This window comes from Brevibacillus sp. NRRL NRS-603, assembly GCF_003013445.1.
GTDB lineage: Bacteria > Bacillota > Bacilli > Brevibacillales > Brevibacillaceae > Brevibacillus > Brevibacillus formosus.
The window spans coordinates 57,672-288,357 of record NZ_PXZN01000012.1 but is presented as its reverse complement, the minus strand read 5'-3'; the positions used below and the strand labels follow the sequence as shown (position 1 = coordinate 288,357).

The window sequence follows — 230,686 nt, the reverse complement described above, 5'->3', positions numbered from 1 at the left end:
TGATGTGTCAATAGGTGAGGATTCACCCACTGTAATTCTAGACAAGGTAACTTTGTACGTGCAGGCAAAGCAGGTTTAAAATGACTCATGACAAAGGGCAAATCGTCTCTACTAGACATCCGCCCTTTGCTCGCTTTGCTTCAATGTCAGTTGGATATAAATCTGCTAACTTACTTTCCTTCCATATATCATCACAAGGCTACCTCGCCCCTCAAGCTCTTTGCTCATACAATTTAACGATTTCGATGATGGTGTTCACAGCGTGTATCATGTTGTCAACGGAAACGTACTCGAACCGCCCGTGGTAGTTTTCCCCTCCTGTGAAAATATTCGGTGTTGGCAACCCCATGTAGGATAGCTGGGAGCCATCGGTACCACCGCGAATCGGCTGAATAATCGGTTCGATTCCGAGGTTTTCGAGCGCTTGTATAGCAATGTCCACTACTTCCATTACAGGCTCAATCTTTTCCCGCATGTTGAAGTATTCGTCTTTGATTTCGAGCTCAATTCGCTTCTCTCCGTATTTTTTCTGTAACTCTTCTGCCATACGAGCCAGTTCAGATTTTCTCTCCTGAAACCGATTACGATCGTGATCCCGGATTAAATAACGAAGCTGCGTTTGCTCGACGTCACCTTGAATGGAAGACAGATGATAGAAGCCTTCGTAGCCTTCCGTCTCCTCAGGCGTTTCATTAACCGGCAGCTTTCCATGCAGCTCCATGGCTATTTTAGCAGCGTTGACCATTTTGCCTTTGGCCGATCCGGGGTGAACGTTCTTCCCTTTACAGATAATAGTGGCTGATGCAGCATGAAAGCTCTCGTACTCGATCCCTCCAAGAGGGCCGCCATCCATCGTATAGGCATATACTGCGTCGAAGGCGGACACATCAAATTTATCAGGGCCTCTGCCGATTTCTTCATCCGGAGTGAAGGCTACTCTTACTTTCCCGTGTTTCAGTTCTGGATGACGAACCAGATAAGCCATGGCGGTCATGATTTCGGCAATACCGGCTTTATCGTCAGCCCCTAGTAAAGTGGTACCGTCTGTCGTAATTAAGGTGTGGCCTTTGTAGCTAGCCAGCTCAGGAAACTCGCGCGGCGAAAGGAGAATATTCTGTGCTTCATTCAAGACAATGTCTTCTCCGTTATAATTTTCAATGACTTTCGGCTTCACGTCAGCCCCGGTAAAATCCGTGGCCGTATCCATATGAGCAAGAAAACCGATTGTGGGAATTTCTTTGTCTGTATTGGACGGTAGGGTTGCCATTACATAACCGTTCGAATCCATCGTAACTTCCTGCATACCGATGGCTTTCAGTTCGTCAACAAGCATTTGGGCAAGTACTAGCTGCCCTGGTGCTGAAGGGCAAGTTTCGCTGTTTTCATCGGATTGTGTATCAACTTGTGCGTAAGAGATGAATCTATTCATGATTTCCGTTTTCATGATCTTATCTCCACTCCGGTATATTTAGTCAAACCTGTTTTAGAAACACATGATCTCGTGACAAATTCTACCACGATCCCCATCGATTCTTCAATCTATTGGCCCCCAGCCTCATAAACATTGGTTTTGGACTGACTCTGAAAAATAAACGAGCAGCGAGCCAAGACCTGAAAATACAGTCTTAGACTCACCGCTGGTTTGATTAAAATATATTACTTCCCGTTCAAATGATAGATGAGTTGCACAACGCCAGAGGAGAACGTTCTTGTATTCACCAATTTTACATTCAACCTCTGTTTTATATCCATAAACAACGGTTTTCCTTCTCCCAAAATAACAGGGTGAACAGATAAGCGAATTTCATCTACCAGCTCTAAATTGATAAATGTTGTAATAAGACTTGCTCCACCATATAGCCAGATGTCTTTACCGGGCTTATTCTTTAATAGATTGACTTCTTCAAGAATGTGATCATGGATGAATGTTGCTTTCTTATCCGTACCTTTTTGTGTCTTGGAAAACACATATTTTTCTTTGCTATGAACCAATCCCCAAAACTCTTTTTCCTTATCAGAATGTTCCATTTCCGGCGTAAATTGTCCCCATAAATCATAACTTTTTCTTCCATATAGAATCGTGTCAATTTGATGTAAGAAATGAACAAACCCCATCTCAGAGTCCATTATGCACCAATCAACTTCTCCATTTTTCCCTTCAATAAACCCATCTAAAGTAACGGCTAAATCTAATATGATTCTTCGTGTCATGAGTGGTTACTCCTTTCGTTGATCTACCACCCATTCTATACCTGTAAATATGTCACCTTGTGTCTTATTCGTCGTATAAAAACAGCTCACTTCATTGGCGATAGATACCAATGAGCGAGCTGTTTTATGACATGAGGCTATTTCATCATCGTGCCCCATGCATCGGGCAATAAATGTCCTTCTGCTACCAGCTTTGAGTTGCCTTCCAAATAAACGGACTCGGCAGCATAATCTGAGAGATGGTAAGAAATTTTAAGTGTTCCCCCTCGAGTAAGCAGGTTCACAGAAGTGTCTACATGTCCTAAAATACCGGCAATGATTGCTGCAGCAGTCGATCCGGAACCGCACGCGTAGGTTTCTGCCTCTACTCCGCGCTCATAGGTTCTGATGCTAAGCGTTTGCCTATCAATCCGTTCCACAAAATTTACATTAGTACCATTGGGAAACCGCTGTAAATCATTTCTGACCATTCGTCCCCAATCTCTAAGCTGGTCGTCCGCTATCGCGAAAACATTTTCGACAAACCAGACCGTGTGGGGAACTCCGACAACACCATAGTGGTAGACGCCGCTCGGTCCGTCCCATTTATATGGTTGATGTAGCTCCAGTGCTTGCAATTGAACGTCGGGGAACTTGACCTTCACGCCGTTCTGATTGAGCTCTGCCTGATAGATGCCAGCTATCGTTTCGAAGCTCATCTTCGTCTTGGCTGCTCCGATGTGGTAAGCAAAGCGCGACATGCACCTTGCACCATTGCCGCACATTTCTCCTTCACTGCCATCAGCGTTAAAATACCTCATTTTAAAATCGGCGATGTTGGAGTTCTCCAGCAGCATGAACCCATCCGCACCGATTGAAGTACCTCGCCTGCATACATTTTGGACAAAGGCTGGAAGCGCAACCTCGTTCAACAGGCCATCGCGATTGTCTACCACAATAAAGTCGTTGCCACAGCCATTCATTTTTTTAAACGGGATCCCAAGATCAAACATTTCGATCCTCCTTTTATCCGATGTACCGTGTTTTCATCCAAACGACTGCTCCACAGGATGGACTGGAGATCTGTCATCTTGCTCTAAGAAGGATCGATTGCGGGATATGATTGATAGAGATGACAAGCGACCGATTGCCCTTCTATTTCACACAGCTTTGGCAATTCGACTTTGCATATTTCCATGCTGGAACGGCAGCGCGGATGAAATTTACAACCCACGGGCGGATTAGACGGAGACGGGAGATCTCCCGACAACACAATTTGCTCTCGCGTATCATCCGGATCGGTAATAGGTTTGGCTGAAAGCAATGCTTGTGTATAGGGATGCAGCGGTCGTCCAAACAGCTTCTCTTTCTCAGCATACTCGATGATTTCACCTAAATACATGACCGCCACTTTATCGGCAATGTACTCAACTACGCTCAAATCATGCGAAATGAAGACATAGGTCAAGGAAAATTGTTCTTGCAAATCCTGCAGCAAATTAAGGATCTGCGATTGAATCGACACATCCAGTGCGGAGACAGGCTCATCTGCGATAATCAGCTTTGGCCGAAGAATCAGGGCGCGGGCGATGCCAATTCGTTGTCTTTGCCCTCCGGAAAATTCGTGAGGATAGCGAGATAGATGCTGCTTGCTCATGCCGACAATCTCAATCGTCTCTTCCAGCAGCGCTTGTCGCTGATCTCGAGGTATACCATGCGAAATCAGCGGCTCCGTCAAGATGTGCCCGATCGTTAATTTCGGGTTCAATGTTTCAAATGGATTTTGAAAAACCATTTGCATATTTCGCCTTACCGCACGCATTTCATTTTTGTTCATTTTTCCTATTTCGTTACCTTGGAAACGAATTTCACCCTGGACCGGCTCCAGCAAACGCAGAATACATTTTCCCAGTGTAGACTTTCCGCAGCCTGACTCCCCGACAATCCCCAGCGTTTCTCCTTCATAGACTCTCATATCAATCCCGTTTAGAGCATGAACATAATGCGGTTGTTGAAACCACCCTTTTTTCATGCGAAACAGCTTTCGCAGCCCTTTCACTTCCAAGATTGGAGTCGTCATCCACCTACCACCGAGCTTTCCTGTTCATGACCCTTGTCTTGGGTAAATAACCAGCATCGACAAGAAGAATACTGATCCACTGAGCGGAGCACAGGATTCCGCTCCCAACATATCTCCATCACTCTATCGCATCGCGGCGCAAACCGGCACCCATTGGGTTTATTTTCCGGTGTCGGCACACTGCCTTTTATGCTGTGGAGTCTCTTTGCGCGTTTCCTTGGCGTCGATTGTAGCAAGCCCACGGTATACGGGTGCTTCGGATTGCGCAGCAACGACCGTACGTCCGCTGTTTCAATCGCTTGTCCCGCATACATGACCATGACGCGGTCGCACATTTCAGCGACCACTCCTAGATCATGCGTAATCATGATCACTGACATGCCGATTTCCCTTCTGATTTTTTTGATCAGATTCAAGATTTGCGCTTGAATGGTCACGTCCAATGCGGTAGTCGGTTCATCAGCGATCAGTAATGACGGATTGCATGCGATCGCCATGGCAATCATCACCCGCTGCCTCATTCCTCCTGACAAACGGTGCGGATAATCCCTGTAAATCTCTTCGGCTCGGGAGATGCCAACAACGGTAAGCAAATCCAGTACCCGTTGCTTTACCGCCGCTTTGCTTTTACCCTCGTGCTCTTGCAGTACCTCACTGATTTGCCGGCCGATCGTCAACACCGGATTTAACGAATGCATCGGTTCCTGAAAAATCATCGCCATTTCTTTGCCTCTGAGACTACGCATCTCGGCTTCACTCAGCGTAAGCACTTCTTTCCCGTTCAATCGAATGCTTCCAGTCAAAGTGGCATTATTGTCCAACAGTCGCATGAGCGAGAGCGAAGTGACGCTCTTGCCGCACCCCGACTCTCCGACAATTCCGAGTGTCTCCCCTTTTTTTACATGCAAATCAAGCTGATCTACAACCGTAATCGTACCCGACTCCTTCGAGAACCGGGTTGTCAGCCCTGTCACTTCCAATACATTCGCCATATAGGGAACCCCCTCTTCAATCCTCTTATTGGCCTTTTACTTTTGGGTACGAGGATCAAAAATATCACGCAAGGCATCTCCCAACCGGTTTACTGCCAACACGACGATCGTGATGGCCAATCCCGGGTATGTCGCAAGCCACCAGGCATCGGACAAATAATCTTTTCCTTCATTGAGCATGGTCCCCCATTCGGGAGTCGGTGGCTGTGCGCCCAAGCCGATAAAGCCCAATGCAGCCGTATCGAGAATCGCTCCCCCGACGAACAGTGTCATGTAAACGAACAATACATTCGTAATATTGGGGAGCACCTGAAAAAGAATGATCCACCAGCTCGGCGTCCCGATCGATCTGCTGGCTTCCACATATCCAGACGACATGATGACGAGCGTCGCTGCTCTGGTCAGACGCGCAAAGCTCGGAATCGAAGAAATACCGATTGCGATCATCGCATTGGTTTGACTCGGTCCAAGCGCCGCGACAATGGCCAAGGCCAAAATGATTCCAGGCAAGGCGAGCAAAATATCCATAATCCGCATGAGCAGGTGATCAATAAATCCTCCCACATACGCACTGATGACACCAATCATCGTTCCTGCCGCTACTGTGATGCCGACCGCCATGACAGCAACCACAAGCGTAACGCGCGTTCCGTATAAAATACGGGAAAGCAAATCACGGCCGATCGCATCCGTTCCGAGAACATGCTTGGCAGACGGGCCTTGCAAAAAGGCATCGTAGTTACTTTCAGTAGGGTCATAAGGAGCGATCCATGGCCCGACGATTCCAATCGTAGAAATGAGTAAAAGCACCACCAAGCTTAGTTTTGCTGCTCGCTGTTTCTTGATTTTCCCCCAAAATGCAAGCTTGGGAAAAATCGGGGTTTTGGCATGCGTCGCCCCATGTACGGCGGTTTTGCTCACCTCATTCAAGTTACCGCCCCTCCTTTTCCGCAATAAGGTCGACACGCGGATCAATCAAACCATAGAGCAGGTCGACCATCATATTTACCACAACGTAGACGAAGCCCATAAGCAGCACAATACCCTGAATCATCGGAAAATCACGGGCTGAAATCGCACGGATTGCCAATGTGCCGATCCCAGGCCAGTTGAACACTTGCTCGATGATAACCGCACCGCCCAGCAGAGTCGCGATTTGCAAGCCTACCACCGTAACAACAGGAATTATGACATTGCACAGGGCGTGCCGGAATAGGATGATCGTCTCCCTCAAGCCCTTGGCCCGTGCCGTTCGAATGTAATCATGGGAAAGCACTTCGACCATACCTGAACGCGTCAGTCGGCTAATCATCGCGGAAGACAAAACGCCCAAGGTAAAAGCAGGCAAAACAAGATCCTTCCATCCCGTACCACCCGCGATTGGAAACCAGCCTAATTGAACGGAAAAGAACATGATTACGATTAACCCTAGCCAGAAGCTCGGGAGCGATAATCCGATCGATGCTGTCGCCATCAGCATAAAGTCCAAGAGCGTATTCTTGTATTTCGCAGCGATAATTCCCATCGTTAAGCCAATCACCACCGCGATGCCAATCCCCGCGAAGGCTAGCTTGGCCGTTGCCGGAAACCGTTCCAATATTTCCGCGATGACAGGTCTTTCCGTTTGTAAGGAAGTTCCGAAATCCCCCTGGATGACTTTTTCCAGGTAGGTCAAGTACTGATGAGGAAGGGGTTGATTTAGCCCCATTTGCTCACGTAACTGTTCCACTTGTGCTTTTGTAGCCTTTTCCCCTAGCATGATCCGTACCGGGTCTCCAGGAATAAAATGAACGAGCGCAAACGAAAAGATGGAAACACCGAGGAGGACAATCACTCCTGATAGCATCCGATTCAACAAATACTGTTTCATGATTCGTTCCCTCCTCTCTTTCAGGATGCGTATGGCTAAACACGCTTGGGAATTTGGCGATAGGAGCCCATCATACGAATTACCGTTTGACTTCCGTCTCGTATAAAGCGTACGGTTTGATCCGACCCGTCAACGTTCGCGAGAAAAACGTCTTCGTCAATCGCTTTTAAAGAGAATGAGTCCGAATGATCGACCGTTACGATCAGCGTGCCTGCATCCACGCTTACCTGAAGATGAATTCCTTCCATAGAGCCGTACTCGCCCGCATATTCAAGCAAACGATCTGTCGGAAGGTCATATTCCTTATACGTGACATGCGTTGATTTTGCCGGACGATTCTCGATGCAGTGAAACGTCCCATGTGCCAATGCGGCAGCCGGTGAACCGCTGAGATTGGTGAGCGCCACGGCAGCCAATCCGTTCTCGGGGATGGTGCTCATGCAGGCTTGGATCCCTTTCTCTCTGCCGCTATGGCCTAGCATCACAGCACCGTAGAAATTGGGTGTAATCGCTACACCATACCCGTAATATTGGTTATGTTCACATCGGAAATAAGGGGTGGTCATCTGCTGCACACTTTCCGCGCGAAGAATTCGTTCCTTGCCAATCAAACCTTTCGTTCGAAACAGCTCGGTGTATCTCATCATGTCGGTGAGCGTTGATTTTAATCCGCCGGATGATTGAAACGGCGGTGTCTCAAATAGCGGTGTTCTATCCTCGTACCCGTGCCACTCCACCAAAGAAAAGCAACTATGCTGCATTCCCGCTGGTTGGAGAATATGCTCCTTCACATACGTCGAATATGGCTTGCCGCTAGCCCGCTCAACAATTGCTCCCAGTAGCGTATAGCCATCATTGGAATAACTGAACTCCGTACCTGGTGCGCCCAATAAAGGAAAATCCAGTTCTGCCAGATAGGTCATCAATTCCTCATAGGTGTTCATCCCACGCTTGAGTGCTTCATCAGCGCAAGATAATGGCGGCAAACCAGAGGAATGGGTTAGAAAATTGTGAATGGTGATTGCTTCTGTTTTACTTCCCGCTTTTACATGAAACTCTGGCAAATAACGGGAAACAGGATCGGCAACCGTCAGTTTTCCGGCTTCCTGTAGCTGCATGATCGCAATAGCAGTGAACGATTTCGTAATCGAAGCGATTCCGAACAAAGTATCAACTGTCACTACCTGACCTTGCTCGACATCTCGATACCCGAAGCCTTTGGCATAAACGAGCTGCCCGTGTTCGGTCACTCCAATTGCAGCTCCAGGCACCTTGCTTCCCAACATTGTTTCTCGGACAAACTCCTCATAACGCACGATCCATTCCTGATTGTTCATGACATGTTCTCCTTGTTTTTTGTTTCCTTACTTAACCCACACGTCCTGATACAATTTCAGTCCGGATAGATCAAGCATCAGTCCCTGAACACGGTTGTTTACCACGACGAACCGTTTTTCCGTGTAAATGGGAATCCAAAATGCCTCCTCCACAACGCGCTTCTGAAGATCTTCATAGATTTTCGCTCTATCATCGCTCTTCATCGTCACCTGTCCCTTTTCCAGCAAGGAATCGATCGTTTTGTCATGGATGGCTGAACGATTCATCCCACCGATCTGACTTGAATGCATGAACGGAAACAAGATATCAGGGTCATCAGCGACATATCCATCCAGCGCCATGTCAAATGTGCCGTCAGCAGCTAATTGGTCGACTGCGGTGCCTTCCAGAGTAATGATTTTCACATCTACCCCAATTGCTTTGAACATTCCTTGCATCAACTGGGCAGGTTGAGACCATGCTTCCATACTCAACAATTCGAGATGAAGCGGTTTTCCTGCTTTCTCCCTTATCCCTTTCGCATTCAGTTTCCATCCGGCTTCTTCCAGGAGCTTCATTGCTTCCTCGGGGTTGTATTTGTATGCATATTGGGCAATGGACTGGTCGTATCCGAACAAATTTGCAGGCAGCGGACCATCTGCAACAATTCCTTCGCCTTGCAGATGCGACTGTACGATAGCCTCTTTCTTTACTGCCATCTGCAACGCTTTGCGTACCTTTTTATCTTGTAAAATCTCGTTATTCAAGTTCAGCTCGACAAACAGCCCCAAACCGCGCTTTGTCTGCTCGAGTACGGTAAAGCGATTGTTGTTCTTGAATTTCTTCGCGTCTTTCGCAGGCAGATCAGCGATGTCGATGGTTCCGCTTTCCAAAGCAGCGACAGCCGTTTGCGGATTTCGAATCAATTTCAGAACTAATTTGTCCGGCCTCGGCGGCCCTTGATTTTTAAAGAAGGGCGTAGCCCAGCGATACGCATCGTTTTGAATCAGCGTAATAGAGTCTCCTGATTTCCAGCTCTCCATCTTCCATGGACCGACACCGACCGGATTCCTTCCGTATTGATCCCCAAACTTTTGCACCGCGTCCACCGAGAGCGGCTGCATCCAGCTAGCGGAAGTGAAATAGGTAAGGAGTGTGGCAGACGGTTCGTTCAACTCCAAAATAAGCGTCTGATCATCTGTAGTTTTGATCGATTTGACGATGCCAAGAACCATCCCTACGCCTTTCGGAGCGATTTCCGGAGACATAGCCCGCTCAAACGTTCGCTTGTACGCCTGTGCTGTAAGCAGTGTCCCATCATGAAAGGTAACGCCTTTGCGAATGCGAAATGTCCATGTCTTCCCATCATCCGAAATGGAGTACGATTCAGCCAGATGGGGCTTGACCTCATTTGTTTGGGGATCTCTGTAAAGGAGAGCCGCCCCTAGATTGAGCGCGACCCCCTCCGTGCTTAACGCTGTCGATTTGTGGACATCCAGTGTATCTGGTTCACTGCTGATCGCAACGGTGACTGTTCCGCCCTTTTGATTGGCTATATTGACATCTCTTTTCCCTGCATCAATACCTGGTTTCGTTGCAGAAGCATCGCATCCGGACACGATTGCCAGCAGTACGAAACAGGAAAGGACAATGCTAACAATCGGAAAGGGGCCTCGCTTTCTTATCCCCATGAATGACTCCACTCCCTTGTTTGGGATTCTTATGTTCTAAGCCAATCAACCGTTTTTTGATCCAGCTTTTTGACGAGAGCCGTCAGCAATTTCACTGTATTTTCCACATCATCATGATGGAGAATCGAAGCGTGGCTGTGAATGTAACGCGCAGGGATTGCAATGACGATAGATGGAGCCCCTTTGCCAACCATATGAGCAGCTCCTGCATCCGTACCCGCACCTGAAATAGCAGCATACTGATACGGGATGCCCTCCTCTTCTGCCGTATCAAATAACAGATCCCGCAATTTCGGATTGGGCACGAGCGAGCCGTCAAACAGACCAATCGTAGGCCCGCCTCCGCACTTAATATCAGGCAAATTGGGAGAGTCGGCGCTTCCCGGCGTGTCAAACGTGATCCCCGTCTCCAATGCAATGAATAGATCTGGCTCCACCATATGCGTGCTCGTGAATGCGCCGCGGCATCCCACTTCTTCCTGTGCAGTGGCGCCGCTGAATACGATGTTGGGATGATCCGTTTCTTGCAACTGTTTCAGTACTTCAATGGCTGTCAGGCAACCGCCGCGATTATCGAGCGCTTTTGCCATATACATCTTGTCATTCGCCATCACCGTAAAAGGGCAGATTGGCACAATCGGATCACCTGGGCGAATTCCCAACTCCTTTGCCTGTTCTTCACTGGAAGCTCCGATATCGATGTACATCCGCTCGATTTCAACCACTTTCTTGCGCTCCTCCGAAGACAGCAGATGCGGCGGTTTTGACCCAAGTACGCCGACAATATCCCCTTTGCGTGTTTTAATGTTCACACGCTGTGCCAGCATCACCTGCGACCACCAGCCACCAAGAGGCTGGAAGGCGATGAATCCGCCCTTCATGACACGCGTTACCATGAACCCCACTTCATCCATATGGCCCATCATCATGATCTTGGGTCCATTGGCCATGCCTGTTTTTCGCCCGATTATGCTTCCCAGATTATCTGTGAACACCTCTTCTGTAAGCGGTTCCAAGTACGTGTGCATTAATTCTCGCACTTCCTGTTCATGTCCGGGAACTCCCGAAGCCTCGGTCAGCTCTTTCAGTACCTTTACCCAACTATTCATCCATATCTTCCTCTCCGTTTGCTTGTCATCTCCAGCGATCATCAATGCGATCATAGGAACCGATGCGAAGGTCTTCCTTTTCTTTCGCCAGTACATGCTTGGCTATTCGTTCAGATGGGGTACGAGGCAATTCACTTCGGTATTCCCAATATCGTGGAACCTTGTAGTAAGCAAGATGCTCGGTACAATAGGAGATCAATTCATGAGGAGGCACCGTTAGTCCCTCTTTCACTACTACGTATGCCTTGATTTCTTCCCCGCGCATTTCGTCTTTCACTGGAAGACAGGCAGCATACTCCACGGCTGGGTGCATTTTCATGACTTCCTCAACCTCAGCAGCCGAAATATTTTCCCCGCTCCGTCGAATCATCTCCTTTTTTCTACCGACATAATAGATGTATCCGTCTTCGTCCATACGCACCAAATCTCCGGTGTGGAACCAGCCGCCACGAAAGGCAGCACAAGTCGCATCAGGATCTTTATAGTAGCCATCCATCATCCCCAAGCCCCGTAGGAGGAGCTCGCCAACCTCTCCCCTCGATACGGGGCGGTTGTGAATATCAACAATACGGACGGTCCGGTCTTTATCTGGTTTTCCGATGCAGCCTGTTCCGAGCAATCGGTCATGATCGTGTGGTTTTACCGAAATATCTCCACCTGTCTCTGTCATGCCAAAAACCTCATACCAAGGCGCGCCCCATCGCTCTTCCAATTCGCGGTGCAGATGCGGGGGAATAGCCGAGCAAAGGATGGTGCGAACGTTATTTTCCCTGTCCAATGGCGAGCGTGGTGCTTTGACCATTAGCGTGGGCATGATCCCCAGGCAGTAGAAAAAGGTAACGCCATATTGCCGTACTTTCTGCCAAAATGTAGAGGGATGAAATCGATCGAGAACAACTAGCTTTGCCCCCACAGCGATCGCGCCCAGCAAATTCCATTGCGGGTCCATATAGTAAAAGGGCTGCGCCGTTAACAGTACATCTGAATGGGTCAAATGGGGATGCTGCTCGACCATCTTTTTGGCTATGGCGAGCCAATATTCATGTGAAAGCATACAACCCTTGGGGAAGCCTGTCGTGCCGGAAGTATATTGGATGTTGACTAAAGTTTCAGGAAAAACGGTAAGCGCTGTTGGAGTCGTGGGCGCTGTCTCACACATTGCTCTGAAATCGACAACGTTGGGATCGTCTGATTGGTCTACTGAGAGGATTGTTTTGAGGGTTTGTAAGGAAGGTCTGATCTTATGTAGCAGGGAAAAAAACTCTTGTGAAGTTACGATAACGATTGCTTCGGAGTGGTGGAGGATATACTGTGCATCGTACTCTTTGTAATTTACATTTATCGGTACTATGCTCGCACCCAGTTTTGCCAACGCCAGCCAGGTAAGCGGGAATTCCGGCTGGTTCCTCAGCATGACGGCTACCCGATCCCCATAGCCTACACCCAGTGCTTGGAGCATGTTCGCGATCTGGTTGGAACGGTCTTCTATCTCCTTGAATGACAGTTGCTCATTCCATTCATCAAAGACAAGCCCGATTTTTTCTCCCCATCGTTTAGCCGCCCGTGCCGTCAAAGACTTGATTTCTTGCATGTCCAAAAGGTTTCAGCCCTCCTTCTCTATACTGATCCTTTTTTTCGGAACCCTTCAGCCGCCTGCTTGAATTCGATCGTTTGCACGGTTGCCAGCGCATGCTCGATCTCCAATTCAAAAGCTGCCTCCAGATCGCATTGGGCCCCGCGATTTAGCGCAAATTTGGCTTTTGCAAGCGCTACTTGCGGGAGCTCCGCTAACCGTTTCGCCCACTTGTCAGCTTCTTCGGCTAACACTTTATGATCCACTACCTTGTTGATGAGTCCTAGCTGCAGTGCTTGCGATGCACCGAACCTCTCGCCTGAAAACAGCAATTCTTTCGCTCTGACCAGTCCGATCGCTATAGGAAGCATATGCGAGATTCCTCCGGTAACACTAAGCCCCACACTCACTTCCGGAAAGCCGAATTCGGCATCTTGAGCCGCGATGATCAAATCGCATCCGAGCGCAAACTCACACCCTGCTCCTAATGCATAACCATGGACCGCAGCGATCACTGGGAAAGGAACACGTTGGATCTTTCGTGTTATATCCTGAATCTTCTGTAAATTAAGACGAAGCTCAGCCTCATTCGCAGGCTTTTCTTCATGACGCAAATCATGTCCTGCACAAAAAGCATTCCCGCGGCCAGCCAGTATTGCTGCCCTTACTCCTTCCCGTTCCAACTTATCGAGCGATCCATACAGCTCCTCTACCAATTGTGGAACCACCGCATTTAACCGCTCGGGGCGATTCAGATGAATCCAGCCTATTTCTTGATGGATCTCACACTCTACCACCGCCTTACGTGTTGTCATTCTTTTTTACCTCCGCCTTTATTTTGGAAAACAATGCTTTTGCATTCGAACCGAGCACCTTCTCTAGCACCTCAGGCTTTATGCTTAATTCCTTCCATTCTGCAATCGCGCGTTTCTGAGGAAATACAGGCCAGTCTGTTGCAAAGAGGATTTGATCTTGCAAGAGGTTGTTTGCTAACCTGTGCATCATCTCCCCCCCTGCTCCTTGTACCCCCAAATACCTTGGAGAAAGCCCGCCCAAATCCATCAGAACATTGGGGTGCTTGCGGGCTACGGCAACCATTTCAGGCACCCAGGGCCACCCCCCATGACACGCGATCAATGTTAATTCCGGAAAATCACAGGCGACTTGATCCAGCAACAGCGGGTGTTCATTCCGGATGGGGTGAATCATCGAATAATTAATTCCCGTATGAATGGCAACTGCCAAGCCTAACTCGGCAGCCTTTGCGTATACGGGATATAATTTGCGATCATCGATCGGCATCTCAAAAAATGCAGGCTGGATGTTTACTCCCAGAAAGCCCAGCTCTCTGATACGGCTCACTTGTTGGACAGCGCGCATCGGTCTGAAATGCTCCATTGAAATCGTACCGAATCCTGAGAAGAGCTCGCTGTGAGCGGATATGACTTTTGCCAATGCTTCATTCAGCGCATCCCCATCCTCGCCGAATTCGTATTCTGCATGCATAATGGCGTGGTCTACTCCTGATTCTTTCATTTCTTGAATCAAATCGTCGAGCGTTTTCTCGATAGTCGATCTTACTTGCAACACCGCATCATATTGAGCGACGTACTCATTTCCCATGTCACCTATGCGTGCCTCACGGAACTGCTGTGGCAAGCGGACACGGGCATCAAGAATGTTCATGTGCAGCAGCCCCCAGCCAAGGTTTCACAAAAAAACGCGCGGGTTCAGGCAAATCCAAATCGGAGACAGTCAGTTGCTGACCATTTCGCTTTGCCTGAACGAGCGCAAGCGCCATATCGGAAAAATTCAAGCTGATTTCTTCCAATGAACTTGGGCCATCGGGCGAGTACCAATGGGCGACACCTGTGCACATTTGAAGCAAAGCCAGGACGGCAAGTCTGGTATTTTCTATCGTAAATACGCCCCCCTCTAATCCGCTCGTTAAAATACGCTTCCAGAGCAGCTCATATTCACTGCGCAACCTGGCAATTTCTACGCGGGTATTTCCTGTCAGCGCACGGAACTCGGTATCTACTACTAGCGCCGTTAGCTTGTCAGTGGCATGGCTGGTAACATGAAGCTGCACAAGCGCCGCCAATTGTTGTTCGGGCGCTTCCAGCTCAGCGAGCACTTCCTTTGCATTTCCGAGAAGGGTCTGTAACCCTTCTTGCATGATGGCAACGAGCAGATCCTCTTTTGTCTTCATGTAATGATAAAGGGTGGAGGAGGTTACCTCTGCTTCTAGGGCGATATCACGTATGCTGGTTGCTTCAAAACCTTTTCTTGCGAATAGCCGTAATGCTGCTTGAAATATTTTTTCTTTCGTCAAAAAAGCGCGCTCCCTTCTACTGATGATTGCAGGAAACGAGAGTCTCTCATGTCCAGTTCCTTGTGGCGGTACGATCATCTGCATTTTTGGTTTTGTCGATCGATCGATCGATAGGTTGCTTGTAATCACCACTTTACTAATCACCCAATTCAATGTCAAGACTATTTTTTATTTTCTGATATTTGTTTTTGCCTAACAAAAATCTCCCCTGGTTTCCCATGAGGAGATCTGAATTTGTTATGCCATAGCAGCTTTACGTCGGAATCCTATCCATTACGAAAGCAGATTTGATGGATTACTTCAAGTATCTCCCCGTGATCGACTGTTCCGCGTGGATGATCTGCGAAGGTGTGCCCTCGAAGACCACCTGACCGCCGTTGCTGCCTCCGTCCGGTCCCATATCGATGATCCAATCTGCTTGGCTGATCACGTCAAGGTTGTGCTCAATCACGATTACCGTATTGCCTGCATCCACGAGACGGTTCATGATCTCCAGAAGGTGACCGATATCTGACATATGTAAGCCAGTCGTCGGCTCGTCCATAACGTAAATACTACCTTTCTTGTGCAGCTCGCTTGCCAGCTTGATGCGTTGGCATTCCCCGCCCGAAAGCGTGCTGAGCGGTTGGCCGAGTGTAATATAGTTCAACCCTACATCACTCATCGCCTGAAGCTTGCGCACAACCTCTTTTAGCTCAAAAAATTCCAATGCCTGCTCAACAGTCATCTCCAGCACTTCTGCAATTGACTTGCCGTTCAGCTTGTAAGCGAGTACCTCTTCCTTGAAGCGTCTACCTCCACATACTTCGCACGGTAGTTTTACACTTTCAAGGAATGCAAGGTCTGTATACACAACACCTAGACCTTGGCAGTTCTCGCAAGCTCCCTTGGAGTTAAAGCTGAACAAGCCTTGGTTGACCTTGTTCGCGGAAGCAAACGCCTTGCGCACATCATCCATAATCCCTGTGTAGGTCGCGGGATTCGAGCGCGTGGACACACCTACCGCCGATTGGTCGATAACGATCGCATCCGGATGGTTGCTGAGAAACACTTCGTTAATCAGCGTACTCTTGCCGGAGCCTGCGACACCGGTGACGACTGTCAGCACTCCGGTTGGAATATCAACGTTTACGTTTTGCAGGTTGTGCAGTGTAGCATTTTGGATAGTTAGCTTGCCGGACGGCTTCCTGGAAGCTTGCTTCAGCTGGATCGGCCGCTTCATATGCGTGCCTGTCAGTGTCCCTGACTCCAGCAGGCCTTGGAAGCTGCCTTCATACACGATGGTACCGCCGTGGCTGCCAGCGTGAGGACCGACGTCGACGATATGATCTGCCACCTTGATCACATCAGGATCATGCTCGACGACAATGACGGTATTGCCCTTGTCGCGCAGCTTCTGAAGCAATTCATTGAGTCTATGTACATCACGGGGGTGCAATCCAACGCTGGGCTCATCGAAAATGTAAGTGACATCCACCAGACTGCCGCTCAGGTGCTTCACCATCTTTACGCGCTGCGACTCGCCGCCGGACAATGTATCCGTCTCACGATCCAGCGTCAAATAGTCTAGTCCGATATCCACCAGATGTTGCAAGCGCTCCGTAAGCGACTTGATCATCGGCGCGGCGACCGAATCGTCAATCTCCCGAATAACTCGGATAAGCTGACCGACCTCCATGGAGGACATCTCCGCAATGTTGAGCCCATTGATCTTGCAGTTGAGCGCAGCTTGACTGAGTCTTGCCCCATGGCAGCTGGAGCAGGTACCCTCGGAAATGAACGGCGCAACAGCTTTTTGTGTACGCTCAGACTTCGTCTTTACATCCTGCTTGATATATTTGTTGGTGAACTTCTCAATGACGCCTTCCACTGTAATATTCGTTGCCTTCCCAGCGAAATCCATCTTCACTTTTTTCGCCTTGCCGTAGAGCAGTTGCTCTAGTTCTTCATCCGAATAATCGCTCAGCTTCTTGTCTGGATCGAAGGAACCCGACTGCACGACGATCGTCCAATCCCAGCTGTCTACCTTATAGTCCGGCAGCATGATTGCCCCTTCATTCAACGACCTGGACATGTCCACCGCCTTGCTGATGTCGACGTCTAATTTGCGACCGATCCCGTTACATTCGGGACACATACCTTGTGGATCGTTAAAAGAGAACATGTGCGCTTGTCCGACATAGGGCTTACCCACTCGGGAGAAGAGAAGACGGAGAATGGGAGAGATATCGGTAATCGTCCCCATCGTGGAATGGGAACCGCCGCCTAGCCGCTTCTGGTCCACGATAACCGCCATGCTCAGGTTCTCAATCGCGTCCGTGTCCGGCTGCGGATAGCGGGGCAGGAAATTGCGCACGAACATGCTGAAGTTCTCATTCAGCAATCGCGTGGATTCTGCGGCGATCGTATCGAAGACGATCGATGACTTGCCAGATCCAGATACACCGGTGAAGATCGTAATCTTCCGCTTGGGAATTCGCAAGGATACGTTCTTGAGATTGTTTTCCCTCGCGCCGGAGATTACGATATACTCCTGATTAGATTCGCTCACGCCCATCACCCTTCCGATAGTATTCATTTCTACTTATATTTGCATTGTACCATGAAAAAGCTGTTAGGGAACATCAGTTCCTCCAACAGCTTTTCAGTGTCAAAACATCCTAAGTTTGTTTGCTTACAGAAGAGGCAAAATTGCGTTCGCGTACGCCTGGGCTCCCTTTTGATTGGGATGACCGATGGAGGCACGTTTGCAAATCTCGAAATCCAAGCCTGTGCACCCAGCTTCTGTGCAGGAGACGAGTCGCTCTGCTGCGATCAGGTCTTGTGGTGTCATATCCAAATTGATGCCGAATACATAAGGGTCATCCGTAAGGGCCGCATGCTCCGGACCAAAATTCGGATCGGCGAAAAAGATACGCTGTTGACCGAGCTCCGCATTTCTCTCATCGATGGCTTTTCGCAGGTAGAGCTTTGATTCCGCTTCGAGTTGGGCGCAGCGCTTGTATACCTTTTCCAACTCAGCCAGCCCGAGAATTCCTCCGGCTGCACCGCCGCCGACTCCTCCGACAATAGCCCCTACGCCGATCAACAGTGCTTCCACCGCAGTCATATCGCTCTTTTCAGACACAGGGGGATAATAACCAGTAACGATGACTTTCGCTTGTGTAAATTTATTAGTTACCTCGACCAGCAATTGCTTCATGCTCACATAAAAATAGTCGTAATGTAATTTCCCCAAGTCTGCTGGATGGAAAGGATTCAGAACTGTCCGAACATCGACATCGTTCATGCCTCCATCTAATAGAATCAGGTCCACCCGTTCAGCCTCGCCTTTGAAGAACGCACATTGCTGCAGGATCGTCGGGAATGATTTAGGTACCTCGCCGTCTACTGGGGCCACTACGTCATGCTTATCCTCACCAATGATGGCGCCGGAATGGGCGAGTACTTGTGTATATTGCTTGATATTTCCTTCTCTGGCCTGAACAGCTGCACCCACGATGGAGTAAAATTTTTCATGTTCTTGCAAGCCTTGCCCCCAGCTCACGGAATCACCCATTACGAGCATATGGAAGGTTTCTAGGGTCAGTGGAATTTCATTCGAAGGTGTGCCATCGGAAAGCCGTACTTTCAGGGTCACCTGCTCACCCGCTGGATTGCTCTCCACCTCGGCTGGTCGAATCAAAGTAAATTCCATTTGCGTCGAACTTAACATCCGGACATCTGGCATTTCTTGGTTGTTCACCAAGACGAGAGTCCCTTCGGAAAAGCCGCTTCCGTTCACGATCACTTTTTGTCCGGGCCTCACCCTTGTTTTCACTTGATCTTCCTGCTGGGCGGAAATGACTCGTGGATTCACGAAGACGGATGCCTTGCTCGAAAGAGTCATATCTGATTGCCGTACTTGGAGTGTATGGGAGCCTCCTGTCACGAAGGGCAAGACAAAATGAAGCATGGTATCACTTACTACCTGGGTTTTCGTTTCCATGCCATCGATCAACACGACATCGGTTTTGGTATAACGACTTCCTTCCAGGGTCACTGTATCACCTGCGAATGCATAGAGCGGAGAGACATGGCTGATCGACGGCTCCAAGAGCTTGCGTCTGAATTCATCTGCGTCAATGGCTCGAAAGCTGACAGGATCAGACAATCTGCCCCCCGCATATCCGACACGGCCTGCATCGGCGAATGAACCCTGCGCTCCCGGTTGACCTGCCGTTCTCGGACCGGGACCGCAGGCCGTACCGAATTTTGCATTCTTGCTGTCACCCACAGCTCCACCTGGCCCACCTGCTCCTGGATTGCCGGGGATTCCGCCTGCACCTGGGCTGCCCCCCTCAATCGTGATCGCAAAGCCTTTCGAATAATTTTCGATGATGGTTTGTGGCGCGTACAAGGTCAACCGCCCTCCAGCGCCCCCATTTCCTCCCGGGCCGCCGTAGCCTGCTGCACCGCCACGTCCGCCGTTTCCACCTGCTCCTGCTCCGGCTTTGCAAAATCCTGCCCAATCCAATTCGGCTGGCTTGCCTTTCCCTCCACGGCCACCATCTCCTCCGTCTTGCCCGGGGCCGCCTTGTGTGCCATCTTGCCCTTTCAGGTCAAAATGAGGTCGTCCCGCCATATCGATGACCCATAATTCGAGTTCAGGAGCAGCAGCGCCGTCGAATCCACGGTCGCCGGGCAAACCATGTGTTCCAGGTGTCCCTGGAATCCCGGAGAGCGTCGAAGACATCGGTGCATCTGGCGGTGTTGCCGGTTTTTGGCGTTTGGCTGGAACATAGCGGTAAGGACGCTCCCATGTAAACGTGACATTCTGTCCGACCGTCAACTTTTCGGCGATGATGATCAAGTAGCGCTGCGGATATTTCAAAATGACATTGGTTCCATCCTCGATATAAATTTCCGATGCGGCCCAATAGGCGGTGTCTACCGATATATTCAAAGCCGAAGAAGGAGACGGTACAGCTAATGTAGCCGTCATTTTTTTAGGAAACGGGATGGCTTGCAACAGTTCTGCTTTTCCACTCAACATTTGCAATGCTGGTGTTGGTTTGGCTGAGTCGATTCGAAACGCAGACTGAATCATGGTATTCCCACTGACGAGTGTGGGGCTTGGTTTCGTCAGCCCCGATTGAGGTACTACTGTCCCACGAATCTTGAGCGATCCTAGACTGGTCAAAGAAGTAATCCCGAATGACTCCAGCACCGCTTTATGATACGTCATTCGATCCTGAACCATTTGGGGTGCTGCTTGGAAGGTAGCCGGATTCACAGCCATGGTCGTAATCCCGAGCGTATTACCCCCTGCATTGAACGTGTTTGTAGAAGTTGACATTCTTTTTTCCTCTCCCTTATCACAATGAATGAAATAGTTTGTGCGAGCCAGTCTTCATTGCACGGACGATCATTCTTGGCTAACGCCGAATTTCTCTAACTCCCGAAGCTGATTTTTCTTCTGTGTGGATGAGGTGTTTCCCCTCGATGCACCCATATGATCTCTACATGATTGCCTTCCGGATCCAGAAAAGAAAAACGTGCATATTCGCTCTCCACATACGGACCATGTGCCAAAATACCGTGATCCGTCAGCCTCCTCCACACTTCCTTGAAGTGATCCAACGTATCTACCCAAAATGCCAGATGCACATGATGCGGATTGTTCAGGATGAGCAAATCGTGCCTGCCCGATTGCGGATCAATCGCCAAGCATGCCGTTTCGTCGCTATGGTTCACTACTGCTAGTTCAAGTGCGGTTTCATAAAAAGAGGCCAATCTGCGAACATCATGCGCATATAAGGAAATGTGACCCAAGCGGCTTAGCTTTGACATGTTCCCTCCATCCTTTCGTTTTGACTCGCCTGTTTCATCCTAACACCGGGAATACAGGTTTCGATATTACTCGAAAGGATACATCCAAAAGGATACCCGTGCGATAAATAGGAGTATCCAGTACAAAAGAAGCATAGTAAAATCGTAGGAAGAAAAAGGTAAAACCTTGTGATGGAGCAGGTGATGCGATGAATTATCAGGATAGCCTTGAAGAGCTGGAAAGTCGTCTGTTGGTAGGACGAACCGAGGAAGTCCTTCATTTTTTGAAGCTGCTTGCGGATGAGCGGCGCTCCAAAAAAATCATGAATCTCTTCGGGACCGCAGGCGTAGGAAAAAGCTATTTGCTCGACGAGCTTAAGAGGCAAGCTCATCTGCGTCAAGCAGCTACTCTTTCTTTGGACAGCGAGCAATTTTGGCACACGCCCTCTGATTTTTGCCTGCATATTTTGCAGGCATTGCACGTTTATCATAAGAGAGAAGAGCAGCATCCTGCCCAATTGTTGGAGGAAAGTGTTTCGAAATTGAATGAAAAAGCAGCTGATCGGAGACTCGTCCTCTTTCTCGACATTTACGAGAACTTGGACGGTTTGGACCATTGGCTGCGCGAATATTTTTTCAAACGATTAAGCGCGAATATCCTGATCGTGATCGCAGGGCGGCATCCGCTGTCTGAAGCTTGGCTTCTTTCGCCCGGTTGGCGGCATTTCATCAGCAGGGTCCCTTTGTCCCATCTACCTTACGATGCCGTCGAGCGGTATGCCCATTACTGCCACATTTTTGAACCGCCTACCATCCAGGAAATGTGGCGTCGCTCCAAAGGGCATCCCCTTACCCTCTCATTACTTTCTTTTACCTTGCAACCGAAAGATCAAGAAGGAAACGGTGCTTTTCATGAGGAAATGGATACGCTGCCATTTGTCGTAAGTCAATGGCTGCGCGAAGTTCCCGGCGACCATTTGCGTCCGCTCGTGGAAGCAGCAGCCGTATTGCGTCACTTCAATCAGGATAATCTGTCTTTTTTATTGAAAAGGGAAATTACGGCGTCCGAGTTTTTCCAGCTGATTCGATTTTCGTTTGTACGGAAAGTGGACAGCGGCTGGACGATTCATTCTTTGATGAGAGAAGCCATCGCCCAGGATATGCGGGCACGTACTCCGCTTCATTTTGCAAATTTGCAGAAGCGGGCCGTTCACTACTATTATGAGAAGTTCACCAAGTCAGCCCATTCGGTCCGCGCACCAGAGGCTTTGGAGCTGACCTTCTTTCTGGGTGACGCACTCATTCGCGCCTTTTTAAATTGGTTCGATCCATTACCTAAACCATTCGAATCGATCCACACTGGTCATCGGGAAGAACTGCTGGAGTATATCCGCCATCAGCGGCACTGTCCCTCCCCTAAAACGATCAAGCTGTTTGATCCGCATACAAACCGCCATTTTGATTTTCACCTGACAGCAGAGCAAACCTTGTACCCATTGAATTGGCTTGATCATGACCGTCTATTCTCTCTGGGATATGACGTAATTCGCGTTTTGCGCAATGAGAACGGAGCGATCTCGGCACTTGCCGCAGTTGTACCTATCAACGAAAAAACTCTTCCTTACCTGATGGAACATTCCGGCTCCTGTTCCTATTTCACTGCTCTATCCAAACAAGAGCTAGAACGGTTCATGGTACCAGAACACACACGGGCAGGCTGGTTCATTCACACGATTCATCAAGACGATTACGAGGATGTTTCCCAGCATACAGCCATTGGCCATATGCTCCACGGCTTGATGTTCACTGGAGAGTTTTTGTTGTGTTCGCCTGCACCATTTCCTTTTTTCAAAGCCGCCCATGAAAGTTTGGGATTTGATATTGCCGAATTTGCCACCCACACCAATTACGACGGTGTAACACCCACGCTCGTATTTTTTCGTGATACGCAAGGCGAGCATTTGCCCGCTTACTTGCAAAAGCTGCTTAAGCGATCTGGATTGGATGCGGATTTGCGACTGGAAGAACAAGCAGTTCCATCACTTGCTCAACCAGCTTCACAGAACACGGTCACCTCACTGGACATGAGCATGCTGACGGCACGAGAACGGGAGGTAGCCGTCCTTGTGCTAGAGGGATTAACAAACGCGGAAATTGCTGCCCGCTTGTATTTGAGCGAAGTCACGGTGAAAAAGCATTTGAAATCGATTTTTGAAAAGATGGATGTCAGCAACCGGACACAGTTGGTGAAAAAAATGCTTGTGTAGATCAAAAAAAGAGGAACCGTAGATGGCGGCTCCTCCCTTTTTATGTAACTAGCAATGGCTACGGCATGACATACGGTTGTTCGAATAAAATATTCTCGACTGCCTCTACTACTTTTTCCGTCCACTCCCGTTCCTGATCCACGTTTGTGAGATAAATTATTGTTTTATCTTTTTGGATGTAACGTCTTAGCCAGCTTCTATATCCCGGCCAGCTTCCGCCGTGATGCACGACTTTTCCCGTCACCTGATCTTCATGCAGCCGCCAGCCATATCCATAATGAGAAAGACTGTTATCAGTAAGCTTCACTGGGGAAAACGCTCTCTCTAGTGTCGCTTTTTTGACCAGCTTTTCTGTGTACAGAGCTCTGTCCCACTTACGCAAGTCATCCAGTGATGAACTAATCGCGCCGTCTCCCTGAATGCCATCCAGATAAATGACAAAATCCTGCTCGCTTGATTCATCCGGTAACACGAATGCTTCCGATTGAGAAGAATACAAATATCCATAGGCGTAATGCTGGATCGACTCAGGAGAATATCTTCGGTTGTATACTTTCGTATGCTGCATATCTAGTGGTTGAAAAATGTGTTGCTGCAAGAAATCAGCAAATGGTGTATCGGCTACGTGTTCTACGATAGAAGCCAATAAAGCATAGCCAGTATTACTGTACTCATACTTTTCATTGGGTAGAAATAAGACGTTGGGGCGATGCATGATTAGCTGTTCGAGTATGTCCTGATTCGTAGCGATCTGTGTTTTATCCCAATATTGAGAAAATAACTCCATGTAATCTGGCAAACCGGATGTATGCACAAGTAGATTCTCTACACTAATATCGTCATAAGGAAAATCTGGAAAGAAGCTGTCTACTTTATCTGCATAGTCGAGCTTCCCCTGCTCTTGCAAGATCATGATGCCCATTGCCGTAAACGCCTTGGAAACCGATGCAAGTTCAAATACAGAATGCGGTGACAATCTCTCAGCCGTTTCCAGATTGGCCATTCCTATGGAATTTTGATAAAAAGGTTTTCCTTCTTCCAAAATCAAGATGTTGCCGCTCCAATTGTTTTGTTCGGCAATGGTAGAAAAAAGCTCATCAAGCCGGCGGCATCTTGCATCACTTACGTTTGCTCGCAGTGTCATTTTTCGTTTCCCCCACTCGTTTTTGTAAATTGTCTCCCCGTAAAAGCCATTCGAACAATCTCATTCTTTCCTACTCTGATAAAGCGTGCCGAGAAATCTGTCCCAAAAGCCCGGATTACAAAGAGATCTTCTGCAAACGGCTTCATTACGTAGTTTTCTCCCAAAAAGGAGAGTATCAGCTGATCATTTTCCAAACGGATCGGCACTGTCCCAAACTCACTGGAATGATAATCCCCCACGAACTGATTCATTTCTTCCTCGGTTAGGAACTCAATCTTGCTAACCAGATGAGAGGATTCAGGAGGGCGGTTTTCCAGACTATTTAGCGCACCCAACATAACCGCAAGAACCGGCGACAATTCTAAATTGGACAGTGCCACTCCAGCCAGTCCTGTTTCGGGAAAAAAGCACATCTGAGCCGTAACCCCTTTAATACCACCACTATGTTCCACTAACTTTTTTCCGTAGTAGTCAGAATTGATTACCAATCCGTACCCGTAAAATTGACCAGGTACCATCTCAGTCGGAAAGTACGGGGTTATCATTCGTTGTACACTTTCAGGTGTCAGGATACGATTTCCCCCTGCTGTAAGCCCACCTTTGCAGAACATGTCCGTATATCGCAACATATCCCGCACCGTTGATTTTAAAAATCCTGCCGCCCGAGAAGCGGGAGTGTCCCACCAATTCGGAGATGAGACCACTTCCTTGTGATCGCCTTTGTCCCGCATGATATACAGCTTTGTAATATTCTCGTATCCATTCAGCTCTTCCAGAAAAAAGCTTGTGTGCTCCATCCCGATTGGATCTATGATATGCTCCTTGACATAAGTCTCATACGACTTCCCGCTGACTCTTTCAATGATCGCTCCCAGCAAGGCAAAACCATCATTAGAATAACTGAACTCCGTGCCTGGTGGCCCTAAAAGCTCTAAATCTAAGGTAGCGATTACATTCATCAGGTCTTCGTACGTATCGATTGGTACCACATCATCTGTCTGGTTTTGCAGAAATGGATGGTCTTCTACCTCATTCTCTTCCAAGTTTCGCATCACACTTGCATAAAAAGTTGGCAAGGGAGGAATTCCACTCGTATTCGTCATAAAATGATGAATCGTGATTTGCCCCACATCAAGATTTTTCAGACGAAATTCCGGCAAGTATTTGACAACAGGGTCATGCACAGATAACTTACCCGCTTCTTGTAATTGCAAGACCGCCACACAGGTAAAGGATTTTGTTATCGATCCAATTCCAAATACCGTATCGATCGTAACCCCTAACTGCTGTTCCACATCACGGAAGCCAAATCCGTTACTGTAAAAGATTTGACCATCCTTTGCTATCCCCATACAAACACCGGGAACCTGACCTTTTGTTATCCATTCTTGAGCATATTGTTCAAAAGAATCCATCCATTCGTTATTTTGCATGCGCTTCTCTCCTTTGTTGACTGGTAGTAGTTAGTTCTCGATCCAGCTGTCATTATATGTCGGCATGACAGATGTCCACTTTACTCCTTTTACTCGAGAATTTATGACAGTAAAGGTCTTATCGTAATAGAGAGGGACAACATACGCTTGCTCAATCAGATGCTTTTGTACATCCATATACACTTGCTTTCTGGCATCAGTCTGTATGGTTGTACGCCCTTTCCATAAGAGAGCATCCAGTTTGTCATCTTTTACACCAGACAGGTTGTAGGCACCGCTGGAATGAAAATAGAAGTATAAAATATCAGGGTCATCATAGGCGCCCGAGATCAACGTTACATCAAAATTTCCTTTGACGACTTCCTGCATGTACCCTGCTATTTCTAGATTCTGTATCATGATGTTGATTCCAGCCTCTCCCAGCATGGCTTGGAGCAATTGGGCTTCCTTGTCAAAATCTGCGGTACTGAGTAAATTCAGACTCAGTGTTTTTCCGTCCTTTTCCCTAACACCACTTCCATTTACATTCCAACCAGCATCGTCCAATAATTTCTTTGCTTCGTTCACATTATACGCGTACCTGTACTTTTCTAACGATTTGTCATACCCTAGCGTCGATGGAGATAACGGCATATGGGCTACTTCGCCTTCTCCCTGCATAACAGCTTGGACAATGGCTTCTTTATTGATGAGCATATGAAATGCTTTTCTCACCTGAATATCTTCAAACGGCGTTCGCCTCAAATTCATCTCCATCAATAAACCCAGCCCAGGGCGTAAGCGCTCTATCACTTGATATTTCGGATTATTCCGATAATATTCTGCGTCTTTCACAGGTATTTCGGTTGCTACATCGATCGCACCACTCTCTAGCGCTGACAACCTGAGTTGGCTGTCAGCAATCGCTTTTATAACAAGTTTGTCGGCTCTTGGAGGTCCTTGATTTTCATAATATGGCTCTCCCCATTGAAAAGCGTCATTTCTAACATAGGTGACACCTTCGCCCGTTTTCCAGCTCTCAAACTTCCACGGCCCCACTCCCACAGGACTCCGGCCGTAATCCTCTCCTGCCTTTTCTATCACTTTCAACGATAACGGCTGCGTAATAGAATTCCCTAGCGAATCGAGGAAGGCAGTATTTGGTTCGTGTAGTTCCAGGACGAGGGTCTGATCGTCTGGCGCTTTCACACTTTTTATTGGGACCATTACTTCAGCGGCTGTTTTCGCTTTTGTCTGCGGATTGAGAGCACGATCGAAGGTTTCCTTAAAGCTTTTTGCAGTCAGAGGTGTCCCATCGTGAAAGGTAATCCCTGAACGAATCGTGAAGGTCCACGTTTTGCCATCCTCAGAAATTTTATAGTCACTTGCCAGAGAAGGGTTGTATTCGTTTGTGGCAGGATCCTTATACAGCAGGGATCCGCCGAGCAACCAGGTATAGACCCCAGCAGGTCCAGAAGACATGTGCGCATCTAGCGTATCCGGTTCATAAGGGTACGCTACTGTAATGGTTCCGCCCGTTTTGGGTTTAGCACCCTCCTGTTTCTCAGCCGGCACAGTCGTTTGCGTGGTGCAACCAACCACCAAGAACATACATAGTGTGACAAATCCCCCCCAATAGGCACTGTACGTTTTTCGTTTGTTTTTCTTCATGTATCAGCATGCCACCTCCTACCCTTTTCTTTTTGAAACTTCTGATGATGACAAACGATTTCACCTCCTTCGCAAGCTGTCACAACGCGTATAATTACTCTTTATCCATTTGTTGAAGCTTCCACAGTAATGCTTGGTAGAATAATTCATTTGTTTTCATATACGATTGCAGACCAGGATACAGAATTGAACAAATTCTTCTGAAGCGTTCCAAATTTTCGGATTGATTTGAAAGCAACCTTTCAGCAAATCGACGGAAAAATGACTGCGAGACAGGGAGTTCATCAACATCGGCAAACAACAACACATACTCTTGAATATTCGCCTGTACGACAGGACTGTCTGGAGTTGCATGTTGCTCCGCTGCTTTCAACAGCTGTTTATGGTTTTTAAGCATTCTGGCAGTCCACATCTCCACACTGATTTTAGGCAGGTGAACTACTTCCAGGAAGGACATAACATCATGCTTCATCTCCTGGACAATCTGTGGATCATTAAACATATCCTCCAGCTCATCTAATGCAGCCGTTTGCGCTGCCGAAAGCTTGCCTTCCAGCAACGAAGAGACGTTAACCCCTAGTAAAACTATCTCTCGCCATTCAACCGGAAATTGTTCAGGAAAAACGGATGAAAACATTTTTTCCAAAATAAACTTTTCCCGTTCCAATGCATCTGCGAAAATGGATTCTATTAGCTCGTGCATATAGCTCAAAGAATCACCCTTACTCTTTTTTGTTTGTTCCAAAATGGATTTCATGCTGGCAAGTGTGCGCATTTGGAGGTCCAAAGCTTCGATTTGCCATTCTATCGCCATATCAACAGGGATATCCCCAGCTAGCATTCTCTTAATCTCATCAATGCCAAAGTTTAAATAGCGAAGGGTTAGGATCAGTTTTAACCGCCATATTTCCTCTGCTGTATACATACGGTGACCTCCAGGAGTTATCTCAGCAGGGGAAAGCAGGCCAATCTCGTCATAATAACGAACAGTGGGTACAGAAGACCCTGTCATTTTCGCCACTTGTCCTATGGAGAACTTTGCGTCCTTTGTTGTTTGATCATTCAGTTGATTTTGTGTGGTGTCTGATCTGTTCCTCGCCTTTGCGTGCATGTTACAACACCTCCTTACCAATTATAAAACCTCAAGTAACTTGAGATTCAAGGGGCAACATGAATAAAGGAGTAAGGCATCCGCAACATTTGCTCCCGAAGAAAATCATGCGAAGATGAATATTCCTTCTTTTCTTGCGAGTTCTCTAGTAACATATCCAGCGAGATTTTCCGTAACCTAGAAAGATGAACGATGGGAGTATCACCAACCGCTTGATGAATGCCTGATAAAATCGTGTTTTCCATAGACATAGTGCCTCTTTTCGTATATTTTGGACTATATAGTGTCTGCCCCGAACTATATACAGATTGATTGAAGTTTATCACGTATATACGTGCAAGATAACGACCGAATTCGATGGAGGGCATTTATGGAAGAGTTTCAGACAAATATTGGAGAGAACATAAAGCGTATCCGCAAAGAAAGAAACTTGAGCTTGGATAAAACTTCTGAAATAACAGGGGTTAGCAAAACGATGTTAGGACAAATTGAGAGAGGCAAGTCTGCTCCAACCATCACAACCCTCTGGAAAATAGCTAGTGGGCTGCGCTTATCATTTTCTTCACTCGTTAGTCAATACAAGCCGAATGTTACGATCGTAAAAAAGAAGGAAGTAAACCCCATTATTGAAAATAACGGACAATATCGTGTGTATCCACTTGTCCCCTATAATCCTGAACAACAGTTTGAGATCTTTTTAGTAACCCTTGAACCGGGATGCGAGCATATCGCAGAACCGCATACAACTGGGGTTGAGGAATTTATTCTCGTAAACGAAGGCACGCTGGAGGTTGTTGTCAATGAACAAGTTTATGTAGTTGAGCCAGAGGATACTCTTATTTTTAAAGCGGACAGGCCTCACATTTATCGAAACAACGGAGATCGTATCGTAAAGTGTTCCATAGTCATTCACTACTCCAGTCAATGAAAACAAAGAGAAACCCCATACATGTAGGGTTTCTCATCCGTTTGATCACGAGTATAGATGCTATCCGTTTACAGGGCTCCCCCATTCCCGTTTCCGCTCATATAGCGAGCTCGTAATAATACGGTCTAGCAGGTGTGTAAAGGTCATGCCTGCTGCAGCAGCACTCTTTGGAAATAGGCTGTTGGCGGTCATCCCCGGTAAAGTGTTTACTTCTAGCACGTAAGGAATATCCTGACTCAAAATCATATCAACCCTTGCATAGACTTTGCACTGCAGCAATTGGTAGCTGGCAAGCGCCGCCTCGCGCACACGCTGCTGAATAACGGGAGGAAGCTCGATCACCTTCTCTTCCGCGCCGCCGTCCTCATATTTCGCTCGGTAGTCGAACCACTCTGAATGCGCCGAGCGAATGCCGATAATTGGTAGTACCTCGCCATCCAGAATTGCACAGGTTAGCTCCGTCCCTTTCAAATAGGGCTCAATCAAGATCCCCTGATCCAAATAACTGGCTTCCTGAACAGCCGACAGCAGCTCCTTCTCATTTTGCACGAGCTGGACACCGATACTGGATCCCCCCAAATTTGGCTTCACAATCACCGGGTAACCCAATTGCTCCACCGCCTGCGGATCATAAACGTCCTTCCAGTAAAGTCCCGCTGGTGTTTGAATGCCCGCCGTCTTCAACAGCATCTTGGACAGTTGTTTATTCATGCAAAGGCTGCTTGCCAGGACACCGCTTCCTGTATAGGGAATACCGAGTGTCTCCAGCGCTCCCTGCACTGTGCCATCCTCACCATATTGGCCGTGCAGCGCCAACAGCGCGAAATCGATGCCTGCCTGCTGAGCCTGCGTGATTAAATCCGCTCGCTGCGTAACGACAATGGGAACTGCCTCATAGCGACTGCGATCCAAATGATTGATCATCTCTTGACCAGTCTTCAGAGAAACCTCACGCTCCGAAGAAATACCACCCATAATAACGCCTATCTTCATGATGACACCTCATTTTTCTGCTAAATGGTTGTGCAATTTGTAATCGTTATGTCTCAAGAAATCGACGCGCCTGTTTGCCGATTATCTGAATACCCCGTACGATATTTTCATCCGTTACTCGTGAAAAACCTAGTCGCAAGGTATTCGTCCCTGTTCCTTCCTGAATAAAAAATTTGTCCCCCGGTGTAAAAATGACACCCTGCTCTGTGCACGCTTCTAGCAGCTGGCGTGTATTTACCTCTGACGGAAAGGTAAGAAACAAATGCAAGCCCCCGTCGCCAGATAGCTGCGCCTCAGGGAGATGTGCTTCACAGCATGCCTTCGTCAGTTCATATTTGCGCTTATATTCCATACGTGCTTTTTTTACATATTTATCGAAATTTCCATTCAGCAAATATTGATAGAGTATCGATTGATCGATGGTTGATGTATGAATGGTTCGTGCACGTTTCATGCTTTCCAGATTGTCGATCAATGCCTTGTCTCCGAGCACCCAGCCCACTCGCAATCCAGGAAACAGTACCTTGGAGAAGCTACCAATATAGATGACTCCGTTCCCTTGCCCTGCTCTCGCGATTAATGGCGCAACATGCGCTCCCGAGTAGCGCAGCTCCTCATTGAATCCATCCTCGATCACTGGAATCTGATAGTGCATCAGTAATTTCATAACAGCACTGCGCTTCGCCGGCGACATGACAATGCCTGTCGGATTGTGATAGGAAGGAGTCAAATAGGCCAGATCGAAACTGTTCTGCTTGTGCAATACCGCCTCGAGCTGCTCCACATCCATACCATCATTCCTCATTGGAATGCCGGTAATCTCAAACCCTTGCAGCTTCAAATTCTTGATCGCTGTATGATGAGTCGGATTTTCACAAATAGCTGCCCCACGGCGCGTAGAAGGACGCAGTGCCGACAACACGATGTCAAAACCTTCTGTAAACCCGTTTGTAATCAGCATATCCTTACCGCTTAAATCGACACCTTTATTTTCCATATAACGCATCAAGTAATCGATCAGTGGTTTGTAGCCCTTGGCATAGCCGTAGTTGAGCAGCACCTGCCCTTCGATTGCCATCCGATCCATAAAAGCTCGCCTTACATCGCCCATGTCAAACAACTGTTCATCCGGCGCGATGCTTGTAAATGAAATGGTTCCTTTTTCAGCGCGAATGCCCTGCTTCATCATGTCCAGCTCTACAGCAGATATAGCATATTCGTTCATTCGTGCCTTCCAGTCGATTTGCCAGGCAGTTCCTTCGTTATCCGCAGCCAAATGGCCCACCATTGCAGTTACGTAGCTTCCTTTTCCTGGAATCGCATACGTAAATCCGTCATCCTCTAACCCTTCATAGGCAGCAATGACTGTATTGCGGCTCACCTTTAGCAGACTGCTCATTTCTCGTGTGGAGGGCAGCTTTTGATCTGCCTGAAGCGCGCCTTTGATTATTAAACGTTTGACGTATTCTTTCACTTGTATCGCGACTGGCCGGTCACCAACAAGCTTGAAATCCTGGAACATCCTTCATCGCCCCCGTCTATAATGATGGCATGGAAGACGATAGAAAAAAAGAACCACCTCATTGGATTTTTCATCCTTCGGTGGTTCCTCTGAAGCGATCAGTACCATCCAGCGGTAAAAATGAAAGTAAAAAAGAACCCATTTTTCCTAAGGGTTCCTCTTTTGCAATCATTTTTTAGTAGATCCTTTACCAGATGCTATCCGTTTTATGGTTGTTTTGTGCCATTACAATATACTTGTCCAATTGCTGGCTTATCCCCAAAACAACGTCACTTGTAAGACCATGTTTTCCTGCCAATTGAATCATTTGTTGTCGTAGTTGTTCGATGCTTGTTTCTAGATCCAAGTGCTGGCGATTTGCTTCTATTCCCGCGCCCCAGATTGTGCACTTGCTTTTCGGGGTAACTTCTACTTCTCTTTTCAGGGATGTTCCTAGGTGCACAGGGACTTCCCTTTCTAATGAACTTACGAGAGCTTTTATGTTAAGCACCTCCTGTATTTTACAAATTATTACATTAACAAGTATAAATGAATATGCAGGAATTCAACAACTAAGAAAAAATTGAATAGAAAAAAACATCCTATCGAAAGGATGTTTTTCTATAATGGATAAATCCATTCGCTCGTAAGCGTTCGCTATTCCTTTTTCCCAATCAATAATTCCACTTCTTCGATTTCCTTCGGGATCTGCGCTGAGAGCACCTCGCAGCCATCTACGGTTACTAGCACATTATCTTCAATCCGAATGCCAATCGCTTCTTCCTCTATGTACAGACCAGGTTCGATCGTGATCACCATACCAGGTTCCAAAGCGGCACTGTAATCCGAGACATCATGTGTATCCAGTCCAAGGTGATGAGCCACGGAATGATAATAGTATTTGGACAGCTCACTGCTCTCTTGGATGAGACCGAGACGTAGCAGGCCGTCTGTCAGGACTTGTTTCGTTACATCATTGAGTTGTGAAAGTGTGACACCAGGCTTGACTGCTTCGATGGTCTTGATTTCTGCTTCGAGCACAAGTTGATAGATCGCTTTCTGACGTTCTGTAAAGCGACCATTCACGGGAAACGTTCGCGAAATATCAGCCGCATAGTAGTTCGATGCTGCACCGAGGTCAAGGAGGACCAGGTCACCATCTTCTGCACGCTGATTATTCGCTTCATAGTGCAAGATAGTAGCATTGATACCGCTAGCAATGATGGGCAAATAAGGAAGCTCGCGAACACCATGCGACTTCAACGTGAAATCATAGTGGGCCTCTAGCTCATATTCCATCATTCCAGGACGTGCATGTGACCACATGCGCCGGATTGCTTTATCCGTAATCGCAATCGCACGTTGGATTTCTTCGATCTCTGCCGGACTCTTCACCATACGCAGTTCTTTCAGCCATGGGCCCGCATCGTGAATCTGCAGAGTCCGGTATTTCTTCTGCGCGTCTTCGGCAAAAGTATCTGCTGGGGTCAGCTCGTCGCTCCACAGATAGCGATATAAGTCAAGATAGAGCGAGCACTTGCCTTCGCAGCGCCTCATAAAGGTTCCAAATGACTCCAGCCATTCATCGAGATAGTCGAAGTGTTCGATACCAGACAGCTCTTTCGCTTCTTGATCCGATAAGACGGCCCCTGTCCATTTCGCTTCCAGTTCATTTGGACGCTGAAGAAATAGCGTTTCGTTCACGATGCCCGCGCGTTTCGTGATCATGAGAATGAGGTTGCTGCGCGCGATGCCGGTTAGATAATAGAAGTTGCGGTTCGGAGAAAACAGATATTTATCGTCATTGCTGCGTGTCTTGACAACCCCCGAAAATAGGACAAGAACACTGTGGTCAGGCATTTTTTCCGCGAGTTTTTGACGGCGATTGATGAACTCTTTTGAAGTCATGGTTATTGTCATTTGTTTTATACCCCTTCGTTCATAATTTTCTTCATAGATGGATATAGCTTGTGAAAGCGCTATTGATCACTTATGGTTCAGTATAATCAGACAATTATCAAACCTATTTCACTTTGATAAATCGTCATGTATCCTCCCTTCTCCTATATTTTAGGATACTTTCATCATTTGGGAAACGAGTTTCAACAAAGAGCAGTTGCTTTAGGCAAACTGCTCTTTGTTATCGTAGTTTAAGACTGTATTTTATTAAGCGTTACTCTGCCACTCTTTTCGCCCAACGAAGGTCCGGTGTCCCGGTTACACTGAAGCGGATGCCTTCGATCTTTTTGCTGTTGAGGTAGTTTTCGTTATTGAAATAAATCGGGATGACTGGCATGTCCTGCATCAAAATAGTTTCAGCGTCGTGCAGAAGCTTCATGCGTGCTTCCTCGTTTTGCTCGACCTTTGCTTTTTCGATCAGCTCGTCAAATTTCGGATTAGCCCAGTTGGTGAAGTTGCGTGAGCTTTTCCCTGTATACAGCTCTAACATCGCGAGCGGATCGAGGTAATCGCCTCCCCAACCCATGCGGGCAATCTGGAAGTTTTTCTGCTTGAATGTATCGATGTATGTTTTCCACTCTTGATTTTCCAGCTTCACTTGCACGCCCAAATTTTGCTTGAACATTTCTTGCAGCGCTTCGGCGATCTTCTTGTGGTTTTCCGCGGTGCTGTATTTCAGTGTAATCGGAGGAAGCTCTGTCCATCCTTCTTCCTTCAAGCCTTCAGCCAGGAGCTGCTTCGCCTTGGTCGGATCAAACTGATAGTAAGGGGCCACTTCTTCTCGGAAATCCTTACCCGAAGGAGTTTTCACCCCAAATGGCGTATAACCGTAGGCCGGGAGCTGGCCTCCCTTGGTCACGTTTTTCGTCAGGATGTCCCGGTCGATTGCGTAGGAAAAGGCCTGACGAATTTTGGCATTAGTAAACGGCTTTTCCTCTACATTAAACGTGTACGTATAAATGCTGTAGTCCGGGAATGATTTGTATTCTTCTTTTTCTTTTTCCTGCTCAATCACATCAATCGGCAGGGAGTCAATCAGATCAAGCGCTCCTGTTTTGAACATCTGGTAGTAGGTGGTCGCTTCATTTACCATCTTGAAATGGACGGTGTCCATCGTTACCTTTTCTTTCTCCCAATAGCTCTGGCTTTTGGCAATTGTTAGTTGACTGTTGTGGTCCCAGCTCTCTACCGTGTACGGGCCATTGGTCACGATGCTTTTCGCTTCAGCCGCCCAGTTTTTGTCTGCATCCGCGACTTTCTTGTTCACCGGCAGGTAGGCGCGACTCATCATGATTTTCGGGAAATAGGTGATCGGGTCTTTCAGTCCAACGATGAGTGTTCGGTCATCCTTTGCCTTGATCTGGACGTCATCCACGCTGCCTTTGCCCGTGTTGTACGCCTCCGCGCCTTGTATGTAGTAGAGTGCGGATGGTTCATACGCAGCAGTCTGCGGATTCAGCACGCGCTTCCAGGAGTATTCGTAGTCATGCGCCGTCAACGGATCGCCGTTCGACCATTTCATCTCGGGGCGCAGGGTAAACGTGTAGGTTTTGCCGTCTGGGGAGATTTCCACCTTTTCGGCTGCGCCTTCACTGATGTCTCCATTCTGGCTGTATTGGTACAATCCTTCGTACAGATGGTCAATCACCCAGTACGAGGTGGTATCGGAAGCGAATGCCGGGTCTAATGTGTATGGTTCGCCCCGCAGGTTAGCGGTCATGACTTGTTTGACGGCTGTCCCCGTCTGTTGATCGGAAGAAGCAGCCGGTTTATCGCTGCCGCACGCAGAAAGCGCAGGCACAGCGAGTGCCAGCAATGCGGCAAAAGCGAGCAATCCTTTTTTCATGATGATTTCCTCCTTGTTCTCCTCTGTCTACTGTACAAGATGGCATGCGATCCAGTGTCCGTGCCTCACCTCCTTCCAGTCAGGCGCTGTTTCGGCGCAAACGCCTTGGGCAACCGGACATCTGGTGCGAAACGGACAACCGCTTGGCGGATGGATCGGGCTGGGCGGTTCTCCGGTCAACACGATTTGCTCCCGCTCTTCACGTTGGGCTGGATGGGAGACGGGCATAGCCGAGATCAAGGCCTGCGTGTATGGATGTAGTGGCGTAGTAAACAACTTCTCGCTCGGTGCCAGCTCCATCATCTGTCCTAGATACATCACGCCTATCCGGTCGCTGATGTGCTTCACCATCCATAGGTCATGGGCGATAAACAGATAGGTGATGGACCGTTCTGCCTGAAGATCGGCTAAAAGATTGACGATTTGCGCCTGAATGGACACATCCAGTGCAGAGATGGACTCGTCTGCCACGATAAAGCTGGGCTCCACCGCAAGCGCGCGGGCGATGCCGATACGCTGTCGCTGTCCGCCGCTAAATTCATGCGGAAAGCGTTTTGCGTGGCTTGGGTGCAATCCTACCAGCTCCAGCAGCCGATAGATGCGCTCTTCTCGCTCTTTTCCTTTTGCCAAACCATAGGAGTCGATTCCTTCAGCGATGATGTCGCCTACCCGCAATCGCGGATTGAGTGAGGCCTGCGGATCTTGGAAGATCAGCTGCATGTGGCGGTTTGCTTCCCGTCGCTCACGTCTATCCATTCTGGCGATGTCTTTGCCTTGAAACAGGATGTGCCCCGCACTAGCCGGGTACAGCCCCACGATCGTCCTGCCCAGCGTAGACTTGCCGCAACCGCTTTCCCCAACGATTCCGAGCGTCTCCCCTCGCCTGATTTCAAAAGAGACGCGGTCAACAGCTCTAACCCGTTGGCCTCCGCCAATCTCAAACGATTTAGCGAGATTCTCCACCGCTACTATGTTGTCAACCATGTGTCTCCCTCCCTGCTACCATACACGCTTCTGTTCTCTGGGCACGCGGGTCGTTCAGCCAGCAGCTCGCCTCATGCTGATTGAAAAACGAATTCGATTGCGGCATATGCTCCATGCAAATTTCCATGGCAAACCGGCAACGGGCAGCGAAGGGGCAACCAGCAGGCGGACGAAACAGATCCGGCGGTGTTCCTTCGATGGGGATCAGCCGCTCTTTTTTGCCTGCATCGAGGCGTGGCACAGACTGCAACAGCCCTTGTGTGTATGGATGGCGCGGGTTGTCGAAGATTTCTCCCACGGGGCCGCTCTCCACCACTACGCCTGCGTACATTACCGCTACATGATCGGCCACCTCCGCGACTACACCCAGATCGTGGGTGATCAAAATGATCGACGTGTTCAACTGCTTCTGCAACTCCTTCATCAGACGTAGGATTTGGGCCTGAATGGTCACGTCGAGCGCTGTCGTCGGCTCGTCTGCGATAACCAACTGCGGCTGGCAAGCAAGCGCCATGGCGATTCCGACACGCTGCCGCATGCCTCCACTTAGCTCGTGCGGATATTGTTCAAATCGTCTCGCCGCTTCCGGAATGCCCACCCTCTCCAGTAGTTTCCGTGTCTCTTCTTTTGCTTCCGTCTTCGTCTGCTTTCGATGTTTGATCAGCCCTTCCGCAATCTGCTGACCGATTTTCATCGTGGGGTTCAGCGATATCATCGGGTCTTGGAAGATCATGCCGATCTGCGAGCCGCGAACCTGCTGCCATTCCAGCTTCGTCAGCCCAGTCAGTTCACGCCCGCGAAACCGAATGCTGCCGCCTTTTACCTGACCGGACCGCGGAGGAATCATCCCCATCAATGCTCGGGCAGTCACACTTTTTCCGCAGCCGCTTTCCCCGACAATTGCCAGTGTCTCTCCCTCCTTCACAGAAAAAGAAACCCCTCTTACTGCCTGCACCTCTCCACCGTACGTGCGAAAGGAGACGCGCAACTGATCTACTTCTAACAATGGCTTCATGATGTACTCCCCCTCATCTCCTGATCCGTGGGTCCAGTGCGTCCTGCAAGCCGTCCCCGAGTGCATTGCACGCGAACATGGTAAGCGAAATCATGAATCCCGGAAAAAACAGACGCCACCACTGCCCGCTCAGCATAACCGCCAGCGCGTCGTTAGCCATGGTTCCCCAGCTGGCGGTTGGCGCTTGCACACCCAGCCCAAGAAAGCTGAGAAACGATTCGGCGAAAATCGCGTGCGGGATCGTAAAGGTCAGGTTGACGATGATGACGCCGATCGTATTCGGCACCAGATGCTTCATAATGATTTTGACATGAGAGGTGCCCAGCTTTTCTGCGGCCAGCACAAACTCCTGACGCTTGATCTGCATGATTTGTCCTCTGACCAGGCGGGCCATCCCCACCCAGCCAGTCAGGGAAAGGGCAATTATGATCGTTGAGAGACCAGGCTCCAGTACCACCATCAGCAGGATTACTACTAGCAAATACGGAATACTGTATAGAATTTCAGCCAACCGCATTAGGATGTTGTCCACACGGTCTCCCAGCTTGTTTCTGCCTGCCATATAACCGGATATCCCGCCGATGCATACCCCAATCACTAGGTCGATGGCTGCTGCCGCCACACCAATAAACAAAGAGATTTGACCGCCTGCCCAGGTACGTGCCCACATGTCCCGCCCCAAGTCATCCGTTCCAAACCAGTGCTCGCCCGACAATGGCAGATTTCCTTTTGTCAATGACTGTTCATGCGGGCTGTGGGGAACGAGCATCGGACCGATAATCGAGAGGGTCACCACTGCCATAAGCAGGAAGAACCCGAGCATGGCCAGCTTGTTGCTGCATACCCGCTGCCATACCTCCGGCCAATACCCAAGACTGGGACGTTCCCAAGTTTCCTCGGATAGCCGGTTTCGGTCGACTGGTCGAAACAAGGAATCCAGTTGTGTTGCCTGATTGGCCATAACGCTACTTCCCTCCACTCGTCAATCTGATGCGCGGGTCAATCACCCGATACAGCAGGTCGATCATGTACAAAGTAAAAATGAGCACAAAGCTGTAAAAGACTGTCGTTCCCAAAATAACAGGATAATCGCGGTTAAAAATGCTTTCCACGAAGTATTTGCCGAGCCCGGGAATGGCGAAAATCTTTTCCACCACAAAGGTTCCGGTCATCAGGTTGGCAAACAGCGGACCAATAAAAGTAAGAACCGGCAGTATGGCGTTGCGCATCCCGTGTCTAACGACAATGGAAAAGGTGCCAAGCCCTTTTGCCTCCGCTGTACTTATGTATTCCTGTTGCCAAACCTCAAGCATACTGGCTCGAACAAAACGGGCAATAATGGCGAGCGGACCGATAGCGAGCGCAAGCGTTGGAAGAATCGAGTGTTCCCAGCTCCCCCACGCAGCAACGGGAAATAGCTCCCATTTGACCGCCAAGTACTTGATCAACAGTGGCGCTAGAATAAAGCTGGGGACGGAAATTCCGATGATCGCTGCAAACATGGACAAGAAATCCAGCGTTCGATTGTGATAGAGTGCCGCTACGATTCCCAGTGTGATTCCACCTACTAGCGCGACAATAAACGACTGGAGTCCCAGAACAGCCGAGGCGGGAAATCCCTCTGCAATCAGCTTGTTCACATCCCTCGTCTTGGACTGGATAGAGGGCCCCAAGTCAAATTGCAGCAGTCCTTTCAGATAGAGCAAGTACTGTACCGTGATTGGCTGATCCAGGTTGTACTCCGCCCGCATGTTCTTCACTACTTCTTCCGGAAGCATTTTGGCGTCAGAAGCGAATGGATCACCCGGAATCAGGTGCATGGTCACAAATGTTACCGTGACAATAATCCACAGCGTAACGATCATGAGAAAGCCACGCTTGACTGCATAATGAAGCACGTTGTTTCCTCCTTCACAAAAAACAAAGTAAAAAGATATAAATACAATGAATTGAAAATATAGAAAACCCCTCTCCGAAAAGAAGAGGGGCGATTGCACGGTTCCCACCTTCTCATCTCGCAGAATAACTCCGCAGGAATTAGCACCGTAAGGTCAATCAGACCAAGGTTGCCGGGTTTCATCGGGCCAGTCCCTCCACCACTCTCGATAAGAATGTTCTATGAAATTTAATTTCATCGTAAAATTCTTTTTTATCTTATCATTTTACTCGGATATGTCAATGCTGTTCAATGACAATTGATTTTTCTTTATTTTTTATGGAAATATAAAAATGTCTGCCCAAATCTTAATCGTGGTGGCTAGGATCAACAAGGCAAGAATAGTTTGGAGAATACGGGTACCCAAACATTTGCTGACCTTCGCACCGAGCGGCGCTGCCATGATGCTTGCGATTACCATGATCACGGATGGCCACAGCAATATGTCCCCCGCCATCCATTTCCCTACGGTCGAACCGATGGAGGAAAGAAACGTGATGGCAAGAGAGGAAGCAATTGCAACTCTCGTCGGTATCTTGAGGATGATCAACATGATGGGAACCAAAATAAAAGCGCCAGCGGCCCCAACAATTCCGGAGGCTCCTCCTACAATCAAAGCGGATAATACGGCTGTTGGTTTATGAAAGATAACCTTGGTATTTTCACGTTCATCTACTCGCTTTTTTGGCAGGAACATCAAGATGACAGCAATGGTGGCCAGAATGGCGTAAACGATATGGATGGCTTCTGCGGAAAGATATTTTCCTCCATATCCTCCAAGCAAGCTACCGACAATAATGGCACTTCCCATGCACAGAACGAGCTGGTAATGGATAACCTTATCTTTGCGCAGAGTCCAAACAGCAGCTAGGGTGGCAAAAAATACTTGGACGGCACTTATTCCGGATACTTCGTGAGCTGTGTAAGCAACAAATCCAAGGGCGGGCGGAATGTACAGAAGCATTGGATACTTGATGATGGAGCCCCCGATTCCCACGAGACCAGAAATAAACGATCCCGCGAAACCGATAACAAACAGTGTGATCACAAGATCGATAGTCATAGGCTCACTCTTTGCAACTCCTCGCTTCGTTTTATCCTCGTTCTACAACTGCCAAGCCGTCTAGTTGCCATTTCAAGATTCCGCCGCTCAAATTTATTACATCCTTGAATCCGTTTGCTTTCAGGATGCTTGCTCCAATGGCGGATCGGACACCGGAGCGGCACTGTACGAGAACTGGCTTCTCGTGAGGAATCTCATCCAGCCGCATGGCGAGAGTACCGAGCATGATGTGCTGTGCATCCGGAATGTGTCCTTCCTTCCACTCAGCCAGATTGCGTACATCCACTACGTGAACCTCTCCTTTTTCCACCCGTTCTGCAATCTCCAGCGGTGTTACGTCTTCGATTATCTCGAGCGAAGACTCTTCACTTTCCATTAGCTTGCCGCTGTCGATAAAGCCTGTGACACGATCAATCCCTACAGCATGCAAGGCTTGTAAAATCTCGTCCAGCTCATCTGGGTTGCCCAGGATGTGAACCGGACGATCGTAATCGACGATCCAGCCCGCCCAGTTGGCAAATGACTTGTTAAAAGGAATGTGAAGTGTTCCCGCCAGATGCCCCTTCGCAAATTTCTGGAAAGGACGCGTATCGATCACCTGTCCGTTTCCCAGCGATTCCTTTACCGCTTCAAGCGAGTTGAACTCTTGAACAACAGGGAGTTCCTTGAGCAAGGCAGGGCCTTCCTTATTCACGCGTTTCATCACGGCAAAATACGTTGGCGGCTCTGGTTGTCCATCCAGGAGTGTATTGACGAATTCCTCTTCAGTGGAGAGTAACAGCGCCCAGTTAAAGAGCTTTTCATAACCGACGGTAGAAGACGGTACGGCCCCCAATGCTTTCCCGCAAGCACTTCCTGCGCCATGAGCTGGCCATACCTGCATATAATCCGGCAGTTGCTTGAATTTTTGGAGGGACTGGAACATGGCTCTTGCACCTAACTCGGACGTCCCCTTCATTCCTGCCGCTTTTTCGAGCAAGTCCGGTCTGCCGATATCGCCGACAAAAACGAAATCTCCCGTGAAGATCCCGATGGGGCGATCTGCATTCCCTCCGACGTCTGTCAAAAGGAAAGAGATGCTCTCAGGTGTATGGCCAGGAGTATGCATGACTTCAAATAGCAGGTTTCCAATAAAAAAACGATCTCCATCGTGGACAAGCTGATGGTTCAAACCTTCCAAGTACTGATATTTCCATTCCTCATCGCCTTCATTGGATAAAAACAGCTTCGCCTGATGAGCTGCGCCCAGTTCCCTGGCACCAGATACAAAATCAGCGTGAATGTGAGTTTCGGTGGCGGCTACAATGGTAACTCCCTCTGCTTTGGCGACTTGAAAATAAGGAGCCAGATTGCGGGCGGGATCGATCACAATCGCCTCCCCGGTTTTTTGGCAGCCGACCAGATAAGATGCATGGGCCAGCTTTTCATCATAAAAGTAACGCAACAACATCGTGCATTCCTCCTTTAACACGTCTGTTATTTGTTTGATTTTTCCGCGAGTACTTCGAGCAGTGATTGGATAAAACGAACTGTTTTTTGGACGATGGGCTCTTTCATGAGCTTGTAAAGCGCTGAAATGCTGCTTCTCCCCCTCTCTTTTAAAAACTTCCTTACATTAATCCTTTAAGCATGCCCTTCCAATAAAGGATGGGAAGCAGTTCTCTTTTCATCAGGTACATACTGAACCTCTCTTTAGATTGGTCAAAAGGAAAGGTTTCACACGGCTTCAGGTTGTAATCAAATTCGGCTAGCACCAGTTTGTTGTACCCCGTTACGAGTGGGCAGGATGTATAACCGTTGTACTTGGCAGCCAAAGGGGTACCATTGATCAGTGCGAGCAGGTTTTTCTCGACAACTGGCGCTTGTTTGCGAATCGCAGCTCCGGTTTTGGACGTAGGAAGATTCGTGCAATCGCCGATGCCGAAAATAGTGTGGTATCTTTTGTGCACAAGCGTAAATGGATCGACATCGACCCAGCCTCCATTGTCTGCCAATGCGCTGTTTGCAATGAAATCGGGCGCTTTCATGGGAGGGGTCACATGAAGCATGTCATACTTCCATACTACCTGCTCTTTGGTGTCCAAATTCTCAAATACGGCTTCCTTGGTATCTGCCCGCACTTCCATCAGGTTATGCTTGTATCTCGTTTCGATGTTCTTGCGACGAATGACGTTGTTGAGGGTATTGGCATACGTGGGAACATCAAAAATACTTCCCTTCGCTGATGCAAAAATGATCTCTGACTGGTTGCGAACATGTAATTTCCGAAAGTAGTCATCGGCCAGATACATGATTTTCTGAGGAGCTCCGCCGCATTTTACGGGTGAATTCGGATGCGTAAAAATCGCAGAGCCGCCTTTAAAACTCTGGATGGCTTCCCATGTACTTTCTACCGTTTCGTATGCGTAGTTGCTGCAAACGCCGTCCTTCCCAACAGCTTCCTTCAAACCCTTTACGCTCTCCCAATCTAGTTGCAGACCGGCAGCAACAACGAGGTAGTCATAGGAAACGATGGTCCCCTGATTCGTGCTGAGCGTGTTTTGTTCTGGTTGAAACATGGTGACCGCATCGCAAATCAAATCGACGCCTGCGGGAATCAGAGAGGAGAGGTCACGCTCGGATTCCTCCTTTTTCGCGGCGCCCCCTCCGACTAATGTCCACAAAGGCTGATAATAATGCTTGGATGCGGGATCGATGATGGCGACTTGTCCCCTGAGCCTTTTGGAAGCCCGGACGATACGGGCAGCAACAGAGATACCGGCTGAGCCTGCTCCCACGATGACAACCGTATAGTGAACTTGTTTTGCCATAGTTCCTCCTTCGCCGACGGTATGGTTTCTAATCGTACGATGATGGTTCATGAGATGTAGTCACTATATTCAGTTTATTCTCCTTTTATTTTTTCTATATAGGGGAAGTCCCCTACTTTTTGATCTATGCGATTAAAATGCCAGATCGAGATATCTATTTTTAATCGCGTATTGGATCAATTGATGCTTAGAATCCAGTCCTAGTTTCTGCATGATATTCGTTTTGTGGTTCTCCACAGTTTTGACGCTGATCAGCAGTTTATCTGCCATTTCCTTATTGGTATAGCCAAGCACAATGAGTCTGACAAGCTCCTTTTCTCGCAGCGTTAATACAGAAGGCAGCGTCCTGGCATCCGATTTCAACCATAGATTGATGACCTCTTGCGATACGGATGTTCTGTAAAAGCGCTTACCTCTATAGACCTCCACAATGGCTTGAAACAGCAGCTCACCATGACTGTTTTTTAAGATGTACCCATCGGCTCCGACAGTAATAGCCTTTTGGACAAAAATCTCCTCGTCATGCATGGTCAATATGACGATTTTCACGAAAGGATTCGACTTGCGAATCTCATTGCTCGCGGTAAATCCATCCAGCCCATTTGGCAATGACAAATCCATCAGCACCACATCGGGTTCCAGCTGATTGGCTTTAAGGATGGCATCGTTTCCTGTATGACTCTCTCCGACAATTTTTATTTGAGAGTAACTTTCGAGAAGCACACGCAATCCCTTCCGAATCATCGTGTGATCATCAACCAAAAGCACCCGTATCACTCGGCTCTCCCTCCTTGTCCTCCTACTGTTACCTTGATCAATGTACCTTCGTGGAGCACGGATTGAATCTGAAGAGTCCCCTCAATCTGATCCACTCGTTCTTCCATATGTTTGAGTCCCAGACCACCCTGAACCTGATCGCGCACAAATCCGATTCCGTTGTCCTGAATCAGTAACGTCAGTAGGTCGTTATCTTTGTACAAAATGACTTCAATGAGTGTCGCCTTCGCGTATTTCAGTGCATTATGTAAGGCTTCTTGGATGACACGGTACAGGTTGATTTCCAAGATTGGCTGAAAATGATCGCTGACATTGCTGTAGGAAAAGGTAATGGAAACATCCTGATGTGCTTTGTTCAAGCTGGAAACAAGATGTTGTACAGTAGGAATCAGCCCCAGTTGATCGAGACTATGCGGACGCAGCTGTAGAGAATACAGCTTGACGTCTTGTATCGCTTTTTCCAGCTCATTCACGATCTCTTGCATGAATTCCCGGAATTGTCCTTTCTCGTTTAGGCGAGCTTGAATCGCTAGAATGCCTACCGAAACGGAATACAAGGATTGTCCTACGCCGTCATGCAGCTCCCGGGCCAGGCGCTTATGTTCATTTTCTTGAGCTTCTAGCGTTTTTTGCAGCACCTGCTTGGAGATTCTGACCTCCTCTTCTTTTTTCTTGACCGTCATATCTTTTAAGACCAAAAGGACATCCTGCCTATTTTGTTCAACATTTTCATAGATGACAGCAGTACTCATCTCCATGTCTACGTACCGCCCTTCATATGTAGGCATCGCAGAAAGAAAATAGGGAACCTCCCGTTTTGCGAGCAAATAACATCGTTCTTCTCCCGGTTCCAACTCTCTGTTTTGGCAGTAGGAGCAGAACGGGACCTTTTCTCCTCGTTTCCAACCGGTCATTTTCTCTGCGGATGGGTTCATCACCATAATTTTTCGTTCCTGGTCCATAAGAATAATCCCGTCTTGCAAGTGGTCGAAGATTTGCCTTAGATACCCGTTATCCATCGCGTTTCCTTCATCACCAGAGTGTTCAAAATTAGTCGCGCTTTGATCCATCATTGGTCCTCCATACTGAATGGTATCGAGATCATTTCTTCTATAACCTCAATCGTAAAAGACGGGAAGCACCTTTCAAATAGGTACCTTCCCCTATCTTTTATGACGTAATAGGTACTGTGTTTTGATTCGCATCTTCATATAAAAAAGCCGAGTAAACGCTAGGTATCATCTCCTAACATGTACTAGGCTTGCCACCTGAATATTTTCCTACGTGTCCAACGACGATTTACAAATAACCCTTTTCTTCCTTCCACGATTGAGCCTCAGCAAAGAAAATCATCTGTCTTGTTGTAACCCAACAGAAGTTTTGCTTCGTTCATAGGCAAAAATGATCATCGTCACGCCTAAGATTGCACAGATCATATACATAAAGGAATAAGAGAAATGATCAGCGACTGGCCCCATGATGACTCCTCCCAGAGAAACACCCAAATCCGCCATAGCTATGAATAACCCGATTAACACATTGCGACCCGTCTTTGGCAGAACAAATGTCAAATACGTCGTTAACGTAGGATAGAGAAGGGCTTGAGCGATTCCCATTAATATGGCCCCTACGTAGAGAAAGACTGCTCCACCCACGCTAGAAAAGCTTACACTTAACGCCGCTACCGCAAGAATGAGCATAATTCCCATCATAAAAGAGGAACGCCACTTGCCGTCTGATGGAATTTTCTTTCTCAATGCAAACCGCGATAATACGACGGTACCCGCTTGAAGCATCAGAAAAATTCCCGCATTCCCGTAGGTGATTTGTACAGCGTACAGCGGTATAAAGGTTGTCGCAGCTCCAAATATAATAGATGCAGCCAGCATCAGGACGCTGCATTTACATAAATACGGGTTTTTGACTAATTGGCTCACGGAACCAAGCATGGTTGCTCCCGTTTCAGTCTGACCCGGAGCAGGCTCAGCCACTTTTTTGTCCATGCTGGCGCTATAACCCACCACTCCTGTAAGGATCGCAATGGTGACCATAGCAACTGTAAAATAAGAGCTATCCCCCGCTTGCCAGATGCCTAAAGCGAGTAAAGGACCAAGAATACCAGGCAAATAAGCACATAAGGAATACAGGGAAATTCCTTGAGAACGATCCTCGTCCGGCAACGCATCAATAATCCCTAACTGTAATGCCATGGAGAAAAAAGCGGTACACACCCCTTGCAGAATACGGGCAACAATAAAACCCTCTAATTCAGTAAACGTATACAAAATGAGAGCCGCTCCATTGAAAATTAGAATCGTGCGGAGCACTTTGATTGGTCCATGTTTTTGGATGATATGACCCGCCCACGGCCGAAACAACATGGTTGTAAACAGATACGCTCCCATAACGACTCCGATTGTTGTATTGGTCGCACCCAACTCTGCACCCTTTAACGGAATAATGACATTCAGAATAGAGTTCGCACTAAAATACAAAAGAGTCAATAGGTATAATCGTAAAAATGGCCAAGACAGAGCCCCTCTCATAGTTCTTGCTCCTTCCTCTGATCCTCTGCTCACTCTCGTTGCCAATTCCTTTAAGCAATAATCATTTGAAGCAGTTTCTTCGTATAGGCGGATTGAACATCTTTTAATTGTTCAACCTTCACAATCTCTTCGATCTCACCATTTCGTATGATCATAACTCTGTCGCATATATAGGCGGCAGCCTGTATATCATGGGTGATGAAGATATAGCCAATCTTGTAACGTTTCCTCAAGTCCTTTAGTAATTCAAGCACTTGCATTTGCACAGACCCATCCAGTGAACTGATTGCTTCATCAAATAGAATGAATCTCGGTTCTGTTGAAATGGCTCTCGCTATGCATACCCTCTGAGCCTCCCCCCCTGATAACTCATGAGGATATTTCTTTCGATAGGAAGAATCCAACCCTACTTGACTTAATAAATGATCAATCTCGCTTCGAACATCTTCTCGTCCCTTTCTTTTCATTTGCAAAGGCTCCCGTATGGCGTCCTCAACCGTATATAATGGATTGATCGAAGAAGTGTAATCTTGAAATACAGCGCTGATGTTCCCTGTTCTTCCTTTTCGATCCTCTACTTTTTTGCCCTCAAACAAGATGGCACCTCGATCAGGCTTTTCAATCCCCAATAGCAATCTTCCTAATGTTGATTTACCGCTTCCGCTTTCTCCGATGATGCCGAGACACTCCCCAGACTTGCATTCGAAGCTAATGTTTTTCAACACATGCTCTCTTTCCCTTGAGAACAATCCGCCCCTTCGGTATGATTTCTCCACACACTCAACGCTCAGCAATACTAACTCCTCCCATGACCCTCTTAAAATGTTGATTCATCGCTAGCTTCGAGGAGAGCAAGTAACGGGTATAGGTATGCTGCGGTTCAGAGAAGATGGCTTGGGTCGTCCCTTTTTCAACAATTTCTCCTTCTTTCATGACGAGAACCTCATCTGCTATTAATTTGACAATCCCTAAATCGTGAGAAATGAAGATCATGGAGCTGCCTAGTCGATCGCGCAATTGCAGGAACTGTTCAACCACTTCGAACTGCGAGATTGTATCGAGTGCTGTCGTGGGTTCATCAGCAATCAGAATGTCAGGCTCCAATACGATGGCCAGCGCAATCATGACCCGCTGCAGCGTTCCACCCGACAGCTGGTGGGGATATTTATTCATTACCTCGATCGGGTCTTTCAGCATGACGCTTTCCATGGCATTTTTCATTTTGGTTGTGATTTCGTCACGGCTCCATCCAAAATGTTCCACTAGCGTCTCCTTTAGATGAACGCCCACCACGCAAGAGGGATCAAAGGCACGCATGCCATTCTGTAAAATCATGCAAAGCTGCTTTCCCCTCCTTTTCCTCATCTCCTGTTCTGAGAGCTCCATGAGGTTTTCTCCTCGTAATAGAAGGTCTCCCGATTGGCGAATCCCGGCGCTATTCAATCTCATGATGGCCTTGCAAGTCACCGACTTCCCGCTTCCGCTTTCTCCAACAATGGCCAGGCAGCTTCCCTGCTTCACATGAAATGAACTGTTTGGAACGATCACTCGATCATTGCGGCTGTCCCAGATTTTTAGGTTATTTACCTCCAAAATGTTCATCATCCGGTTATACCACTCCCTTTCCCTCAAGCTTCACGGTAGAAGCAGCTTCTAATCCTTGCTGCTTATAGGTAGAAGTCATCAATTTGGGATCTAAAGCTACTTGAAGCGTATCAGACAAATAGTTAATGGCCGATACGACGATCACGATGGTCAAACCGGGAGCTAGCATGAATTCCGGGCGGGAAAACATGACGTCTCTCGCTTCATTCAACATCATGCCCCACTCTGCTTCCGGTGCTTGTATGCCTAAACCGAGAAAAGAAAATCCCGATATTTGCAAAATCATTGAACCGAAGGAGCTGCTTGAAATGACAGCAATGTCGGGCAATGCAACCGGAATAATGTGCCTGATCATGATTCCCATATTGCTTGCGCCGATTGCCTTTGAGAATTTTACATAGTCGGATTCCGCATATTGCATGACTGAGGCTCTGATGATTCGCGCGAACCACGCCCATTTTATCAATACAAAGGCGATGATCAAATTTTCAAAACCTACGCCCAAAATGCCTATAATTGCCAGGGTCATGACATATCCCGGAAAAGAAAGGACTACATCGCAAGCACGCATCAAGAAAGCATCTGTTTTTCCACGAAAGTACCCCGCAAAAACACCAACAAGTGACCCAATACATACAGACAGGAGCAGCGCAGCGAAGACCCAGAGCATGCTGGGACGAATAGCGTAAATGAGTCTGGATAAAACGCATCGCCCTAGGTGGTCGTTGCCCAAGAGATACTCCCATGATGCGGATGCAAATCGAAGCTCCATATGTACTTCTGCGGGATCATGCGGTGCAACGAAAGGCGCAAATATCCCAGCCATAGTTGTAAGCGTGATAATGGATAAGGATAGGACAGCAACCTTGTCTTTCCACACATTTTGTAATCGCTTCATCTAGAAACCATCCCTTATTTGGGGTTTCAATGCCGCATTGATGATGTCGGAAACGGTGTTGAACAGGATAAAGGCGACTGCCAACACAAGAACATAGGCTTGAATGATCGGAAAATCCCTGCTTAGTATGGATTTGACGCTTAGGGTTCCGAGCCCCGGCCAAGCAAAGATGTTTTCCACGACGACTGTGCTTCCCAAAATGATGGGAATCGCCATGCAAAATACGGAAATGGCCACCTGCAATGAATTTCTGAGAATGTGCATCGTGATCTTCTTCTCCGGTAAGCCGCATGCCCTTGCGTAGAGAACATAGTCTTCATTCATGTTGCTTAACATGGAACTTCTGATGATTCGAAAATAGATGCCAGCATAGCTGATTGTAATCACAACAACGGGCAATATATAGCTTTTGTATGACTCCATTCCGCTTGTCGGAAGCAAATCCAGCTTGACGGAAAAATACCAGATCAGCAGAGCAGCGAGCCAATAGGACGGCATCGATGTCAGGAAAAACGAAACGCCTCTGACTGATTTGTCCACCCATTTGCCTGCGTTCAATGCGCATACCACCCCCAGTACGACGGACAGCGTAACTATAGCAAATGACGATACCAAAGTCAGCTTTACTGTATGGAGAAAGGCTGGTCCTAGCATAGACCACACGGGTTTTCCCGTTATATATGAATCTCCAAAATCTAACTGCAAGCATGAAGCAACCCAGTTAAGGTACCGAGTCAAAAAGGGTTGGTCCATCCCAAGTTTCGCTCTGGTTTGCGCAAGTAACTCATCCGTTATTGTGGGGATGCCTTGCGAATGCAGCACCACTTCGGCGGGATCCATGGGAGATAGATGGATGAACGCAAACGTTACAAGTGAAATGATCAGGATCAAAGGAATCGATAGCATTAACCTTTTGGTGATATAACTGCCCATAGCAAGCTCCTTTTTTGTGTATTTATTCAAAGTACATCCGCTCAAATGGAAGCTCGAATTGCGTTTGCTTAAACGAGATACCCTGCAGGTTTTTGGGAGCCAAGATCGTGACTCTTCCATTCGTAATCGGAATAAATACAGCTTCGTTATGGACAATGGTCAAAATATCAGCATATAGCGATTTTCTATGTTCCTCATTAGTCGACACCATGACTTCTTCAATTTTTTTATAGAGCTCTTCAGCTTGTGCGATGCCTCTTGTCGTATGGTAATAGGAAGACTTGGAAGTAAAAGCAGCGATTGTGCTCTGCGGATCATACGCAAGTCCCCACGTTTGATTGAAAAGCAGGTCATAGTCACCAGTAGACCTTCTGTTCGCAATCGAAGAAGACTCCTCGCCAATAATCTCCAGTTGGACCCCTATTCTTTTTACCGTATTTTGAATCAATTCAGCCTGCGTTTTTTGAGTGGACGAATTTACATCATAATAAAGCTTCATGGCTAATGGTTTTCCGTTTTTCGTTCTGAATTCGCCTGCACTCCCTATAACCCAGCCTGCCTCCTCCAAAATTTTCTTTGCTTTTTCCAAATCATATCCCCGCTTCTGTAATTCCACGTTGGCGTAATTGACATTCGAAGAGAAAAGGGTGTAGGCTGCTTGTTCAGTACCATCAAATATTTGTTTACTGATTGTCTCTCTGTCAATCGCATGCCAAAACGCTTCGCGTACAGCCTTTTCATGTACAGCGCTCTCTGATTTACTGCTATTGGCAACAACTATGCCTGTATTCATTGGTTGACTGCGAATCATTTGGTGTTCACCTGATTCAACAAATTGATTCATAGCTTCTACATCGAGACTATTTGCGCCTCGATCATCCGTAAATACAAAGTTGACTTCTCCCTTTTGCAGTGCCAAGAAAGTAGTTTCGCCTGCGGGAAGTACTTTGGCTGTGATTTTCTTTACTCTAGGCGCGCCACCCCAATAATTTTCATTCGCTTCAAATACGGCATACTGATCGACTTTATGCTCAGTGAGCTTATAGGGACCAGTTCCGTTATAACCACTAACGCCATCTTTGGTTCCCCCGTTCACAAAATTTTTTGGCGAGATGAATACATAAGGTCTTGTCATCGACAATTCAACCAGCGTCGGGTAGTACGGTTCGGATAAGACCAGTTCAACCGTATATTCATCGAGTACATTGCAGGCCACGATCTTTGTTGATAACTTGATCCAGGAATGCTTGCTTGCATTGCTTTGCACCGCTTCGATATTCTGTTTCACTGCTTCCGCATTAAACAGCTCTCCATCGTGGAACGTCACGTTTTTTCTCAAATGAAACGTGTACACTCTTCCGTCTTCGGAAACTTCCCAAGATTCAGCCAACGAAGGCTTGATCCCATCTTCCGTATTTTCTACCAACGATTCGTAAACCATCCCTTGAGCTGGCATGGAGCCGGAATAAAAATGCGGGTTCATATCGTTAATATCTTTCGAAGTGGCATACACGATCTCTTTCCCTGTATCGGCTGACTTTGTTTTTTCCGTATCACCGTTACTGCAGCCCACCAGCAGAACGATGGAGACCATGAAAGTCCTTAATAAAAATCCCATATTTCTTGTCATACCATTTCCTCCAGAATGCGTGTTAGTATGATTTCTTTTATCCGATACCCGTATCGATCTCACTGCATATCATCTTCAAATCTTCTGCAAAGCTTTGCACAACAAACGCATCCGATAACTGTTCGCCCTTACGTGTTCGCGCGGCCTCCAAAATTTTACTTTCGTACGTTTCAATGAATGTATCGATCGTCGGGCAGCTGATATTTATGTATCTTGCAATGCCCTGTATGATTTTTATCCGATAGTAATCTTCCTTTGGCATGCGGGGGATATCCCAATACCCTTCTCTATTGATAAACAGTTTCCGGATGGGGACAGCCGAAAAATCGAAGTATTTTCCATCTGAATCTGGTTCCGAAAAAGGATCAATCAACAGTGAGGTATACCGAATGAACAATAAATACTCTTGATGAATCGTTTCATAACGAACGAAGTTTTCGATATCATCACGTGATAGACTTTCCAGCCTCACCGGATAGTTGTCATCCGTCATGAACTTTAGCAAATTGAGCCCTTTTATATTGAGCTTTTCCACCACTTTGGTAATCTCTTTCCATTGAGCCAGCATATCGCGTATGAGATATTGCGTAATGGGGCCCTCTGGAAACATTTTGTATACGTACTTTTTGATCGGTTCCTCTCCAAATATCACACGAAGGGAGAAAGCATTCATAAACAGTGGCGGATGCACGTATAGTGATATGTTTCTCGTTTCCGCCTCGAGCGGAGAGTCCATGACTTCCAACTTAATACTTAATTGCTCAAATAACTCACAAAGTATTTTTACATTCGGGGAGGGAGAGCGTGTCGAGCCGATGTAAAGCTTTTTCTTAACCCCTGTCGTAATCACTCGATTTGATGGCTCATCATGAAACCAGCGTGTATCGCCAAGGTATGTAGAAAAACTGATAATCTCCGCATTCGAATGAACCTTGTTTACATAATGGCGTAGTAAACTATTGGAACCAAAGGTCGGAGAAACCAAAACCATGCACTTTATTTGTTGTAAAACCTGGTCATTTATTTGGTGTAAGACCTGAGTATAAGCATCTGTTGTGACAGATAATATGAGGGTATCCCATTCCCCTGTAACACTCCCATACTCATGGAATACATGATCGATTTGGCATTCGCCTTCCATCTTTTGATGCTTCTCATTTTGAATATCAGCGCGAATTTGCAGATTGCTTTGCTTAAGTGCAGTAAAGAATGATTTGGAACGAACAGACTCGCGCCCAACGATCCCAACACAGCAATTCCAATGTTTTTTTAGCATGACAGCCATTTGAATGGAAGCAGGACCTGTTCCCAATAGCAAGATTCGTTTCATATCACCCATAGAAACCTCCTTTTAAGATCAACATGCAGCCGATGCTTTTTTATACAACGCGATATCAAACACATGGCCGGGACGCAAGATGGTTTCAATCAGCCTCCATTTCCGCTCATCTACCTCTCTCATGGGGTAGTTAAAAAGGGATTTCATTTGATTGCCGTATCGCATCGCCACGATCACTTGGTCATTTGTTAATGGATGCAATTGTTCTAACAGGTCATACTTATTTGCAACCGTTGAACTAAAGATGATATGGGTTGCATCCTTCGTCATATCAAGTCGTTCCACAAACTCTTTCTCCAAGCGGATAGACAATCCACTTCCCAGCCTTTCTACAACACTCCGCCCTAGTTCGATGGCCTCTTCATCAATGTCGATACCCACTACTTCCGCTCCTGTCCGCTTCCCAATCAACAATGGCGTCATGGGAAAGGAACCTGAACCTACCATCAACACCTTTGAATCAACCGTAACTTGAAAACTCCCAAATTCTTCTTCAATACAAGATTCTATGTTTTGAAAGTAGTCGGTCTTATCGGCAATCCCTTTTAGCAGCTTCAACGCACGATATTTCTCCATAATCGCAACGCAAATCGCCGACGATTTCCTTACACTCTCCACAAGCTGGTTCAATTGGTTTACGATTGGCTGTTCTAGCTGCTCCCAGACTTCTTTGTTTCTTTCGTCCGTTATGAAAGTAGAATACTCATCGATGATCCTCTCTAACTCCGAGCTGTGTTGGATGGTACCGTCATATCGATCTGCTAAATGGGTGAACCTTTCTAGAAATGCAGTCAAGTGTTGATGCAACTGTTCTAATCTATTCATTCTGTTCTCCCCTTGCTATCTTGAATCTCGATGAATGCTTTGCCTCGTGCCACGATTCCAACTGCACCCTCAATTTTGAGACTTGTTACTTCTTCTCTTTGCCAATCGGCCGTTACATGAATCGTGCCTCCCGGTTGTCGGATGGAAGCAGCGATATCGCCTTGTTTTTTCCAAGCCAGATAGGCTCCAAGTGAAGCAGTACCTGACCCACAGCCGCTTTCCCAGATCATGCTATCTAATGACGGAACGAAGATAAGTGGAGCCAGTTCATTCGAGGCTGGCTGATACAATAGCACCCCGATTAAATTCACCCCTCCAGTTACTCCAAGCAGCTTGGCTAAAGATTGCGCACGTTTTCTTACCGCCTCATTGACCCGATCTACTTCAATCACGATGTGAAAGAAATCTTCATATCTCACAATCACCATGTTTATTTCGTCGCCATCATAGTTGATTGATTGCTGCTCGATCTTTTTGGGAAGAGGCATCGAAACCTGGCAGAAATATTCATCTTTGATTCTTTTTACTTGACAAACAACGAAGTGATCTATTCCCGAAGCTTCCAAAACAATTTCGGTCAAATCATCATGCTGTAGACCATTTTCATGCGCGATAAGCGACGCTAATGCCATGCATGCATTGCCGCAAAACTCACCCCCAGCCATTTGCAGATGTGCCGCTGCTCCATTTTTATTCGGTTTTTCGATAAAACCCACTTGTTCAGCATGAACACTAGCGTAGGACATAATTTTTGACGCGATGTGCGTATACTCTTCAGCTGGATGATTGTTTTTCACAAGAATGGTCATATTTTGTGTGGGATTAAACTTTATAAAATCGATTTCCCGTTTCATCTCAACCTACCCTCTTACCATATTTTTGATGAAAAGCTAATGACCTTAGATTAAACGTAATCATTACGATTTAATACCTAAAAAAAATAAACCGTAATGATTACGATTATTATCGAGTAAATCATAACCACAATTTGGGTGTCTGTCAACGGTAGACTTGTCGTTCTTTATTCCTTTTCTCGAACTCGATCACCCTTCCAGGGATGCGCTCTAGTATTTTCTAGTAGGATTTTTACATTTATACAAGAAGAATACCTTGACTTAACAAAGTGGAACAGGTAATCTTTACCCGCACCACAAACGGATTTTATCGTACAGAAAGGTTGTATTGACTTCATGGCGTTATCTCAAACTACTACCAAGAAACAGGTCAACAAGGAAAAGTCTTCTATCTCCTTGCTCTCTCTTACCGTCGGTTCTTTTGCCATTGGGATGACGGAATTTGTCATTATGGGGCTTTTGCCGAATGTTGCAGAGGATTTGAATGTCAGTATTTCATCTGCGGGACAACTCATTACCATGTATGCTCTGGGGGTAGCCGTCGGCGCACCGATCCTGACAGTCCTCACCCATCGGATTCCTCAAAAGAAGCTACTCTGTCTCCTTATGATTCTATTTATTCTCGGGAACGGAATCTCTGTGTTTGCTCCCAACTACGAAATACTGATGGGAGCACGCCTGATCACCGCTTTGACACACGGGACGTTCTTTGGGGTTGGGGCTGTTGTAGCTTCCAGTCTTGTAAGTCCTGACAAACGTGCCGCAGCCGTTTCCATTATGATGGCAGGTCTGACGATTGCTAATATTATTGGAGTGCCTCTGGGGACTTTCATCGGTCAACACATGGGGTGGCGAGCCTCATTTGGCTCTATTGCGATCATGGGAATAATAGCACTGATCGGAATACTCGTTTTCGTCCCAAAAATGCGGCAAGAAAATACGGGGAGTATCACTGGGCAAATTACTGCCCTTCTCAAACCAAAGCTTCTTCTATACCTCTTGATCGGAGCGCTGGGCAATGCAGGTTTATTCACCGTATTTACGTATATTACGCCACTGCTGACGCAAATTACCGGTTTTGCTGAGTATCATGTAACGTGGATTCTTGTTCTCTTCGGCTGTGGAGTGACCATCGGCAATATCGTGGGCGGAAAGCTTGCAGATTGGAAGCTGATGCCTTCCATTCTCGGACTTTACTTAGCGATATGCATCATTCTGACGACCTTTACGTTTACGCTGTATAGTCCAGTAGCTGCCGTATTGACCATTTTTCTATGGGGCGCTGCATCCTTCGCTGTATTTCCAGGGCTGCAAGTACGTGTGATGAACCTCGCTCAGAATGCACCAGCGCTTGCTTCCACTTCCAGTCATTCTGCCGGAAATCTAGGAAATGCGGCTGGTGCTTTCATTGGCGGATGGGTTATTACACATCTTGATATTACTTCCCTCCCATGGGTCGGTGCCGTGCTCGTAGGACTGGGTCTGATTTTAGGAATCGCATCCTATCTGGCTGAACGCAAGCCGCAACAAAGTTGAAAAGGGTACTCAATTTGAGCACCCTTTTTCTTTTTACTCTGGTCTAAGCTGTTCCGTACGGTTTTGCCAACATTCGCTCCCACATCGGAATAAACTGCTTGATCAGCGGTCCAATGGCAAGGGCTGTCACAAATGTTCCCGCCGAAACGGGCCCACCAAGCAACAAGCCCAACACCATGACTGTGCACTCGATACCGATTCTGACTTTACCGATGCCCCATCCCATTCGTTCATGTAAAGCTAACATAAAACTGTCACGTGGACCAGCTCCCAATCGCGGTGAAATATACATGCCTGTACCGATCGTATAGATGAGCAGACCAACAACGAACAAAATAGCTCGTTCCAAAACGGTTTCTCCTGTAGGAATCCAGTTCAGCCACATGAATAAGTCAATAAACAGCCCGAAGAAAAACATGTTTAAAAACATACCTATGTTAGGCCGGATCTTGCCAATGATGTAGGAAGCGAGAATGATTATGGCTCCCACGATTTGCGACCATATACCGATGGTCAGTCCAAATGTCTTCTGTAATCCGATATGCAGTGTATCCCACGGTGCAACCCCTAAATGAGCCTCAATCATCATGCCAATGCCAAACGCCATGACCGCCAGTCCAATCATAAACACACTGTATCGAACTGCAAGCGGATGAAACAGGAACTTCCTCCACATGATTTTCTCCCCCTCTAATCATTCTAGCTTTTACAGTACCTGTAGGTGGAGATTTGGTGAATGCTACCTTATCAAGAACGATTTGCAAATTCATAAGGATCACCTTCCTATTTCGAAATGGGGAACATGATATCCACGATGGTACCCTTGTTGATCTCACTTGAGATGGTTATAGTTCCTTGATGATCTTTCATTATTTTATTGCTGACAAGTAAACCTAAGCCTGTTCCTTTCTCTTTCGTTGTATAAAACGGTTCGCCGAGCCTGGGCAGCAGCTCTTGAGAAATGCCACATCCATTGTCGGTAAAGCGAATCAGGACGTGATTATTATGTAGACATGTGGTTTCTATGCTGATTATGCCATTTGCCGTGATCGCATCCAGGGAATTTTTCAATATATTGATAAAGACTTGTTTTACTTGATTTTCTTCTCCATTAATCGCTATCGGTATTTGGCTAAATATTGTGTTGATCGTCGTGTTGTTTAGATTTGCTTCTGATTCGAGAAACTTTACCACACTTTCAATAAGAGGGTGTAAAAAAATCCGCTTCACATTCAGCGTTTGCGGTTTGGCCAATACAAGTAGCTCACTCACGATAAAATTGATTCGATCTAGCTCGGACAACATTATGTCTGTATACGTGGTGCCGCCCGATAGTGTTGGCCTCAAATATTGGATAAAGCCTTTCAACGCCGTAAGCGGATTTCTTATTTCGTGCGCAATACTTGCAGCCAATTCACCGATTACGGACAACTTCTCTGTTCTGCGAAGAAGTTCTTCGTTCTGCTTCCTCTCCGTTATGTCACGTGTAATGTTGATGAAGTATTGATTTCCGCCATCTGAGCTGAAAAACGGCATCCCTCTTGATTCGAGGTAGATCCATTTCTCGTTTTCCAGTTTATATCGATACTCACATGTAATAGGTATATCGAACTGAGTCATAGTGGAAAATCGCTCAGAGACGAGTGCTGCATCTTCAGGATGTATGTTTTTAAAAATAATTTGGCTCGTACCTAATTTCTTCACATGGGAAGGTGAACTATACGATACGTGACCGTATTTATCTATGACGGAAATGAAGTCTGCCGTGTGTTCGGCAATGAATCGATACTGTTCCTCGCTCTTGCGCAAGGCTTCTTCGGATTGTTTTCGCTCGGTGATATTGCGTGAAACGAATAAAAAGCTTTCAACCTCATTGCTCTCAGACATGATCGGAACACAACGCGACTCCCAATACACCCACGATCCATTTTTATGTCGTAATCGGATCTCCATTTGGACATTTTGGGGATGCATAGAAATTAAGGAACGCAGATCTTTCACGATATGAACATCATCGGGGTGAATGTGATCAAAACTATTCGTTTGAAGGAATTCTTCCGGTGTGTATCCCAAGTGGTGCTCGATAGAAGGAGATACAAAAAGGTTATTCATATGTACATCATATTGACAAATAACATCGCTCGTATTTTCTACGAGAATGCGGTACTTTGCCTCGCTTTTCACGAGTGCTTCTTCCGCCATTTTGCGGTCCGTTATATCTCTGGCGATGACTGAAGTTCCGACGATCCTTCCTTCCGTATCTTTTAACGGAGAAGCGGTTAGACCAACCTGAACGATCTCACCATTTTTTCGTTGACGCACAGTTTCATAGCCCGTAATATTTTTTCCTTTAAATTTAATCTCGTGGAAAATTTCCTTTGTCTCTTGAATGAGATCTTCAGGTACGAGACAGTACGGGTCATTCAGGAGGTCTTGATATGTCCAGCCGTAGATTTTTTCAAAAGCACTATTCAAAAAAAGTATATTACCCTGCATGTCCCTGATTGAAATCGCGTCCGTTGTCGTTTCAACCAGTGACTGAAGCAGCTCGTTCATGTTGATCTGTTCTTGTCTAAGGTTGATTCGCTGAGCTTCTTTATCCATAGGCTTATACCTTCCTTAAACGAAGATTGTGAATAAGGTTAATATTCTATGTTTGTTGAAAATATCCTTGAGAAAATATCTATCCCACTAAAAAAATACCGCCCCTTAATGAGGAGCGGCATAGTTTGGCACCTTTTCCTATCGATTCGATTCTTATTGAGTGCTTTCCTCAGAAGCCATGGCACTGGCTTTCGTCTCATGAACGGTGCCAAATGGATGCTGAGGTGGCGCGTAGATGGAATATACTTTAAGCGGCGTATTACCCGTATTGATAAAATTGTGCCATGTGCCCGCAGGGATCATGATGGCATCGTCATCATTGACTCTTCGTTCAAAATCTAAATGATCTTTGCGATCCCCCATACGAATAAGTCCTTGACCTTCTTCCACTCGGATAAATTGATCCGTATTCGGATGATTTTCTAAACCGATGTCGTCTCCAACATTTATACTCATCAGTGTCACCTGCAAGTGCTTCCCTGTCCATAATACTGTACGGAATGTGTTGTTTTGCTTTGTGGCTTCTTCAATATTCACGACAAAAGGCTTTGGTCCATAATCTCTCAATTCGATGGTATTCTGATAACGATTCCAGTATCGATTCCCATTTGCATGGCCCCAGTTGTAATAATGAGGACTCCACCCATAGTGAAAATGGTTGTTGTTCCAGCCGGCAAGCACGGGATAATACCCTTGATAGTAATGGTAATAGTTGTTGTACATCCCTATCTCCTCTCCAGTGTAAAGGATTTACCCTTTAGCCTATGTGGCTACCTGATGACAGGGAACTATTCTGAAGAGCAATTTCAGATGGTTCTTCCCATTCAGTTGGTGTAGCTATGATTGGTTGCCGGTCATCCTTTCACGGGTATCAATTTCCACGCCGGATAATCGTTTGGTAAAGGTCGCTCGCCAATTTGTGGACAGCTCCTCTACTTCCAACAGCTTTTTCATGCCATCGATATTGTCTTTCTCTTGATGCATGATTCGGTTTGCATACGATACCGTTATTGCCTTTGGATGGCGCGAGAGCATTGTCAGAACATCTGAATGCGATACCTGCCCTTCTTTCAACACGCGAAAATAGAAGCCGGTATAGCCTGTCTCCTGTACCTTCAGCACCATTTCGGGTACACCGTATCGCACAGACAATTTGTAACAGGGCTGTCTCGGTTGACTGACTTGTACGACCGCTTCCCCTAGTTGAAAAGTATCACCGATACAAACATCCGTTTCTATTAATCCCCGAATTGTCAGATTTTCTCCGAATGCACCGATTGGAAGCTCTCTCTGTAATTCAGCCTCCCAAAATGGGTAGTGCTCATAGGGATAGACGCATACAGCCTTTTCCTTCCCTCCATGGTGGACAAGATCAGCCTGTCCATCCCCCTCCAAGTTCAATAAGGATAAATAAAGAGCTTTTGTGGTCGGGGTTTTGTAAATGCCGGTAGAAACCTCTTTGTTTTGATACTGTACCTGTTTGGGTTTCCCTACATTTATTGAAAGGATTTCGATATTCACAAGCGATCACCTCATTCTTTCATGGAAGTGGGCATTGCACACTACATTCATATCATTTCATAATGGTTTACCTTATAATAATAGGAAAAACCTATTGTTAGATCACGAATCGCTGGAGGGATGGTCGTTGGAGCTCAAGCAATTAGAGTACTTTATGGCATTGTGCCAAGAGTTGAATTTTACCCGCGCAGCCGAGAAATTGGGCATTGCGCAGCCTTCACTCAGTCAGCAAATTCGTCTGCTTGAGCATGAAATCGGCATGCCCTTGTTTGATCGCATCGGCAAAAAAACGGTTATGACAGAAGCAGGCAAAACATTGCTTCACCATAGCTATCATGTGTTTCATGAGTTGTCACAGGCACGTGCAGCGATTAGCGAGCTGCAAGGCTTAAGCAGAGGCGCATTAAAGATTGGCGTACTGCTGACGGTTGTCAATTACTTGCTCCCGCCTACTGTTATCGCGTTTCATCAGCGTTATCCGAAGGTTGAATTGTCTGTTTTCGGGTTGAGAACCGGTGATATTTATGAAGGACTTTTGAGAAACGAACTCGATTTGGGGATTGTCTTTTTGCCTATGGAGCACGACGACCTGGAAACCATTCCGCTCTATACGGAAAATCTGGCATTAGGAGTGCCTGTGGATCACCAGCTCGCGGAGGAACCGTTTGTTTCCCTCGCGATTTTGAAAGAAACCCCCTCCATTTTATTGCCCAACACCTACTTTTTGCGTCAGTTGATTGATGAAAGGTGTCAGGAGCTAGGCTTCTCGCCACAGCCTGTTTTGGAAATGACCACAATGGAATCCATTACAAATATGGTCGGGCAAGGTGTCGGGGTCACGGTACTTTCGAAAGGTTACCTCGACTATCTCGATGATAAACGGATTCGCACGATACCGATCCAACAGCCCGATATCACGGCGCAAATCGGTATCGTTTACCGGAAAAACAAATATTTGTGCGCAGCAAGCCGAGTTTTTATGGAGCAATTGATTGCCTCGGTAAAGCGTGATGAAGGTCGATGATGCGGGAGTCAAGATCAGTTTATGACGAGGCGAATGATTGTTCAATAGCATCCTTTTTATCATTTCGATAGGTATTCCCTATTATTATTTAGTCATTCCCGGAGGAAATATGGTCAGGACATTCTTTCAAGGATGCTTCATGCGCAAGGTACTTTTGAATAAAACCTTTGAACGCTTCAACAAATTCTCTATACAGGTCTTTTTCGAAAGTTAATGGCGGAACATGGATCGGTTTTGACATGTCCATGCCATATCCGAATGTTCTCCAAATGATGTAATCCTTCGTCTCCTCTACATTCGCGGCGACAACTGTACAAGAGAAATCCATGTCATCCGAACAAACTAAAATAGGAAGAGCTACATTTGTAAAAGAAAGCAATTCAAGGACTTTTTGCTGATCCCGATTATCAAAAAGTTCGATAGGTGGAACTAATAAATCAAAAGAACTACTCCGAGTATTTTGATTCAAATAGTCATTCAAAGTGATGTCGTTGATAGTAATAACATATTGGGGATGCTGAAAACCCTTCATCTGATCTTGGCGTATTTCGATTTTGCTATGTATGTATTTATGGGCCCTACCCACTTTAAGCACCTCCGTCAAGGATGACTCTTTGTATTGACTCCCTTTCATTTTACAGGTTCATAGACCAGAACACTATGAGAAACGAAGGCTCTGGAACGCTCACAGAGCCCCATCGTTCATCATTCATGTCGTCAATCCATTCCCGCTTTCTTCAACAAAACATGAACAATCAAGCCTTTTTCCGCGGAAGGAGCAATGGAGATGCTTCCCTCGTGATCTGCGACAATCGCTTGGGCGATGGCCAGACCGATCCCGCTTCCTCCCCTTTTTCGCGTACGAGATTTGTCCACACGATAAAATCGCTTAAAAAGATGGGGAATCTCCTTTGCTTGAATACCGATCCCTGTATCCTCGACCACAATGTGCACAGTGTCTTCATCCCCGTACGCCCGTACCTTCACTTGTCCTTCATCTGTGTATTTCCGTGCATTGTCCAAAAGGATGTCCAGCAACTGGCGAATCCGCTCCCGATCCATAAAAAGGACAAGGGCTTCTTCCCATTCAAAACGCAGCTTAATTTGTGGAGGGAAAATGGGCTCCCACGCTTGCTTTACTTCAAGAAGCAGAGGGGTTAATGGCTGCACAACTTTTGATGAACTTAGTTGAGAGGTATGCTGCAATTTGGCTAGCGACAACAGGTCATCAATGAGTTTGAAAAGTCGCTTGCACTCCTGCTCCACAGCAGCGAGTGCTTCGTCCCTTACTTCAGGCTTGTGCTGCCCCCATCTTTGCAGAAGACTTACATACCCTTCAATAATCGAGAGCGGTGTACGCAATTCGTGAGAAGCATCTGTGACGAATCGCTGCTGATAGACCATTGCTTCTTCCATACGATCTAACAACAGATTAAAGGCATGGATCAGCTCGTAGATTTCAGTCTCTACGTGATGGTGGTGAATCCGTTGGGAGAGACGTTGAGGGAAAATGGAATGGATTTGCTGGATAAGATGATCGAGAGGCTTCAGTCCCCAGTTACTCAACCAATAGCCTCCAATCGCCGAAAGTAGCAAGGTAAAAAAGGAAGAAAGAAAAAGAATCGTGAGCAAGATGGAAAAATACCATTCAAGCGCTTCTGTCGTAGTAGAAATTTGCACAAACAAAAGCTCCGATGTGAACGGCAGCTGTACAGGTTCTTTTGCGACCAAGGTTCTTTCATAATACTCTTCCGGCTCTTTTGTCCAATTGGCTCCCCGTATCGAAGCGATTTCCTTGCCGTTTTGGTCGCTGATGTTTATGAATTGATTGACGTCGGCGTAATTGGTTAACAAACGAGTCAAATAGGCAATCGTCAGCGATGCTTCTTCGGTGATTTCCGTTTTCAAATCGGCAGCGATAGCCGTCGCCTTCTGATTGAGTAATTTTTGCTCATGTTGATGGACGAGATTAGAGGTGCTGAAAAAAATAAAAATAGACAAAAAGAGAAGCAAGACCAGCATGCCCGAGCTAAAAAACAGCGTGAGTCTCCATTTGAGTGAGTATCTTCGATGTATAAGCACTGCGTTCTCCTTTTAATCTCGTAGTGTATATCCGATTCCTCGAACGGTATGGATCAGTTTGACGGATGGATCAATCTCAATTTTGTTCCGCAAATACCGGATATACACATCCACGATGTTGGTATTCCCCATAAAGTCGAACCCCCAAACAGCTGTGAGAATTTGTTCTCGCGAGACCGCTTGCTCCTTGTTCTGAACCAGATAATAAAGCAAATCAAATTCGCGTGGCGTCAACATGATTTCCTCTTCATCGAGGAACACACGCCGTGCGTTGGGCTGTATACGTAAGCGACCAACCACTATCTCCTGGTTCGCTTTTGTTTCCCGTTGACGCAATAAGGCCCGAATCCGGGCAAACAACTCCTCGATGGCAAACGGCTTTGCCAGGTAGTCGTTGGCTCCACTGTCTAATCCCGTGACGATGTCCGGAACCTCTCCACGAGCCGTAATCATGATAATGGGGACTTCTTTGGTTTCCCGTATACGTCGGCATAATTCTATCCCCGATAATTCGGGCAGCATGACATCCAGGAGGATGAGATCGTACTCAATCGTCAGTGCCTTTTCTAATCCGGAAAGCCCGTCGTATTCAATATCCGTCGAAAATCCTTCATTCTCCAACTCCAACTGTAAGTATCTTGCCAAGTTATGTTCATCTTCAACAAGTAGCAAATAGCCTTTTCCATCCGGCGTAGGCATGCATATCAACTCCGTTTGAATATCTTACCAACAGTTTTCTCAGGAAACTCTCATGAAATTCTACCGGGAATCTTAGTTTTGTTCTGTACGATAGTTGCGTGGATGAGAAACACACAACAAGAGCAACCATTCAGAAGGAGGAACATCATGACAAAGCGAAACTGGAAAGGCACCACTACTACGGTCGTAGCTATTCTAATGGGAACTTCTCTTCTCATGAACGGACAAGCCTACGCGGCTTCTGAGACAAGTCTCACCTCCACCACTACACATAGTCAGGATAAACAGCAGAAAAAACATAAGGATGACTTGAACCTGCAACAAAATATCGAAGAATCAGTTGCAGATCAAGGCAATGAACAAGCTGAAATTGATCAATTTGATCAAATGGTGCAAGACGGTACGAATAACGACCTGACAGCCAATGAGGAAAGTACTACTGATAGTAATCTGAATAAACAGACTAAAGACATTAAAGATTCTACTGCTTCATTTGACCACAATACTTCGGCCTCCTCTTCGGACATTGCCGATCAGGTCATTTCAGAAGGATTGAAGTTTAAAGGCGTCCCCTATAAATTTGGTTCCAGCAAAAAAACAACACGTACATTTGATTGCTCTTCCTTTACACAGCGAGTCTTTAAAGAGGTCGGAGTAAGTCTGCCACGAGACTCACGTAAACAGTCCAAAGTCGGACAAAAAGTCTCGAAGGATCAACTGCAAAAAGGAGATCTCGTGTTCTTCCGCAGTTACGGCAGCTCGTCTTCTCGCATTACCCATGTTGCGATCTACGCTGGAGACAATAAACTGCTGCATACGTACGGTAAACCGGGAGTTACGACAACCAAATTCAAAGGGACTTCCTGGGAAAAACGCTTTGAGCTTGGAAGACGTGTGATTTAATCATCCTCTCTTTTAAAGCACATGCTTTGAAACGTTATCAATGGTTCCTCGTCAAATGGAGTGAAACTTCAAAAATAGACGAGGTGGCTATCATGAATGTCAGACAAAATATGATCTCTCTTTCCATCCTTGCATTGTTAACTGTATCATTCGCCCAACCAAGCTTTGCTGCAACGACTCCTTTTACGGATCTTGCCCAATCAGGAGCGAAAGATAAAATTCTTTCCTTACAGCAACAAGGTGTGATAAAAGGGGTAGATGATAGCAAATTTGCACCTAACGAAACGATTACGGCTGCTCAAGGTATTCAACTGATTGTAAATGCCTTTGATTTGAGTCTCGCTGCGATCCGTTTTGTAAAGGCTCCACAAGCCACTGACTTTTTTTCCAAAGCAGATAACGATGCTTGGTATGCAGAGAGTCTGATCATAGCGGGTGCGAATGGATTGGAGCTACCAGCTGATCTTGATCCGAATGCAGATTGGACCAAAGAGCAGTTCATTCACCAGCTAATGAGAGTCATGGAGACCAAGGGGTATCTACCGATGATCAAACTAATACCGGTAGAAATCCAAGATGATCATGAACTCACCGTGGATTACCAAGGCTCCATTCAACGAGCTTTGGCAAGAGATGTGATCGAATTGGATAAAGAAAAAAAGCTCCATCCGCAAAAGCCAATCACGCGTGAAGAGGCAGCCGAAATGATTTATAATGCCCTTGCGTATTTAAAAAACCATAAGCCTCTGAACTAAAACAAAAAAATGCAGCGATCCTCGTGATGAGGAGCTGCATTTTTTACTTAACCAGTAACCATCTGATTCACTTGCCCAGTTATCAACAGCATCGCTTGCAAGACGGGCATCATACTAACAAGATCAGACGAATGGAAGCGCACCGTGCGTCCTTCGGTGAGTTCAATTCCTGGCATCCAGCTGACTGCTGTGGCAAATTGTGATTTCGTAAACTCGACTTCTATCGTATTCTCTACTCTTTGCGCAAGCGGTTTAACTGTACGGCGATTGAGCAATGCCTCCTTAGCTTGCTGACGGATCAGCTCTCTCGCACGAACGGGATGCATCGCTTGCGACGAGAGTCCCGTAATTCCTGTTTTTACGGCGACCGTGAAGACTCCAGGGATATCTTCTTCCACTTCTTTAGCCGTTTGAGAATCTCCGGTAACAAGTACGACAGGGACACCGAAAGCTCCTGCGATTGCAGCATTTAAACCTGCTTCGCCCACCTCTTTGCCATTTAAGATAAGCCGATGGATAGCGAGGCCAGACAATGTATGATTGAGTACCGCATCTCCTGTTCCTGCTTTTCCATGATAACCGATGAAAAATGCGGCGTCGCAGCTACTGTCGATCCCCTGCATCATACAGAGAGGCTTGAAAAAACCGCGGATGACATCTGCCTGTGGATGTAATTCTTCCAGGATAATATTGTTCATCGGCCCATGAGATTCATTGACGATAATTTGGGTAGCTCCTGCTTCCAGTGCCCCCTCAATCGCCGCATTTACATCTTGTGTCAGCAGTCTTCTCCCCGCTTCGTAGTGTCTCCGACCGGGGATCACATCCTCCCATTCGCATAGTCCGGAGATTCCTTCCATGTCCAACGAAATAAACACCTTCATGAGAAACTGCCTCCCTATTTATGATTAGATTGCTTTCGGCATTTGGCGCGAACCAAACGCCAGGCGCTTGATCTCACCGTCAGGATAGCGAACAAAGCGAATGAGTGAATCGATGTTGTGGCGCGTGAACAGAAACGTATCTTCGCCAACGGAACACAGCGGAAGCACATCATTGCCTATAACGAGTACGAGCTGTCTTTGTGCTTCATCGAAGAATCTGATCTCTACTACGTCTCCTTCACCAGATTTATATGTACCAGGACATTGCTGCAAGTAATCAAGCGGTACTTCCCGTTTGGAAAACGTGGCGAACTGCGTCTCTAGCGGGCGACCAAACATGCTGTTCAACAGTCCTAATGTCAGATTGGTAATGGGGGCATCATCCATGTTGGTTAAAAGAATGCCAGTTACTCCCGCCTCTGGGATGATGAACATTTGCGCGGTCATCCCTTTTAAACCGCCGGTATGGGTAAGAAAGGTGTAATCTTCGGAAAATGGAAACACGCCGAGTCCGTAACCATAGCTGCGACTCAAGTCAATACGGACATGAGGGGCAGTCATTTGTGACACGCTATCCCCCGAGATGATTCTCGCTCCATTTGAAAGCCCGCCTGTCCGATAGACATCCGCATATCGAAGCATGTCACGTGCCGACGATTTGAGGAAGCCTGCTGCACGCATGGAGGGAGCATCCCACCAACCGGGGGCACGTACTACTTCACGAACGCCATCATTCATGCGACATGTGTACAGCATGGTAGTATTGGCGTCCTCGCCTAATTCCTCGACATGAAAAACCGTGCGTTTCATGCCAAGTGGCTGTAAAATATGCTCTTGGACATAGGCTTCGTATGTTTTTCCGCTGACACGCTCAACAATCGCCCCAAGCAAGCCAAAAGCTTCGTTTGAATAGCTGAATTCTGTCCCAGCAGGTCCCAACAATTCAAAGGGCAGCTTCTCTATATATGCCATGAGGTCTTCGAAGGTATCAATTGGGTGTTTACATTGCGCTTCAAAATGTTGGAGTAATTCTTGTGCTGTCGGATCGCCTTGTAAACTGGGTAGCATGGCGGGAATGAGAGATGGAAGTGGTGGAAATCCGAGGGTATGTGTCATGAAATGATGAATGGTGATGCGCTTCGTTTGGGCCTCGTCCGGTGTGCGAAACTCAGGCAAATAAGTGATAACCGGATCATGCACGGAAAGCTTTCCTTCTTCCTGAAGCTGCATGATCGCCATGCAAGTAAACGACTTCGTAATCGATCCGATCCCAAATACCGTATCCAGATCAATCGGGGATTGCTTTTCGCGATCCCGATAACCAAACGCTTTTTCATAAGTGAGCTCCCCGTCTTTGGCTACTGCAATGACCGCACCGGGAACCTGAAAATCATCCATCAGTCTTTGGACGTAATCTTCAAACGATGCTTCCCACTCATTCATCTTCATGTCATGCCTCCTTAGGTTCATTACATACAAACAAGAAAGCAATTTCAGCTTTTTGATTCTGAAGTATAGACTTCAAAAAAGTAGGGATATGAAGTTCATGCACTAGTAGAATTATAAGCGGCAGATGAGAAAACGACAATATATAAATTCTGAAAATAACTAATTTTCATAACAAAACGCAATCAAATAAAAATGGCCCTTCGTCTTGTATGACGTCAGGCCTTGAAATGTCGCTGGTTACATTTGATCATTCGTTGTTTTGGTAATGACTGTGGAGCCTCATGTCATTGTCTATGCTCGTCCCGTTAATCAGAAACTCCAAAATGTAAAAGAAACAATCTCTTATTTGAATAAAAAATATAATCATCCCAAATAGCTTCATACCAGAAATTAGGCTGACATTCCACTTTATATACCATTAGGTTCCCCTCAAAAAAATCTGATAATAATGGAATAAATCCGTTTATGCAATACTTTGGGTCAAACTTTACGGATGAATCAAATTGGTGATAAGGATACCCAATTTCAAAGAACCAATCATCGCAAGTTTTCTCTAATTTTGCTTTCCAATCGTCAAGTGGTATCAATCGTACTTCACCTAAGTTTTTATCACCCTCTAAATTAAAGCTATATGTAAAAGCAGTAAGAATATCGTCATGATACTCCAGTTCATTCCATTGAAATGTATATCCATGATTTGCATGGAGATTTAATAGGGCGAAAGCTTGCAGAAAACCATTTATTTGGGCTTGCTTGATTTTATCCATTCCATCCCCACCCATCAGTTCGTATCCATACACAATATATACCATAATATTCCAACATATTGAATTATCCTGCTCCGTTAGTTGAGCAAAGGCTGCCGATTTTAACTCCAGCACCATCTATGAACCGGCTATTTTTTTTCCTCTTGGTTGTCTGCTGTTGGTGTCCGGTTCGACAGTGATGCCGATTTGATCAAAAGTCTGCCCTTCGGCGAGCTGGTAGGTCAGTATTCCGGATCCGTTTTCGTCCGGCTTGAATATCCCACCATTTTCCCTCGTGCTATTTTTCAGCAGCCAAACCTGGTAAACCTGTGAACCTTCGACGCCAGGTAATTCGTGAACCTGCACCACCAAATTTTTCTCTGATCCCTGCTGGACAATATAGGCGATGCCGTTTGTTCGCGGGTGGCTTTGATTGGCTGCTTTTAAGGGAATCTCCGTTAAAATTTCTATCGGAATATTTTCAGGATGGCGATTTTTTTCCTGTACATTCGCCATTCCAAGGCCGATAATCACGAGCAACAAGACGGTCACGATACTGGTTGAAACTGGAGTGAACTGGCTTTTGAACAACATGGCGAGCTTGCTCATCTTAGCCATGAACGTTTCCGTACCGCTTTTCCTATTGTGCTCAAAAACAAACCCCAGCACCTCGCCTTTTAGCGATTCAGGCACCTCGGTTTCGGTATAATCGAACGGCAAAGCATGCCAGGCCTGGGATAATTCCTGATGTTCTTTCTTACACTCCGTACAATTCTTTAAATGTTCAGCAAAGGCCATGTGCTCGCTCTCCTTGAGCTCATTTGCTATATATGAAATTAATTGATCACAGACCCTTCTCATTTTATATCCTCCAGTTCCAGATGCTTCCTCAATCCTTTAAGAGCCTGGTGAAGCCTGCTTTTAATCGTCCCGAGCGGCTCTTGTTCCAGCTTGGCAATCTCTGAAAGAGAATACCCTTTCCAATAAAGCAATTCGATTAATCTTCTTTGGGCCGTCGGCAATTTATTTTTCGCCATTGCAATATCATTCGTATTTACTCGTTGCTCGACTGCATTCGCAGGGTCGGCGATCTCTTCATGTTCCTCTTGGTGGTGCTGCGTATGCCTCTTCTCTTTGCGGAGGTAGTCAATGCATATATTGCGGGTAATCGTGAGGAGCCAATTTACAAAGCTGCCTTGAGCAGGATCGTAATGGCTGTTTGTTGTCCATAGCCTCAAAAAGACCAGTTGAATAATCTCTTTCGTCTTATCCTCATTTCCATTGCAAAACTTCATAACGAAGCCGTAAACAAGCTTTATATATCGATCATAGAGCTCCTCTAATGCGTGACCATTTTTTTCGTTTACCAATCGCATTAATTCCGCATCGTAATTGTCTTTCATGTGGCACTCCCTGCTTTTGGATAAAAATATACTGCCATAACACGATTTTAAAAGTAAAGATGGGAACAACCGCGACTGATCGTTCCCTGGGCATGCTTATTCAAATGCTGTTTCGCTGTTTACGACAAACCATACTTCTTTTACTCCTTGTCCGTTTACATCCCCTTTTTGCTGGTCTTTTACAAAATAATAGAGAGGAAAGCCTTTGTACGTAACCTGCTTCTTCCCATTGTCTTCTCTTGTGATCGTATCGAAATCCTTTTTGTCAAAACCTTCCGGGACGGCGAAATCCTCCTGGGTAAATGCCGGCCAGTTTGCCAGGCAGTCTCCGCTGCAATTGCTTTTTCCTGCTTCGTCCTTCTTAAAATAATACAGAGCCCTTCCCTGTGGGTCCGCCAGGTACTTTCCAGCTTTCTCATTCTCCAAAAGCTGGAGGCTTTCAGCTGGGGCTTGATCCGATTTAGTTTGTTCCGTTTGGGCTTGATCGGGTTGAACCGTCTCTGTTTTTACCTCCGTGCTTTTTCCGCAGGCAGCCAAAACAAAAATAATTGAAAGTATCACAAGGGTAAAAACTGCTTTTTTCATGTATGTTCCTCCCAGTTTTTTAGATGTAAGACTCGCCCTTACTTCCAGCCCCATTTTTGAAAGATTCGGTGAGATTCTTCCGTTCTTAAATAATCAATAAATTGCTGTGCCTCTTTTTTCTGATCAGTGATTTTTGTCAGGGCGATCGGCGTTCCACGATAGAGCTTTTCTTCCTCGGGCAGTTCAACCAGGTCTGTCACATCCTGGAGCCGGTAATGCCACGTTTCATAAGTAATCCAGGCGTCCAGGCTGGAATTCGATTTCCATCGTTCAATGGCTTCGGCACTTGACTTTACAGAAACGTTAATATTTTGAGAAATGCCTTCGATCAGCCCTTTTCTGCCCGCCAGGTCTTCCCACAGGCCAAGCTGGCCAGCCCCATTCACATCCATTATTTTTACTCCCTTTTTCGTTAAATCCGCGAGGCTTTCAATCTTCTTAGGATTTCCTTTCCTCACCAATATTCCTGCAGCACGCGGGTAAAGCTCCGTACGTGATTTCGTGTCAATCATTTCGGGGTATTTAAAGATAAAGTCCTGCAGCATATACTCGGAGCCACCGAAAATAATATCTGCATCATGCTTTGCTTGACCGATCCAGTTGTTCTCTGGTCCGGCTGTTACTTCCACCTTCATTCCCGTTTTAGCTGAAAAATGTTCAGCAGCTTCCTTGATCGGTTCAAGTGGTCCACCTGGTCCGTACACCCGGATGACTTGGTCACTTTGCCTGGAATTTGGTGTCGCCTGGGACGCCGGCTTACCGTCCATTTGTGCATAGGCTGACATTCCGTCAGCCGTAGTGAAAAAAAACAGTAGAGCTGCTAGGAGCCCGGTCTTCTTCATGATTCTTCCTCCATTTCACACATGGTTTTTAACGGTACTATCAAAGGAAACGAAGGGAGGCTATAAACGGTTTGATTGTAATTGTGAAATAGTTAGAAAGTTTCATGAAACGATGGAAAACTAGTCTGGTGAAGAATAAATAAAGATCACCACACAACCTACGCCAGCCTGGCCAGTTGTGTGGTGATCTTTTTCAAGCAGATTCTTGGTCTCTCGCATCTGTTTTATTTGAAAATCCATTGAGAATTGGCTAAACCAGTGTGCCCCGGTAGAATACCGAATAACACTGGCTACTTAGGCTTTTTTAGTTCCTCTAACTGCTCGGAATGCCTGGACTTTCCCCCTGCCCGTAGATGTTTTCATATCGCGAATAGGCTAAACGATTTTACTCTCCTCTATAGCGATAACCTCCCTTGCTGCTTCTATAAAAGATAATATGATTGGTGAAAGCCACTTGTCTTTATGCCATAACATCTGTGTATACACGTGCAAGTCCGGAATTTGCCATGGAAGAGCAACAAGTTCGCCACGTTCAACTTCCGCTTTCGTTGTCATTTCAGGAAGAAAGGCAATACCGATTCCCGTAATTGCACATTGTTTAATGGCTTCGGCATTTTGGAACTCTAAATACGTAATACTATCAATGCCCTTTTTCTCAAATTGCCGGTCAAACATGGTTCGATAGGGACAACCCTTTTCATTCGTCAGAAACACTTGTCCGTGAAAATCTTCCAGCTGCAGTACAGTTAGTTTCGAGAGTGGGTGGTCTGGAGCGGCGAAAAAGCGGAACGTTTCTTCCACCAATGGCTCCACTGCAAGTGCGCTTGAGCTAATGGGTTCGTCCAACATAAAGACGACATCCGCGGTTCCCTCAAAAAGCGCTTGCTTGAGTTGTTGATTTGGAACGGAGCGGAAGATGAGACGAACTCCCGGATGGCGCGAACGAAATAGGTGGAAGACAACTGGAAGCCGATAGGCGCAAAGAACCTCGTTAGCACTTACTGTTAGGGTGCCGCTTACATTTTCATCATCATGAACGACGCTGCGAGCTTCGTCCAATTTGTCTAGAACGCTTTGGATATGAGTTAAAAAGCGTTTCCCCGCAGTTGTGAGAACGAGCTGCTTGCCCAAGCGATCAAAGAGACGAACACCAAGCTCATCCTCCAATGCTTTTATTTGCATCGTGACGTTGGAGGGGACGTAGTTCAACACTTCCGCAGCCCGACTGAAATTTAAAGTTGATGCAACCGTGCGGAACGTAATCAGTTGGCGCAATTCCATCATACGATCCCCCTTACCCTTCAAGATTTTTGAATATAGCTTTGAATTTCATTCACTTTTGCTGAGACTATCACAGATCTATACTTACAACAAGAAATACATTCTTCATGTATGGTTTCATTTTGAAGGGAGAGGCAATACGATGGATTATGAAATTTTTGATTTGGGTGACGTTACCTTGCAATCAGGAGTGACGTTACCGAGCGCTTTTATTGCTTATAACACTTATGGAAGATTGAATGAAAAGAAAGATAATGTCATCGTCTATCCAACTGCTTTTGGCGACCAGCATGTGCAGAATGAATGGTTGATTGGAACCGGCATGGCACTAGATCCGCAGAAATATTTCATTATCGTACCAAATCTGCTGGGCAACGGATTATCTTCGTCTCCCAGTAACACGCCTCCCCCATTCGACCGGGCTAATTTTCCGCAGGTAACCATTTATGACAACGTTACTTTACAGCATCGGCTGGTGACCGAAAAATTCCGCATTCAAAAGGTCGCTCTCGTAGTAGGGTGGTCAATGGGAGGCATTCAAGCATTCCAATGGGGGGCAAGTTACCCGGACATGGTGGAACGAATTGCACCTTTCGCCGGAGTTGCAAAGACATGGCCCCAAACGTATGTAGTTCTGGATGGTTTGAAAGCTCCGCTCATGGCTGCGACCCGCTTTGATTCAAGTAAACTAAACGAGTTGACTTCTGCGGACATGCGCGCCGTTGGCCGTGTCTATGCAGGATGGGGCGTATCGCAGGCGTTTTACAGAGAGGAACTTTATCGTGAGCTGGGATTTGACTCATTGACAGATTTTGTGGCTGGCGTCTGGGAAGATAGCTTTATGAAAATGGATCCGCACAATGTCCTGGCCATGTTATGGACAGGACAACATGCAGATATAAGTGCAAACCCGACCTATAACGGAGATTTCGATGAGGCGCTCACAAGCATTAAAGCGCTTGCCTGCGTCATGCCAGGGAGCACGGATCTCTTCTGCTCCGTAGACGATAACGAATACGAGGCTAAGCTAATACCTCATGCTATTTTTAACCCTATTGAATCGATCTGGGGCCATTTTGCCGGGCGCGGAATCAACAGTGCCGATAATAAATTTATTGATGACAATCTAAAACGCTTGTTGGCGCTTAGTACAGACGGATAGATCCTATTAGCATTGAAGTGTCCTGTAAGGCATAGCAAGAACCTTGCAAAGAATAGCATTGAAGAAGGAGCAGCGGTGGGAAGTTTATCCTAAGTCTAGCCGTTAAAAAGGCCAAATTCGCAGGTTGAACGTAACGATAATAGGCTACGTTCAACCTTCTACGAAATTGGTCACTACCTAATGGTTTCGAAAGATCTCGACATTAACCCATGAACTGCCCTTCTGTAGTGGTTCGGTTAATTGTTTGTTTCTGTGAACCTCTTGCTTGTATCCGTATTTGGCAAATTCGAATAACACGAGCTATCACTATTACAAGATTTTGAAAAGAAGCTATTGCCAGCCCAATAACAATACTCGGCATCATCATAAAGATACCTTCCAAACTGAGCACTCGTTCGCCACCAAAAAATGTGATCATTTTCGGAAGGAAAAGGAGCAGGAATAACGGTAACAACATTAGGATGAAGGATAAGAAGGTCAACCAACTAGGACGCTTCTTGTATTGCTCTTCCCATTTCTTTAACCGCCAAAAGCGACGAATTCCCAAAAGCACCGTGATCAAGATGATGATGCACATACCGGATTCAAGCATGGTATGAGTGAAAAGAGAATTTTCTGGCGGGGAATTAGTCAATATTCCTGACAATCCACTCACAAATGAATAATAATCGACGAAAGTATTCAAGCCACTGTTGAACAAGATGACAATGCCAAGCTTCTGATCAGGTATTACAAGCTCTTGCGCTTGATAGGTCCACAAAATTCCCCCATGCTCGATCTGTTTTTTTCCATCAGCGCTTTTAGAGATTTCCCAGCCCAGACCATATGATTCCTTAGGGCCTGTAGGTGAATGCATGGTTCTAATCCCCTCGCTACTAAGCAGCTGCACATTGTTGTATTTTCCACTATTTCCCTGTATGATCAACCATTTAGCCATATCGTTGACTGTTGAAACCATCCCTGCCGCGCCTTCAACGAACCATTCAGGTTCTTCAGTAGCTATTGGTTTTCCAAATAGGAAATAGTGTCCGCCAGAAATTGTACTGGACTTTTCAATCAATTGCTTTGTATTTGAGACATGAAAAGTACGATTCATTTCAAGTGGAGTGAAAATATGCCGTTGCAAATAATCAGGGAACTTTTCCTTACTGACTACTTCTACCAGCCTAGCTAACAGTTGGTAATTCGTATTATTGTAATGAAATTCACTACCGGGCTCGCTATGGAGGGTAACTTCATGCAATCGTTGCACGACTTCTTCTAACGAGTTGGGCTGAGGATGAATCGTCATATCTGGGTAAACGGTGTCGGTCAAGCCGCTTGTATGACTCAATAGTTGACGAACTGTGATTGTCATTCCACGGGGATCATTCAGCTGAAACGAGGGAATATAGTGAGCAATCGGTTTATCTATATCCACTCGTCCGGACTCAGCTAGCTGCATGACAGCCATTGCTGTAAATGATTTACTCAGCGAAGCAATAGCGAATGGGGTATCCGCAGATATTGGACTTTGGTCTGCCGTTTTTCCATATCCTCTTGAGAAAATGACTTTGTCATCACGGGTAATCGCTACCGCTAATCCCGGAATATGATTCTCTTCCATTTTTGATCGAATGAAATGATCAATTTGATCCTTTGGAAAGTCTGTTTGCGCATAGGCACTCTCAACGGAGGTAAGAATCATAGTCAAACAAAAGATAAGAGTCAAAGTGATTTTGGCATACGCCATGTTATTCCCTTCCTTCATCAAGCTGCCATTCACATTTCATCATGAGTGATTCTCCTTGGAGCTCTGCTGTCAGCTCCCCATTCATTTTTAGCATTAGACTCTTGGCTATGGACAGACCCAGGCCTGTGCCCTTACCCGATCTCGTCGGATCAGACGTATAAAAACGATCGAAGAGCTTTGCCACATCTTGCTGATTCAAATGGCGGGCATGATTACTTACAGAAAAAACAACCTTCAAATCCTGCTGCTCAAGGCGAATCCTAACTGGGCCAACAGCGTGAGTAGCTGCATTTGCCAATAGATTTTCTACAACACGCTTGATAGCCGATTCATCTGCGTAGAGCAAGATTTTCTCATTCGGCAATTGAATCATTGGTTCCAAGCTGCTTTCGTTAAACCGATCATAAAATCCCAGTAAGACCTCCGAAATGAGCGTGTTCATGTCCACCTTTTCCAGTTTCAGTTCAAAGTCAGCATGGTCGATAACCGATAGATCGAAAAAGTCATGTAACAACTTTTGCAGACGCTTCGTTCGGTTCTTGGCGATAACCAAGTACTCCATCTTCTCCGCCTCGCTTACACCTTCCGACTCCATAAGCTGGATATAACCCAGAATAGATGTGAGCGGGGTGCGCAAATCGTGTGAGATATTCGAAATCCCTTGCTTGAGCTCGTTTTCAGTCCTTCTACGCAATGCGTTTGCCTCCACAATAAGTGTAAGCAACTTGTTGATTTCCTCGGTCAATGTCTCTAAATCCTGATCGAACAAGGCAATATCGACCTTTTTCTCGGTTGATCCCTTCGAATATGACTCCAGCTGATGAGTTATTCGCTTTATTTCTCGTTTCAGACCATATAAGCGGATCATAGCAGCAGCTGCTATAGTACATGCTGCAAACACCACAAATAGCATCTCGATCCTTCCGCCTTCCTTCTTCCTAGCTACTTAATTTCTTTTTTCCTGTAAACCCAGCAGCCGGCAAGTCCACAGCCTACAAATGTGAGGATCGGGGCCACCGTCAATCGCCATAATTCTGTGTTGCTTGGCGAAATACCCCCAATATCCTCCACCAATGAAAACACGCTATTCTCATAAACAGTTTCAAAGACAGGGATAAATTCACCTATGTTTGTAAAAATGACATCGATGGTCAAAAAGAAGATGATCGAGGCAGAGATCGTTTTACCGCTGTTCGTGAAGATAATGGCAAACAATGCAGCGACCGAGGCAAATGACGCTGAATACAATATGGTACCTAGCATTGTTCTCAAGACTAGCAACGCTACTGATTGGTCATCCATCGCCCCAAATCCAGACAATAAGGTGCTGATAACCATATTGAAAACAGGAAACAGTAGGGAAAGAAGGATTACACCCCAAGAGTAAACACACAGTTTTGCCGTAAAAATTTTCATTCTGCTATTCCCGCTCGTTGCCATGTTCTTCATGACCCCGGTTGAATACTCGCTAGATATAAAGAAGCCTGCCAGGATACTCAAGGACACCTTGATAATGAATGTGTTGCCGGAAATAGCTCGCTGGAAGGATTCCAACCCTGTAAATAGAGGATCACCATCCAGCAGATTATCGAAATGCCAGTAAAGCGGCCAAAAGATCGATAGTGCTACTATGATCATCGCTAGTGTCCTGAAGGAGCGGTCCTTCCGTAGCTTATACCATTCGGATTTGATGAGATTATACATAGCATTCTCCTTGAATCCGGTTTGCAAAATAACTCTCCAAATCTTCACCCATCGGCATGAACTGTTCAATTGTGAGTCCCGCTCTGAAAAGGATCGAAGAAACTATACCGGGATCATGAACGAATTGATACAGCCTGATCACACCGTCTGGCATCACTTCAAAATTGCTGGTATGCAGTTCCTGATCAATAATCGTAGCGGCCTTACTTGCATCATTTACTTTTATGTGCAAGTATTGCTTACACTTTTCATGCAGTTCATTTGCCGTCAATTGTTCCAGCAGCTTTCCCTTATGGATGATTCCATAATGAGTGGCAAGCAAATGCAACTCACTGAGGATATGCGTTGAGATCAAGATCGTCGTTTGGTTCTCCGAATGCAATCTTTTCAGGAGCTCTCTCAATTTTATGACTCCCGTCGGGTCAAGTCCTGTAGTAGGTTCATCCAAAATTAAAAATTCAGGATCGCCGAGTAAAGCGATAGCGATTCCAAGACGTTGCTTCATTCCCACGGAGAAATGCATGGATTTTTTCTTGACAGCTTCCTGTAATCCAACTAGCTCCAGTGTATTCTCTATGCATTTGCGTCCCGGTATTCCTTTTTGTATGCGATGTACTTCGAGATTCTCCCATGCGGTCATATGAGGAAATAACGCAGGACTTTCGATTATCGAACCAATACGTTTTCTAGCAACGACAAGCTCCCGTTCACTATTTGCTCCAAACAACTCAATAGAACCGGACGAAGGGGACGCAAGCCCGTTCACAATCCGAATCAACGTAGATTTCCCTGCGCCATTTTGTCCGATAAACCCGTAGATCGATCCCCGTTTAATCGAAAGCGTTACTTTGTCAAGAGCAACTTTGCCTTTATAAGCTTTGGTTAAATCGTTTGTTCTAAGAACTAGCTCAGCCATTTGCCGAACACCTCCTCCCTTTAGCGATACCTTCATTATCAAATGCTCGCCATAAGAGATCCCAAAGAGAATCTTAAGAAAACATTAAGTTGGTTCCGTTATCGAAGTCGATAGCCCATCCCCCATATCGTTTCTATATATTCTTTTTTGGGATTGGCTTTTGCCAGCTTGCTTCTTAAATTGCTGATATGTACACCCACTGTATTGTCATCCCCCATAAACTCCTCGTTCCAGATACTTTCAAAAACATTCGACTTCGAAAACACTTTTTTAGGATACGACATGAACAGCTCTAAAATAGCAAATTCTCTTGCTGTCAAAGTTACTTCGGAGCCGTTAATCGTCACGAATTTGGTTTCCTTATCCAGCTCTAGCTCCTTGTACGTTAATCGATTACTTGGAGGCGGATTTGAGAATCGCATGTATCTTCGCATATGGGAATCGATGCGTGCAGACACCTCCTCAATATCAAACGGCTTTGTAATAAAATCATCTGCTCCAGTACGAAGTGTTGCTATTTTCGTCTGTTGCTCATCTTTGGCTGAGATAATAATAACTGGCGTCCGAAACACCTCGTTGATCTTCTCCAGTAATTGTTCACCGGTGAGTCCCGGAAGCATCAGATCAAGTAGTACGAGATCCCATTCCTGTCTGTCCAAATAGAGATTCGCTTCTGTTCCCGAATAGGCTGCTTGGGCAATATACCCGCTCTTCGTGACAACCGTACACAATAGTTTATTGATATCGCTGTCATCTTCCACAACTAGTACATGTATCTTTTTATCCATGGTCTCACCTTTTTTCTTTGTGAATATGGCTGAATTGTGATTTGATTTGATTTGATATGCTCCTACTGACTAGTATCTTCTCATGCTACATGAGTCTTAATCTCATAGTAACTTGAAAGCTCATTAGAATGAATACCGTGTCTTTGATACGAAGTTGTATGCAGAAAAAAACGACCCTTTTTCAGGGCCGTGAAATGGTTTGCTCTTATTTTTCTAATTCTCCATCACTATTTGTTACCGCAAAGTTGTAATTAATAGAGCGTGTAAATGGTTCGCCATCCTCATTGATGCCAGTTACATCAAAGGAGAGATTATAAACACCTGGCTTCGTCGGCACGGTAAAATTGCCAGTTAGCTCATCTTCTTTTACGGCAAACTTCACTTCATCAAGGACGCTCGCTTTTTCACCGTTCATTGAACGAGTCAGGTTTGCTTTTTCCAGTAACGATTGATCAATTTCGTTTTTGCCCAGATCGACGGAAATCTTCGCTTTGTCGCCTTTCTTGAATACCTTTTTGCTCGCTTTTACTTTCGCTTCTTCTCCGCCATCCACCGAACCAACCATGAAAAAGGCGTCGTCAGAGCCCTCTACTTCAAGCGTCCATTCTCCTGCTTCAGGCTCCTCTACTTCAATGAAGTGATGAACCGCATCTTTGAATATCTCGGGTTCATCGTCTGATTCGCTTTGCTTACTAATATCCGCCTCATACTCTTTGCCAGACGGACTGATCAAGGTCACAATGGTGTCTTCTGACGAGGTCATCGTGTCCAGACTCAGCTTATCGATTCCGCTCTCCAGGAAAAATGTTTCGGAGGCGTTGTCTTCCACTTCGCCGCCTCGGAGAATGACGGAGCTCTCTTCCACAGTGGCTTCTTTCAATTTTTCTTTGCTTACTTTATTTGCACGTTCGCGAATCGAGGACTTTTGCAATTTAGGCTGGACCAGATCCCATGTTTGCGAGGCTTTCGCTATTTGACCGTGGGAAATGTCTTTTGTAAAGCTCTTGATCCCATAAGGCAAACCGAAGGCAGACTCAACGGAAACGGCTCCATCATCTTCACCAGGAAGAACCGCATGAGCAAACCAGGTAGCACTAAACCAGCCATCATCCCCTGTTCCGGCTGCCATGTATGTCTTTGTAGAACTATTTTCGCTTCGGTTGTCAGTCTGCGCGCGGAAGTTGGCCATATATGATGTTTGCAGGGAATACACGGCATCGTCTTTTTTGCCAAGAATGTCAGCGAGCCATCCCGCCCAATTGCTGTAAGCCATGTCAGCCAATTCTGAACCTTTGTTTGGTGTAGAAAGCTGGTGAACAACGTTGACATACGGATGCGCGCCATAGTGGACGAGTGCTGTCTGCGTATCGATGCCACCTTTGGAATGTGCAATAATATTGATTTTGGAAACACCATAATAATTTGCGACCTTTTTGATGACTTCGGCGAGCTTGGCTCCGTTTGTCCACATGTTGCCACCAGTGCCATCCGCGTCCTTCAACTGTACAAAGGCGGTACGATACCCGGCGTTATAGGCTGCATCATAAAATCCGTCTGTTGTATACCAGGTATTGTAGGTGGAGTGCAGACCTTGGACAAACAGGATCACGGGCTTGTCGTCGGATGCGTTGGGAGGAACTGCACCTGTGTACCAGTCACCAAAATGACCACTTGGATTGTCGTCATGCAAAACCGGAGCTGGAGCTGCGGCGCTTGCTGCTTGCGGGTAGACTAGCGCCGTTGATAATGTAACAGCCGCCAGCAAACGAGATAGTGCTTTCTGATTCATAAAAAGAACACCAACCTTCACCTTAGGATTTATTGTTGCCGTACACAATCGCTAGAATTGCGTACGGATTGCAACCGCCTGTTCTATCTTCAATGTGTCTTGAATGATCACTAGGATCGTATTCATTTGCTGATGAATAAAGAAATGCCCACCAGGCATGGGGTAAAATTTGCATTCTCGCCCGCAATAGTCTCGCCACGCCACAATATCTTGGATTTCAATAGAATCTTCTTTCCCAAACAAAACCGTCATGTTGACAGGGATTTGTTTGGGAAGCTCGTTATTCATTTCGTATGTCTGCACAGCCTGGAAATCAGCGCGAATCGTAGGCAAAAATAGCTCCAAGAGCTCGTGATTATCCAAAACTTCATTGGGAGTACCCCCAAGTGTACGTAGCGAATCGATGAACTCGTTATGCGGCAGGTTGTATGTTTTCACCATTTTGTGATAGGCATGTGGCACGCGGGATGCAGACAGGAACACGTGCTGGGGCAGTGGCTTTCCATTCTGCAACAGCTTTCGCGTCAGTTCAAACGCGATTAATCCGCCCATGCTGTGGCCAAAAAAAGCAAAAGGTTCTTCCCCCAGCTCTGGTGTGATCCGTTTGTATACATCCTCCAAGACCTCATAAAACGAAGTGGAAAGAACCATGCTATCGTTCTGTAATGAAGGCCGTACCTCGAATGGATCAATTTCCAATAACGCTGGCGACAATACCCGCTTCCAACCGTAATAGATGCTGGGAAGCCCACCTGCGTACGGAAAGCAGAACAATTTCATCTCTTTCCCCGCCCTTTCCTCATTACGTGATTACCTGAACATCTTTCTATGAAAAATGGCCTGATGTACATCTTGTAAATCCTTCATGACTACTTGAGCAGCAAACTGATTGGTAGTCGCGCATACTGACAATTTGTAGCCTGGATCGATCTCATACTGATGAAATGACCAAGCATCGCGCGAATCATTTTGCGATATCGTAATCGATTGGTCTAGGTTTTTTCGAATGGCGAATGATTGCAATGGGATAGACAGCCCCATGCCTCTCGCTTTTATATAACTCTCCTTCAAAGTCCAAAGGTCGTAGAAATACGAAACCTGTTCATCCGGATGTTTTGCCAAGAGATCTTCTACTTCGGCTGGTGCAAAATAATGAGTGGCAATATCCAAATCAATTGGACATATTTGCTCCACATCAATCCCCACCTGCGACTCATGCGTGGCGCAGACCACCCATTCTCCGGAATGCGAGACGTTAAAGCAGAAGTTGGGAAATGATTTTAAAAAAGGTTTTCCGTATGCATTGTAGTCATACTCGATTTCGTCATTGGAAATCTCGTAGGCTTCACAGATGAGAGAGCGTACGAGCACGTCAGCGAGCAACGCCCGATAGGAATCAGCGGGATTTCTGAAACGGTTGACCCGTTCCCGTTTTTCTTCGGGTAGTGCTTGCAAAAATCGGTTGAACGACTCTTTCTCCATGACAGCAGGACATTTCAAAGCGTAAATGGCAATCATGTAGCACTCACTCTTCTTTCTGTCAATTCAAGACTACTGACTTGTTCTGCTCGATCCTTTCGCTGCTGCACTTCATACAAGTTGGCATACGTACCGTTGTACTGCATTAACTCAATATGGCGCCCTTGCTCGATGATCTTTCCTCGATCCATCACGTAAATCACATCGGCATCTTCCACTGTCGACAGGCGATGAGCGATAACGAGTACTGTTTTATCTTTCATGAGTGCAGCTAATGCTTGCTGCACCCAATATTCCGATTCAGCATCCAGAGCGGAGGTGGCTTCATCCAATAGAAGGATCGGTGCATTTTTCAGGATAGCTCTGGCAATGGCAATTCGCTGACGCTGTCCGCCAGATAGCTTGGCACCGCGCTCTCCTGTTTTTGTCTGGTAGCCATCTGATAGTTCCATAATAAAATCATGCGCATACGCAGCTTTGCTCGCCTTGATGACATCCTCTTCCGAAGCATCCAAGCAGCCGTAACGGATATTGTCTTCGATGGTTCCTTCGAACAAAAAGGCATCCTGAGGCACGTACGAGATCAAGCTTCTTATTTCTGCGAGAGAATAAGCTCCCATGGGCTTGCCCAGTAAATAGAGAGAGCCGCTCACAAGTGGGTAATACCCCAGCAAAAGCTTCATCACGGTGCTTTTTCCACTTCCACTCGTTCCGACTAGGCCAGCCATTTGACCTTGCTCGACTCGCAACGAAACACCATCCAGCACATTTGTAGCATCGTTGTATCCGAAAACGACCTGCTCCAGCTTCAGCATGCTTTCGCAATGCTGGTGTTTGTCGGAGCTCTTCTGATACTCTTCTGGTTCGAGAGGTTCCTTCAGAAAATCGACGACCCGAGAAGCGCCTGCAAGCGAGCTCTGCAACGCTGTGATGACTTGGCCAAGCTGGAGAAATGCCAGTGTCACAAGCATCTGTTGTTGAACGAGAGCGACCAGCACGCCCAACCCGATTATTTGTTTGGAAACCATCATGATTCCAAAAACAAGCATTCCCCCGAAGCTTACAAATTGGATGAAAAAATTGGTTCCTTCCAATAATCCTTGTTTATGCCCTTGCTTGATGGCAGACGAAGCTACTTCTTCGTTTGCTTCCGTGTAACGTGCGGTCACAACGTTATGTAAATGAAACATTTTGATGATGGGCAACCCAGACAAAAAATCGTTCAATCTTTCTGTCCCAATCCCCATCTGCTGCTGCATTCGATCTCCAATGCGCCGTACTGACTTGGCAAACAGCGTATTCACATAAAGAGTCAATGCACTTACGAGCAACAGGACAACGGCAATTTTCCAATCCATAGCAAACATACCTAAGATCGAGCCGATCAGCGACAGCAGGATAATACTCAATGTTTTCAATTGCTCTGCGTACGCGTTTTCCATGAGGACCACATCGTTGCCCAGTCTCGACATCGTATCTCCCGAATGGTGCTGCTCATAGTAATCGAAAGGCAGCTTGCTTAATCGTTGATAGACTTGAAGTCGAATGTTGACAATGAGCTCACGAACGCATCGACGATAGATGTAACTAAAAAATGGAGACAGGATACTCAGCAAGAGGAACATCACAGCCATTGTGACAACCGCTCTGGTTAATAAAGCAGGGTCTTTTGTGTTCGCAAAATCCGTCAGATCCTTGAACACGAAAGGCAAGGATACCAATACAGCAGCTTGACCGATTCCGTCACCCACGAGCCCCAAAATATACGCTCGCTTTTTCGATTTCATAAACGCCAGCAGTTGAAGTAGTTCCCGCATCAAATTCTGGATGAACATGCCTATACCCCCCCTGCTGCCAGCGAGCTATGCATCTCTGTGGCAAACTGTTTCTGATACAATCTGGTGTAAACGCCGCCTTGGGCAAGCAAATCATAGTGTGTGCCTCGTTCAACAATTTGTCCTTGCTCCAAAACAAGTACTTCATCCGCATCTTTTATCGTAGACAGTCGATGAGCAATGACGAGCACAGTCCGATTTTTCATCACATTTTCCAGCGCTTCCTGTACCAAAGCTTCCGATTCTGTATCTAAAGCAGACGTTGGTTCATCCAGCAGCAGAATCGGGGCGTCCTTCAAAATCGCTCGGGCAATCGCGAGGCGCTGTTTCTGTCCTCCGGATAAACGAGAGCCTCGTTCCCCCACTTTTGTTTGATATCCTTGCGGCAGCTCCATGATGAAGTCATGCGCATTGGCTGCTTTTGCCGCTGCGATGATCTCGTCTTGTGTCGCATGAATGCGTCCATATGAGATATTTTCTGCAATAGACACGGGGAATAGCGTCGTTTCCTGAGAAACCATGGAAAGATAGCTCCGCATGTCCGTCATATTCCAATCCGACATGGAATGCCCGAAAACATTCAGTCTTCCGTTGCCTGGTTCCATTTGATAAAACCCGCACAGCAATTTCATGATGGTGCTCTTTCCACTTCCGCTGGCCCCTACTAACGCAACGGTCTTGTTCGGATATAGCGTAAAGCTAACATGATCAAGAATCCTTGCCTGCTCGTAGCCAAAAGTAACGTTCTCAAACTGTACAGGAATCGCTTGTGGATCAACAAGAATCGCAGGCTGATCATTTTGTTCGACTGGCTGTGAAAAAATTTCTTGCAGCCGCTTTGCTGCACCAGAAATCTCTTGTACTTGGGCAAACAACACAGGAGCGAGTGAAAGTGGTTCGATAATAAAGTGAAGCAAATAGCTGAAAATGACCAAACTACCCAGATCTAATTCTCCCACCTGAATCAAGTACCCACCATAAGCGACAAAAAACAGGATTGGGGAAGAAAACAATAATATCCCTGGTGCTGTCATCCACGCACGCTTCTTCTCTGCCTGGAACGCATTTTTCAAAACCTGCTTCATACCCGCATGGTATTTACGATACAGGACGCCTTCCAATTGAAAAGCTTTGACCATGTGAATCCCGGAGAGCGTATCCTGCGCGATCGCGTTCGTTTGACCCAGATGGTCCTGCATTTGCTCCGAATATTTTTGAATCGGTCTGCTCATCCATCCTGTGATTGCGATAGCGACAGGAAGGATTGCGACGCTGAAGATAATTAACTTCCAATTGATTGTCAACAATAGTCCAAGAGCTCCGACAAAAACAACTGGCAAATAAAAAAACTGGAAAAAATGCTTTTGCAAAAAACTTTGCAAGATTTGGGCATCCGTTGTTAAGCGCGAAACGAGATCGCCGGAATGATATTTATCCATAGTGGACATGGGGATTTTTTCAAGATGAGAAACCATGCTGTTTTTCAAATCTCTCATGGCTCTTGAACTGAATCTAGCTGCCGAATACGTGATGAAATATTTTGAGAGAAAGCCGACAATGGTCAGACAAAAAATGATGAGAGCAATACTGACCAGCTTGTCGAAGTTGTTCGTATGTTCAACCATGGTTTTGATCAGGATTCCCATCCAAACGTCTGCCACAGCCACAAGGAGCGAGGCAATGATACAGATCAAGACCCAACCTCGATAAGGCTTTACATATGAGAGTACCCAGCCAAACACGGGCTCTTTCTTTCTGTGCTGAGCTTGCTTGGTAAAAATCATTTGCTGCTCCTCTCCAAGGATGTATTGGATGAACTCCCCTTGGAAAACGCGTTCCCAAGGGGAATCATCACAAAGCCGCGATCTTATTTCAGAATGAACAGCTCTTGCAGGATGTCTCGGAGGATAGAGGCATTCATCGACACGTAATTTCCTCCCAACATTCTGGAGTGAATTCCGTACCCTTCGTACGTCAACAGTCGTTTCGTAGCCTGTGTCCAAGCTGCTTCATTCCATTTGACTGCGACCAAATCTTCCTCGCCCGATTCCAGCTCTGATTGAATGAGATGGATCGCTGCGTTCGTTGCACCCGTATTGATCAGTTGATTGTGGTACATCACGTAGTTGACCGTTTTCCGAATGAAGCTTTGCTTGACGAATTCATTGGCAGCGTACAAATTGAAGTCTTCTTGCGTCATGTTGAACATCTCGATGTTCTCTCCAATTTCGGCAAATAACTGGGCAATGTCACTTTCCGTTTCCGCCAAAGTCCTCTCCATCACCTTGTCTTTCCAGTACGAATCGAACAAGATGAGGTCGGTCACGACATATCCTTGGTTCTCCAGTTCTTTTGCGACTTCAAAAGCCAGATTGCCTCCCGAGGAATATCCCATGAGCGTATAAGGTCCTTTTGGATCAATCGCCACGATGGCCTTGATGTACTGCTCAAGTCGATTGTCTTCTTCGATGAAATCAAAGCTATGCAGGGAAACGCCCTTGATTTCGTCGGCAAGCTTCTTGTAATAGACACTTTGGGCTCCAATCGGCGTAAAGCAGAATACCTTTCTCGCCGCCTCTTCATTTAAGAGAATGGCACCACCGGAATTGCCTTCAAAGTTCTTGTGCGTGATGAAATCCGCTACCTTCTCAATCGTTGGATGCTGGAAGATGAGGTTCAACGGCAGTTCAATCTGCATGTACTCATACACCTTTGCAACCAATAGCGTTGCTTTCAATGAATGTCCACCCAGTTCAAAGAAATGGTCAGTGATGCCGATCGGGTCTATCCCCAAAACTTCCTGCCAAATGGCAGCCAATTGATGTTCAGTCGCAGTCCTTGGTGCCACAAACTCACGTGTGGTCGCATCCGATGGCTTTGGCTTCGGCAACGCTTTGCGATCCACTTTTCCATTGGCCGATAGCGGAAGTTGCTCCAACTGAACAAAATAGCTTGGAACCATGTAAGCAGGCAGTTCCTTCGCCAGATGCCTTCTTAACTCGGAAACGGATATCTCTTCTGTTGTGACGAGATAAGCGCAAAGATACTGTCCGGCCGTTACGTCATCCTCTTGCACAACCACCACTGCTTGATCGATGCCATCGTAAGCGAGTATGGTGCTCTCGATTTCCCCGATCTCGATGCGGTACCCTCTCACCTTCACCTGTTCATCAGCCCGGCCGATGTAATCGATCGTGCCATCTGTCCGCCATTTCACCAAGTCACCCGTTTTATACATGAGCTCCCCTGGCACAAACGGATTCGGAACGAACTTTTCTTGTGTGAGCTCTGGTTTATTCAAATAACCTCTAGCAAGTCCGGGTCCGCCGATGCATAGCTCTCCCACTACGCCGATCGGTTGCAAGTGATGTTCCGTATCTACGATGTAAACCTGCACATTGGCTAGCGGTCGTCCAATCGTGATATCCTGCCCTGCTTCAATCGAACGAGAGATGGTGGTGACAACGCTGTTTTCGGTCGGACCGTATTCATTGTTGATCTCGATTGCTGGATGCTTTTCTTTCGTTTTTTGCACAAGCTGCGGAGGCAGTTTCTCGCCACCCAATGTCACGCAACGCAGAGGAGAGAAGTCGGCAGCAGTCGAGCAATCCAGAATCGCCTGGAACAGACTCGGTACACCGTAATAATGTGTGACTCCCGCCTGGGCAATCAGCTTTTTCAGCGCTACCGGATCTTTGGCTTCTTCCTCTCTCGGCAAGACGCAAGCAGCACCTCCGAGAAGCGGAGCGAACAAGCTGGCTACAAATCCATCGAAGGCAAAAGAGAATACCTGCAACGCCTTGTCTCCCGGTCCGAATCCATACTCATCTCTTCTCCACTGCAAGCAATTAACGATTCCCTGATGCGGAATCATGACGCCCTTCGGCTTACCGGTCGTACCCGATGTATAGATCACATAGGCGAGATCGGTCGGTTGATTGAGTGATGAGAGATTGGAGCCATCCATCTCCACATCAAGCTCTGCGTTCAGATCAAGCCAGTCAAGCCCGCTCGACACGCGAGACAATAGTTCTGACAAATGAGATTGGCAGAGAAGCAGTGCTGCGTTGCTGTCCGCAAGCAGGTACTGGATGCGTTCTTGTGGATACGCTGGGTCGATTGGTACATACGCTCCGCCTGCCTTTAAAATACCGAGGATGCCAATGATCATCTCTGGTGAACGCTCCGCCATGACTGCTACCAGACGATCAGATCCGACTCCCTTGGTGCGCAGAACTCTTGCCAGTCTGTTGGCCTGCTCATTGAGCTCGCTGTAAGTCAGTGACTGACCGTTAAAGAGAATGGCTTCCTGATTTGGCGTCTTCGCGACTTGCTCTTCGAATAATTGATGCAGCGTTTTGTCTTGTACATAGTCAACAGCTGTATCATTGAACTTCTCAAAAATTTGCTGCTTCTCCTCCGTCGAGAGCATGTCGATTTCACTCAAGCGGATATTCGGATTTTGTACAACGATTTGGGCAATAGCCATGAAGTGGTTGCTTAACCGTTGAATTGTCTCTCTTGTAAACAAGCTTGTGCTGTACTCCACGCCTATGCGAATCTCTTCACGCTCTTCTGTGGCAATCACCGTCAAATCAAATTTGGAATGGTTGCCAGCCTGATCAGTCATGAACGGAGCGAGTGTCAAGCCGCGCAATTCGATAGATTCATCCGTGGTGTTTTGCACAGTAAACATCGTGTCGAAGAGCGGATTTCTACTTAAGTCTCGCGGAATGTCCAGTTTTTCCACCAGCTCCTCAAACGGATAATCCTGATGAGCGTAAGCATCCAATGCATTCTGCTTGACCTCCAGCAACAATTCGGAGAATGTTTTCCCAGCATGCGGCTTGTTTCTCATCGCCAATGTGTTGACAAACATACCTACGATTGGTTCCAGATCAGCATGGGATCTGCCTGTAATCGGTGTGCCTACGATGATGTCCTCTTGCCCGGAATACTTGGAAAGCAGTACGTTGTACGTCGCGAGGAGTACCATGTACAGTGTCGTTCCCGTTTCTCGAGCCAGCTGATTCAAGCCTTCCATGAGTTGTTTACCAGTTCCGATGGCATACTGATCCCCTGCAAAATTTTGAATGCTTGGTCGGGTGAAATCCGTTTGCAGGTTCAGCACCGGAATGTCGTCTGCAAACACTTGAGCCCAGTACTCTTCTTGCTTGTTGAAGGCATCGGATCGGAAAAGCTCCTGTTGCCATACGGAGAAGTCTTTGTACTGGATTCGCAGCTCTGGCAAAACATCCCCTTGGTACAACCTCACTAATTCAGACAGGAGAATGCCGGAGGATACACCGTCGGAAATGCTATGATGCATGTCGGTAAAGAGCACATGACGATCGTCTCCGATATGCAGAAGACGGACGCGAAGCAACGGCGCTACCCCCAGATCGAACGGCTGAACAAGGGATGAAAGAACCCCATGTGCCTGGTCTTCTGTGATCGTTGTATAAGAAAGCTCAAAAGAAACTTCCTCGTGAATCTTCTGAACAGGTTCTCCATTTACAACGGCAAAAGACGTACGAAGACTTTCATGTCGCGCAATCAGCTGCTTAAACGCTGTCTCTAATCGTTCCGGTTCCAGCTTTCCTTCGATCAGCATAGTGGATGGCATATTGTAGCTGATGCCGACTCCCTCGAACTGATGGAGGATATACATGCGCTTTTGAGCAGATGAAACAGGGTAATACTCTTGCGCAGGTGCTGGTTGAATCGAAATGACATATCCTCTTGCTGTCTCTTCGATGTGTGCAGCCAATTGCTGAATCGTCGGTTTTTCGAACAAAGCACGAAGTGGAATATCGACTTGATATTCGTTATGCATGCTCGAAATCACACTCATCGCACGCAGGGAATGACCGCCAATTGCAAAGAAATCATCCAGAATTCCTACTTGCTCCACATTCAGCACTTGCTCCCATACGCGAGCCAATTGTGCCTCCAATTCGGTACGAGGTGCTACGTACTCTGTTGTTCTAAGCATGGATACATCTGGCGCCGGCAAGGAACGTCTGTCGATTTTCCCATTTGCGGTAAGCGGCAGCGCTTCAAGCGTTACGAAATACGATGGAATCATCGCTTGAGGCAATTCTTTCAGCAATTCCTTACGTATTTGTGCTGTGTCGATCTGATGTTCAGCGACCATGTACGCGCATAAATACTTTTCTTGTCTGTGATCCTCTCGTGCGATGACAACTGCTTCCAAGATTCCGTCCAGCTTGCGTAGTTGTGTCTCGATTTCGCCCAGCTCGATACGGACACCCCTGATTTTCACTTGATGATCGTTACGACCCAGGAATTCTACATTGCCATCCGCTCGCCATTTCGCCAGATCACCCGTACGGTATAAGAGTTCACCTGGTACGAAAGGATTCGGTACGAACTTCTCCTGCGTCAGCTCAGGTCTGTTCAAATAACCGCGAGCAACCCCTGCTCCACCAATGCACAACTCACCTACGACTCCAACAGGTTGAAGGTTCAATTGTTGATCCATCACATACATCTGCATATTCGGCAGCGGTTTTCCGATCGGTACTGTTCCCGAGCGAATAGATGAGACATCTGTTTCTTCGTAATAGCTGGAATCAATGCACGCCTCTGTTACGCCATAACTGTTAACAATGCGCATCGTCTGGCTGAATCTGGCGAGCAAGGTCTTGAAGTCTTCTGCCGGACAACTGTCTGCTCCGAGAATCAGGAGCTTCATCTGACTGATGTCGAGCTTATTTTCGTAAATGTAATGCATCAACGGCATGATCAAAGCTGGTGTCGCTTCAAAAATAGTAATTTCATACCGCTTGATGATTTCGTACAAGGAAGCAGGGTCCATTTTGACCTCATTCGGGCAAATAACTAGTTGCCCTCCTGTCAGCAATGCTCTGGCAAAGTCGCCAGTCGATACGTCGAAGGCGAAGCTCGCCATTTGCAGCAAACGAACCGGGAAGGAATCCAAGTGATACTCATCCTGCCATGCAAACGCGACATTCGCATAGCTTCGGTGCTCGATCACGACCCCTTTTGGCTTGCCAGTCGTACCGGAAGTATAAATGATGTAAGCAGCGTGTTCCGGCAGTGCCACAGGCTCCAGATTGCTCGCTTCTCCCTGATACAACCCCTCTGTATCCAGATAGAGCGTTTCGTAAGGGAATGCAAGCTGTGTATCCATCTTTTGCAAGGTAAGGAACAGCTTCGCATCGCTATCTTCCAAAATGAATGCTTGACGCTCCAACGGATAGTCTGGATCAATCGGGACGTATGCGCCGCCGGCTTTCAAAATACCGAGCGTCCCTACTACCATGTGCAAGGAGCGGTCTACCATGATGCCGACATTGCTCTCTGGCTTGACTCCCATTTGGCGCAAAACACGTGCGAGTTGGTTCGCTTTTTCATTTAATTCCCGATACGTTAGCTGCTCATCCTCGAAGATGACAGCCACCTGGTTCGGTGTTTTTTCGACCTGCTCTTCGAATAGCTCCTGGAACGTTTTATTTGTTGGATAAGTGGCTTTTGTTGCATTGAAATCATGCAGCATTTGCTCCATCTCATCTTTTGACAAAACATTGATCTCAGCGAGCTTGCGATCTGGATTGGCAATGATCGTCTGTAGAAGATTGACGTAATGAGTAGCCATGCGGTCGATCGATTCTTTTGCAAACAACTTCGTGCAATAATTGAACTGCACGAGAAGCTCATCCTGTTGTTCCATCGCATCCAGAGCGATATCGAATTTCGCGATCTTGCCATCTACCGGATAAGCGGACATGTTGAGTCCATCAATTTCGAATGCTGAGGAGTCCGCAAGCCCCAGACTGAACATCGTATCGAACAATGGATTTCGGCTTAAATCGCGCCGTACTTGCAACTTATCTACGAGATGTTCAAACGGATAATCCTGATGTTCAAACGCTTGCAGCGCATTTTGTTTTACGTCACCCAAAAACTCGCGGAAGGTCAGGTTGCCTCCTGCCACATTTTTCAAGGCAAGCGTGTTGACGAACATGCCGACGATTCGTTCCACATCTGCGTGGGATCGACCTGCAATCGGTGTACCGACAACGATTTCTTCCTGTCCTGCGTATTTGGACAGCAGCACATTGTAGGCCGCCAAAAGCACCATGAACAGTGTGGAGCCCGTATTTGCAGCGAGTTGTCGCAACTCCGCAAGCAAGTGCTTTCCTGTACCGATCGCTACCGTGTCGCCCTCGAAGCTTTGAACAGTAGGTCTTGGGAAATCATTTGGCAGGTTGAGTAACGGAATCTCCCCTGCAAAGACATTCGTCCAATAATCCTCCTGTTTTTGGTAACGCTCAGACTGGGACAGCTTCGTCTGCCAAGCAGCAAAATCTTTGTACTGGATGCGCATGTCAGGGAGCTGCTTTTCTTCGTAAAAGCTCGCAAACTCCTTGGCGATGACTGCAAGCGATACACCATCGGAGATAATGTGGTGCATATCCATGAAGAACAAGTGTCGTTCTGCTCCCAGCTTCAACAAGTGAACCCGGAACAGCGGAGCCACCTCGAGATCAAACGGCTGAACCAACTCCTGAATGCGTTGCTCTACTTGGTCTTCTGTCGCCTCGGAAATACCGATGAGCAGCGTGACATCCTCATGGACTCGTTGCACGGGTTCCCCGTTTTTCGAATGGAAGGATGTTCGCAAGGATTCATGTCGTTTTACCAGTGTTCGGATCGCATGTTCAAAGCGTTCGTAATCCAGTTGGCCATCTATGATCAGCACATTTGGCACGTTGTAGCTGATCCCGCTTCCTTCAAACTCATGCAGGATGTACATTCTTTTTTGAGCGAACGAGACTGGGTAAAAGTCTGCTTGCTCTACTGGTTGAATGGTCTCGAACTGTTCAATTTCACTCGCAGTGATATAAGCAGCCAGCTCATGGATCGTAGGAGATTCAAACAGTGCTTTTAACGGAAGCTCTACCTGAAATGCTTTATGCACCTGCGTGATTACATTCATAGCCTTCAGGGAGTGACCACCTAGTTCAAAGAAGTTGTCGTGTATGCCTATCGGATGAATGCCGAGAACCTCTTGCCAAATTTCAGCCAGCTTCTGCTCAGTTGCGTTTTGTGGGGCGACATATGTGGAGCTCTGTACCCGATCTCCAGATGGTTCAGGCAAAGCTCTACGATTGACCTTCCCGTTTGCCGTCAAAGGCAGCTTATCCATTTGAACATAGAAGGATGGAACCATGTAGCTAGGCAATTCTTTGGAAATAGCCTCTCTCAGCTCTGCAGCGTCGAGTTCCTCTTCTGGAACAAAATAAGCGCAGAGAGCTTTTTGGCCGTTCGTATCACCCATCACCGTAACGACTGCTTCTTTTACCTTTTCCAGATTGGTCAGAACGCTCTCGATTTCCCCAAGCTCGATCCGATATCCTCTGATCTTTACCTGTTGGTCGATACGTCCCAAATACTCAATCGTTCCATCCGCCTTCCATCTCGCCAAATCCCCTGTGCGGTACATGTTTTCACCAGAAACAAACGGATTCGGAACAAACTTCTCGGCGGTTAATTCCGGCTTGTTCAAATAACCTCTGGCTACCCCATCTCCACCTACGCACAGTTCACCTGGCACCCCGATTGGCTGCGGCTGATTGTAGCGATCCACGATATAGGCAGTGGAGTTCGTGATCGGTTTCCCAATCGGAATATTGTCTTCGAATTCCTTCTCAATCAAATAGCATGTAGAGAAAGTTGTGTTTTCTGTCGGGCCGTATCCGTTCCAAATTTCCAAAGCGGGATGGGCGCTGTTCACTTTGTTGATGTGTCTTGGCGACAGTGCTTCGCCACCGACGATTAACGCACGCAAACCTTCAAACATCGCCGGGTTGTCTTGCGAAAGCTGATTAAACAGTGGTGAGGTTAACCACATCGTTGTAATCCGATTCTCTCGCAGGAAGCTGCCCAGCTTCTCCGCATCCAACAGAATATCCTTGCTCACGAGGAACAAGCCAGCACCATGCAACAGAGCTCCGAAAATCTCAAACGTCATGGCGTCGAAGCCAATGGCCCCCGTTTGAATCATGCGATCTTCTTCGCGTACCTGAACGTAATTCGTATTTTTGACCAATCGGGTGACATTGCGATGCTCGACCATGACACCTTTTGGTTTGCCCGTTGAACCCGACGTGTACATCACATAGGCCAAGTCTTTGGCGTCATTGAAATTGGTCAGGTTGCTGTCATCTTCTTGCTCCAGACTCTCGTCTTCCAAAACGATTGGAATGAGACCTTCTTCGACGAGATGCAGCAGATGTCTTTGAACAAGGACAACCTTCACGCCGCCATCTTCGAGCATGTAAGAAATGCGCTCACCTGGATGCTCTGGGTCAATCCCCAGGTAGGCTCCTCCTGCTTTTATGATCCCCATAATGCCTGTGATCATCTCGAGAGAACGATCTGCCAACAAACCTACAACGCTGTCTCTTCCCACTTCTAATCGGCGAAGAGCACTTGCGATCTGATTCGCTTTTTGGTTCAGCTCCCGATACGTCAGTATCTGTCCGTTCATCACAACCGCAGTATGCTCGGGTGTTCTTTCTACTTGCTCCTCGAACAGCTCCTGAATCGTGCTTTCGCGTGGATACGCGGCAAACGTGTTGTTGAACGCAACAGTTACAAGGTGTTTTTCTTCCTCACCGAGCAAGTTGATTTCATGCAACGCCGCTGTTTGGTCCGCAATGACTCCTCGCAGCACCTGGAGGAAATGACCTGCCATTCTTTCCATGGTGTCTCTTTGGAACAATTTCGTGGAGTATACAAGCCCAAAATGAATTCCTGTCTCATCCTCATGCGCTTCCAGTGTAAGATCGAATTTGGCGTTGCCTTGCTGCCCATCTCCGGAGTAGGCTTCAAATTTCAGCCCATCCAGCTCATAAGCTTTTTTGTCCAGATTTTGCAAAATAAACATGGTGTCAAACAGTGGGTTTCTGCTGAGATCCCGCTGGATTTCCAGTTTTTCGACCAATGCTTCAAACGGATAATCCTGATGGGCATATGCTTGCAGCGTATTCTGTTTGACATCTTCCAAAAATGCCTGGAACGATTTCGTTCCTTCAGGATAGTTTCGCAAAGCCAATGTATTGACAAACATCCCCAAGACTCTTTCTACATCCGCATGCGATCTACCGGCAATCGGCGTTCCCACTACGATGTCTTCTTGGCCGCTGTATTTGGAAAGGAGTACATTGTAAGCTGCTAACAAGACCATAAACAGCGTGGTTTGGTTCTCATGGGCGAGCTTGTATAAATCGTCCATCAGCGTTTTGTCTGTCTGGAACGTAATGCAATCTCCCTCAAAGCTTTGAACCAGCGGTCGAGAATAATCGGCGGGCAGATTCAGTACCGGAATGTCACCCGCGAAGGACTTCAACCAGTAGTTCTCGTGCTTTGTATAGATGTCTGTTTGGAACAAATCAGTCTGCCAGACTGCAAAATCTTTGTATTGAACAGTAAGCTCTGGCAAATATTCGTTTCGATACAGCTTCGAGAATTCTTCCATGATGATTCCGACAGAGACGCCATCCGAAATGATGTGATGCATATCCATCAGGAAAAGATGTCGCTTCTCTCCCAATCTGAAGAGTCCGACCCTCAATAACGGAGCCTTCTCCAGATCAAATGCTTGCACAAATGATTCGATGGTTTGCTCGATCTGGTCTTCGGTCAAATCCTCATAGCGAACATCCAGCTCGACTGTCTCATGTACACGCTGAACAGGCTCGCCATTCACTGTGTGGAAGGATGTCCGCAACGATTCGTGTCGCTTGACCAGCCCTTGTATCGCGTTTTCAAAACGTGCATAATCCAGATCGCCTTCAATAAACATCACGCTTGGCATGTTATAGACTGTGCCTGTGCCTTCAAACTGGCGCAGGACGAACATCCTCTTTTGTGCAGAAGAAACGGGATAATACGCTTGCTGCGGTACAGGCTGAATCGGTATATGCGTGTCTTTCCCACTTGTCTCGATATACTGTGCCAATGCTTGGATGGTAGGTGTCGCAAAGAGCACTCTGAGTGGAAGCTCGACTTGATACTCTCGATGGATCAGTGCGGCGAGCGACATGGCTTTCAAGGAATGCCCGCCTATCTGGAAGAAGTTGTCGAGGACACCGATTTCGCTTAGTCCAAGCACCTGTTCCCAAATCTCCACCAGCCTGCTTTCCACTGGACTTGCTGGCGCCACATATTCTGCTCCCATTACAGGTCTGCCTTCTGGTTTCGGCAAGGCTTTCCTGTCAATCTTTCCATTTGGAGTAAGCGGGAGATGATCGAGCTGGATCAAGTACGCAGGAATCATGTAAGACGGCAAGCTTTGTGACAGATACGTCCACAGATTCGAGACTTCAAGCTTTTCTTCCGCCGTAAAATAAGCGGCAAGCGACGTTTGGCCCTGTTGATCTTCATGGACAATCACGACAGCCGAAGTCAGCTTTTCAAAGGAGAGCATAACCGACTCAATCTCGCCGATCTCAATCCGATATCCCCTTACTTTTACCTGTTCATCCAATCGACCGATAAATTCAATCTTTCCGTCAGGGAGCCACTTTCCTAGATCTCCCGTCTTGTACATGCGCTCGCCTTCCAAATACGGATGAGAAACGAACTTCTCTGCTGTGAGTTCCGGCTTGTTCCAATATCCACGCGCCAAACCGTGGCCACCGATGCAAATTTCCCCGACGACGCCGATTGGCTGTAGCTGATGGAATTTGTCCACGATATAGATGCTGGTATTGGAAATAGGACGTCCGATCGTTATCGTAGAATCCAGTTGCGAAATTCGCTGCCACGTGGCGACGACACTGCTTTCTGTCGGACCGTATTCATTGGCGATGACCAGTTGCGGATTCTGCTGGTTGCTCTTCTCAACGAGCTGAGCAGATACTTTTTCGCCCCCTAGTGTGACGGTTTGCAGGGAGCTGATATCCGCAGCAGAACCGCATTCCAATATCGCTTGGAATAAACTTGGCACGCATGTCATTTGGGTGCATCTCGCAGTTGCAATGAGTCTTCTGAGAGATACAGGGTCTTTGGCTTCTTCATCCTTCGCCAAGACGGCGGTTGAACCGGAAAGAATCGGTGTAAAGAAGGAAAGAACAAAGCCATCGAACGCAAAGGACAGGGGCACCAGATTTCTATCCTTGACGCTAAACTGATACTCCTCTTTTTTCCACAACACGCTGTTGACAATGCTACGATGCTCAATCATTACTCCTTTTGGCTTGCCTGTTGTCCCCGATGTATAGATGACATAAGCCAAATCGGAAGCGGATTGAATCGGCTCGAGATTCGAACGGTTGGGAGAATAGTTCTTCTCTTCCTCCAGATACAAGCATTCCACCCTCACACTAGAAGCCAGCTTAGCTCCAAGATGTTTTTGGGTAAGCACCAGACGGGCTTCGCAATCCTCCAGCATGTAGGCCACACGATCTTCCGGATATTCGGGATCGATAGGCACGTAGGCTCCACCTGCTTTCAAAATGGCCATGATTCCCACAACCATTTCCACAGAACGGTTTGCCATGATACCTACGAATTCGTTAGCCTTTACTCCCCGTTCACGCAAGGTAACGGCAAGCTGGTTTGCTCGCTCATTCAATTCCAGATAGGACATCTGCTTATCGCCAATTTCAATCGCAGCAACCAGTGGTGTTTTTTCCACTTGCTCTTCAAACAGCTCATGCAATGTCTTGTTCTGCGGATATTCCGTATGCGTTTTGTTGAATTCTACTAACAAGCGATGCTTTTCTTCATCAGAAAGCATCGTAATTTCGGATAAGGTAATGGTTTGTTGCTCAATAACGGCATGAAGGATTCGAATGAAATGTGCCGCTATTTTTTCAATCGTCTCTCTTGTAAATAATTTGGTGCAGTAATCAAGGCTAAAAATGATCTCCTCATCTTCTTCGTACGCCTCTAATGACAGATCAAACTTGGCCTGATTCACTTCGGCCATATAGGGTGTAAAGGTCAGTTGCTCCATTTCGAACGGCTTCTGATCCATATTTTGCAAGATAAATACGGTGTCAAACAAAGGATTGCGGCTCAGATCCCGTTGAATGTTCAGCTTATCGATCAGCTCATCCAGTGGATAATCCTGATTCTCAAAGGCTTTCAGCGTATTGTCTTTTACTTCTGCCAAAAAGCTAAGGAAGGTCTTAGCTCCCACTGGCTCGTTTCGCAATGCCAGTGTATTGACAAACATACCGATGATCGAATCCGTTTCTGCATGTGACCTGCCAGCGGTAGGCGCACCAACAATAATGTCCTCTTGTCCAGAGTATTTGGAGAGAAGTACATTGTAGGCCGCCAGCAAAACCATGTAGAGCGTAGCTCCTGTACCATGGGCAAGTTGATTCAGTTCTTTTTTCAAAAGGGCACCGGAGCCGAAAACAAAACGCTCACCCTCGAAGCTTTTCACAGAAGGTCTCGGATAATCCGTTGCAAGATTCAATACAGGAATTTCTCCCGTAAAGGCATCGATCCAATAGGCTTCCTGAGCAGCAAACTCCTCCGTCTCGAACCATTGATTCTGCCAATGGGCATAGTCCTTGTACTGAATGCTCAGTTCTGGCAGCTCTTCCCCGTGATAAAGCTGAGCAAGCTCTTGAACTAAAATGCCAATCGATACACCATCGACGACAATATGGTGAAAATCCAGCATGAAAAGATGGCGTTCCGGAGCCAGTTTGACAAGTCCAGCGCGCATTAGTGGAGCTTTTTCCAAATCGAACGGTTGAATAAATTGCTCGACGATTTGTTTGAGCTCTCCCTCTATTGACTCCATCAACGAGATTTCCAGCTCGACATCTTCATGTACGCGCTGAACAGTCTCTCCTTTCATGGAATGGAACGAGGTGCGCAGAGATTCATGGCGTCTCACCAAACTTTTGAGAGCTTGCTGCAAACGCTCTGTATCCAGCTTGCCATCGATGTACAAGAGGCCCGGCATGTTGTAGCTGATACCAGCACCTTCCATTTGTCGGAGAATAAACATTCTCTTTTGTGCAGAAGACACGGAGTAATACTCCTGCTTTTGAACAGGTTCAATCGTCGTATACTTGCCTTTGCCAGCAGTCGCGATATATGCTGACAAGTCAGCAATCGTAGGCAATTCAAACAGTGTTTTCAACGGCACATCTACTTGAAGGGTACGCTGGATCAAAGAGATGACGTTCATCGCCTTCAAAGAGTGTCCGCCCAACTCGAAGAAATGATCGTGTACCCCGATTGGGTTTACGCCAAGTACACTTTGCCAGATGTCTGCGAGCGTGGCTTCCACTTCATTGCGCGGCGCTACAAACACGGCTTCAGATGAGATTGCTCCCTCAGGTTGAGGCAATGCTTTGCGATCCACCTTGCCATTTGCTGTGAGCGGCAGCTTCTCCAGATAAACAAAATAAGAAGGAACCATATAAGCTGGCAAATGGGACGCCATATAAGCTCTCAGGTCGGCTGTCTTGATTTCCCGATCGGAAACGATATAGGCGTACAGGTTGTTTTGCCCTTTTTCATCTGGACGTGCAAGGACAATAGCCGTTTTTATCCATTCATGCTGCAAAAGCCTTGCTTCGATCTCACCCAGTTCGATCCGGTGGCCTCTGATTTTGACCTGATGGTCGATGCGTCCGAGATATTCCACGTTGCCGCAGGCTAGGTACCTTACCATGTCTCCAGTGCGGTACATCCTACTCCCCGGTTCAAACGGATTGTCAATGAAGCTGGCTGCTGTCAGTTCTTCACGATTCCAGTAGCCGCGGGCCAAACCATCGCCAGCAATGCACAGTTCTCCTGGAACCCCTATAGGCTGGAGCTGGTTGCTCGCATTTATGACGTACAAACGGACGTTATCAATCGGTTTGCCAATGGGAATCACACCATACTCCGGCAAACGAGGGCAAATCCAGTATGTCGCATCAATCGTGGATTCTGTAGGGCCATAGAGGTTAATCAACTGGGCCGTTTGCGTCTGGTAAAAGCGCGAAACAAGTGCAGGTGTTAGTGCTTCTCCACCGCAGAATACGCGTTGCAAGCTCGTGCAAGAGCTCCATCCCGGTTCGGTCATGATCAGGTCCAGCAAGGAAGGGACCATCTGTAAAGTTGTGATCTTCTCTTCCCTGATTATGCGAGTCATGTACTCGATGTCTCGATGTCCGTCCGGCTTTGCCAGTACCAGGCGTCCCCCCGTAATCAGTGGCAAATAAAATTCCCATACGGAAGCGTCGAAGGAAAACGGCGTTTTTTGCAGGACAGCATCCTCTGTACGCAGTGGGAAGGCATTCTTCATCCACAGCATGTGATTGCAAATCGCTTGATGCGCGATCATAACCCCTTTGGGATTTCCGGTCGATCCAGATGTATAGATGACATAGGCCAAGTCATCCCTGCCATTGACATTGTCAAGATTGGTATCGTCACCTGCATATATCGCTTCATCGTCTACGTCGATGATTTCTCCTGCATACTCTACTGTCTCTTTCAAATGACGCTGTGTCAGTAGAATCGGAGCTTTGCTGTCGCTGAGCATGTATTGGATTCTTTCTGGCGGGTAGGTAGGATCAATTGGCGTATACGCACCACCTGCTTTTAAGACAGCCAACATGCTCACGACCATCCCGATGGAACGGTCTACCATAATTCCGATCAATGTATCTGGTTGCGTTCCTTTGCTCCGAAGCAAACGAGCTACTTGATTGGCCCGCGCGTTCAACTGGCGGTAGGTCAAGGTGTATCCGTCATAGGCTACAGCTACTTGATCTGGCGTAAGCACTACTTGCTCTTCAAACAATTGATGCAAAACCTGATCTGTGGAACGTTCGACAAAAGTATCGTTGATGTTTAGGATGAGAGCTCGTTTTTCTGCTTCTGTCATCATGTCGATTTCTGCTAACTTGGCATTCGGCTGTGCAGGAATGGTACGCAAGATTTCCAGATAATGATGGGCCATTCTTTGGATGGTTTCTTTCTTGAACAGCTTCGTTCCAAATACGAATTGGAATTGAATGTCGGATTGCGATTCACTCGCATTCAAAGCAAGATCGAACTTTGAAATTTTGTTAAACAACTCATACGGAGCTGCTGTAAGCTGCTCGATTTCCAGCGACTGCTGATTTGCATTTTCCAAAGAAAACATGGTATCAAACAAAGGATTTCGGCTAATGTCACGTTGAATCGCCAGCTTTTCCACCAGCTCTTCAAATGGATAATCCTGATTGTCATAGGCCGCCAGCGCATTTTGTTTCACTTCTTGCAAGAATTGGGTAAAGGTTTTGTCGCTCGCAGGCTGATTTCTCATCGCCAACGTATTCACAAAGATCCCCATGATGTTTTCCACGTCGGCATGGGAACGACCAGCGACAGGCGTGCCTACAATGATATCCTCTTGGCCGGAATACTTGGACAGGAGCACATGATAAGCCGCGAGCAAGACCATATACAGGGTTGTTCCCGTATCTGTTGCCACCTGGCGCAAACGCTCCGTCAATTCTTTTCCTGTGTCAAAAAGCACAAGATCCCCTTCAAAGCTTTGAATGGTTGGACGCGAATAATCAGTCGGCAGATTGAGCAAAGGTATTTCATCAGCAAACGTATTCAACCAGTGGAGCTCCTGCTTCTTGTACACATCCGTCTGGAACAGCTCATTTTGCCAGGCAGCGAAATCCTTGTATTGGAGAGGAAGAGGCTGCAAGGCTTCCCCTTGGTACGACTTGGCAAATTCACTCAGCAAAATTTGGGACGAAACACCGTCCGAGATGATATGGTGCATGTCGAGCAGGAACAAATGACGGTCTTTGCCCAACTGGACCAAGCCTGTTCGAATCAACGGAGCGATTCCGAGGTCAAAAGGACGGACGAAATCTCGCATGATCTGCTCCGCCTTGTCTTCCGTAGACTTCAGCATCAGGATTGGGATTTCTACCTCATCATGGACTTTCTGTACAAGTTCGCCATCGATACGGTGGAAGGAGGTGCGCAAGGCTTCGTGGCGCTCCGCCAGTCGTTGGACAGTGCTCGCAAAACGATCGTAATCCAGCTTTCCCTCCAGCAGCATTGCACCCGAAATGTTATAGCTGATGCCACTTCCTTCAAATTGCTGAAGAATATACATTCTTTTTTGAGCAGAAGATACGGGATAAAATTCTTTGACCTCAACCGGTTGAATGGCTGTGTACTTGCTTTTCCCCGATTTCGAGATAAAGGCAGCGAGCTCGGATACGGTCGGATTCTCGAACAGTGCCTTTACTGGCAAATCCACTTCCAGCGCTTTGGAGACTTGAAAGATAACTGTCATGGCCTTCAGTGAATGCCCGCCCAAATCAAAGAAATGATCGTGAACGCCTACTCGGCTAACCCCCAGGGCCTGTTGCCAAATCTCAGCTAATTTTGTTTCCGTTTCATTCTGAGGAGCGACGTACGCTGTTCCAGTAGTAACTGCACCGTCAGGCTTCGGCAATTTCTTCCGCTCTACTTTTCCATTGGCTGTCAGCGGAATTTCCTCCAAACGGACAAAAAAGGACGGGATCATGTAGGAAGGAAGCGTACTTCCCAGATGCTCTCGTAGTTCAGACACGGTCAACTCCTGCTCGGAAACCATGTAGGCATAGAGCACATTTTGACCACTGTCATCCTTTTCAGCGATAACGACGGCTTCCTTGATCCATTCATGCTGCGTCAAACGCTTCTCAATTTCGCCCATCTCAATCCGATGCCCACGAATTTTGACTTGATGGTCGATTCTTCCCAAGTATTCCATCTGGCCGTCGGGCAGCCATTTCGCCAGATCGCCTGTTCGATACATTTTGGTCCCCGGACGGAACGGATTATCGATGAACTTTTCCTGGGTCAGTTCTGGTCTATTGAAATATCCTTTAGCTACGCCATCTCCAGATATATACATTTCACCAATGGAGCCAACGGGTATTGGCTGCATGGAGGAATCCAGCAAATAGAGCTGGACATTGTCTGCGGGGACTCCGATTGGTACTGATTCTTGAATGGGTTTTTCTGGGTCATACAAATATATCATGCAGCCCACAACTGTTTCGGTAGGTCCATACTCATTGAAAATCTTGACATTCTGTCCAAAGTTCTCATAGATTCTCTTCGCCAATTGAGTTGGCAAGTTCTCACCACCGACAATAAACCGTCTGATGCTGCTCTTCCTGCCGTCTATTTCTTCTATCAGCTTCAGATGAGTGGGCGTCAGCTTGATGATTCCCACTTTATTGTCTTGGATGATGTCTAAAATGACCTGTACCTTGTCTGCTCCTCTGTAAACATAGATGGTGTTGCCCGAAATAAGTGGTGTGAAAATCGAGGTAACGGTCAAATCAAATGAAATGGAAGAGTAAAGCGGAAAGTCTACAGCTTCGCCCTCGACATACACCTTGTTGGCCCACCAGATGTAATTGACCAAACCTTGATGGGTAATCATCGCCCCTTTCGGATTCCCGGTGGAGCCAGACGTATAGATCATGTAAGCCAAATCATCCGGTGTGCACTCGGCAACAAGATTCGTGCTGTCACCTTCATACAAGGAGGGATTGTCGAGATAAAGGATATCCCCTTTAAACTCGATTTTTTCTTGAAGCTGAGACTGCGTTAAGAGAATCGTCGTTTGACTGTCTTCCAATAAATACTGAATTCTCTCTATCGGATACTCTGGATCAATCGGCAAATAGGCTCCGCCTGACTGTAAGACTCCCAAGATTGCCACAATCAACTCCAGCGAATGCTCCGCCATAATCGAGACGATACTGCCTTGGGTAATTCCTCTCGCGCGAAGAGCTCTGGCCAACTGGTTCGAACGTTCGCAAAGCTCCTGATATGTAAGGCTTTCATCCCCGCAGACAGCCGCTATTTTATTTGGCGTTTGGCCTGCTTGCTCTGCGATGAGCTCAAAAATCATTTTGTCCCGCGGATATTCAGCTGCTGTGTCGTTATAAGCTACCAGCAATTGCTGTTTTTCCTCATCCGTGATGATCCCGATATCTTGAAGCAGCACATCAGGGTTGTGAATGACTTGGTCGATGACGGTTTTCAAATGGCCTTCCACTCTGTCTACGAATGCCTGCTCATAAACCGCTGCATTATAGCTCAACTTCACATACAATTCGTTCCAAGGTGCGATAGCTACTACTACGTTAAAATCATAGGAGGTCTGCTCTTCTCCGTTTTCAACAGTGAACTGAAAACCTAGGGAATCCTCCATGTGCTTCAAGGAATTATCCGGGTAGTTTTCAAACGTCACCAAATGATCAATCAATTCCTGCTTCAGTTGTGTTTTACTCTGAATCTCATAAAGAGGGGCAAAATCATAGGCAGCAGACGACAAGGCCTGCTTTTGAACAGTCTTAAGCAGCTCGCTGAACGATTGCTGTCCGTTCGTTTGGATTCGAGTTGGAATCGTATTAATGAACAAGCCAACCATGCTCTCAATGCCTTGGATCTGGGGAGGACGACCAGATACAACAGAACCGAATACAATATCGTCCGAATTTTTGTACTTGCTCGCCAAAATGCCCCAGAGGGATTGAACTACACTGCTCATAGTGGCCTGATTTTGATTGGCAATTTGCATCAATTGCTGCGTCTTCTCAGGAGATATGGTGAAATGAGAATCGATATGCAGATAAGCACGATCCTCCGCCACATGCTTCTTCTTGGGGAAATCAGCCTGATGGTCAAAGCCTTCCAGGTAATTTTCCCAGTAAGTGAGCGCCTCCTCTTTGTTTTGCTTATCCAGCCATTTGATGTATTCGCTATATGGTTTGGTTGCTTCCCGTGGAATTGGCTCCCCTTTATAAAGGGCCGCGTAATACGAGAGCAGTTTATTGAGCAATACGCCCAATGACCAACCGTCTACGATGATATGATGGAACGCCCAAACGAATTGAAACTTGTTCTCCTCTGTTTGGAAAATCGCTGCTTTCATCAAGCTATCTTTTGTCAGGTCAAACGTATGATGCTGACGCGTATACGCTTTTATGTAATCGTTCAGATCATTTACAGGCAAATGAGTAATGTTTTCGAAATGCACAACTGCTTTTTTCTCTTTAAAAACAACCTGTCTGGGACGCTGCAGGTTTTGATACACAAACACCGTTCGCAATACCTCGTAGTTTTCTACAAGCTTGTTCATGCTCTCTTCAAAGGTAGGCAGATGAAAATTTCCTTGGATCGTTGCGGACATCTGGAGGCAGTAGGCACTGCTCTCTGAATCTTTGATAGCATGAAACAACATACCCTCTTGCAATGGAGTTAACGGATAAATTTTTGCGATATTTTCCTGCTTTTTCATTACGCACCTCAACTCTGTTATTGATAGATTCAAAGAGGGTTCCTCCAATAAAAACTCTCTTGCCCAGCTTTTATTGGAGGAAAAACATTAAATCAATTCCAGGATGTTCTCCAGTTCTTCCATGGAAAGGTCGTCATCTCCCAGATCGCTCGGAGTCAACTCCCCTTCTTCTTTTGCCATGCAATGGTCGATGATACGCCGTAAGTGATTCCGGTAGCTGTACGCTAAGTTTGTTATGGTCTCTTCTTTGTACTGGAGACTGCTGTATCCGAAGCTGATCTGGAGCTTTCCATCCTCGATCAAGCCGGAAATATCCAAGAGGAATACTCTCTCTGATTCTGGACTGAACAGCTGTCCTGTCCCGAGCGGTGAGAAGGTATATCCGCCCGATTTCACATCCGAGTCAAACTGCCCGAGATAGTTAAAGCTGATTTCCGGCTGCAAGGCAAAAGACAAGGATAGTTGCGTCTTGCTGGACGTCATCGTACGTAAAATCTCGTAGCCAATTCCTTTTTTCGGAATGCGGCGCAGGTTTTCTTTGATCTGCTTGATTTGGTAAGCCAAGTCCTCTGATTTTTCCATATCAAGTACGACAGGAAACTGGGATGTGAACCAGCCAACCGTTCTTGTGACATTCATTTCATTCTGAATGTCTTCACGTCCGTGACCTTCCAGGTTGATGACAGGGCAGTTGGTATTTGCCCATTCTTTTACGGTTAACCCCAAAGCTGTCAGCAGCAGATCATTTATTTCTGTGTGATAGGCATGATGCACGTGACGCAAAAGGTTTTCTGTCTCTAGTGCTGTCAATTCGACCTTTACAGTGTGCGTGTGCTTTTGTTTCCGATCGGCTGTGACAAAATCAGTTGGCAATGCGACTGGCGTAGTGGTGCTCTCCAGGTTGTGCCAATACGTTGCTTCCCGTAACAGCTCGTCACTCTGTGCGTAGCTCTCCAGTTGAGCCGCCCAGTCTTTATAGGAATCTGTTTTCTTCGGTAAAACGATCTCCTGATTTTGGAGAGCCTGTGAATAGGCCGATGAAAAATCTTCAAACAAGATTCGCCAAGACACGCCATCCACGACCAGATGGTGAATGGCAATCAGTAAATGATCGCCTTCTTCGGTTGAGAAGAGAGCCAAATGAACCAGCGGTCCCTGTTCCAAATCGATACTGCTTTGGATAAGATCGGACAATTCCAGGATGTGCGCTGCGCTATTTGCATGTTCCCTCACATCAAAAGAATAGAAACGGAATCGGTCATCGGTAAGCCCTTGATTGATTTGCGTCATGATCCCATTTTCCTGTTTGTATATCATTCGTAACGCATCATGATGCTCGACGATTTTATGGAAGGCTTGCTGTACAAGGGCTGCATCAAAGCCTTCTTCACGATAGAGCATGACAGCCTGATTCCAATGGTGACGATCCGTAAAATTTTGCTCGAAGAACCACTTCTGGATGGGTGTCAAGCCAATCTCGCCCTCTACGACTCCCTGATCACTCTCTCTGTTGTTCGGTGTTACATGGATAGCGACTTCCTCGATCGACGGATGTTGGAACAGTTCTTTCATCGCAAGCGTCCAGCCTGATGCGTACAGGCGCGTGGAAACTTGAATCGCTTTGATGGAATCCCCACCCAATTCAAAGAAGTTGTCTTTTATTCCGACTTGCTTGATACCCAATACGTCTGTCCAGATGGTAGCCAGCAATTGTTCCAGCTCGTTTCTAGGTGCTTCATATTCTCTTCCCGAATTGTCATCCTGGCTTGGCTTCGGTAGTGCTTTTCGGTCAACCTTGTCATTGGGGGTCAGCGGCATCTTATCCAATTGGATAAAGAAGGATGGAACCATATAGGCAGGCAGTTCCTTCGCAAGATGCCTTCTCAACTCGGCTATGGACACTTCTGATGCTGCTACGAGATAGGCGCAAAGATACTGACCGGCAGCAGAGCCATCATCTCGAGCAACCACCACCGCTTGATCGATGTTCTCATAGGCGAGTATGGCGCTCTCGATTTCCCCGATCTCGATTCGATACCCGCGCACTTTGACCTGTTCGTCAGCCCGACCGACGTATTCGATCGTGCCATCCGTCCGCCATTTTACCAAGTCACCTGTTTTATACATGCGCTCTTTTGGTTCAAACGGATTCGCAACAAACTTTTCATCTGTGAGCTCCGGTTTGTTCAGGTAGCCTCTTGCAAGCCCAGGTCCTCCAATGCATAGCTCACCCACCACACCAACTGGCTGCAAGCGATGTTGTGCATCTACGATGTAGACCTTTACGTTGGCAATCGGCCGGCCAATCGTGATGTCTTGACCGGGTTCAATAGAACGGGAGATGGTGGAGACCACGCTATTTTCAGTCGGACCGTATTCATTGTTGATCCCGATTTTTGGATGCTTTTCTTTCGTTTTTTGAACAAGCTGTGCAGGTAACTTCTCGCCTCCAAGTGATACGCAGCGAAGCTCAGGGAAGTCTGCGACAGTCGAGCAATCCAGAATTGCTTGGAACAGACTCGGCACACCATAGTAGTGTGTGACCCCAGTGGATGCGATCAGCTTTTTCAACGCGATCGGGTCTTTGGCTTCTTCCTCTCTCGGCAAAACGCACACAGCACCTCCGAGAAGCGGCGCGAACAAGCTCGCTACAAACCCATCGAAAGCAAAAGAGAACACTTGCAATGCCTTGTCTTCCGGTCGGAAACCATATTCATCTCTTCTCCACTGCAAGCAGTTAATGATCGCACGATGCTCGATCATGACTCCCTTCGGCTTGCCGGTCGTACCGGACGTGTAAATGATATAAGCTAAATCGGAAGGCTTGTTGATGCAGAGCAGATTATCTGTCTGTGGAGAATAGTTCCTAGAGTCGCCCAAATCGATGATCTCTGCATGACTGGTCACCTTGGGGATCAAGTGAAAATGAGTAAGCACGAGTTTCGCCTGACTGTCCTCCATCATGTAGCGGATTCTTTCTTCCGGATACTCAGGATCGATGGGCAAAAAGGCTCCGCCCGCTTTCAAAATGGCAAGAATGGCAATGACCATCTCTAATGACCGTTCCAATAACATGGCGACGATTTGCGATGGCTCAACACCTTTCTCACGCAAAACGGATGCGAGCTGATTCGCTCTTTCATTCAACTCTTGGTATGACATTCGCTGCCCTTGGAATACAAGCGCTGTTTGATCGGGCATTTTTGCCGCCAGTTCTTCAAAGAGCTGATGAAGGGTTTTGTCTTTGGCGTATTCTCTGTCCGTACGATTGAACTCCACCAGTAACAGCTGCTTCTCTTCTTCCGTCAGCATATCAATCTCTTGCAGCATCCGATCAGGATGGGCCGCAATGCTTTTCAGGATTTGCAAGAAGTGGCGGGACATCCTGTCTACCGTATCTTTTTTGAACAGCTTGGTACTGTATTCCAGCCGTAAAAACAGGTCTGTTTCACGGTCGGTCATATGAAACGACAGGTCGAATTTCGCTATCGCCGGAGCACTGTCGGATTCATAATGGCGATAGACCAGTTGATCCAGCGTCTTTTGGTCCAGTTCATCGGTTTGCAGGATGAACATAGTGTCAAACAGTGGATTACGTCCCGGATCACGCTGAATGCCAAGCTTTTCAACAAGACTTTCAAACGGGTAATCCTGATGATCATAGGCATCCAGGGCATTCTGCTTGACTTCCATCAGAAACTCCTTGAAGGTCTTTTCGGATGTCGGTTTGTTTCTGATCGCCAGTGTGTTGACGAACATTCCCACAACGGGCGCAAGCTCAGATCTTGACCTGCCGGAAATCGGCGTTCCCACAATGATGTCATCCTGCCCGGAATACTTCGAGAGCAGCACATTGTAGGCTGCCAGCAAGACCATGAACAGCGTCGTTTTGGTTTCTGTCGCCAGCTCTAATAGGGCATCCCGCAGTTGGTGGCCAGTTGAAAGCGCGATGTGACTGCCTTCAAAGCTTTTTACGGCTGGTCGCGGGTAATCTGTCTGTAAATCCACGGCTGAAATGTCTCCTGCAAACGTATGAAGCCAATACTCTTCCTGTTGCTTGAAGGCATCTGACTGAAACAAGCCCTGCTGCCAGACAGAAAAATCCTTGTATTGAATGCGCACCTCTGGCAAATTTCTTCCCTGGTACAATTCAGCTAGCTCATTGAACATGATCGTGACCGATGCAGCATCTGCGGCGATATGATGCATGTCATAAAGGAGAAGATGACGCTCATCCGAAATTTTCACCAAGCCCATGCGGATCAGTGGCGGAACAGAAAGATCAAATGGACGGACAAACGAGTAGAAAATTTCATCAATCTGATGCGCCTCCGCTGTTTGATACTCCATTTCCACTTTCACATGGCTATGAATTTTTTGGACCAGCTCACCCCCGACTATCTCAAATGACGTTCTCCAGATATCGTGTCGATCCACTAATGCTTGCAGCGCAAACGCCAATTGCTCGCGAACCAGCTCGCCTTCCAGCATAATCATGCCAGGCGTATTGTAGCTAATGCCTGCCCCTTCAAGTTGATAGAGCAGATACATTCGCTGCTGCGCTGATGATACCGGGTAGTAATCTCGCGGCTCTGCTGGTTGAATGGATGCATCTGATGCGGCTTCACTGTTTTCAATCAATCGGGACAAGGCACGAACAGTTGGAGAACCAAAGAAATGCTTTAAAGAAAGATCAACTTGAAACTCTCGATGCACATGCGCCACTACCGTCATAGCTTTCAAAGAATGTCCACCCAGGTCAAAAAAGTTATCCATCACTCCGATGTCGGAGATGCCAAGAACGTTTTCCCATATCTTTGCCAGTGTTGCCTCTGCTTCATTGGCAGGCGCGACATACTCCACACCTGTCGCAGGCTTTCCTTCAGGCTTCGGCAGCGCTTTGCGGTCGATCTTGCCATTTGGCGTGAGCGGGAAAGCATTCAGTTGAATCAGATAGGTCGGGACCATATACGCTGGCAGTTCTTGCGATAGATGTGTTCGAAGAGCCACTTCCGAGATGTTTTCTTTACTGGTGAAATAGGCAGTCAGATACGTGTCCCCGCTTCCATCCGGATAAGCGACGACAATCGCTTCATTTGTCGTTTCATAGCTGAGAAGAACCGATTCTATCTCCCCGATCTCTATCCGGTATCCTCTCACTTTTACTTGTTCATCCAGGCGTCCTATGAATTCAATCGTACCGTCAGGGAGCCATCTGCCAAGGTCGCCTGTCTTGTACATGCGTTCACCTGGCTTAAATGGATTGGAAACAAACTTCTCCTCGGTAAGCTCTGGTTTGTTCCAATATCCGCGTGCCAACCCGAGTCCGCCAATGCATATCTCTCCCACTACACCAATTGGTAGCAGCTGGTGCGAATGGTCCACGATGTATATGCTTGTGTTTGCAATTGGCCGTCCAATGGTGATCGGAGCATCTGGGAGCGCATCGCACAAATAGGTGGCGATAACGCTGCTTTCTGTCGGACCATACGCATTGATAGTAATCATCTGCGGATTCATTTCTTTGCACAGCTCAACCAGCTTCGGCGATAGCTTTTCTCCCCCGAGCATGGTCATTTTCAGTGGACTGATCTCTTCGGGGGTGCTGCATTCCAAAATCGCCTGGAACAAACTTGGCACGCACACCGTGTAGCTGCAACTCCAGGTTGAAATTAGGTTTTTGAGCGCGATTGGATCTTTGGCTTCTTCATCCTTCGTCAAGACAACAGTTGAACCAGATAGAATCAATGCAAAGAAAGTAAGGGCAAAAGCATCAAAGGCAAAGGAGAGAGCCAACAAGCCTCTGTCATGGACAGATAGGGCAAGCTCTTCTTTGTTCCACGTCGCACTGTTGACAATACCTTTGTGCTCCCCCATGACCCCTTTTGGCTTACCTGTCGTACCCGATGTGTAAATGATATAAGCTAGATGGGTAGCCGTATGAATCGGGTCAAGGTTTGTGGTGATACGAGAATAGTTACTCTTATCCTCCAAATACAGGCATTCCACTCCAGCAGCAATCTTTGTTCCAAGATGCTCATGAGTAAGCACGAGACGAGCTTCGCAATCTTCCAGCATATAAGCAATGCGATCATTCGGATAATCTGGGTCGATAGGCACATATGCCCCACCAGCCTTGAGAATGGCAAGGATTCCAATCACCATCTCCAAGGAACGATTTGCCATAATCCCAACTCGTTGGTCAGCCTTTACTCCTTTTTTCCGTAATGTACGAGCAAGCTGATTAGCCTTCTTATTGAGCTCCTGATATGTCAATTTTTTGTCCCCGCAAACCAGTGCGATTTGATCAGGGGTTTTCAGCACTTGTTCTTCAAATAGCTGGGGAAGTGTGCTTTCCAACTGAACAGGCTTGAATGTGTCGTTGAAATGGACCAGCAATTCCTGCTTTTCCTGCTCGGTGAGCATCTCCATCTCATAGAGCGCCAAGTCCGTGTTCCGGATGACTTCTTGCAAGATTTGGATGTAGTGACGCGACATGCGTTCGATGGTCTCCTGTTTGAACAGCTTGGTGCAAAATTCGAAGCAGAACATAAGACCGGCATGGTCTTGGCTTGCTTCGAGAGACAAATCGAACTTCGCCATTTTGCCCTCTGGCACGTAAGGCGTCACTGTCATGCCCTCGATCTTGATGGGATTGGCGTCCATGTTTTGCAAAATGAACAACGTGTCAAACAATGGATTGCGGCTTCGATTTCGACTGACCGCCAGCTTTTCGACGAGCTCCTCAAACGGGTACTCCCCATGCTCAAAAGCAGCGAGTGTATTGTCCTTTACTTCTCGTAAAAATTGCTTGAAGCTTTTGGTTGCTACAGGCTGATTTCTCATTGCCAGCGTGTTAACGAACATACCCGTGATGCTTTCCGTGTCAGGGTGTGTTCTTCCAGCTGTCACGGTTCCGACCACCATGTCTTCTTGCCCCGAGTATTTCGCGAGCAAAACATGGTAGGCTGCCATGAGCACCATGTAGAGCGTAGTACCAGTTTCGGCCGCCACTCGTTGCAAACCATCCAACAGTTGTTTTTCAGAACGGAACAGATAACGTTCGCCCTCAAAGCTTTGAACAGAAGGTCGAGAGTAGTCCAAAGGTAGGTTTAAGACAGGAATTTCACCAGCGAATCGCTCGGTCCAATACGCTTCTTGCTTTCTGTATTCATCTGTCTGTGCCAAACCTTTTTCCCAAACCGCGAAGTCTTTATATTGAATGCGTTGCTCTGGCAAAGATTTGTCTTGATAGAGCTGCGCAAGATCATTCAGGATGATTTGCGATGACACGCCATCCGAGATGATATGGTGCATATCGATGATCAGGACATGGCGCCGCTCTCCCAGCTTGACCAGTCCAACCCGACTTAATGGCGCTTTTTGCAAATCAAACGGACGCATGAAATCCGTGATGACTTGATTTAAACGATCTTCTGTTGCTGCCATGTAGGTGATTGGCAATTTGCATTCCGGATGGATGCGTTGAACCGGCTCACCGTTGATGGTATGAAAGGAGGTTCGCAGCGATTCATGACGATTCACCAGACTGGAAATGGCATGCTCCAGCTGCGGCACATTCAAATCTCCATCAAGTACCGTCACAACGGGCAGATTATACACCGTACTATCCGGATCGAGCTGGTTTAAAATCAGCATGCGTTTTTGCGCTGAGGATACTGGATAATGCTCTTGCATGACGACCCGCGGAATAGCGAGATACGTTCCTTCCTCTACACCTTCCACATACTTGGCGATTTCTTGAATGGTTGGTCTGTCAAACAAGACGCGAAGTGGAACATCTGCTTGGCAGTCTTTTTGCATCCGGGAAATGAGATGAATCGCTTTTAGCGAATGACCCCCCAGCGTGAAAAAATTATCCTGAATGCCAATCGGGGACACGCCGAGTACGCTTTCCCAAATGGCTGCCATTTTCTGCTCCAGTTCGGTTGTCGGGGCGACGTAATCCGCACCCGTAAATGCATTCCCCTCCGGTATGGGCAAGGCTCTTCTGTCTGTTTTTCCGTTAGGTGTGACCGGAATCCGCTCCAGCTTCATAAAGAACGAAGGGATCATATACTCCGGTAGCGTTCGCGATAAGTACGCACGCAGCTCCTCGTTGCTGACTTCTTCTGACAAAACGACATAGGCGCACAAATACTTTCCGCCAGTCTCATCCGTTCTATCGATGACCACGGCTTCCTTAATCGAGTCGTGGTTGAGCAAATGCGATTCGATCTCGCCCAGCTCGATACGATGACCCCTGATTTTTACCTGATGGTCGATCCGCCCTAAGAACTCGATATTGCCATCTGGCATCCAACGGGCGAGGTCACCCGTTCGATACATTCTTTCTCCTGATTGATACGGGTTCTCGAGAAACTTCTCCGCAGTCAGCTCCGGATTGTGCAGATATCCTCTTCCTACGTTGGCCCCGGAGATATACAGCTCCCCAACAATGCCCTCTGGCTTCATCTGCAACTTTTCATCCAAGATATAAATGCCTGTGTTGCTGATCGGTTTTCCGATTGGCGGCAGCTCTGGTATATCCATGCTCGGGTCCATCGTGTAGGTGGTCACCACATGTGTCTCCGACGGCCCGTAATGATTGTGTAAAAATACGTGATGGTTCCGCAGATATTTCTGTAGCTCATGAGTGACGACGAGCTGTTCTCCGGCTGTGATAATGTGCTTGACGCAACGCGGGAAGCTTTGCGCATAATCTTTTTCGTTAAAGATAAATTTCAAGAAGGATACAGGGAGGGACAAAATGCTGATCTGTTTTTCCTGGATAAAGGCAAACAGTTTTTCTACGTGACGTCTCATCTCATTCGTGATGAGATAGAGCTGTCCCCCGGAAAGCAGCGTCGAGAAAATCTCCTGGTAGCAAACATCAAAGCTGCATGTGGTATACTGCAATACTTTTTCATGAAAATCGATGTTGGTCTTGGCAAACGTAAAGTGCATCAGATTTGCCATGTTTTTATGCTCAAGCATGACGCCTTTTGGTTTCCCTGTCGTTCCTGAGGTATAGATGATATAAAACAAGTCATCTGGATGATTAATCATTTCGACAGGCGCACTGCTCTCATCCCAGATTACTGGAGCATTGATATCTATTTTTTCAGTAGAAGCAGAGACTTTCTCGAGTAAATGCTGTTGGGTCACTACCACTTGAATCCCGCTATGTTCCAGCATGTAGGCGATTCGCTCTTCTGGCAGCTCCGGATCAATCGGTACAAACGCACCACCAGCTTTCAAAACCCCAAGAATTCCGACAATCATCTCGATGGAACGATCCATCATCGTTCCAACTAGACTGTCTGCTGCAATCCCTTTTCCTCTCAAAAATCTGGCGAGCTGATTGGACTTTTCATCTAGCTCCCGATACGTCAGATGCTGTTCTCCGAATACGACGGCAACCTGCTCGGGTGTCCTTTCCACCTGTTCCATAAAGAGCTCGTGCATGGTTTTCGTAGGATAAGCAGCCGAAGTATCCAGGTTTCTAGCCATTAGCTGTTGTTTTTCAGTTTCTGTCAGCAAGGTAACCTGTTGTAGGGTGACCTTCGGATTGTTTGCCACGCAAGCCGCAATCTGCTTGAGGTGTCCAGCCATTTTTTGGATAAAGGCTTCGTCGAAAGCAGCGGCATTATAATCAAACCGCATCGAAATCTCTTCTTTGGGCATTACCATGACAGTCATGTCATAATTGGTAGGCTCAAACATCTCGACCTCGGAAATGGCAAAGCCTACTTGCTGTGTCGCCGCCTTTTTCTGCAAGGCCTCGACTAATGGATAGTTTTCGATGACCATCAGGTGATCGATCAAATCTTGCTTCAATACAGAATTGTTTTGAATATCGTACAAAGGCACATGCTCATATGGCTGGGATTGCAGTGTTCTTTGGTGCACATCCTTTATTAAGTCGACAAAGGTTTGATCGTTTTTCGCTTGAATGCGGAATGGAATGGTATTGATAAACAACCCTACCATTTTGTCGATTCCGACGATTTCAGTTGGTCGCCCGGATACAACAGAGCCGAATAGCACATCATTCGTACCGTTATAGGATTGGAGGAGAATCCCCCATAAGGATTGAATCACAGTCGGCAATGTCACTTGATTTTGACTTGCAATTGCAGAAAGCTGCTGCGTCAAGTTACGGTCCAGCGCAAAACGATATTGCGCCGGTAGAAAGGCATTGCTAGAAGACTTCCCAAATCTCGGCAAGGAAGTTTGCTGTTCAAACTGTTCCAGATAATCTCTCCAATATGCGAGAGAAGCCTCCTTATCTTGCTTTTCCAGCCAACGGATAAATTGGCTGTATGGCTGCACCGGGTCAAGGGAAATCGGAGTGCCGTTCTTTAAGGATAAATAGACGGAAAGCAAGTCATCAAAAATAATGCTAAAGCACCAACCGTCCATGAGTATGTGATGAAAGCTCCAGATGATTTGGTATTCGCTCTCCGACATTTGAAAAATAGCCACTCTCATCAACGAATCTTTCGCCAGATGAAAGGTTTTCTCTTGGTCATTCCTTTTGTATTGGGTGTAGCGCTGTTGCTTTTCTTGCTCGTCGTAAGCAGTTAAATCGCAAAAAAGGATGGGAATGGGCCGTTCCTTCAAGACAACCTGCAAAGGCTGCTTTAATTTTTCATAGAGAAACAGCGTACGGAATACGTCGTATCTCTCTACCAGGACATGCAAACTATTGGTAAACAAACCAACGTCAAGATCGCCCTGAATCGAAATGGACATCTGCACAAGATGAGAGTTATGTTCTTCATCTAGCAAGGCGTGAAATAACATTCCCTCTTGCATCGGCGTCAATAAATACATATCTTGCACTTGTTCTTTGCTAAAAACACTCATTCCGGCACCTCGATATCGACATTATTCGTCATTATTTGTTATATTTGTCTAAAAATGTAAGAAAAGAGCATGATTTACCCCATAAAATTTTAGCAAGTGATTCTTTAGTTAAGCGTATTGGCAAGTACTTCGAAAATGTCGTCCATTTCTTCCATTTGAAGTCCTTTTAGACTAAAGTCACTGGGAGTCCGTTCGACTTCTTTTTTCTGCGTGCAATGTGTAATGATTTCCCGGAGATGTTTTTGATAGCTCTCACTCAATTGATGGATGGACTCTTCTCTAAACTGCTCCTCACTATAAGTAAACGTGATGAGAAGCTCCCCACCTTCAATTCTTCCTGTAATATTCAAAGCGGTATAAATCTCCGAATCGGGACTCAGATTGTTCTTCCCATCCGCTCCGAGTGAGTTGCCTGAACTATAAGGAGAACGGGTAAACATTTCACTGTTAAGACCTGAGTCAAACTGCCCCAAATAGTTAAACGTCACTTCGGGTTGTAAGAAAAAGGACAAGGAACGGCGTTTTTCAGGTTTTGTCATATATTTTAAAATTTCATAGCCAATGCCTTTATTGGGGATCTTCCTCAGGTTTTCTTTCGTGCATTTGATATGGTCAGGTAAGTGATTTATTTGACTCAAATCTAGTAAAACTGGATATTGAGACGTAAACCATCCGATTGTTCTTGTCACGTTAGCGTGTTCGATCACATCCTCGCGCCCGTGCCCTTCTAGATTAATCACGATTTGGTCAAGCCTGCTCCACTCTGCAACGGCTAGCCCCAACGCTGCCAGTAATAAATCATTGATTTCTGTTTGATAAGCAGAATTTGCCTGTTTCAACAATTGTTCGGTTTCCTCTGCTAACAATCCGACCTGTATGTTTCGGATACTCTTCTGTTTGCAGCCCACCGTTTCATAGTCTTTTGGAAGGGAAGCATTCCTAGCTCCGGATTCAAGATTCTGCCAATACGGGATTTCTCTCATCAATGCATCACTATTCGCATATTCGTTCATCCATACTGCCCAATTTTTAAAAGAATCCGTCTTTTCTGGGAGAACGATTTCTTTTCCTGCTAGTACCTGACTGTATGCAGTTGCTAGATCCTCAAACAGAATGCGCCAAGAGATTCCATCCATGACTAAATGATGGATGGCCAAAAACAAATGATCGCCTTGAAGCGTATGGAACAGGGCTGCTTTCACCAACTGTCCCTCTTGTAAATTCATGCTGCCATGCAAACGCCTCGTCTCTTCTTCGATTGCTTGCTGGACATCCGAATGAGTGGTCAGATCATATTGAAGGAATTGGTATAATTCACTACCCAATCCACGATTCTGTTGAACAATTCTTCCATTCTCGTTTCGATAGATCATACGGAGCGCGTCATGATGCGAAACGATTTTATCCAAGGCCTTTCGGATAGCTTCAGGATCAAATCCCTGTTCGCGATACAGCACATACGATTGATTCCAATGGAACATATTCGTAAAGTTCTTTTCAAAGAACCATTGTTGAATTGGCGTCAAGTTAACAGGGCCTTCGATAATTCCCTGCTCGCTTCTCCTCGTCGTACTTTTGACATAGAGAGCAACCTGTGCAATTGTCGGGTAATTCAGCAAATCTTTCGTGTCTAGCTTTCGTTGATAGGCATGCAAGCGGGCAGCGACCTGGATCGCTTGAATAGAATCACCGCCGAGTGAGTAAAAATTGTCGCGAATCCCAATTTTCTCGATTCCTAATACCTCTTGCCATATGGTTGCGAGAATCGCTTCTGTCTGATTTCTGGGAGGTTCATATGCTGGATTTGTCTCAGCATGAACATCAGGTTCTGGCAATGCTTTGCGATCAATTTTGTCATTCGGAGTGAGCGGCATTTTATCCAGCTTCACGAAATAAGAAGGAAGCATGTACGCAGGAAGCTTTTGAGCGGCATATTCTCTGATCTGCGCAGGAGTTACTTCCAGTTGCGAAATAAAATAAGCGCACAAATAGGGTTGAGCATGTTGGTCTTCTCGAGCGATTACCACTGCCTCTTTTATTTGTTCATGCTTCAGCAAGACGGACTCGATTTCTCCCAACTCAATCCGATGACCCCTGATTTTTACCTGATGGTCGATTCTGCCGAGAAACTCGATTTCTCCAGTCGGCAGCCATTTGGCAAGGTCTCCTGTCCTGTACATCTTCTCTCCTGGTACAAACGGGTTATCCACAAATTTTTCGGCGGTCAAGTCTGGGCGATTCCAGTATCCTCTGGCTAAGCCCACTCCGCCTATGCATAATTCGCCTTCACTGCCAATTGGCTGAAGTTGCAGTTCTTCATTGACAATATAAACGGATGTATTTTGAATTGGTTTGCCGATTGGGATCGTTTGGTTGACGAGCACATCGGAAGGTGCCTCCCAAATCGTCGCGCAAATGCTTGTTTCCGTAGGTCCGTATGCATTCACGTACCTGACTTTGTTTTTCCATTTATTCACTAAAGGGAAGTTGGCAGCTGAACCTGCCGTAATCATGATGCGAAGTGTAGTAATATGTTCTGGGGTGAGGTGAGTCAAATATGTGGGTGGCAACGTGATGATAGTCAACTCATTTTCACTCAAATAGTTTTCAAAACTGATGAAATCATGAATTGTCTGTTTCGAAAGGATGTAGAGGCTGGCACCGGTTAGTAAAGCCATGAACATTTCCCATACCGATGCATCAAAAGACATGCTGGCAAACTGTCCAATCCTGTCTGCAGGTGTTACACCAAACGTATTTTGAAAGAATGATTGCAAATTCGCGATCCCTTTATGCTCCAGCATGGTTCCTTTCGGCTTGCCGGTCGTTCCTGAAGTATAAATGATATATGCCATGTCAGTTGGCTTGCTTGGCAAGTGAAGATTGGAATCTGCGCGAGTATCCAGCTGTTCTTCCTCGAGCACGACTACAGAACCGCGGTATCCGACATCATAAACAAGTTGGCTGACGTTTTTCTGGGTGATGACGATTTTGGTTTGACTATCTTGAAGGATATATTGAATCCGATCTTGCGGATATTCGATATCGATGGGCACATACGCTCCTCCAGCCTTGAGGATGGCCAGAATAGCCGTAACATTTTCAATGGATTTTTCCATCATTACACCGACAATGCTGTCTGTTGTAATCCCTTTTTCAATCAGTGCTCTTGCTAATTGATTGGCCTTCCTGTTGAGCTCCTGGTAAGTTAAACGCTCATTTTCATAAACGATGGCAACTCGGTGTGGCACAGCCTCTGCCTGTTCCTCGAATAACTGATGGATCGACTTATCCTGTGAATATTCCGCTTTCGTATCATTAAACAAGGCTAGCTGTTCTTTTTCCCACTCCAAGTCGATGAGATTGGCCTGATTTGCTAACATATGTCCCCTCCGATAATTGGCAAACTTTTGTCTATCATGAAGTGTGACAATACAATGTGATGGCCAAACAAGTAAACGAAACTACAAGGAAATGGTCGCTAAATCTGGAGATGGAGCCTCAGTGACCAATGGATCATATTGGAAACCCCCTCATCAACACCATTTAATATAATGGCCAAATGTAACAAAATATGTGGGTTTTTGTGTATTTTTTGTAACTATTAACCACCTTCATATTACTATGGTCATGAACCAATTTTCACCTACAAATTTTCCGCGATTTTACATTTTTTCACAATGGGGATAATTCCCTGTTTACTCGAAGCGGTTTTCAGGACAAAAGTCACTTTCCATTTTTTGGTCAAAACATGTGCACTGGTACTCTAGCCGAATGGACTCAGGACATGATTCCTGACCCTTTCGAACAGGAAAATACATTACCTAAAAACAAATATGCTGGCCTGCACACCTCCTTACAATCCAGCAGAATAACGTATTCATATGCACCTGTTTGAGAAACTGTTATTCATTATAACAGAGAGCGTTTTGGAAATCAGTTAAAAAATAGGCAATTTATGTTAAATGTGTTACTTTTTTACCAAGCTGTCTTCATTCCCTCCAAAAAAGGCTCACATTTTCTGGTTTCATTCGAAAGTATGAGCCTTTGGAACCTTTTTCTTTCAGGGATAAACACCTCTGAAAAAGGATAGCAGGCTACCTATTAAAAGGCAGCCTGCTATCTTCTATAGGGGCCTAACTCCCCCTTTTTTACTTGGATGAGTCAGGTAGCACGTATCAATTCCCGATCTCGTTTGCCGTGTAGCCAGTGATAAAGCGGGATGCTGAAAAGAATAAAGGCGACCATCCCCCCGAAAATCGTACGATATCCAGTATGCGGTACGATAAATCCAAGCAGATAGGGCCCGATTCCTAATCCTAGATCATACATAATGTAATAAGTAGAGGTTGCTAATCCAAAGCGATGCGGAGCTGTCACCTTCACAGCTACCGTTTGGGCTATGGAGTTAAAGTTTCCGAAGCCTACTCCAATCAATGCAGCAGATAGCAGCAGCATCCAGGAGGTTGAGGCTTGACTGAATAGAAGCATCCCGACAGCAAATATCACCAGGCTGGGGTATGTCACGATGTTCGCCCCTCTTGTGTCCATTAGCTTTCCTGAGAATGGTCGCGAGAGGATAATGACAATGGCATACACCAAAAAGAAATAACTCGAAGCTGAGGAGAGATTAATTTCTTCCGCATAAAACGATAAAAATGACAAGACACCCGAATAGCTAAAGCCGATTAATAAGGCGATGAATGAAATCGGCAAGGCTTTCGGCTCGATGAATTTCGAAAGCAGAGAACCTTTTTCTTCCTCTTTCACACTTGTGGAAGGAAGCGGAACATTGATTTTTGCCATGGCATAAAAGATCAAACAAATCAGGGAAAACACGACATTCATCGTAAAGATCCAGGTAAAACCATTTTCAAACCGCAATAAGATCATGCCGAGAAAAGGACCAATCGCAGTGGCTAAAATCGCACTTAAACTGTAATAGCCAATCCCCTCACCCTTGCGAGATGCTGGCAGGATTTGGGCAATAATGGTACCTGTTGCTGTACTGGCAATACCAACGGCAATTCCTTGCAGCAATCGATTGACCAGTAAAAAGCTGATATGGACGGCAAAAAAGTATAGCAACGAGGTGACAGCAAAAAATCCCAATCCAATCCAAAGCGTTTTTTTCGTACCAAGATAACTAATGGCTCTACCGGTGAGTAGTCGGCCAATCAAAGCACCAATAATAAAGATACTGGAAACTAAGCCAGCTGAACTGGTTGTAGCGTGAAATTCTGTTTTGGCATACGAAGCAATCGTAACCATTAGTAAGAAATACATAAGTGTCAAAAGAAAATTAATGAAAGAAACAATGACGAACTCTTTTGTCCAAAGCCTTTCCTTTTTCACTGCTTACCCTCTTCTCTTTAGGTTCATGATGAGTTTTTCCAGTACGGTGGCTACTGCGTGTCTTTCTTCTTGTGAAATACCCTCCATTAACTCTTCCAAGAATGGTTCAGTCGCTTCCATAATTGTCTGATGTAGCGCTTCACCTTTCTCTGACAAGTACATAATTTTTTGGCGTTTGTCTTCACCTGATAAAATTGAAATCATTTCACGCGCAGCTAATTTTTGCGCAATGGGTGTAATGGCAGGCTTCTCTACTTGCCAAAAATCGGCCACGTCGCTAAAAGTAGCAGGACCGTTATTTTTGAGATAACGAATTAACGCCCATTGCGTGACGGATATACCGAATGGAAGTAACTCCTCTTGCAATTGGTTATTGTAAATACGATGTGTGAATGCGACCTTTGAAAAGAACGGGTACATGTTAGCACCTCTTATTAGTTAATTAATTTAATTAATTATATTTCTTTTTTTGCTGTTTGAGAAGGTTTAAATTATGTTGGGTTCCCTTGTGGCTTTTTCCATCTACATTCGTCTAATCTATATCATCATACAAAAGGAGAAAAATCATGTTGGTAAAAAGGCTTTTCGCCATTCATTTCCTATTATTGCTTTTCTTGGGGCTTTGTTTTCCAGTACCTATGTTTGCGAAGGATTCCTCCATTCAAAATCCGTATTATGTATTTAACTGGGATGAGGCAGGCAATGTCCGCATTACCGATCTGGCGAAAAATGAAGTCCTCTCTTCCATTCAGTACCAAGCCGAATATGGGGCAATCTACAATGCAATGACTCCTTCCCTTCCAAAAGGAGCCAATCATATAACGTTGGATCAAAGTCCACCATTTCAACCGGGGGCAGCCATCGAGCTTCGCTCCGAATCGTTTGGCGGCAGAATGAATGCTCCACTTGTCCATCAGGCTAAAGTGACTGCCGTCCGAGGAAATGACGTATATTTCTCTCCACCTACGACGAAAGTGATCGACCGGAACATTTTTATCAAACGGGGCAGCCATTGGGTTCGCAAATGGGATGACGTAAAAGTGGAACAACAGGAGACGGGCACTGGTAACACTGTCATCGTCACAGCTCACACTCCGATTGCAGTGGTTACAACACAGTATGCATTGCACAAAAATAGCCCAGCCATCGATATCACCGTAAAAACCACCTACAAGCGAGAGGCAAAGGTTTTTCGTGAAGCGTTCGCCCTGCAATTCAAGCCAAATGCAACAGAGGTATATCGCAAGAATCGAAAAGTGGATACACAGAAATTCCAAGCTTCTTACTGGCTGGATCACCAAGGTGCGAAATTTGGTCAAGGGAAGCAAACAGCTTTTTTGTACCATGCCCCCAACGTGTCTTCACTTGAATTGAATACAACGCAAAAACAGCTCATTGTGAATCTGGATCACATGAACGATCACAGATACGTACAGCAAACCTCTACGAATCAAGTCGGAAAAGTCCGCCACGCTTCCGAATATCGCGCAAACGACGAACGGACGAATTCCTTTTCGCTGGTAGTTGGGTATCAACCGAAGCTCATGCCACGTTTTATGAGTCAGCCTTCTGGTTTTTTGGCGACACATGTATGGACAGAGCATGCTGACGAGCAGACGCTGCAAACGAATCGGGCTGTTTATTTCGGCTCCGAGAAGATTACATCGTCGGCACAAGCAACAGGGGGTTTTGTCAAACACCGGATTCCGGTTACGAAAAGCGTGTTTTATTCGAATCCGTATTTTCAACCGAAATCACCTGTCAATGTCGCCATTGCGCAAAGCCCTGAATTTTTGCAGTTTCTGGATGACCTCAATCGGAACGGTAATGATATTGGTCTACATACCCTCTATCCTTACGAATTAAGGCATTATCAAAAGACTACAGAGGATGCGTTGCAAGTAATGAAAGATCGCTTCCAGAGCAGGACATGGATTGACCATGGGTATTTGAAGTCTAGCTTTGCCTTTAACGCACTCGACATCCAAACGGCGAATTACTTGGCGCATCAATGGAAAAAATACGGCACGTCGTATTTTTGGCACTACAGCTCAGAAGATATCGCCAATCCGAATAATGGCCTTGATCTGTACCAAACCCGAAGAGGCGACTCCCTGCGGACTCCTCTCTATTGGTCGCATCCGACAGTGACTGGCCCGTTTTATTCCTGGTCGGCTGCCACCATTCCGGAAGATACACTGCCTCTGTATCGGGAGCAGAATCTCCAGCAGCTCATTCAAAATCGGGGGGTTTTTATCAACCATACCTACTTGGCAAGATGTCCGTCCAAAAAGCAAGGTGGGAAATTCGTCATACGAGATGCCAAAGGTAACTGGATTATCCATCCAGATTTTGACCGCTTGTTGAAGCGAATGGACGCGCTGCGCCATCAAGGCAAATTGCATTTGACGACCGTACGTGAAATCATGGATTATTGGCTCGCCCTCTCTCAAGTCAGGATGGAGTACGCACCAAACGGCTCTATTGTTCTGCACAATGATGGCAAGCTCAAGATTTCAGATCTTTCCATGGCGGCAAAAGCTTCCGAAGTTTATGTGAACGGGATAAAGCCGTCGCAAAAGAAAGCGGATGGCGACCTTATCTTTTGGTTCGATTTGGAGCCAAATGCAGTTGCGGTTATTGCTGCGAACAAAGTGGATAGTACGGCACTCCCGAAATGAAAGTAAAATCAGTGACCATACAAGAAGCTTCCCTAGCAGTTCCAGGGAAGCTTCTTATTCCTTCATCTATTGAGACAATTTTACCAAGCTGTAGTTTTTCTTGCCTTTGCGAATAATGATGAAGCGGCCGCCGATAGCGAGACTTGGCGTTACTTCCAGTTCCAAATCAGTAACGCGCTCGCCATTCATGGAGATAGCGCCTTTTGTAATATCCTCACGTGCTTGACGCTTGGATGGCTCAATGCCGACCTCTACGAGCCAGTCGACAATGTTCTTCGTTTCGAGAGTAGATTCATACGTCGGCATTTCTTTGAAGCCTTGTTCGATCTCATCTGCGGACAGCGATTTAATATCACCAGTAAACAAAGCTGCTGTAATGCGCTTCGCCTGCTCCAGCAATTCCTCGCCGTGCACAAATCTCGTCATTTCCTCAGCCAGCGCTTTTTGCGCCTCGCGTTTATGTGGCTCTGTCTGTACTTTTTCAGCCAACTCTTCAATTTGTTCTTTGGAGAGGAACGTAAAGTATTTCAAGTATTTCACAACATCGCGGTCATCGGTATTCGCCCAGAACTGGTAGAATTCGAATGGTGTTGTTTTGTTTGGATCAAGCCAGATGGCTCCTCCTGCTGTCTTCCCGAATTTCGTACCATCTGCCTTCAGCATCAGAGGAATAGTGAGACCAAATGCCTTTGCTTCCGGTCCTTCTTTTTTGCGAATCAGATCGAGACCGCTCGTGATGTTGCCCCATTGGTCGGAACCGCCGATTTGCAGCTGAACATCTTCATGTTTGTACAGATGCAGGTAATCCAGCGATTGCAGAATTTGATAGGAAAACTCCGTAAACGAAATGCCGCTTTCCAGTCTGCTCGACACAACATCCTTGGCAAGCATCGTATTGATGCTGAAGTTTTTCCCGTAATCCCGCAAAAATTCAATGACATTGATTTTGTGCGTCCAGTCGTAGTTGTTCACCAAACGGATTTGGTTGTCGCCTTCTGTAATGAACAGCTTTTTCATCTGTGCGGTGAGTTTGTCGACGTTCTCCTGAATTTGTTCCAGTGTTTGCAAAGAACGCTCGGATTGACGGCCGCTCGGATCGCCAATCGTACCTGTTGCACCACCGATCAAAATAACCGGGCGATGACCAGCGAGCTGGAAGCGTTTCAGTACCATGAAAGGAATCAAGTGACCGATATGCATGCTGTCACCTGTTGGATCAACACCGCAATATAACGAGACTGCTTTTTCATTCGTTAATTCTCGCAGCCCTTCTGCATCTGTTTGCTGATTGATGGCTTCGCGCCATTCGAGTTCGTCGATAATATTCACTGCCATACACTCCTTCAATCTCCTATGGTAAAAAACAAAAAATCGCCCCTTGTCTATTGTAGACATAGGGACGATTGAATAACCGTGTTACCACCCATCTTGCACGAATGGACCCAAGCGTTAACGCAGGCCATTCATGCCACTCGAAGCGAGTTATCGTTCGCGATTCCGCTCGGCATTACCCGAGATACTCCAGAGTGTAATTCGCTCGCTTATTGTGTACCGGGTTTCATCAACCCCCGGCTTTCTAGGACAGGGAATAAGCTGCTACTGGGCTCTTTCAACGTATGTTTCATATGAAATTAAAGTCAGTATATTGAATTCAAATAGCAATGTCAACCATGTAGCAATGATTCCGACACGATCCCTTATTTTATTTTCGTAAGACCGTCGGAAGTTAGTTCATAAACAGCTGTTGCGACTTCATGTAAATACCGTCGATCATGCGAAATACTGATAATCACACCAGCAAAAGCCGTTAAGGCGCGGCACAGAACAGGAGTCGTCAAAGGACTGAGGTTTCGCGTCGGTTCATCCAGTATCAATATTTCGCACTGATCCAAAATCATTTTTAACAGGAGCAATTTCGCTTTCTGTCCCCCAGATAAGTTCTTAATGGGTTGATGCATCTCATCTTTTGTAAATTTCATACTGCCTAGATGCGTAAACGCTTTTGTAATCGCATCTTTCATTCCTGTTGTGTCCAAGTATTCAATCGGTGTTTTGGTCGAATCCAGCCGGTCTTCGTAGTTTTGGGGCATGTACCCGATCTTTAAGGACGAGTGCTGGACTAGCTCATCCATGATCTTTTTCAGCAACGTCGTTTTTCCGATCCCATTTTCCCCAATAATCGCGACTTTTTCTGGCCCCTTGATCGATAAATGAATCTGTTTCGATAGCTGTTTGTTCGCTATTTGCAGTACTTCCAATGAATAGTCGAGAATTTGTTTACTACCGGGGACATGTACCGCTGAATCAAATCGGAATTCACTCGCTTCTTCCACACTCGGGACTTCTAGAAATGATTCCGACGCTTTCTCCATTCGCTCTCTTTGATTTTTCAAGGACTTAATTTTCTTTTGCAGTCGCGGATCGGACCGTACGTTCCGATGCTGATGCTCTGCTTTATTCCAAATGTCATGCCATTTCTCCATTTGCTTTCTATGATTAGAAGCTTGTTTTTTGGCTATCTGTTCTTGTTTGCTCAAATTGTTCTTTCGATTGGCGAGGTAAATCTCATATGGCTCTCTTGAAAACGTATATTTGGGAACTTGTTTGCGCTTCGTCAGTTCCATATGAAGGATACCGTTTGCTGTATTCGCAATAAACGTTTCGTCATGCGATACATATAGGACAGGAATAGCCGTCTGTTGAATAAACTCTTCTAGCCACTCCATCATTTGAATATCCAAATCATTGGTAGGTTCGTCCAGCAACAGAACATCATGCTTCTTTGCCAACAGACTTAAAAAGCGGTATTTGAAACGCTCACCACCGGAAAAAACGCCCAGCTTTTTATCTGAATCCAATGCATGAATCCCGAAATCATCCATCGCTCTCACTAGTTCTTTGGTCCATTGATTTTCGGCAAAAAAGTCGGCAACGGTCATTTGTTTTTCTTCGTCCGATAGCTCCTGTGAAAGAAAACCGATGGAACATTCGTTTCGCAACACGTTACCTGCAAATGTGCAATACCCGGCAATCATTTGTTCCGCGCAAATCAATTTTAATAAGCTGCTTTTTCCATTTCCCTCTTCCCCGATGATGGCAACCTTGTCACCAGTTTGCAGGGTCAGATCTAAATTTTGAATGAGAGTCCTGTCGTCTTTTTTGGTGGTAATCGTGATATTGTGCAGTTCAACCATTTTTGGATTCCCCATTTCGTTTTTACATTTCTCGTCATTTACTCTTTGTTCATCTGGATCACCCCCTTTTTTTGACAACAAAAAAAGATGCTTCTGTCCAATAAACAGAAGCATCTTGCTCTCGTACTAAAAATCGCTATATGAAAAATAGATCATACAGGAATTCAAGCTATAAATTTGCGGGTGAATTTGGCTTCTTGTTTATTTATTATAGGATTGGCTTTTCCAATAAATAAACAATTGCGCAAATGATTCACCCTCCGGTCCTTGCAGTTGACTTCAATATAGCACGGCCTTCTAAATACTGTCAATGAAGCTATTCGACCAAGGCTAGCAATTCTGCAAGCTTCTCTTTGATGGGGGAAGATTCCTTTTTTACCGCCTGTGCGAGCTTCTTGTTCCCGCCGAAAAGGCGATAAATAACCATTTCCCGATGGTAATCTTCCATCGTTGCAAGCTCCCCTATCAGTGCATTCACCAGTTCGGCACGATCGATGGTGATATTTTTCAAAGGCTTCGCCGAGTCGCTACTGCCAAGCACCAGAGAGACGAGTACAGGGATATTCTCTACGGTTACACCATGCGCCTCCATAAAAGCTATGGCAAAATCGTCCTGAGCCGACTGATGCTCCGTGTCGACCAGCTTCATATAGCGACGAAAGAGTGGAAAATAATCGCTACTGGACAAGCCGAGAGCCAATACCGCATAAGTGCCGGGCATGACGGATTTCTCACTAGGCTCTACATCCCCATACCACGCGAACTCCTCCATTGCAAGCTCGGCATATTCTGCGATTTTTGGATATAAAGCAGGATAACGGGACGCATTGGCAAAAAACTGGTGGAGACCTGACTTCGCCAGCTTTTTTACTGGCAAGTAATTCTTTTCGCTGCTCTTCAGCTTGAGCTTGTACCCTTTGGGAAATCCTTCACGCAAAAGGCCGTTGATAAAATCGATGGCTTCACCGTACGCGGCTTCCTCCTCAGATACAATCCAAATGTCGATCGCTTGCAAAACGTCATTGGCGCTTGCTTGAATCATACTGCTTTTATACTCGCTATCAAAGCGGCCGCTGCCCCGTTTTACATAGTCCGCAGCCCGCTTGGAGCCAAGCTGAACAGCGAGGTCCAAATACTTCTTGCGAGTATCCGGCTCCTTGTTACCTATTGCGAGAGCGACATACAGGAAAAAGTCCAGCTCCTCTGTTTTTGGTTCCTGACGCTCCTGCTCGGGTTTCAAAACCCAATCCAATCCATAATGCCCGGTACGATCAAAAAATTTGACTAAAAACCGCTCATTCGCCCAGCCTTTTAAAGCCAAAGCAGAGTGGTATGTCCACGAATCACTGCGTTCTTTATTGGAGCGCAGCTTTTCGCTAAGACGCTGGATGAGCGGTTCGATTATCTCCTGCTTTTGTTCCATCAAATCGGGATTGACGAGACAACGAGCGAAGAAGAAATCGTCTCTTTCTTTCGGACGTACAGGAAGCTCCGCTTTAATTTTTGTCTCGATGAATTGATCCAGTGCTTTTTTTAGACTCTCGCGTTTTCGCTCGTTGATGAAATGGCGAGAATGGCATTGCACCGATTGTTTCCACTCGAATTCGAAAACAAGCACTAAGTGGTAATTAAAAAAGTGAGATGCATAGTCCGTGGAGTGGAACAGAGCTTCCATTCGATCACACAGTGCGGGAAAAAACTCTTGCATGAGCATTTCCTCTGTAAGCTCCTCCATATAAGAACCCGCATCGTATTTGTACGAGTCGTCACTCCAACTGAATGGTTCATGGACATCTACGTGGATTTTGCCATTGGCCCAATTGTATTTTCCTTTTCTCCACGCCACTCGCAGGTAGTCTTTGACCCCCGCCTGCAGTACACTCCAGTCTTTGATCTCGTTGATCCGCTGGTTCTCTTTTTTGTAAATTTCTAGGATGGAAGTCCATACTTCATTTAGAAATGCTTCTGCTGCCTGATGCATTGACTTAACTCTCCTCCTCGCCAAAACCAGCGCTGCCGACTTAACCTATAACCTTGACGACATTGCCCTCGCTATCGGTAATATTGGTTTTTACAATGTTTATGGCAATTCCCTTCAGGGAAGGAATCTCAAAGCTGCTTTCCTTTGGAAGCAACTGCTTGGTAAGAGCACTCGTTGTCGCATCATCGATAACAACGCGAATGACGTCCTCTCCTGGAATGCATTCAGGCTTGTCTCCTGGCTCAAACACAACATGGACATCAGGTCCCACCAGTCTCAAGCTCTCCCCTTTTCGCATACGTCCGCGGAGAATTTTTCCGATGACTTCCGCTTGCTTAGCTCCCAGCCTCAGGGTCGAGGGCGTATTTTTCAAAAAGCCTTTTTTACCTGGCTCCCATCCTAGCTGGCTCACGAACAAATAGGCAGTGTTGGAGCCTTCTTGTTCCATTCCTTTTTGAACAGCATCGGAAACTGCAGAGTTGCGAAGGAGAGAATCCCGCTCAAGATCGGTTATGTAGGAAGGCATGTACGGCAAGCCAGATTGGAGTACGCCTCGTGTATTCCAAGCCATCATTGCATCGAGTTCATCACCTGTGATCCCGACCATCTGCAAAAATTGAACCCGACCATTCGGCGTATCGATTTCAGCAAGCTGTGGGTCCGTGACAAAAGCGAGCGCAGTCAGTTGGGTATCGGCACCCAAGCATATCGGTCCGTTCGCATCCAAATGATCCCCTGCTTGAAAAACATTGCCCGTGTTGAATACGTAACGCCCCATATTTTGAAGCAGATTCAGCGCCCAAGCAGGCGGTTCTTCCTCGTCGTCCTTTCGCGCCAATCGAAACGTCAATTCAAAGCCAAAACCGCTTTCCTCTTCATTCTCGGATTCTTTTTCATACAACTCGGTAAATCCATAGGTAACAAAATGCCAATGCGGGTAAGGCTCGTCCGCTTTGTAGGCGCTAATTCCATCTAATGGATCGGGACCACCCAGTGCATACGAGATAAGCGTGCCGTAATGTTTAGGCTCCTGTTCTCCATAAATCTTCCTCATCTCCTGATCAATGGCATCCCAGCCAGCCGACATCATTTCTTCATTCCATTCTTCGTTCATTTCTCTTGCCTCCTATGTAATGACTGTCTTAACAATAGCCAAAATGAATTTTGGATACTCTATTAGACGGTCAATACCAACTTAGCAAATTACATCGTTCTCATTCCCTTCTATAACAAAGTCTTTAAGTGGTCTGTGCTATCCCATTCGGAACGACTGGCTTCGATAACCAGTGCTGGTCAGTTTGCACATGATTCTTGCGCACAAACTTGGCCGCAGATTGTTTAAAATCTTCGTACGAAAAGCGCTCCGTTAATCGTACCACGTACCCCTCTTGTTCCCCACCGAAGACAGACTGCTTGGTGTAGCAGCTTTTTACGGTCTCTTCGCTCCAAATCCCTCTGTATAAGACAGGTGCTGTTTCTAAGCCAAGTAATTCAGCCCATTCTACCGTTTCATCCCACGATAAGCATTCATTGTTTTCATTCCAGATCGAGAAAACGTAGAAATAGCTCGTTAAATGCTCGTAGTAGATGGAGTGCAGCGCATATACATTTTCCCCGCAAATTCTCCAGCCTTCCGGGATATGAAACGAAATCGTCCCGTGCAGCATCTTTACCCAATGTCTAGATGCGTGATCTTTGCTATCGAGTGACCTTGCATGGATATGGTTTCGGTACAGCGTGGTATTTTCTCCATCCAGCTTCTCTGTCACGACTACTTCTTTTTCCTCGAAGTGACCAACCGTTCGCAAAATTTTATCATCGTCGGTTCTACTTCTTGACCAAGGTAAATGAAAGGTTCTCGGGTATTTTTTCAACATCATTATTCACCTCCCTTATTTCGCATAGGCATCACCTTCCTTGAAAAAGTACAGCTTCCACAGGTACTCATCGCCCAACAAATGATAAATCTCGGAAATATCTTGCTGCGTTCCGTAGTTAATCTTCATGTGCATTTGAATCAGGTTGACGACTTCGAAAATAAAATCATCGTCGAATCCTAATTCTTTTAAGAAATGGCAAGCAATTTGTGCAGATACATGCTCATGTCCGTAGTAGGAGTAATGGCCTTTCATCGGCTTGTAGGTTTTGCAAAATGGTTTTCCTGTATCGTGAAACAAGGCGACCACCTGCATGAGAAATTTGTCTTCTTCCGTGTAAAAGGCGTTTACATAATCGAAAACATGATAGGTATGCTTGCACAAAGGGTACTGATGATAAGGGTTTTCCTGATTAAATTGATACATCTCTTTGAAGATCGGAATGGTACTCAGCCTGCCGAACAGCTCTTCATAGGAGGGTTCGTTTTGAAGCAATTGAACAAACTCTTCTTTTTCAATGGCATAAGGAACCGGCTCGTGCAAGAGATGAATGTGATCCCAGCCCTCATTCTTGATGGGAAAATGGAAGTTCTTCCGCATCTTCGCCAAGATGTATTCGTCTACGGTTCTCTTTCGGGATCGATTGCGCTCCAGACAAACCGAATAAGGAACATCGACGTAATAGCATTCCTTTTGGACATCGGGAAATTTGGCAAGGACCTTCATTCTTTTCTCTCTGTCAATATTGGTTGCGTCCAAGATGACATTCTTTCCATTCGCCAGCTCTGCTGCAATTTTCGAATAAACCTCAAAAAATACTTGTGCAGATTTTTTTTGTTTTCGCTCATCACCGAATAAGTTCTGGCGGATTTCATCCGTAGACACGATGGTTGCCCGTTCCTTCTTGGCAATTTCTTGTGCCCACTTGCTTTTGCCACTGCCCGCAATGCCTGACAGGACGATTAATTTCTTTTTCACTTATATCTCACCTCCTTTCAATAAAAACATAATTTCGACACGCTTTTCCAATATTATACACACTTCGCGTATGGATGGCACCCTTCTTTGTTCCTAGATTTTCCGTTCTTTACAGCCACGGTCCAAAGAAATTCTGTACAGCTTGCTCGGAATAGCTATCTTCCCCCCGCCAATTCACGACTGCGAAAAAGTCGTTCTTCCCGCCACGCCCTGGTCTGTCCTTGCTTGGAGCCAAGATTCCTGCGGATGCAAGAATTTCCATGAAGACATCCCGTTCGTTCTTGCTAGATGGAAATGCTCCATTAAGACGCTTCTCCAATTGACGAGCGGCATCGGTTGGTTCACTGCTGGCGATGATATCTAGCACTTGACGGAGAATGGCTACATCTTCTTCCTGTACCGAAAGATTTTCCTCCTTGCTTACTAGCTCCAGATCCAGCATGAGGTACAGTAGATAGTTCAGGCGTATACCTCCCCACTTGATTCTTTCAAAATTCAATACATTCAAATCTTCATCCTTATAGTTCTCTCTGCTTGCAATATGGTAGCGATCGCAATGATGGCAGTCTCCGTACATAGCGAAATAGGTGCCGTTTTCTGGATTCGTATACTTGCCAATGTTACTTTCGAACGCATGGGCTTTCAGTGTCTCCGTCAACGCCCAGCTAGACAAGGCACTGCGCAGGTACACCTTTCGCGTCGAGAGACTGTGCAAAAATGCTGCGGCGACTTGTTCTTTCGTCACTTTTTCATGCAGAGCAATGATTTTGTCTATACACTCCTCGTGACTGATCGTTAGCGGGTCAAACATGAGACCTTTGCTTTTTGCGTATTCAAAATCTTCTCCCGAAAAATCGTACGGAGCACTGTTCCATCCTTTGCTGCTCCAAAATGTTTTCATCAAAATTTGCTTTGCTTTTTTATCCATATAACAATTGCTCCTCTTTTTGTTTGGCTTTCCATATTTTAGCGCAGATCGGACGCATGAAAAAAGAGTCCAACATGTGAAAGATCGTTGGACTCTGATTGCATGCGATCATGTACCGCAAAACGTTTGGTAAGGACATGCTGATTCCGCTGGCAAAGTCGTGTATTCTACCTGTTCAGGAGTGTACGCATATGGATCAGAAAGAACTGCCAGGAGCCGTTCCATCACCGTGTAGTCGCCCTCTTTCCATGCTGCTTCCAATGCTTCTTCTACACGATGGTTCCGAGGGATGACTGCCGGATTGCTCTTTTTCATCAACTGTTGTACCACGGCGGTGTCTTCTGGCTGTCTCTTCAGTCTCGCTCTCCACTGCTCATGCCATTCCGTGAATTCGCTCGTGCCAAACAGCACGGTTTCTTCTGGTTGGTTAAGCGTGAAAGCACGGAATGTATTCGTAAAGTCAGCCTGGTGGTCCTTCATCATATTGAGCAGACCTTCGACCAACGCTTCATCCTGCTCCTCTTCGTTTAACAATCCGAGCTTTGCCCGCATTCCTGTGAGCCAAATACCGTGATACAGCTTGCCAAATTCAGCAAGGGCATCTTCGGCCATTTTCACAGCCTGCGCTTCGTTATCATGCAGCAACGGCAATAAGCTTTCCGCAAAACGAGTAAGATTCCAAACGGCTATGTACGGCTGATTTCCGTAAGCATAGCGGCCCTGAACGTCAATAGAGCTAAATACCGTTGCAGGATCATACGTGTCCATGAAAGCGCACGGACCGTAATCAATGGTTTCGCCGCTGATCGCCATGTTGTCGGTGTTCATGACCCCGTGAATAAATCCTACGAGTTGCCACTTGGCAATCAACGCAGCCTGACGCTGGATGACTTCGTTCAGCAGAAGGAGATAGCGGTTTTCTTCTGCTGCGATCTCTGGAAAATGTCTTTGTAACGTGTAGTCAGCTAACGCACGGAGATCTTCTACGGAACAAAATCTTGCCGCGAATTGGAACGTGCCTACTCTGATATGACTGGCTGCGACACGCGTCAAAATAGCACCAGGCAGCTCGGTTTCGCGATAGATCGACTCGCCGGTTGTCACTACAGCAAGGCTCCGAGTCGTAGGAATGCCAAGTCCATGCATGGCCTCGCTAATGATGTATTCACGCAGCATCGGGCCAAGGGCTGCTCTACCATCACCCCCGCGTGAATAAGGTGTTCTGCCGGAACCTTTCAGTTGGATATCAAAGCGCTCGCCTGTAGGCGTAATTTGCTCACCAAGCAGGAGAGCACGACCGTCGCCTAGCATGGTAAAATGGCCAAATTGATGTCCCGCATATGCTTGAGCGAGAGGCTCTGCACCTTCCGGGGTTTTGTTTCCCGCAAGCATGGCTATGACTTCTTCGCTTTGCAGTGCTTCGACATTCAGCCCAAGCGATTTAGCCAATTGTTCATTGAGAATGGCTAGCTTCGGTGAGCGTACAGGAGGTGGATTGAGCCTGGAAAAAAACGATTTGGGCAGCGTTGTATAGCTGTTATCGAAGTTCCATCCCGGTTCGATTGTTGCTCTTTTGTCTGTCATTGTATCTCCTTTGATCGATTGGCGTTATTTGAATGGACGTAACGGTACGCATAATACATTTTGCCAATTTATTATACCCTTTTCATGCAAAAATGGAGCACATTCGCACATTTTCCTCGCCGAATATATTTTATGAATTGGAGGAAAAATACCATTTACATAAAACCAAAAGGTGTTATATCATCTTGAAGTAGAACCTAAAGGTGTTAGATTTTCACTATGAAACGGAGCGATTTATCATGGAACAGAACAATCAACAAGCTGTAGAAGATATTAAACAAACCATCGTTTTCGACGCCCCTATTCAAAAGGTATGGGAGAAAGTATCCACTGCGGAAGCCATTTCTGCTTGGTTTATGCCGAATGATTTTCAGCCAGTGGTTGGTCATGAGTTTCATATCCAATCCCCTTTTGGACCGTCACCGTGCAAAGTGTTGGAAGTAGAAGCGCCACATCGCCTTTCTTTTGCTTGGGATACAGACGGGTGGGTCGTCTCATTTCTTTTAAAAGACCTGGGAGATAAAACGGAGTTTACCCTCATTCATGGTGGATGGAAAGCGGCAGATGAGATCATCGGAAAAGCAAACGCAAAGAGCTCAATGATTCGCGAGAAGATGAATCAAGGTTGGGTTGGAATTGTTCATGAGCGTCTGAAAAAGGTTGTGGAAGGCTAAATGTCTGCTTCAGCAGAAAAGGTTGATGTATTTCAAGCGATCGCTGACCCTACTCGTCGTGAAGTCCTTCGCTTGCTAGCTGAAAAAGAATTGCCGATCTCAGCGATTACCTCACATTTCCCCATAAGCCGAACCGCTGTGGTCAAGCATCTTCATATACTTGCTGACGCAGATTTGGTTACGGGACATAAGGTAGGCCGTGAGAAAATTTATCGGTTGCATCCCGGTCCCCTGACAGAAGTAAAGCAGTGGCTTTCCTTTTACGAACAGTTTTGGAACAATAAGTTATCAATGTTGAAGCACCTTGTAGAGACCGATGGCGATACGGCATTAACTATCGTGGAATCGGAACTGGATCAAAAAAGGAAATAGCTTGTCATGCCCTTCCCTCTTGATCAATTGACCCGAGATCAAGAGGGTTATCTTTGATGAGGCATTTCTTATAGCAAAAAGACTGCCGATTGCTCGACAGTCTGGGTAGTTCGCTTACTTATTCAACAGCTCGGTCAGTTCAGTGGATTCGGTTAAGTGCAGCGGTGCCGTTCCATAAGCTTTGCCATCTTCTGAATCAAACATATGGTTTTTGTTGTCTCCGCTCAATACGAAGAACAGTGTCTTCGCCTTTACTTCTGCTTTGTTATCTGTATTAACAGTCGCCGGCAAAGTGTTTGTCGTTACTTCAGCGTAGTTGAATTCAATTGCCAAAGCCTCTTTCTTGTCCTTCTCCACCGCTTGGGTGCTCTCGTCAAAACGCATTTGGTCGGCAGGTGTTTCAAAGCGTTTATTCATAAACGCAAGAATTTCCTTGAACTTGTCATCTTCCGGCTTCAGCGATGTTTTTTCGCCTTGCTTGTACACAACGATTTCTTGTGGAGCAACAATCACCTGTTGCTCTTCTTTTTTCGCTTCTTCAGGTTTTTGTGTAGTTGCTTCACCTGCTGGCTGTTGGGTGCCAGTTGTCGCTTGATTTTGATTTGCTGGTTGCTCTGTAGGCTGCGTGTTGCCGCAAGCAGTTAGGACTGCTAACAGGAGTGCCGCTGGGATCAATGTAGACTTTTTCATGCTGAGGACCACCTTTTACATATTCTCTCCACTGCTTTACTCGTAAAATAAAAATAAGGGCGATCGCGAATAATCACGAACACGCCCGATCAGTTGAACTAAACGTGGAGGCTTTTGACCAAAGCATTATATTCCAATCAAATCAAAATAGCAAATAATCACCAATTGTTGTCTTCGTGCAAGCATGTCTTATTAGATGGGAAAGATGATTGAAGGCAGTACCATTTGAGCGACGGACTCAATTCATAAGGAGATACTTCATGAATCATCAAAAAATCATTCATTTCAGTGACAAGGACTTGGATGGCGTATCTTGTGCAATCCTGAGTCAAATTGCTTTTTCCAATCAAGAAGTCGATTACCGCGGAGTAACTCCTTACACTGTCAACCAGGAAGTACAGAAGTTTATCGAGGAAGAGCTTACTCCCGATATGTATGTTGTAATTACCGACGTAAGTGTCAATGACGAGGTCGCAACGCTTATTCAGAAAAAGGTCGACCTGGGACATGCGGTTGTCTTGATCGATCATCACCCAACCGCCCTTCCTCTGGCTTCCAAGTACGAATGGGCAAAGATTATCACGGAAGAATCAGGGAAAAAGACTTCGGCAACGAGCCTTTATTATGATCACCTGATAATCCAGGGGTATCTGGCTCCCACTGGCGTTCTCTCTGACTATGTAGAGCTGGTTCGAGCGTTTGATACGTGGGACTGGGATGCAACCGGTACTGTCCAGGCTAATCAACTGAACATTTTATTCTATATGGTCGAGCGAGACACGTTTGTTCAAAATGTGCTGGGACGCTTGCGTGGTGAAGGTGATCATACGGATCAGTTCGTATTTGACGAAGTAGAATCGATCCTCATCTATACAGAAGAAAAACGAATCGATGAATTTGAGCATAAAAAGCTGAAGCAAATGAAGCTGATTCCGGTAGAAATCGATTTAGACGAGCCAAAAACGTATCAAGTGGGCGTAGTTTTCCTTGAACAATATCACTCCACAACAGGCAATTTCTTATGTAAGAATGCAGAAATGATTGATTTCGTCGCCATGCTCGATCCTGGGAAAGGCAGAATCAGCTTTCGAACGATTCGAGAAGACGTGGATCTGTCTGTGATCGCCCAGCACTACGGTGGTGGCGGTCATCCAAAGGCTTCTGGATGTTCCTTTACGGGCGTTACGTTAAAGACTTTCGTGTACCCTGCTTTACGAACGGATTAGAGCAAAAAACAAAAAGCCCAATTTCTCCATCCATAAAATTGAGAAATTGGACTTTTTTTATTCCCCCGGAAAACACCCAATTGTTAAACAATCTTTTTTATTTTTCTTGTGCCTCTCCGATCTCATAACGCAGTTGGATGGATCCGCTTTTTCCGTACAGCTTCGTTTCTATCAACTTCATATCGTGTCGTGTTCGGATGTTGTCAAAGTAAAATTTGCCGCTGCCCATTAAGACCGGGTGAATAATCATTCGGAGTTCATCAAGCAAATCAGCATGAATCAAATTTTGAACAAGACTCGCGCTTGCAGGAACAATGATATCACCTTTGATTTGTTTTTTTAGCTCCTTTATTTTCGTCATGACATCAGAATGAAGGAGTGTAATCGTATCGGCATAGTCCCCCCAATGAACCTCCGTAAGCTCACTATTATTGGTGACTACAAACTTTTGTGTCTTATTCATAGCATCAGCCCAATCACCCTCTTGGAACGACCAATAGCTTGCAAAGCCTTCATAGGTGACCCGCCCCATCAAGATTGCGTCAGCCTACTGAAAGATCGCAAGACCATCGTCTGTGGCGTCGATAATTCCAGGCAACGCCCAACTAACCATATTGTCTTCTTCTCCTGTCGCCCCAGTATAGATACCATTCAATGTGCTGCTTACATTTGCAATTATTTTCCCCATTAGATCTCCGCCATTCTTTCAAAAATGTTAACTAAAAATTACCACATTTCACTACCTAGTATTTCTTCTCGATTGCTCAAATTTCCCTTCCGAAAAGTCCCCTCTCCTCATACAAAAAAGGAAGGTGAGGAAAACGAAACGGTTTTCCCCACCTTCTTCCTTTTAGAGACTTTACGTCTTATTACAATTCAACGATCTTTGTAGCAATGTTAATGCAAAACTCCCTGTCATGCTCTACAAAAAGAATCGTTGGCGAGTGTTCAAGGAGCAGCTCTTCAATTTGCATGCGAGAAATAACGTCAATAAAGTTTAACGGCTCATCCCAAATATGAAGATGTGCTTTCTCGCAAAGACTTTTCGCAATGAGTACTTTTTTCTTCTGCCCGCCACTAAAAGCGGAGATATCCTTCTCAAATTGAACGCGGGAAAAATCCAGCTTGCGCAAAAGCGATTTAAACAAGCTCTCTTCGATCCCGTTGTCTCGCGCGAAGTCGGTGAGATTGCCCTTCAGATGGGAAGTGTCTTGAGAAACATACGAGATTTTCAGTTGACTCCCCTTTCGGAAGGTGCCCGTATAATCGATGTTCTCCCCGCAAATGAGCTTGAGAATGCTGGATTTTCCTGAACCGTTCTTGCCTGCCAGCGCAATACGCTCCCCCTGCTCAATCGTAAAGCTGACGTCTGCGCAAACTTGCTTCTCTCCGTAATAAATCGAAACCTTTTCCAGTTCCGCCAGCTGATTTTTATGATAAGCAAGCTGTGCAATCTTTAAGCTTTCCTGGTTTTCAATGTTTTTCAGCAGCTTGGATTTTTCATCAATAGCGGATTGCTGTCTTTGCTCAATCGATTTGGAGCGCTTCATCATTTTCGCAGCCTTATGGCCGACATACCCTTTGTCTACTTTGGAACCGGAATTCAATGTTCCATTTTTCGTCTTTTCCACAGCGTCCGACCAGTTGCTTGTACGTTTAGCTGCGTCCGACAAGCGCTTAATGTCTTTTTTGAGCTTCTCGTTTTCAGCAAGTTCATAGTTATCCTGTCTCTGTTTATTTTCCCACCAATCGGAGAAAGTTCCTTTTTGCACCTCGATGTTCGTCTTGTTGATGGACAGGATGTGGTCGACACAGTTGTCTAGAAATGCTCGGTCGTGGGACACCAGAATATAACCGCTTTTGGAATGGAGATAATCACTGACGAGCTCCCTTGCATGCATATCGAGGTGATTCGTTGGCTCATCAATTAACAAAAAACTGTTTTCCTTTAGAAATAAGGCGGCTAACATCACTTTCGTTTGCTCCCCGTTAGACAAAGATTCAAAGGGACGGTATAGAACATCCTCTGAAACCTTTAAGAGGGAGAACTCACGCATTAATTCCCATAACTGATAGTCCGGGACAATGTCTTGAACGATATCAAGGGTCAGATATTCTTTGTTCTCGACATGGAATGGAAAGTATTCAAAGCTGACATGAGCACTTATCTTTCCGCTGTATTCATATTTACCAAGCAACAGGTTGAGAAAAGTTGTCTTCCCCCTACCGTTTCTTCCCGTAAAGCCCAATTTCCAATCTGTATCGATTTGGAAGCTCACATTTTCAAAAATGTTATCGAAACTGCCTTCATAGGCAAACGTCAAGTTATTTACACTGATTAATGACATACAACCATCCTCCTGTATGCAAAAAATAGAAAAGCTACAAGAAAGTTACTCTCTTGTAGCTCAAATAAATACAGCAAATCCAACTCAAAAATGAAGTCAGATAAGGATATATTGTTTGAGTGAAGAGGTATATGTAACTTTCTTGCACATAAAGAATAAAACACGCGAAAGATATCGCTGTTTGTTTTATTTTTTAAGCAAGAAAATTATCCATTATACTCTTCAGCTCCAGTCATTAAGTTAACAGCATCATATCATATTCATTTGTATGTTTCAACAAGTAATATTTCCGTTTTTTTACTGCGCTCTATTGAAAACTCGTGTCCCCTTGGAACAATCGTCTTACCGACAATTTCTGAGCAAGAATTTTTTTCCATAAAAAGCAGGAAATTTCAAATCCATTTAGAATTCTCGTACTCATTGAAATTTTTCTACTCATTGTATTCATATGGAGGAGTAAATCATGAAAAAAGTCGTAAGAAGTCTGGGTATTCTCGTCTTGGCATCCTCATTCCTGTTCGTCCCGACTCAAGCAACAGATGCGGTAGCAAAAGGGAAAGACTCTATCGTCCGTCCACAAAAAAATATCTTTGAAGGAAACTGGCGGTATGGTGATACGTTAGTAGTGGCATACGATACGTTCTTTCCGAATGGATGGATTTCGATTGAAAAAGAGCCACATCGTGGAACACAGCGTGGATATGAAGTAGCGAAATATATTAATGGCGCTAATTATGGGCAAGTGGAAAGAAGCTTAAGCTTTAACATCCCTTCTGGTTGGGTAGAAATCGGTCGAGGCTATAACAGCAAGCGACAGGCTTATATAGATATCAGAAATGAAAATAAAAAACGCTACCAACCTCAAGAACTGGAAAATAAATGGGTCGGTACCGGCCAGCCTGTGCCATATGGCTGGGTCGTGGTAAATCTAAATCTCTTTGAAAAACATATCGTAAATATCACCAGTATCCCTACTGAATCCAGCATTGAAGCGATCAAGCATCCCTCGCCTGCCTTTGCTTATGAAATCCCAAGAGGATGGGAAATCACTGTTGACGGGGCGAGTTCTCGAATCCTCACGAGAAAGTACTAATCATAACAGATACAATCAGTTGCGAAATGAGATAAATAAACGACCTGTAGGTAGCATGATGGAAAACCATTCATGCAACCACAGGTCGTTTTCGTTATTCGAATTGCAGCTCTCAGTGGCTTATTAATTTCAGTAATTTCAGTATTGACTAAAATAACTGAATTTAATTAAGATAATACACATAACATCTTTTAGGAAGTGATGCACATGAAAAAGGCTACTTCGATTAGTGTTGTGCTCTTATTTGTCACTATACTCGTAGGAGTTCTTGGCACGTACAGCATCATTATGGCACTGCCACTTATTGGAGAGGAATTTCATCTGAATCCAGTGGAGCAAGGTGCGATCGTCAGTGTCTATTTTTTAGGCTTCGCGATTTTTACCATTCCAGGAGGGATCATTGCTGATAAACGAGGATCCAAGCAAATTATTGTATTCAACTTGGTACTGTGGGCTATATTGACTGCGCTTACAGGGGCGGTCACAGGTTTTGCAGCCTTACTCGTTGTCCGCTTTTTGTTGGGGTTTATCGATGCCCCACTCATGCCTGCTATGTTAAAAGCAATTGCCGAACGAACACCTGCAAACATCCGTACGACCACTTTATCCATCGTTTCAACAGCCGAACCTATTGGGACCGGACTTGCCCCTTTTCTCGTAGCACCATTGATTATGATTCTGGGATGGCAAGAAGCTGCTTTTGTTACAGCATCAATCGGCCTGCTCTTGGCCCCCATTCTCTGGATATTCCTTCCTCGTCCTGTCGTAATGGAACCACCTTCAAGCTCAGCATCAAAACCGAAACCTATCCCTTTCCTATCTCTTTTGCGTAATGGGCATTTGTTGAAACTAACAAGTATGCTCTGCGGAATTCAAATCGTGATAGTTGGATGCTTGACATGGGTACCAACCTACTTAACAACGGAAAAGCATCTCGCTATTACCCAATCAGGCTTATACTCATCGCTTCCTCTTCTCATTTCCATGCTTGGCAATTTGGCAGGCGGCTGGTTGTTTGACCGTTATTTTCATCAAAAGTTTCGAACGTTGGTCATTCCGTCCCTTCTGTTCTCAACGATTTTCCTTACGCTAATGATCCTATCTGACAATGTCAATCAGTTTCTGTTGTTTGAGTCGATCTCTTTGTTTTTTCTATCCTTTACCACTCAACCCATTCTTGGACTTACTATGCGTATCATTCCCTCAGATGCTTTGGGCACTGCTAGTGGAATTCTGTTAACCGGAGGAAAACTGGCAAGCATTCTTACACCAATCGCGATGGGCGCATTCATACAAGCGTTCTCTTTTCAAGCCGGTTTTTCCCTGTTGCTAGTAGGTGCAGGAATCGCTTTAGTTTCATCCTCTCTTATCCATCTCAAAAAAAGGAGTGAGGAGCTTGACTGATTTCATTCAAAAACTGCTGCAAGAAATGCCTGATTTCTCACATTTTCTAACCATTGAGGAATTGGACACCTCTTCCCGTGAATTAGCAGCCGCCTATCCACATCTTGTAACCCTCAGTACCATCGGTCACTCAACAGAAGGACACCCAATCCTCATGCTGCGAATTGGAAATGGCCAGCACCGCGCACTGTTTGTCGGTTGTCCGCATCCAAATGAGCCGATTGGAGCTCTATCGTTAGAGTATCTCAGCAAAAAGCTATGTGAGGATTCTGCCCTATTAGAGCAAATGGATTATACCTTCTATATCATCAAAGAAATCGATGTAGATGGTTGTCGACTGAATGAGGGTTGGTACGGCGGCCCAATTTCTCCAGATCGTTACATCCGCAGCTACTATCGTCCCAGTATGCTCGAACAAGTTGAATGGACATTCCCGTATGCCTATAAAACGTTGAGCTTCAGCGAGCCCATTCCTGAAACCGTAGCATTTATGCGGGCGATTGATGAAGCCAAGCCGCATTTCCTCAACAGCTTGCACAGCTCCGATCAGACTGGAACGTTTTATTATGTATCGACCCCTCTTCCCGATGCATTGTGTGAACAGATCATAAAACTGACCCATGATCATCAATTACCGCTGATGATCGGCGAACCGGAGGCACCATTCATGCCCCCTATCCAACCCGGTTTTTATCAGCTACCTGAGCTGTCTTCTATGTACGATTACTACCAAAGTATCCTGCCTCCTGGAGAAGACCCTGCGAAAGCAATCCTCATGGGGGGCTCATCCCGCGATTATGCTGGGACACGTTACCGTACCTTTTGCCTTGTTTCGGAAATATCGTTGTTTACGGATCCAAGGATGGGAGATAAATCTGAAACCACTCATAGCTACAAGGATGCTACGCTGGACATAGCCAAACTGGAAGGTGAACAGATTGCTTTTTTATCCAAACAGTACCAAAACGCACAGGCATTCATAACGGTACCAACCAGATTTCAGCGCTCTGTAGAGGATTTTCTGACCGGTATGGAGGAATTTCGATCCCATCATTTACAATCGGCTGAAAGTGATGCAGCTTTAGAACGCTTTGCAACAGTAGCTGAAATGTTTGACCTGAAACTACGCACTTTATGGAGTTCTCTATGCTGCTGCAGCATGCTGATCCGCATGCTGGATGCCCAGCCCGACAACATCACCCTTTCAGAGATTCGAGCGGATTCAGAAAAATGGCTGAATCAAGGCTTACAAGAGCTACTCTCCTTTTTTAACTGGTCGATGCGTCCGCTGCGCGAATTGTGCGGTGTCCAGCTAGGTTCTGCCTTGATGATCATGGAATATCTTCGTCAAACCCATGAAAGCGCTACTACGCCACTAAAATAAGGAATGACGTGAGCGCCTGTCAGCAGAACAGGCGCATTTTCTTTTGGTATTTTCTGAAGAAAGCGATGACTATTGGTAGTATAATAGACAAAAGCATGGAAATCGGACAAAACAAGGAAAAAGGAGTCATGAAGTTGGACAAATTAACGGCAGAAACGATGCAATTGATTGAAGAAATGGCTCTCCATCACGAAAATCAAGGATTATCCAGAATTGCTGGTCGGATTATTGGACTGTTGATGGTCTCTCAGGAACCCCTTTCATCCGAGCAGATTGCCACAACATTACAAGTCAGTATAGGAAGTGTGTCTACCAACATCCGCATGCTTTTAAAAATTGGAATCGCGGAAAAAAAGAGTGTGACAGGCGACCGTGTGAGCTATTACATCATGGCACCAGACGCAATTGAGGAAGAGTTTATACAGGGTTTAGAGCGAATCCTATCATTAAAGAATATCATAGAAAAAGGGATGCAAATTGATAATTTGAAGGAAAGTGAGCTAGTTATGCAGCGATTCCATGAGATGCTGGAAGCAATTGAGCTATACAGGGAATCTCTCAATCAAATGATCACGGAATGGAAGTCTCGTCGCATGTAACATCAAACAGCTCGTATCAATGGAAAAGCAGAAAAGGCAGCTTTGGCGTTGAAAAGCCACGGCTGCCTTTTTTCATAAGAGGATGGTATCAATCATTTGACTGGTGATATCTCATCTTCCGTTACCCATTTGTAGTTCTTTATTTCTCCTCCCCCTGTCGTGGGAGTGTAATCGATCATATAGACCGTCGTTGTATTTGCCGTATCAAGCTTACCTGATGCGTCGAGCATCCCTTTCACATGATCTGCCTTCAAGACGACTTCCGTTCCTGGATTATACGGTTGATTGATATGGTTCTTGATTTCTTCTTGAATGATCCATTTATAACCTTTCACAGGGGGCTCACCCGTTGTAGGCGTATAGGTCACTGAATAGGCGGTTGTGTCGTAAGCCCCCACAATTTTTGCTTTTGCCCCTTGCATTCCCGGTTGGTGACTTGCTTTCAAGATGACTTCACTACCGACTGTATACGTAGGTTTCGGCACAACCTCTACTTGCTCCAGCACATCCGGTGCAGCAGCACCGCCACATGCGCTTAACCCCATTGCGGTAATCAGCATGAGCGATAACAGTTTCCATTTTTTCATTCTAAACACCCCGAATTCTTTGTTGTCTGTCAAAGGTATTATGGGTACACAATACCTTCCTTATCCACTTATATCCTGCTTGATGCATGATTTGAATGCATCCTTGGACGGGCTTGGCAAATCCTGCGCATCTGTGTACAGCAACATCTTCCTCCTGCTAGCCATTCTGCCAGTCAACTCTTGTCCATACAGACGCACCACCCAAATAAAATGTTTCATGTAAAAAGAAACCAGTTCGAAGGACCTGCTCGTGCCCTGAACTGGTTTTCGCTCTATTCCGCTGCAAGTATGTACTTTCTGAATAAAGCAAGAGGCCGCAAAGAATGGTCGTACAGCTCACTGCTGAACACAACAATCATCTTTTGCGAAGGGACTATCAGTATGTACTGCCCTCCAAAGCCAAGGGCAAAATAATAGAAGTTGTCCTCTGTCCAATCCTTCCTTGGATCGATTCTTTCACTCCACCAATGCAAGCCGTAAGACCCAATCCTCTCGTATGTCCGAAATTTTGGCTGAATGGATTCTTGAACCCATGCTGCTGAAACAATTTGTACTTCTTGCCATTGACCGCCTTGCAGAAAGAGTATTCCTAGCTTTGCCATATCATGCGAAGTAAGGCGTAATCCGTCTCCCCCGTTATGAATACCCTGTCCGTCAGAATACCAATACGAGTCTTTGATGTTTAGAGGCTGAAAGAGATGCTTTTTGGCAAAATCATATGTGCTCATTCCTGTTGCCTTTTGCAGGATGGCAGACAATAAATGCGAACAACCAGAATTGTAATTCATCTTCTCTCCCGGTTGGTCAAGAAGCGGCCGATCCAGCACAAATCGCACCCAATCCGAACTGTAGAGCATCCGGGGAAATGATTGCCACTCGCCGAACTCTGGCCAATCAAAACCAGGTGTCATCGTGAGCAAATGAAACAAGGTAATGGAACGTTTAACGGGATCGACAGACTTTTGCTCTAAATGAGGAAAGTAGGAAGAGATAGGTGTATCCAAACCAGCGATCAGTCCTTGATCCAATGCGATTCCAATGAGCACCGAAATAAAGCTTTTCGTGCAGGAATTGATCTTTTGAAGCTTTTGCGCTTGCTTCTTGTTTTTATGGTATTCGTAAGCCAGATAACCATCTTGAATGATGAGGCAGCTGACGATCTTTTCATTTCTGATCTTTCTGTCAAATTCCTTGAATAGCTCTCTATCTAACCGCGTTTTTGCAGGGTCTGCAATTGGAAACAAGGGGGAATGCACGTGATTGTTCCTCCTTCGACCGATCGGTATTTAAGACTCTTTGCCTGGTATTTCCCCGCGTAGGTAACGTTCACCCCATTCACACATGAGATCCATGATTGGTTTGAGCGATTCTCCCAATTCACTTAATTCATACTCAACCTTTGGCGGTACTTGGCTGTACACGGTCCTAATGACGATTCCATCCTCTTCTAGCTCGCGAAGCTGCTGAGTGAGGATTTTTTGGCTAATGTCCGGCATTTGTTTCTTCAATTCACTCGTTCTTTTTGGCCCGTAGTATAACTGACATAAAATCAAGGTTTTCCATTTGCCACCTAAAACATCTAGTGTTGCTTCAGAAGGAATTTGGTATGTATGTTTGAGCTTTGGTCTCATCGATTGGCTATCCTCCCTCATTACTTACGATTTTGACAGGAACCTTTTTGTTCCTATGTTACTTTTTGGTATTAAAAGCACAAAAAAGTGCGTACTTTTCACAATTCATTATATGGTGCATGATTCGGATATACCAGCACCTTACTTGTAAACTGGAGGGAAGGAACATGGACGCCTATCTGACTGACATCCCTTGCAGTTCGATCGCATCAAAGATTTTGGTGTACAAATTCCTACAGAAATAGAGGGTGTATGAAAATGAAAGTATTGACAGTTGTTACCCATCCACGAACCAATTCCTTGACCTTTGCCGTTGCAGAACGTTTCGTACAGGGCCTAAAAGATGCAGGACATGAGGTTGAAGTTTTGGATTTGCATCGCAGTGGTTTTCACCCTGTTTTATGGGAGGAAGATGAACCAGATTGGAACAACGGAGATAAGAAATATTCCGAAGAGGTCGAGATTGAAATGGAGCGCATGAGAAAACACGACGCGTTAGCCTTCATTTTTCCGATCTGGTGGTTCAGCATGCCAGCCATGCTGAAAGGATATATCGATCGCGTCTGGAACAACGGGTTTGCCTATGGCTCACGTAAACTGCATCATAAGCATGCATTGTGGATCGGTCTCGCAGCTGCTCCTGAAGATCAGTTTCAAAAAAGAAATTATGACCAAATGATTGCGCATCACCTCAATGTCGGAATCTCCAGTTACGTCGGAATCGACGAGTCGAGGGTTGAATTCCTTTATGACACCTTGGCGCAAAATCCTACGCATATCGAGCAGCTGTTGACCCATGCTTATCAATTGGGATTCCATTATGGGAAGAAAGAGAGCCTGCAGGTATAAAAAATGTCTTTCTATCATAGCCAAAGGTGGGCGATGCAACTTTATCGCCCACCCCTTCTGACTTACCGGATGTTTAAACAATAAAAAAAGAAAGCCCCCTTTTTTGTGAGAAGAAGAAGGCTTTCGACTATGTGTGTAAGCGTTACGCAAGAACCTCAACCGTAAATCCACCAGGAGCTTTTACATAAAACGTCCAGCCATGCGATCTTACTGGCGGTGCCACTTTGTAACCATCTTCTTTTAACCGTTGATTGATTTCATTTACTTTCTCTTCGCTCTCCTGGATGAAGCCGATATGAAATGTCTTGGGATATTGGACTTCAGCACCCTTCATCAAGGTAAACACCAGGCCGTTATCGTCAAAGAGGACCCCAAAATTATCGCCACGGGCATCATCCGACGTATCTAACTTTTTCAGGCCAAAATATTTCTCCAGGAAATCAGAAGCAGCTGAAACATCCGTAACGGTAAGATTGACGTGATTTAATTTCATAATGACCACACATCCTTTGCACGAGATTAATTCAAGCGTAGCACATTCATGCAAATGCTAAACTTGACAGGCTCTGAGGCTGATCATTGTGATGAATATCCGTCACATACCTTTAAGGTTTCACGATAGTTTTATTTGGTCACGGCTACTTTTGATTTGTTTACGATATGAATGGCATGACCTAACACCGCTTCGGCAGCCTCCAGCCATACCTCGCTTAAAGTGGGATGCGGATGCATGGTTAACGCCACATCTTCTACACGCGCAGCTAGCTCAAGTGCCAGCACACCCTCCCCGATCAGGTTCGATGCATCAGCACCTACAACGTGCATTCCCAACAATAAATGGCTTTCTTGCTCCACTATCACTTCTGCAAAACCTTCTCCTTCATCCATGGCGAGTGCTCTGCCATTCGCCCGATAAGGGAACGCCGCTGTCTTGACCTTGTATCCTTGAAGCTCTGCCTCTTCGCGTGTCATCCCCACCCCCGCTATTTGCGGCTCGGTAAAAATCACATATGGAACGTAAGGGGAGTCTACGCTGCTAGGCAGCCCTGCGATCACCTCGGCTGCCACAATCCCTTGCTTCGTCGCACGATGGGCTAACGCTGGGCCAGGTGTTACATCGCCGATGGCATAAATATGCGCCTTGTTTGTACTGCCAGTCGATGTCACGGGAATATAGCCGCGCTCGTCCATTTCTACTCCCGCCTGAGCAAGTCCGAGTTCACCTGTGTTAGGCACTCGCCCTATCGTGACGAGCGTTTTATGTGCGGTGATACTTTCGGAACCGTTCTTTTCCGAAGTGCATGCGAGTGTGACTCTTCCGTTCGCTACCTCAGCCTTCTCTACTTTTGTCGCGATCATTACCGTCATCCCGAGCTGCTTCGCCTGCTTGAGCACTTCCGAAGAGAGATGGGCAGCTGTTTGCGGCAAAATGCGCTCGGTTGCCTCAATGACGGTCACCTGTGATCCAAGCTTGGCGAACGCCATCCCTAGCTCCATTCCAATATAGCCGCCACCGATTATGGCCAGTGTTTCCGGTATTTCATCCAATGCCAGCATATCAGTAGAATCCAGAATATATTCTCCATCTGTTTTCAAAAACGATGGAATGAATGGACGTGATCCTGTCGCGATAATCGCTTGCTTGAATTTGTACGTTTCAAAATCGCCACCCGTCTCTACGCCAATCCGATCACTCGAGAGAAATGTCGCTGTCCCCTTCACGACTGTAACCCCATTGGTCTCACAGAGATAGTCGACCCCTTTGTTCAGTTGAGCAACGACAGAAGACTTCCACGTCTGCCAGCTCGGCATATGGAAGGTCGCTTTCCCTGTCGGCAGTTGGATTCCCAGCTTATTCAGACTACTGAGCTTGTGGTATTCGCCTGCTGTATGAATCAAAGCTTTCGACGGAATGCATCCGCGATTCAAGCAGACTCCACCCAGTACTTCCTTTTCAATCAGAACGACCGATTTCCCCAGCTGTCCGAGACGAATAGCGGCTGCATAACCTCCTGGACCACCACCGATGACAACCACATCTGTTTCGACTGCTACTTCGCCGACTACCATTTATACCATCTCCGCAAACAATAGATTCGGATCTTCCAGCAGCTCCTTGATCCGGTTGGTAAAACGTACCGCCGTTACGCCATCGATCAGGCGATGATCGAACGAAAGTGACAGGTTCATCATCCAGCGAATAACGCCTTCATCCTCGCGCACGACCCAACGCTTCTCCATTTTGTGCAAACTGATAATGGCTACTTCCGGGTGATTAATGATTGGAGTTGCTTGCAGTCCTCCGATTGGCCCTACATTGCTGATCGTGAAGGTGCCACCTGTTATGTGCTCCATCGTCAATTTGCCTTCGCGAGCCAAGCGTGCCAGTTGATCGATTTCTTCTGCGAGTTGAAAAATTGATTTATGGTCTGCATCCTTGATGACTGGTACGATCAAGCCCTCAGGCGTATCGGTTGCAATGCCGATATGGTAAAAGCGCTTGAGCAGGATTTCATTCGTACGTTCATCAATCGATGCGTTCAACGTCGGGAATTCCTTCAGTGCAATGACCAGCGCTTTGATAAAGAACGGCAAGAAGGTCAGCTTGATATTTCGCTTATCCGCGTATGGCTTTAACTTTTCTCGCACAGCACGCAGCTGGTCCATCTCCAGCTCATCGACAGAAGTAACATGCGGAATGATTGTCACTGATTTCACCATATGCTCGGCAATCTTTTTCCGAATGCCTTTTAACGGTAGCAGTTCGATATCTCCCTGCGACGAGGTGGCTGCACGAGCAGTGGTTCCTGTTTTCGGCTGAACAACCGGTTCAGTCTCAACCTCCACCGTACTTGCCTCCAACAGACGCTCATTGCCAATAGGCGACGTCGGAAACTTCGCTGGCACTGATTTTTGCAGTCGATTGGCGAATTGGCGCAAATCTTCTTCCGTCACACGCCCTGCTGCTCCTGTACCCGTGACCAATTCAATATCGAGCTTCATTTCCCGTGCTAGCTGCCGAACGTATGGCGTGGCCAATGAGCGGCGATGATCAGCACGAGCTGGTGCAAAATTGACGGTCTTATCCGGGTTTACGACCTTTTCTGGAATCTTTGTCTCTTCCGTCTTTGTTTCGGTACCTGCATCGATCACGAGAAGGGTAGTCCCGACCTCTACTGTTTCTCCTTCTGTTATGAAAATGTCACGAATGATGCCAGTTACTGGCGCTGACAACTCGGCATTCACCTTGTCTGTCTGCACCTCCAGCAGTGGCTGATCCTGTCGAACGGATTCGCCCGTGCGAACCAGTACTTTTACGATTTCTCCTTCATGCATGCCTTCTCCCACATCAGGAAGCTTGAACTCAACCATATGACTCGCTCCTTCTCTTAAAACGTAGCCGTTTCCATAATTCCGTCCTTCACGCGTTCAGCCGTTGGCAAATAGTCATCCTCAATGCTGAATTGCGGGACGGGCACGTCAAATCCGGTAATCCGTTTCACGGGAGCCTTCATGTAGATCAATGCTTCATCATTGATTATGGAGATGATCTCTGCACCCAACCCAGCAGTTTTATGCGCCTCGTGTACGACAACTGCGCGTCCAGTCTTTTTGACCGAGGCTATAATCGTATCCCGATCCAATGGATAGAGCGTGCGCAGATCAATGACTTCACAGCTCAAGCCGTTTTCGCGCTCGATCTGTTTCGCAGCATCCTCCGCGACACGCAGCATCGCTCCCCAAGCAAAAATGGATACATCCGAGCCTTCCTGGACGACCTTCGCTTTGCCAATGGGCACTCGATACATTTCTTCCGGAACCTCTTGTTTAAAAGCGCGATAGAGCTTGGTCGGCTCCAAAAAAATGACCGGATCGGGATCTTCCATTGCCGCAATCAACAAGCCTTTTGCATCATAAGGTGTGCTTGGTGCCACAACCTTTAAGCCCGGGACATGAGCAAAAAACGTTTCGACACTCTCCGAATGAAGCTCAGGTCCGCGAATCCCCGCCCCGTACGGTGTGCGTATGACCATCGGTACATGGTACTGTCCGCGAGTCCGGTAGCGCATGCGTGCAGCATGAGAAACAATTTGCTCAAAGCCTGGATAAATAAAGGCAAGGAATTGAATCTCGACCACAGGAATTTTCCCGTTCATGGCAAGGCCGATTGCTGCTCCGATTATTCCCGCCTCAGCTAGCGGCGTGTCTACTACACGGTCTGGGCCGTACTTGTGAATCAAATCTTCCGTTGCCCGGAACACGCCACCATTTACGCCAATATCCTCGCCGAGCAGCATGATGCGTGAATCATCTGCCAATTTTTGATCCATGGCCTCCGTGATTGCTTGAATCATCGTCAGTTTGCGTTTCATGCTGGGATTCCCTCCTGCTTCGTTGGCTTGACGAGCTCGCTCTCCTGTTCCGTTGCCATCCACGATGGTTCAGCGTAGACGTGCTTGAACATGTCTTCCGGTTTGGACTTCGGATAGCTTTCCGCTTCGACAAGAGCTGCGTCGATCTGTTCATTCACCCGTGCAATCAGCTCTGCTTCCTTCGTTTCATTCCACAACCCTTGATTCTCCAGAAATACACGCAGACGTTGGAGTGGGTCGCGTTCTTCACGCCATTCCTCGGACAAATTCTCTTGATCCCTGTATTTTTTCGGATCATCTGCGGTTGTGTGTGCGCCATAACGGAATGTCACCGCTTCGATCAATGTCGGTCCCTTACCTTCTAACGCACGTTGCATGGCTTCTTTCATGGTCAGCCAAACAGCGAAGATATCATTGCCGTCGATCCGAACCCCAGGGATGTCATAAGCCGCCGAACGCTGTGCAATTGTTTTCGATGCAGACTGCTGTGAAAACGGAACGCTGATCGCGAAGCCGTTGTTTTGACAGAAGAAGATGGTCGGTGTTTGAAATACGCCAGCAAAATTCAATGCCTCATGAAAATCGCCTTCTGAGCTTGCTCCGTCTCCAAAGTAGGCGATGCTGACATGCTTTTCGTTTTGCAGCTTGCTCGCCCAAGCCGTCCCTACCGCATGAACCATTTGAGTCGCAATCGGCACGCAGGGTGGCATGATGTGCAAATGCTTCGGGCTGATACTCCCTTCCATGTGGCCCATCCAATAGAGGAATACCCGTGCCATGGATTGACCATGGACGATCGCCGCCGCATGGTCTCGGTAGGTTGGGAAAAGCCAATCTCCTGGTGTTAATGCCATCGCACTGCCTACTTGCGAAGCTTCCTGCCCTTCAAAGGGAGCATACGTACCCATTCTTCCTTGTCGTTGCAGGTTAATCGACTTGCGGTCAAAATGGCGAACCAGCACCATATTTTCATACATTTTGACCATCGTCGCCTCGTCTAATTGTCCCTTGAGATCACCTACTAGCTCACCCGCTGGACTCAATACCTGATATAATGAAGACATGGAAACATCCCTCTCTTTTTCGCTGAAAAACACCTCGGTGTCTTTCGATAATGTGATTCTGCTCGTCTTGCTTCTGCTTTCGTCCTTATAGAAGAGCAAGTAGCATGCCAAACAATTGAAAGCGATTTCACAACAAAACGATTCGAAAATGATCATTTTTGCATATGCATGATTGCGTATGGATGATTAATTCTGATTATTCCGTTTACAAGCCTGCTTAGGAGGACTTCAATGTATCAAACCAAGTATTTCCAGGCCAGTGACAATCATGAGCTCGCAAAATTGCTGACGACCATCTTCAGTACGTCTCACGATGGATTGGCGATCTGTGACCGTAACGGGTACGTCTTGCTCTACAACGAGGCGTACTTGAACATTACGGGAGTTCCCGCCGACATCTTGAATAATTTTAGCTTTATGGAGCAAAAAGAAATGCATCTTGTTCCTGACTCTTCTGCTGTAAGGACGATTTTGACAAAACAAACGCATAGTGTCGTGATCGATTATGCAAACGGTCGGCAAGCGATTAACACGGCTACTCCGCTACTCGATGCAAACCAGGAATTATTGTTTGTAGTGGGAAATGTACGTGACGTCACAGAGCTGAATCAGCTTCAGAAGGAGCTGGAAGAAACACGTCAAATCAGCTCGGCGTATCAAAGGGCTCTGGAGCATATCCAAACCGATGGTGACTTTGACGAGCAGATCATTTATCGCAGTGGGCTTATGCATCGAATCGCTTCACTCGCCAAACGCTTTGCGACCAACGACTCCCCCATCCTCTTGCTAGGCGAGTCTGGTGTCGGTAAAGATGTCATGGCGAACTACATTCACGCTCAAAGCGGACGAACAGGGGAATTTATCAAGATTAACTGCGGGGCCATTCCCGAGCATTTGCTCGAGTCAGAATTGTTTGGCTATGAAAAAGGCGCCTTTACGGGGGCAAGTCAGTCAAAGGAGGGATTGTTTGAGCTCGCGGATCGAGGAACCATTTTTCTCGATGAGATTGGAGACCTCCCTTTTCCTTTACAGGTAAAGCTCTTGAATGTGTTGCAGGATGGACGGATTCGAAGACTCGGTGGGAAAACATCGCGTCAAGTTAACATGCGGATCATCGCTGCAACCAATAGTGACTTGGAAGCGATGGTGGAACAAAAGCGTTTTCGGCAGGATTTGTTCTACCGGCTAAACGTACTTTCTCTCACCATTCCACCCTTGCGCGAACGCCGCGAGGATATTCCGGCCCTCATTTTCTACTATTTGAAAAAGCTCGAATGGAAGTACCAGCAAGAGATGCGCATCGAAACAGATGCGTTGGAGGCGCTGATGGATTATGATTGGCCAGGGAATACACGCGAGCTGAAAAATGTGGTGGAACGTTCTTTCCATATGTGTGAAAATGGGCGAATTACTTTTGACCAGTTGCCAGCGTCTATTCGCAATACCCAACAGACAGCTCTGCCGCTCCAACTCGCTAAAATGGATGAGCTATTGCCGCTAAAAGAAGCGGTCGAACGGTTTGAACGAGCGTATATCCAACGCGTCTTGAAGGAGACAGACACCATGCAGCAGTGTGCGGATAAGCTGAAAGTGAACATATCCACGCTCGTTCGAAAAAAGCGAAGCCTCGGCATTAAATAGTGCAAAAGGAAAAGCCCGATATATTGGTAATATCCCCTTTGAGTAGACAGTGTCAAAAGCCAGCCCACCTAACATTGGGTCGTACACTCTCCTTAAAGGGGATTTAATTATGAAAAAAAAGGTCGAACACTCAAACGATTTCCGGAGGAAGAAAGGGCTTATCTAAAGGAGTTGGTAGAATACCTACAGAAGCGCCGTTATTTTGGTAAAGCTCCCTCAATTGTAAAACAACCAGTCGCCGGTTGAATTCCGACGACTGGCTGCTTAAACTTGTATCTTTCTTTGAAACATACCTTTTCTCCATATCAGCGTGTATTACTAATTTTAAATGATGATGCTTTGTCATGAAAACCTTCCAAGATAAATACCTGTTCCGCATTCGTATCATTTACATAATCTTTTTTAACCCCACCATAGTTTGCATGTTCAAAAAGTTCCACTTTTGTATATGCTCCTACAATCACAGTTGAAGCCATATCGTTAAAAGAACTACCAATTGGACTATTGGCGAATGAAGGTTGTGAGACTGTTTCTGTATAGTAATATCCTGAATTGCCGTTATTATTATACGGATGTTGTAAAAACGTTACACTATGCTGTGGAAGTGGATCAATTTCGTATGACGATATCGTATCATTAAAGGTAGTGAGATCGTAGGTTTTCACATCATTACTATCATTTATGATCGTATGTCTATATCCGCCTTTATTCGAATGTTGATACCCCACAAGCCTTGTGTGTGGGTCCAAATTTACACTAGAAATTTTATCTTCAAAGTATGCTCCGCCTGGATAACTTCCCACCCAGTTTCTTGAGACTGAATCTCTAAAAGATTGGCCTGTGCCTGAATAATTTTCAAAAAATGTTACAAAGTTACGCTTTGAATCATCTGCATAGGCATCAAAAGTAATCCCCGGAGGTTTTGCACTGTTAAGGGCGTCATTGAATCGTTCATCATTGATTTTAATCGTTGCGGATCCAAAGTCTGTTTGCATCAGTGTATTTCGTACATGAACGTTCGGATAACCATCCCATCCAACTAACGGTGGTGAAAACCATTTACTTGTATAATTCTCAGGTGGTTCGTCATTGCTGTTTGCTAGACGAATAAAATGAGTGGAACCTCCATCTTTGTGGTAAACCACTTTGGGGTGATTGTTTTCAAACCGTACGTTGGATCGAGGATCTACTTTCCAACCACGATGTTCTGAACGGGACACATATTGGATTTGATTATCTTGAATCCACACCACCACATGTTCCCAGTCATGTCTGTGCCCACTTGCCGCCGGACCAAGAGTAGACTGATCTTTTTCAAAATAGCTAGCATACATAATCGCAGTCCAACCGTTATTCGTTTTGGATCTAGAGTAGGTATTTGAGTTTTCGAGCTGTCGAGGGTCTCGGCAGTTCCCGTTCACGTCTCCACCTAGAGCTAATCCGGGATTAGTCCTCCCCTCAGGAGTTATTGCTGAGGTCGCATAGCATCCATCTTTATCATAGTCATATAACGGTGCAAACTCTAGTTCTACTTGCGATGCATTCTGTGGCAGCGAACTAATCACATCTGCACTTGCATTTCCAGCATTCAACAGCATTGAAAGTGCAAAAATGGAAACGACAGTAGCTTTAGAAATAGCTTTTTTCGTATTAATTTTGAATCCCTCCTAAAAATTTTTAGTAATCAACAATTTGTTGATTCGACTAATCATATTATGGGATAAATAGTATGTAAATGAAAAATTTTCCATCAAATAAACGAATTTAGCTCTAATTAAACACCCTGCCTTCCGATGACATTTCGGCAGCAAGTTGCGGTATTAGGATAGGCCAATCGTAGATGCCATAAACGAATCATTTAGATGGAGGAGATCGAGGAATCATATCGAAAAGACGACAACTAGCAGAAAGAACCGTCAGTGCATACTTGACGGTTCCTCCTCGTGATGAATCGTTACAATCGATTTCATTATTTTTCTGCAAGCCCAGCCCCGGGGTAAGACCAGGTTCGGGCTTTCTCATTTATTCTCGCAATACATCCAGACCTATTTCACAAGCCCTTCTCTTAATGTGTTGATCCCATGCTCCAGATACCCCTTCAAACAGCTTAAGACGTACACCCAGCCTTCTTTATTGTCGACCATTTTTTGCAGGAGCGTTGGATCCTCTTCTTGAAAACCCTCTTCGTTCACTTCAATGATCGTCGTGGCTTCATCCACCGCTTTTAATGCAATCGTTACAATATTTTCTTCTCCAACCCACTGGAAAACGATTCGTTTATTCACTTCGATTTCGTGAACGGTAATCCCCACTTCTGCATTGTAAATATCGTAGAATAACGTAATGCTCTTCCCTTCCTCCCACCTTGCTGAGCTGGAAGAGAACTAGAAGTTGCGGATTTTCGCCGGGTCCACGAAAGCTTCGAATACTTCATAGAAAGGCCTGTTAATTTGAAATTTAGTGAGATTATTCATGCGCTCGTCAACTCGCTTTCGGATTGCTGCTTCCACCGTATCACAATCATACTTATGAGACAAATAATTGAATGACTTCCTTTTATTCTTTTACTGCCCCAGAAGTCAAACCTGAGATAATCCGCTTCTGGAAAATCAACACCATCACCACAAGCGGGATCGTCACAATAATGGAGGCAGCAGATATTTCTCCCCACGGGATTGTAAACATTCCCTGAAACATGACGATTCCCACAGGCACTGTCTTCATTGCTTCCTGCGTATTCAACGTCAAGGCGAACAAAAATTCATTCCACGCTGCTATAAAAACGAGGATGGCGGTCGTAAAAACCCCAGGCATGGCGAGTGGGAAAAACACTTTGGTCATCGTCTGCCAAATGCTCGCGCCGTCTACTTTGGCTGCTTCACCCAAATCACTCGGTATCTTACGGAAAAAGATCGTCAAATTCCAGATGGCAAGCGGCAGCGCAAAAGTTGTATAAGGAATAATTAGACCTGTGTAGCTGTTCGTTAAGCCCATCGATTGCATGAACATAAAGATAGGTGAGATGGTAGCGATCTGCGGAAACATGGACACAGCAAGTACAACACCCAATATAATCGTCTTTCCCCGAAAGGACAGCCAGGCAATCGCATATGCAGCAAAGGAAGCGATCGTAATGGAGTAAAGTGTGGTTAACGTCGCCACGACAGTTGAATTCCACAAGTAACGGGCAAACGGTCTTTCCGTAAAGACGCGGACAAAGTTGTCAAACGAAGGATTTTGGATGATAAAGTGAAAGGCTCGCTCTCCAAACAGCTCCGCTGGTGGCTTCAACGCTGCGAGGAGAATCCATAAAAACGGAAACATCACAAGAAAAACGAATAGCAGTAGACCCACGTAAAACAAGGGACCCGTATGTTTGCGCATCCAATCACCTCCTTATTTGCCGCTGCCATCACTCAGCAGATCAGCTCCCAATATTTTGACATAGCCAATGGAAATCAACGCCACACACAAAAAGACAATAACTGCAAGCGCTGAGCCTTCACCGAAGCTCATTTGAGCAAACATCGTTTTATACGCGTAGATAGAAATGGTCTCGGTCGAGTTCCCGGGTGCCCCACCTGTCAGAGTGTAAATCAGGTCAAATACGCGGAACGCATCAAGTGTGCGGAACAATAACGCCACCAGAATGGTTGATTTCAGCATCGGAAGCGTGATACGAAAAAATTGCTGGGTGCGGGTGGCACCATCGACAGAAGCTGCTTCATACAAGCTTTGGGGGATCGTTTGCAGGCCTGCGAATATGAGCAAAGCCATGAACGGCGTAGTTTTCCACACGTCTGCCAAAATGACGGAAAACATGGCTCCAGCCTTTGTCGTAAGAAGCATCCCCATATCCGAGATCAGCCCCGCCTGCTCAAAGAGATAGGCGACGATGCCATTCTGCCCATCGTACAAAAATTTCCACATCATCGCGGAGATGACAGTCGGAATCGCCCATGGTATTAACACGGTTGCCCGAACAAGACTCCTTCCACGAAAAGGTCGATTGATCAACAATGCAATCAAAATGCCGAGTACCAGTTCAATGGCAACGGAGATAACCGTAAAAAACGCCGTATTATACAGAGCCCCCCACATCCGCGCGTCCGTTAAAAACTTTTGATAGTAGGCAAAGCCAACAAAGTTGGGCTCGATAATCGATGCTTCAATGCCTTGGATCACGCCAAGAGCACCCTCTGGCTTCGAAAGCAGCTTTTGTTCACTCATTTGCAAAAGGACCGCTCTGACTTCCGCCAAGCTGGTTTTGATAGACTCTGTTTGTTCATTTGAGAGGCTCACATATTTGAGTTCTGTCGGGACTGGTTTAAAGTCCAGCAATAGCTGGTCGATCATTTGGTATCGGTTCGCGATCTCGCCTGATTGGTTGAGGGAAGTGTTCATTTGTTCGATTTGCGCTTGGAGCGCGTTCAGTTTTTCCTTTGATGACCCTTCTGCAGAATCTGCCTCCCTCTTTATATACCGGAGCAGATTGGGTAACGTACTGACGTAACGTTCCATATCTAGTCCGTATGAAGAGTGAATCTCTGATTTCGTCGGGTCGTTCAACCGGATATCGTGCAGACTGATCCAAAAGGATCGCATGACAGGCCAAATCGCGATAACAAGTATGATGAGCAGTGCAGGAAAAATCAGTAAATACCCCATCTGTTTTTCCGAGAGAGACATTTTGGTTGATCGATTCATCCGTTCACCACCTTCCTTCCCGCTAGAAGCTTGCTTGTGCTTGCCAGATCGTTGTGCAACTTCCAAGGAAGCCGGTTAGACCTCCTTGGAAGCGCCACATGTTGCCGCTTATTTTTTCATCAAGTCGTTCATCTGCGTTTCCATGCTTTGCACCGCTTGCTCGGCTGTTTGCTGTCCCGCGAGCGCTTTGGACACTTCGATCTGGATTACTTCCGAAATTTTTGGATAGATCGGAGTCGTTGGACGAGATACAGCAGCGCTTACGCCATCGACGAAATCTTTGTTGGCAAACAACGGACTGGCTTTTTGAACATCGGCATCTTCGTAAGCTGGCAGGTAGGTTGGTGCGAGCCCACCTTCTACTGCGGATATTTTCTGACCCTCTGGACCTGTCATGAATTTGAGGAATTCCCATGCTTCTTTTGGGTGCTTCGAGAACTTGTTGATTCCGCCCATCCAACCGCCGAGCGCTGCTGCGGAGCCTGCATCGCCTGCTGGCAGCGGAGCGATCCCGACTTGATCAACAATTTTGGACTGGGCCTGATCCTGCGCCAACGCGAACTGATACGGCCAGTTGCGGATAAATGGTGCCTGCCCTTCTAGGAATGCCGTGTGTGATTCCGGCTCCATGAATGTGGTGATATTGGTTGGGACGAAATCAGATTTGACGACCTCGATCATCTTTTTCAATCCTTTGATCGTAGCTGGATTGTTGACTGCTACTTTGCCTTGTTCATCCAAAATTTTTCCACCGTACGATGCACTGAACTCGACAAAGTTGCAAACCAATCCTTCATATTGCTTGGCTTGCATCAAGTAGCCGAACTTCGTGCCGCCCTTGCCCTTCGTTGCTTTTGCTTGGGCAATCAGGTCATCCCACGTCTTTGGTGCTTCGGATACGAGATCTTTGCGGTAAAACAAGAGACCCGCGTCGATAAACTTGGGCATGGTCCATTGCTGGCCGCCAAAGTTCCCGGCATCCATGGCCCCTTTGATATATTTTCCGGTTTCGATCCCGTCCTGTTCCATCAGGCGGTCGAGCGGCAGAAGATAACCCGCTTGTGCAAATTCAGCTGGCCAGATGACATCGAGGTCAAACACGTCGATCTCGGAGGATTGGGCGCTGAACATGGTGACGTATTGATCATGACTCTGCCCGGAATCAGCAGGCATCTCACGAATTTCTACTTCGATATTCGGATGGGCTTTTTGGAAAGCTTCCACAAGCTTTTTGGTGGAATCCGTTGCGTCCTTTCCTCGTGCGTAGACAAGCTTGATTTTTTCGGCTGTGGGCTGTGCTGGCTCTGTTTTGGGTGCGGTTGGTGTTGAAGGCTGTGATGGGGTTGTATCTGTAGAAGCTTGCTGAGATGTGGAGGAACATGCTGCCAGTGAGAAGGCCATTAATAAGGTAAGTCCAACGGATGTAAGTCTTTTTGCAACTTTCATCTAAGTAACCCCCTATGCTCATGTTAGAAACGGACTGCTTCACCTTTTTGTGCGGATGCGTAGATGGCTTCAATCAATCTGTTGATGTACAAGGCTTGTTCCGGTGTGCAGAGAACCTCTGCTTTCCCTTCGATGGCGTCTATAAAATTACGGAATAAGAGTACGCGTTCTTTATGAGGTTTTGGTGTTAATTCTGTCGAAGCAGTTACGCCGTTCCACTCGTGGTAAAGCGTGAACTGGTTCTCCAATAAACGAAGGGATGCCCCACCCTCTTGTCCATATAGTTGAAGGAAAACGTTTTCCTCTGCGATGTGAGAAGCCCAGCTTGCATCGAGCGTAAGCGACAATCCATTCTCAAAGGTGATCATCGCCACTGCCATATCTTCCACGTCAAACTTCCCGTTATCATCGATCCTTCCCCACTCTGACAAGCCGCGTTTGTGAGGTCCGAATTGCGCATACGTCTGCCCGAGGACGGATACAGGCTTTGGATGGTCCAAGAGCCATAAGGTCAAATCGAGCATATGTACGCCGATGTCAATCAACGGACCGCCGCCTGCCCATTCTTTTTGCGTAAACCAGCTTCCCCATCCGGGAATTCCATTTCGTCTGACCCATCCGGTCTTGGCGTGATAGATGTTCCCCAGCTTTCCTTCCTTCAGCCATGTTTTGACTTGCAGGGAATCGCTTCGGAATCGGTTATTTTGTGCGACCATGAGGATTTTGTCTGCTTTTTTCGCGGCTTCGATCATTTCCTCTGCTTCTTGGGCATTCATCGCCATCGGCTTTTCGCATAGCAGGTGTTTGCCTGCTGCAAGCGCACTTTTAGTTGCTTCTGCATGCAAGTAGTTCGGGACACAAACAATGATCGCGTCTGTACCAGACTCTTGTAGCATTGTCTCGTATTCAGTGAAAACTTGTGGAATGTCATGCCGCTTCGCACGATAGGAAGCCATTTCTGCGGAAATATCTGCAATGGCAACTACCTCTGCTCGCGGCTCTTCCCTGATCGCTTCCAAGTGTGCTTCTGTAATCCCCCCTGCACCGATGATTCCGATTTTCCATTTGCGCTGATTCGTCATATTCTCCCCTCCTACACCCACCACAGATTCTGGACTGGTTCTCGCAAAATGACTTGCTGCAGATTTTGAACCGCTCGTTGAAAGCCTTCCTCAATTGACATGATGGCATCCTCGTGCTCGATGCTCACGACATAATCGTATCCATTCATGCGCAGTGCACTCATCATATCTGCCCACGTCTGCTGTGAATGACCATAGCCTACCGTTCGGAAATACCACGCACGTTCATGTAAATTGGCGTAGGAATTCATATCCGTCAGCCCGTACATATTCACTTTTTCCTGGTCAATGTACGTGTCTTTGGCATGGAAATGATAAATCGCTTTTTCTTTGCCCAAGATTTTGATTGCAGCTACTGGATCAATCCCTTGCCACCACATATGACTGGGATCGAAGTTTGCCCCGATTCCCTCGCCTACCTGTTCCCGCAGCTTCAACAGTGTCCCTGGTGTGTGGACGAGAAAGCCGCCATGCAGCTCCAACGCAACCTTGACATGATGCTCGGTCGCATAAGCAGCCCATTCGCGCCAATACGGGATAAGCTTCTCGTTCCATTGCCAATGGAGCACGTCTCGATACTCATTGGGCCAAGGAGCAACGGGCCAGCTGGGGTACTTCGCTCCTTCGTGGTCGCCTGCCGTACCGGAAAAGCAATTGACCACAGGCACCTCCAGCATCTCTGCTAGCTGTACCGTTTTCACAAACGTATCGTGGGACTGCTGCGCAAAGCTTTTCTCTGGTGTCAACGGGTTGCCGTGACAACTGAGGGCGCTGATTATCAATCCCCGATCCTCTACTGCTTTTTTGTACGCTCGTCTTTTTTCCGGACTTTCCAACAGCTCTTCCAGATTGCAGTGTGCATTGCCCGGATAGCAGCCTGTGCCGATTTCCACCGCCTCTAAACCTGCTGCCTTCACATGATCCAGCATTTCTTCGAACGACTTCTCGCTAAAAAGAACGGTAAATACGCCAAGCTTCATATCTCTTCACCCCTTTTGAATGAGTAAACTCGTTTGCTTCTTCTATATGGTAAGACTTGTTGCCTCACTCCCGTAAAGCGCTTACAGTTTGGCGAATCACGAGATGGTGTGGGACGGTGCTCATTCTCTCTACAGGTTCATTGCGGATTTGTCTGAGTAACTGCTCTGCTGCGGCTTTTCCGTACATGAACGGATCATTGTGCACGGTGGTGAGCATGGGGCGGGAAAGTGAGGCGAGCTCCAAATTGTCGAAGCCCATGACGGAGATGTCTTCTGGTACACGAATGCCATGGTCGTACAAGTAATTGAGGACGCCAACCGCCATCAGGTCTGTGGCGACAAAAACGGCTGTCGGGCGAATTTTTTCCTCACAAATACGGCGCATGGCTTCGTAACCGCTCTTGGCTGTGAATTCACCTTCCACGATGAATCCTTCATGGATCGGCAAATCATATGCCCGCATGGCTTTTCGGTAACCGCCCATGCGATCCAGACCGCACGGCGGGTCCCACAGTGGACCAGATATACACGCAATCTTTGTATGTCCTTGTGAGATGAGATAGGCCGTAGCATCATAGGAGGCTTGCACATTGTTGACGTTGACAGTTGGAATCTGATAGCCGGGCAAATCGTGGCCGGTAACAACAAGGGGAACCTGAATCTCTTGCAGCGTCTGGATATTGCCCTCCAGGAAATGAATGCTCGCGATAATGACACCATCGATTTGTTTTTCTTTGAACAGCCGCAAGTACTTTAGCTCTTTGTCCACCACTTCATCGGATATCGCCAAGAACATGCTGTAGTCGTACTCGCTAATGACGCTGTCAATTCCGTAAATGAGATTGGAGTAAAAGTTGTTGGAGATATCGGGAATCATCACCCCGATGATGCGGGTTTCCTTGCTGACCAAGCTCCTGGCAATCGCATTCGGCTGAAAGCCCGTCTCTTGCACGATTTTCAAGACTCTTTCTCGCAGCTCTGGACGGACTGGCTTGGAATTATTCAGCACGCGCGAAACAGTCGCGATGGAAACGTTGGCGAGCTGTGCGATGTCTTTAATGGTTACAGTAATGTTTCTTCACCCACTTTCTATGTAATGGGTAAACGTTTTCCTAATGTGAAAATAACACCCAGTTTTTGTTTTGTCAATATTCAGTTAATTAAAAATGCTCTTGACGCCAGCAGAAAGTTCCCAAATAATTTACTATATAATTTAGTAACTAAATTAATTTGTACATGAAGGAGGTTTTTTCATGAATGTTTTCCTTACAGGAATAACAGGTTATGTCGGATCTGTAGTCGCCGAGCATTTTCAATCTCTTGGGTATAAGGTTGCTGGACTTGTTCGATCGGAAGAGAAAGCGGAGCTGTTGCTCTCACAAGGCTTTACCCCGATTATTGGCGATCTTGCAGATACCACCCTATTAACAGAAAGCGTTAAAAAATTCGATGGGGTCATTCATATGGCGATCTCGCACACTCCTGATATGGAAAAACTGGATGTAGCAGCGGTTCAGGCGATGCTGGATGGTTTGGAAGACACCGGGAAGCCATTCATTTATACGAGCGGAACGCTGATCTATAACGATACGTACGACAATGTCGTGGATGAAGACTCCCCTCTCAACCCTTTGCCTTTTCTCCAGTGGAAAGCGAACCAGGAGCAGGAGGTGTTAAGCGCTGCCGAACGCAATATTCGTACAATCGTCATACGTCCAACTCTCGTGTATGGTCGTGGCGGTGGCCTCGTCCAAGCAACGATTCAAAGGACGAAGCTCTCTCAATCAGCCAACTATATCGATGACGGGCAAATGGCATGGTCTACTATCGATGTTGATGATTTGGCCAGACTTTACGAATCCGCTTTTTTACGAGCACAGCCAGGCTCATTATTCAATGCAACTTCCAAGGAAATGATCACGACGAAAAAGCTCATGACTTCGATTGCCAAAATAGCTGGGATAGAAAAAGTGGAATCATGGAGCTACGAGGATGCAGCTAAAGCATTAGGACCAGCCGCTTGGGGGGCGAGCATCAACCAGAGGATATCTGGATTACGCGCCGAACAACAGCTGCATTGGAGCCCCTCTGCGAACTCGCTCCTCAAAGAGCTGGAGCAAGGTTCTTATCAAAACAACAAAAAACCATAGTCCATGTTCGAACTATGGTTGAGATTCATCGCTACCCTGATAGGTATGCAGGAATCTGATTGATTTCGTTAAAATCCGTATGAGTGCCTGCGCATCATCCGTACCAAGATGCTCATGGAGCTGCTGAAATCGATTAAACAGCTCTTGCTCTCTCGCTGCCACAAAATCAAAGCCCTCTTTCGTAGGGGCTACGAGAATAGAGCGTCGATCCTTGGGCCCTACGGTACGGGTGATAAGCCCAAGCTGTTCGAGTGATTGAATGACATGGGTCACAGCTGCTGATGTTATTTTTAATTGCTTGCCTAGCTCGGAAACTCTGATGCCTTTCGTGTCAGGTGGACTAACGTAGGTCAAATGAACAAGCAAATTCAATTCACTCTGACGAAGGTCTTTCGAAGGACTGAAAACATGTCCGATCCGCTTCAACTGACCAAATACGAGAGCTAGCTCTTTCGTCGTCTGATCAATGGTAACTTCCGAGTTTGTATGGTCTGTACTCATCCGTTTAGACTCCCATTCTTTGATGGTATCAATCGATTATTTACGAAATGAAATAATATTGTCAAGAATGAGAGTCCACTTACTACCCGAAAAAGCACCGTATGCCAAGGTCAGAACTCCTGCATACGGTGTTTAGCCTACCTACTCTATTCTGGGAAGCAGAACTGCATCTTGCTAAACGATCTGCGCAATTCGATCACCTTAGACTGGACCACCTCTGGCTTTTCCCTACCTGACAACACACTTACAATTAACTCTGCAATCGTGTCCATCTCTTGTTCCTTCATGCCAAAGCGAGTGACTTCTGTCGTCCCGATGCGCAGACCGCTTGGAAAGTCCCAATCTTCAGGACCGTCACCAGGAATCAAATTTTTGTTGGTGATGATGTTCGCTTCTGCCAATCGCTTGCCTACCTCGTACCCACCGCCAAACTCTTTTACGTCCAGAATGACTTGGTGTGTACGTGTATAGCCTTTGTGTGCGCAAAGCACCCGTATTCCCCGTTCATCGAATGCTTTTCCCAGTGCTTGTGCATTCGTCACAATTTGCGCCATGTATTCCTTGCCAAACGCTAAAAACTCCGCCGCCGCAGCTGCTAATGCCGCTACCCGATTGACTTGATGTGTCGCGGCAAGGGCTGGGAAGATGGCATCTGTAATCGGTACCGAGAGTTCCGGGTCATTCCAGACGATGATGCCGCTTTGTGGACCGCTAAACGTTTTCCCAGCAGAGCCAGTCATCACACATGCCCCTTCTCGCAGCGGGTCTTGAAATTGACCACCACCGATCAACCCCAACTGGTGTGCACCATCAAAATAAATGCGACCGCCCCATTCTTTCACGATCTCAGCCATCTCCTTCAGTGGAAATGGAAATAAGGTCATGGACGCTCCGAGAGTAACGAGCTTTGGCCTAACTTGCCGTGCGACTTTAGCAAACTCGCCCAGATCAACGGTGAGCTCAACGGGGTCCATGGGCACATCGACAATTTGCAAACCTCGAATGCCAGCAGGCCCGTCTACCCGATTGCTGGAATGCCCCCCAAACGGTTGCGCGATCGTCATAATCGTATCGCCCGGTTGCGTTAACGCCGCGTAGACCGTCATGTTCCCGATCATGCTCGCTACCAGCCGATGGTCCGCAAAGTTAGCGTGGAATACTTTTTTTAACAGCTCAACACATAACGCTTCGATTTCATCGATATATTTTGTGCCCGCGAACCATCTCTGCGTGCTGCCGATATGTCCTTCCGCAGCGCGAGTACCAACCTCAGATGCGAGCAATTGACGTACGATGGGCGTGGTGGGTGCTTCTGGTGCGAGCAAATTCAAACATTCCTCGCCTCGCCAAATCGCATTGCGGTTGACAGCATTCACGATCTCTTGCTGAATCAGACGGTGAGACGGACTCTCTTCAATAATGGATCGTGCCCATTGCAAAACACGCGAATCATGTACTTCCCCCTTCAGTTCAACCGTACTCATGCCATTACCCCCTATTCATCATTGGAATGGTCCGTAAGCAATCTGCCAAGGCTGATCCAGTTTTCTTCCACCAAAGAAGAGGCAAGCTGACTGTTGTTGTCTCGAAATGCTTCGATGATTCTGCGGTGCTGTTCTACTGATTCCACCCCTTCTAAGGAACCAAACCGAGCAAATTCCAAACGCCGAACTTTCGGTACAACTCGCTCAAGTGCCAAATAGATTTCTCGATTACCCGCAGCCTCGAGGATCACGTCGTGAAAGCCGTCATCTGCTTCAATCGCTTTGATCACATCTTGCTGTTCGAGCGCGACCCGCAGCTTTTCATTCCATTGCTCCAGAGTACAGATGTCCTCCCTTTCAAATGGCATCGACAATCGTGCTGCCAACCCGTGCAAGGCCGCAACAACCGGAAAAGCGTGCTTCGCCTCCTTTTCAAGTAAGGGTGTCACCCGTGTGAGAGATCCCGGAACGGATTCAATAAGACCTTCGTCTTCTAACCGTTTAAGCGCTTCTCTTACGGGTGTTCGACTCACGCCAAATAAAGCCGCCAGTTCGTTGTCGTTGACTCGTTCTCCTGGCTTTAGCTCTAGCATGATGATCGCTTTTTTCAAGCCTTGGTATACTTGTTCGCGTAATGTGGGGCGTTCGATCTGTTTGATTAGGTTCGTGTCCATAAAACCAATATATTGGTTTTGTTTGTTTCTGTCAATTTAAAATATTCCGATACATTTGAGTGATGGTTTGAACAGAATTTGCTTTGGGCTTCACCAAAGATACAGAAAAAAGAGGCTTCCCCACCAGTATCATTTACGAATGGGATAGCCTCTTCATTCTCAATCGAAACTCTATGATTCTATTCTGCCGGAGGGCTACAATACTCCCGAACAATCTGCTCCTTCATCTCTTCAACCGGAAACCCTTCCGGATAAGTCGTCATCATCAGCATTGCGCCTTGAAGCGCCGAAGAAAAATAGAGCGATCTCAATCTGGGCTGTTTTACCCCTAATTCTTTGAAGATTTGGCATTGAACTTCAAACTGCCTGCGTGACTCCTCATTTAACTGCTCTCTGTAAGAAGCAAGTACCCGATCATCTTCCGGCTGCGTTTGCAAATTCAAGTAAAAACGATAGACATCCGGTCGCTGGTAGACGTTATTAAGCGCACCGTCGACAATATGACGCAGCTGTTCGTGCGGTGTTGCAAGCTGAGTCGCAGCCTCCATCACTTCTTTTACTTCCTCGATCCGTACCTTGACCATCGCGGCGAGAAGCTCTTCTTTGCCTTTGTAATAATTGTAAAGCAGTCCCTTCGATATCTGAGCCTGTTTGGCTACATCGTCGATTGAGGTCGCGTGGTAGCCTTTTTTTATGAAAAGCGTCATCGCGGCTGCATGGATTTTTTCTTTTGCAGCTTGGCGAATTCGCTCATTTTCAGCTGGGGTACGCGGCACAGTTTACGTCAATCCTCCAAAAATTCAGTGATGGCGCGAGCGATTTCTTCTGGATGCGTCAACGTTGGTTTATGATCAGCACCCGTAATCTCGATAACCCTATGCTCTGGCAAAACTTGTTGAAAATGTTCGGCGATACGGTGTAGATCAGGCGCATCTTCCTTGCCGAGGAGAAAACATGTTTTATCAGCCAAATCTCCCAGACGCTCAATCGCAGGTGGTTGCGGCCATACAGACTCCCAGGTGGCCCACTCGAACATTTTCGCTATATTATGTTTCGTCATCTCTACCATGAGGTCCTTCTGGGGACTTGCCATCACGACGCGGTACGAGCAGGAGGACAGAGAAAGCTCCAGCATGCGGTCAACATCCGGTGCAGCGACTTGAATTGTCTGCATCCATTCTGTGAAAGGCTTGCTGAATGTATAGCCTGACAAATCTGGAGCGATCAACACGAGCTTGCTCACTCTCTGCGGATATGCCAAGGCAAACTCAGTTGCAATTCGCCCGCCTATTGAATGCCCTACGAGCGTGGCTTCATCCAGCTGGAAGTGGTCCATGACGGAAAGCAAATCATCAACGTAATTCGCTGTCTCTGTTGGAGACGGGGATTTCCCGCACCCGCGTCCGTCAAAAGCGATGACCTGATAATGCTTCGCCAGAATCGGCGTGACAAAGGTCCAATCTCGCAAATCAGCACCGCCACTGTGCAATAGAATGACTGGTTTTCCTTCCCCTGAAACCTCATAGTACAAATCCATCGGTGATCCCTCCATGAAATGTGGATTTGGTATATGATCCCAGTTTATTATTGAATGAACGTTTAGTCAATAAAAAATAAGTGTATTTCCCATAACAAAACAAAAAGCCCTAATCAACCTGATCAGGACTTACTTCTACACGCCAGGCAGAGAAATATCACGCTTCCGACTGTATGCGCTTCGCCTCTGCATAAAGAACTTGAATGAACTTTTTCATATTAATCCGAATATCTGAACTTGGCGATGCGGCATTGCTTTTTAACTCCGCCATCTTCTTCCACACGTACGTAAAATCAAAAAACTGCGAAGCGTAATTTTCGAACTTCCAATTCGAGAGGTCAGCAAGCCCCAGAGACGCCAAATGATTCAGCGACTGATAGATCGCTCGACGGACTCTCTGCTCAGAAGCTTTGACTACCTTGGCGATTTGTGGATCGTCCACTGCTACTCCGAGCCTCTCCTGTGCTACTGCCACAAAAATCTCTTTCAAGGCTGGAAATCCATTTTTAAACGTATGTGTCTGTTCGTATCCATGCAAGAAGTCCAAAATATCGAGCAAATCATTGCTGCCATTGTCTCCTGCGATGCCCAACTCTGTTAATAGAAATTGCCCCGCCTCGCGAAGGGGTTTGCCTAGTGACGAACGAAGTTGTCCGGAAGGCGGCTGGTCCACTTGCATGACGGCATTCAACGATTTGTGAATGTCTCGTATCGAACGCTCGAGGCGAATTTTCTCGATCACTTTTTGAAGAATTGTCACGACTTCGATCTTGTTTACCGGCTTGATAATGTAGTATTCACTTCCAAGGGCGTAAGCTTGGGCAATCAAATCTTTTGTTTCTGCCTGAGAGATCATGACGATCTTTCCTGTGAATGTCGGCTTCACTTGGCGAATCGTCTCAATCCCATCCCGGTTGGGCATGAACAAATCGATCAGCAAAATATCTACATTGCGTGCGGTTAACGTATGACCGTCTACCATCGAGCCGTCAGATGCTTCCCCCACGACTTCGCCCAGATTCTCGTCTTCTATAATTTCCGTCAACATGAGACGTACAGCATCATCGTCATCCACTAAATAAAACAGCATCTTCTCACTCTTTCTTCGTTATCGGATCAATTGGTAATCGCATAAGAAAAGTTGTTCCCTTCCCATCTGCTCCATCCTGTAGGGAGATTTCCCCTTGCCATTGTTCCACCAATTGTTGTACATAAGACAGTCCGATCCCTGTAGAGGGGTTGCCGGTTTGATCGTATTTCGTAGTAAAGCCAGGCTTGAACAGCAACGCCTTTCGCCTTGGAGGTACTCCAGGTCCGTCATCGTTGATTCTAATCTCCACAAGATCCCCTATCCGATCAATTTCAATGGAAATAGCTCCTGTTTGCTGGATGGCTTCTACAGCATTTGCCACCAGATTATTGATCAAGGAAAGCATCATGAATACATGGTAGAGCGGATGTGTCCCCGTAATGGAAGCTGTGATCTGTATGTCCTTCTCCAACAAAGTCGCATACTTCATATTGCTTCGTCTGATAATGTCCACGAGCTGATGGATGTCCATGTAATCCGTAATGCTTTCATCGGAAATCAGCTTGTGAAGCCCTGCAAAAATGCGTTGATTATCCTTTTTAATCTCGTGAACCTCGCCTGCAACAATCAATGCTTTCTTGGCAAAGCTCTCTACACTCGTGGCCACCTGTTCCTTATGAAGCTCATGCAAGCCTTGGTAAAGCTCGAAAGACTTCATACTAATACTCTCGGCATTTTGCAGCGTTTTTTTCAAATGAATCGATTCCTCATACAAAGTGGAAATCAGCATAAGCATGTGTTCATTCTGTTTTCTTGTCTGTTGCTCTCGCGACTGTGCTTCGTAGAGCTTCATCATGTTGAGAAAACTAATCACGATAAAGCTGTGGGATAGAGCGATGACGAGCATTTCTTGCACCGCTCCCCATGTGAGAACGGTATCCAGCAGTACATGTTGCGAGAGAAACTCAATGAGGTCAGCCAATACCTCGATGACCATTCCCAGTAATCCAACCAAAATCGTCCGGTTGTGAAAATGGCGTATTCTGGCTAAATAAAACAGTACACAATAAGCGAAATAAAAGAAAAAGCTAGAATAATGCGCTTGGAGTGAAGGCTCCCATGCTGTATGATTCCCGGCGACGAGGTCCATCACAATCCGGAAGCATACGACCGTAATCCCCGTCAAAAAGCCAGCGAAAACAGATGGAATTCTTTGAAACAGTAATAAAAAGAAGAAAAAGGTCGGAGCTCCAAAGCTAATTCGAAATGTCTCATTGACGGGATAAAATTTCAACTCCCCTGCCAATGGGACCGTAATAAGCATGAGCACCAATATATACCAATCCCGTTTTACTTGTGTCTGAACTCGCACGCCTTTCACTTCCCACGTTGTTTCTTGATGTCCCTATCTATTTTTACCGAGGATTCGCTTATAGGACAAGTAAAAAAAAATGTGAAACTCTCTTGAAACAATCTGTGAGTTTTTGTTTTATTTTGTAGGGTGGTTGTAAAGTGTTCATTATATGTATTTTGCGAGGCATGGAAGCGCTTTCTCTTCCTCTTCGCGTAAGAGCAGTGTATTCGATTTTTGGGGGGACAGGCGTTGATTCAACAGGTTTTACTTGAGGATGAATTAGAGCAATGGGTGGAACAATATCGTTCCAAGGCATCTGAAGGAAAATGTGCCAGTTATATCCCGGCTTTGTACAGAACGGATCCGAATCAGTTAGGTATTTGTATCATCGAGCCTACAGGAAAAATGCACACCGCGGGTGACTGGAAAGTTCCTTTTACGATGCAAAGTATTTCCAAAGTAATCAGTTTTATTGCTGTTTGCTGCTACCATGGCATCCCTTACGTGTTGGATCGGGTAGATGTAGAACCGACTGGAGATGCATTCAACTCCATTATCCGACTGGAAATGAACAAGCCAGGTAAGCCTTTTAATCCGATGATCAATGCGGGAGCGATTACGACATCTTCACTCCTCCCTGGTCAAACACCGGATCATAAACTGCGTTACTTGTATGCATTTTTCAGTAAAATCACAGGTGTTACGCCAATGGTGAACGAGGAAGTGTTTCTTTCCGAATGGGAAAACTCTCACAGAAACCGGGCACTCGCCCATTATTTAAAGGATACGGGCTATCTGGCCTGTGAAGTGGAAGAGGCTTTGGAGGTTTACTTAACGCAATGCTCGATTGAAGTAACCACCGAGCAAATCGCCTTAATCGGTCTCCTGTTGGCACTCGACGGCTTTCATCCGCTGCGCAACGAACAAGTTCTCCCAAAAGATGTCGTCCGTTTAGCCAAAGCGCTGATGCTCACCTGCGGCATGTACGATGCATCGGGCAAATTTGCCGCGAATGTTGGCTTGCCAGCAAAAAGTGGCGTCTCAGGCGGAATCATGACGCTGGTTCCACCTAACCGCAAACCACATTCACCGTTTCAAGATGGCTGTGGAATCGGTATTTTTGGACCTTCCATTGATGGTTGTGGAAACAGTGTAGCGGGCGTTTCTTTGTTAAAACATATGGCTCACGAATGGGATGTAACGATTTTTTAGAGAATACTAAGGAAAAATTCATAACAAAATCCGAGGTGACACGATGCAACAATTCCTACTCGATGTAACAGCTTCCATAAACGATTTTTTGTGGTCCTATATTATCATTATCATGCTAATCGCGTTAGGCTTGTTCTTTACCTTCCGGGGCAAATTTTTGCAAGTGCGTATGTTGCCGGAAATGATCCGCTCTATTAAAGAAGGAAGAGCGAAAGACGATGGTGGAATCTCCCCTTTTCAAGCTTTCGCTATTAGTATGGCCGCGCGTGTCGGCACAGGGAATATTACGGGAATTGCCATCGCCATTGCTCTAGGTGGTCCTGGCGCCGTATTCTGGATGTGGGTCATTGCAATTATCGGTTCAGCTTCCAGTTTTGTTGAGAGTACGCTCGCTCAGATTTATAAAATCAAGGATAAGAACGGTTTTCGTGGCGGTCCAGCCTATTACATGGAAAAAGGGCTGAACAAACGCTGGATGGGTGCCCTGTTTGCTGTCCTCATCACCCTATCGTTTGGTCTCGTATTTAATGCCGTGCAATCCAACACGATCACGATTGCTTTTGAAAATTCGTTTGGTGCAGATCGATTGATAATGGGTATCATCATGACGATCGCATTTGCAGCTATCATTTTCGGCGGTGTAAAACGTATTGCGAAAATGTCTGAGTATATCGTAATTGTATTGGCTATATTGTACATCGGGATGGCGCTCTTCATTGTAATCATGAACATCTCCGAGATGCCTGCACTGATCGCGTTGATTGTGAAAAACGCGTTCGGCTTCGAACAAATCGCGGGCGGTTCTCTCGGTGCAGCGCTCATGCACGGCATCAAGCGAGGATTGTTCTCGAACGAAGCTGGTATGGGTAGTGCGCCGAATGCTGCGGCAACGGCAACAACAAGCCATCCAGTGAAGCAAGGTCTGATTCAGGCATTCGGTGTTTTATTTGACACCCTCGTGATCTGTACAAGCACAGCCTTCATCATTTTGCTGTCCGGCGCATACACGCAACAAGGTCTGAGTGGAATTGAGCTGTCCCAAGCAGCACTGAGCATTCATATCGGTTCTTGGGCGTCTGGCTTCCTTGCCATTATGGTATTCCTGTTCGCCTTCAGTACGTTGATCGGTAACTACTATTACGGCGAGACTAACATTGAGTTTTTGAAGACAAGCAAAGCATGGCTATTGCTGTATCGTTTAAGTGTTCTCGCCATGGTGTTGTTCGGATCAGTGGCAAAGGTACAGCTTGTATGGGATTTGGCCGATTTGTTCATGGGCTTCATGGTCATTGTCAACCTGATTGCAATCGCCATGTTGTCAAAAGTCGCGTATGCTGCGCTACATGATTATCTGGAACAGAAAAAAGCAGGAAAAGATCCTGTGTTTTACAAGGACAGTATTGAAGGTCTCGATAATATTGAAGCCTGGGATCATTCTGCTCCTTCCTCCAACAAATAGCTCTACGAATAAAAACGAGAAGCCTGTGTGGTAGCGGCTTCTCGTTTTTTATTTACAATCGCGGATCGATCTCTTTTTCCTTCGCCACTTCAAAGAGCAGCGTTGCGACTACTTGTTGATATTCCGTATTTTCAGGAGAAATGTCGTCGAATTTGAATCCAAGCATCCGCTCACCCAGCCTGTGCTCCTGCATCGAAGTCTTGAGCTTTTGCGTAATATTTTTCTGATTAAAAAGCTTGCGGTACTTGTGTGGGAAGCGGTAGTCGTAGCCATAAATAATCGACAAGTACTCCGGATTGCGAACCTTCATGGCAGGAACGACCTTCTGATTGACGAGCTCTGGCTTGATCACGATGCCTTCCATTTTGTTCTCCAGTGTAATCGTGGAAAAGTAGCGAGCTGCTTCTTCATACGCATACGGCTCAGACAAATCGATTGTGAGAAAATGATCGTCATTTACAAAGCGATACATATCGGATGTTTTCCAATCAGGCAATTGCTCTTCCCCATTCAAATAGACGGTCTTTAGAATTGTAAAAGGCTTGTAGGCAAGCTCCCCTTCTCCTGCATAGAGCTCCATCTGTTTTTGGTAAATGTGATAGGCCTCCAAATGCTCGTCTACAGGAACGTAGCTCTCTTTGATTTCTCGTAAATATTTATAGTTTTGATACAAGGTCGAACCGAATTTTTCCGTGAGTGCACCCTTGGATAGGTGGAACTGGTCTTTTTCGAATCCGCTCTCGTCATAACTGTGGATGAGCTGGTGAAGCGCCTCTTCAAAACCGTTTTCCTGCAAAAATGCAAATTCGCTGCGCAGTGCGGATTCAATTGGTTTGAACTGCTTTTCGATCAAGCCCTTCCCTATTGCACTCCACGGCAACAATTCACCATCCAAGATAAGCATCGCTATTTCATTTCGCTCCATGTATGCGCGGAACCTTGCATGCAGATTGTCATAAATCGGTGTCAAATCAACCTGATTGATGGCATAACCGTTTCTGCTGATCGCAAAGCATTTATCTCGATCATGATGGAGATAGAGATTGCATCGCGAACCCATGTATTTCGGCTGCAACACGACTTGATGAACGCCACGACTCGCAAAATAATCTAGTCCCGCCTTCAACGACTCCAATTCCTGAGTCGCCTCATCCTTATCCGCCGGGGGCATTGTTCCAGAAATAAAATTGACCTTATTTTTCGAGCAGTAACGGAGTCGACGGAGTTCTTCCTCTTCCAAATCTCCCATCGATACTTGTTTTTCTGCATGGAACATAAGCGGCAGCTCATCAGTCATCACTCGATGCTTAGACTGAAACGATTTGAAAAATGGCTTGTGTGCGATCACGACTGACGTTAAAGCATTTCCGTGCACACATCCGGTATCGAGATGGAGCTTGTTTTTCAGGCGAAACGTTTTTTGTGCCGCAATATGTCCAAAAATATGGTACGGATGGTTATTAACCGCTTCAACCGTCAAAAATGCGAGCTGCTCTTCCAATGAAGCTGTTCGGTCTATCCGAAAATTGCGTTGGCGTCGCATCGAATTCGCATCAAGCTTTCCAATATACTTCTTTTTGCAAGGAGCATGTGTGACATAATAGGATGGGCCAGTCAGAGCGTTAGATCGATAAAACGGCTGAGCCAGCGAATACAGGTGATTGAACCTCTCTGTTAAATCAGTGTCTTTTTCCAGAACGTGTATGGAATCAAAATAAGTATCCAGTAGCTGTGGGTCTACGCCTTTTAGTTCCTTTCGTAGGTACTTGTAGACAAAATTTTCGTGATTCCCGAGAACGAACAAGAAATGCTCTTGATTCGTGTATAAAAACTCGATGATCTCCCTTGTTTGCGCTCCTTTGTCGATCCAGTCCCCTGCTAGGATGATTTTGGTATGCTGTACCTTTTCAGTCGAGATGAGACGATTGTCCTCGAGCTTGAATCCGTAAGCTTGCAGGAGACCTTTTAATTCGTGGACGCATTCGTGAACGTCTCCGATGATGATGTACCTTTGATCTTTTGGGAGGATTGTAGCCAGATAGGCATCCTTATTTTCGATCACGACCTCATAGCGAGGATTTGCCACCCCATCTGCTAGTACGTAAAAATCTTTGTGCCGTATCCGGTGAATGTTGTGGTACCCTTCCTTGGATAATGCCCGGAGCACTTCTTGCTTCAACCGGAGAATATGGTTGGTAATCAGTTTTTTCGACCGCTCGGAAGCGTAGTAATCTTCCCGATTGCGATAATCAAAGAGGATCACTTCCAATCGGTAATTGTTCTCTGCTGCAATGTCGCGGACTTTCGAGCGGAAGTCTTCTGCTAGCCCTGTTGTATCGACAACCACGAATTCGGCGTTGATCGGAAACGAAGTCACCAAGCGCAGCTTTTCAAGCAGGAGCTGAAATGCCTGCTCGCTGGCTTCCAGCATCACCTGATCATACTTGTCGTAATCATGGCCCAGCAGTTCCTGGCGAATACTGTCCGAGGAAATATATTGAATATTTGCTTTTACGTTTTTTTGCTCATTTTCAAATGAAAGTCTCGGCATGAGTACTTCCTTGGCAAAAGTCGTTTTCCCACACTCAGTGGGACCGACGAGCATAAAAATGGTATGAACCTGCGTCTGTATCAGCATCGTTACGCCCCCTTTCTCTGGACAATGACGCCTTGTGTGGTGTGGATATCGTTCACGCCGTCACCAATGGATACAAATTGCCCCTGCACCCCGGCTTCTTCCATGATCTCGGTCATCCATGCCTGGAACTCTTCTAGTCCCATTTCCCATTTATGATCGTCGTGGCGATAGCCCTCCAGCTCATAAAACTGATTAAAATCCGAGTTCGGTGTTGTAATGATAAAATGGTCAAAATCCAATCGACTGCAGATTTGCTGGATGAGCGCTCTCGCTTCCTCTTTGCTCATATGCTCAATGACCTCAGTCAAAATGACATCTACCTGTTCCCCGTTGTAATCCTGTAAAAACTGATCAAGCGAACGGAACAAAATCAGATTCGAGATTTCTTTTTCCTCGGCCCTGCGTCTGACTAATTCCAGCGATTGTTCGTCGATATCGATGGCATAGTAATACTGCGGCAGCTTGGTAGCAAACGGAATCGCATAAAATCCTTCTCCGCATCCGATATCCACAATCGATTTGGTAAAAGGAAGCTTACTCGCGATATAGTTCCTTCTCTGCAAACCAGTGCTGCCATATTCAAATTGAATGGGGTAGCGGTTTGTCTTCTCGATCTCGGTCTTGTACTTGCGATAGCGCTCCCTGGTTGTCAGGAAGTTGCGAGCGAACAGGCTTCGTATGTAAAAAGGTGCGTCGATGACATGGATGCTTTTGATGTATTTATCCAGAATGTTATCGGAAATATCGATGTACTCTTTTCCAAACATACTCAAGAATAGACAGAGCACACTCACCACGTGGAGAAGCTGATGCAGACTCGTTCTCGTTGTGATGGTCAGAGCGTAGCTCTTATCGGCGTGATGCTTGAGTTCAAAGGTGAAGTCCTTCAGGTGCTTCTCAAAAAATGACAGATATAGCAGTCGTTCGATGTGAATCATGTTGATGAAAAAAACATGCTCATACCCTTCTGCATCCCGCTCGTCGTGTCGCTTCATCGAAGCGGAAAAAAATTCATTAATCGCATTTAACGGAAACAAGGGTGTATTGTACCGGGAGACATTCAAATATTCAAAATGCTCCTGCTCGGATTGTTTGTAGGAGACCTCATTTTCTGCATCTTTAAAGTAAACGTTATAAGTATCCGTATTGGAAAACCACCCGTATGCGATGCCTTTTCGAATGGATCGCAAACTCAGTCCGGAATTCGGATTTTTCTTGATCATGTACGAAAAGTCCGGGTTCTCTGATCGTAGCTGAACAATAGCCATACGTTGTCTCACCTCTGGAAAAGAAGAATGAATACCTACTGACAATTTTTGCTTTTCTAGTCCATGCTGAACAGGGTAAAAGTATTACGACCTTCCAAAAGACCGGAACATTTGCTTCAAAATGCTGTTCTTGGTATAGTGAAATCCGCGATAACAAACCAGCGGGAGGTGCGTCAGATGCCTTATTACAAGCCGATTGAGATCGCTCGCGAGCTGCATATTAGCACGAGTGCTTTACGCCATTATGAATCATGGGGAGTCGTCCCTGCTCCTGATCGTGCAGACAATGGTTATCGCCTGTATACAGAGATCCATCTTGCCTATTTTCGTTGCCTGCGCGCCATGTTCCCCGGCTTCGGAGTCGCCGTCACCTGTGAAGTCCTTCGATCGATTCAAAAAGCGGATATGGATGCTGCCTTTTGGCTCGTGAATAAAGAACAGGCCAACCTCCAGCAAGAGAAGGTCGCAGCTGACCAAACACTCGAACTATTGGAAAACCTCGACGTCTCCTTGCCCCCAAACAAAAAGTGGCGAAACCGCATGACAATTGGTGAAGTCGCTGCTTACACAGGAGTCACAACGTCTGCGATTCGCCATTGGGAAAAAGAAGGCTTGCTCTTACTTCCACGTGATCCTGAGAATGGCTACCGCCAATTCACCTCCATGGATATACGAAAGATTTTGCTTATCCGCACATTGCGCAATACGGTGTATTTTTTAACGAACATGAAAGAAATTGTACAAGCAGTAGAAAATCAAAGTATTGAGCAGGCCAAAAAAGTGACGGCGGATGCGATCAGAAGCATTCACGATCGCAATCGCCACCAGATGTACGGAGTTAGGCGGTTGGTTGAATTGTGTGAGGTGTTGAAGCTCGTTTAACAACGGGCAATAAAAAAGGACGAGCTATGATCGCTCATCCTCTGTTGTATCTTCTATTTCTTTTCTACGGCATGTCCGCCAAATTCATTGCGCAAGGCTGCGACAACTTTTCCGTGGAACGTATCCTCGTCCAACGAACGGTAACGCATCAGCAAGGACATCGCAATCACAGGTGTGGCTGCCTGTAAATCCAGTGCGGTTTCCAGCGTCCATTTTCCTTCCCCGGAAGAATGCATGACCCCACGGATTTCATCAAGCTTGGCGTCTTTCCGAAAAGCTCGCTCTGTCAAGTCCATCAGCCAGCCCCGAATGACGGAACCATTTGCCCACACGCGTGCGACCTCGGCAAAATCGTAGTTATACTGGCTTTTCGCAAGCACCTCAAAGCCTTCCCCAATCGCCTGCATCATGCCGTATTCGATCCCGTTATGAATCATTTTCAAGAAGTGGCCGCTGCCCGCTTCTCCAGCGTACAAATATCCGTTCTCGACGTTAATGTCGCGGATCATCGGCTCGATATGAGTGAATGCTTCCCGATCTCCACCAATCATCATGCATGCTCCGTGGCGCGCTCCCTCCATGCCTCCGCTCGTACCTGCATCCATGAAGTGAATGCCTTTTTCTTTTAAGCGTGCATAGCGATCTAATGATTGCTTGTAGTGAGAGTTGCCACCGTCTATGACGATATCCCCTGCGTCAAGCAAGATAGAAAGTTGATCAACCAGTTGATCCACAATTTCTCCTGCCGGTACCATCAGCCATACTACGCGAGGTGTCGGCAGCTTCGCTACAGCGTCTTCCACCGAAATGGCTGGAATCGCGCCTTCATGACTCAACTCTTCTGCACGCGTAGAATCTACATCATAGGCTACGACTTCATGCTGATGCGAAAGCAAATTAAGCGTGAGATTGTACCCCATTTTTCCTAATCCGAGGATCGCTAGCTTCATATCGTGTACGTCACTCCTTTTTGGATCATATCCGTTACCACGTATTATAAGACAAAAATTTTCATCTTTCATCAAAAATGAAGAAAATTTTTTCGAACCTATGAAAAGGAGTCTGATTTTCCTTATACTATCAGTACAGAGTCACAATGGAACGTTAGGAGGTACTTATTGATGAACGCTTCCACCCCGCATGCTCCTCGTGTGCTCACGCAATTACGTGCCATCTATACACAATTAAGCGGGAAAGAACAACAGATCGCCGATTATATTTTGGAGCATGCCAGCGAAATTATTCACTTCTCTATCACGGAGCTAGCCGATCAATGCCAGTGTGCAGATGCTACCGTATTTCGTCTGTGTCGGAGGCTTGGATTTCGCGGCTACCAAGCATTCAAGATCGCCTTGGCTAGTGAAGTCACGAATCCTAAGCAAACGATTCACCAAGAAATCAATCTCGACGACGATGACGTCAGTGCGATTGCTGAAAAAATTTTCACAGCGAATATCGAGACGATTCGGGACACACAGCAAATTATCAATAAAGATGAGTTAATGAAAATCGTCTCCTGTTTGGAAAACGCTAGCCGAATCGAGTTTTATGGCTCGGGAGGATCGGCCGTCATCGCCCAGGATGCATACCACAAGTTTATGCGTACAGGTATTCCCTGTCTCTATCATTCTGATGCTCACTATCAAGTGATGTCCGCCTCTCTACTTACTGAAGGTGCTGTCGTCGTAGGCATCTCGCATTCTGGGTCCAATAAAGATATTTTGGCAGCCCTGCAGGTTGCCAAGGAAGCCGGAGCAAAAACAATCGGCATCACGAGCTATGGAAAATCTCCTCTCGTGCGTCTGGCAGACATGTGCTTGTACACGACTTCGCGCGAAACGGTATTTCGTACAGAAGCCCTGTCGTCCAGGCTTGCTCAGCTCAGCTTAATTGATCTGCTCTATGTAGCTGTATCCTTACGGCGGCAGAATGATACGATCGCCAATATCCAGCACATTCGCGAAGCCATCTCACTTAAACGCCTGTAGAACAGGCGTTTTTTCTTTTTGCTCGCCTCCTCTTGCAACTTGCGGGTGAAAAATGCAAATCATACAGACATCGCGTGAAGTGTTCAATTACGAAATAATTTTTTTCTTACTGCTTAACAAATGAAAAAAATTTCGATATAATCTCGTTATCTCCATGACAACACGTTGAAAGCGTATTCAATTAGGGGTGACTTCTATGACGCAATCCTACTTTATCGGGCTTGATATCGGGACAACCAGTACCAAAGCAATTGTTTTCACTCCTTCCGGTGCCATCCGTGGTACGGGTAATATCGATTATCAGCTACTCGTTCCCCAGCCGTCTTGGGCTGAGCAAGAGCCGGAGACGATTTTTGCTGCTGTCATCCAGGCTTTGAAACAAGCACTGGAGCATGCAGGCATTGTAAAAAGCGAGATCGGTGGTATTGGCTTCTCTACTGCCATGCACAGTCTGATCGCTGTCGACCCGAGTGGCAATCCCCTGACGAACAGCATCATCTGGGCTGACAATCGGAGCGTGGCACAAGCAGATCGACTAAAAGCAGACGGTGTCGGTCATCAGATTTACTTAACGACAGGCACACCTATCCATCCCATGTCTCCACTGCCCAAAATCATGTGGCTACGGGAGAACTTGCCAGATACGTTTCGCCGGGCAGCCAAGTTTATTTCGATCAAGGAATATGTCATTTATCGGCTATTTGGTGAGTATATCGTCGATTACTCCATAGCTTCAGCTACAGGGCTGTTTAATCTCAGAAAGCTCGACTGGGATGAGGAGGCGCTGCGAGTCGCAGGCATTTCCAAGCAACATCTCAGTGAGCCTGTACCGACTACTCATATCCTGCGGGGAATGAAGATTCGTTATGCGGAAGAGATTGGGATCGATCCAGATACACCTTTCGTAGTCGGGGCCAGCGATGGGGTTTTGGCAAACCTCGGCATCGGAGCCATTGACCCCGGACAAGTAGCCATCACCATTGGCACGAGTGGCGCTGTTAGAACCGTCGTGCCAGAGCCGATCACCGATCCAAAAGGACGGACTTTCTGCTACGTGCTGACGGAAAACCACTGGGTGATTGGCGGACCCTCAAACAACGGCGGGATCATGCTTCGGTGGTTCCGTGACGAATTCAGTTGGCCCGAAGTGGAAAAAGCAAAACAACTCGGCGTTGATCCCTATGAAGTCATGATTCAAGCTGCTGAGCATGTTCGAGCTGGTGCAGACGGGTTGCTCTTTCTCCCCTTCTTGTCGGGTGAACGAGCTCCGTATTGGAACGCACAAGCAAGAGGCTCCTTCTTCGGTATCGGCCTGCATCATAAGCGCGAGCATTTTATCCGAGCTGTTCTCGAAGGAATCTTGTTTAGCGTCTACAGCATCGGTATCGCCCTGCGCGATCTGGCAGGTGGAGCCACGGAAATCCGTGCATCAGGTGGATTCGCCCGCTCGCGGGAATGGCGGCAGATTATGTCCGATATGTTCGGGTATGAAGTGCTGATTCCGGAGAGTCATGAAAGCTCGAGCTTTGGTGCCGCTCTTTTGGCGATGCATGCATTGGGAGCGATGGATCATTTGCATGATGTGAAAAAGATGATTCATATTTCGCATCGCCACGAGCCTGATTTGGAACGATCCAGTGTCTATTTGGAGCTTTTCTATATATACGAGCGTGTTTATTACAACCTGCTGGAAGAGTACAAGCTGATAGCCGAATTCCAAAAGCGGTTGAACAACTAGAGACAACAACTAGGGAGGGTTCATCATGCCACTCGTCATTACACTGCTGTCCATCGTCTTCCTGCTCGTTCTCATTACTCGCTTCAAACTGAACCCATTTATCGCACTGTTATTGGCCGCTGGTTTTGTGGGAATCGCATCCGGCATGCCGCTTGTAAAAGTTGTGGATTCAATTAAGGATGGGATGGGTGGCACTCTCGGTTTTATCGCGATCGTGCTAGCCTTGGGAACCATGCTTGGCAAAATGATGGCAGAATCTGGCGGAGCCGAACGCATTGCCCGTACGCTTATCAACCGCTTTGGTGAGAATAACGTACACTGGGCCATGATGTTCGTGGCGTTTATCGTAGGGATTCCGGTATTTTTCCAGGTTGGTTTTGTACTCTTGATTCCACTCGTGTTTACGATTGCCAGACAAACAGGGGTCTCCCTTGTCAAAATCGGAATTCCGCTCGTAGCCGGCCTTTCCATCGTTCACGGGATCGTCCCGCCACACCCTGCTGCTATGGCCGCTGTCGATCTGTTCCAGGCGGATGTCGGTAAAACGATTCTGCTCTCCATCATTGTCGCACTGCCTTCCGCAATCATTGCAGGACCGATCTACGGCAGTTGGATTAGCAAACGAGTCAAGGCCAGCATCTCTCCAGAGCTCGCTTCCCAGCTGGCGGAACCAAAATCCGAGCGTGATTTGCCCAGCTTTGGGATCACTGTCTTCACCGTCTTGCTCCCTGTGCTGTTGATGTTGTCTGCAACGGTTGCGGATGTGACTCTGCCAAAAGAACATACGATTCGCCAATGGGCTGATTTTATCGGAAGCCCGATTACGTCTCTGCTGATTGCCGTGATTGTTTCCTTCTGGACGCTCGGGTTCAACCGTGGTTTTACGAAAGACGATATTCTCAAATTCACAAATGATTGCTTGGCACCAACCGCGACAATCTTGCTCGTCATCGGCGCAGGCGGCGCATTTAACAAAGTACTGCTGAACAGCGGTGTGGGTGACTATATTGCCGAGCTCGCTACGGCATCTGCGATCTCCCCTATTTTCCTGGGCTGGCTGATCGCGGCCTTGATCCGTGTGGCAACAGGCTCCGCGACCGTCTCCATGATGACGGCTGCCGGTATCGTAGGTCCGATCGCGTTGCAAATCCCTGGAACGAGTCCGGAGCTTTTGGTCCTGGCAACAGGTTCTGGCTCCCTGATCCTGTCTCATGTAAACGATTCCGGGTTCTGGCTGATCAAGGAATACTTCAATATGTCTGTACAAGATACGCTTAAAACATGGACAGTGATGGAGACCATTCTTTCTGTTGTGGCAATCATTTTGATCATGGGACTGTCCTATATCGTGTAACACAAAATGAAAAACAGGTCTTTCCATCCATATCACTGGAGGTAAGACCTGTTTTTCATTTGGCTGGGTAACTTGCTACTTCATTCGTTTGGCAATCGGATGGTCTTCATTCAGCTCCAGCAAATCCCACAGGTTGCCATATAAATCCTGAAAGACCGCCACCATTCCATACGGCTGTTCTTTTGGCTCTCTCACAAATTGGATTCCTCTTGCGACCATCTCATGATAATCTCTCCAAAAATCGTCTGTGTTTAAAAAGAGAAAAACCCTCCCGCCAGCCTGATTCCCGATGAATAACTCTTGCTCAGGTTTGGATGCTTTTGCAAGCAAGATCGTAGTTCCAACCGAACCAGGCGGAGATACGACAACCCACCGCTTATCCTGTTCTGGCTGATACGTATCTTCCACTAAGGTAAAGTTGAGCTTTTTCGTGTAAAACTCAATCGCTTCATCATAATCTTTGACGACTAAAGCGATATGAACGATGGATTGAATCATGATCTCAATACCTCCAGACTTCAAGGTTATTTTTGGAATGAAATAAATGGTTTGGGGCAACCTATGCCTTGGGGCTGCACGTTTGATATAGCAGAGCTTCCCAACACTAATCGAGGGAGTGACAATCTTGGCTACTGACAACGAACGCAATGACAACAATGCTGTTGACAACGTAGAAGCAAACCTGACAGGCAATGGAGCTGCTGAAGCTGTAGGAACAGTTGGCGGTGCGGCAGTAGGTGCTGCTGTAGGTTCTATTTTAGGCCCGCTCGGCACCATTGCAGGCGCTGTTGCCGGGGGTGCACTTGGCAACGAAATGGGAGAAAATGTGGCGGCTGATGGCAATGACACATGGGATGTTGCGAATAATGTTATGAATAACGTTGTGAATAATGATGCCGATAGAGACCGCACAGAATAAAACAAGCTTCTTCTATGTTTGAAAAAACAGGGTGCAGGGGCAAACCTGCACCTCTTTTCCATTAACTGATGTAGAAAATGAGTCCTTTCCCTTGCGCTACTGCTCTCTTGAAAAATGCTTGAATGAACTGAAAATGATGATACATGTACGCGAAAAATCCTTCCGCTTCATCTTCCTCATGAAGTGGGTATACATCATTTTCCAACAAGGTAGGAAAATGATATTTTTCTTTTAGATCTGACTCCGTCATATCGGCAATAGCCTCATACGCTATTTTTACCTGGTCACTATGTAAATAGAATGCGCCAAACTCCCCGAATTCAGCTGCTTGCTCGGTTAATAATGGTACCACGTAGCAAAAAGGCGGCTCTCCATCCATCAGTTCTCCGCACAATGTAAAGGGAATGGCTTGCCAGGTTTTATCTATATCCAGCATATCCTCTTCTTTTAGCTCTACCTCATATAAATCGATCGTCCCTGCAATCCATGAATCGATCATCTCGTCATTTGCTATCATGTAATTGCCGCACATGCCCACTGCGATCCCTCCTCCACCTTTGAAAATGTTCTTTTTTCGAGTTACTCATCATCATAGCAAAGTTTCTTCCACTTCCCAATCCCCTACCGCGTCGCATTGGTTACCAAAAGAAAAAAAGCCGACGACTCACAAAATAAGTCATCGGCCATCTCCTTATTTCCCCACTGAAACAAAGGATTGCTCGGGCGCTTTCTTTTTCGGTGCTTTGGCATCGCCTTTCTTCTGGCTCATTTCAAAAGCTGCCAATATCGCCTCTTGGCGCTTCATACCGGATTTCTCCAACTCCTCCATCGTGGAGACGATTTGCTTGTAATCTTTTGGAATGACTTTGACAAACTGTTGGACGGTACGTTCCCATTCATTGAGCAAAGCTTTTGCATGACGGCTGCCTGTGTGGCTGACGTGGTTTTCCAGCAAGCGTTTGACTCGAGTAATCTCCCGTTGATCTTCCAATGTCTCCAGGAGTACCATCTCCTGATTGCACATCGCAGCAAACTTCTCTTTATCCTCAGCCAGAACGTAGGCAGTACCACCCGACATGCCTGCTGCAAAGTTTTTTCCTACGGGGCCGAGAACCACAACGCGTCCCCCAGTCATATACTCGCAGCCATGGTCGCCTACTCCTTCAACCACTGCAGTCACGCCGCTGTTGCGAACGCAGAATCGCTCACCAGCCATCCCGTTGATATACGCCTCTCCGGAGGTCGCTCCGTAGAACGCAACGTTTCCGATAATCATGTTGTCCTCGGGAGCGAATTTGCTTTTTTTCGATGGTGCGACCGATATTTTACCGCCCGATAACCCTTTTCCTACGTAGTCATTTGCATCTCCCTCGAGATGAAGCGTGATCCCTCGTGGAACAAATGCCCCGAAGCTTTGACCTGCCGAGCCAGTAAAATGCAGGCGGATGGTATCCTCCGGCAGGCCGTGCTCGCCAAAACGTTTGGTTACCTCGCTGCCCAAAATCGTACCGACCACTCGATTCGTATTGGTGATGGTGAGCTTTGCCTCTACCTGCTGCTGTTTATTCAATGCTGGCTTGCACAGCTTGAGCAGTTTTTGACGATCCAGCGTTTCTTCCAGCTTGTGATCTTGGTTGCGCTGATGATAGCGGCCCACATCCTCGGAGACATCCGGCTGGAACAAGAGCGCGGACAAATCAATGTGCTTGGCTTTCCAGTGTTCTTTTGCCGTATCACTCATCTTCAGCACATGGCTTTGACCGACCATCGACTCGATGGAGTGATAGCCCAGCTCCGCCATGATCTCACGAACTTCACGGGCAACGAGACGCATGAAATTCACAGCGTGCTGCGGATCGCCTTTAAACCGTTTGCGCAGCTCGGGATTTTGTGTCGCCACTCCCACTGGGCATGTATCGAGGTGGCATACGCGAGCCATGACACACCCTATCGAAACAAGTGGTGCCGTAGCGAAGCCGAATTCCTCCGCACCGAGTAGAGCTGCAATGACGACATCGCGTCCCGTCATCAGTTTGCCGTCTGTTTCCAGAACCACACGGTCGCGCAATTGGTTGAGCAAGAGCGTCTGATGTGTCTCAGCAAGACCGAGTTCCCATGGCAGTCCTGCGTGCTTGATGCTTGATTTGGGGGAAGCGCCAGTGCCGCCATCGTGTCCACTTACCACAATGACATCCGCAAGACCTTTTGCCACACCAGCCGCAATCGTTCCAACTCCCGCCTTGGAAACGAGCTTCACGCTGATTCGTGCACGCGGATTCGCATTTTTCAAGTCAAAAATCAGCTGTGCCAAATCCTCGATCGAATAAATATCGTGATGAGGCGGCGGTGAAATGAGTCCAACTCCTGGTGTCGATCCACGTACTTCGGCAATCCACGGATAGACCTTGCTTCCTGGCAATTGACCGCCTTCGCCTGGCTTTGCCCCTTGTGCCATCTTGATCTGGATTTCAGAGGCATTGACCAAGTAATGACTGGATACGCCAAAGCGTCCGGATGCGACCTGCTTAATGGCACTGCGTCGCAAATCTCCGTTTTCATCCATGATGTAGCGTGCCGAATCTTCGCCGCCTTCCCCGCTGTTGCTTTTCGCACCCAAGCGGTTCATGGCGATTGCTAAGGTCTCATGCGCTTCCTTGCTGAGAGAGCCGTATGACATCGCCCCTGTTTTAAAACGATGAACAATGGAGTCAACAGATTCTACCTCGCTCAGTGGGATCGGCTGTCGATTCGACTTGAAATCGAGCAAATGCCGCAGGGCTACGAATTGCTGTGCCGTCGCTTGCTCCGTATAGATTTTGTACTGCTCATAGCTGCCTTCCCGGCAAGCTTTTTGCAGGGCATGAACCGTCTTCGGATTGAACAGGTGGAACTCACCATCACGGCGGAACTGAAAATCGCTGCCTGCCTCCAATGCTTCCTCGGAATGCTCTGGCAAAAATGCTTTCGCATGGCGAATCAAAGTCTCTTGCGCAATCACATCCAGTCCGATACCGGAAATCTGAGAAGGCGTACGGCTAAAATAGCGATCGATGACAGCGGAATGAATGCCCACCGCTTCAAAAATTTGTGCGCCACGGTAGCTCTGGATGGTTGAAATGCCCATCTTGGACATGACCTTTACGACACCTTCTATTGCTGTTTGCAGGTACACTTCGACTGCTTCGTCGCTTGTGGTATCCTTCAGCTTAGCCGATACAACCAATTGATTCACAGTTGAGATGGCGACGTATGGGTTGATGGCGTCGGCACCGTAACCAATCAGCATAGCAAATTGGTGCACATCCCGTGGTTCACCAGATTCTATGATGATGCTCGCTTTGGTACGTGTACCTGCACGGACGAGATGATGGTGAAGTCCACTTCCAGCCAGCAAGGCAGGCATTGCAGCCAAATCCTGATTCATTCCTCGATCAGATAAAATCAGCAAGGTGTAGCCCGCAGCAATCGCTTCATCCGCCGCAGCGAACAATTGATCAAGTGCCAGCTCTAGACCCTGCTCGCCCCCTTGGGCCGGGAAGAGTATCGACAATGTTTTTGCCTTGAACTCTTGGTATGGGTTCGCACGAAGCTTCGCCAGCTCTTGATTGGAGATCAACGGATTGGACAAACGAATTCTGCGGCAATTGCTCGCATCTGGTGCAAGCAGGTTTCCTTCCGCGCCAAGCACAGTATGGGTCGATGTTACGCAGGCCTCCCGCAGCGCATCTATCGGCGGATTCGTGACCTGAGCGAAGGACTGTTTGAAGTAGTGGTACAAGAGCTGTGCTCGATCGGACAGTACCGCGAGAGGAGTATCTACGCCCATCGAACCAATGGGATCTTTTTGTTCTGCCACCATCGGGGCAAGTATCTTGTCGACTTCCTCCTGTGTATAGCCAAACGCTTTTTGGTACGCAAGCAAGCTATCTCCTTGCAGCTCCTCCATGCGACCTGCTGCCGGCAAATCCTCGATAGCATGCAGGTTGTTTTTCACCCACTGCTGATATGGCTGTTCGCTTGCGATCTTTTGCTTGATTTCCTCGTCTGATACGATTCTGCCTTCCTCTAGGTCAACGAGCAGCATCCGTCCAGGACTAAGCCGGCCTTTCTGAACAATCGTTTCATCTGGTACTTCGAGAACGCCAACCTCCGATGAGAAAATAATAGTATCATCAGACGTCACATAGTATCTCGCCGGTCGCAATCCGTTTCGGTCGAGAATCGCGCCGATGTGTCTGCCATCCGTAAAAGAAATAGCTGTTGGGCCATCCCACGGCTCCATGAGGCAGCTATGGTACTCGTAAAAAGCTTTCTTATTTTCGTCGATTCGCTCATCCTGATCCCACGGTTCAGGAATCATCATCATCGCAACATGCGGCAATGAGCGGCCTGCCAACGAGAAAAACTCCACGCAGTTGTCCAAAATCGCTGAATCACTGCCCGCCATATCAATAACTGGCACCACTTTTGCCAAATCAGCACCAAACACCTCAGACTGGAACATTTTTTCACGAGCCATCATCCAGTTCATGTTTCCTTGCAAGGTGTTGATTTCCCCGTTGTGAATCAAATAACGATTTGGATGTGCCCTCTCCCATGTAGGGAATGTGTTCGTGCTGAAACGCGAGTGAACGACGGAGAAGGTAGAAGTGTAAGAATCATCTTGCAAATCAAGGTAAAAAGCATCCAGCTGTCCTGGTGTGAGCAAGCCTTTATAGACAATCGTACGCGAAGACATGGAAGCGGCGTAAAAATCAGCACCTGCTGCCCGCTCCACCTGCTTGCGAATGACGTACAGCTTTCGTTCAAATGCCATTTGGTCCTGTATATTCGAGCTGGCTCCGATGAATACTTGGCGGACATAAGGCTGACTCGCTACAGCCGTTTTCCCGATTTTCGTCGCATCGACAGGAACCGTTCTCCAGCCGAGCAGCTTTTGTCCCTCTGCTGCTACAATCGCCTCCAGCAGAGCTTCATACTTTTGCCGTTTCGCTTCATCCATCGGAAGAAACAGCATACCTACACCGTATTTTCCTGGCACCGGCAACGTGATATTCAGCTCTTTACAGGTCTTTTTGAAAAAGGCATGTGGAATTTGCGTTAAAATCCCTGCACCGTCTCCCGTTTCCGGATCACTGCCTTGACCGCCGCGGTGTTCCAGTTGGCACAGAATTTTCAGACCTTTTCGGACCATATCGTGCGTCGATTTGGATTTCAAATTTGCAATAAAACCAATTCCGCAAGCGTCATGTTCGAAAATCGGATCGTACAGACCTTGCTTAGCAGGCATTCCTTGTGTCGTCATGTATCTCCACTCTCCTTGCTCTCTCTGGTATGTACATTTTAGATTGAGTGAAACGATACAAACAATATATAATTTATGCAAAATCTATCTCAAATCGAGATCAATGGGTAAGGTGTGGGTATTCATGGAGCTACGACAGATTCAATACTTCATCGAGGTTGCTAAACGAGAGCACTTCACCGAGGCCTCACATCATTTACACGTCGCCCAGTCAGCCCTCAGTCGGCAAATCGCCAACCTGGAGGAGGAGCTCGGTGTGTCACTGTTCCTCCGCGAAGGTCGCAATATCAAGCTGACGGCAGTTGGAAAAATCTTTTTGCAGCACGTCGAAATGGCGATGAACGAAATCGAGAAAGCGAAGGAAAAGATCGAAGAGTTTCTTGATCCGTCTCGGGGCACGATTCGTGTTGGTTTTACGAGCAGCCTTGCCGCGAATCCCCTTCCGACGGTCATCTCCGGTTTTCGCGCGCGTTATCCGGACATCGGCTTTCAATTAAAGCAAGGTTCTTATCAGGGGCTGATCAACTCGGTCATCAACGGAGAAATTGACCTGGCTTTTCTTGGACCTGTTCCCACTCAGGAAAAAAATGTGCGCAGCTACATCTTTTTCGCTGAAAATATCGTGGCGCTCCTGCCCGCGAAGCACCCGCTGTCCAAGCAGCCAAGCTTGCGTCTCAGTCAATTGCAGGAAGATACCTTTGTGTTGTTTCCACCCGGTTTCATCCTCCGCAATATCGCAGTCAATGCTTGCTCGCAAATGGGCTTTTCTCCTAAAGTTGCGTTTGAAGGGGAAGACATCGATGCCATTAAAGGGTTGGTGGCAGCAGGCTTGGGCGTCACTTTGTTGCCAGAGCTTACGTTAACGGATAACGTTCCTCGTGAGACCGTGAAAATCCCGATAAGTGAGCCATTGGTTACGCGAACTGTGGGCATTATCATCCCCAACAACCGGGAGCTTCCCCCTTCTGAAAAGCTTTTTTATCATTTTCTGAAAGAGTTTTTTGATGTGCTGAGTAAGTACAGTTAAACTACTGACAGACAGTTGTCAGTAGTTGGGCCTTAAAATCAGAAGTACCATCCATTTTAAGGAGGAACTTCGATGATGAGTCACAACCAAATTGCGGGGCTTTGCTACGATCAGTTATTGGGCGGATGATATGCAGGCGGCAAAAAAGTGGTACACAGAGCTACTGGGCATTGCGCCATATTTCGAACGCTCTGGACCGGATGGACAGCTCGCCTATGTCGAGTTTCGTATTGGCGACTACAAGCACGAGCTAGGCCTCATTGATCGTCGGTTCTCGCCTGCAAAAGCGGTACCTGGCCCGGGTGGCGCAGTGATGTACTGGCACGTCGACGATATCGAATCCGTACTGGATAAGCTTTTATCCATGGGAGCAAGAGAATACGAGCCCCTCATCCAGCGTGGTGACGGATTCATAACGGTTTCTGTCCTTGATCCATTTGGGAATGTCCTCGGCATTATGTACAATGCACATTACCTGGAGATTCTCGCTTCGTTTCAACCAGAGTAAGAAAAAGTCCTGATGAACAGATGCATCAGGACTTTGTGTATCGATCTCGGTATTTTAAAAAATAGTTGGCACCATGCCCCCATCCATACGGATCGGTGAACCTTTAAATGCGGTTGCATAAGGGCTGGATACGAATGCTACCAGCCTGCCTATTTCAAAAGGCTTAATAAACCGCTGCAACTCGGATTGAGGCAGGTTTGCTGCCATAAATTGCTTCTCTTTTTCCGAAAATGCCATGTCATCAGGAAACAAACGATCAATGATTTGATAGACATTTTCGGAAAGCGTTGGCCCTGGCATGATTGTATTGGAGGTGACTTCTGTTCCTACCGTTCGTTTAGATAGGCTTTTTGACAGTGATAATAGCATCGATTTCGTCATGCAATACTGAGGCATTTGCCCTGAAGGCATGATCGCTTCTTCACTTGCGATAAAGATGATTCGTCCATAATTGTTCTTCAACATGTTAGGCAAGTAAAATTTAGATAATCCATTTGCCGCTAGGACATTTGTTCGGAAGTATTTTTCCCATACTTCATCGTCAACGTCTTCATAGGACATGATCTCATAAATACCCATATTGTTAACAAGAATATCAACGTGGGGATACTTCTCAAATAAAGCTTCTCTTTGCTGCCTATCCACCAGATCGGCCGTAGCATTCTGAGGGGAAGTATCCGGGAATTCTGACTTCAATTCATTTACGATACGCTCTACCTCTTCATCATTCCGTCCATTTACGAGGACATTGACGCCTTCTCTGGCAAGCTCAATGGCAATTGCTTTCCCAATACCCTTCGTCGATCCAGTAACTAAAGCAGTTTTGTTCCTTAATCCCATATCCATGACACTTGTCTCCTTTGTAGTCATTTACGGCAAGCTGACTAGAAGTTCATCTTGGAACATCCTTGTGCTCCGGATAGAGATTATCGTACTTTTTCTGGATCGTTCGGTAACTAGCGTACTGCGCCAAAGTTCTTGCTGAACCCGCCAAATATGGAAGCCAAGAAAATGCTAGCTCTGCTAGGAACGGGTTATGTCAGGGCTTCTATGACCGCGGGATTGACCCGATAGTATTCGGAACGCCAATTTGAAGGTGTATCGCCTTCCCAAAGGCGAAAGGCTCGGTAAAATGAGTTCTGATCTTCATATCCAAGTAAAAAAGCCACTTCTTTTATATCGAGCTTGGGGTCGGACAAGTATTCTCGTGCCTGTTCATGCCGAGCCTGTGTTAACAGTTGCTTGAACGTAGTGCATTCATCCGTAAGTCTGCGCTGCAAGGTACGATCGCTCATGCCCAGCTCGCTCGCAACTGCTCGAATATCTAGGCGGCCTCCGGTTAGGCTTCGCTTCAAAATCCACTTGACCATCTCAGCAACGGTATGACTATACTGTTCATCCAATGAACGATCCAATACAGGTGTCAATATCTCCAGCAATTCTTTGTTATACGAAAGAAAGAGGCGGTCCAGGTCGCGTCGATGGAGTGTTAATCGGTTAGCGGTGGTGCCAATCCGTATCGGACAGCCGAAGTAAGCTTCAAGAGCAGTTACATCCCCCATCGAGTGAGAAAATTCCACGGACTGTGCAGTTAATCGCTTGCCCGTGCCCCGTCGTCCAAGTTCTAAAAGAAAGGCGAGCGTGGTTCCAACCAGGACTGGTGGTCCGGTTTGCTCACTATGCATCCACTCCAATTCGATTGTACAGCGCTCTCCCTCCTCTGTTATACGCAACTTTTCCGGAGGGCACAGTTGTTTATACCGTACCATTCGATTAAGCGCGTCGCGATAGTCACGAGCATGGTAGGTCGCTAAAACAGTTGGTGGATATTGTGCCGTTTCAAAAGTGGTGGAAAGCTTGATGATTCCGGTAGCAATGTCACCAGCTAGATCGGAGTACGCTTTCCATATTCTGAAATATTGAGCAGTGGTGACTACAGCTGGTTCTGTAAGAATGGTGAGCGGCAGGCGCGCTTTGCGAACGAGGTCATAGGGGGCAATCCCTAGTCGTTGTAATCCTGCCCAAAATCCCGCCGGGAATTTTATTCGGTCTGCTTTCATTACGTATGGATCTCCTTTAGTTGCTTACCGCTTCGTTCCGCTTATGCTTAAGTATACATGAAGGTGATCGTATGCGTTATTTTTGCTTGCCCATCGCTTTCATGATTTCTTCAATCCCGTCTATTTTCGCGAGAGCCATCGGTCCTGGTAACGAAGGGTCTGCCAATTCATAGACCCGGTTGTTTTTGACCGCGTTCAAGCTATTCCACACGTTGCTTCCTTTCAAGGCCTCTTTCACTCCACCTTGGATCGGAGCTTGCCAATTATTGATGACAAACAGGTGGTCTGGATTTAATTGAGCGAGGCTCTCCAGTGAGAGCTGCCCATTATCATTTGCCCCTTCTGTTCGTCTCAAGCCAAGTCCATCATAAAATGGATCGAAGCGTCCATCGGTCCAAGTAATGAACTGCTCTTTCCCTCTGTACATGACGAACATGACTGACTCCTGACTTCGAAAGGCGAGCTGTTCTCTGTATGCCGCCGATTTTCTATCAAACTCGGATAGCACATTCGCAGCCTTCTCCTCTTTTCCAATAATGGCTGCGATTTGTTGAAGGGTTTCACGCCAATCCCCAGCTTGTGGCAAGATGACAGTTGGCGCAATTTGCGATAATCTTTCGTATTGGTCCCGCATGTCATCAGCGGCAATGATGACATCAGGCTGAACAGCCAGCAGCTTCTCCAGATCAACCTCCATCCCTAGATCGATGATATTTTTATCCGCCACTCGTTTACTGAGACTGGGGAAATTCGCCGTAATGGTCGATACACCTTGAGCAGCAATCGGATACTCATCCAAAACGGCTAAGTAGTCAACAAAAGCAATGTACGGCGTCGCGAATTTTATTGGTTTTTCCTGAATGACTGTTTCACCTGATAGATGCGAGATCGTCCGTGGAAAAGCCCTCTCGCTCTTTACAGGCGTTGCGTCTTGGTGTTCCACATGTTTGTTCGTAGCTGGTGCAATTGTTTGTTGGCTCGATCCTCCGGCGCATCCTGTTATCATTAGAACTAAAATGATAGCTAGGGCCATAAAAATACTACCTTGTCGCTGCATGCTCCGTCTTCTCTCCTTTTGAGGTTCTCTTACATAATAAAACATGTAAATGAGATTCGTTATCAACGCCACAAATGATACTACTGGCCGATCATCCATACCACCTGTAGACGGAATAGTTTGCTGGTTATCGGGATACTGAGCCTACCTGTTAGAGGAACGTCTCACGAATGCGCTTGGGTTGACTCCATATTTCTCCCGGAATGCTTCGGCAAAGTAGCTCGTATTCGTATATCCGATAGCACCCGCCGTTTCCGTCACATTCATTTCCCCTTGTTGAAGCAAACACAAGGCTTTTTCCAACCTCTTTTCTCGCAAGTAGCCAAAAACGGTCGTGCCGAACATTGCTTTAAAGCCTGCCTTTAGCTTGTAGTCATTTAAACCAATCATTCTGGATAGTTCAGGTAATGAAGGCGGGTCTGCCATGCATTCCAGCATGATCTCCCTTGCTTGCGCGATCTTTTCTTTGTCGCTTTTCGATAAAGGAACAGACGCCGTTTCTCTATCAAGCAGAAAGGATTGAAACGCCATCGAAAGTAGTCCCAAAACGCCAGTTTCCATCTCAATCATTTTCACTCCCGGTTTGGCGGCGTACTGCATCACTCGCTGGAGTGCAACGGAAGCGGCAGGAGACAGCTTTTCCTGAAAGATACGGAACGATTGTTTTCCAAGAACTTGTCCGAATTCAATGGAACGCTTTCCGTTCGACTCCACCATAAAATGATGAAAGGTCGACACCGGAATACCGATGCCAAGCATGTAGAACGGCTCATTTCCAACATATTCAAACCTCGCTTCCACTTCTGACATGAATTGAAGCGAGCAAAGACCAGGCCCAAATTGGTGCTCTTTGCCTTGCACGCTTATGCCTCTTTGCCCTTTTAAACAAAAATTTAGCTCTACCATAGGGCTTTTCGTACATAGAGAGATACTCTCAGATCGGTAAAATGTATAATCGGATACAACAACTTCCATATCATACCGAGGAAGAAACCGATGAACATATCCCTCCCCCATCTCTGGATGAAGGGTCAGATGTGTTTTCTGATCCACATTCTGTGTTTCCAGATTCATGCTGTCGAAAAAGTGATGAAAGTTTTCTTGAATATCTGTTGAACTCAACTCTGTCCACCCCATCTGATGTGTAAAATGCATATGATAATCATTCTCAAATTATAGCGGATGGAGTAAAGTTTTACTATGATATGGGAATAGTGGCACATTTCAGCAAGAGAGGAGTTGTTCTTATGCTAGATTTAGCAAGCCCTGTATGGGGGAAGCTACAAGGTCCTTATGGTTTTTCCGATCGCATCCCTGCGCTCATCCAGCATATTGGGCACGACTATTTTTCCGAGGAAAAAGAAGAGTTGTATTGGGAGCTTCTGTATCATCAAAATACGATTTATCCATGTACATATGCTGCATTCCCCTATTTAGTAGAGATCGCTTTAAAAACGGAGAACCCCGATATTTTGTTGGACATCTTCATAACTTGCGGCATTTTCGAAGCCAGTAGCGAAAATGCACCTCATTTGGATTTGCCATCGGAGTTTTTACGAGATCAGACACCATTATTGGATCATGAGACCATCAGAGAGATCTATCGTGAATACCGACATGCCATTCTATCACTGACAGAGCAGACAGAATCCATCCTTCACCTAGCACGGATGGGGGAGCATGAAGCAGACAAGCGCTACATACTAGCTGCGGATGCTGCGTTTCGTGGGGACAAAGACATTGCCAACATGCTTCTCACCTTTTTGGAGGGAGACGAATATGTAACGGTGTGTCCGACGTGCGATCAGTCAATCTACTTATGGCCAGATAAGGATGAAGAGGTTTTGTTCGCTTACGAAGACGATCCCGTTTCTCACGGTACAGCGAAACGATTTTCAATCGTCGCCAAAAGACCGGACATGACAAATGACAGCGGACTTCAGAGATTATACCAACGTGCACTTGAGATTGGGGATAAAAAGCTGCTTGCCCATCTTCCTTATCTTGCTGGTGAATTGAACTGCTGCTCATGCGACACCCCTATCCAAGTTTGGTCGGGGCTTTTTCCATAAACAGCAAAAAAGCCCCAGCTAATGCCGTGGCCTTCTTGCTGTTAGCTTGCAGATACATCCGCCAAAGAGCCTTTCGTTGCTTGTAACAAGCCCTCTACTGCCATCTCGATCTGGACGCCAATGTTTCCGCCACTGACGATGATCGTCTCTAGCGATTGTGCTCGTTGATCGATCACCGTCGGAAACAATTTCTTCATCCCAACTGGCGAACATCCACCACGAATATAGCCGGATACCTTTGTGATCTCCTTCACGGGAATCATCTCGATCTTCTTCTCCCCGACTGCTTTCGCCGCTTTTTTGAGGTCAAGCTCGGCTTCAACGGGAATGACAAACACATAATACAATTTGCTCGTCCCTTGCGAAATCAAGGTTTTATAGACAACGTTTTCTTCGCGACCGATCTTTTGGGCGACAGCGATTCCGTCGATTTTTCCATCATCTGTTGCATATGTCAGCATGGTGTATGCGATTTTTTCTTTATCCAATATCCGCATCGCATTCGTTTTTCCTTGCTTCACGCCATTCCACCTCCACTACACGCTGGTCAACAAAATATACTCTATCTTAGGGGATGGCGTTCTACTTTTCAAACAAAAAAACGCCAATGACACAAACATGTCCGCGGCGTCTATTGATTACTCTTATTGAATCGTTACTTCGTCAATCTCGATATGACCTGCAGGACTAATCCATACACCCTGTACATTCTTTTGAATGGCCGCCAAGGTTTCGGAGAATCGGAACGGAATAAGCGGAGCTTCGTTCATTTCGATTTGTTGCGCTTTTTCATAGAGTTGTTTCCGTTTTTCTGCGTCTGTTTCTCGGCGGCCTTCGTCAATCAGCTTGTCTACTTCTGGATTGTTGTAGAAAGAATGGTTGCCAGGTGCGCCGTGTGCTTTCGAGTGATACAGGTTCGCTTGGTTGTAATCGGAATCGCCCGTAGCATTTCCCCATCCACTCATGAACAGGTCTGTCTCACCTTTGGATGCTGCATCGATATAAGCCCCGAATTCCATCACATCCAGTTGCAGGTCAATACCGATTGACTTGAGCTGTTGCTGTAAAACCTCTGCTACGCTAATACGTGCTTTGTTGTCATTCAACGCGATTTTTGCTTTGAAGCCGTTTGGATATCCCGCCTCTGCGAGTAATTGCTTCGCTTTCTCGACATCATACGGAATGTCTTTTACATTCGGGCTATACCCAACCATCGCTGGTGTAATCGAGGAGTGAGCTGGTGTTCCCACGCTGTTGTAAACGCCTTCAATAATGGTTTTCTTGTCGATTGCGTGGGCAATGGCTTGGCGGACACGCACATCATCAAACGGCTTTTTCTTTGTATTCAATCCAATGTGATCGACAGAGAATCCAGGGTATCGACCCAATTGCATGGATGGAGAATTTTGTACGCGATCGATGTCCGTCACAGGCAGGTTTTCTGCCACTTGAACCTCTCCGGTCTCAACCATGGCAAGGCGAGTTGTGTCTTCCGGTACGGTTTTGAAAACGACTTTATCCAAATTTGGTGTACCGCCATAGTAGCTATCGTTTCTCACGAGAACCACTTCTTGACCCGGCGTCCATTTTTCGAATTTGTACGGGCCCGTACCGGTTGGATGCTTGCTCAATTCTTTTCCATATTGTTCAATGGCTTTCGGGCTGATGATGCTTCCCTCTGCGCTCGCCAAAACAGACAAGATCGGTGCGTACGGGTAATTCAGAATAAATTGTACCGTGTACTCATCTACTACTTTCACTTCTTTGATTGCTTCAAACATATTAACCCGGCTAGAGCCAACGGCAGGGTCTTGAACGCGAGCGATCGTTGCTTTTACCGCTTCCGCATTGAAAGGTACGCCATCATGGAACGTCACGCCTTGACGCAGCTTGAATTCCCACGTCAAGTCATCGAGCTGCTTCCACTCACTTGCCAGGGATGGGACGTATTTGCTTTCTTTATCCATACGGACAAGCCCTTCGTAAACTTTGTGATGAATGATTGCTGCTGAAGGGATTTGGGACAGGAAATGCGGATCGAGGTTGTTCGCATCGGACAGACGCGCGATGACGAGTGTTCCTCCGGTTTTGCCAGCTTCGGCAGTACCCCCTGCTTGTCCGGCGCTAGTCGACGCATCCTGCCCCGACGAACACCCAGCCATAGCCGCAGATACCGCGATTGTCATGGCTATCAGCGTGTGATAAAAGCTCTTCTTTCTCATCTGTGTTCCCCCAATTCTTGTTGCAAATGTTTTAGCATTCAAACATGTTTTATTTTAGACAATATTCAGTCATTGTATTTTCATTTTGTTTACCTTTATTTTCAGTTTCTTTACAACTTTGTATATAAACAAAAAACTCTCCCCTTTGGTAGCGAGAGAGTAAAAAAGAGAGACTCCTCAAGAATCTCTCTTTCTTCACTAGACCCTATTATGATGATCGAGTCAAAGGCTTTTTCATCATATTGACGTACTGCACCACATACAAATACTGCTGCGTTAACAACTCCGCATCCGCTTTTACTTCCTGCAAATAGCGATTGCCCTCCACATGCAGGTCTTCTATCAATGAACCGAGGAAGCTCATATCGTATTCGGTTGCGAGCTCTTGCAGTTTTTTCAATTCCTGCAAATCTTGCTTATCAAGTTTATAGATTCCTTTGAGTAACAAGCGTTCCTGCCAATCAGTCAGCTTTTCGGTAAAGGAATATAACTCCTCCATGATTTTGCGTCCACTCCCTCACCGTTATAGGTCTAGCTTAAAGCTCGTCAGCGATTTACCCTGCATGATGCTGATCGGATAAAGCCCATCTCCTATTTTTTGCACAAGCAAATATACATCGCGCAACTCTAGCAGCCGCTTGTTTTGTTCGAGATGACGTATATTCCGGGCAAATTCCCCCTGATAGGAGATACTCAATGGGAGGGAATCACATTGCTCGTCTTCGATCGTCAAAATCAACTGCTGCGTCTTCTGATCGAAATCGACTTGGTTGAACTTCTTCGCTTTCAATACAAAAACCGAGTCCAACGCAGTCTCAAACATATCTCCTGCCGCGTCCTTCCAATCACTTGACCAGTCGCGAACGAGTACCTTGCCGAGATCCAGCTCTTCGATATTGTCCCTGGGAACGATGGTTAGCTGCGTCTCTTCACTGGAAGACAAGCGCTGCTCCCGATTCGTCTTTGCCTGTGTCAGGATGACCTGTGAATGAGAGAGCTCCTCCATGGAGATCAACCCACCCCAAGGTACCTTGCCTTTATAGCTGTCCTTAAAGGAAAACGATATGCCTTCATAATACACGGGACGCGCTTCTGTATACGTGTAGATGCGTTGATCAGAAAGCGAATAAAAGTAATACGTAATTCCCTTGTACCCTGACCGCGTCTCCCATGGATTTGCTCCCAAAGCGTACAGACTTAACTGCGGAACCATATGGTACTTACTCTTGAAGCTGCCGAGCAGCTGCTTTTTCGCTTCGATGTGATCGGTCTTCTCTAGGGCAAGCAAACTGAGATACACCCGGGAAAGCCGGTCGAGCAGTGCTTCCGTCGAAAACTTGACATGTCGCTGAAAGAATAAGTTCAGCTCCCCAAGAATGCCGCGAATGTCCTTTTCCACGCGAGGAAGATTGCCGTTATGCGCGGCGATAGCAAGCAGCTCCAGCCGTGTACAAATCGTTTGGGATAGCTTTGCCAAGCCGATGCCAAGGATCTCTGCGATTAGCGCTTTGGCCTCCGCTACGACATCAGTTTCATAGCTGACATCGGTTACGGATGCTTGTAACTGCTCACGATCCTGCAGCTGATGCATGGCCCGATAGCGCAAAATGACCTCCAGCTTGTGCAAGCAATTGCCCTTCGCCTTGCAGGTGCACATGCTCTTCCCGATCTCCGATTCACTGTCAAAAGATACGGAAATATCTTGGGTACGCAATGTCATGGTTAAAAAGGATGTTTCAACGATATCCATCTCCTCGAAATAGTCGAGGCGAAACAGCACTTCTTCCAGCTGTGCTGGGGTAAAAGCCTTGCTAATGTGAGACGGCTGCAATTGCAAGAGCCAGCTAAAGTCAGGCTTGTAGGTCTCCAGCTCTTCCTCGGTCTCTGCTCCTGCTTGCAAATGGTTTTCGGCATAGTAGACGATGGCGATGATGACATGCTTGCAAATCTTGTCTGATGGACATGAGCAGGAAAAGCGATCAATATCTGCATGAAGTCGGCATACGCTGTCATCTGACAGCGCACACTCGACGTAATCGTCCCCGAACTCGTAGGAAACGGTCATTCCTTTTTCCATTTCCTTGATGGAACGGTTGTAAATTCCTTTGTTCGCGTATTTGATCAAATACTCTTCGTTGCACAGCGCGATAAACCGATGAAATTCTGATGTGAAATCCGCCATCGTTATTTTCCTGCTGCTCGCATGACATCATAGACGGTTTCGCTGAAAATGCGTGTTGGAATATCAGTGAGCTTCATTCGATCCACTGGTTTGAAGTAAAAATGCTTGTACTCGGCATCTTTATTTGGAAAGAAAGCCAAGGCTTCCAGCTTCACATCCTCCATTCCTTCCCAATACGAAATGCTCGCCCCGCTGATTTTCAACTCAGCCACCATACCGTCATACAGTTTGTAAAACTCGTAATAATAACCGGCATCGAGCGGCGTTCCTTTGACCCAGCCGAATTTCTCCATCATTTTCGCAAAAGCAGTCGGTGAATACGATTCAATAGGAAGGCGGAGCACTTCATTGGCTTTTATTTCTTCTTCCGTTGGCAGGAACGCTTCACGACTTAACTGCTCGAACGGTTGCGTAATTTCGTAATCTTCTAGCTGAGTACGCCAGCCGTTCAACGTCTCTTCGTCCAGCTCCAGTGGATGAATTAAGCCAATGAGCTGCTCATCTGCCAACTCATACTCATCCTCGTCCACGGTGTTAAATGTCCCGTCGTCCATATAACGGAACGTATCTATGAGCTTTCCGTCCTCGTATACACCCCAGATGAGCCCGATGGCGAATTTTTGCATCAACACGTTCTCCACAAAGAGTCTTTTCCATGCTTCCGTTGACCAATAACGCGATTTGGACAGGGACTCCTCCAGACGAAGAGATTGCACTTTCACCATATTTTTCAGATCTTTTTTCAATTGAGCAAAAGTCAATCGCGCTTGTTCTGCCTTCTCCTGATCGTCTTTCGCGGACGGTGCAGGCAGATTTTTAACCGCTTTTCCTGTGCTGTCGTTCGTAACTTCCAGCTCCAGCTCGTTGCTGACTTTGACCGTGAAGGTGCGGTCGCCGTAGTCAAACACTTGCTTGCCGGACGCATCGAAGCCAAGCGTCGTGACCAGTCGGTCTTCCAGTTCCATCGCGGAAATGTTCTGATTCGCAGCCGCCATGGACAGCGCCTCTTCTGCGGCTGATTTGACTTGCCTGTTTTTGATCGTACGCTTGATCTGGTCGATTAGACGCAGTGCAGTCAAATCATTCGAGAACGACAGAGCACGTACGCCGTCCGCAGCCAAAGCTCCGCGAGAGTGATCTGTCCACTCCTTAATCAACTGACCAATCGTATCGACTATACGTCGATCTCCGAAGGCGACGCAGAGCGGCATGACCCATTTCTCTTTGGCGACTGCTCCATTATCAACCCAAGTTCGCAAGACTTCTGTGGTAAAGTCAGCAACAGATGCCGCTTGCAGAGACGGTTTCAAGTCAAGCACCAGCTGGTTTGGCGCTGTCGGGAAATCGATTGAGGCGGTTAGCATGTACTCCATTACTTCTTTCCCCAGCTCGTTGCCGTCTTGGTCGCGAAGGACTGGCATGCGCTCAAGTGGCATCCATTTAATCCGTGTGAGCTTGCGCTTATCGGTCAGATTGCCCAAATGGGTCAAGCTCGCATCTGGCCCTTGCTCCTCTGCGTCGATAAATGTTTGCAGCAGCGTTTTAAATTTGCTGCTCTTTTCATTTTTCAGTAGCTCTTGGAAAATCTCCTTGTTATCGTCCAGGGAGCGAATCGCATCCAGCGCCATTTCCTTGACCTTTGCTTTTTTCTCGGTTTGATAGACGTGCAAATAAAGCTCCTTGTCTTTGGCCTGAAGGAACGCTGCACCAGCAAGACCGCTCACTTTCTTCGAGCTGTCAGCCAACCCGAGCAGAATGGCTTGGTTGCGCAATTCCTCTGACAGCGTCTCCTTTGCCGCTAATAGGGTTTGCGTCACAAACACGCGAAGCTCCGTTTCGAGCTTGTCAAATTGAGCCAGACTCATATCCGGATTTGCTACGACCAACGAACGATACACCTCTTCATTGACGTCCGTGTAATAATAGTGCATCTCCTTGATGGACAAAATCTGATAGAAAAGTGTCTGGACATCTACAGCTTCGTCCTTCCGGTAATGATCGATGATGCCGGTCAATCGATCCTGGAACGCATGAGCGAAGCACATATGACCTACTCTGCGATTGGACTTGTCTTTGTAGTGGCACATGAACAGAATCAGACGCGCAATAAACCGATGGTCCACAGGCAAGAAGCTCAACAGGATCATCTGCTGTCTTACAAGTTGTACGTCCTCCAAATGCACATGCTCGAGCACATCCTCTAGAGCAGCTTTTTCATCCAAATAGCTCGCCAGCTTCGTCGAGCCCTTCGCACGTCGCAGTGCATCTTGAATAATCCCTTCCAAAGAAGGCTGGAAATCGGAGAGATCCACGCCAGCTGCCGCCAGCGTTTTGTATAAAAATCCTTTGACCATCGGGATCGAAGCAAGCTCAAGCGCTCGTCTTGATTTCGTTACGTCTTCCAGCACCAGCTGCTTCACTTGTTCCCAATTTGTCGGCGGGGATAGCAAATGCTCGCGAAGTCCCAGCAGTAGATCGTAAGGCTCCTCCATGTGCACAAGGTCAGCCAGTCTCTTATCTTCGGACAGAATATCAAGCGGGAACATGTCAAAAAGGATTTGCAAGGTGTCGTGCAGCTCCCGATCGATCTCCTCTTCCTTCTTCAGGAATGCACTGGTCCCGCCTTTGACGTGAATGCGGAAATACAGCAAGCTGATGACCAGCTCCATATAACGCTTCAAATGTTTCTGGTTCAAAAGGGAGCCTTCCTTGACCTGTTCTCCTGGATAACACTTTTCTCGCAGCGCAGCCTTTTTCTCTTTGACGTACGAAGGGTACAAGGACTCGTTGGTCAGCAAATTGTTGCTCGAAAACTGCATGGTCACGATTTCTTTGGCAATGGTTTGCAGCTCTTTTATATATTCGCGCGTATCACCTGTAACTAGGTAATAGTAGCTCGGCATAAGCTTTTCTTTTGCTTCTTCCAATAAGCTCGGAGAAATCGTGTACGCATACGAAATGAATAACAAAAATTCGGCCCGATCAAATGTCGAGGAGTAGTCACGGCTGATGCTTACCCGATAATCCTCCGCGGCTTTTAACAAAAATTCGGCAAACAACGCATGTCCGAAATGCTCGATCGTTTTTCTCATGGCGTCTAATGCTTTCTGATCTTTTGCTCGGATATCAGCATCATCGTTGTCCTTCATACCCTGAAGCTCGATCTGATCCAGGAAGCACTCATCCATCACGTTTTTCTTATCGTAAAAACGGTTGCTAGCCTTGTAGATTAGCACAGCTGCGCGATAGAAGGCCAGCTCCTCGCCGCGTTTTTTCAGCTTGTCAAATTCGGATCGAACCGTATAGCTGTAAAACCGCGGGTCCTCAGCGATTGCCGGGCATTCGTCTGTGTCACCTGCAATGTAATTAGTGATTTGATCGTACAAATGCTTGTTTCGATCACTTGCACTGATAAACTCCTCCACAAATTTCTTCGTAACCGGATTCAGATCTGTCTTTCGTAAAACCATTCCTTACTCCTCCTTCTTTCTATCTCTATTTGATAACCTTGCCTATCCATTGCGCGAGCTCATCAGGCGTGATGGCGGCGACATTTGCACCCATATCGCTCAATACCCTCGCAGCATGTTGGTTGTACGTAGCATTACCATTAAAATCCAAAGCAGTCAGCACTAAGAACTTGCACCCCGCATCAATGATTTCCTTGCTTTGGCGATACATTTCCTTGATTGGATAGCCTTCCTCCAAATCGCTGACGAGGATAAATATCGTCTTCGATGGATTTTCGAGCAGTGATCGTCCGTATTTGAGCGCTTGTGCAATATGAGTCCCCCCACCTAACTGCACACTCATCAGCACATCGACCGGATCATCCAGTCTATCGCTCAAATCAACGACCTTCGTATCAAAAATAACCAGATGCGTCTTCAAGGCAGCGAGCTTGTAAAAAATACTTGCCATAACGGAGCTGTAAATCACAGAGTCCATCATACTGCCGCTCTCGTCCACGACAATGACGATGTTCCATTTGTTGTGATGCTGGATATTGCTGTGGAAATACAGCTCATCGATGATAAAACGGCTTTTTTTGCGATCGTAGTTTTTCAAATTTTTACGAATCGTTTTATGCACATCCAGATTTTTCATCGACTTCGTATAGCCGCGTTTGTGGCGATTGCGTTTGCCGACGATGCTGGTCTGCACTTCATTCTCAAGCTGGCGCCGGAGATCGTCTACGACCTTGCGCACAATTTCCTTTGCACTTTTCACGACCTCTCCTTTCATCCTGCCTTTAAATTGGAGGATGTTTTTCAAGAGGGTCATGTTGGGCTCCATGCTTTCCAACACTTTTTTGTCTGTCAACAGCTCTGTCATGTTATAGCGGTCCAGAGCTTGCCGCTCAAGAATTTCTACTGTCTTCTTGGGAAACAGCTTGCGGACTTTATTCAGCCAGGAGGGAACCGTCAATGCCGAATCTCCTCGGCCGCCTTCTTTTCGGTAGCCTTGCTCTTCTCCGTATTCCCGGTTGTATAAAAATTCAAGAATCGAGTCTAGTTCCTGGTAGGAAAACTCGGATGATTGATAGACCCCGCTGCCTTCCAATGATTCCTCGGCATGAGAGCCCAATAACAACCGCCAGCGGTTCAAGGCTTCGCGGCTCAAATCAGGTTCCATTTGGCAAACTCCTCCTTGATCGCTTGATCGAGCATGCGGGCATCACGCATGGTACGCTCATCGATGACTGGATTCGTGACTTGTTCCACCGTCGTTTGGAAGAGATCTGCCACTTTTTCCGAGAGCATACTAATTTCCATTGGGCTAAAATATGTAAACGCCAATCGCAGTTCAGGCACTACCTGCAAAAAGTCGTCGTAGGCCAAGGATGTAATCATCTGATGCAGATCGCGCAAGATTTCCTCTTGATGAAACAGGTAATCACGAGCCACGATAAAAACGCCATGTAAATACGCGGCGGTATGCAGCATTTGCTCAGGCGAGCCGAACATGTAGGCACGCGCACGTCTGGAGATTTCTGCGCGTTCGATCACTTCAAGATTGCACAAGATCGCGACCACTACCCCCTCCAGTTTCGCAGGGAGCTTGTCGTTACGCAGCAATTCCAGCAGTTGATCACTGAAAATCTCTCGGGAATCATCCGCCTGTCTCTTCTCACTCAGCATGTAGAGGAATTTGAGCTGATCGGCCAACTCATCCAGTTCGTTGGGGTTCGGGTTTCCCTGCTCAACGATTTTGGTCACAGCCTGGTAATATACTTCTTCCACCAAGTTCTCCAGCCGTTCTGTTTCGCTAAGACCGAACAACCGTTTTTGCTCCAAAAGAATGGTGAGTGTCTTCAACGTTTTGCAAAGAGAGAGAAAATGTCCATCCTGCCTAACGGACTCTTGTACAGATTCAAAGAGCCTTTCCGACAGCTCTTCCAAACCCATAACGACTGACATCAAAAGCCATTTTGCCAGCTCATGGCTCTGGTGCTGCGGCAGTTCTTTTACCATATCGGCTAGCTTATGCGCGGCTGCTTCCTTCACCGTCCCACCGTAGACCGAGCTCTCGATCAGACGGGCTTCTACGAAGGAGGAATAGCTGTAGCGCCATGTTTCTCGGACGAGATTGACATTTCGATTGTTCATCCAGTCTGGTCCAGCTTCTTTGGCGCAAAATTCTGTGCCCAAGAACTGCATGCAGTGAAAAAATTGGCTGGCTTCACGATGCGACTTCTTGGCATACAGCTCCAGCACCTTCTGATTGCGCCCTGTCGTCGTGATCGCAAGCTTTAGCGATTTACATCTGTCTTTGCAATCTCGAACGATAGGCACATCCAGTGAATTTGGGGCAACTTCACCGATTCCATCTCCGGTCAACAGCTCTCGTAATGTCTCAATCGGCTGTGAAGTTGCAATCGAGCGTTCGCCTTTAGTAAAAGCAGAGAGAACGGAATCGATCAGCTCATAGGCACCGCCCTCAGCCTTTTCGCGCATGACAGCCAAGCCGTTCATGAGGCTGTACGCTTCGATCGCATCCGCAGTAGACGTTGTTTCTCCCTTGCCTCGCAGTCTTTTTAGCAGTTGCGGCAGGTATGTTAACGCGCTTTTCGAGAAGGGAGCAAGCTCCTTCTTCTCCAGTGCCTTCCACACACTCTCATAGTAGTGAACGTACGGCATCCCGCTTGCGTATCCATTCAACTGATCTGCTTCCTGGTACGTGTACACCATCGGATATATTTTTTCTTCCTGCACCTTTTGTATCTTGTAGGAAGTCTTGCGCTCCTCGATGAGTCCGTATGTATGAAAGCCCCCGGTAATCACGAGAATTCTCGCATGTTTTTTCTTTGCCTCTGCAATTTTTTGACGCATGTGCGCCTCGCGAATCAAATCGCCTTCCGCTTCCAAAGTAGCGTCATCATAGCATTTTCGAGACAGGTAGCAGTAGGCAAAGACATCCTTGACGAAATCCTGCGTCTGTTTGCGAATACCATCAATCTCAAAAACCTTTTCCCACAGCTCATCGAAGTTCCGGCATTTCATCGTCTGGCACAATCGCTGAATAAACTGCGAGCCTGTCAGCAAGCGCTCATCGTGATAGGACAGCTTTTCATTCTTCTTTTTCAAATCGTGGCCGTCTTCCAAGCTTTCCAGGCGGCTTCCGTAGCTTAAATCAATGAAAGCAGCAGGAATTTGCCGGCGTTTTGCTTCAACCAATGCCACATATTCCGGCGAATACATAAGAAACGGAAAGTAACAGACGTATTTTTGCTCCCCTGAGGCGTACGCATAATAAATGCTCACAGGAGGCTTCGTCCGTTCATCCGTCAAGATCGGAATAATATGATTGCTATGGTCCGGGCCTTCAATCAGAATGATTTCCGGTTGATACTCTTCGATCGTCTTTTTCAAATGAAACGAGCAAGCAGGACTATGATGACGAACCGGGAAATAGACGACCTGTTTGCTGAGATTGTAAACCTCTTCTTCGACGAATGATTTTATGAAGCGGTCCTGATCCTTTATTTGATCCATTTCTTCTCGTTGTAATACGTTCCCCATAGACCCTCTTCCTTTGCCCGTTCTTTGACCACTTTGGTAAAGTAGGTTTTCAGGATATTTGCGTCCTTTTGGTTTTCCTTGACGACCGCTCCCAGCATGTTCTGTACCAGTCGATCCATGGAAATTGGCCTGCCATCATAGTAATGGGACGTCATCGCACTTTGGACATAAACGGATACGGCTTCGGCTGTACTCATCACAGATTGGGGAGAATCGATTTTGAACCCTTCCTTGGTCTCGCCCATGCGCAGCTCCATGAAGGTCGTCGCCAATATCTCAACCACATCGCGATCGATTTCGATGTTTACACCACTTTGCTCCAGAATCACTTTTGCTTGGGATTCGATAATTTGCGCTTCCATTTTCACATGATTAATGGGCGCGATTGTCTCGAAGTTAAAACGGCGTTTGAGCGCACTGCTCATTTCATTGACGCCTTTGTCCCGCAGGTTCGCTGTTGCAATGATATTAAAACCGGGCTTCGCAAACAGGATGCCGTCTGACAGCTCGGGAATGTTCATCACCTTGTCGCTTAAAATACTAATTAACACGTCTTGAACCTCAAACGGACAACGGGTAATCTCTTCAAAACGGGTAATGATTCCCTTGCTCATTCCGTTGTATAACGGGGAAGGAACCAATGCTTGCAGCGAAGGACCTTTGTCCAGCAGCATCGCGTAGTTCCAGGAGTATTTGATCATATCCTCTGTCGTTCCTGCGGTGCCTTGAATCGTATTCGTGCTCGTACCGGAGATGGCCGCAGACAGCAGCTCAGACAGCATCGTCTTTGCCGTTCCAGGCTCACCGACTAGCATCAAGCCGCGATTGCCCGCCAACGTGACGATCGCTCGCTCAATAAGCACATCGTCTCCATAGAACTTCTTCGTAATCGGTATACTTTCGCCCTCATAAGAGAGAGGTTCATCCGTTCCTAAAATAAAATCGCGCACAGCTCTCGGCGACATCAGCCAATTGGGAGGTTTCGTCCCCGTATCATGGGATCGCAGCGCATTCAGCTGTTTCGCATATAACGCTTCCATAGGTGGCTTCATTGTTTCCATCCAAATGCCCACTCCATTTCTGGTTGTTCTTGAAAAAATAGGTACACTATTAAAAATGAAAACATATGTTTGTCAGGAAAAGAAGGGTATTTGTACCCAATATTAGGTAAGATATGTGAAAAAATGTGAAAGGAGTACTACAAGCAAAAAAAGCGCCCTGGGTCCCCAAGACACTTTTTCTCGCTTTTTTTAAAGATTTTTTTACAACAACGTCCGCAAGCTCCAAAGCTCCGGGAAAAAACGGTGATCGAGCGCTCTGCGTAAGTACATGACGCCTGAGGACCCTCCTGTTCCCGGCTTTTGGCCTATGATGCGTTCGACTGTCGTCATATGGTTAAAACGCCATTGTTGTTGCTGACTGGCGATGTCCACCAGCTTTTCTGCCAACTCGTACAAATCCCAATACTGGTTTACATTTCGATACACGGTCAGCCAAGCTTGCTCTACGCTCTGGTTTGGTTGATACGGCTGTGACCAGTCGCGATTCAAACATTCCGGATCAATCGGCAAGCCGCGCGCAGCCATCTCCCTGATCGCCGCATCGTAAATGCTGGGCTGCTGCAAAGCCGCACTCATTTGGGTGTGAAGCTCTGGTTGATGCGCATACACCGCTAGGACATGCTGGTTCTTATATCCTAGCGTAAATTCGATGAGTCGGTTTTGATAGGATTGAAATCCGGACGAATGACCCAGCTTGTCACGGAACTGAAGGTAATCGGCTGGTGTCAATGTAGAAAGGACATCCCACGATTTAATCAATTGCTGCTGGATACGCGAGACTCGCGCGAACATTTTGAAAGCAGGCTCCAGATCGTGATTGCAGATGCACTCATTTGCTGCTGACAGCTCGTGCAAAATTTGTTTCATCCATAGCTCACTCACCTGATGAATGATAATAAACAGCATTTCATCATGATGAGTAGATTGACGCTGTTGACTCGACAAGATTTGATCAAGCTGTAAATAATCGCCATACGTCATTTCTTTTTGGAAATCAGTATGAATCTGTGTCTCCAATGAGGTGTCGTTCGGTTGATTACTTCCTTGTTCATGTGGTCTCATCGCGGCATGACCTCCTTTCCCATCTAATTCCTTTCCACCCCTCATTCCTCCTGCTGAATCTCCCTCCTTCTCGCCCGATATTATTTCGCTGCTTCTAAGTATTTCAAATCGATTAAGCCATCGATTTTATTACTGGAAATATAGCCGGCTTCCTGGCTGATATCTGCCATTTCCTGAAGAACTTTTTCATTGACCGCCGTTGTTACTTCCAAACGGGAAAAAGCTGCCTGCACTTCTTTTTTGCTCAGCTCTTTGCCAGTCAGACTTTTCAAATGCTTGATGATCAGGTCTTGGCTTTCTTCGGGATTTTCCTGAATGAATTTGACTGCCTTTTTATGTGCTTGCAGGTAGGCGGTTGCCAATCCTTCTCTTTTCAAAAATTCATCGCTTGCTGCTACCACGGTATTGGTTGATTCTTTCCCCCAAGCAAATTGATCCCAGTCCAAAAGCAATTTTCCTCCCGCCTGATTTTCCAGTACATATCCCCACGGCTCCTGCGTTGCTGCACCGTCAACGGATTTTTGTACGAATAATGCTGCTGTATCTGCGGGAGCCGCCGCATACAGTTCCACATCTCCACCATTCGTCGTCGGTTTCAGTCCAACCTCATTCAGTGCTTTTCTGAGCATGACATCCTGTGTGCTGCCGATTACCGGAATCGCGATTTTTTTGCCTTTTACATCTTTTAGCTCCGTAATAGTGGTTGAACCATTCATGACGAGGACTGCTCCGCCATTGACCGCACCTGAAATCAAGCGATATCCGGGATGCTTGACATAAAAGTTCAACAGTGGTCCTGGTCCGACTGTCCCTACATCAATTGCTTTGGTAGCCATCGCTTCCATAAACAATCCGCCATTGGTGACCGTTTTTGTTTGAATCTTCATATCAGCACCGAGGGCTTCCTTAAAATAGCCTTTTTCCAGTGCAATGATCGTTGCGCTATGGGTCAGATTTGGGAAATATCCGATCTTTACTTCCTTCTCAGAGGACTCTGCTCCGCCTGTAGAGCACCCGCTCGCAACCCCCATCAATAATAGGGATGCGACAACGGTACTGAACACTTTTTTAAGCATGTGACACACTCCTTCGCTATTTTTCGTTTTATGAATGAACTCCCCACTTCATCTGAACGTTGCGTTCGATCCGTGAAAAGACAACATTATCGACGATGGTACCGATGATCGCAATAATGATCATGACAGATATCACCAAATCCATTTGTCCAAGTGAACGTCCCATCTCGAGCAATTGACCGAGACCACCGCCACCCCCGAGCAATTCACCTGCCATGAGTGCCCTCCAGGAAAATGCCCAAGCAATTCGAAGTCCAGAGATGATTTGCGGTACGGATGCAGGAAGAATCACCGTTCGAACAAAGTGAAAGCCAGTCGAACCATAAGTCTTGGCTACCCGCTGATATAGCGGCGGGACATTTTTGAAACCGCTGGTCGCGTTTACCGTCATCGTCCAAGTCGCCCCGATCGTCACGATGAACAGAATGGAGAAGTCATTTAAGCCAAACCAGATAATGGCAAGCGGGAACCAGACAATACTCGGGATGGATTGAAGCGCCGTCACGACAAAGCCAAGCGTATCTTCTACGAGTTTGTATCTCCAAATGAAGTAACCCAATATCAGTCCGACGATAATAGCAATGAGAAAGCCCAACAGGATTCGTCCCATGCTTTTTCCAATCGCGGCGGTAATTTGCCCGCTTATCAAGCCATTTACGAGTGTTTCGAAAACTTGGGTCAAGCTGGGAAACATGAACGATGGCAGTCCAGATAATTTAGATGTGACTTCCCAGATCGCCGCTATCATAGCGATGAAGATGACCCGTCTTAAAGCTGTAGTCATTGCCCATTTCCTCCTTCAGCACCTTTTCTATCTCTTCTTGCAGGATCGACAGCACCTTCTGCTCTGTGTTTACTGTCACACTGTCCGGCATGACTCCATCGCGCATAGCAGGAACCGCAATGATTTCCTTAATTTTTCCGGGGCGTGTGGCAAAAACGACGATCCTCTCCGCAAGCTGAACGGCCTCCCGGATATTATGGGTGACGAAAAAAATCGTGACCTTGGTCGTCCGCCAAATCTCAAGCAACTCCTTATGAAGAACCATCCGCGTCTGTTCATCCAGCGCCGAGAACGGTTCATCCATCAGCAAAACGTCGGGTTCCATGACAAGTGCCCGAGCTATGGCAACACGTTGCTTCATCCCACCTGAGAGCTGATGAGGATAGGAATGAACATACTTGCTTAAATGGACCATTTTGAGCACTTCCAGCGCCTTTTCGTTGGCTTTCGCTGTAGACATTTTCTTCAACTTAAGCCCGTATGTAACATTTTCCAAAACGGTCAGCCATGGAAATAATCCTGCTTCTTGAAAAACGACAACTCTGTCGGGACCAGGCTTATTCACTTTGTTGCCAGCAACTTGTATGTTACCGCTGTCAGGTTGATCCAATCCGGCTATCAAGTAGAGCAGCGTCGATTTTCCACAGCCAGAGGGGCCGACAATGGAAACGAAGCTGCCCTTTTCCACTTCAAGATTGATATTATCCAGCACCTTTACTTTTTGTTTCTGCTCATTCGCGAAATGTTTCGTAACATTATCAATAGTCAGATACATGGCTGCACCTCTTTTTATTCCAACTTTGTCGATGGGGATTATTAATAAATAATGATTAATCCTATCGTTTTTGTCAACTATAATCCATTAAAAAAGGGAAGGCGGCGGGCACCTTCTCCTATTCAATGCGCTATCCAAGTTTTATGTGCATCATAACACATCCCCTTCTTTAACTTCTCTTTTTTCCCCTACAACTTCGTCGGATCAAATCGTCTCTCATCCAAATAAGCTCGCGCATGTCCCCAGAAATACTTGCTTGGCTGCATGTAGATTTCCAGCCCTGCCCGCTCGATTGTGCGATTCGCCTCTTCATTCGCTTCTTTGAGGATTTGCTTTTCATCCACAGTCAGTACACGGCGCTCGTCCATAATCAGCTTACCGTCGACAATGACATGGTTCACATCTCCGCCGACTGCCTGATAGACGACACGATGGACATGCATGTTCTCGGGATTCAAGTGGGCCTGATGCATATTTACAGTAATGACGTCCGCTTTTTTACCAGCCTCAAGCGACCCCAGCTCGTCATCCCAGCCGACACACCGTGCCGCATCAATCGTGACCATTTCCAGCAGCTTGCCCGGCGGGAGGTAATAATAGTCACGCAGCGCCGCTTGTTGCAGCAGTTGCATTCTGCGCATGGCCTGGAACATGTCAAAAGGAGTCATCGGCGAGGTGCCGTCTGTGGTGATCGCAACAGTCGCTCCCATCTCCAGCAATTCCGTAATCGGGGTGCGTGCATTAATTTGACCAAAACCAGGAGAAGCACTCACATTCGTTCCTGTTTCGGCCAAAATTTTCGCCTCGTCAAAAGAAATTCCCCGACAATGCTGCAAGTGTACGTCTGGGCCGAGCAGCGCGTAGTCTTTGTCTTGAATCGCGAGGTGAATCATGCCTCCAAAAGCATCGGAATGGATGCGCGTGTCGTACTTTTTCGCAATCTCCCTGATTTTCCGGGCTTGGTAACGGTCGAAATCCGTTAGGCCAAACAATTGGTCAGCTGGCGTCGGATAGGATGGATTGACAGAGGTCACGATGACAAATGGAGTTATGTACGCTCTGGTTTTATCGTTATTCGCGTGATTCAGGGCTTCGATCACTGCTTCTGCTCCAGCGAGAACCTGCTCATAGGTGACTTCCTTCGTTACTTTTTGTCCATCGACCCAGCGGCTGAAGAGATGCGGCCACGGTGGGTTGCATGGACCTGTCGCTACGATTTCACGAACGCCAACCTCGTTGTACGCTTTGGCGTGATTCAAGGCAAAGATCGGATCATCTGAGCGCGGCATCGAGCCTAGGACGCTAACACCTGTCGTAATCCCAGCTTTAAGCCGCTCCAGTGCTGACAGCTTTCCCTCGTAGTACCAGAAATCGTCTGTCACGTAGTGTTTATAAGTGTTGGTCATGATTGGCATCCAGTCGTTGATATTGTCCGTCGCAATCGTTTTGAACAACGAATGTCCGCCATGACCATGCGCGTCAACGAAGCCTGGCAATATACAATGATGCACGCAGTCGACTACCTTTTGCGCTGGATACTTGTCTTTTAGAACTGGAGTGTCGCCTACCTCCAAAATTCTTCCTTTATCAATGGCGACTGCCCCGTCCTGTAATACCCGACGGTCCTTGTCCATGGTGATGACTACGCCGTTTACGAGTAACAAATCGATCAAGTTGCATCTCCCCCAGCCTCAAATATAAGGGCGGTGCCCATGACACCTACTTCCCCTCCCTACACCTTAGCTCAATTTTGATATCTTGTATTTGCAAGAAAATTACGACTTTTTATAATATGTTTACCTCTTCGTTCCAAATAGAAAAACCACCTTCCCTTGAAAGAAAGATGGTTTGACCGTTTTAAGCATCCGCTTTTCGGTTGCGGAGGAAAAAAATGAGGAACGCTATCCCCGCAAATGCGAGTACAACATAAACGACATTGGAATAGAGATCGAAGTAGTACAGAATATCTTCCCACGATTCCCCCAGTAAGTGACCAGCCATCACCAGGACGATGTTCCAAATAAACGTACCAAGTGTTGTAAACAACAAAAACAGCGGGAAATTCATTTTCGTCATACCTGCTGGAATGGAAATCAGGCTTCTGATTAATGGGACCATACGGCAAAAAAAGATCGTCCAGTACCCGTATCGATCGAACCATTCATTCGCTTTATGGATATCTGCCGGTTTAATCCGCAGAATATGCCCCCATCTCGCTACGATCTTCTCTATTTTTTGGACGTCTAGGTAATAACCGATTCCATAGAGAATGATTGCCCCGATTACCGAACCGATTGTAGCTGACAAGATTACGCCAAAAACCGTTAAGGATGATTGCGTCGTCATAAATCCACCGAACGTCAAGATCACCTCAGAAGGTATGGGCGGAAAGATGTTTTCCAGTGCCATCATCAGTAAGATACCGAAGTAACTATATTGTTCAATAATTTGGGTCATCCAGTTCTGCATGCTATCCCTCACAATTATTTACCAATGCTTATCTCTCCAGTATAGAGACACGCGTTGCATAGTTCAATGAAAAGCGCTCATCTTTTCCTTTATTTCAATACGAAAGAAGGAAGTCTTGGGTTACCTTTCCTTAGAAAATTTTCATTTTAAATATTTCTGAACAAAAAACATTGCAAAGGGAGGTAATATATGGAATATTAAGAAAGTGCCTCCATGCACATTTTCAAAAATAAATCGTGAGGAGGTGAACTGTGTGTTTCGCAAGATTGTCTATTCACTCGTATGTTTTCTACTGGTTATGACGGCTGGCGCCGTGAATGTAAACGCTGCGCAACCAAAAGCAACCGGCATGTTTTTCATTGACAAACCATTCAAGAAAGAAGGACTTCGGTTTCAAGTGACCGTTACCGAAATCGACAATCCAAAATACGAGGCACCAACGTACCACGTAAATACGATTGTCACGAATATTTCGCGGAAACCAATCACGTACACGACTGCTCAATGCTATGACGTGACAACACGTATCGAAGCGTATGCCTCCGAAGACTCTTGGGAGCTTCCTTACCGTGAAGACGAACCAGCCTGTCCCCCGGTCGTCAAGGAGAAAACCTTGAAACCTGGAAGAACGATTGAGCAAGATGAATATTTCCGAACAGACGAACTGCCGGGTGATCTAACGCCAGACTATTTTCAGTTAAACTCTTACGTACACATCCTCGTTGGGCCTGAAGATAAGGAACGCAAAGAGGAAATCGTAAAAATGCAGACGAAACTTCTTCCAGGGCTGACCCTCAATCCAGATGAGATCGAGCTCCAGGCTGAATCAAGTGTACTCCCTAAATCGTATTACGAACTCAAAGTGACAGGGAAAGCCTCCAATAACGATATCAAACGCGTAACGCTTCAGGTCTTCAATACGATCATTACGTTGCGAATCGACTCGAAGTCAGGAGAGTTTTCCACGAAGAAAAAAGTAAAAGCAAAAGGCCCGTCCCTTCAATCGGGTGTACTCGAGGTAACGTATAACGATGGCACGAAACATACCTACAACGTTCCCATAGAAAATTCCAGCAACTGATGTTCTCCACGAAAAAAAGGACCGCCATGTGTGCGTCCTTTTTTTCGTGTGAAACCCTATTGCTGTTCTTCCGTGCTATTCCTTCTGCCTAGACCAGTAAATCATTGTGTCGTCCCTCTTTATTTCGGTAAAGTTCATTTTGACTAATAATTTTGCCGAATCTATGTTATCTAGCAAGCACTTCGCCGTAATCTTTTTCACATCTGGCTGCAACAATGCCCAATTCGCTAAGCCTTCAGCCGCCTCGTACGCGTAGCCTTTTTTTCGCTCGGCTTCAATAATTCCATAGCCGATGTCTACTTCTCCCTCCGCATTCGGTACTCCTTTGAACCCTGCATCCCCGATGATCTTCCTGCCAGCCTTTGTAATGATCATCCACGATTCAAATCCTGTCGGTTCTCCTGTGATTTCGAGTGCACTGATGATTTTGGGTATTGTTTCCATCGCATCCACATCAGGCCAGCCTTCGCCTAATGTAAGCCCCATATCCAATAACTCTTCGTAATCTTCTTGCAAAATATTCATCGCTATTCTATGTGTAAATGGAATCAATATGAGCCTTTGTGTATGAATGCTATTTTCATTCATGGACAGGTACCCCTTCCTCTTTTCTTTATTGTGGTTGTTTTTTCTGAAAGGGTCTATTCCTACACCTCAGCTACTCTTTCAATACTCCGATAGGAAGAATCACTCGGGCACCACCATTATAGCATGATTTTCCATCCATCCCTTTTTATTATTACGAATGGAAGATTGATTAATTGGAATCTTTTCCGAATAATGAGAGATAACGAATGAGGATGGACACCACGGAAATCCAGTTGGTAAGGAGTGAGAACATGTCCACAACACTTAACACTGAGCTTGTCCGCATTCAGCCCTGGGCGGATGACGATCTTCCCTTGCTGCGTCTTTTGAATGCCCCAGCCATGATGGAGCAGCTTGGAGGCCCGGAGACGGAGGAGCAGCTCCTTGCTCGGCACGAGCGATACGTCAATAAGGACGGGCAGCTTACGAGCAAGATGTTCAGCATCGTACTGCTGCCAGATCACACCCCTGTCGGAAGCATCGGCTATTGGGACCGCATCTGGCAAGGAGAAAACGTATACGAAGTAGGTTGGAGCGTCCTGCCCCCCTTTCAAGGGAAAGGAATCGCCTCTGCGGCTTTAGCCTCACTCATCACACGCATCAACCAAGAACGAAGACATAAGTTTATTCATGCCTTTCCCTCTGTGGATAACCCTGCCTCGAATGCCATTTGCCGTAAGCTCGGTTTCACTCTGCAATCAGAATGCGTCTTTGAATACCCTCCTGGAAGATTTATGCGCTCTAATGATTGGCGATTAGAGGTTGCATCCGGACATTTCCCCATTGAAAAAGTCCGGGAGCAATTCCCCGCACTACAACGAACATACAAAGACAAGCCAGTTGTTTATCTGGATGGCCCAGGCGGCTCACAAGTCGTAAAATCCTCCATGGACGCGATCTATCGCTATATGGCGAACGGTGGGGCGAATTTACACGGCTCCTTTCCAACGAGCAAGGAGACAGAAGCCATCCTGGCAGATGCCAAGCAAGCCGTAGCCGATCTCTTCCATGTGGGGCCGCTAGAGGTAGCCTTCGGGGCGAATATGACCACCCTGACCTTTGCGATTGCGCGTGCATTAGGTCGACATTGGAAGGAAGGGGATGAGATCATCGTCTCCGAGATGGATCACCGCGCCAATGTAGACCCGTGGCTGACTGTTGCCGCTGATCGCGGAATGACCGTTCGGTGGTTGAAGGTGGATAAAGAGACACTTACGTTACAACTAGATGAACTCGATACCCTCCTTACTTCCAGAACCAGACTTGTGGCAGTCGGGCTTGCTTCCAATGCTGTCGGAACGATCCATGATCTCGCAGCCATTTCCCAAAAAGCGCGCGCAAAAGGAGTCGTTGTTGCTGTCGACGCCGTGCATGCGGTCCCTCACTTCTCTATCCATCGTGATGAGATCGGAGCCGATATCCTGCTCTGCTCCGCCTACAAGTTTTTTGGCCCACATGTGGGAATCGCTGTCATCCGGAAAGAAATTTTTGAAGCACTCGATGTTTACAAATTGGTTCCTGCCCCCTCTTCTTATCCAGATAAACTGGAGACCGGAACACAGAATCATGAAGGGATCGCAGGAATCAGACCTGCTATCGAATTTGTTGCATCGCTTGGTCTCGGTGATAATTTCCCAGAAAAAATCCGTTCTGGTTACGAGATGATCGAAGCTTATGAAAATCAGCTGGCAGAAAAACTGCGAAAAGAACTAGGCGCAATGAAGGGTGTCACCATCTATCAAGCGGGTGAAGATGTACCGAAAACACCGACGATCGCTTTTCGGATTGAAGGGTTTTCTCCCCAAGAAATATGTGAGCGATTGTGTGAGGAGCATAGCATATTCGTTGCGGACGGGGACTTCTATGCGACAACACTCGCCAATGGTTTGGGAATCAATGAAAGTGGCGGCTGGATACGAGCGGGGCTGGCACCGTACAATACCCGCGAGGAAATTGATCGTTTCATTCAAGGTATCAAAGCTATTATACGAGCATAATACAAGACCCGGGTCAACGCGACTCGGGCCTTGTACGTTTTTATCCATGAAGCCCGGTCTGAAATCTAGCTCGGGGGCGATAGTGCCCGACCGGAATTTGAATCAAGCAGGTTTTCTCTTCGGTCTCCAGGTTGTAAAGATCATCACAATTCTCCACGTCAAATCCGAGTAGCGGGTGACCGCCCATTCCACACGTGAACGCTGCCAAAAGCAAGTGATGCACGACGATTCCCGCCTCCATCTGTTGGATGCGATACCCTCTAAACCCTAGCTGATTGATCAAATGATCACGTTTACCCGCCACATGAAAGCATAACGGCACTTGATACAAATTCACGTTGTCCAGGGTCATTCCGCCTTGAAGGCGTGCTCGCACATCCCCATAGACAATCGGATATAGAGCATGCTCCAGTGGTTCGTAAGCGTATGCCCCATCTTGTATCCCTTCTACCTGATGGATGCTTACAAGGAGAGAAAGCCTTTCCCATGCTGCTTCTTGATTATTTCCCAAATCATTGCCGTACGATAGAGCACTCATCGTCATTTCCATGATACTCGCTACCTGATTCTCGTTTGTTTTCTTTTTGATAAAGTCCATTTCTGGTGAAAAACGCTCCCGACAGTATTGCGCCAGATCATAGCTCGGTTTCTCCAAACGCGGGAGTAGGATTCGCTCATCGAAGCGACGAGTCTCCTTACTTTCAAAGTGATCCGAATATCGTCTAAATGCATGGGTATTTTCCTGCATGGCGGCTTCATTCATTTGCAGCAGCGCAGGATATTGCCTCATTCTTTTTGAGCGCTTCACATGCACATGCTTTTGCTCAGGCAGTTCTCTGATTAGCTCGCTTGCCGTCTCCTCTCCTCGTTCTGTCCATAGTGCCGGTGAGTGCGATTGCCTCTCCCCTTCTGCTTGAAGCGATAAGGGAACTACTGCGTATACACTCTCTTGATCGGCAGACAATCCTAGCAGTGCATTTATCGCTCTATCGAGATACTGGTAATGTACCGCGGTCGTCACACCGAACTGGTTTGCCATTTCCTGCAATTGTCCCAGCAGTACACCAGCATCGAGGCCCTGCAATCGATAGGAAAACTCATCGTACTTAAAAAAGTTCTTCCAAAAATAGATGGATACGAACGCAACTCCAAAGCATGCAGGTACTGGACAACTGCCACCAAGTGCTCGGCTAAGGAAGTGATCAAAATTCCCTTCGCGCAATTGGACGAGTCTATGATGGGCCACATCGTAGTGGTATAGACCTGGAGGAATACTCGACAGCTTCAAATACACATACAGCTCACTCGGGTAGAGTCCTCCACCTGACGGAACCGGTCTCCGATTGGTTACAAGCGGCAAAAACGACTCAGATTCTGCATCTGCCGAGGTCGTGGTTAACAACGATTGGCTGATTTGGATCAGTCCGTAGCTATACCATAGCCAAGCGCCCAATTGAGGAAGAGACATCTCTTGTGAAACCGTTTGATCTACGAGTGATAAAGGAACATCTTCTGGCAGTGGAATGACAGGTAGCCCCCTGTACACTTTGTATGTCAGTGGCGCATCCCCCCAATCCACTTCAAGATCACTTGACCTGGCGTTTTCTATATCAAAATGAAGGCGGTACAAGAAATTTTCGAGGCTCATCCGGCTCACTCCCAGATGCATGTTATGGAAACGGATGCGGAAAAGGATTCAACTCGTCTACACGCAGCGGTTGATTCGCGTAACCCAGTTTCACAGGGACCTCCAATACTCTTTTCAACCCCGTTACTCGCGTGAGATGATGGCCAAAAGTCATCGGGAGCATGCCAGGAATCAATACGCGCACGCAAGATAAGCCGTGCCGCCCTACCTCTGGTGTCGTTTGATCCACCACAATGACATCGAGATCTAACTTTTGGAACACACCGAGCAACTCCCGCAAATCGTCCGTCAGATCACGATTTTGGTTTCTTTTAGGGAATTGTTCAGATAAAGAGACCATTGGACGTGAATCATCCATGAGAAAGGATAAGCGCTCCGCTGCTTCCGGCAAGCTGTAAAGCATCGCATGATCGTCCATCTTTTTCACCAAGGACGAATCTTGAAGCATGCGCAAGTATTTGTCTCGATTCGCTTCGTATTTGTCTGTCAAAGGCATGAGCATAGCAGCCGTTTCGAAAATGGAGCTTTTTACAGCGCGGATGGGGTCAGGATGCGCTCCTGCTGCACAAACGAGGTGCAGGCCTTCCGCTCTCCGATTTTTCGCAATCGTCCATACAGCAGGTATTCCATTTTCCATGGTCGCATCGAACAAGTACAAATCGTAATTGGTAACGGTCTGCATCCGATCGATCAACAGAAGCAATTCCCGATCATCGACCGTAGTCGGATCGAGGCGTGGCAATGGCAATTGGGCATACCAGGTCAACAAGAAAGCATCTCGCTCCACCACTTCGAGGATGCCGTAAAAGATCGCCTCCTCCAAACTGCCGCCTAATGCACAGCCATTGGAGGTCTCAAATACAACTCCCTCCCCGAATCCCATACTGTAGTAGGCCATGAGTTCGGGTACAAGAATGGGTCGCTCTTCTTTAAAAGAATACCCCCATACCCAGTTCATTTCCCGTTTGGGATCAAAGGGCTGAAACGGAAAATCAGGCAGGGCATACTGCTCTTCTGAGTGGGTTCCCGCCGTCGTCGGATCAAGGGCATGCGGAGCAAGGTTGGCATAGCAGTCGCGTACCATCGTCCTCTTGCCACGCGGCATCAGCCCGCAATATCTTTCCATTCCTTCCAAAATCGCCGTTATCTCACTATACGCGTAGGAAACAGACCTGCCGGCCGTACCCTCGTCATGGGAAAATAACGGCAGATTGACACTTACATCTGCGAACACAGAGACAAGATCACGTGCTTTCCCATTCAAAAATCCAGTACGGGAATCTAAAAATTCGGTGGAGAGAGCTTGTTTTAAATCGGCGATGGATTTGGTCCGATAGCTGTCTAGACTTTGTTTTATGATAGGCTTCAAGCGAATTCTCGCCTGCTCTCCGGAATCCTCGGGCAGCTGACTGCATACCGGACATAACGGATTTGGCAAAAAGAAGTGACGCGTGCTTGTCAATGTTTGCAAATCAATGAATTGGATATGCTCTGACAACTGGGCTTGCCTGCCTTCAAAAATACGATCAACCTCGGCGCTTACATGGTATGCCGCCTGTAACAATCCAGAGCGGGATGCCCACGGGTCACGCAGTATGCCGCCTTTTTCACTCAGCATGTGTTGTACCTTCCACATCTCTTTGCGATCGCGTCCCGCCATCAGTCGCCGCATATCTGCACACTGGGAGCACCCTGTTTGACCTGGACGAACCAACGGACCTACGATGGCCTCCCCAAATGAAACAAAACCGCGCAGCCATGGGATGTTAGCTTGTCGAAAGATATTTTCTGCCTGCAAATGCAAAGCGGGATGATAAGTATCATGCAAAAGGAGAGCCAAATCTGCTCCGCTTGTCGCAGACTCCATGTTTTCACTGCGCCACACATGATAGTCCTTCCGCAAACGTTCCGAAACCAGCCTTGCCAGTACTCCGTCTCCAATGATAAGAACGTCAGCGCTCATCGAGGCACCTCCTGCGAGAGCAGCAAGGCGAACACTCCACCAAGGTCTTCTTCCAGGAAAGGCTCCATCGCGGCATTGATGACCAGCGGAGAAAGGTGATGAAGGGTCAGCACCTCGACAGCTTGTTTCCAGACTTCTTTTTCCGATTCTTCCTGAATGTTGTTGAGTGCAACTTCGATGGCTTCACCCGCCAATCCAACAGATTGCGCTGTCAGTACATACTTGGACACTTGGGTGGTTGGGGTCTGAATCTGTTGCAAGGCATACATCAGCGCTGATCGTAATGCGTCTCGCTCCTGCAAGCCAACGCTTCCGTACCAGCCTGTGCGCGTTCCCACCCAATACATCGGAAATCCGTACACCCCATAGCCCTTTGCAATCGTTGGTTTTTCACCCAATGCAGTAAATGACCGGATATAAAATTGGCATGGTTCATCAGTAATCGTGTCAGCGTGGACAGGTCTCGCTGTTGGTTGTCTCCCTTTCATATCTGCTACATATGTGAGCGTCAAACAATGCCGCAGTGCGCGATTAAGTCCTTCAGCTGGCGTTTCCCCTGCACCGACTCCGATATTGCCATTTCCTACAGCTTGAAAGGCAGTGTCTATGGTTGCGAGGTGGTTCACCATTCTACCAACGTACATTTCCGCCCCAAGAAGTCCCGCTTCTCTTCGTGCCTCTTCATGGGTATAACCAGGGCAGACGACTTGCAGCATCAGCTCCGCCGGTCCTTCTGAGACAGGATCGACGGCCGTAACCATACACTGTGTGAGCGGTAATTGCGTGAGCTCGCCCTCATCCCAGCTGTGAAAAATTCCTGTATCCGATGAGGTCCACGACTGAAACAGAGACTGTAGTCCTTCCTTTGGTTCGGTCTTATTGGATAGCCGCGATTCAAGCTCCTTTCTATCCAATACCTCCAGGCTCATCTCTTTATTCACCAGCGGATGGGGCAGGTATGATCGCCAGCCGCCTTCCAATGTCTCCAGATTCAATACATACACCTTGTTTTCTTCCTCAGCTTCCTTGACACCAGTCGCATGTTTAAACCATTCGAACACGGCAATATTGGCCAGGATTGCTGCTGCCGTCATTGAAAATGGATGTTGATCGGGATCCGCACATAAAGTCTGTCGGTGCAAGCGACGCCAAGCCGATTCTAAACAAGCTGCTGATTCGGGATGAATCAAAGGTCCTGCTATTCCTTTTTGCATCAGACAAACGGCAGGAACAAATACTTTCTTCCTCTCTCTGCACGCGGAATGAATGACGCTCATTTCATCCTTGTTTACCTGCGCTGAGGTGTACAAAATAGCAGCGAAAGGCTCAATAGCCTCCGACCACTCTGCAATCCCCCACGACGCTGGTTTCAGCTCCTCCAGCTGCACGTGTGGGTCTTTCCTGCGTGTATGCTCGATGATTTCGTCTAATCTCTCTCGATTCGTGGTAGTTTCATTCGTGATGACGTAATGGAATTGAACGCAGCCTGATTCCAGCAAGGCATGGACAACGGATAGAAGAAAGGAACCTGCCCCAACTATCAATACTTTTTCCGTCCGATATTTTTGAAATAAATATCCACCCGATCCGCCAAACTGGTCCAAAAATTCAATCTGTTCTGCATAGGCCGACATGATTTCAGGCGAAAGCTCATGCGGCTTCTCTAGACTCATGTCTTGAAGAAATCCATTTTGTAAAAGCGTCCCCGCCACCTGGTATATTTGTTGTTGGTATTCTTCCGGCAAATCGTCGGTTAATTGGGCCAGCGTGTACTCCCCATTAAACATCGGCATGAGCTGGTCAACCCATCGGTCAATCATATCCCCCTTCATTCGAAATGTTCCGATGTTGTTCCGAAAGTATACACTCCCATCTGAATCAGGCAGATAAACCGTATCCCGCTTTACTTTTATGCGCATTGAAGGATTCAGCCTAACCATTCTCCTCCCCCTTATTGTGCGAGATCAGCCTTTTGCGACATCATGTATCATCGTCATTTTATGTAGAATACGTTGTCTCACATGCCAGCTGGAAAAACAAAACCCCTGCCAGGACGTCATCCTGGCAGGGCACTTCATTCGGTTTATCGTTCGAAAATCTCGCCATTCATACGATAAAGCATGGGAAGAAGCAAGTGCAGCTGCATGGGAAGAAGCAGGAACAGCTACAGGAGCAAGAGCAAGAACAACTACAACGCCCGCAGCGGCCACAACCACATCGGCCGCATCCACATCTACCACATCCGCATCGCCCGCGGACAAGTGTCGCTTCATTCATCTTTTGTTTATCCCAGCGCTGTACTTGATCTGCTTTTATTTCGGAAGCCTTTAGTTTTTTTAGCTCTTTTTTGAAATCATCCATTCATCTTCACCTCCGCCACTTCATGGAGCTACTCTAGATTTATGAAGCGACATTGGGTATTTGTTCCATGATCATGCGCCCATTTTTAAGGTGCTTACTATTTATGCAATGAACGGGAATGGTGAAGCAAATTTAACATTTGTCCTTTAATGTCCTGTTCTGAGTATTTTTACTCGCTCACCAAGAGCATGTGCACCTTTGTAATAGGCCATCTAAATAAGCCCAAATAAAAAAAACTTTAAAGCGATGTTTGCCTAAAGTTTTTTAAAGTATTACCTGGCCGATACGGTAGATATATGGTTTCAGTCAATTATTTACCTCATTCTTTCCAGTATGGTAAGTTAGAGCTCCGTCTGAAGAAAGAGAACGGTGTCGGGGATGCTCGGAAAGAATGGATGAAATCAGACTTCTCACAGTGGCATGGGAGGAGGCAAAAATTCGATCCTTATCGTCGAACATCTCTACCAATTCCCCTTTTTCGAGTACCGCGAGTCCATCACAAATAGAGTAGGCAGCTTTTATATCGTGCGTGATGAATAGGTACGAAAGCCCGAATACCGATTTTAATTCTCTTAACAAGCCTAAAATGTGGGTTTGATTCACCATGTCCAAGCTACTTACCGATTCATCCAATACAATCATTTTAGGTTTCAAGGCAATTGCCCGCGCGATATTAATTCTTTGGAGCTGTCCTCCGCTAAATTGGTTAGGGTATTTCCGCATGTCCTCTGGATTTAACCCGACCATTTCCAGCAACTCTCCGATTTTTCGTTTTTGCTCGTTCAAGGACAATCTCTCATAGTTATCTAACGGTTCCCCGATAATCCGTTCGGCCGTCATCCGTGGATTTACCGATGAGTAGCAATCTTGAAACACGACTTGAAGATCCCGTCGCAACGCTTTACGAGTTTGTATATCCGTGCTATACAGATCGTGACCTTGAAAAAAAACCTGTCCCTGTCGAGGCTTTTCCAATCCCAGAATCACTTTGCCCAATGTACTTTTTCCTGCACCGCTGGTTCCCAGTAGACCCAGACACATTCCTTGTTCAATCGTAAGAGAAATGTCGGAGAGGACGGGCACTCGTCGATCTGACCGCCAAAACAGCCTCGGTACGCCATAAGAATGGGTTACGTCTTTTACCTGAAGCAGCATGCGCTCACCCCCTGTTTCCGTTTTTCATAGAATAGACAGTAAAACTATGCAGGAGAAAATAATTAAACAGATTCCCTATTCAACTGATGTAAAGGAAAGGCTGGTCTGGCATTCAGCAGTTTTTTCGTATACGCATGCTGAGGATGATCGAACAACTTAAAGACATTCGCCTGCTCTACGATCCGTCCATGCTGCATCACTGCGACTTCGTCAGCCAATTCCGAAATGACACCCAAATCATGGGAAATCAGCATAATCGATGTGCCGTATTCCATACGCAATCGGTCCAGCTGCCTCAACACTTGCAATTGATTCACCACGTCCAGCGCTGTAGTCGGCTCATCGGCAATTACGACAGATGGTCGCAGGCACATGGAAATGGCTATCATCACCCGTTGTAGCATTCCCCCGCTCAATTGAAAGGGGTACAAGTTCATCAGCTTGGTTGGATCAGGCAAATTCACATCTTCCATGGAAGTGACCGCCAGCTCGATTGCTTGTTTTTTTGTTAGCATGGTATGGGTACGAATCGTTTCAATGAATTGCATACCTATCGTATACACCGGTGTAAAGGCACTCATCGGATTTTGCATGATGAAGGCGATTTCTTTCCCGCGTATACGTCGCATCTCCTCTGCTTTCAAGCCGTTAAGCTCTCGGCCATTCAATTGAATACTGCCTTCTACGATGGTATTTTTCCGGTCCAGAAGTTGCAGGAGGGAGTTGCAGGTGACAGTCTTCCCGCTGCCGCTCTCCCCCACAAGGCCGAGCACTTGACCGCTTTTCAAATCAAAATGAATATCCTGAATCAGAGAAAGCATCCCCTGCTCTGCCTTTACCTTGACATGCAGACCGCTCACCTGCAATACTTTGCGTGGTTCTTCCATCACTGGCCTCATTCCCATTCAAAAACGTCGTTTTACCCCAAATCGTTCCGACAAAGCTTCCCCTAGTACATTGAATGTAATCACGACAAACAAAATCATCAGTCCCGGATACAGCATTAATTCCGGATGGCTTCGTATAAAGCCTTTTCCTTCGTGGATCATTGCCCCCCATTCAGGTGTTGGAGGCTGAATGCCCAAGCCCAAAAACGACAGCGCAGAGATGTCCATGATCGCCCATCCCATTTCCAATGTGCCCATCACGAGAATCGGAGGCAGTATATTGGGGATCATGTGCTGCTTGATAATTTTCCATTGCGAAGAGCCGCTAATTCGAGCTGCGATAATAAAATTGCGTTCCTTCAAGCTGACGACCATGCTTCGGAACATCCGGGCATAGTATACCCATTGCACCAGCATCAACGCCAAAACCACCTGTATCAGTCCAGGCCCAAACACTCCGACAATCCCCAATACCAGCACAAGATTCGGAAACGCCATGACCCCTTCGCAAAACCGCATCAGTACTGTATCAATCCAACCGCCTTTGTAACCCGCAATGGTTCCGACGATCAAGCCTATTCCTATCGAGGAAACGAAAATCAAGAAGGCAAACCCCAGCGATATGCGGGCTCCATGCAGAAGACGAGAAAGATTGTCACGTCCCAAATGGTCTGTACCCAGCAAATGCTCAGCGGAAGGGGTTTTCAACTTCATCGCTACATTCACTTTAATTGGATCATGAGGTGAAATCCATGGAGCCAAAACGGTAATAATGGCGAAAACCAGTAATAAGACCGAGCATACTGTTATGGTTTTCTGTCCCTTGAGAACGGTCCGTATATGCGGAGTCACTGGTCGGTTCTTCCTTTCAAAGAAATTCGGGGATCCATATACAGCTGGACAAGATCAACAATCAGGTTGCACACGATGAACAAACAGGCTGCGAGGAGTACGTAGCATTGGATAACAGGAATATCCCGATTAAAAATCGCCTCGACAAAATAGCGTCCGAACCCCGGCCAGGAAAAAACTTGCTCCACGATAATGGTTCCCGTGAGTAATTTGCCGAAATTCATGCCCAAACCGGTAATCACCGGTGAAATGGCAATTTTCAACACATGCTTCACCATAATGACTTTTTCTTTAATGCCCCGAGTCCTGGCATATAAGACATACGACTCCTGCAATTGTTCCAACACACTCGCGCGCAGAAGACGGGTATAGATCGCGATCAGTGCCAACGACAACGTCATGGTCGGAAGCACTAGATGCTCCCACGACCCTCTTCCTTCTACAGGAAGCCAGTCCAGTTTGACGGAAAAGAAAAAAATCAATAAGTACCCAAGCCAAAATTGCGGAATGGAGGCGCCGAAAAAAGAGAGCAGCCTGCTGAAATTATCAATCAGGCTGTTTTTATAAACCGCTGACAAAAACCCGAGCGGTATACTAACAATCATAGCGAACAAAATGCTGCTGACGGCGAGTTGAATGGTCGCAGGCATCCGGGCCGTAACCTCATCCCAAACCGGCTCATTCGTAAGATAAGATCTGCCGAAATCAAGTCGGCAAATCTTCATGACAGTTTGAAAATATTGTACGATCAAAGGCTGATCCAAGCCAAATTCATGTCTTTTCTCAGCCAATAACTCCTCAGTCGGATGAATATGGGCTGCGCTTAAATAAGCCTCAGCCGGGTCCACCGGTGAGATATGGATGAGTACAAACGTGATAAGAATGGCAAAGAGAACAATTGGAATGATAGCGAGAATTCTCTTCCCGATATAGCTGACCATGAGTTGCCTCCCTGCTGATTACTTGCTGATACTAATCCCGTAGAATGGATGTTCATCCCTATTCGCCGGGAAGCTAAAGTCTTTCACATTTTTCCGGTAAACAACCGTTTTCTTGATGTAAGACACCGGAACGATAACTGACTGGTCCTGCAAAGTTCTCAAAATGGAGTTGTAAAGCTGTTCGCGCTTTGCCTCATCAGTTGAGGCAAGGGTTTCTTTTATTTGTTGATCTAATTCTTGTTTCATAGACAAGTGCGAATGTGCTTCCGAAACGCCCCATCCTTTTTCTGCCACAACATTAATGAACGAGTGCGGATCATATGGCGCTCCGTAGTTGTACCAGAAATCCAAGTCAAACTCGCCTGCTTTCCGGCGTTTAATTTGAACCGTCAATTCAAGACCCGTAATGTTAAGTTTAACACCAATCGCTCCCCATTCGGCTTGCATGGTTTCCGCCATCGCTTTTTGAATGGGGTCGGTCTTATCATAGATCAATTCCAACTCAAGCGGTTGACCGTCCTTCTCCCGTACAGTTTTGCCTGCGGGAAGCTTCCATCCGGCTTCATCAAGATAAGCATTCGCTTTCTCCACATTGTATTCGACCTGTTGGACATCCATATTGGTATACGGGAAGTTTTTGGACAAGATGTTGTCCGCCTTCTCCTCCAGACCTAGCGT

174 protein-coding genes, 1 pseudogene, 1 riboswitch and 1 other annotated feature (1 of these 177 running past the window's edge) are annotated in these 230,686 nt (G+C 46.7%); of the genes and pseudogenes, 30 read left to right on the top strand and 145 right to left on the bottom strand.

Annotated elements, in window-relative coordinates; genetic code table 11:
• Nucleotides 1–211: 211 nt before the first annotated feature.
• From pepT to C7R94_RS08710, 17 genes are all read right to left on the bottom strand, one after another.
• Entirely contained in the window at nt 212–1,444 is a 1,233-nt protein-coding gene (pepT, locus tag C7R94_RS08790) for a peptidase T (RefSeq protein ID WP_106780102.1), read from the bottom strand.
• Between the two features lie 212 nt (nt 1,445–1,656).
• On the bottom strand, nt 1,657–2,211 hold the full coding sequence (locus tag C7R94_RS08785; protein ID WP_106780099.1) for a dihydrofolate reductase family protein: 555 nt from the start codon (nt 2,209–2,211) through the stop codon (nt 1,657–1,659).
• Between the two features lie 137 nt (nt 2,212–2,348).
• Nucleotides 2,349–3,203 (bottom strand): diaminopimelate epimerase, encoded by an 855-nt coding sequence (gene dapF / locus C7R94_RS08780; protein ID WP_106780097.1) that lies wholly within the window; start codon nt 3,201–3,203, stop codon nt 2,349–2,351.
• Nucleotides 3,204–3,286: 83 nt separating this feature from the next.
• Nucleotides 3,287–4,270 (bottom strand): ABC transporter ATP-binding protein, encoded by a 984-nt coding sequence (locus C7R94_RS08775; protein ID WP_106780094.1) that lies wholly within the window; start codon nt 4,268–4,270, stop codon nt 3,287–3,289.
• Nucleotides 4,267–5,262 carry an ABC transporter ATP-binding protein gene (locus tag C7R94_RS08770; protein ID WP_106780091.1) on the bottom strand — a complete coding sequence of 332 codons (996 nt, stop codon included), beginning with the start codon at nt 5,260–5,262 and terminating at the stop codon, nt 4,267–4,269. The genes C7R94_RS08775 and C7R94_RS08770 overlap by 4 nt, the downstream gene beginning before the upstream one ends.
• Before the next feature lie 36 nt (nt 5,263–5,298).
• Nucleotides 5,299–6,192 carry an ABC transporter permease gene (locus C7R94_RS08765; protein ID WP_106780089.1) on the bottom strand — a complete coding sequence of 298 codons (894 nt, stop codon included), beginning with the start codon at nt 6,190–6,192 and terminating at the stop codon, nt 5,299–5,301.
• Between the two features lies 1 nt (nt 6,193).
• Nucleotides 6,194–7,132: a nickel ABC transporter permease gene (nikB, locus tag C7R94_RS08760; protein WP_106780086.1), complete on the bottom strand. Its 939-nt coding sequence runs from the start codon at nt 7,130–7,132 to the stop codon at nt 6,194–6,196.
• A gap of 35 nt (nt 7,133–7,167) precedes the next feature.
• Nucleotides 7,168–8,469 (bottom strand): serine hydrolase domain-containing protein, encoded by a 1,302-nt coding sequence (locus C7R94_RS08755; RefSeq protein WP_106780084.1) that lies wholly within the window; start codon nt 8,467–8,469, stop codon nt 7,168–7,170.
• 27 nt (nt 8,470–8,496) lie between these two features.
• On the bottom strand, nt 8,497–10,140 hold the full coding sequence (locus tag C7R94_RS08750; protein ID WP_106780082.1) for an ABC transporter substrate-binding protein: 1,644 nt from the start codon (nt 10,138–10,140) through the stop codon (nt 8,497–8,499).
• 29 nt (nt 10,141–10,169) lie between these two features.
• Nucleotides 10,170–11,249 carry a M42 family metallopeptidase gene (locus tag C7R94_RS08745; RefSeq protein ID WP_106781241.1) on the bottom strand — a complete coding sequence of 360 codons (1,080 nt, stop codon included), beginning with the start codon at nt 11,247–11,249 and terminating at the stop codon, nt 10,170–10,172.
• Nucleotides 11,250–11,274: 25 nt separating this feature from the next.
• A complete protein-coding gene (locus C7R94_RS08740; protein ID WP_233220527.1) occupies nt 11,275–12,840 on the bottom strand; it encodes an AMP-binding protein in 1,566 nt (521 codons plus the stop codon).
• A gap of 26 nt (nt 12,841–12,866) precedes the next feature.
• Nucleotides 12,867–13,637 (bottom strand): enoyl-CoA hydratase/isomerase family protein, encoded by a 771-nt coding sequence (locus tag C7R94_RS08735; RefSeq protein WP_106780077.1) that lies wholly within the window; start codon nt 13,635–13,637, stop codon nt 12,867–12,869.
• Nucleotides 13,624–14,508, bottom strand: a complete 885-nt coding sequence (locus C7R94_RS08730; RefSeq protein ID WP_106780075.1) for an amidohydrolase family protein — start codon at nt 14,506–14,508, stop codon at nt 13,624–13,626. The genes C7R94_RS08735 and C7R94_RS08730 overlap by 14 nt, the downstream gene beginning before the upstream one ends.
• The gene (locus C7R94_RS08725) at nt 14,495–15,289 is read right to left on the bottom strand and encodes a TetR/AcrR family transcriptional regulator (protein ID WP_233220503.1); all 795 of its coding nucleotides are present in this window, start codon (nt 15,287–15,289) and stop codon (nt 14,495–14,497) included. Before C7R94_RS08725 ends, C7R94_RS08730 begins: the two co-directional genes overlap by 14 nt.
• 163 nt (nt 15,290–15,452) lie before the next feature.
• Nucleotides 15,453–17,708 (bottom strand): ATP-binding cassette domain-containing protein, encoded by a 2,256-nt coding sequence (locus C7R94_RS08720; RefSeq protein ID WP_106780072.1) that lies wholly within the window; start codon nt 17,706–17,708, stop codon nt 15,453–15,455.
• A 123-nt stretch (nt 17,709–17,831) separates the two neighbouring features.
• Complete coding sequence (locus C7R94_RS29995; protein WP_106780069.1) at nt 17,832–20,495, bottom strand: IPT/TIG domain-containing protein; 2,664 nt, start codon at nt 20,493–20,495, stop codon at nt 17,832–17,834.
• 95 nt (nt 20,496–20,590) lie between these two features.
• On the bottom strand, nt 20,591–20,989 hold the full coding sequence (locus C7R94_RS08710) for a VOC family protein (RefSeq protein ID WP_233220502.1): 399 nt from the start codon (nt 20,987–20,989) through the stop codon (nt 20,591–20,593).
• A 188-nt stretch (nt 20,990–21,177) separates the two neighbouring features.
• Here C7R94_RS08710 and C7R94_RS08705 point away from each other — a divergent pair, with 188 nt between their 5' ends.
• Nucleotides 21,178–23,235 (top strand): LuxR C-terminal-related transcriptional regulator, encoded by a 2,058-nt coding sequence (locus C7R94_RS08705; protein ID WP_106780067.1) that lies wholly within the window; start codon nt 21,178–21,180, stop codon nt 23,233–23,235.
• A 58-nt stretch (nt 23,236–23,293) separates the two neighbouring features.
• Here C7R94_RS08705 and C7R94_RS08700 read toward each other — a convergent pair whose 3' ends face one another.
• The 5 genes from C7R94_RS08700 to C7R94_RS08680 all read right to left on the bottom strand — a co-directional run bounded on the left by C7R94_RS08700 (nt 23,294) and on the right by C7R94_RS08680 (nt 28,818).
• On the bottom strand, nt 23,294–24,379 hold the full coding sequence (locus C7R94_RS08700; RefSeq protein WP_106780064.1) for a serine hydrolase domain-containing protein: 1,086 nt from the start codon (nt 24,377–24,379) through the stop codon (nt 23,294–23,296).
• Complete coding sequence (locus tag C7R94_RS08695; RefSeq protein ID WP_106780061.1) at nt 24,376–25,812, bottom strand: serine hydrolase domain-containing protein; 1,437 nt, start codon at nt 25,810–25,812, stop codon at nt 24,376–24,378. Before C7R94_RS08695 ends, C7R94_RS08700 begins: the two co-directional genes overlap by 4 nt.
• Nucleotides 25,813–25,842: 30 nt before the next feature.
• Nucleotides 25,843–27,462 carry an ABC transporter substrate-binding protein gene (locus tag C7R94_RS08690; protein WP_106780059.1) on the bottom strand — a complete coding sequence of 540 codons (1,620 nt, stop codon included), beginning with the start codon at nt 27,460–27,462 and terminating at the stop codon, nt 25,843–25,845.
• Nucleotides 27,463–27,556: 94 nt separating this feature from the next.
• On the bottom strand, nt 27,557–28,573 hold the full coding sequence (locus C7R94_RS08685; RefSeq protein ID WP_106780057.1) for a MerR family transcriptional regulator: 1,017 nt from the start codon (nt 28,571–28,573) through the stop codon (nt 27,557–27,559).
• 47 nt (nt 28,574–28,620) lie between these two features.
• Nucleotides 28,621–28,818, bottom strand: a complete 198-nt coding sequence (locus C7R94_RS08680) for a hypothetical protein (protein WP_106780055.1) — start codon at nt 28,816–28,818, stop codon at nt 28,621–28,623.
• A 125-nt stretch (nt 28,819–28,943) separates the two neighbouring features.
• Between C7R94_RS08680 and C7R94_RS08675 the strand changes: the two genes are divergently transcribed.
• On the top strand, nt 28,944–29,501 hold the full coding sequence (locus C7R94_RS08675; RefSeq protein ID WP_106780053.1) for a helix-turn-helix domain-containing protein: 558 nt from the start codon (nt 28,944–28,946) through the stop codon (nt 29,499–29,501).
• Between the two features lie 60 nt (nt 29,502–29,561).
• On the opposite strand, the gene C7R94_RS08670 is transcribed toward C7R94_RS08675, so the two are convergent.
• From C7R94_RS08670 to C7R94_RS08560, 23 genes are all read right to left on the bottom strand, one after another.
• Nucleotides 29,562–30,494 (bottom strand): D-alanine--D-alanine ligase, encoded by a 933-nt coding sequence (locus C7R94_RS08670; RefSeq protein ID WP_106780050.1) that lies wholly within the window; start codon nt 30,492–30,494, stop codon nt 29,562–29,564.
• Between the two features lie 46 nt (nt 30,495–30,540).
• On the bottom strand, nt 30,541–32,016 hold the full coding sequence (locus C7R94_RS08665) for an aminotransferase-like domain-containing protein (protein WP_106780048.1): 1,476 nt from the start codon (nt 32,014–32,016) through the stop codon (nt 30,541–30,543).
• Nucleotides 32,017–32,203: 187 nt separating this feature from the next.
• Nucleotides 32,204–32,458: an aspartyl-phosphate phosphatase Spo0E family protein gene (locus C7R94_RS08660; RefSeq protein ID WP_106780046.1), complete on the bottom strand. Its 255-nt coding sequence runs from the start codon at nt 32,456–32,458 to the stop codon at nt 32,204–32,206.
• Nucleotides 32,459–32,652: 194 nt separating this feature from the next.
• Complete coding sequence (locus C7R94_RS08655; RefSeq protein ID WP_369834995.1) at nt 32,653–33,903, bottom strand: aminopeptidase P family protein; 1,251 nt, start codon at nt 33,901–33,903, stop codon at nt 32,653–32,655.
• A gap of 265 nt (nt 33,904–34,168) precedes the next feature.
• The gene (locus C7R94_RS08650; protein WP_106780041.1) at nt 34,169–35,800 is read right to left on the bottom strand and encodes a peptide ABC transporter substrate-binding protein; all 1,632 of its coding nucleotides are present in this window, start codon (nt 35,798–35,800) and stop codon (nt 34,169–34,171) included.
• Between the two features lie 27 nt (nt 35,801–35,827).
• On the bottom strand, nt 35,828–36,784 hold the full coding sequence (locus tag C7R94_RS08645) for an ABC transporter ATP-binding protein (RefSeq protein ID WP_106780039.1): 957 nt from the start codon (nt 36,782–36,784) through the stop codon (nt 35,828–35,830).
• Nucleotides 36,777–37,799 (bottom strand): ABC transporter ATP-binding protein, encoded by a 1,023-nt coding sequence (locus C7R94_RS08640; RefSeq protein WP_106780037.1) that lies wholly within the window; start codon nt 37,797–37,799, stop codon nt 36,777–36,779. The genes C7R94_RS08645 and C7R94_RS08640 overlap by 8 nt, the downstream gene beginning before the upstream one ends.
• Nucleotides 37,800–37,812: 13 nt before the next feature.
• Nucleotides 37,813–38,760, bottom strand: coding sequence for an ABC transporter permease (locus C7R94_RS08635; protein WP_106780035.1), 948 nt, complete (start codon nt 38,758–38,760; stop codon nt 37,813–37,815).
• Between the two features lie 4 nt (nt 38,761–38,764).
• The gene (locus C7R94_RS08630) at nt 38,765–39,697 is read right to left on the bottom strand and encodes an ABC transporter permease (RefSeq protein WP_106780033.1); all 933 of its coding nucleotides are present in this window, start codon (nt 39,695–39,697) and stop codon (nt 38,765–38,767) included.
• A gap of 109 nt (nt 39,698–39,806) precedes the next feature.
• A riboswitch (SAM riboswitch) is annotated at nt 39,807–39,911 on the bottom strand.
• A gap of 101 nt (nt 39,912–40,012) precedes the next feature.
• Nucleotides 40,013–40,798: a sulfite exporter TauE/SafE family protein gene (locus C7R94_RS08625; protein ID WP_106780031.1), complete on the bottom strand. Its 786-nt coding sequence runs from the start codon at nt 40,796–40,798 to the stop codon at nt 40,013–40,015.
• Between the two features lie 31 nt (nt 40,799–40,829).
• Nucleotides 40,830–42,248, bottom strand: coding sequence for an MBL fold metallo-hydrolase (locus tag C7R94_RS08620; RefSeq protein ID WP_106780028.1), 1,419 nt, complete (start codon nt 42,246–42,248; stop codon nt 40,830–40,832).
• Nucleotides 42,249–42,408: 160 nt separating this feature from the next.
• On the bottom strand, nt 42,409–43,608 hold the full coding sequence (locus C7R94_RS08615; RefSeq protein WP_106780025.1) for an FAD/NAD(P)-binding oxidoreductase: 1,200 nt from the start codon (nt 43,606–43,608) through the stop codon (nt 42,409–42,411).
• A 132-nt stretch (nt 43,609–43,740) separates the two neighbouring features.
• Nucleotides 43,741–44,385, bottom strand: a complete 645-nt coding sequence (locus tag C7R94_RS08610; protein ID WP_047069350.1) for a response regulator — start codon at nt 44,383–44,385, stop codon at nt 43,741–43,743.
• On the bottom strand, nt 44,382–45,458 hold the full coding sequence (locus tag C7R94_RS08605) for a PAS domain-containing sensor histidine kinase (protein WP_233220501.1): 1,077 nt from the start codon (nt 45,456–45,458) through the stop codon (nt 44,382–44,384). Before C7R94_RS08605 ends, C7R94_RS08610 begins: the two co-directional genes overlap by 4 nt.
• Before the next feature lie 276 nt (nt 45,459–45,734).
• Nucleotides 45,735–46,931, bottom strand: coding sequence for a staphylopine family metallophore export MFS transporter CntE (cntE, locus tag C7R94_RS08600; RefSeq protein ID WP_106780020.1), 1,197 nt, complete (start codon nt 46,929–46,931; stop codon nt 45,735–45,737).
• Nucleotides 46,932–46,981: 50 nt separating this feature from the next.
• Nucleotides 46,982–47,725, bottom strand: a complete 744-nt coding sequence (locus C7R94_RS08595; RefSeq protein ID WP_106780018.1) for an ABC transporter ATP-binding protein — start codon at nt 47,723–47,725, stop codon at nt 46,982–46,984.
• A complete protein-coding gene (cntD, locus tag C7R94_RS08590) occupies nt 47,712–48,533 on the bottom strand; it encodes a staphylopine uptake ABC transporter ATP-binding protein CntD (protein WP_106781237.1) in 822 nt (273 codons plus the stop codon). Before cntD ends, C7R94_RS08595 begins: the two co-directional genes overlap by 14 nt.
• Before the next feature lie 7 nt (nt 48,534–48,540).
• Complete coding sequence (cntC, locus tag C7R94_RS08585) at nt 48,541–49,434, bottom strand: staphylopine uptake ABC transporter permease subunit CntC (protein ID WP_106780016.1); 894 nt, start codon at nt 49,432–49,434, stop codon at nt 48,541–48,543.
• On the bottom strand, nt 49,435–50,367 hold the full coding sequence (opp1B, locus tag C7R94_RS08580) for a nickel/cobalt ABC transporter permease (RefSeq protein WP_106780013.1): 933 nt from the start codon (nt 50,365–50,367) through the stop codon (nt 49,435–49,437).
• A 22-nt stretch (nt 50,368–50,389) separates the two neighbouring features.
• Complete coding sequence (gene cntA, locus C7R94_RS08575; RefSeq protein ID WP_106780010.1) at nt 50,390–51,997, bottom strand: staphylopine-dependent metal ABC transporter substrate-binding lipoprotein; 1,608 nt, start codon at nt 51,995–51,997, stop codon at nt 50,390–50,392.
• A 37-nt stretch (nt 51,998–52,034) separates the two neighbouring features.
• Nucleotides 52,035–53,336 (bottom strand): opine metallophore biosynthesis dehydrogenase, encoded by a 1,302-nt coding sequence (locus tag C7R94_RS08570; protein WP_106780007.1) that lies wholly within the window; start codon nt 53,334–53,336, stop codon nt 52,035–52,037.
• 18 nt (nt 53,337–53,354) lie between these two features.
• Nucleotides 53,355–54,161, bottom strand: coding sequence for a methyltransferase domain-containing protein (locus C7R94_RS08565; RefSeq protein ID WP_106780005.1), 807 nt, complete (start codon nt 54,159–54,161; stop codon nt 53,355–53,357).
• Nucleotides 54,158–55,015, bottom strand: a complete 858-nt coding sequence (locus C7R94_RS08560; protein WP_106780002.1) for a histidine racemase CntK family protein — start codon at nt 55,013–55,015, stop codon at nt 54,158–54,160. Before C7R94_RS08560 ends, C7R94_RS08565 begins: the two co-directional genes overlap by 4 nt.
• 336 nt (nt 55,016–55,351) lie before the next feature.
• On the opposite strand from C7R94_RS08560, the gene C7R94_RS08555 reads away from it, so the two are divergent.
• Nucleotides 55,352–56,551: an MFS transporter gene (locus C7R94_RS08555; RefSeq protein ID WP_106780000.1), complete on the top strand. Its 1,200-nt coding sequence runs from the start codon at nt 55,352–55,354 to the stop codon at nt 56,549–56,551.
• Between the two features lie 43 nt (nt 56,552–56,594).
• Here the strand turns inward: C7R94_RS08555 and C7R94_RS08550 are convergent, their stop codons facing one another.
• The 4 genes from C7R94_RS08550 to C7R94_RS08535 form a co-directional block, all read right to left on the bottom strand.
• On the bottom strand, nt 56,595–57,227 hold the full coding sequence (locus C7R94_RS08550) for a YczE/YyaS/YitT family protein (protein WP_106779997.1): 633 nt from the start codon (nt 57,225–57,227) through the stop codon (nt 56,595–56,597).
• A gap of 107 nt (nt 57,228–57,334) precedes the next feature.
• Nucleotides 57,335–59,155: a PAS domain S-box protein gene (locus C7R94_RS08545; RefSeq protein ID WP_106779995.1), complete on the bottom strand. Its 1,821-nt coding sequence runs from the start codon at nt 59,153–59,155 to the stop codon at nt 57,335–57,337.
• 153 nt (nt 59,156–59,308) lie between these two features.
• Nucleotides 59,309–59,878: a cupin domain-containing protein gene (locus tag C7R94_RS08540; protein ID WP_106779993.1), complete on the bottom strand. Its 570-nt coding sequence runs from the start codon at nt 59,876–59,878 to the stop codon at nt 59,309–59,311.
• A gap of 114 nt (nt 59,879–59,992) precedes the next feature.
• A complete protein-coding gene (locus C7R94_RS08535) occupies nt 59,993–60,676 on the bottom strand; it encodes an MOSC domain-containing protein (protein WP_106779990.1) in 684 nt (227 codons plus the stop codon).
• Between the two features lie 127 nt (nt 60,677–60,803).
• Here C7R94_RS08535 and C7R94_RS08530 point away from each other — a divergent pair, with 127 nt between their 5' ends.
• On the top strand, nt 60,804–61,700 hold the full coding sequence (locus C7R94_RS08530) for a LysR family transcriptional regulator (RefSeq protein WP_106779988.1): 897 nt from the start codon (nt 60,804–60,806) through the stop codon (nt 61,698–61,700).
• An 88-nt stretch (nt 61,701–61,788) separates the two neighbouring features.
• Here the strand turns inward: C7R94_RS08530 and C7R94_RS08525 are convergent, their stop codons facing one another.
• The 3 genes from C7R94_RS08525 to C7R94_RS08515 all read right to left on the bottom strand — a co-directional run bounded on the left by C7R94_RS08525 (nt 61,789) and on the right by C7R94_RS08515 (nt 64,481).
• Nucleotides 61,789–62,295, bottom strand: a complete 507-nt coding sequence (locus C7R94_RS08525; RefSeq protein ID WP_233220526.1) for a hypothetical protein — start codon at nt 62,293–62,295, stop codon at nt 61,789–61,791.
• A gap of 122 nt (nt 62,296–62,417) precedes the next feature.
• Nucleotides 62,418–63,782: a sensor histidine kinase gene (locus C7R94_RS08520; RefSeq protein WP_106779984.1), complete on the bottom strand. Its 1,365-nt coding sequence runs from the start codon at nt 63,780–63,782 to the stop codon at nt 62,418–62,420.
• A gap of 12 nt (nt 63,783–63,794) precedes the next feature.
• A complete protein-coding gene (locus C7R94_RS08515) occupies nt 63,795–64,481 on the bottom strand; it encodes a response regulator transcription factor (protein ID WP_106779982.1) in 687 nt (228 codons plus the stop codon).
• 147 nt (nt 64,482–64,628) lie between these two features.
• Here C7R94_RS08515 and C7R94_RS08510 point away from each other — a divergent pair, with 147 nt between their 5' ends.
• Nucleotides 64,629–65,384 (top strand): C40 family peptidase, encoded by a 756-nt coding sequence (locus C7R94_RS08510; protein ID WP_106779980.1) that lies wholly within the window; start codon nt 64,629–64,631, stop codon nt 65,382–65,384.
• 92 nt (nt 65,385–65,476) lie between these two features.
• On the top strand, nt 65,477–66,139 hold the full coding sequence (locus C7R94_RS08505; protein WP_106779978.1) for an S-layer homology domain-containing protein: 663 nt from the start codon (nt 65,477–65,479) through the stop codon (nt 66,137–66,139).
• Nucleotides 66,140–66,186: 47 nt separating this feature from the next.
• Here the strand turns inward: C7R94_RS08505 and C7R94_RS08500 are convergent, their stop codons facing one another.
• The 8 genes from C7R94_RS08500 to C7R94_RS08465 all read right to left on the bottom strand — a co-directional run bounded on the left by C7R94_RS08500 (nt 66,187) and on the right by C7R94_RS08465 (nt 73,329).
• Nucleotides 66,187–67,023, bottom strand: a complete 837-nt coding sequence (locus C7R94_RS08500) for a M55 family metallopeptidase (protein WP_106779976.1) — start codon at nt 67,021–67,023, stop codon at nt 66,187–66,189.
• Nucleotides 67,024–67,047: 24 nt separating this feature from the next.
• Nucleotides 67,048–68,472, bottom strand: a complete 1,425-nt coding sequence (locus C7R94_RS08495; RefSeq protein ID WP_106779973.1) for a serine hydrolase domain-containing protein — start codon at nt 68,470–68,472, stop codon at nt 67,048–67,050.
• A gap of 305 nt (nt 68,473–68,777) precedes the next feature.
• A complete protein-coding gene (locus tag C7R94_RS08490) occupies nt 68,778–69,356 on the bottom strand; it encodes a hypothetical protein (RefSeq protein ID WP_106779970.1) in 579 nt (192 codons plus the stop codon).
• Nucleotides 69,357–70,016 carry an anti-sigma factor gene (locus C7R94_RS08485; RefSeq protein WP_233220500.1) on the bottom strand — a complete coding sequence of 220 codons (660 nt, stop codon included), beginning with the start codon at nt 70,014–70,016 and terminating at the stop codon, nt 69,357–69,359.
• A gap of 59 nt (nt 70,017–70,075) precedes the next feature.
• A complete protein-coding gene (locus C7R94_RS08480; RefSeq protein ID WP_106779965.1) occupies nt 70,076–70,621 on the bottom strand; it encodes an RNA polymerase sigma factor in 546 nt (181 codons plus the stop codon).
• Nucleotides 70,622–70,717: 96 nt separating this feature from the next.
• Complete coding sequence (locus C7R94_RS08475; protein WP_106779962.1) at nt 70,718–71,206, bottom strand: hypothetical protein; 489 nt, start codon at nt 71,204–71,206, stop codon at nt 70,718–70,720.
• A 38-nt stretch (nt 71,207–71,244) separates the two neighbouring features.
• Entirely contained in the window at nt 71,245–72,048 is an 804-nt protein-coding gene (locus tag C7R94_RS08470; RefSeq protein WP_106779960.1) for a substrate-binding domain-containing protein, read from the bottom strand.
• A 375-nt stretch (nt 72,049–72,423) separates the two neighbouring features.
• Nucleotides 72,424–73,329 (bottom strand): LysR family transcriptional regulator, encoded by a 906-nt coding sequence (locus tag C7R94_RS08465; protein ID WP_106779958.1) that lies wholly within the window; start codon nt 73,327–73,329, stop codon nt 72,424–72,426.
• Nucleotides 73,330–73,471: 142 nt separating this feature from the next.
• Here C7R94_RS08465 and C7R94_RS08460 point away from each other — a divergent pair, with 142 nt between their 5' ends.
• Nucleotides 73,472–74,491: an alpha/beta fold hydrolase gene (locus tag C7R94_RS08460; RefSeq protein WP_106779955.1), complete on the top strand. Its 1,020-nt coding sequence runs from the start codon at nt 73,472–73,474 to the stop codon at nt 74,489–74,491.
• Between the two features lie 202 nt (nt 74,492–74,693).
• On the opposite strand, the gene C7R94_RS08455 is transcribed toward C7R94_RS08460, so the two are convergent.
• From C7R94_RS08455 to C7R94_RS08385, 15 genes are all read right to left on the bottom strand, one after another.
• On the bottom strand, nt 74,694–76,223 hold the full coding sequence (locus tag C7R94_RS08455; RefSeq protein ID WP_158264661.1) for a serine hydrolase domain-containing protein: 1,530 nt from the start codon (nt 76,221–76,223) through the stop codon (nt 74,694–74,696).
• Nucleotide 76,224: 1 nt separating this feature from the next.
• Nucleotides 76,225–77,136 (bottom strand): sensor histidine kinase, encoded by a 912-nt coding sequence (locus tag C7R94_RS08450; RefSeq protein WP_106779950.1) that lies wholly within the window; start codon nt 77,134–77,136, stop codon nt 76,225–76,227.
• A gap of 29 nt (nt 77,137–77,165) precedes the next feature.
• Nucleotides 77,166–77,927 carry an ABC transporter permease gene (locus C7R94_RS08445; protein WP_106779947.1) on the bottom strand — a complete coding sequence of 254 codons (762 nt, stop codon included), beginning with the start codon at nt 77,925–77,927 and terminating at the stop codon, nt 77,166–77,168.
• On the bottom strand, nt 77,920–78,843 hold the full coding sequence (locus C7R94_RS08440) for an ABC transporter ATP-binding protein (protein WP_106779945.1): 924 nt from the start codon (nt 78,841–78,843) through the stop codon (nt 77,920–77,922). Before C7R94_RS08440 ends, C7R94_RS08445 begins: the two co-directional genes overlap by 8 nt.
• Before the next feature lie 98 nt (nt 78,844–78,941).
• Complete coding sequence (locus C7R94_RS08435) at nt 78,942–79,631, bottom strand: response regulator transcription factor (RefSeq protein WP_106779943.1); 690 nt, start codon at nt 79,629–79,631, stop codon at nt 78,942–78,944.
• Nucleotides 79,632–79,836: 205 nt separating this feature from the next.
• A complete protein-coding gene (locus tag C7R94_RS08430; RefSeq protein WP_106779941.1) occupies nt 79,837–81,420 on the bottom strand; it encodes a lipase family protein in 1,584 nt (527 codons plus the stop codon).
• 51 nt (nt 81,421–81,471) lie between these two features.
• Complete coding sequence (locus C7R94_RS08425) at nt 81,472–82,200, bottom strand: thioesterase II family protein (protein WP_106779938.1); 729 nt, start codon at nt 82,198–82,200, stop codon at nt 81,472–81,474.
• A 30-nt stretch (nt 82,201–82,230) separates the two neighbouring features.
• Complete coding sequence (locus C7R94_RS08420; RefSeq protein ID WP_106779935.1) at nt 82,231–82,938, bottom strand: 4'-phosphopantetheinyl transferase family protein; 708 nt, start codon at nt 82,936–82,938, stop codon at nt 82,231–82,233.
• Nucleotides 82,935–84,734 (bottom strand): ABC transporter ATP-binding protein, encoded by a 1,800-nt coding sequence (locus tag C7R94_RS08415; protein ID WP_106779933.1) that lies wholly within the window; start codon nt 84,732–84,734, stop codon nt 82,935–82,937. The genes C7R94_RS08420 and C7R94_RS08415 overlap by 4 nt, the downstream gene beginning before the upstream one ends.
• A 2-nt stretch (nt 84,735–84,736) precedes the next feature.
• Nucleotides 84,737–86,518, bottom strand: coding sequence for an ABC transporter ATP-binding protein (locus C7R94_RS08410; protein ID WP_106779931.1), 1,782 nt, complete (start codon nt 86,516–86,518; stop codon nt 84,737–84,739).
• A gap of 83 nt (nt 86,519–86,601) precedes the next feature.
• Nucleotides 86,602–106,086 (bottom strand): tyrocidine non-ribosomal peptide synthetase TycC, encoded by a 19,485-nt coding sequence (tycC, locus tag C7R94_RS08405; protein ID WP_255576728.1) that lies wholly within the window; start codon nt 106,084–106,086, stop codon nt 86,602–86,604.
• A gap of 66 nt (nt 106,087–106,152) precedes the next feature.
• Nucleotides 106,153–116,937, bottom strand: coding sequence for a tyrocidine non-ribosomal peptide synthetase TycB (gene tycB / locus C7R94_RS08400; RefSeq protein WP_106779926.1), 10,785 nt, complete (start codon nt 116,935–116,937; stop codon nt 106,153–106,155).
• A 104-nt stretch (nt 116,938–117,041) separates the two neighbouring features.
• Nucleotides 117,042–120,320 (bottom strand): tyrocidine non-ribosomal peptide synthetase TycA, encoded by a 3,279-nt coding sequence (tycA, locus tag C7R94_RS08395; RefSeq protein ID WP_106779924.1) that lies wholly within the window; start codon nt 120,318–120,320, stop codon nt 117,042–117,044.
• Between the two features lie 781 nt (nt 120,321–121,101).
• Nucleotides 121,102–122,292: an MFS transporter gene (locus C7R94_RS08390; protein ID WP_106779922.1), complete on the bottom strand. Its 1,191-nt coding sequence runs from the start codon at nt 122,290–122,292 to the stop codon at nt 121,102–121,104.
• Nucleotides 122,293–122,295: 3 nt separating this feature from the next.
• Entirely contained in the window at nt 122,296–122,712 is a 417-nt protein-coding gene (locus C7R94_RS08385; protein ID WP_106779919.1) for a MarR family winged helix-turn-helix transcriptional regulator, read from the bottom strand.
• 146 nt (nt 122,713–122,858) lie between these two features.
• On the opposite strand from C7R94_RS08385, the gene C7R94_RS08380 reads away from it, so the two are divergent.
• Nucleotides 122,859–124,973 (top strand): hypothetical protein, encoded by a 2,115-nt coding sequence (locus C7R94_RS08380; RefSeq protein WP_106779917.1) that lies wholly within the window; start codon nt 122,859–122,861, stop codon nt 124,971–124,973.
• Between the two features lie 66 nt (nt 124,974–125,039).
• Here the strand turns inward: C7R94_RS08380 and tyrS are convergent, their stop codons facing one another.
• The 8 genes from tyrS to C7R94_RS08340 form a co-directional block, all read right to left on the bottom strand.
• Nucleotides 125,040–126,308 (bottom strand): tyrosine--tRNA ligase, encoded by a 1,269-nt coding sequence (tyrS, locus tag C7R94_RS08375; protein WP_206768143.1) that lies wholly within the window; start codon nt 126,306–126,308, stop codon nt 125,040–125,042.
• A 57-nt stretch (nt 126,309–126,365) separates the two neighbouring features.
• Nucleotides 126,366–126,595 (bottom strand) — a binding site (T-box leader).
• A gap of 75 nt (nt 126,596–126,670) precedes the next feature.
• Nucleotides 126,671–128,167, bottom strand: a complete 1,497-nt coding sequence (locus C7R94_RS08370; RefSeq protein ID WP_106781231.1) for an ATP-binding cassette domain-containing protein — start codon at nt 128,165–128,167, stop codon at nt 126,671–126,673.
• Nucleotides 128,168–128,483: 316 nt separating this feature from the next.
• A complete protein-coding gene (locus tag C7R94_RS08365; RefSeq protein ID WP_106779914.1) occupies nt 128,484–130,148 on the bottom strand; it encodes a DUF6138 family protein in 1,665 nt (554 codons plus the stop codon).
• 40 nt (nt 130,149–130,188) lie between these two features.
• A complete protein-coding gene (locus C7R94_RS08360; RefSeq protein WP_106779912.1) occupies nt 130,189–131,262 on the bottom strand; it encodes a suppressor of fused domain protein in 1,074 nt (357 codons plus the stop codon).
• A gap of 124 nt (nt 131,263–131,386) precedes the next feature.
• Nucleotides 131,387–132,025 carry an RNA ligase family protein gene (locus C7R94_RS08355; protein ID WP_106781229.1) on the bottom strand — a complete coding sequence of 213 codons (639 nt, stop codon included), beginning with the start codon at nt 132,023–132,025 and terminating at the stop codon, nt 131,387–131,389.
• A gap of 15 nt (nt 132,026–132,040) precedes the next feature.
• Nucleotides 132,041–133,003, bottom strand: a complete 963-nt coding sequence (locus C7R94_RS08350; RefSeq protein WP_106779909.1) for an AAA family ATPase — start codon at nt 133,001–133,003, stop codon at nt 132,041–132,043.
• Nucleotides 133,004–133,112: 109 nt separating this feature from the next.
• The gene (locus tag C7R94_RS08345) at nt 133,113–133,931 is read right to left on the bottom strand and encodes a VHS/ENTH/ANTH domain-containing protein (RefSeq protein WP_106779907.1); all 819 of its coding nucleotides are present in this window, start codon (nt 133,929–133,931) and stop codon (nt 133,113–133,115) included.
• Between the two features lie 108 nt (nt 133,932–134,039).
• Nucleotides 134,040–135,515, bottom strand: a complete 1,476-nt coding sequence (locus C7R94_RS08340) for a protein adenylyltransferase SelO (protein ID WP_106779905.1) — start codon at nt 135,513–135,515, stop codon at nt 134,040–134,042.
• Between the two features lie 239 nt (nt 135,516–135,754).
• Between C7R94_RS08340 and C7R94_RS08335 the strand changes: the two genes are divergently transcribed.
• A complete protein-coding gene (locus C7R94_RS08335) occupies nt 135,755–136,189 on the top strand; it encodes an SRPBCC family protein (RefSeq protein ID WP_106779903.1) in 435 nt (144 codons plus the stop codon).
• On the top strand, nt 136,190–136,561 hold the full coding sequence (locus C7R94_RS08330; RefSeq protein WP_106779900.1) for an ArsR/SmtB family transcription factor: 372 nt from the start codon (nt 136,190–136,192) through the stop codon (nt 136,559–136,561). It begins immediately after the preceding gene.
• A 114-nt stretch (nt 136,562–136,675) separates the two neighbouring features.
• Here C7R94_RS08330 and C7R94_RS08325 read toward each other — a convergent pair whose 3' ends face one another.
• Nucleotides 136,676–137,251, bottom strand: coding sequence for a hypothetical protein (locus C7R94_RS08325; protein ID WP_106779898.1), 576 nt, complete (start codon nt 137,249–137,251; stop codon nt 136,676–136,678).
• A gap of 260 nt (nt 137,252–137,511) precedes the next feature.
• On the opposite strand from C7R94_RS08325, the gene C7R94_RS08320 reads away from it, so the two are divergent.
• On the top strand, nt 137,512–138,477 hold the full coding sequence (locus tag C7R94_RS08320) for a DHH family phosphoesterase (protein WP_106779895.1): 966 nt from the start codon (nt 137,512–137,514) through the stop codon (nt 138,475–138,477).
• A 97-nt stretch (nt 138,478–138,574) separates the two neighbouring features.
• Here C7R94_RS08320 and C7R94_RS08315 read toward each other — a convergent pair whose 3' ends face one another.
• The 3 genes from C7R94_RS08315 to C7R94_RS08310 all read right to left on the bottom strand — a co-directional run bounded on the left by C7R94_RS08315 (nt 138,575) and on the right by C7R94_RS08310 (nt 140,825).
• Complete coding sequence (locus tag C7R94_RS08315; protein WP_146142787.1) at nt 138,575–139,012, bottom strand: dihydrofolate reductase family protein; 438 nt, start codon at nt 139,010–139,012, stop codon at nt 138,575–138,577.
• Nucleotides 139,013–139,024: 12 nt separating this feature from the next.
• A complete protein-coding gene (locus C7R94_RS29990; protein ID WP_158264660.1) occupies nt 139,025–139,165 on the bottom strand; it encodes a hypothetical protein in 141 nt (46 codons plus the stop codon).
• Nucleotides 139,166–139,346: 181 nt separating this feature from the next.
• On the bottom strand, nt 139,347–140,825 hold the full coding sequence (locus C7R94_RS08310) for an Lsa family ABC-F type ribosomal protection protein (RefSeq protein ID WP_106779891.1): 1,479 nt from the start codon (nt 140,823–140,825) through the stop codon (nt 139,347–139,349).
• Nucleotides 140,826–141,288: 463 nt separating this feature from the next.
• On the opposite strand from C7R94_RS08310, the gene C7R94_RS08305 reads away from it, so the two are divergent.
• From C7R94_RS08305 to C7R94_RS08290, 4 genes are all read left to right on the top strand, one after another.
• On the top strand, nt 141,289–141,918 hold the full coding sequence (locus C7R94_RS08305) for a hypothetical protein (protein WP_106779889.1): 630 nt from the start codon (nt 141,289–141,291) through the stop codon (nt 141,916–141,918).
• A gap of 207 nt (nt 141,919–142,125) precedes the next feature.
• Nucleotides 142,126–143,322 (top strand): MFS transporter, encoded by a 1,197-nt coding sequence (locus C7R94_RS08300; RefSeq protein WP_106779886.1) that lies wholly within the window; start codon nt 142,126–142,128, stop codon nt 143,320–143,322.
• Complete coding sequence (locus tag C7R94_RS08295) at nt 143,315–144,706, top strand: M14 family zinc carboxypeptidase (protein WP_106779884.1); 1,392 nt, start codon at nt 143,315–143,317, stop codon at nt 144,704–144,706. The genes C7R94_RS08300 and C7R94_RS08295 overlap by 8 nt, the downstream gene beginning before the upstream one ends.
• A 128-nt stretch (nt 144,707–144,834) precedes the next feature.
• Nucleotides 144,835–145,305 (top strand): GbsR/MarR family transcriptional regulator, encoded by a 471-nt coding sequence (locus tag C7R94_RS08290; RefSeq protein WP_197245034.1) that lies wholly within the window; start codon nt 144,835–144,837, stop codon nt 145,303–145,305.
• A gap of 92 nt (nt 145,306–145,397) precedes the next feature.
• On the opposite strand, the gene C7R94_RS08285 is transcribed toward C7R94_RS08290, so the two are convergent.
• From C7R94_RS08285 to C7R94_RS08275, 4 genes are read right to left on the bottom strand one after another with little or no spacing between them, the layout of a single operon-like run.
• Complete coding sequence (locus tag C7R94_RS08285; protein WP_106779882.1) at nt 145,398–145,892, bottom strand: YdhK family protein; 495 nt, start codon at nt 145,890–145,892, stop codon at nt 145,398–145,400.
• Between the two features lie 60 nt (nt 145,893–145,952).
• On the bottom strand, nt 145,953–146,111 hold the full coding sequence (locus C7R94_RS29985) for a hypothetical protein (protein ID WP_158264659.1): 159 nt from the start codon (nt 146,109–146,111) through the stop codon (nt 145,953–145,955).
• A gap of 53 nt (nt 146,112–146,164) precedes the next feature.
• Complete coding sequence (locus tag C7R94_RS08280) at nt 146,165–147,148, bottom strand: serine hydrolase domain-containing protein (RefSeq protein ID WP_233220498.1); 984 nt, start codon at nt 147,146–147,148, stop codon at nt 146,165–146,167.
• 30 nt (nt 147,149–147,178) lie between these two features.
• Entirely contained in the window at nt 147,179–147,523 is a 345-nt protein-coding gene (locus C7R94_RS08275) for a winged helix-turn-helix transcriptional regulator (protein WP_047069284.1), read from the bottom strand.
• A 258-nt stretch (nt 147,524–147,781) separates the two neighbouring features.
• Here C7R94_RS08275 and C7R94_RS08270 point away from each other — a divergent pair, with 258 nt between their 5' ends.
• Nucleotides 147,782–148,372 (top strand): NAD(P)H oxidoreductase, encoded by a 591-nt coding sequence (locus C7R94_RS08270; protein ID WP_106779879.1) that lies wholly within the window; start codon nt 147,782–147,784, stop codon nt 148,370–148,372.
• Between the two features lie 142 nt (nt 148,373–148,514).
• Here C7R94_RS08270 and C7R94_RS08265 read toward each other — a convergent pair whose 3' ends face one another.
• The 5 genes from C7R94_RS08265 to pdhA form a co-directional block, all read right to left on the bottom strand.
• Entirely contained in the window at nt 148,515–148,865 is a 351-nt protein-coding gene (locus C7R94_RS08265) for a VOC family protein (RefSeq protein WP_106779876.1), read from the bottom strand.
• A 131-nt stretch (nt 148,866–148,996) separates the two neighbouring features.
• Entirely contained in the window at nt 148,997–150,442 is a 1,446-nt protein-coding gene (gene lpdA, locus C7R94_RS08260; protein WP_106779874.1) for a dihydrolipoyl dehydrogenase, read from the bottom strand.
• Nucleotides 150,443–151,744, bottom strand: a complete 1,302-nt coding sequence (locus C7R94_RS08255) for a dihydrolipoamide acetyltransferase family protein (protein WP_106779871.1) — start codon at nt 151,742–151,744, stop codon at nt 150,443–150,445.
• A gap of 17 nt (nt 151,745–151,761) precedes the next feature.
• Nucleotides 151,762–152,745, bottom strand: a complete 984-nt coding sequence (locus tag C7R94_RS08250; protein ID WP_007721659.1) for an alpha-ketoacid dehydrogenase subunit beta — start codon at nt 152,743–152,745, stop codon at nt 151,762–151,764.
• Nucleotides 152,742–153,809, bottom strand: coding sequence for a pyruvate dehydrogenase (acetyl-transferring) E1 component subunit alpha (gene pdhA, locus C7R94_RS08245; protein ID WP_106779868.1), 1,068 nt, complete (start codon nt 153,807–153,809; stop codon nt 152,742–152,744). Before pdhA ends, C7R94_RS08250 begins: the two co-directional genes overlap by 4 nt.
• 231 nt (nt 153,810–154,040) lie before the next feature.
• On the opposite strand from pdhA, the gene C7R94_RS08240 reads away from it, so the two are divergent.
• A complete protein-coding gene (locus C7R94_RS08240; protein ID WP_106779866.1) occupies nt 154,041–155,450 on the top strand; it encodes a sigma-54 interaction domain-containing protein in 1,410 nt (469 codons plus the stop codon).
• Between the two features lie 305 nt (nt 155,451–155,755).
• Here C7R94_RS08240 and C7R94_RS08235 read toward each other — a convergent pair whose 3' ends face one another.
• From C7R94_RS08235 to C7R94_RS08200, 8 genes and pseudogenes are all read right to left on the bottom strand, one after another.
• Nucleotides 155,756–157,048: an NPP1 family protein gene (locus C7R94_RS08235; RefSeq protein WP_106779863.1), complete on the bottom strand. Its 1,293-nt coding sequence runs from the start codon at nt 157,046–157,048 to the stop codon at nt 155,756–155,758.
• Between the two features lie 447 nt (nt 157,049–157,495).
• Nucleotides 157,496–157,987: pseudogene (locus C7R94_RS08230) on the bottom strand (SRPBCC family protein).
• 19 nt (nt 157,988–158,006) lie between these two features.
• Nucleotides 158,007–158,834: a carbohydrate ABC transporter permease gene (locus tag C7R94_RS08225; RefSeq protein WP_106779860.1), complete on the bottom strand. Its 828-nt coding sequence runs from the start codon at nt 158,832–158,834 to the stop codon at nt 158,007–158,009.
• Between the two features lie 12 nt (nt 158,835–158,846).
• Complete coding sequence (locus C7R94_RS08220) at nt 158,847–160,157, bottom strand: carbohydrate ABC transporter permease (protein ID WP_106781224.1); 1,311 nt, start codon at nt 160,155–160,157, stop codon at nt 158,847–158,849.
• 108 nt (nt 160,158–160,265) lie between these two features.
• Complete coding sequence (locus C7R94_RS08215) at nt 160,266–161,603, bottom strand: extracellular solute-binding protein (protein ID WP_106779858.1); 1,338 nt, start codon at nt 161,601–161,603, stop codon at nt 160,266–160,268.
• Nucleotides 161,604–161,626: 23 nt separating this feature from the next.
• A complete protein-coding gene (locus C7R94_RS08210; RefSeq protein WP_106779856.1) occupies nt 161,627–162,685 on the bottom strand; it encodes a Gfo/Idh/MocA family protein in 1,059 nt (352 codons plus the stop codon).
• Nucleotides 162,686–162,696: 11 nt separating this feature from the next.
• Nucleotides 162,697–163,665, bottom strand: coding sequence for a sugar phosphate isomerase/epimerase family protein (locus tag C7R94_RS08205; RefSeq protein WP_106779853.1), 969 nt, complete (start codon nt 163,663–163,665; stop codon nt 162,697–162,699).
• Nucleotides 163,666–163,729: 64 nt separating this feature from the next.
• The gene (locus C7R94_RS08200) at nt 163,730–164,716 is read right to left on the bottom strand and encodes a substrate-binding domain-containing protein (RefSeq protein ID WP_106779850.1); all 987 of its coding nucleotides are present in this window, start codon (nt 164,714–164,716) and stop codon (nt 163,730–163,732) included.
• Nucleotides 164,717–164,918: 202 nt separating this feature from the next.
• Here C7R94_RS08200 and C7R94_RS08195 point away from each other — a divergent pair, with 202 nt between their 5' ends.
• Nucleotides 164,919–165,815 carry an NAD-dependent epimerase/dehydratase family protein gene (locus C7R94_RS08195; protein ID WP_106779848.1) on the top strand — a complete coding sequence of 299 codons (897 nt, stop codon included), beginning with the start codon at nt 164,919–164,921 and terminating at the stop codon, nt 165,813–165,815.
• Between the two features lie 12 nt (nt 165,816–165,827).
• Here C7R94_RS08195 and C7R94_RS08190 read toward each other — a convergent pair whose 3' ends face one another.
• From C7R94_RS08190 to C7R94_RS08160, 7 genes are all read right to left on the bottom strand, one after another.
• Nucleotides 165,828–166,316, bottom strand: coding sequence for a MarR family winged helix-turn-helix transcriptional regulator (locus tag C7R94_RS08190; RefSeq protein ID WP_106779845.1), 489 nt, complete (start codon nt 166,314–166,316; stop codon nt 165,828–165,830).
• 146 nt (nt 166,317–166,462) lie between these two features.
• Nucleotides 166,463–167,800, bottom strand: a complete 1,338-nt coding sequence (locus tag C7R94_RS08185; RefSeq protein WP_106779843.1) for a serine hydroxymethyltransferase — start codon at nt 167,798–167,800, stop codon at nt 166,463–166,465.
• 11 nt (nt 167,801–167,811) lie between these two features.
• The gene (locus C7R94_RS08180) at nt 167,812–168,474 is read right to left on the bottom strand and encodes a GntR family transcriptional regulator (protein WP_106779840.1); all 663 of its coding nucleotides are present in this window, start codon (nt 168,472–168,474) and stop codon (nt 167,812–167,814) included.
• 179 nt (nt 168,475–168,653) lie between these two features.
• Nucleotides 168,654–169,250: a TetR/AcrR family transcriptional regulator gene (locus C7R94_RS08175; protein WP_106779838.1), complete on the bottom strand. Its 597-nt coding sequence runs from the start codon at nt 169,248–169,250 to the stop codon at nt 168,654–168,656.
• An 8-nt stretch (nt 169,251–169,258) separates the two neighbouring features.
• Complete coding sequence (locus C7R94_RS08170; RefSeq protein ID WP_106779836.1) at nt 169,259–170,011, bottom strand: alpha/beta fold hydrolase; 753 nt, start codon at nt 170,009–170,011, stop codon at nt 169,259–169,261.
• A 157-nt stretch (nt 170,012–170,168) separates the two neighbouring features.
• Nucleotides 170,169–171,101, bottom strand: coding sequence for a response regulator (locus C7R94_RS08165; RefSeq protein WP_106779834.1), 933 nt, complete (start codon nt 171,099–171,101; stop codon nt 170,169–170,171).
• 4 nt (nt 171,102–171,105) lie between these two features.
• Complete coding sequence (locus tag C7R94_RS08160; protein WP_146142796.1) at nt 171,106–172,365, bottom strand: ATP-binding protein; 1,260 nt, start codon at nt 172,363–172,365, stop codon at nt 171,106–171,108.
• Between the two features lie 264 nt (nt 172,366–172,629).
• On the opposite strand from C7R94_RS08160, the gene C7R94_RS08155 reads away from it, so the two are divergent.
• Both C7R94_RS08155 and C7R94_RS08150 read left to right on the top strand, forming a co-directional pair.
• On the top strand, nt 172,630–173,607 hold the full coding sequence (locus tag C7R94_RS08155) for a glutaminase (protein WP_106779830.1): 978 nt from the start codon (nt 172,630–172,632) through the stop codon (nt 173,605–173,607).
• Nucleotides 173,608–173,650: 43 nt separating this feature from the next.
• On the top strand, nt 173,651–175,066 hold the full coding sequence (locus tag C7R94_RS08150) for an alanine/glycine:cation symporter family protein (RefSeq protein ID WP_106779828.1): 1,416 nt from the start codon (nt 173,651–173,653) through the stop codon (nt 175,064–175,066).
• A 52-nt stretch (nt 175,067–175,118) separates the two neighbouring features.
• Here the strand turns inward: C7R94_RS08150 and C7R94_RS08145 are convergent, their stop codons facing one another.
• Together C7R94_RS08145 and C7R94_RS08140 are read right to left on the bottom strand one after the other, a co-directional pair.
• Nucleotides 175,119–177,704 carry a metallophosphoesterase gene (locus tag C7R94_RS08145; protein WP_106779825.1) on the bottom strand — a complete coding sequence of 862 codons (2,586 nt, stop codon included), beginning with the start codon at nt 177,702–177,704 and terminating at the stop codon, nt 175,119–175,121.
• Between the two features lie 2 nt (nt 177,705–177,706).
• The gene (locus C7R94_RS08140) at nt 177,707–178,972 is read right to left on the bottom strand and encodes a class I SAM-dependent methyltransferase (RefSeq protein ID WP_106779823.1); all 1,266 of its coding nucleotides are present in this window, start codon (nt 178,970–178,972) and stop codon (nt 177,707–177,709) included.
• A 177-nt stretch (nt 178,973–179,149) separates the two neighbouring features.
• Here C7R94_RS08140 and C7R94_RS08135 point away from each other — a divergent pair, with 177 nt between their 5' ends.
• Nucleotides 179,150–179,854: a MerR family transcriptional regulator gene (locus C7R94_RS08135; protein ID WP_106779821.1), complete on the top strand. Its 705-nt coding sequence runs from the start codon at nt 179,150–179,152 to the stop codon at nt 179,852–179,854.
• 53 nt (nt 179,855–179,907) lie between these two features.
• Here C7R94_RS08135 and gnd read toward each other — a convergent pair whose 3' ends face one another.
• Complete coding sequence (gene gnd / locus C7R94_RS08130; protein ID WP_106779818.1) at nt 179,908–180,804, bottom strand: phosphogluconate dehydrogenase (NAD(+)-dependent, decarboxylating); 897 nt, start codon at nt 180,802–180,804, stop codon at nt 179,908–179,910.
• A 171-nt stretch (nt 180,805–180,975) separates the two neighbouring features.
• Here gnd and C7R94_RS08125 point away from each other — a divergent pair, with 171 nt between their 5' ends.
• The 3 genes from C7R94_RS08125 to C7R94_RS08115 all read left to right on the top strand — a co-directional run bounded on the left by C7R94_RS08125 (nt 180,976) and on the right by C7R94_RS08115 (nt 184,934).
• Entirely contained in the window at nt 180,976–181,842 is an 867-nt protein-coding gene (locus tag C7R94_RS08125) for a MurR/RpiR family transcriptional regulator (protein WP_106779815.1), read from the top strand.
• A gap of 196 nt (nt 181,843–182,038) precedes the next feature.
• Entirely contained in the window at nt 182,039–183,580 is a 1,542-nt protein-coding gene (gene gntK / locus C7R94_RS08120; protein ID WP_106779813.1) for a gluconokinase, read from the top strand.
• A 25-nt stretch (nt 183,581–183,605) separates the two neighbouring features.
• Nucleotides 183,606–184,934: a GntP family permease gene (locus C7R94_RS08115; protein WP_047069238.1), complete on the top strand. Its 1,329-nt coding sequence runs from the start codon at nt 183,606–183,608 to the stop codon at nt 184,932–184,934.
• 75 nt (nt 184,935–185,009) lie between these two features.
• Here the strand turns inward: C7R94_RS08115 and C7R94_RS08110 are convergent, their stop codons facing one another.
• Nucleotides 185,010–185,432: a VOC family protein gene (locus C7R94_RS08110; protein WP_047069237.1), complete on the bottom strand. Its 423-nt coding sequence runs from the start codon at nt 185,430–185,432 to the stop codon at nt 185,010–185,012.
• 118 nt (nt 185,433–185,550) lie between these two features.
• On the opposite strand from C7R94_RS08110, the gene C7R94_RS08105 reads away from it, so the two are divergent.
• A complete protein-coding gene (locus C7R94_RS08105) occupies nt 185,551–185,853 on the top strand; it encodes a glycine zipper domain-containing protein (RefSeq protein WP_369834987.1) in 303 nt (100 codons plus the stop codon).
• 61 nt (nt 185,854–185,914) lie between these two features.
• Here the strand turns inward: C7R94_RS08105 and C7R94_RS08100 are convergent, their stop codons facing one another.
• Both C7R94_RS08100 and gltB read right to left on the bottom strand, forming a co-directional pair.
• Nucleotides 185,915–186,385, bottom strand: a complete 471-nt coding sequence (locus C7R94_RS08100) for a YfbM family protein (protein ID WP_233220525.1) — start codon at nt 186,383–186,385, stop codon at nt 185,915–185,917.
• A gap of 159 nt (nt 186,386–186,544) precedes the next feature.
• Nucleotides 186,545–191,158 (bottom strand): glutamate synthase large subunit, encoded by a 4,614-nt coding sequence (gltB, locus tag C7R94_RS08095; RefSeq protein WP_106779808.1) that lies wholly within the window; start codon nt 191,156–191,158, stop codon nt 186,545–186,547.
• A 124-nt stretch (nt 191,159–191,282) separates the two neighbouring features.
• Between gltB and gltC the strand changes: the two genes are divergently transcribed.
• Together gltC and C7R94_RS08085 are read left to right on the top strand one after the other, a co-directional pair.
• Nucleotides 191,283–192,185: a glutamate biosynthesis transcriptional regulator GltC gene (gltC, locus tag C7R94_RS08090; RefSeq protein ID WP_106779805.1), complete on the top strand. Its 903-nt coding sequence runs from the start codon at nt 191,283–191,285 to the stop codon at nt 192,183–192,185.
• Nucleotides 192,186–192,315: 130 nt separating this feature from the next.
• Nucleotides 192,316–192,693 carry a VOC family protein gene (locus C7R94_RS08085; RefSeq protein ID WP_106781220.1) on the top strand — a complete coding sequence of 126 codons (378 nt, stop codon included), beginning with the start codon at nt 192,316–192,318 and terminating at the stop codon, nt 192,691–192,693.
• Nucleotides 192,694–192,747: 54 nt separating this feature from the next.
• Here C7R94_RS08085 and C7R94_RS08080 read toward each other — a convergent pair whose 3' ends face one another.
• From C7R94_RS08080 to C7R94_RS08065, 4 genes are all read right to left on the bottom strand, one after another.
• Nucleotides 192,748–193,539 (bottom strand): SDR family NAD(P)-dependent oxidoreductase, encoded by a 792-nt coding sequence (locus C7R94_RS08080; RefSeq protein ID WP_106779803.1) that lies wholly within the window; start codon nt 193,537–193,539, stop codon nt 192,748–192,750.
• 188 nt (nt 193,540–193,727) lie between these two features.
• Nucleotides 193,728–194,753, bottom strand: coding sequence for an AraC family transcriptional regulator (locus tag C7R94_RS08075; RefSeq protein WP_106779800.1), 1,026 nt, complete (start codon nt 194,751–194,753; stop codon nt 193,728–193,730).
• Between the two features lie 76 nt (nt 194,754–194,829).
• A complete protein-coding gene (locus tag C7R94_RS08070) occupies nt 194,830–195,810 on the bottom strand; it encodes an ABC transporter substrate-binding protein (RefSeq protein WP_106779798.1) in 981 nt (326 codons plus the stop codon).
• A gap of 144 nt (nt 195,811–195,954) precedes the next feature.
• A complete protein-coding gene (locus tag C7R94_RS08065; RefSeq protein ID WP_327934962.1) occupies nt 195,955–196,671 on the bottom strand; it encodes a helix-turn-helix transcriptional regulator in 717 nt (238 codons plus the stop codon).
• 386 nt (nt 196,672–197,057) lie between these two features.
• Between C7R94_RS08065 and C7R94_RS08060 the strand changes: the two genes are divergently transcribed.
• On the top strand, nt 197,058–197,882 hold the full coding sequence (locus C7R94_RS08060; protein ID WP_106779794.1) for a hypothetical protein: 825 nt from the start codon (nt 197,058–197,060) through the stop codon (nt 197,880–197,882).
• Nucleotides 197,883–197,923: 41 nt separating this feature from the next.
• Here the strand turns inward: C7R94_RS08060 and ybaK are convergent, their stop codons facing one another.
• The 14 genes from ybaK to C7R94_RS07990 all read right to left on the bottom strand — a co-directional run bounded on the left by ybaK (nt 197,924) and on the right by C7R94_RS07990 (nt 216,535).
• On the bottom strand, nt 197,924–198,403 hold the full coding sequence (ybaK, locus tag C7R94_RS08055) for a Cys-tRNA(Pro) deacylase (protein WP_106779791.1): 480 nt from the start codon (nt 198,401–198,403) through the stop codon (nt 197,924–197,926).
• 123 nt (nt 198,404–198,526) lie between these two features.
• A complete protein-coding gene (locus C7R94_RS08050) occupies nt 198,527–200,104 on the bottom strand; it encodes a glutathione ABC transporter substrate-binding protein (protein WP_106779789.1) in 1,578 nt (525 codons plus the stop codon).
• Between the two features lie 208 nt (nt 200,105–200,312).
• The gene (locus C7R94_RS08045; RefSeq protein WP_106779786.1) at nt 200,313–200,603 is read right to left on the bottom strand and encodes a hypothetical protein; all 291 of its coding nucleotides are present in this window, start codon (nt 200,601–200,603) and stop codon (nt 200,313–200,315) included.
• A gap of 24 nt (nt 200,604–200,627) precedes the next feature.
• Nucleotides 200,628–202,286, bottom strand: coding sequence for a hypothetical protein (locus C7R94_RS08040; RefSeq protein ID WP_106779783.1), 1,659 nt, complete (start codon nt 202,284–202,286; stop codon nt 200,628–200,630).
• A 2-nt stretch (nt 202,287–202,288) separates the two neighbouring features.
• Nucleotides 202,289–205,756, bottom strand: a complete 3,468-nt coding sequence (locus C7R94_RS08035; RefSeq protein WP_106779781.1) for a DUF4132 domain-containing protein — start codon at nt 205,754–205,756, stop codon at nt 202,289–202,291.
• A 25-nt stretch (nt 205,757–205,781) separates the two neighbouring features.
• Nucleotides 205,782–206,921, bottom strand: a complete 1,140-nt coding sequence (locus C7R94_RS08030) for a VWA domain-containing protein (protein ID WP_106779779.1) — start codon at nt 206,919–206,921, stop codon at nt 205,782–205,784.
• Nucleotides 206,906–209,308, bottom strand: a complete 2,403-nt coding sequence (locus tag C7R94_RS08025) for a DUF5682 family protein (protein ID WP_106779777.1) — start codon at nt 209,306–209,308, stop codon at nt 206,906–206,908. Before C7R94_RS08025 ends, C7R94_RS08030 begins: the two co-directional genes overlap by 16 nt.
• Complete coding sequence (locus C7R94_RS08020) at nt 209,269–210,369, bottom strand: ATP-binding protein (protein WP_197245057.1); 1,101 nt, start codon at nt 210,367–210,369, stop codon at nt 209,269–209,271. The genes C7R94_RS08025 and C7R94_RS08020 overlap by 40 nt, the downstream gene beginning before the upstream one ends.
• Nucleotides 210,370–210,570: 201 nt before the next feature.
• A complete protein-coding gene (kynA, locus tag C7R94_RS08015; RefSeq protein ID WP_106779772.1) occupies nt 210,571–211,431 on the bottom strand; it encodes a tryptophan 2,3-dioxygenase in 861 nt (286 codons plus the stop codon).
• 80 nt (nt 211,432–211,511) lie between these two features.
• On the bottom strand, nt 211,512–212,507 hold the full coding sequence (locus tag C7R94_RS08010) for an aliphatic sulfonate ABC transporter substrate-binding protein (RefSeq protein ID WP_106779770.1): 996 nt from the start codon (nt 212,505–212,507) through the stop codon (nt 211,512–211,514).
• A 28-nt stretch (nt 212,508–212,535) separates the two neighbouring features.
• On the bottom strand, nt 212,536–213,291 hold the full coding sequence (locus C7R94_RS08005; RefSeq protein ID WP_106779768.1) for an ABC transporter permease: 756 nt from the start codon (nt 213,289–213,291) through the stop codon (nt 212,536–212,538).
• Nucleotides 213,224–214,066, bottom strand: coding sequence for an ABC transporter ATP-binding protein (locus C7R94_RS08000; protein ID WP_106779765.1), 843 nt, complete (start codon nt 214,064–214,066; stop codon nt 213,224–213,226). Before C7R94_RS08000 ends, C7R94_RS08005 begins: the two co-directional genes overlap by 68 nt.
• 188 nt (nt 214,067–214,254) lie before the next feature.
• Complete coding sequence (locus C7R94_RS07995) at nt 214,255–215,739, bottom strand: amidohydrolase family protein (protein WP_199197925.1); 1,485 nt, start codon at nt 215,737–215,739, stop codon at nt 214,255–214,257.
• A gap of 184 nt (nt 215,740–215,923) precedes the next feature.
• On the bottom strand, nt 215,924–216,535 hold the full coding sequence (locus C7R94_RS07990; RefSeq protein ID WP_106779762.1) for a DedA family protein: 612 nt from the start codon (nt 216,533–216,535) through the stop codon (nt 215,924–215,926).
• A gap of 253 nt (nt 216,536–216,788) precedes the next feature.
• On the opposite strand from C7R94_RS07990, the gene C7R94_RS07985 reads away from it, so the two are divergent.
• Entirely contained in the window at nt 216,789–217,616 is an 828-nt protein-coding gene (locus C7R94_RS07985) for a DUF1308 domain-containing protein (RefSeq protein WP_106779760.1), read from the top strand.
• Between the two features lie 75 nt (nt 217,617–217,691).
• Here C7R94_RS07985 and C7R94_RS07980 read toward each other — a convergent pair whose 3' ends face one another.
• Nucleotides 217,692–218,204: a GNAT family N-acetyltransferase gene (locus C7R94_RS07980; protein WP_106779758.1), complete on the bottom strand. Its 513-nt coding sequence runs from the start codon at nt 218,202–218,204 to the stop codon at nt 217,692–217,694.
• Between the two features lie 251 nt (nt 218,205–218,455).
• Here C7R94_RS07980 and C7R94_RS07975 point away from each other — a divergent pair, with 251 nt between their 5' ends.
• Nucleotides 218,456–220,201, top strand: a complete 1,746-nt coding sequence (locus C7R94_RS07975) for a cysteine desulfurase-like protein (protein WP_106779755.1) — start codon at nt 218,456–218,458, stop codon at nt 220,199–220,201.
• Nucleotides 220,202–220,241: 40 nt separating this feature from the next.
• On the opposite strand, the gene C7R94_RS07970 is transcribed toward C7R94_RS07975, so the two are convergent.
• The 9 genes from C7R94_RS07970 to nikA form a co-directional block, all read right to left on the bottom strand.
• Entirely contained in the window at nt 220,242–221,849 is a 1,608-nt protein-coding gene (locus C7R94_RS07970; protein WP_106779753.1) for a SagB family peptide dehydrogenase, read from the bottom strand.
• A 22-nt stretch (nt 221,850–221,871) separates the two neighbouring features.
• Nucleotides 221,872–223,812, bottom strand: a complete 1,941-nt coding sequence (locus tag C7R94_RS07965) for a TOMM precursor leader peptide-binding protein (protein ID WP_106779751.1) — start codon at nt 223,810–223,812, stop codon at nt 221,872–221,874.
• On the bottom strand, nt 223,809–225,752 hold the full coding sequence (locus C7R94_RS07960; RefSeq protein WP_106779748.1) for a putative thiazole-containing bacteriocin maturation protein: 1,944 nt from the start codon (nt 225,750–225,752) through the stop codon (nt 223,809–223,811). Before C7R94_RS07960 ends, C7R94_RS07965 begins: the two co-directional genes overlap by 4 nt.
• Nucleotides 225,753–225,918: 166 nt before the next feature.
• Nucleotides 225,919–226,173 (bottom strand): heterocycloanthracin/sonorensin family bacteriocin, encoded by a 255-nt coding sequence (locus C7R94_RS30955; RefSeq protein ID WP_106779745.1) that lies wholly within the window; start codon nt 226,171–226,173, stop codon nt 225,919–225,921.
• A gap of 306 nt (nt 226,174–226,479) precedes the next feature.
• The gene (nikE, locus tag C7R94_RS07950; RefSeq protein WP_106779743.1) at nt 226,480–227,328 is read right to left on the bottom strand and encodes a nickel import ATP-binding protein NikE; all 849 of its coding nucleotides are present in this window, start codon (nt 227,326–227,328) and stop codon (nt 226,480–226,482) included.
• Between the two features lie 62 nt (nt 227,329–227,390).
• Entirely contained in the window at nt 227,391–228,215 is an 825-nt protein-coding gene (gene nikD / locus C7R94_RS07945; protein WP_106779740.1) for a nickel import ATP-binding protein NikD, read from the bottom strand.
• A gap of 18 nt (nt 228,216–228,233) precedes the next feature.
• Complete coding sequence (gene nikC / locus C7R94_RS07940) at nt 228,234–229,067, bottom strand: nickel ABC transporter permease subunit NikC (RefSeq protein WP_106779738.1); 834 nt, start codon at nt 229,065–229,067, stop codon at nt 228,234–228,236.
• The gene (nikB, locus tag C7R94_RS07935; RefSeq protein WP_106779736.1) at nt 229,064–230,008 is read right to left on the bottom strand and encodes a nickel ABC transporter permease subunit NikB; all 945 of its coding nucleotides are present in this window, start codon (nt 230,006–230,008) and stop codon (nt 229,064–229,066) included. Before nikB (C7R94_RS07935) ends, nikC begins: the two co-directional genes overlap by 4 nt.
• 18 nt (nt 230,009–230,026) lie before the next feature.
• Nucleotides 230,027–230,686, bottom strand: the 3' end of a protein-coding gene (gene nikA / locus C7R94_RS07930) for a nickel ABC transporter substrate-binding protein (protein WP_106779733.1). 966 nt of this gene lie beyond the right edge of the window; 660 of the gene's 1,626 nt are visible here — the last part of the coding sequence; its start codon lies off the right edge, out of view; its stop codon occupies nt 230,027–230,029.

What these genes read in the sequence shown, in the direction of transcription:
- pepT (WP_106780102.1), bottom strand. Translation starts at nt 1,444, where the DNA reads ATGAAAACGGAAATCATGAATAGATTCATCTCTTACGCACAAGTTGAT.
- C7R94_RS08785 (WP_106780099.1), bottom strand. Translation starts at nt 2,211, where the DNA reads ATGACACGAAGAATCATATTAGATTTAGCCGTTACTTTAGATGGGTTT.
- dapF (WP_106780097.1), bottom strand. Translation starts at nt 3,203, where the DNA reads ATGTTTGATCTTGGGATCCCGTTTAAAAAAATGAATGGCTGTGGCAAC.
- C7R94_RS08775 (WP_106780094.1), bottom strand. Translation starts at nt 4,270, where the DNA reads ATGACGACTCCAATCTTGGAAGTGAAAGGGCTGCGAAAGCTGTTTCGC.
- C7R94_RS08770 (WP_106780091.1), bottom strand. Translation starts at nt 5,262, where the DNA reads ATGGCGAATGTATTGGAAGTGACAGGGCTGACAACCCGGTTCTCGAAG.
- nikB (WP_106780086.1), bottom strand. Translation starts at nt 7,132, where the DNA reads ATGAAACAGTATTTGTTGAATCGGATGCTATCAGGAGTGATTGTCCTC.
- C7R94_RS08755 (WP_106780084.1), bottom strand. Translation starts at nt 8,469, where the DNA reads ATGAACAATCAGGAATGGATCGTGCGTTATGAGGAGTTTGTCCGAGAA.
- C7R94_RS08750 (WP_106780082.1), bottom strand. Translation starts at nt 10,140, where the DNA reads ATGGGGATAAGAAAGCGAGGCCCCTTTCCGATTGTTAGCATTGTCCTT.
- C7R94_RS08745 (WP_106781241.1), bottom strand. Translation starts at nt 11,249, where the DNA reads ATGAATAGTTGGGTAAAGGTACTGAAAGAGCTGACCGAGGCTTCGGGA.
- C7R94_RS08740 (WP_233220527.1), bottom strand. Translation starts at nt 12,840, where the DNA reads ATGCAAGAAATCAAGTCTTTGACGGCACGGGCGGCTAAACGATGGGGA.
- C7R94_RS08735 (WP_106780077.1), bottom strand. Translation starts at nt 13,637, where the DNA reads ATGACAACACGTAAGGCGGTGGTAGAGTGTGAGATCCATCAAGAAATA.
- C7R94_RS08730 (WP_106780075.1), bottom strand. Translation starts at nt 14,508, where the DNA reads ATGAACATTCTTGATGCCCGTGTCCGCTTGCCACAGCAGTTCCGTGAG.
- C7R94_RS29995 (WP_106780069.1), bottom strand. Translation starts at nt 20,495, where the DNA reads ATGTCAACTTCTACAAACACGTTCAATGCAGGGGGTAATACGCTCGGG.
- C7R94_RS08710 (WP_233220502.1), bottom strand. Translation starts at nt 20,989, where the DNA reads ATGTCAAAGCTAAGCCGCTTGGGTCACATTTCCTTATATGCGCATGAT.
- C7R94_RS08705 (WP_106780067.1), top strand. Translation starts at nt 21,178, where the DNA reads ATGAATTATCAGGATAGCCTTGAAGAGCTGGAAAGTCGTCTGTTGGTA.
- C7R94_RS08700 (WP_106780064.1), bottom strand. Translation starts at nt 24,379, where the DNA reads ATGACACTGCGAGCAAACGTAAGTGATGCAAGATGCCGCCGGCTTGAT.
- C7R94_RS08695 (WP_106780061.1), bottom strand. Translation starts at nt 25,812, where the DNA reads ATGCAAAATAACGAATGGATGGATTCTTTTGAACAATATGCTCAAGAA.
- C7R94_RS08690 (WP_106780059.1), bottom strand. Translation starts at nt 27,462, where the DNA reads ATGAAGAAAAACAAACGAAAAACGTACAGTGCCTATTGGGGGGGATTT.
- C7R94_RS08685 (WP_106780057.1), bottom strand. Translation starts at nt 28,573, where the DNA reads ATGCACGCAAAGGCGAGGAACAGATCAGACACCACACAAAATCAACTG.
- C7R94_RS08680 (WP_106780055.1), bottom strand. Translation starts at nt 28,818, where the DNA reads ATGGAAAACACGATTTTATCAGGCATTCATCAAGCGGTTGGTGATACT.
- C7R94_RS08675 (WP_106780053.1), top strand. Translation starts at nt 28,944, where the DNA reads ATGGAAGAGTTTCAGACAAATATTGGAGAGAACATAAAGCGTATCCGC.
- C7R94_RS08670 (WP_106780050.1), bottom strand. Translation starts at nt 30,494, where the DNA reads ATGAAGATAGGCGTTATTATGGGTGGTATTTCTTCGGAGCGTGAGGTT.
- C7R94_RS08665 (WP_106780048.1), bottom strand. Translation starts at nt 32,016, where the DNA reads ATGTTCCAGGATTTCAAGCTTGTTGGTGACCGGCCAGTCGCGATACAA.
- C7R94_RS08655 (WP_369834995.1), bottom strand. Translation starts at nt 33,903, where the DNA reads ATGACTTCAAAAGAGTTCATCAATCGCCGTCAAAAACTCGCGGAAAAA.
- C7R94_RS08650 (WP_106780041.1), bottom strand. Translation starts at nt 35,800, where the DNA reads ATGAAAAAAGGATTGCTCGCTTTTGCCGCATTGCTGGCACTCGCTGTG.
- C7R94_RS08645 (WP_106780039.1), bottom strand. Translation starts at nt 36,784, where the DNA reads ATGGTTGACAACATAGTAGCGGTGGAGAATCTCGCTAAATCGTTTGAG.
- C7R94_RS08640 (WP_106780037.1), bottom strand. Translation starts at nt 37,799, where the DNA reads ATGAAGCCATTGTTAGAAGTAGATCAGTTGCGCGTCTCCTTTCGCACG.
- C7R94_RS08635 (WP_106780035.1), bottom strand. Translation starts at nt 38,760, where the DNA reads ATGGCCAATCAGGCAACACAACTGGATTCCTTGTTTCGACCAGTCGAC.
- C7R94_RS08625 (WP_106780031.1), bottom strand. Translation starts at nt 40,798, where the DNA reads ATGACTATCGATCTTGTGATCACACTGTTTGTTATCGGTTTCGCGGGA.
- C7R94_RS08620 (WP_106780028.1), bottom strand. Translation starts at nt 42,248, where the DNA reads ATGTTGTTGCGTTACTTTTATGATGAAAAGCTGGCCCATGCATCTTAT.
- C7R94_RS08615 (WP_106780025.1), bottom strand. Translation starts at nt 43,608, where the DNA reads ATGGCAAAACAAGTTCACTATACGGTTGTCATCGTGGGAGCAGGCTCA.
- C7R94_RS08605 (WP_233220501.1), bottom strand. Translation starts at nt 45,458, where the DNA reads ATGATGGATCAAAGCGCGACTAATTTTGAACACTCTGGTGATGAAGGA.
- cntE (WP_106780020.1), bottom strand. Translation starts at nt 46,931, where the DNA reads ATGAGAGGGGCTCTGTCTTGGCCATTTTTACGATTATACCTATTGACT.
- cntD (WP_106781237.1), bottom strand. Translation starts at nt 48,533, where the DNA reads ATGAACATTTTGGAGGTAAATAACCTAAAAATCTGGGACAGCCGCAAT.
- cntC (WP_106780016.1), bottom strand. Translation starts at nt 49,434, where the DNA reads ATGAAGCGATTACAAAATGTGTGGAAAGACAAGGTTGCTGTCCTATCC.
- opp1B (WP_106780013.1), bottom strand. Translation starts at nt 50,367, where the DNA reads ATGGGCAGTTATATCACCAAAAGGTTAATGCTATCGATTCCTTTGATC.
- cntA (WP_106780010.1), bottom strand. Translation starts at nt 51,997, where the DNA reads ATGACAAGAAATATGGGATTTTTATTAAGGACTTTCATGGTCTCCATC.
- C7R94_RS08570 (WP_106780007.1), bottom strand. Translation starts at nt 53,336, where the DNA reads ATGGGTGATATGAAACGAATCTTGCTATTGGGAACAGGTCCTGCTTCC.
- C7R94_RS08565 (WP_106780005.1), bottom strand. Translation starts at nt 54,161, where the DNA reads ATGAATAGATTAGAACAGTTGCATCAACACTTGACTGCATTTCTAGAA.
- C7R94_RS08560 (WP_106780002.1), bottom strand. Translation starts at nt 55,015, where the DNA reads ATGAAACGGGAAATCGATTTTATAAAGTTTAATCCCACACAAAATATG.
- C7R94_RS08555 (WP_106780000.1), top strand. Translation starts at nt 55,352, where the DNA reads ATGGCGTTATCTCAAACTACTACCAAGAAACAGGTCAACAAGGAAAAG.
- C7R94_RS08550 (WP_106779997.1), bottom strand. Translation starts at nt 57,227, where the DNA reads ATGTGGAGGAAGTTCCTGTTTCATCCGCTTGCAGTTCGATACAGTGTG.
- C7R94_RS08545 (WP_106779995.1), bottom strand. Translation starts at nt 59,155, where the DNA reads ATGGATAAAGAAGCTCAGCGAATCAACCTTAGACAAGAACAGATCAAC.
- C7R94_RS08540 (WP_106779993.1), bottom strand. Translation starts at nt 59,878, where the DNA reads ATGTACAACAACTATTACCATTACTATCAAGGGTATTATCCCGTGCTT.
- C7R94_RS08515 (WP_106779982.1), bottom strand. Translation starts at nt 64,481, where the DNA reads ATGCCTACGCCGGATGGAAAAGGCTATTTGCTACTTGTTGAAGATGAA.
- C7R94_RS08510 (WP_106779980.1), top strand. Translation starts at nt 64,629, where the DNA reads ATGACAAAGCGAAACTGGAAAGGCACCACTACTACGGTCGTAGCTATT.
- C7R94_RS08505 (WP_106779978.1), top strand. Translation starts at nt 65,477, where the DNA reads ATGAATGTCAGACAAAATATGATCTCTCTTTCCATCCTTGCATTGTTA.
- C7R94_RS08500 (WP_106779976.1), bottom strand. Translation starts at nt 67,023, where the DNA reads ATGAAGGTGTTTATTTCGTTGGACATGGAAGGAATCTCCGGACTATGC.
- C7R94_RS08495 (WP_106779973.1), bottom strand. Translation starts at nt 68,472, where the DNA reads ATGAAGATGAATGAGTGGGAAGCATCGTTTGAAGATTACGTCCAAAGA.
- C7R94_RS08490 (WP_106779970.1), bottom strand. Translation starts at nt 69,356, where the DNA reads ATGGTGCTGGAGTTAAAATCGGCAGCCTTTGCTCAACTAACGGAGCAG.
- C7R94_RS08485 (WP_233220500.1), bottom strand. Translation starts at nt 70,016, where the DNA reads ATGGCCTTTGCTGAACATTTAAAGAATTGTACGGAGTGTAAGAAAGAA.
- C7R94_RS08480 (WP_106779965.1), bottom strand. Translation starts at nt 70,621, where the DNA reads ATGAAAGACAATTACGATGCGGAATTAATGCGATTGGTAAACGAAAAA.
- C7R94_RS08475 (WP_106779962.1), bottom strand. Translation starts at nt 71,206, where the DNA reads ATGAAAAAAGCAGTTTTTACCCTTGTGATACTTTCAATTATTTTTGTT.
- C7R94_RS08470 (WP_106779960.1), bottom strand. Translation starts at nt 72,048, where the DNA reads ATGAAGAAGACCGGGCTCCTAGCAGCTCTACTGTTTTTTTTCACTACG.
- C7R94_RS08465 (WP_106779958.1), bottom strand. Translation starts at nt 73,329, where the DNA reads ATGGAATTGCGCCAACTGATTACGTTCCGCACGGTTGCATCAACTTTA.
- C7R94_RS08460 (WP_106779955.1), top strand. Translation starts at nt 73,472, where the DNA reads ATGGATTATGAAATTTTTGATTTGGGTGACGTTACCTTGCAATCAGGA.
- C7R94_RS08455 (WP_158264661.1), bottom strand. Translation starts at nt 76,223, where the DNA reads ATGGCGTATGCCAAAATCACTTTGACTCTTATCTTTTGTTTGACTATG.
- C7R94_RS08450 (WP_106779950.1), bottom strand. Translation starts at nt 77,136, where the DNA reads ATGCTATTTGTGGTGTTTGCAGCATGTACTATAGCAGCTGCTGCTATG.
- C7R94_RS08445 (WP_106779947.1), bottom strand. Translation starts at nt 77,927, where the DNA reads ATGTATAATCTCATCAAATCCGAATGGTATAAGCTACGGAAGGACCGC.
- C7R94_RS08440 (WP_106779945.1), bottom strand. Translation starts at nt 78,843, where the DNA reads ATGGCTGAGCTAGTTCTTAGAACAAACGATTTAACCAAAGCTTATAAA.
- C7R94_RS08435 (WP_106779943.1), bottom strand. Translation starts at nt 79,631, where the DNA reads ATGGATAAAAAGATACATGTACTAGTTGTGGAAGATGACAGCGATATC.
- C7R94_RS08430 (WP_106779941.1), bottom strand. Translation starts at nt 81,420, where the DNA reads ATGAATCAGAAAGCACTATCTCGTTTGCTGGCGGCTGTTACATTATCA.
- C7R94_RS08425 (WP_106779938.1), bottom strand. Translation starts at nt 82,200, where the DNA reads ATGAAATTGTTCTGCTTTCCGTACGCAGGTGGGCTTCCCAGCATCTAT.
- C7R94_RS08420 (WP_106779935.1), bottom strand. Translation starts at nt 82,938, where the DNA reads ATGATTGCCATTTACGCTTTGAAATGTCCTGCTGTCATGGAGAAAGAG.
- C7R94_RS08415 (WP_106779933.1), bottom strand. Translation starts at nt 84,734, where the DNA reads ATGTTCATCCAGAATTTGATGCGGGAACTACTTCAACTGCTGGCGTTT.
- C7R94_RS08410 (WP_106779931.1), bottom strand. Translation starts at nt 86,518, where the DNA reads ATGATTTTTACCAAGCAAGCTCAGCACAGAAAGAAAGAGCCCGTGTTT.
- tycB (WP_106779926.1), bottom strand. Translation starts at nt 116,937, where the DNA reads ATGAGTGTTTTTAGCAAAGAACAAGTGCAAGATATGTATTTATTGACG.
- tycA (WP_106779924.1), bottom strand. Translation starts at nt 120,320, where the DNA reads ATGTTAGCAAATCAGGCCAATCTCATCGACTTGGAGTGGGAAAAAGAA.
- C7R94_RS08385 (WP_106779919.1), bottom strand. Translation starts at nt 122,712, where the DNA reads ATGTACCCGTTCTTTTCAAAGGTCGCATTCACACATCGTATTTACAAT.
- C7R94_RS08380 (WP_106779917.1), top strand. Translation starts at nt 122,859, where the DNA reads ATGTTGGTAAAAAGGCTTTTCGCCATTCATTTCCTATTATTGCTTTTC.
- tyrS (WP_206768143.1), bottom strand. Translation starts at nt 126,308, where the DNA reads ATGGCAGTGAATATTATCGACGAACTCGAATGGCGCGAAGCCATCAAT.
- C7R94_RS08370 (WP_106781231.1), bottom strand. Translation starts at nt 128,167, where the DNA reads ATGGTTGAACTGCACAATATCACGATTACCACCAAAAAAGACGACAGG.
- C7R94_RS08365 (WP_106779914.1), bottom strand. Translation starts at nt 130,148, where the DNA reads ATGCATCAGGCAGCAGAAGCATTTCTAAATGAAGTATGGACTTCCATC.
- C7R94_RS08360 (WP_106779912.1), bottom strand. Translation starts at nt 131,262, where the DNA reads ATGAACGAAGAATGGAATGAAGAAATGATGTCGGCTGGCTGGGATGCC.
- C7R94_RS08355 (WP_106781229.1), bottom strand. Translation starts at nt 132,025, where the DNA reads ATGTTGAAAAAATACCCGAGAACCTTTCATTTACCTTGGTCAAGAAGT.
- C7R94_RS08345 (WP_106779907.1), bottom strand. Translation starts at nt 133,931, where the DNA reads ATGGATAAAAAAGCAAAGCAAATTTTGATGAAAACATTTTGGAGCAGC.
- C7R94_RS08340 (WP_106779905.1), bottom strand. Translation starts at nt 135,515, where the DNA reads ATGACAGACAAAAGAGCAACAATCGAACCGGGATGGAACTTCGATAAC.
- C7R94_RS08335 (WP_106779903.1), top strand. Translation starts at nt 135,755, where the DNA reads ATGGAACAGAACAATCAACAAGCTGTAGAAGATATTAAACAAACCATC.
- C7R94_RS08330 (WP_106779900.1), top strand. Translation starts at nt 136,190, where the DNA reads ATGTCTGCTTCAGCAGAAAAGGTTGATGTATTTCAAGCGATCGCTGAC.
- C7R94_RS08325 (WP_106779898.1), bottom strand. Translation starts at nt 137,251, where the DNA reads ATGAAAAAGTCTACATTGATCCCAGCGGCACTCCTGTTAGCAGTCCTA.
- C7R94_RS08320 (WP_106779895.1), top strand. Translation starts at nt 137,512, where the DNA reads ATGAATCATCAAAAAATCATTCATTTCAGTGACAAGGACTTGGATGGC.
- C7R94_RS29990 (WP_158264660.1), bottom strand. Translation starts at nt 139,165, where the DNA reads ATGGGGAAAATAATTGCAAATGTAAGCAGCACATTGAATGGTATCTAT.
- C7R94_RS08310 (WP_106779891.1), bottom strand. Translation starts at nt 140,825, where the DNA reads ATGTCATTAATCAGTGTAAATAACTTGACGTTTGCCTATGAAGGCAGT.
- C7R94_RS08305 (WP_106779889.1), top strand. Translation starts at nt 141,289, where the DNA reads ATGAAAAAAGTCGTAAGAAGTCTGGGTATTCTCGTCTTGGCATCCTCA.
- C7R94_RS08300 (WP_106779886.1), top strand. Translation starts at nt 142,126, where the DNA reads ATGAAAAAGGCTACTTCGATTAGTGTTGTGCTCTTATTTGTCACTATA.
- C7R94_RS08290 (WP_197245034.1), top strand. Translation starts at nt 144,835, where the DNA reads ATGAAGTTGGACAAATTAACGGCAGAAACGATGCAATTGATTGAAGAA.
- C7R94_RS08285 (WP_106779882.1), bottom strand. Translation starts at nt 145,892, where the DNA reads ATGAAAAAATGGAAACTGTTATCGCTCATGCTGATTACCGCAATGGGG.
- C7R94_RS29985 (WP_158264659.1), bottom strand. Translation starts at nt 146,111, where the DNA reads ATGAAACATTTTATTTGGGTGGTGCGTCTGTATGGACAAGAGTTGACT.
- C7R94_RS08275 (WP_047069284.1), bottom strand. Translation starts at nt 147,523, where the DNA reads ATGAGACCAAAGCTCAAACATACATACCAAATTCCTTCTGAAGCAACA.
- C7R94_RS08270 (WP_106779879.1), top strand. Translation starts at nt 147,782, where the DNA reads ATGAAAGTATTGACAGTTGTTACCCATCCACGAACCAATTCCTTGACC.
- C7R94_RS08265 (WP_106779876.1), bottom strand. Translation starts at nt 148,865, where the DNA reads ATGAAATTAAATCACGTCAATCTTACCGTTACGGATGTTTCAGCTGCT.
- lpdA (WP_106779874.1), bottom strand. Translation starts at nt 150,442, where the DNA reads ATGGTAGTCGGCGAAGTAGCAGTCGAAACAGATGTGGTTGTCATCGGT.
- C7R94_RS08255 (WP_106779871.1), bottom strand. Translation starts at nt 151,744, where the DNA reads ATGGTTGAGTTCAAGCTTCCTGATGTGGGAGAAGGCATGCATGAAGGA.
- C7R94_RS08250 (WP_007721659.1), bottom strand. Translation starts at nt 152,745, where the DNA reads ATGAAACGCAAACTGACGATGATTCAAGCAATCACGGAGGCCATGGAT.
- pdhA (WP_106779868.1), bottom strand. Translation starts at nt 153,809, where the DNA reads ATGTCTTCATTATATCAGGTATTGAGTCCAGCGGGTGAGCTAGTAGGT.
- C7R94_RS08240 (WP_106779866.1), top strand. Translation starts at nt 154,041, where the DNA reads ATGTATCAAACCAAGTATTTCCAGGCCAGTGACAATCATGAGCTCGCA.
- C7R94_RS08235 (WP_106779863.1), bottom strand. Translation starts at nt 157,048, where the DNA reads ATGCTGTTGAATGCTGGAAATGCAAGTGCAGATGTGATTAGTTCGCTG.
- C7R94_RS08225 (WP_106779860.1), bottom strand. Translation starts at nt 158,834, where the DNA reads ATGCGCAAACATACGGGTCCCTTGTTTTACGTGGGTCTACTGCTATTC.
- C7R94_RS08220 (WP_106781224.1), bottom strand. Translation starts at nt 160,157, where the DNA reads ATGAATCGATCAACCAAAATGTCTCTCTCGGAAAAACAGATGGGGTAT.
- C7R94_RS08215 (WP_106779858.1), bottom strand. Translation starts at nt 161,603, where the DNA reads ATGAAAGTTGCAAAAAGACTTACATCCGTTGGACTTACCTTATTAATG.
- C7R94_RS08210 (WP_106779856.1), bottom strand. Translation starts at nt 162,685, where the DNA reads ATGACGAATCAGCGCAAATGGAAAATCGGAATCATCGGTGCAGGGGGG.
- C7R94_RS08205 (WP_106779853.1), bottom strand. Translation starts at nt 163,665, where the DNA reads ATGAAGCTTGGCGTATTTACCGTTCTTTTTAGCGAGAAGTCGTTCGAA.
- C7R94_RS08195 (WP_106779848.1), top strand. Translation starts at nt 164,919, where the DNA reads ATGAATGTTTTCCTTACAGGAATAACAGGTTATGTCGGATCTGTAGTC.
- C7R94_RS08190 (WP_106779845.1), bottom strand. Translation starts at nt 166,316, where the DNA reads ATGAGTACAGACCATACAAACTCGGAAGTTACCATTGATCAGACGACG.
- C7R94_RS08185 (WP_106779843.1), bottom strand. Translation starts at nt 167,800, where the DNA reads ATGAGTACGGTTGAACTGAAGGGGGAAGTACATGATTCGCGTGTTTTG.
- C7R94_RS08180 (WP_106779840.1), bottom strand. Translation starts at nt 168,474, where the DNA reads ATGGACACGAACCTAATCAAACAGATCGAACGCCCCACATTACGCGAA.
- C7R94_RS08170 (WP_106779836.1), bottom strand. Translation starts at nt 170,011, where the DNA reads ATGGATTTGTACTATGAGGTTTCAGGGGAAGGAAAACCAGTCATTCTA.
- C7R94_RS08165 (WP_106779834.1), bottom strand. Translation starts at nt 171,101, where the DNA reads ATGCTGTTTTATTTAGTGGATGACGATGATGCTGTACGTCTCATGTTG.
- C7R94_RS08160 (WP_146142796.1), bottom strand. Translation starts at nt 172,365, where the DNA reads ATGCTTATTACGGTCCCATTGGCAGGGGAGTTGAAATTTTATCCCGTC.
- C7R94_RS08150 (WP_106779828.1), top strand. Translation starts at nt 173,651, where the DNA reads ATGCAACAATTCCTACTCGATGTAACAGCTTCCATAAACGATTTTTTG.
- C7R94_RS08145 (WP_106779825.1), bottom strand. Translation starts at nt 177,704, where the DNA reads ATGCTGATACAGACGCAGGTTCATACCATTTTTATGCTCGTCGGTCCC.
- C7R94_RS08140 (WP_106779823.1), bottom strand. Translation starts at nt 178,972, where the DNA reads ATGGCTATTGTTCAGCTACGATCAGAGAACCCGGACTTTTCGTACATG.
- C7R94_RS08135 (WP_106779821.1), top strand. Translation starts at nt 179,150, where the DNA reads ATGCCTTATTACAAGCCGATTGAGATCGCTCGCGAGCTGCATATTAGC.
- gnd (WP_106779818.1), bottom strand. Translation starts at nt 180,804, where the DNA reads ATGAAGCTAGCGATCCTCGGATTAGGAAAAATGGGGTACAATCTCACG.
- C7R94_RS08125 (WP_106779815.1), top strand. Translation starts at nt 180,976, where the DNA reads ATGAACGCTTCCACCCCGCATGCTCCTCGTGTGCTCACGCAATTACGT.
- gntK (WP_106779813.1), top strand. Translation starts at nt 182,039, where the DNA reads ATGACGCAATCCTACTTTATCGGGCTTGATATCGGGACAACCAGTACC.
- C7R94_RS08115 (WP_047069238.1), top strand. Translation starts at nt 183,606, where the DNA reads ATGCCACTCGTCATTACACTGCTGTCCATCGTCTTCCTGCTCGTTCTC.
- C7R94_RS08110 (WP_047069237.1), bottom strand. Translation starts at nt 185,432, where the DNA reads ATGATTCAATCCATCGTTCATATCGCTTTAGTCGTCAAAGATTATGAT.
- C7R94_RS08100 (WP_233220525.1), bottom strand. Translation starts at nt 186,385, where the DNA reads ATGTGCGGCAATTACATGATAGCAAATGACGAGATGATCGATTCATGG.
- gltB (WP_106779808.1), bottom strand. Translation starts at nt 191,158, where the DNA reads ATGACGACACAAGGAATGCCTGCTAAGCAAGGTCTGTACGATCCGATT.
- gltC (WP_106779805.1), top strand. Translation starts at nt 191,283, where the DNA reads ATGGAGCTACGACAGATTCAATACTTCATCGAGGTTGCTAAACGAGAG.
- C7R94_RS08085 (WP_106781220.1), top strand. Translation starts at nt 192,316, where the DNA reads ATGCAGGCGGCAAAAAAGTGGTACACAGAGCTACTGGGCATTGCGCCA.
- C7R94_RS08080 (WP_106779803.1), bottom strand. Translation starts at nt 193,539, where the DNA reads ATGGATATGGGATTAAGGAACAAAACTGCTTTAGTTACTGGATCGACG.
- C7R94_RS08075 (WP_106779800.1), bottom strand. Translation starts at nt 194,753, where the DNA reads ATGAAAGCAGACCGAATAAAATTCCCGGCGGGATTTTGGGCAGGATTA.
- C7R94_RS08070 (WP_106779798.1), bottom strand. Translation starts at nt 195,810, where the DNA reads ATGCAGCGACAAGGTAGTATTTTTATGGCCCTAGCTATCATTTTAGTT.
- C7R94_RS08060 (WP_106779794.1), top strand. Translation starts at nt 197,058, where the DNA reads ATGCTAGATTTAGCAAGCCCTGTATGGGGGAAGCTACAAGGTCCTTAT.
- C7R94_RS08050 (WP_106779789.1), bottom strand. Translation starts at nt 200,104, where the DNA reads ATGAGAAAGAAGAGCTTTTATCACACGCTGATAGCCATGACAATCGCG.
- C7R94_RS08045 (WP_106779786.1), bottom strand. Translation starts at nt 200,603, where the DNA reads ATGGAGGAGTTATATTCCTTTACCGAAAAGCTGACTGATTGGCAGGAA.
- C7R94_RS08040 (WP_106779783.1), bottom strand. Translation starts at nt 202,286, where the DNA reads ATGGCGGATTTCACATCAGAATTTCATCGGTTTATCGCGCTGTGCAAC.
- C7R94_RS08035 (WP_106779781.1), bottom strand. Translation starts at nt 205,756, where the DNA reads ATGGTTTTACGAAAGACAGATCTGAATCCGGTTACGAAGAAATTTGTG.
- C7R94_RS08030 (WP_106779779.1), bottom strand. Translation starts at nt 206,921, where the DNA reads ATGGAACCTGATTTGAGCCGCGAAGCCTTGAACCGCTGGCGGTTGTTA.
- C7R94_RS08025 (WP_106779777.1), bottom strand. Translation starts at nt 209,308, where the DNA reads ATGGGGAACGTATTACAACGAGAAGAAATGGATCAAATAAAGGATCAG.
- C7R94_RS08020 (WP_197245057.1), bottom strand. Translation starts at nt 210,369, where the DNA reads ATGGAAACAATGAAGCCACCTATGGAAGCGTTATATGCGAAACAGCTG.
- kynA (WP_106779772.1), bottom strand. Translation starts at nt 211,431, where the DNA reads ATGAGACCACATGAACAAGGAAGTAATCAACCGAACGACACCTCATTG.
- C7R94_RS08010 (WP_106779770.1), bottom strand. Translation starts at nt 212,507, where the DNA reads ATGCTTAAAAAAGTGTTCAGTACCGTTGTCGCATCCCTATTATTGATG.
- C7R94_RS08005 (WP_106779768.1), bottom strand. Translation starts at nt 213,291, where the DNA reads ATGACTACAGCTTTAAGACGGGTCATCTTCATCGCTATGATAGCGGCG.
- C7R94_RS08000 (WP_106779765.1), bottom strand. Translation starts at nt 214,066, where the DNA reads ATGTATCTGACTATTGATAATGTTACGAAACATTTCGCGAATGAGCAG.
- C7R94_RS07990 (WP_106779762.1), bottom strand. Translation starts at nt 216,535, where the DNA reads ATGCAGAACTGGATGACCCAAATTATTGAACAATATAGTTACTTCGGT.
- C7R94_RS07980 (WP_106779758.1), bottom strand. Translation starts at nt 218,204, where the DNA reads ATGAATGAAAATAGCATTCATACACAAAGGCTCATATTGATTCCATTT.
- C7R94_RS07975 (WP_106779755.1), top strand. Translation starts at nt 218,456, where the DNA reads ATGTCCACAACACTTAACACTGAGCTTGTCCGCATTCAGCCCTGGGCG.
- C7R94_RS07970 (WP_106779753.1), bottom strand. Translation starts at nt 221,849, where the DNA reads ATGAGCCTCGAAAATTTCTTGTACCGCCTTCATTTTGATATAGAAAAC.
- C7R94_RS07965 (WP_106779751.1), bottom strand. Translation starts at nt 223,812, where the DNA reads ATGAGCGCTGACGTTCTTATCATTGGAGACGGAGTACTGGCAAGGCTG.
- C7R94_RS07960 (WP_106779748.1), bottom strand. Translation starts at nt 225,752, where the DNA reads ATGGTTAGGCTGAATCCTTCAATGCGCATAAAAGTAAAGCGGGATACG.
- C7R94_RS30955 (WP_106779745.1), bottom strand. Translation starts at nt 226,173, where the DNA reads ATGGATGATTTCAAAAAAGAGCTAAAAAAACTAAAGGCTTCCGAAATA.
- nikE (WP_106779743.1), bottom strand. Translation starts at nt 227,328, where the DNA reads ATGCTGCTTCAGGTAAAAGACGTAACCCATTCTTATGGCGTACCGAGG.
- nikD (WP_106779740.1), bottom strand. Translation starts at nt 228,215, where the DNA reads ATGGAAGAACCACGCAAAGTATTGCAGGTGAGCGGTCTGCATGTCAAG.
- nikB (WP_106779736.1), bottom strand. Translation starts at nt 230,008, where the DNA reads ATGGTCAGCTATATCGGGAAGAGAATTCTCGCTATCATTCCAATTGTT.